Consider the following 230,686-nt stretch of genomic DNA (forward strand, 5'->3'; position numbering starts at 1 on the left):
TATAGATCCTTAAATCCGCAGTCATATTATTTTCAGAGAATCCAAACACTTGAGGATGAATAACATCCTCAAGGTTTGGTTATGTCACAAGATTCACCTAAATTAGTGCTACCAAACAAACCATAAAGGTACTTGTGCATATGACAACAAAAATAGCCATAAAATCAGATAATATCACTCCTTTTGGGGGTATATTTTACGCAATGGATGAATTTTCTCGTTTAGGACTGAATTCCGTGATCGATAAATCTTTAGGATTACGTTCTTCCTACGCCGGTTACCAATATAGCGAAATTATTTCGAGCCTATTTTGGATCTACTATTGCGGCGGTGACCACATCGAAGATATCGGCAAACACCTTGGCAAACATCTTGAATTACGCCCGGATACTGAAATCCCCAGTCCGGATACTTTATTGAGAGGCATAAAAGAACTCGCAGAATTGGATATCCACTATACTTCCCAAAAAGGAGCAAGCTATGCTTTCAATAAGGCGGAACAGCTTAATAGTTTGATGCTCGATATGCTCCTTCAAACAGAACAACTCAAGCCAAACACGCTTTATAACTTGGACTTCGACCACCAGTTTATTCCCACAGAAAAGTATGACACTCAGTATTCTTACAAGAAAAAACGTGGTTATTTCCCCGGCACGGCAACTATTGGTGGTAACATTGTTGGTGTGGAAAATCGGGCCGCAAACGCAAATGTCCGTTTTCGTCAAGCGGATACGCTCCAACGGACTTTTCGTCGTTTGGCCGATAGGGGAATATTCATAGACCGTTGCCGGATGGACTGTGGTTCTTATTCGGAAGAGATTATCCGTATGACACATGGCTACTGCAACAAGTTCTACATACGAGCCGGCAAATGTCAGTCTCTGTATGAAGAAATGACGAAAATCACAGATTGGAAAAAAGAAGAAATCAACTTCGAGAATTATGAAGTGACCTCCATACCTTTTACTTCCTTTTTGCAAGAAGAAAACTACCGACTTGTTATTCAAAGGCAAAAGCGTAAGGACAACCAATTGGACCTATTTGATGGTGAATACACCTATCGGTGCATCTTAACCAATGACCATGAAAGTTCTGAAAAAGACATTGTACTCTTCTACAATGCTCGTGGAGCCTGTGAAAGAACATTCGACATGATGAATAACGATTTCGGGTGGAGTCATCTTCCCTGTTCATTCCTCAAAGAGAATACAGTATTCCTGCTACTTACAGCCATGGCTAAAAACTTTTATGCTTACCTTATTGAGAAGGTTGCAGCCGTGTTTGAAGATATTGAACCGGTAAGCCGAGTCAAACGATTTATCTTTCGATTCATTACAGTTCCTGCGAAATGGGTAAAGACAGGCAGACAATGGGTACTCAATATTTATTCCGACAAACCATACAAGTTGCTTTGGAGTCCGTAAAAACAACTTTTCGTGGGATTACTTATGCCTTCAGCTAACTGGGGAAAGGGGAAGCTATGCCCTATAACCTGAAATCAAGGAGAAAAGCAGGGGGAAAAGCTACGAGTAGGAACTATTAGGTGAATTAAATCGCTATTTGAATCAGTTATAAATTAGCTGCGGATTTGAGGTAGATAAAAGAGCCATCGGTAGCCAAAGCCGGGTAAGAAATCTCTTCCGGTAAATTAGCTAATTGTTTCCATTCTCCAGATAATAAGTTATAACGATCAGTTCTATCTGTTGCGATAGATCGCCGACCACCCAAGAAGTATATATCATTATCGACTAAGAAACCATTCATTTCGCGCCTCATTTCCTCAGGAATAGTCCCAAGCTCATACCAATGCCCTGTCTTCAAATTAAGCGCGTGAACTTTATCAGCATACACCCTCTCTTTGACCGACCCACCAATCAGGTACAGATTATCTTGGTAGACAACAGAAGTAAAGTTTACAGCTTGGTGAGGATTAAGTGGCTCAACATAGACTGTGTCTTTTATCAAATCATATACCTCCATGGTAGCATCAGTATAATCAATCTTCCTGTTGGTCGAATACCGTTTACCACCCAATATGAAAGCACGATTGTTATACAGATGTGCCTTATGACAAGATCGAGGGACGAATTTATGCCGACTCACTGTCCATGAGTCGGTTTCAATATCATAGATATACATCTTCGATGAACGAAACTCTACTGCTTCTGTACCTTGACTAAATTTTCCAGTCGCAGGTCTCACAAACGTTTCATCACCCGCTACAACATAGAGCTTCCCTTCAGATGCAAAGCTGGCAAATGAGTATAAAGGTACAGGCAACGAAGAAAGTTTAAAATACTCTAATTCAATGGGCGCATGCCTACCCCTTACCTTTACTTCGTCTAAGTTCTGTACAAATTCATCTAAATGCACTAAATAGTGTCCTTGGCGTAGTTGCTCAACCGTTAGTTTCTGTAACCGATACCCTACATAAGAAAACACAACGAGATCCGTATCTTTTCGCTTCTTTAGCATCGCAAGATCGAACTGACCGTCGTTGTTGGTAATTCCTAGCCCCATAGTATCTGTTTGAAAGTAGATATTCACACCGGCCAAAGGAAGCATTGTGTGGGCATCCACTACCACTCCCTTTGTCTGAGCACAAAGAGGATACATATTTAAACTTACCACAAAACAGATCAGTAAATAACGTATTTTCATTACGATACTATCTTAAGGTATCAACAAACAGGTTTTATAGTTCAATATCTACCGGAAATTTAGACGGCATTTTCAATCGCTTCCAAGTTTCGTGAAACCATGAATTGAGTTCATTCCCATCCAAATCCTTTTCAATGTAATATTTCAAATGGAGTAAGCCTTCATCTACCAGCTCGAATTGAATAACATTTTCTCTGTTATCCAACATCGGAAGGCGAATGTTTTTAGCAATATTTTCCTTATAACTATTATCGGTAAGTTGTGTATATGTGCCATAACCGGTAATAATTGCATCCGAACCCGGAGTGAGAGTGAAGTTCACAATACTTCCGTCCGTGCTCAGTACCTTAAACGTATTACTGGCCTTCAATACCCCCGGAACATCGGGAAGCTCCGATACATAATGGCATAGTTGCCAGATTCCTTTTAAATTAGCAGTTTGGAACGCTACTTCTTTCTGAGCCATTGCACCTGTTACCCCCAACAGCATCGCTGTCAGCATGGTAAAGAAATAAGTCTTCTTCATATTCATTCAATTATTAGTTAACAGTAAGATAATCAGCGTGAGACAAATATAAAGAATTTATTTTAAGAAATGAGTTTTTAAAGAAAATAAATGAAACGAAGCGATATCTTATATCTACATTTCGGCCTCATCTATAAAAGGAATCCATTTGATAGACTCACCATCTTTCAGATAAGTATTATTCTTTTTATCTTTAATTGTTACATATCCATCTTTGGTAAATGTAATAATCCATTGATTCACCTCGCCGAAAGAAGGCGAGCTTGAACTCGGGATTGATGGCCTTGACCTTCTACTAGAGCCATCACTACCATAAGATCTTCTAACTGAATTATTTTCGTAAGATGAAGATGGTCTTCTATTTCGATGAGGATAAGAAGTCCGAATGGAACCTCCAGAATTAGTCCTTTCGGTATTTTTTCTTTTAACTAATAAAGTATTGGATGTCTTATTATAATGACCCATAAAGTAAATTGGTTCTTCAGTCTCATCTCCTAATAACTCTTCTGAACTTTCGCTCATTAGATAAAACTGTATTGGATTATTTGTTGTACGCTTCAATATTTCCGCTATAATTTTAGTTTTTATCTTTTGATCGTCTGTTAATTTCCATATACCTACAGCATTATTTCTAACATGTCCCAATATCGAACTAGTTGTTGCATTAATCTCTTCTATCCAGCGTTTATAATTAAGAACTGATGTATCAAACTCTCCTCCAACAATGTATGTTTTGTCAGCCTGTATAGTCGAGCTTCCTACTTGCTCTATACGCAATTTAAAATCTTTGATACTGTTTGAGGTTTGAACCTTTTTATTTATCCCAGACTGAAGTGCAGACGCAATAGAAACCGAAAGATCCGTAAACTCATCTGTCTTATTGCTGGTCGTTTCGCCTGAGAAAATCATCTTTAATCGTCCACCTAATCTAATATCGGTAATCAGGTGGGTGCCAAAACTATTGATGATAGATTCGCCCGAAAAGTTTTTTAAGCTAACCTTAAAGTTGTCAGTCAAATAATACTTAAGCAACTCGGGAGAAGTATTACTTAAATAGTGTCTTTTGAAAACTCGTTCCACGTTGACATCATAAAAGCTGTGCTTAGACATACGTTCCAATGCATAACCATAGAACATGGACATTTTAAGCTTACCCCATGGGGCTATCTTAGAAAAATCAGCACTAGCACTGGTCGACAAGGAGTTTTTATACTCAGCAAGATTCTCATAAAACAGCTGATTATCCATAACCCCTCCAAAAGGAGTTGTTCTTTCTACTTTTCCTGCCAACATATTTACTTCTATTCCCGTATTCGGGTCAATTGCTTTTCCTGACTCGAAAGCATCTAAATCGACAATTTGATTCCGTACTCCATCCTTATCATCAAACGCAGCATATAATGCATTATACCCATATCCGAGTAGATCATCTTTACCATCCCCCATGGTTCTTATTATAGTTACAAGAATCGGATTTTCTTTCTCAGGGGTTTCTTTAATATCAGCGATCTCCTCTTTCTGACAGGAGAAGAAGAAAAATGTGATGATAAAAGAAGCACATAAAACGTTTTTATTCATAGTTACACTAAATTAGTAAGTTAAGAACCCATTGCTACTTTTCAAAAATAGAGTTGTCTTGTGCAGAATACCCTTTGCAGAATATTGGATATCCGTATAGCTGCCCATTGGAGAAAGGTTTCTCTACAAATCTCTTTAGGTCATCAAAGCTTGCTTTTATATCAGCTTCTTGATTAACATCCGAAACCGTCAATAAAATAATTTGTGATTCATTCAAGACCCCATCTGGCTTCTCATAAGCATCAACAAATGAGGTCTTAAATGCAGTCAATACATCTTTATAAGAATGATCGCTTGCAATTACAAAATAAGCGGCGACTCCATAAGTCAAAGCGCGTATATAGACTAGATCAGTCAAGTTGGAAGGGGTATTTATAAACAATCCCTGTGCAGGTACATCCATGGAAACGGTAAAGCCTTTAAATACAATTTCTCCTATTGATAAACTCTTTATATGATTCAGATTAAATTCCTGACGGGTAATTTTCTCAAGCGTTTTGCCAAAATCTTTATTGTCGGGAAAACAAGATTCTATATTAGATAATGATTGTAGGTTCGCAAGCCTGCCTTTATATGGTTGAAAAGAGCGAGTATAGCTTTTATACTCATCAGAATTCACTGCCTCCTTCATTTTTTGTAGATATTCAGTTCCTCTGGGATTCTCCATACGCCCTATATATGGGATTGAAAAATTGAATAGTAAGTCGATCGGATATTTGCCATCCGTGACTTCCTTATCAAAAGAAGTTGCAAAAGTGCTTTGAGGGAAAGTTGCACCCACATAGAGATAGGGAGGGCTTGCAAGAGATAGCCAATTTTGTACCCCCAAATATCTAGTTCCTATAAAAACACCGTCGGTTATAGGAGATTCGCGATCAATAAGCTTATCCCATGTTGGGCTAAAATCCTTTGATGTAGTCTTTTCTGAATCTGGAAATAATGTTTTATCATTCTCCTCCGGGAGTAGCTCCTGTCTTTCACATGCAGTAAACATAAAGGAAGCTATACATGAGAAAGTCATAGAAACAACAATGCCAAAGACTGTTTCTGGCAGTTTATGATAACGAGTCCTCTTTAGAATTATCTTTTTCATATAGTTTAAAATCGGTTGTATTCTTATACCCTCAAACTTCATGCGATACTCAGACTTCTCGTTCTTGGAACACAAGAGAAGGAGCAAGAAGGCACAAATATATCCACAACAACCGATAATGCCCTAAAATATAGTTCGCAATTAATTCGCATTTGATATACAAACGAATTACAAAACCACATAAAAACGAGATAACCTCCTAAAAATCAACAATAAAAGAATCTAAATCTTTAGACGAACCGGGAACGCCGTGTATCTTTTTATAGAGCCTTTCTCGAATGCTCGACACAGAACTTCTTGCCTTAACCGTTAAATGAGCGATATCTGACAATACAACAGACATCTTAAGAAGGTAACAAACACGCAGCTCTATCTCTGTGAAATTAGGATAAAGCGTATATAAACGATTCGTAAAATTATCAAAAGTAAGATCAAGTTCTATTTGAAGCTTCTTCCAGTCCTCCTCTGTCAGCCTTGCTTGTGGGTCTTTACTTTTCTCTATGACAGTAAAATAGATAGCCGAGTGCCGGAATGCATCAAGCAATGTCTCCTGTTCGGCTCGCAAAGTGGCTATGCGGTGATTCTTTTCTTCCAACAAACGGCTCTTTATGGTCAATAGCTCTTCTTCGGCTTGGTTGTTTTGTTCCCGTGCAACAATGAGTTGTTTCTTTAAGAGCAAAATTTGGCTATTATTTGATTCTATTTGCTGCAAACTCTCTTTGTGAGTTTTTTCTTCAAAAAAGCGCAGCCTGCGTTCTTGCTTTAATTGTTGCTGCTTTTTTCTGTGCGCATTATAGGAAAATAGCATGACTGCAAATAGCAATACAAGCCCGCCGACAACCAGCTGATAAATGAATGTTTTTTTCTTCGCATTAGTTTGTGCAAGTTGTTCATTGTCTTTTTCGATGTGACGATAGTTGTACAGCATCTCTCCCTTTTTCACCGACTCCGTATCAGTGATTCGCTGTAGAGAGTCCTGATAAATCAAATATTGATCTATATAAGCCAACGCTTCTTCATATTGAGCCTCGGCTCGCTCTATCTGATATAACCTTAAATATGCACCTGTCTTAACATGCACATTCCCTATTTCCAAAGCCTTATGATAGCAGAGTTTTGCAGAATCAAGTTGACCTACTTCTTCATAATACTTCCCCCAAATTAATATATTTGATGCTATATTGCTTTGATAAGCCGAAGATTGACTAAGTGCTTCACGAGCCTCTTTATAACGCCCCAACTGAAGATACACACCCGACAATTCATTTTGAATAGCACGCATCCGCCGGATATCATTCATCTGTTTGGCTGCTCGATAACCTGCTTCGTAATAATACAGTGTACTATCTACGTTATGTTGAGCCGTAAATGCCCTACCTATATCGCGCAACGCATAAGAGAGCAAAAGACTATCCTTTGCCAAAGAATAATAGTGATAAGCCTTTTTATGCATGGGCATCGCCTCATCATAGAGCTTTTGATACATATAGAGCGTACCCATCTGTGCGTACGTACGTGCCAATATCTGATATTCCTTTCCATCTTCCGAGGCATCGACAGCCTGCAGAAAATAATTCAATGCACGTGGTGCATCGTGCATATCACGATACACACTGCCCAGGTAGTAATAAGCCTCCATCCGTTGAGCCGGTGTTCCGTGCTGCTCATAATAGTAGACCAAAGCTTTCATCAGCGAATCGCCGGTATGAGGAACGTAACATTTGTCATTCGCCTTTACTGTGAGCAGATGATAGTACATTTGCACTTCTTCACTTTGTTGCTGAATGCTATCCTTCAAACGAAGCAAAAGGTTTTTCGCGCTATCGGGTGCCAAATCCATTAGTTGTTCGGCCCGAAGCATCGTTGTAGGATAAGAAGAATAAGAAGAAGTGTGTTGACAAGAAAAAAGACTCAATAATATCCCCACACATACAAGTAACCGGATATAAGCCATAGTAGTTGTAGATTAGTCTGAGACAAATATAGTTTATTTTTGATCAATAGCAATCAAAAACAAGTATAAGTTAACAGCATCTCTCGGATAATCTATGATCATTCTGCACGTGAGCTAACTCATTTTCTTTCATCTTTTTAGTCGTCGGCTTGCAAGCCGACAATGGTCGTTTTATAAGGCGACAATAGTCGGTATGCAAGCCGCTCATTGTCGCCTTGCATACCGACTATTAAAACGATCAATAAAAAACAGATAACTTCCCTATAAAAGGAAGTTATCTGTCGGATGTTTTAGCATTGAATGATAGGACTCTATCAATCGATCCTATTCTTTCAGTTCGAACAAAACCACACCTTTGATATCGGTAGCCGATGCGCCAATCAAGGCTTCGAACTTGCCGGGTTCGGCTACCCACTCGTGTTTGGTGTCGTCAAAGAAGCTCAAGGCCTCTTTGTCGATGGTAAAGGTAACCGTTTTCTCCTGCCCCGGTGCAAGGTGTACTTTGCTAAAGCCTTTCAGCTCTTTAACAGGGCGCGGAAGAGAGGACTTCTTGTCGCTGATATATAGCTGAACAATCTCCTGCCCTTCGCGCGTGCCCGTGTTCTTTACCGGCAGGGTAAAGGTGATTGTCTCGCCGGGCAAAAGCGTCTTCTTATCGGCTATCGGCTTACCGTAGGCAAAGGTGGTGTATGACAAACCATGACCGAAGGGAAAGAGTGGACGAGCTTTCTTCTGTTTATCCGCCCAACGATAGCCCACGAAAATGCTTTCGTTGTAAGACACATTGATGCTGTCGCCCGGATATTCGCCCAATGCATGCGCGCTATTATCTTCGAGGCGAGCCGGAAAGGTAAAGGGAAGCTTGCCCGAAGGGTTCACGTCGCCAAAGAGTATCGAAGCCAATGCATGGCCTGCCTCCGTACCGCTATACCAAGCCTCGACAATGGCAGGAACCTCTCTGACCCAAGGCATGGCCACTGCATTGCCGCTGAGGATAACCACAGCCGTATTGGGGTTGGCAGCAGCCAGCTGGGCAATCAGGGCATCTTGTTCGTAAGGAAGCGATAGCGAAGCGCGGTCGTTGCCTTCGGAGTCCTGACCGTCGTTCTTGTTTAATCCGCCAATGAAGAGAACTACATCGGCCTCGCGGGCAGCCTCAACGGCTTGGTTGCGTAGCGCAACCGGATCAATTTCCTTCTGCTCGGCTTTAGCACCCTTCACATCTTGTTCGGCAACAGCGGGAGAGGCATAACCGGGAGCATAAATGACCTCGGCCGAGGAGCCTACCCGGGCACGAATACCTTCGAGCGGAGATACCTCGTACTTCACCTTCAGGGAGGAAGAACCACCACCAATCGTCATATGCTTCACTGCGTTTTCGCCTACCACGAGGATGCGTTTCGTTTGCCGTACATCAATCGGGAGCAGGTTCCGGTTGTTTTGCAACAACACGATACCCTCCTGGGCTATCTTTCGCCCTGCCAGCGCATGTGCTTCGGTGCCAAAGCTACCGAAATGACGCTCTTTGGCCATGTTGGTACGAAACACCAAACGAAGAATGCGGCGCACCTTATCGTCGAGCTCGCTCGTGCCGACCGCACCTTCGCGGATCAGTTGCAGGTAAGGCATGGCCAGATAGTAGTTATCGTATGCATTGCTGGCACCCCAGTTCAAGCCGTTGGTCCAACTGCCGAACTCCATGTCGAGCCCGTTGAAGATGGATTGCTTCGTATCGTGCACACCTCCCCAATCGGACACGACAACACCGTCGAAACCCCAATCGCGTTTCAGTATATCGTTGAGCAAGTACTGATTGTGGCAGCAGTGTTCGCCTTTGTATTGGTTATACGCGCCCATGATAGCCCATGCCCCGCCCTGCTGCACAGCTGCTTTGAAGGCAGGCAGGTATATCTCGTGTAGAGCACGATCATCGACCTTTACATTGATGTATCCGCGATGAATCTCTTGATTGTTGAGCGCATAATGCTTCACACAAGCAGCTACACCGTTCTTTTGCACCTCTCGGATGTAGGGTACCACGAGCACGGATGCCAGGTAAGGGTCTTCGCCCATATACTCGAAGTTGCGGCCGTTGAGTGGTGTACGGTAGATGTTTACCCCCGGACCCAACAATACATTCTTGTTGCGGTAGCGAGCCTCTTCGCCTATGCTCTTGCCATAAAGGGCAGACATATCGGGGTTCCACGTAGCAGCAAGGGCTGTTAAGGCCGGAAAGGCGATGCAGGAGTCGTTGGTCCAGTTGGCTCCGTACCATTCATCCCACAATACTTCGGCACGAATACCGTGAGGGCCGTCGCTCATCCAGTTCTCGGGTATGCCTAAGCGAGGTACACCTGCCGAGCTGAACTTAGACTGGGCGTGTGTCATGGCTACTTTCTCCTGTACCGTCATCCGGCTCAGAGCATCTTCGACTCTCTCTTCAATGGGTTTATTTACATCCAGATATACCGGTGTCTGCGCCAAAGCAGGTAGGGCAATGAGGGATAAACCCAAGACGATTGATTTTAGTTTCATTGATCTTATTTCAGTTTAATAATCTTATTTCTCTTCGACCGAAAGTACGGCTTTATCGTTTCCGGCAGAAAGATCGAGTGTGAGCACATAGGTTTGATCCTTTTTCAAGGTCTTTCCGGTAGCCAGATGCAGGTTTCCATCATTATCGGGAATGACAATAATATCGTGTGTCGAGGTGATGGTCGATTTGGTAAACTCGCCGCCCCACCCTTTCTGATGGAAGAATTTGAAGTTGATAGCGGTGGTTTTGATGGAACGATCGCCTACCACGGTAATCCGATACCTGCCATTGCCCATAGGTGCCATGCAAAGTGCTTTGCTCGTATCCCAACCCACTTGATTGAGCTCGACAGAAGGTTTGCCGATACCCTCGCCAATGATCCATACCGCACCGGTTCCATCGCTCTGCAAGGTAGCCGGTTCGTTGCCTTTCATGGCCTCAACCACGAGGTATTTGAATGCTTTGTTGGCTGTAATCTTATACTTACCGGGAGCGGCAGCAAATAAGAAATGATCGCCTGCGGCTGTGAAAAAGTCCGGGTCAATCCACCAATCTTTCAGATCGCTGATGCCACTGAAACGAATAACCTGACCATCTACCAGCTCGGCGACAAACATTCCCGAACTTAGGTCGGCATCTACATCTTTAATCTCTATGGCCGAGAACGTTTTTGTAGCAAAATTAGCCATAATCTTATACTTCCCACCGGGCAAAGCGAAAATTAACGCTGTATTGTCTTTCTTCGTAAAGACGCCTGCCAAATCCCACTCACCGATCTGGATGCCCGACACAGGAATGACTTGATCTTTAGCATACGTGCCCGAGATGGAGTACGATTCGCTGTCCATTACCTCCATCGGTGTGCCGTTGAACAAGAACTTAAAGAAAGGAGATGCTGCATAGCTCTTCGTGTTGAAGGTGATCTGATACGTGCCCTTGATGGCATTCAGAAAAGGAATTTCGGACATGCTGCCCTGAACAATCTTATTGTTCTCCCATCCGAAAGTTATTTCGTTGCCATTTGCTCCCATCTTGGGGGCTTTGATAAAGGCAGGAACTTCTTTCTCGAAAAGATCTTCGACAGCATACTGATAAAGCCCTACGCGAGGCATCGCGATCTCCTTGCCCTCTTTAGTGACCAAAGTCAACGAGGGATAATCGGGACGGGTCAACGCCAACTCACTCTCCTGCTCTACCAGGGTGAAATGAATATTCTGAAGAATAAACTTCAAGGTGGCTTTGCCGTTGGGGATGTCTTTCAGGTAAGGAATGTATATCTTCCCACTATAATCGGTTCCGCTTGTTTTGGTGCGGATCACGGTTTCTGACACCTTCTCTTCTCCATAAAACAACTGGGCTTTCAACGTAGAGAGGGGAACATCGGCATCCGAAGCATGAATGGTAAATGGCAAACTATCGCCAAACAAGGCAGCACCAAATTCCGTTTTCGGATTCATCACCGGGTTGCCGGGCAGTTGCTCATCGTCTTTGCAGGAAGCAAGCAGTGCTCCGGCAAATAAAGTCATTAAGAAGTATTTTATTGTTTTCATACGATAACTCTTTGTTAATGGGTTCATTATTTATTTTTTCCAACGATAAGAGACTACAGAGCGGGCAGGAACATCGTAAGTAAAATGATGTGCACCATCGCTCAAGGTTATCTTTTTTATCTCCGTTGTTTCATTCAGCAACACAAAGGCATACGTGCCATCGGTGTTCTCAAAAGCCGAATAGGTAATGCCGTCGGCCGTATAACCTTGTGTTCCGATACGAACAGCACCGGGTTTGACCACAGCCGAGAGATGGCCGATGATGTAGTAATGGGAGTTACGGGTGAGGGTTTTATAATCTGTCTTGTTGATGTCTACCGCACCGTAGCAGGTTTGGCAACCACCGTCGCGGTTGGGGCCTCTCTCCGAATCGAGCACCAGGTTCCAGACCATCACCGCTTTACACCAATTATTGACCGTACCCAAGGCTACCTCACGCATATCGTCGATCAAACGAACCGAAAGATTGCGTCCGTCGTTCCAGGTACCGATTGATGTTTCGGTAAAGATCAGTTCTTTATCGGGACGCTTGGCATGTATATCATTCAGCTCCGCCCGGTTGCCTCCATAATTGTGATAGGCGGCTCCGTCGAAAAAGAGTGCAGCATTGGCGTCTTCATAGATCTTGACCGGATAATCGTTCTGTCCGTATCCCTTGCCTTCGTCGTAGTCGTAATTATGGTCGAAAGCGTAAATCTTTGTGGTTAGCCCGGCAGCCTTCAACTTAGGGCCGAGGGCATCGCGCACAAATGCCTGTTGCTCGTTCCAGAACATCATCAGCGAAGCCGAATTTCCGGGGTTCAACGGTTCATTCTGTGGGGTAATGGCTTCTATTCGTATGCCTTGAGCTTGAAAAGCTTGAATCCATTTAACGAAATACGTGGCATAGTCCTGATAGAAGGCAGGGTTGAGGTGTCCATCCGTCCAGGAGTTCTTCGGTTGCAGGTCGGTCAGGTTATTGACTTTCATCCACCGCGGACACGTCCAGGGAGAACCCAGTATCTTTATAGTCGGATTGATCCGAATGATCTCTTTCAGGATGGGAATGACATACTCCAACTCTTCTCGTTGCAACGCAAAGTGTTCAATTCCCTCTTCATCGCAACAGGTATACTCGCTCAAAGAGAAGTCGGAGCAACCGATGGAGATACGGATATAACTATATCCCATGCCTTCTTTGTCCGAAAACGTTTCGGTGAGAAAGGCGGTACGATCGGCTGGTGACATCTTGAGCAAATTGTAGCAGGTAGACCCTGTAACGGCAGCGCCGAAGCCATCCATCGTTTGGTAACGTACGTCGGGCAGCAGCTTTACGGTGGTAGGAGACAGATTGTCTTTGGTTCCGAAAGAAAGACTTCTGCGGGCAAAATCCTGCGAACGGTTGGCTGTTGTAACAAACAGCGTTACGTCGCTACTTGCAGGAGGCAAAGGAGGTTCGGGACCAACAGAAGGTTCGGTGGGAGAATCGCTACCGCAGGCAGCCAACAATACAATCCATCCTAACAGGGCAAACAAAATTGATTTTATCTTCATCATCTTTTTATTTCTTCGTTTTTAATATCCGGGGTTTTGTACAAGATTCTCATTCTGGTCGATAGCCGACTGAGGCAATGGCAAGAGGTAAGAATTGGAGTCGAAGGCATAAGCTTGTGCTTTGCGTCCGCTATCCTTGCGATATACGCTGTTCATCACACTCTCTACTTTGTCTAAGCGACAGAGATCGAACCACCGCTGTCCCTCAAAAGCCAATTCGAGCCGGCGTTCCTTAAGCAAAGCGGTAATCATTGCTTCTTTAGACGAAGTAACAGTTGCCGAAAGCGGTTTCAGTTTGGCACGGTTGCGTATCTGATTCAGAATCGATGCGGCTCCACTCAAGTCGGGACTCTCCTTTAAGATCAGGGCTTCGGCCTTGAGCAACAGGATATCTGCCAAACGTAGCTTAATGATATTGCTATAAGAGGAACGGCATTTGTACATAAACGGATAGTGATTGGCCGGATAGTAATTGCTCCATTTACACTCATAATAGACGATCGATTGTTCATAGCGCACCTGGTCTCCTTCGTCCTCGTAAGCCTTGATCAGGTCTCGTGAGGGAGTTACCCATTTGGCCCAGGTGAAACTCTCTTCCCAATTGGCAAGGTTGCGTCCGAACATCCAGTTTACCCAATTACCATTGCCAGCCGGATATTGAAGTTCGAGAATACTCTCGGATGTATTGCGAGCCTTGCAGTCGGTATTCGTAGCATTCATTCCGAAAAGCGTATCGTACTCCTTTTCCAAAGAGATACCGTCTGCCAATACTTGATCGCAATAGGTGATTACTTTGGCATAATCGCGTAAAGTCTTCTCGGCATAGACCTTTGCCAACAGAGCCCGGGCTACGGTTTTGCTCAAACGGGTTTTATCGGCCGGATTATTATTGGGTGCATCGGCCAAGGCTTCTGTCAGATCCTTTTCTATCTGAGCATATACCTCGGCTTGGGTGTTTTGTTTCGGAAAATAACTGGGATATACCTCTTCAATATTATCCGAGGTGATGTCTCCGGCAATGGTTGTAATAACCGGAACGCTTCCCCAGATACGGGTCATATCAAACAAAATCATCCCGCGATAGATTTTGGCTTCGGCTTTCCAACGGTTACGCTCACTTTGGGCGAATGTGGGATCGGGAACACCATCAATATAGAAAATGATTTTATTGGCCGTAGCGATATCTGTCAGGTAACGAGACCAGTCACGATCAATCACCGAGTTGCCGCCATCAATCGAATTTGTTTCGAAAGGAACCACCTCGGCACCTGTGGTTCCGCCGTAAGCGTTATCAGCATGCGCATCACCCAGCAACAAAGCGTCTAGGTACCAATGTTCCTGATTGTCGCGCATACGATTATAAAGAGCCGTATATTGCGTGAACATCTCTTCGCGATTCTTAAATGGATTGGTTGCTCCCGAATCATCCTTCTCGCCCATTGTTACATCCGAGAAATCGGATACGGGGTTATAATCCAACGTACAGGAACTTATTCCTGTGATAAGCCCCAGCGTGCAGGCTATTATATATTTTAGTTTCATAATTCTGCTTTCTTTAATTAAAATTCAACATTCAGACCAAACACGAATGACTTGCTTTGAGGGTAAGTTCCCCAATCGATACCTTGAACGGAACCGCTGTTTCCCCATTGATTCACCTCGGGGTCCATACCCGAATAATTTGTCCAGGTAAGCAGGTTACTTGCGGTGAAGTAAGGTTGTAAACGCGTAATGCCCCATCTTTTGAGTAAACGACCCGAGAAGTTGTACGACAATGAAATATCTTTCACCCGCAGGTAGCTACCGTCTTCAATGAAATAGCTGGAGTTCTTCATGTCGAATCCTGATTTGGGAACGTCGGTAATCTGTCCCGGAATACGCCAACGACTCAATACACGGGTCGATTGATTTTTACCATCATACATGCCTTCGGTTTCCATACGTGAGGCATTGAAAATGTCATTGCCGTAAGAACCTTGTAGCAAGATACTCAGGTTGAACCCCTTATAAGAAAAGGTATTGGTCATACCAAAAGTGAAGTCGGGGTTGGGGTCGCCAATATAAGTACGATCGGAGGTAGAGATTTTAGTATCGCCATTTAAATCCCGGTAAATCAGTTCGCCGGTTTCGGGGTTTACTCCATCACTGATATATCCGTAGAAGCCTCCGAGCGGACGACCGGCTGCGTTGCGTACTACTTTCTCATTGACTACATCGCTTGTTTTTCCGTCATAATAGGCAGGGGTAAGTGCCAGATAGGTCAGCTTGTTCTTATTGAAAGAGATGTTGAAATCGGTACCCCAGGCAAACTGCCCCACCAGGTTCTTTGAGCTAACAGAAAACTCAAATCCTTTATTCACCATCTTTCCCTCGTTGCGCACAATATCACTGGCAGCCTGACCTGCCGGAAGCGATACATACATCAACATATCGGTTGTTTTCTTGTAATAATAATCTAAATAGAAGGTCAAACGGTTATCGAGCACCGTAAAATCGAGACCGATATTGCTTTGTGTGGTCGTCTCCCAAGTTAAATCTTTATTGCGTAGGTTTGCCTGCGTAATGCTGGGAAGTGCATGTTCGGTTTCGGGAGTTCCCCACCACACACGATTAATATTGTAGCGCATCAAGTAAGCATAATCACCCAAGCCCGACTGGTTGCCGGTTTGCCCGAAACCTCCGCGAAGCTTCAAATCATTGATCCACTCAACATCTTTCATAAACTCCTCGGAAGAGATACGCCAAGCAGCAGAAGCAGAAGGGAAATAACCCCACCGATGATCCGGGTTGAGCTTCGAAGAACCATCGGCACGCATATTGACGGTAAGCAGGTATTTGCTGTCGTAATTGTATGCAAAACGGCCTATGTAAGACATAATAGCCCATTGCGACCCAATGGTACCTGTACCGTTCCAGGATATTTTGTTGGCTGCATTGATCGTCTGAATATCGCCATTGAGAAAGTGAGAACCGTTGATATAACTCTTCGACCAATCTGAATCGGTCCATGAGGCACCTGCCATAACATCGAAGTTATGTTTACCCACTTGCCGGGTATAGGTCAATATGTTATCGAATACCAATACAGTGCCGAGCGTACGTTCGTCATAGGCCTCACCATATTGATTACGTCCCCAACTTGTTTTTTGAGGGTCAAGAAAGCTAGTGACGTTGCCGTATTCGCGGTCGATGGTAAATGAACTTTTAAACTTCAGTTCGGGCAAGAAAGTTATCTCGGCTTTTCCTGTGGCTATCAACCTGTTTTTATTGGCCTTGTTGTTTTCGCTACGAGCCATATTTTCGAGCGGAGAGGTAATGTTGACTCCATAGAAATTGGTATTGTACCGATCGGGATGCTGTTCGTCCCAAACCGGAGCATAACGCGGTGTATTGATAACCGAAAGTACCACCCCACCCCGATTGGCACCTTGTCCATCAATAATGCCGTTGCTCGTATAGTCTGAATAAGCAACGTTGGCAGCAATGTTTAACCAAGACCGAACCTGATTCTCTACATTCGCCCGGAAGTTATAACGCTTGTAGAATGCTGTCTTAATAACACCGCTTTCATCGGTATAGCCGCCCGAGAGAAAGTATTTCCATTTGTCGTTTCCGTTCGAGATAGAAAGCTGATAATTCTGAGTGACGCCTGTGCGGTAGGTTTCGTCGAACCAATCGGTCTGATCAGTCAAACCGTCGGGGAGGCTCACCATGCCAATTTCATCCATTAATTCCTTATACTGAGCCGTATGAAGAGACTCAATCTTATTGTTTACCTGAGTGATACCGACATGCGAGTTGAAAGCAATTTTGGCTTCGCCTTTTGCTCCCTGCTTGGTTGTAATCATAATAACTCCATTGGCTGCACGCGATCCGTAAATAGCAGCCGAAGAGGCATCTTTAAGTATCTGCATGCTCTCAATATCATTGGCAGCGAGAAAATTAATATCGGTCATGGGCACACCATCGACCACATAAAGGGGATCATTGCTACCGTTCATAGAGGTTGTGCCACGTACGCGGATCGACATGCCCGCACCCGGTGCTCCGTTGGGTTGTGTAACGGATATACCGGCAGCCTTGCCTTGAATAGCCTGCGCAGCCGACACAATGGGACGTTGATCAATATCTTTGGTAGATACGGTAGAGATAGCCGTTGTTACATCTTTGCGCTTCACAGCACCGTAGCCTATCACAACGACCTCATCAAGCAGCTCGGTATCTTCATTAAGAACTACCCTCAGCTGGGCAGCAGCTTTTGCCTCCTTTGTTTGGTACCCTACGTAAGAGATGACCAGCATGGCATTTTGTTTTACCTTAAGAGTGAAATTTCCATCCAGATCAGTGATCACACCATTGGTTGTTCCTTTTTCAAGAATACTGGCACCTATAATGGGCTCTTGCTGAATATCGACTACTTGTCCCGAAACAGTTAGCTGCTGGGCAAAGGCGCTCAACGACAAAAACATTGCTAAGAGAGCAAAGAGAACTTTACGATTTCCGGAAAAGAGTTTCCGTCTGTTCTTTTTCATACGTATAATTTTAAAGTTAATGAATCATGAATGCTCCGCAACAACTTCGGATGAGTTGAGCGGAAGCATAGGTCAAAAGTAGAGATAAAGAAGATTCAATTGACGAAGAGGGAAGAATAAGTGGATTCAAAAAACAAACAAACATCTATTAATCAAACAATTAACAGAATAACACAATACCGAAAAAGTGGATAGGATATAAGTCGTATTATCGTATATTGAGCACGCGGTTCTCAAAGTCGTCACGCGAAATGCGTGCTTTGTTCTTGACCTTGGCTCGATAGTTATAGATCGTATTGACCGAATATCGGAGAAACTCCGCTATCTGCGAACTATCCTCAATACCCAAACGTATGAGCGCAAAAATGCGCAACTCGGTATTCAGCAATTCACCTTTCTTGAGAATAATTTGTTCATCCTCTTGAAGCAGTGTATTAAACTTCCTCACAAAATCGGGGAATAAATGTAGAAAAGCCGAATCGAAATTGGCATAAAGCTCTTCAAGTTCTTTGTCCAAAGCTTCTTGCGAACGAGTCATTTTCAGTAACTCCGCCACCTGATTGGCAGACGCTTTCTTATTTACCATGCGACGGTACGCATCGAGTTTGTCGATATAAGTAGAACAGAGTTTGATAAAACGGGCTATATACTCTTCTTTAATCTGGTTAGACTCGGACAACTCCACATTGGTGGATTGCAAACAGAGATTCATCTCTTTCAACTCTCCATTCAGAGATTTTAGCTGACCATTGGCCTCCTCCAAACGGTTACGTGCTACGGAAAGCTTTTTCATCTGCCTGTAAATATAGGTTAGTGCTCCCAAAAGCAAAAGCATTAATACCGTAATCAGCAATATATATTGCTCTAGTTGATCGTTCTTTCGCTCCATCATGGCCTGATAGGTCTTATCGATCAGCGATAGGATACCCGAGCTTTGCCAGCTTCGCAAGCGGGCATTATAGAATTTTGTTTCATTCCAGGAGAAGCGAATATAGCGGTAAGCACGTTCTACATCCCCCTCTTCGTATAGTATCTCGGCAAGCGTCCACAAAGAAGCATGATCGGTAATGGCCGATTGGATATCGGAAATAGCCGATAGAGCAAGGTAATACTTCTCTTGTTCTTTATCGCCATTGCGCTTGAATATAAGCGAACGGTAAAATGCGACGTTGGCATATCTGGGCGTACCAAACTGTGTAACGGTCAACCGCTGATCATTGATGCGAAGTGCTTCTGCGTACTTATCATTATCGCGAAAACTGGTTTCCTGCATGGTTAGGTATTCATCGGACATCGGATCAAGAATAGCATAAAGCGAGTCTTTATAAGCGGATGATATCTGCCAATAGTGACCGGCATTCATCTTATCTTGCGTGTAATAGCCCAGCTCACCATAGGCATGATCGTAGCAAGAGTAGTATTGTTTCAAGAAACGGTTGTTGAGGCTTTTCCTATCAACAGATTGCACCATATCCACAGCTTCTTTATACATGCCGCAAGAGGCTAGCAGATAAGATAGTAACAATTTACTTTCATTGATCCGATCGGGGTCGTGCATACGGGTGGCTATTTCAATATTGCGACTCAGGTAATGAATGGCCGAATCACACACAAAAGCTTTATACTCCTGATAAAGCATCATATTTAAATCGTATTGGGCTAGAGAAGAAAGTGTCGTTGCATTTTCTTTGCTTTTCAGCTGCCGGATATGTGCCTGACGCTTAAGAGTATGTATATGCGACTCGGCAATTGTCTTATCAAGCAGGCAAAGCAAGGAGTCAAGTCTGTTTGTGGCTGAAACAGAACCCATTATCATGGTAAGCAGAAGACAGAGAAGCCACTTTTTTTCCATATAGAATGTAGTTTTTTATAGTTTAGACTGTACAAAGATATAGAAAAGAATCAGTATCTTTGCCCATCAACCCCCAATTAACTTAATACATTATGAAAACGCTTACGCTACAGCGGGTCGCCGCAGTCGATGTGCTTCGGGCACTCACCATGTTTCTCATGCTCTTCGTAAATGATATTCCCGGTTTAAGCAACATTCCGCATTGGCTCGAACATGCCCGGGCGGATGAAGATATGCTGGGCTTCTCGGACACCATCTTCCCGGCTTTCTTATTCTGCATGGGTATGTCTGTGTCGTTTGCCATACAGAACCGATACAAGAAAGGAGACAACCACCTACAGGTAGTGATGCACATCTTCTGGCGCACGGTAGCATTGGTGGTTATGGGACTATTTTCGGTCAACAGTGCCGGCGTAGCAGGTCTTTCGCATGCCTGGTTCTCGATCTTGATGGTAGTGGGTTTCTTTCTTATATGGGGTGTTTATCCCCAAGCCTCGGGAAACAAAAAGCGTATTTTCATCGGAATGAAGGTAGCAGGAGTGGTTCTGCTAGGCTTTTTGATGCTTTATAAAGGGATGCATGGCGAACCGTTTGAGCAGAAGTGGTGGGGCATATTAGGGCTTATCGGGTGGACGTATGCGATCTGTGCAGGTATCTATCTGTTTACACGTGAAAATCTGTGGTGGAATGCGCTTGTCTGGGTGCTTTTCATGGGACTGGCCGTTTTACATCATGCCGATGTGGTGACGCTGTCGTTCATCCCCAGCGATATGACGCTGCATACCTTTGGGATGTCGGGGTTGCTCACCTCGCTACTGATGCAACGATATGCCCGGAAGGAGCATCCGGAAGCATTTATCAGCATACTATGCATACTGGGTACGATGATGCTCATCGCAGCACTCCTTGCACACCCATTCTGGATTATCTCGAAGATACAGGCTACTCCTACGTGGCTCTTTTTCTGCCTGGCGGCTTTCTTTCCGCTCTTCGGACTCTTTTACTGGCTCACGGATGTGAAAGGCAAAGCATACTGGTTCGAGATTATCAAACCGGCAGGTACGGCTACACTGACTTGCTACCTCATCCCCTACCTCTGGTATTCGATACAGCAACTTTTGGGTTTACATTACCCCGAAATCCTTTCCGGCGGTGTACCGGGGCTGCTCAAGTCGGTTGTCTTTTCATTGGTCATTGTAGGCATTACCGGCTTGCTGGTAAAGGCGAAGATTAAATTGAAGGTGTAGCGCAAACGGCTATTTATAGATCAACGTCGACAAATGCTCTTCGGCCAGCATTTCATTCGCCACTTCGAGCACACCCTCGGCAGTAAGGGCTTGAATGCGTTCGCACACTTTGCCGATTCCCTCATATTTATGATAATGCAAAAAGCTCTTGCCCATGCTTAAGGCATTGTTCTCGTAGTTGTCCGAAGAGACACAAATTTGGCCGATCAGTTGCTTCTTCGCAGCATCGAGTTGCGAGGAGGTCATTTGTACATCGCGCATACGTTTCAACTCTTTATGGGTTAAGCGCATGCAGGTATCAATATCGGCAGGGTCGGTACCGAAATAAATACAAAACGCACCGGTATCGACGTACGAAGTCAGGTTGGACTCTACATTATATACCAGCCCGCGACGCTCGCGCAGAGATACATTGAGGCGGCTGTTCATACCGGGGCCACCCAGAATATTGTTGAGCAGATACAGGGCTGTGCGCTTATCATCGTTGGCATGGTAAGCTCGGCTACCGAGCATAACATGTGCCTGATGGGTATCTTTAGGTATAACCAATTGTTCAGGAATATAGAGCGAGGGTGCTGTGCGCTGGTTACTAACCTCCTGCATCGGAATATCACTCATAAGCTTCTCGAGCAGACGAATCAATTTCTTGAAATCGACCTTGCCTTGCACAAAAAAGACCATGTTGGAGGGTTGATAGAAACGCTGGGTGAACGAAAGCAGGTCGGCCGTTTGAAACTGCTTCAGCAATTCGGGACGCCCCAATATGTTGTGCCCCAAAGAATGTCCCTTGAAAATCATGTCTTCGAAATCATCAAAGATCAATTCGCTGGGATTGTCTTCGTACGATTGTATCTCGTCGAGAATCACTTCGGTTTCGCGCTCTATCTCACGCTGCGGAAAGGTAGACCGAAAGACGATATCGACCAGCAGCTCGACTGCACGTGGCAGATCGGGAGTCAGAAATGCAGCGTAAACAACTGTCTCTTCTTTATTGGTATAGGCATTCAGATCGCCCCCTACCGCCTCCATGCGGTTTAAGATATGCCACGCTTTTCGCTTGTGCGTTCCCTTAAAAATCAGATGTTCTACGAAATGAGCCATACCATGCTCCTGATCGGCCTCATCACGTGTACCGGCATCGATTGCAAAGCCACAATAGGTTACATCCGAAACTACCGGGCTGAAAATAACCCGAAGTCCGTTAGACAAGGTTGCTTCGGCTTGACTCATATTTAAATTATTCATTCTCAGGACAAAATTTTGTTGAAGGTGCAAAAATACAATAAAACTTATTGCTGTTTATAGAAATTTGCAGATATTTGTAGGCTACAATAGCAATTAAAGGCATGAAAAAGGTAGGAATCTTCTGTTCTGCATCAGAAAACATTGACAAAATGTACTTTGACCAGGCTACACGTATTGGCCGATGGCTGGGAGAAACAGGTCGGACACTCATATACGGTGGTGCCAGTTTAGGGTTGATGGAATGTGTTGCACTGGCAGTAAAGAAGAGCGGTGGATATGTGATTGGCATCGTACCCGAAAAATTGGAGGAGAACAATCGGGTAAGCACATTGCCTGATAAAATCATTCGCACGCACAACCTGAGCGACCGCAAGGATATCATTGTAGAAAACTCGGATATCTTGTTAGCACTACCGGGCGGCATAGGTACGCTCGACGAGGTGTTTCATACCCTTGCTGCTGCATCTATCGGCTATCACTCCAAGCGAGTGATCTTTTACAACGAAGATGGCTTTTACGATGCGTTACTCCATGCTCTCGACGGCATGCAAGCCAAAGGGTTTGCGCGAAAGCCGCTGTCGACTTACTATGATGTAGCTCACACATTTGAAGAACTAAAAACAATGATAGAATTGTGCGCAGCCAATTAGCCTATTGGTACATTGCCACATTAGCACGTATTAATTATGACTGAATCGATTAAAGAGCTTCTGCAAAAGGAAGCGCAAGCGGTATTAAATATCCCGGTGACGGATGCGTATGAAAAAGCGGTAGACCTCATTGTGGAACAAATACACCGGAAACGGGGTAAACTCGTCACCTCCGGAATGGGCAAAGCAGGACAGATAGCCATGAATATTGCTACAACCTTCTGCTCGACAGGAGTACCTTCTGTTTTTCTGCACCCCAGCGAAGCTCAACATGGCGATTTGGGAATCTTGCAAGAAAACGACCTATTGCTACTGATCTCCAACTCAGGCAAGACACGTGAGATTGTGGAGCTTACCCGATTGGCTCATAACCTGAACCCCAATTTAAAGTTCATCGTCATTACCGGCAACCCTAACAGTCCGCTAGCCGATGAATCGGATGTGTGCCTGAGCACCGGCAAACCTGATGAGGTATGTACGCTGGGCATGACCCCTACTACATCGACTACCGTAATGACGGTTATTGGAGATATTCTGGTAGTGCAAACCATGCAGAAGACGAACTTTAGTATTGAAGAGTATTCCAAACGCCACCACGGTGGCTATCTGGGCGAAAAATCGAGAGAGCTATGCGAAAAGTAATCGGCATCGGCGAAACCATTCTCGATATCATATTTCAAAACGATCAACCTTCGGCAGCAGTGCCGGGGGGGTCGGTATTCAATGGCATCGTATCGTTGGCACGGGCAGGTATTAATGTCTGCTTCATCAGTGAAACAGGCAATGACCGGGTAGGAAACACCATTCTCACCTTCATGCGCGAGAATGGTATCGCGACCGATCATGTCAATGTATTCCCGGATGGAAAGTCGCCGGTATCACTAGCTTTTCTGAACGACAGAAACGATGCCGAATATATTTTCTATAAAGACTATCCCAAGCAGCGACTCGATGTCTTGTTCCCGAAAATCAATGAAGACGACATCGTTATCATTGGGTCTTACTATGCATTGACTCCCGTATTGCGCGATAAAATCGTAGAGTTATTGGAGCAGGCTCGTGAGAAAAAGGCAATTGTGTATTATGACCCCAACTTTCGCTCTTCGCACAAAGACGAAGCAATGAGGCTGACACCTACCATTATTGAGAATCTGGAGTATGCCGATATTGTGAGAGGCTCTGTCGATGATTTTTTCTATATGTACGGTATGCGTGACGTGGAGAAAATATATAAAGATAAGATTAAATTTTACTGTCCCAACTTTCTTTGTACCGCAGGAGCCGAAAAAGTATCATTACGCACCCGAAATATCAGCAAAGAATACACCATAGAACCTATCGAAACAGTGAGTACCATTGGTGCAGGCGATAACTTCAATGCCGGACTCATCTTCGGACTGATGAAGTATGACGTACGCTATCGAGACCTAAACAATCTTGACGAAAAAACATGGAATAAGATAGTCGAATGTGGGAAAGATTTTGCTGCAGAGACCTGTCAAAGCTATCATAATTCCATTTCAAAAGAATTTGCCGATCGGTATATTTCTTAAAGAATATATACTTTGGCTAATTATCGCAAAGGTACTGGCATATCCTTCGGAAATTGCTATCTTTGCAAATAGTGTTTCAGACAAAATGGTGCTATGTATAAGAATCTATTCAATTGGCTTACCCTCATTCTCATTCTGCCGGCATGCAGCGAGACCATTCCAACCATCTCGGTAGTCTGCGAAGAAAACAACATAGGCAATTGTATCATTAAATGGGAAACAGCCCCGGTCATCAACGGACATGTAAAGGTATACGCCTCTACCAATCCCGATCTTATTCCGGAGGATATACCTGTAGCCATGGCCAACATCGGCGACGAGCGAATGACGATTGTTACCACCGATCCGTCGCAACGCTACTACTACCTGATGGTGTTTAATGATAAGTATCGTGTTCGCGTAGCTACGCGCAATGTAAATATACCCGGCATACAAAACTTCCGTGATCTGGGTGGATATAAATCATCGGCAACGGGGCTGAACACCCGATTCGGCATGATTTATCGCTCAGCTCAAATAGACAGCATCGGCTGCATTTCCCGTCGGGAACTACGCAACCTGAAGATCCATACCATCATCGACTTACGCTCGAAAGAGGAATTGAACAACTATCCGCAATTGCAAGAGGGATTTAACGTGGTTCATGTCCCTATTGCCACAGGCAGTATGGAACACTTGCTGCAAAAAATACAAGAAGGAAAGATCAAAGGAGATACGATTTACCGATTGGTAGAGGGCATGAATCGTGAGTTGATTACGGATTATAAAAAAGAATTCAGACAGATATTCGACATACTGCTCGACCGTAGTAGCTATCCCGTCGTTATTCATTGTTCGTCGGGAAAGGGCAGAACAGGAATTGCCAGCGCATTAATTCTGGCTGGTTTAGGGGTAAACGAAGAAGTTATCATGACCGATTACCGGCTGAGCAACGATTATTTTAATATTCCCAAAGTATCTAAATACGCTTACAAACTACCTGCGAATTCTCAAGAAGCAATCACCACCATCTTCTCGGCAAAAGAAGATTTTCTAAATGCAGCAAAAAGTGAAGCCGAACGCCTTTACGGGGATATTCCCACTTATTTGGAAAAGGGAATCGGACTTACACAGAAGGATATACAAAGACTCAGAAGTATATTACTTAATTAAAAAAGGCTGATTACGAACAGAATATAATTCCTATCGGCACAATAGGCCATTCATTTATAATTGGCCATTCATGATTGATAATCAATTTATTATTCGTATCTTTGCAGCCGAAATAAAAGATATACAGAGATTTAATGAAGACATTTGAAGAGCTTGGCGTTTCTCCGGAGATACGTAGAGCAATCGAGGAAATGGGATACGAGAATCCCATGCCGGTACAAGAGGAAGTGATTCCGTACCTTTTAGGAGAAAATAATGATATAGTAGCTCTTGCCCAGACTGGAACAGGAAAGACAGCCGCATTCGGCTTGCCCATTATCCAGCGAGTTGACGTAAAGAACCGAGTTCCCCAATCCCTTATCCTTTGCCCTACCCGTGAGCTTTGTTTACAGATAGCAGGCGATTTAAACGATTATTCTAAATATATTGATGGCCTCAAAGTACTACCCGTCTACGGAGGTTCGTCTATCGATAGCCAAATTCGTAGTTTAAAACGTGGCGTACATATTATTGTCGCTACCCCGGGACGCTTGCTCGACTTGATGCAACGTCGCACCGTATCGCTTTCGACCATTAACAACGTGGTTATGGACGAGGCGGATGAAATGCTGAATATGGGATTTACCGAGAGCATCAACGCTATTCTGGCCGATGTGCCCGAACAGCGTAACACGCTTCTCTTCTCGGCTACCATGAGCCCCGAAATTGCGCGCATATCAAAGAATTACCTGCGCAATGCAAAAGAAATTACCATTGGACGCAAAAATGAGAGCACGAACAGTGTGAAGCATATTGCCTACATGGTGCAGGCCAAAGACAAATATGCCGTACTGAAACGTGTAGCCGACTACTATCCACAAATTTATGGAATCATCTTTTGCCGTACCCGCAAGGAGACACAAGAGATTGCAGACAAATTGATGCAAGAGGGCTATAGCGCCGATTCATTGCATGGAGAGCTATCGCAAGCACAACGTGATGCTGTGATGCAAAAGTTCCGCATGCGCAACATACAGATTCTTGTAGCAACCGATGTCGCTGCACGTGGGCTGGATGTAAACGACCTTACACACGTGATTAATTACGGATTACCCGATGATACTGAAAGCTATACTCACCGTAGCGGACGTACGGGACGTGCCGGAAAAACAGGTATCTCTATCGCCATTGTCAACATGCGCGAGAAAGGAAAGATGCGCGAGATAGAGCGCATTATCGGAAAGAAATTTATCACAGGCGAAGTACCTACCGGTAAAGAGATTTGCGAAAAGCAACTTATCAAGGTGATCGACGAAATAGAGAAAGTAAAGGTCAATGAAGAAGAAATTGCCGACTTCATGCCCGAAATCTACCGCAAGCTCGAATGGTTGAGCAAAGAAGACGTTATTAAACGTATGGTATCGATGGAGTTCAACCGATTCCTCGAGTATTATCGTGGCCGTAATGAAATAGAAACAGCCAGTTTCGACACACGCACAGAGCGTGGAGGCGAACGTGGCGAACGTCGTGGTCGCGATGCAGGCGAAGGACCTCGTCCAACAACTCCGGGATTCAAGCGTCTATTCATCAACCTCGGCAAGATGGATAGCTTCTTCCCTAGCGAGCTGATCAGTCTGCTTAACAGCAACACCCGCGGACGTATTGAACTAGGACGCATCGACCTGATGAAGAGCTTCTCATTCTTTGAGGTAGATGAGAAAGAGGCATCTACGGTGGTTCAATCTCTTAATCGTGCCAACTGGAACGGACGCAAGGTTTCGGTCGAAATAGCCGGAGAAGAGAATACTGCCGGACGCAGAGGAGGTTCGGGAGAAAGACGTGGCGAACGTAAACCTTACGGAGCATCACCGGACAGACGCAACGACCGTGGTTCTCGTACTTCGCGCGAAGACAGACCGACCAGAGCTCCCAAAGCAGACAGAGCCCCTAAAGCCGATGCAAAGAAAAGCGATAAGCCCAATCGTGAAGAACGGGGCTATGCCAATGCACGCGGCAAAAAGGATGATTGGCAACAGTTCTTTCAGGATGAAAAGAAGGGATTCAGAGGCGATGAACCGGACTTCAGCGAAGAAGGATGGGCACGCAGAAAGCCTAAAAAATAAGCATACATCTCCGTAAAAGGATAAACGTATGATACGACGGAAGAGGATGAGTCAAAAGAGTTTTTGATTCATCCTCTTCCGTCATATATAGTGAAGATGAGCAGGAAAAGTACTACCTTTGCAGGCATTAAATTTTGATTGACAATTATGAATAAGATAAACGGATTCCTTTACGGACTCCTATCATCAGCCTCGTTTGGCCTCATTCCACTGTTTACCTTGCCTGCCATGCATCAAGGGCTTCATTTTGAATCGATTCTATTCTATCGATTCTTCTTTGCCGCGTTAGCTTTGGCGGGTATCTTATTGCTTGATGGACAGTCATTCCGCATCCGCCGCAACGAAATTCCTTCTTTATTATTGCTGGCAGCACTCTATCTGGTATCGGCGGTATTTCTATTCTGGGGTTACAAATTTATGCCAAGCGGAGTAGCAACAACACTCCACTTTATGTATCCGGTATTGACAACACTGATTATGATGGTCTTTTTTCACGAAAAGAAATCTATTTGGCGCTTAGCAGCCATTGCACTGGCTGTAGTCGGGGTTTACTTCTTATCGAGCGGAGACGACTCAGGAACGGTTACCTTGGGCGGTATCTTCATTGTCCTACTTTCAGCATTGGGCTATGCGCTCTATCTGGTCACAGTGAGCCAGCTCAAAGTAGGAAAGATGAAAGGGCTGAAGCTAACCTTCTATGTCTTTATATTCAGTAGTCTGCTCTTATTCATCGGGATTGCTCCTACCACAGGTATTCAAGCTATTCCCAATGGAAGCACAGCGGGCAACTTGGTGATGCTGGCGCTTATTCCAACAGTTATTTCAAACCTTGCCTTGGTACGTGCGGTCAAAAGCATAGGTTCTACACTTACCTCTGTATTAGGCGCCATGGAGCCTGTAACAGCCGTATGTGTGGGAATATCCATCTTTGGCGAAGCTGTTACAGCAGGCATTGGGTTAGGCGTAGGTCTAATTATAGCATCGGTAACGGTGATTATTTTGAAGCGTTAATATTTAACTCCTTAATCAACTCACCCGCTTTTCCGTATTTCTCGATGATGAAAAGCATATAACGCACATCTACGCCAATACATCGTTGCAAACCGGGCTCAAAGACAATATCGCTACTCATAGCCTCCCAATTTCCATCGAAAGCTAAACCAAGCAACTCTCCCCGGGCATTGAACATGGCACTGCCCGAATTGCCTCCGGTAATATCGTTATTCGAGATAAAGCAGACCTTCATATCGCCTTTCTCATCGGCATAGCGACCAAAATCGCCCGAGGCAAACAGAGAGAGAATATCGGGCTGAACAGCAAAGTCGGGATCGCCTTTATGCTCATGTACTTTCTCAAAGATACCTTTCACCGTGGTGTAATAGTCATATACGGCACCATCAAAAGGAGAATAGCCACATACTGTTCCAAAGCTAAGACGCATAGTTGCATTGGCATCAGGATAGAAATTGCGATCGGCCTCCATACGACGCAATGCATCATTGAGCAGCCGCTCATCCCTGTCTATCTCTTGCGAAACGGCAGAGACGCCATGGTTCATATCATAATACTTCACTATCAGATCAATGCCCAGAGCAATGGCGGGGTCTTCAATCAGATGATAGGTGGTATCGCGTTCCAAAAAACGTTGGAAACCACGAGGAGTTGCAATTTGGGTATGCGCATAGAGCGAATCGACATATGCACGCTCATTACCGGCATAAGCACTATCTATGGCTTGGTAAAGCGACGGAAGATATTCGGGACCTACCTTGGAACGATACTCTTTGAGTAGCGCTGCAAATACCTCTTTGTCGATGGAAAGATCCATGTTGCCATATTTTTCCATCAGTTTATTTAGTCTCGCAACCACTTGTTCTTGCTCGGCTTCGAAGTCAAAGTTCAGAATCTCAAGTGCCAACTGAATCAATTCGGGGCCATTAATAAAAGATTCTCCAAAGTAAGCCATGGCTCGGTTCGCTTCACGACGGTTCTTGTAATTAAGCTCGAGCGAAGAAAAGAGATGCAACAGCTTTTCACGCTCAGACGGTGTTTGTTGAATCCATTCGCGAATGGTGGCTTCGGCAGCCCGCTTCTTATCAAGCACCTTCAACTGTCGAATTGCTTTATTCATGCCGATGCTATTTTTCCAATAATTCGAGCTTTCATCGTACTTGGAAGCATACTTGATACGAATATCAGGGCGGACGTCCATCTCACGTTTCCAGATAGCCTGCTTCACTCCTCGCACATCGATCATTGCCTGATTCATACCAGCCATGCGCTCCTCAACCCCAAAGGAAGAAAGAAAGCGTTCGGTCATGCCCGGATAGCCGAGCGTCATACAGAAAGAGCCTTCTTTGTAACCATCCAATGAGATAGGTGCCACGTAAGGGGCTTTATAAGGAACATTATCGGGCGAATAGTTTGCCGGACGATTGTTCTTGTCGGCATAGATACGAAACACGCAGAAATCACCCGTATGCCGAGGCCACACCCAGTTGTCCGTATCCCACCCCAGTTTACCAATAGAGGATGGTGGAGCAAAGACGAGACGAACATCATTGAAATCGCGATAAACAGAGAGCCAAAACTCGTTTCCGGCATAATAAGCATCGACTACTCCCACCAAGGTAGAGTCTTTATCGGAAACCTCGTTGCCTATAAGCAACATCAGTGAATCGACGGCTATCTGCCGTTCGGACTCACTCATCGAAGGTTTGGTTGCTTTCAATATGCGTTTGGTTACATTCTCGGTACGGAGCAGGAAGCGCACGTAAAGCTCCGGGTTGGGCAGTTCTTCACTACGATTGCGTGCAACAAAGCCGTCTTTGAGATAGTCGTGCTCAACCGAAGAGTGTTGCTGCACACTATTAAACCCGCAATGATGATTCGTAAACACCAGTCCGTCGTCAGAGACTACTACGCCCGAACAGAACCCGCCAAAGCTGACAACAGCATCGGCCAAACAGGGCTTCTTCGGGCTATAAAGCTTATCAACGGGAAGTTGCAGTCCGAGTTCCTTCATCGCCAATCTAGTCTGCTTGTTTAGGTTACCAAGTAGCCACATACCTTCGTCGGCTCTAATAAAAGGCGAAAAGAGAAGGATCGCCATCACTGCAATAATTCGAATACTCATGGGTGGGGTGTTTAATGTGTTTTATTCTGTTATTAGTCTGAGTTTTTTTACACCTACCCTCGCTTTAAGCCAATTGCTAATTTTTACTTTTTCGGCAGTAGAGGGTTGTTTGGCAAACTTTAGCAAAGCAAGAGTCACGGTATCTGCTTTCAAGGAGTCGACAGTCAATTCGACAGAGCGGGTAATAGACAACGAAGTAACCGATGGATACAGAACTTTAAGTTCGGGCACAAGTGTGCGACTTAGTTGATCGTGTATCTTATAGCTCTCAATGCTCTGCTCGAGAGACTGTATTTTGGCTTGTTGTTTTAAGATACGTTCCTCGCTGTTCTTATAAAAATCTTCGACCACCAACGAACGAATAGACGATATGTCGACCGCCTCATTATTCATGCCTTGCAACACCGTCAACTTAGTTTCGAGAAGCTGATACTGCTTCAGGTTTTCGCGAGCAATAGCAATGGAAGGTTCGGGAACTTGAGGTCCGATCAGTACAACACGTATCTCACGATGCTCATAATCGATTTTTTTATCAACCACCTGCGTATTGGGGAAGCTTAACTGTTCGGTAATAAAGCGGTTGGCAGAAGAGTTATAGAAGGTACCACGAATAATATCGATAGTCAGGTAAATAGCCGGACACATCGTTAGTATCACAATCAGTACAATGTACTTGCGCACGTTCTTTTCACGCTTTTTATCGGTAAATTCATTACGCTGAAAATTCATCACCCGTACCCCTATAAAGGTGGCCAAACTGATGAAAACCGAATTAATAAAATAAAGATAGAATGCTCCGAGAAAATAAATCAGATTGCCAGATGCCAACCCATAACCGGCGGTACAGAGCGGAGGCATCAGTGCCGTAGCAATAGCAACCCCCGGAATCACGTTTCCTTTCTCTTTGGTTGATAATGCTACCACACCCGCCAAACCACCAAAGAGTGCGATGAATACGTCGTAAATCGTAGGAGAGGTACGAGCCAGAAGCTCTGATTGCGCTTCGGCAATGGGTGTAAATAAGAAGAAAAGAGTGGCAGTAGTCACACTGAAGGCAGTGGTAATGAGAAAACTCTTCAAGGAGCGTTTCATCAATTCAAAGTCATTGAGCCCCACAGAGAGCCCTACTCCCATGATGGGACCCATCAAAGGTGAGATCAACATCGCACCAATGATAACAGCCGTTGAGTTAACGTTCAAGCCAAGTGATGCCATAAAGATGGCAAAGATTAGAATCCATAGATTGGCTCCTTTAAACTCGACCCCCTTACGTATGGAATCTACTGTGGCAAGTTCATTGTCTTTGTCCTTACGCAAGTCTAAGTATTGCCGCACAAAGCGCTTGATAGCAAATAAGTTTCGATTTTCAGGTTGCATAACTAAGATTTATTTCTTGAAAAAACGTTTAACAATAGGTATTTGATTGAGTGGCAAGTCCTTTTTAACTACATAAGCGATAAACAGTACGAGCAATGCAGTTCGGAAAGCCAACCGGAGAACAACATGGTCGATAGGTAAGTAATAGCCTATCAGATAGAGCACAAGCGTGAGCAATACGTATGCTCCCATATCTTTAAGGTTATAATGAATCGGATATTTCTTCTGCCCAATCCAGTACGAGAGCAGCGTAATAACACCATAGCCTGCCACTGAGGCCCAGGCAGAAGCAATATAGCCGTAGACAGGTACTAAAAAGACATTCATCGCAACGATGATAGCGCATCCGATCAGCGAAAAATAAGCTCCCCAACGGGTTTCATCAATCAGCTTGTACCAGAAAGAAAGGTTGAAGTAAACTCCTTTTAATATCTCCGCTCCTATCACAATAGCCACCACACTCAACCCTGCCCAGTAATCGCGAGCGACCATGTATTTGAGTAAATCGAGGTAGAACATCACCGACAGAAAAGCAAGCAAAGAGAATATAAGAAAGTATTTCATCGCCGAGGCATACATACCGCGATTGTCTCCTTCGTGGTCTTTGCCGAATACAAATGGTTCATAAGCATAGCGAAAAGCCTGTGTAAACATCGCCATCACCATCGCAATCTTAGTGGCAGCGCTATAAATGCCGAGCTGCACCAGTCCCTCCTGCCTGTCAGCAAAGAGAAACGGATAAATAATCTTATCTACCGTCTGATTAAGAATGCCAACCAACCCGAAAATGAGAATGGGAAATGAGTAGACGATCATCCGCTTCATCAACGGTTTATCGATACGATAACGGAAACCATGCAGTTCGGGGATGAAACAGAACAACTGAATCACCGAAGTGATGACATTGGTCACAAAGATATAACCCACCAAGTAGTTGGGATCATAGAACCAATCGACCATACCAGGGTGGTGCAGGTGCAACCACGGACACAGCAGCAGGAAAAACAGGTTCATAGCTATGTTTATGACGATGGACAGCAGCCTGATAAAAACAAATTTAACGGGACGCTTCTTATAGCGCAGATAGGCATAAGGGATACATAAGAAAGAGTCGAGCGCAATCACAACCGCCATCATGCCGATGTATTCGGGGTGATCGCCATATTCGAGGAAGCTTGCAATGGGGTTCAGCCCCAAGAAGCAGAGTACCATAAAGAGCAGCGAAAGACCACCTACGAAAATCAACGAGTTGGCATATACCTTCATCGGCTCTTCGCCCGACTTATTGGCAAAGCGAAAGAATCCGGTTTCCATACCAAATGTAAGAAACACCATAATCAAGGCTACCCAGGCATATACGTTCGAAACAACTCCGTATCCACCCGAAGCAGCAGAGAGTACCCCCGTATAGAGAGGTACCAACAGATAGTTCAGAAACTTGCCGACAATGCTACTCAGCCCGTAAAAGGCCGTATCCTTTGCCAATGATTTTAATCCTGCCATGCTTTATTCTTCATTTATAATCCGTACTGGTCGCTAAACAGCTGTTGCTGGGTGCTGTAAAAGCTACGACCCAAATGCTGATACGCCAGCTCGGTAACCTCACGGCCACGAGGAGTGCGTTTCAGGAATCCTTCCTTAATTAAGAAAGGTTCGTATACCTCTTCGATGGTGCCGGGGTCTTCGCCCAATGCAGTAGCAATGGTGGTAAGCCCCACCGGTCCTCCTTTAAATTTATCGATGATGGTACACAGTATTTTGTTATCGACCTCATCCAACCCGTAACGGTCGATGTTCAATGCTTCGAGCGAGAATTTCGAGATATCCGTATCGATAGCCCCCGAGCCTTTGACCTGTGCAAAGTCACGCACCCGACGCAGTAACGCGTTGGCAATACGGGGAGTACCACGGCTCCTCGAAGCAATCTCTCCGGCAGCAGGGATGGAGCAAGGCACATTCAATATATTGGCCGAACGACGAATAATGCCTGCCAGCACATCGTCATCGTAATATTCAAGATGTAGATTTATACCAAAACGGGCACGCAAGGGAGCCGTCAGCAGTCCGCTACGTGTTGTAGCTCCTACCAGCGTAAAAGGGCTGAGATCTATTTGGATACTTCGCGCCGACGGACCTTTATCGATCATGATATCAATACGGTAATCTTCCATTGCCGAATAGAGATACTCCTCGACTACAGGCGAAAGACGGTGAATTTCATCGATAAACAAAACATCATTGGGCTCGAGGCTAGTCAATACACCGGCCAGGTCGCCCGGTTTATCGAGCACCGGCCCCGACGTTACCTTAAAACCTACACCCAACTCATTGGCAATGATATTAGAGAGCGTCGTTTTTCCCAAGCCGGGAGGGCCATGCAGTAACACATGATCGAGTGCTTCGCCACGCAAACGAGCAGCTTTCACAAAGATGCGAAGGTTATCGACCACCTTGTCCTGTCCGCTGAAGTCACCGAAACTAAGCGGACGTAAGGCGTTCTCAAAGTCTCGTTCTTTGGTTGTGAGTTGATGCTCGCGTATATCAAAATCTTCTTGTTCCATAGGGTGTGTATAGTAATGAGTGACAAAGATAAAGATTTCACCACAGAGTAGCACAGCCTTTCGCAGAGTTTTCTTCAGAAGCCAAAGAAAAACGCCGCACACCTATACTGCTAAATCAATTATCGTTTCATGAAGTACGCTCGTTCCTCCGGACTAAACTTTTCAATCGAATAGCGAAGCATGGTGCGAGGCATCTGTTTGCTCCATTTCTCGAGAAACTGAACCAGTAAATCTGGATCACGCTTGCCCATTTCGCGTAGCATCCACCCAATGGCCTTTTGCATCAGGTCGTGCGGATGATGAAGCAGTAACTCCGACAAGCGGAGGATATCGATAAAGTCGCGGTTCCGAATCAAGGTAATGGTCGATACGACGGCAATGCGTTGTTCCCAAAGCAGGGGGCTAGCAGCCAGTCGATAGAGTTCCTTGCGGGGTTTGTCCAACAGATATTCACCAACAATGGCAGGGGCAGACAGGTCGACCAAGTCCCAATTATTAACACGTGCCGTTTGCGACAGATAAAACTCATAAAGCTCCTTCCGCATCGGCTCGTCCGACTTCTTGAACCGTTCGACCAATATCAACAACGCACATAACCGACACTCGTGCCATTCGCTCCGAAGGAGTTCGGCTACTACTCCGAACGGCACCTCGCGATGCTTTCGGGCTACAAGCCTTGTGTTGGGAACTACCACGCCGAGAAACCGATCTCCCTCACCATATTGCCCTTTGCCTGTTTTAAAGAAGCGGGGCAAGTATTCGCGCTTTATGGGGTCGATGTAAGTCTCCAGCTCTTGCCGGATGACTGTTGCATTTGTTTCCATCTTCTATTTTCCTTATTTTTAGGATGTATACTTTATACAATGCCCAAAAATAAGGAAAAAAGGAATGCAATTATGGAAAGTTATAACTAATTTTGCACATAATATAGCAGGTAAACTATGGTTTTAAATTACATTTGGGTAGCATTTTTCGTTATTGCCTTTCTGGTAGCTTTGGGTAAACTCCTGTTCACCGGAGATACACAGATATTTACAGCGATCATGAACTCCACGTTCGACTCTTCGAAAATAGCTTTCGAAATATCTCTGGGGCTTACCGGAGTGCTTTCGTTGTGGCTGGGGGTGATGAAGATAGGCGAAAACAGTGGGCTAATCAATGCCCTCTCGCGCTTCCTGAGTCCGGTATTCTGCAAACTCTTTCCCGACATCCCCAAAGGACATCCGGTAATGGGGTCTATCTTCATGAACATGGCTGCCAATATGCTAGGACTCGACAATGCTGCTACCCCGATGGGACTCAAGGCGATGAAAGAGCTGCAAGAGCTCAATCCCCGCAAAGATACTGCTTCGAACCCGATGATTATGTTCCTGGTAATCAACACCTCGGGATTGATTCTCATCCCGATCTCCATCATGGTATACCGGGCACAGATGGGTGCTGCACAACCTACCGATGTATTCATCCCCATCCTCATGAGCACATTTATCTCTACGTTGGTGGGGGTTATCACGGTGAGCATCTCGCAACGCATCAACCTGCTGAACAAAGCGATTCTTACGTTAGCAGGCTTTCTGGCGCTCTTCTTCGGTGGGCTGACTTATCTGTTTACCGTGCTTTCGCGCGAAGAGATGGGCACCTACTCCACCCTTATTGCCAATATAATTCTATTTGGCGTCATCCTGCTGTTCATCCTCACAGGTGTACGCAAGAAGATCAACGTCTACGACTCGTTTGTAGAGGGAGCCAAAGAGGGCTTCACCACAGCTGTTCGCATCATTCCCTATCTGGTTGCTTTCTTGGTCGGTATCGCTGTGTTCCGCACTTCGGGCGCCATGGACATCTTGGTAGGCGGTATTGGCTCATTGGTCGCTCTTTGCGGTATAGATACGAGTTTTGTAGGGGCACTGCCCACTGCCCTAATGAAGTCGCTCAGTGGTAGTGGTGCCAACGGACTGATGATTGACACGATGAAAGAGGCAGGTGCCGACTCGTTCGTGGGGCGTGTGAGCTGTGTGGTACGAGGAGCGTCCGATACGACGTTCTACATCCTGGCCGTTTATTTCGGTAGCGTGGGCATCACCAAAACGCGCAATGCCGTTACCTGCGGATTGATATCCGACTTTGCCGGTATCATTGCCGCCATCTTTATCAGTTACTTATTTTTCTTTTAATTAGTTACTTTTTCTCATAAAAATAGATTCGAACTATGGCTATTACTTATCAAACCGACGGCATCAAAATGCCTGCAATCAAGAAACGCGAAACCAGCGAATGGATCAAGGCAGTGGCTGCCACGTACGGAAAACGAATTGGCGAGATCGCCTATATATTCTGCTCGGACGAGAAAATTCTCGAGGTAAACCGCCAGTACCTGCAACACGATTACTATACGGACATCATTACATTCGACTATTGCGAGGGCGACCGTCTGGCAGGCGACCTTTTCATCAGTCTTGAAACCGTAGCGACCAACGCCGAACAGTTCGGGGCTTCGTACGAACAGGAGCTAAACCGCACCATCATACACGGTATACTTCATCTTTGTGGCATCAACGACAAAGGACCGGGCGAACGAGAAATCATGGAAGCAGCCGAAGACAAGGCATTGGGCATGCGATAATTAGTCAAATAAACCAGTTAGAGTCATTATGCCACTCTTTTTCATAAATCAAAATCAAAAAGATAGCATAAAAATACTTTCATCTCAAATTAACTTATATATTTATATAATAATTACTAAAAGGTATTACTTGTGTGTAAATTATAACTTCTTAAAAGTAATAGGTATTGTTTCACTAATAAAAAGATAAAAATGAAAAAGAGATGGATTATTATGATGGCTATCATTGTCATCATTAGTTTGATTGGCGTTTTTACACCCGAAACAAGCGAATTATGGGTAGCAGATGAAAAGATGAATGCCGCTAACGTGGCATGGATGATCACTACAACAATCTTTGTTTTAATGATGACACCTAGGCTCTCCTTTTTTATGGGGGGGGATGGGTGGTAAAAAGAATGTAATTTAGATCCTCTTACAACGTTTTTTAACAATGGGAATCATCAGTGTTCTTTGGATCGTTTTCGGATTCAGCCTAGCCTTTGGCGACGATATCGGTAGCTTCATAAGCAACTCACTTACCTTTTCATGTTTAACAACGTAGGTGCCAAGGTAGATGATTTCCTGACCCCTACGATTCCACCGACACTGTATACGCTTTTCAGATGAAGTTTGCCATTATCACCCCTTCGCTTATTACCGACTCCCTTTCCGAACATGTACGCTTCTCAGCCTATATGGTCTTTATGATTTTGTTTTGCATCTTTGTTTATTGTCCATTGGCACATTGTACATGGCATCCCGATGGATTTCTTCGCCAACTGGGAGTAGTAGATTTTGCCGGAGGTATTGTCGTGCATGCTTCCTCGGGAATAGCGGCTCTTGCAGGCGCCTTATTTCTAAGGAAACGGAAAGTTCAATCAACGTCTCCAGCTAATATTCCTTTCGTCATTCATTAAAACTCTCTTTAAAGGGAAACCGCTCAACTATTGACTCCAGCGATCCGATATTCTATCTTTGGGAAAAAACTATCAAAAGAGAGTCGGAATGAAATAAATAGAAGAAGCAGAAAAACGAATAATACAGCTCAACTATTGAGACAAAGCCAAGGCCAAACAGTAATAAAGTGGAATGTAACTCATAAAGTATATTTCCTAGCTCTCCATAGATACGATAATCACTTCTGCAAATTAACCTAAAGACTAAAATTATCACACATTTACATTCTTCCCTATCAGTTAACCCTTTTCATAGTACCATATCTGATGCTAAGTCTCAACTTTTTCGTAACTTTGCACGGTTTGAAACGTAAACGTTGAGTAAATGGATTTTAAATACGATGTAATAGTTATAGGTGCCGGGCATGCAGGTTGCGAGGCTGCTACGGCAGCAGCCAACTTAGGCTCTAAAACTTGTCTTATCACTATGGATATGAACAAGGTGGGGCAGATGAGTTGCAACCCCGCAGTAGGCGGAATAGCCAAAGGGCAGATTGTTCGAGAGATTGACGCATTGGGCGGACAGATGGGATTGATTACAGACCAAACAGCCATCCAGTTCAGACTATTGAACCGCTCCAAAGGACCTGCCATGTGGAGCCCGCGTGCACAGTGCGACCGCAACAAGTTTAGTTGGGCTTGGCGCGAGATACTCGAAAATACACCCAACTTACACATTTGGCAAGATACGGTCAAAGAAATTATCGTTGAAAACGGCGAGATTGTAGGATTGAAAACTTGGTGGGAGGTTACCTTCCACGCCAAATGCGTGGTCTTAACAGCAGGCACTTTCCTCAACGGTTTGATGCACGTAGGTAAAACCATGCTGCCCGGTGGACGAATGGCCGAGCCAGCATCGTATCAGCTAACCGAGTCAATCGCAGCGCAAGGCATCACCTACGGACGAATGAAGACGGGAACTCCCGTACGTATCGACGGCCGAAGCGTACATTATGAGTTCATGGATACGCAGGATGGCGAAGCGGACTTCCATAAGTTCTCGTTCATGGATACCAGCGTGCGCCACCTCAAGCAGTTGCAATGCTGGACGTGCTATACCAACGAAGAGTCCCACGATATCTTGCGCAAAGGACTAGCCGATTCGCCCCTGTTCAACGGACAAATCCAGAGCATAGGGCCGCGCTATTGCCCAAGCATAGAAACCAAGATCGTCACCTTCCCCGATAAAGAGCAACACCAACTATTCTTAGAGCCCGAAGGCGAAACGACACAAGAGTTGTACCTGAACGGCTTCTCTTCATCCCTACCGATGGACGTACAGATGGCAGCACTTAAGAAGATTCCCGCCTTCAAAGACCTCGTTATCTATCGCCCGGGATATGCCATCGAATACGACTTCTTTGATCCCACTCAGTTGAAGCATACGTTGGAAACGAAGAAAATTAAAAACCTCTTCTTCGCCGGGCAGGTAAACGGAACCACCGGATACGAAGAGGCAGCCGGACAAGGACTGATTGCGGGCATCAATGCACACATTAACTGCCACGGAGGCGAACCTTTTACACTGGCGCGAGACGAAGCGTATATCGGCGTATTAATCGACGACCTTGTAACCAAAGGAGTAGACGAACCCTACCGTATGTTTACCTCGCGTGCCGAGTATCGCATCCTATTACGTATGGACGATGCAGATATGCGTCTCACCGAACGGGGGTATCAGATGGGATTGGTCACCAAGGAGCGTTACGAGCTATTGAAGCGCAAGCGCGAGGAGGTAGAACGTATTATTGAGTTCACCCGGAACTATTCGATAAAAGCGGTATTAATTAACGATGCACTCGAAACGCTGGGAACAACTCCCCTACGCCATGGCTGCAAATTGATCGACTTAATCAACCGCCCGCAATTGAGTATCGAGTCTATGGCCGAGCACATACCGGCATTGAAACGCGAGCTTGATCAAATAGAAGACCGCAAGGAAGAGATTATCGAAGCTGCCGAAATACAGATCAAATACCAAGGCTATATCGAACGCGAACGAATCATTGCCGACAAGTTGGCGCGACTGGAAAGCATCAAGATTAAAGGCCGCTTTGATTACGACTCGCTGCAATCCTTATCGACCGAAGCCAGACAGAAGCTAATAAAGATAGACCCCGAGACCATTGCACAAGCAAGCAGAATTCCCGGTGTCTCTCCGAGCGACATCAACGTGCTGCTCGTGCTTTCGGGCCGATAGCACACAACGTTTCACGTGAAACAAAGCATTTAAGAAAACGAAATAAATAAATGATTATGAGCAAAGAAACGCTTATTAAAAGCATTCGGGAAATACCCGACTTCCCTATTCCGGGCATCCTCTTCTATGACGTCACTACCCTCTTTAAAGACGCCGCTTGTTTGCGCGAGCTTTCGGATGTGATGTACGAGATGTACAAAGACAGGGGTATTACCAAAGTAGTCGGTATCGAATCGCGCGGGTTCATTATGGGACCTGTTCTGGCAACCCGACTTAATGCAGGTTTTGTAACCATACGCAAACCGGGCAAGCTTCCGGCAGAGACCATACAGCAGACCTACAACAAAGAGTATGGAACGGACACCGTAGAGATTCACAAAGATGCACTCGACGAGAACGACATCGTACTGCTGCACGATGACCTGCTCGCTACCGGAGGAACAATGAAAGCTGCTTGCGAACTAGTGAAGAAGCTAAAGCCCAAGAAGGTTTATGTAAACTTTATCATAGAACTAAAAGACCTCGATGGCAAGTCGGTATTTGGCGATGATGTAGAGGTAGAATCTGTATTGACTTTATAAATAAATTCCTATATTTGCAGGGCGTAGTTACTACGCCCTTTTTTTATGGATGCAACTCAGGAACTAAAAACCAGCGAATACCTCAAAGGGATTGTGACGAACCTTCCCGAAGGACCGGGCATTTACCAATACTTAAATGCCGAGGGAGTGATTATATATGTAGGCAAGGCAAAAAACCTCAAACGCAGGGTGTATTCCTACTTCAGCAAAGAGCACGAACCGGGGAAGACGCGTGTACTCGTGAGTAAGATTGCCGATATACGCTACATCGTAGTCAACTCAGAAGAAGATGCATTGCTGCTCGAAAACAATCTAATCAAGAAATACAAACCTCGCTATAACGTGCTGCTCAAAGACGACAAAACCTATCCGTCTATCTGCGTTCAAAACGAGTATTTTCCACGTATATTCAAAACGAGGCGCATCATTCGCAATGGTTCCTCCTACTTCGGCCCTTACAGCCATGCACCTTCGATGAATGCGGTGCTCGACCTCATCAAGCACCTGTATCCGCTACGCACCTGCCACTTGAACCTATCGCCCGAAAACATCCGTTCGGGCAAGTTTAATGTATGCCTCGAGTACCATATCAAGAACTGCGCAGGGCCTTGCATCGGCTTGCAGTCGCACGAAGAGTACCTAAAGAATATCGGTGAAATCAAGGAAATTCTCAAAGGGAACACACAAGACATCAGTCGCGAGCTGTTGCAGCAAATGCAACAACTGGCATCAGAGATGAGGTTTGAAGAGGCACAAAAGATTAAAGAAAAATACGCATTAATCGAGGCATATCGTGCCAAATCGGAGGTGGTAAGTTCAATACTCCACAACATCGATGTCTTTTCAATCGAAGAAGACGAGGGTAACTCGGCTTTCATCAACTACCTCCACATCGCCAATGGTGCCATCAATCAGGCATTCACTTTCGAATATAAGAAGAAGCTGAACGAAAGCAAAGAAGAGCTGCTAACGCTAGGCATTATCGAAATGCGGGAACGGTATAAAAGCCTATCACGCGAGATCATCGTTCCGTTCGAACTGGAAATAGAGCTCAATAACGTCGTTTTCACCGTACCGCAACGAGGTGATAAGAAGAAGCTCCTAGAGCTGTCGCAACTCAACGTGAAGCAGTACAAAGCCGACCGGCTGAAACAAGCCGAAAAGCTCAATCCCGAGCAACGGAGCATCCGGTTGATGAAAGAGATTCAGAACGAACTCCGCCTAAGCAAGCTCCCCATGCAGATAGAGTGCTTCGATAACTCAAACATTCAGGGAAGCGACGCCGTAGCCGCCTGTGTGGTATTCAAGAAAGCCAAACCGTCGAAACAGGACTATCGCAAATACAACATCAAGACGGTGGTAGGCCCCGACGACTACGCTTCGATGAGAGAAGTCGTAAAAAGGCGTTATCAGCGCGTTATTGAAGAAAATGGCACCCTACCCGACCTCATCATTACCGACGGAGGGAAAGGGCAAATGGAGGCCGTAAGACAGGTTATGGAAGAGCTACAACTAAGCATCCCTATTGCCGGTCTTGCCAAGGATAAAAAACACCGCACTTCCGAGCTTCTTTTCGGCTTTCCACCACAAACCATCGGGCTCAAAGTAGGCAGCCCCCTATTCAAACTACTCGAACAGATACAAGATGAGGTACACCGCTTTGCCATTACTTTTCACCGTGATAAGCGCAGCAAACGGCAAGTGGCTTCTGCACTCGACGAGATCAAAGGAATTGGAGAGAAGACAAAAACCACCCTGCTGAAAGAGTTTAAAAGCGTCAAACGAATCAAAGAGGCTACACTCGAAGAGCTGACAGCCGTCATCGGCACAGCCAAAGCCCAAATAGTAAAAGACGGCCTCGGGGCAACATAGCGGTACATATCCCTCGCTTGCCTTTTACTAAAAAAGGAAAAAACTCGATCATAGTATGCACTACTCTGTGGTGAATTTCGTAGCTTTGCATTTCATAATCACCTAAACAAAATGAGAGTAGTAATTCAACGTGTGAGCCACGCTTCGGTCACCATCAACGGTCAGTGCAAATCGGCCATTGCCTCGGGCATGCTAATACTTGTAGGCATCGAAGAGTCCGATAGTACAGAGGATATCGAATGGCTCTGCAAGAAGATTGTCAATCTTCGGATCTTCGACGATGAAGAGGGAGTTATGAACAAATCGATCCTCGATACTCATGGAGAAATACTGGTGATCAGCCAGTTTACCTTACACGCCTCCACTAAGAAAGGAAACCGTCCTTCGTATATCAAAGCAGCCAAACCAACCCAGTCTATCCCCCTTTACGAGCAATTCTGCAGAGAGTTGGCCATCGCTTTGGGCAAAGAGATCGGTACAGGAGAATTTGGAGCCGATATGCAAGTGGAATTGCTTAACGATGGCCCGGTAACCATCTGTATGGACACTAAAAACAAAGAATGATGACATTGGAAGAAGCCCAGCAACAGGTTGACGCCTGGATTAAGAAGTATGGCGTGCGCTATTTTAGCGAACTAACCAATATGGCAATTCTCACCGAAGAAGTTGGCGAGTTAGCCCGGGTGATGTCGCGCAAATATGGCGATCAATCCTTTAAGGAGGGCGAAAAAGACAACATTGCCGACGAACTGACAGACGTGTTTTGGGTATTGCTCTGCCTTGCCAACCAAACAGGCGTTAATCTGACGGAAGCCTTTGCACGCAACCTCGAAAAGAAAACCCAGAGAGATAATCAAAGACATATAAACAACCCCAAATTGAGTGAACATGGAAAAGAATGACACCAATCAAGACAAGTACATAGCCACATTGGCCAAGTACAACACCGAGCTGAACGACACCGAGGTGCAGGCTCAGGTAGCCACTCTTATCGAAAAGAGAGTGCCGGAAAACAACACTGAAGAGGTGAAAAAATTCCTTTTCAACTGTATTGATTTAACCACGCTAAACAGCACTGATAGCGATGAAAGCGTGATGCGCTTCACCGAAAAGGTGAATAAGTTCGATGCCGAGTTCCCCGATTTAAAGAACGTGGCAGCCATCTGTGTATATCCTAATTTTGCCGAGGTTGTCAGAGACACTTTAGAGGTAGAGAGCGTTAAGATTGCCTGTGTAGCCGCCGGTTTCCCCTCTTCGCAGACGTTTATCGAGGTGAAAATAGCCGAAACAGCCATGGCATTGATGGAAGGTGCCGACGAAATAGACATCGTTATCTCTATCGGTAAGTTCTTAAGCGGAGACTATGAAACGATGTGCGACGAAATTCAGGAGCTGAAAGAGACCTGCAAGGACAACCACCTCAAAGTAATTCTCGAAACAGGTGCTTTACAGACTGCTGCCAACATTAAAAAGGCCTCTATCCTATCCATGTATGCAGGAGCCGATTTCATTAAAACATCAACCGGCAAACAGCAACCTGCCGCCACTCCCGAGGCCGCTTATGTAATGTGTCAAGCCATTAAAGAGTATTATGACCAAACAGGCCGTAAGATTGGTTTCAAGCCTGCCGGTGGCATCAACACAGTAAACGATGCAATGATTTACTACACAATCGTAAAGGAAATACTGGGCGAAGAGTGGCTAAACAACGAGCTGTTCCGTTTGGGTACCAGCCGTCTGGCCAACCTACTATTGTCTGAAATTAAAGGCGAAGAGATTAAGTTTTTCTAAGCTAACAGCCATAAAGAATTCGGGGCTAACAGAATGTATCAACATCTCCTGTTAGCCCCGAATTTTATTTCTTTCTTTCTACCACATAATCAAGATATACCTCGAGCGAGGTTCTTATCTGGGAGGGTGCAAAGGAGTAAAGTATAGCTAATGCTTTTTCTTTGTATTCATCCATCACATCAAAAGCATAATCAATCCCACCGTTTGCCTTAGTAAACTCCACCAGTCGGGCAATCTCCTCGGGTGTTGCCGAACCACGCTTCACGTTGCCTGCAATCTCTTTCACCCAACCTTCGTCGGTCTTGTTCAGCACATGCAATACGGGCAAGGTAAGCTTACCTTCGAGCATATCATTCCCTGTCGGTTTACCAATGTCCGCATCTTCAAAATAATCAAAAATATCGTCTTTCACCTGAAAGCAAATACCGATATATTCGCCAAACAAACGTGCCGATTCAACCTTTTCATCGTCTACGCCGACCGATAATGCACCGACTTTGGTGCAGGCAGCAAACAGAGCAGCAGTCTTTTTGCGAATAACATCAAAATATACAGATTCGGAGAATTTAGGATTGGAAACATTCGAGAGTTGCAGTATCTCCCCTTCAGCTAAGTCTTGTCCTAAGCAAGCAATCACATTAATGATTCCATGGCTCATCGTTTGCCCGGCAGCTACCAAGCTGGTAGCCAGCAGAAAGTCGCCTACCAACACAGAAACTTTATTATTGAATATAGCATTGACCGATAGCTGTCCCCTACGTTCGGTACTCTCATCGACCACATCGTCGTGTACCAAACTGGCAGTGTGCAGTAATTCGAGCGAAACAGCTGCATGAAGCGTCTCCGGATGAACCTCACCATACAAGCGGGAAACCAGCAAGACCAAAATAGGACGCATCATCTTACCATTCCTTTGCCGAATGTGATCGATCACATTATTCAGCAAAAGATTCGAACTAGACAGTGAACTATTAAAAAGTTTTCTGAAATCATCTAGCTCTGCAGCAATTGGGGATTTTATGAGTGACAAGCAGTCCATCGAAACTCTATTTGACCACAAAAGTAATAATAAAACGGTTAATACGGTATTTTTTTGTACTTTTACCATGAAAAAATAAAGAAATATGGACCAAAACAGCAAACTTTTTCTTTTAGATGCCTATGCGCTCATCTATAGGGCCTATTATGCCTTCATCAAAAACCCGCGAGTGAACTCGAAGGGGTTCAATACTTCGGCCGTTCTAGGCTTTGTCAATACGCTCGAGGAGGTACTTAAAAAAGAAAACCCGACGCATATCGGAGTCGCTTTCGACCCTTCAGGTCCCACCTTTCGCCACGAAGCTTATGAACAGTATAAAGCGCAACGCGAAGAAACCCCCGAAGCGATTCGCTTGTCCGTACCCATTATAAAAGATATCATCCGCGCTTACCGCATCCCTATTCTAGAGGTAGCGGGATTTGAAGCCGACGACGTAATCGGCACGTTAGCTACCGAAGCCGGTTTGCAAGGTATCAACACCTTCATGATGACACCCGACAAGGACTACGGACAATTGGTAACCGACCGCGTTTTTATGTATCGCCCTAAATATGGCGATAAGGAGTTCGAGGTAATGGGCGTGGAGCAAGTAAAAGCGAAGTTTGACATCCAATCGCCGGCACAAGTCATCGATATGCTCGGATTGATGGGTGATGCTTCTGATAATATCCCCGGTTGCCCCGGTGTGGGAGAGAAAACAGCACAAAAGCTCGTTGCCGAATTCGGAAGCATCGAAAACCTGTTGGAGCACACCGATCAATTAAAAGGAGCCTTGAAAACGAAAGTGGAGACAAATCGCGAAATGATTATCTTCTCGAAATTCTTGGCAACCATCAAAACAGATGTTCCCATCAAGCTCGACATGGATGCACTTGTTCGCGAGCAAGCTGACGAAGAAACGCTTCGAAAGATTTTTGATGAAATGGAGTTTCGTGCATTAGCCGAACGAATTTTCAAAAAAGAGAGCCAACCTCTCCCCTCCTCTACAGCCGGTCCGCTATTTGCACAACCGAGTGGTCCCATCCAAGGCGATTTGTTTGCAGAAATTCCGACCAACGGACAGGAAGATGATAAAAATTCAACTCTACAGACGCTAGAATCCATACCATACAACTATCAACTAATTGATACACAAGATAAAAGAAGCGAAATTATTCAAATATTACTTACATCCGAAATTCTTGCGTTAGATACGGAAACAACCGGAGTCGATCCGATGGATGCCGAGTTGGTAGGAATGAGCTTTTCAATAGCCGAAAATCAAGCATTCTATGTGCCGGTACCTGCCAATCACGAAGAAGCCTTAAAAATTGTAAATGAGTTCCGACCATTGTTTGAAAATGAACGTTCCCTGAAAGTCGGCCAAAATATCAAATACGATTTGCTCATTCTCCAAAACATGGGCATCGAAGTAAAAGGCAAACTGTTCGACACGATGGTGGCGCATTACGTTCTTCAACCCGAACTGCGACACAACATGGATTATCTGGCCGAGATCTATCTCCGCTATCAGACCATTCATATTGAAGAGTTGCTAGGCCCCAAAGGAAAAAATCAAAAGAACATGCGCGACCTTGCTCCGACAGATGTATATCTGTACGCGTGCGAAGATGCCGACGTCACTCTAAAGCTAAAGAACATCCTCGAAGAAGAATTGAAGTTGCACGGAGCCGAACGCTTGTTCTATGACATAGAGATGCCCTTGATTCCCGTACTGGCTCATATCGAAAGCAACGGTATGCTGCTCGACACGGAGGCACTCAAGCAATCGTCCAACCACTTTACAGCCCAACTGGCTCTTATCGAGCAGGAAATCTATGCATTGGCGGGCGAGGAGTTCAACATCGCCTCTCCCAAACAGGTAGGCGAAGTATTGTTCGACAAGCTTAAGATTGCAGATAAGGCTAAGAAAACAAAGACAGGACAATATGTTACTTCCGAAGAGGTGCTCGAAAGCATGCGCCATAAGCACGAAATTGTAGAGAAGATCCTCGAACATCGCGGTTTGAAGAAGCTATTGGGCACGTACATCGATGCACTGCCGTTGCTAATCAATCCGCGCACCGGCCGCGTACATACATCGTTCAATCAAACAGTCACCTCGACAGGACGATTGAGTTCGAGCAACCCCAATCTGCAAAACATTCCTATCCGAGATGAGAACGGAAAAGAGATACGAAAAGCCTTTATCCCCGACGAAGGTTGCCTCTTCTTCTCGGCCGACTATTCGCAGATAGAGTTACGCATCATGGCCCATTTAAGCGAAGACAAGAACATGATCGACGCCTTCCTTAGCGGATACGATATCCATGCAGCAACCGCAGCCAAAATCTATAAAATAGGGCTGGATGAGGTCAATGCCGATATGCGTCGCAAAGCCAAAACGGCCAACTTCGGAATCATCTACGGCATCTCTATCTTCGGGTTGGCAGAGCGAATGAACGTAGACCGAAAAGAGGCAAAAGAGCTTATCGACGGCTATTTCGAAACCTATCCGCAGGTAAAGACCTATATGGACAAAAGCATTGAAGTTGCGCGCGAAAAAGGATATGTTGAGACGATCTTCCACCGCAAACGCTTCCTGCCCGATATCAATTCGAGAAATGCCGTTGTACGTGGCTATGCCGAACGAAATGCCATCAATGCTCCCATTCAAGGTAGCGCAGCCGATATCATCAAGGTAGCCATGATTCGCATTTATGAGCGGTTCCGGCGCGAGAACATCCAAGCCAAGATGATCCTTCAGGTGCACGATGAACTCAACTTCAGTGTGCCGCTCCATGAGCAAGAACAAGTAGAGCATATTGTCATCACTGAGATGGAAAACGCCTACCGCATGCACGTACCTTTGAAGGCCGATTGTGGCTGGGGAAAGAACTGGCTTGAAGCACATTAAGCCGATAACTTTATTTAACTATCCATACAAAAAGCCAGCAAAGCAGCAGGTTCATATACAACTTGCTTATAACTATATCCGACAGCCCTCCTGTCGGATATTTTTTTGCGATATACATTGCCATAATGAAAGCCAAACAACCATGCCTCTACTTACATTATGATAATATTTAATACGAATAATACATTTATATCCAATTAATATGTAAATTTGCGCCCGATTAGAAGAGCCATCACTTGACAAATGATAATTTAAACCTAAAAACATAAAATCATGAAAGCAAAAGCATTTTTAAAAGGAGCAGCATTATTGGTTGTTTTACTAGTAAGCTGTTTGTCCGTTCAGGCTCGTAGCTATGACGGTAATTTAATTTACAATTCGGAAGAGAAAGACGGTGTAATGGTTGGACAAACTGTTTACAAAATGGACAATGGATCTCTTGCCAATTACATGAAGTACAACTATGCGTATGATGCCGATCAACGCATGATTGAAAGCGAAACGTTGAAATGGAGCAGTACGAACAATCAATGGGAAAACGACCTTCGTATCACCTACGCATACTCCGGAAAAAGTATCACGACCAATTACTATAAATGGAATAAAAAAACTCATACGTATGTTCTAGTGCCAGAGATGACTGCAACCATGGATAATCCCAATCTGTAACACATCTCTTGTCTCTTAAAGAGCATCTACTTTACTACACTAACAACCAGAAGGGTCTTACTTCCATCCGTGAAGTAAGACCCTTTCTGTATGCTTTTCCAGCTGCTATTCAATAACTTTAAGTACCCTGCCAACACTGTCTTCCTTGCTTAAAGACAAGCGTACGATACTTTGCGTTAAGGCTAATAGATCGTGTGGAGTCTTCGGATCAAGTGCAATCATATCGCCCTCGTTTAATAGGTGTTTTGCTGCGCCTACGCCAAACTCGATTGACCCTTTTAAGATTTGAACCGTTATAGGAAAATCGGTCTGATGTTCGCGCATGCTTTGTCCTTCCTTAAAAAGGATTCTGATTTCCTTGCTGCACTGCGTTTCCATCATAACCTTTACGGCCACATGCTGATCGTTATAGATCAGTTCTTTGAAAAATTCTACTTTTTGTGTCATACTACTATCTGTTATAAATAAGTTGGTTAATACGTATCTATTAATTTCGATATCTTTTCAATAAGCATATCAATAGGCACCCCCGACTGCTCACTCATCATCTTCAAAGTGGCTACAGGAAGTACCACTCTGGCCATTGGCGAACGGAGCATCTTGAACCTGGGACTTATTTGTGTTATATCATCCATCAGTTTAGGATAGCTTTTGAGGAGGTCTTTCAGTCGGGTACCGGGTGACAGTTCTGTTTTGCTATTATCATCAGGATCGTTTGTCGAACTATCGTTCCGCTCTGTTCCATGTTCCTCGTTTTCCCAGGTAAGCAGTGTGCGCGAACCTTCGAGGTTGCGAATACGGGTACAATCCTGCATCATTTCCATTACACCTCTGAATTTACCGTTTTCGTCTCTTACTGCCACATAAACAATATAGATGAACACATCCGATTTATTGATCCAAAACTCGGCTCGGCTCTGTTCGCCTGTACGAAACTTTTCAATAATCTCTTCTACCAGATGAACACTTTTGGGCGGATGGCAGTTACGAACTTCCCGCCCGATAACCCCCTTACTACGCGGAAAAACACGGTGAGGCGTATCGGTATAGAACGCTACCAATTCATTTTCATCGACAAACGAGATATCGACTGGCATGTGGCGGAAGAGCAGATTTATCTGTTCAAGCGTGAGTTTGCCCTCTGCAACATCCAGTATTGCATTTGGGTCATTACCGGTTTGATTCACGCCATGCTTAGCGAGCAAGGTGGCCAGATCCTCCATAAAATTCCCGGTCGAAGAGCTTTGCACTCCTCCTTCTTTCGCTTTACCATACTCGGGCATATCTATCAAAAAGAAGCCTATTTCTCTATCTCCCGATTTCATTTCTTCAAATTCTTCACTCGAAATAAGTTTGAGTGCAGTCGGATAAAGTATCAACTCCTCCTTGCTCATCAAGTCTTGCAAGTCGACCGACAATGCGGCAAAGGTCTCTGTAAAACGCTCTGTCCTCTTTTCGTTGAGTAGCTCCATTGCTTCGTTCATCTCGTCGCGTATATGATCATCATACACCCACATAGTGGTAGACGGGCGGTCGAATCCCTTGCGCTCCAATGCCGAATAAAGTTGATTTTGCTTGCGACTGAAGTGTCGTTTATACTGCACGATAATCTCCATCAGCTCGCTCCAAGCATTAATAATAAATGGCTTTTGCAGCAACTCACCGCCTTGATGCAATAGCTCTTTCATCTTTATATTCTCTCGAAGATAAGCATCGATAGGGTGTCCGTACGGCAATTCAACTTCCGTTGCGGGTATTAACCCATCGAAGAGATCGAGCATAGACCGAACGTCCTCCTTTCTGCATTCATCCGGATCCTCGTCTTTCAGCAGTTGTTCGGCTGCTGCAAACTCTTCGGGGCTTATACTACCTACTTCGTTCTGCATTCGCTTTTTTGCCTCGTGCTGCGTCAAGCTGCCATCAGTGTACAACTGCTTTATTTCGAGCATTCGCTGGAGCTTATTTTTATCTAAACTCTCAAAAGTATGATTCTTCATTTCGATCATATATTTAGTTTATCAATGATCAAAGTTAACTATATATTCCATACGATGAAATACCTACAAATAGGTATTTTGAAATGGGTTTTTAACTCATAATCAGTAAAATACGAATAAAATCGGACTCTATCTATTCATGGTACGGCCGTTTCAGTTGTGGAAATGTTAATGTCTTCAAACCTACATATTTCCCATCTATAGCAAGAGTACGTACTCCTGCTATGAATAAATACGTACTCTTTGGCACCAAAAGTACGTAATTAACACTGCGTTAATATACTAGTTCTAGAAACAAAGAAAAGAAGAATTATATACGCTCAACAAAAACGAACCAATCCGTTATTATACAATACCTTAATCGATTCGCCCCCTTGTATCCATCTCAATATATTCACCTCTTCCTCCCCCTCCTATCACCTGATTATCGCCAGTCGTTTTCAAGAATACTTTCGTATTTATCAACTTCAACGAAGCTGTGTCACCCCACATTTTTCAACTCTCCATACACTTTTCGTACACAGAAAAGAAAACATTACTAACTTTTGATCATTGAGACGTATTATAAGACGCTTAAGCAAAGTTTATCGGTAACAAATTTGGATGTAAGTGAAGTCGATATTACCTTTGTAGCAGAAAACAACCAACTTTCTAAACAAAACAATGAATATAGCACACTATAAAAAAATTCTATTCGTATTCATTTACATAGGATTTTCGCTTTCTTCTGCCTTTTCGCAAACACCTGCCATTGATCATCTCAAAGGTACACTCGGTCGGCATACCCAAACAGACACCGCCAAGGTAAATCTGCTCAATAAACTCGCCTACGAACTCTTTACGTATGATGTAAAACAGACCAAGACTTATGCCGAGCAATCGCTAACAATGGCTGTACAACTCAATTACCCCAAGGGGAAAGCCACCGCTTTATGGCTCGTTGGAATGACCTGTAGCACGAGTGATCCCCAATTATCACTCACCTACTACGAACAAGCCCTAAAAATAGCCAAGCAGATCAATGACCAAGCAGGTATCAGTACCTATTTGATGGGTATCGGTATTGCAAATAAAACATTGGGCAATATGGAGGCCAGCAACAAAGCATACGATAAGGCTTTGCAAATAGCCACTGCACTGAAAGATCAGCCTCAGCAAAGCAAATTACTGTATAATATTTCACTCAATCGCTCGAGTATGGGCCAATATCCCGAAGCCGTAGAGAATCTTCAGAAGATGATCGATATGGCAAGTAAAGCGGACGAAAAGCCAATGTTATTGAAGGGGTATTCAAGCATGGCTACTATCTATCAGCGCCAAGGAAATTCGGTACAAGCACTCGAGTCTTATCTTTCTGCTCTGGAAATAAGCGAACAGCTAGACAAGAAACAGAGCATTGTTCACATTCTGATAAACATAGCAGGTGTTCAGTCAGATCTAAATGAAAACAAAACGGCACTTGAAACACTTCATCAGGCTCAACAACTGGCCAAAGAAATGGGCGACTCAGCCATGATATCAAACTGCCTTACCAACATCGGCAATGTATATAAAAAAATGAAACATCCCGAAGCCTTACAGCATCTTCAAGCGGCACTCCGGATGGTAGGCGAAAAGAATATAAGCCAAAGAATTAACTTATTAATGAACATTGGTTCTGTATATGCCGAGAAAAAGCAGTTCGACAAGGCAGAAAAGAACTTAAATGAAGCATTAAAACTGGCTCAGCAGGCAAGAATTAAATACGCAAGCAGTGAAGTATTACAGCTATTAGGCAACTTATACTACACCCAAAAAGACTATAAACACGCTATTGAGTGTGCAAAAAGCTCTCTGGAGATAAGCAGCGAAATCAACTACCTGGAAGTTAAGAAAGACAATTACAAATTACTATCCGACATCTATGCTGCAACTGGCAACTACAAAGAAGCCTATCAAAGTCACGCTCTACACAAGCAACTGAATGACAGCGTATTCAACGACAAGAATATACGTAAAATAGCCCTCATGGAGAGTGCCTATAAACACGATAAAGAGAAGCAGAAATATGAGATGGAGAAAATAACGCAGCTATTAAAAATAAAAAATCAGCGCTATTTTATTCTCTTTCTTGCCATCGTCATCTTATTGGTAATCATACTCTCCTATCAATTCTATCTGTCTAACCGATTGAAAAAGAAAGCTCTTCGCCTCGAAATAGACCAGATAAACAATCAACTGGAGTATAGCCACAAAGAGTTGGCCTCTGCTACGCTGAAACTCGTACAAAGTTCCGAAAGCGATGCTTATTGCATGAAGATATTAAAAGATATCGGGAGCAACACCAACGAAGAGGGTGGAAAAGACGTACACTCACTCATCAATTACTATCAAAACAAGTCGGTGTATACAAATTGGGAAGAGTTTGAAACCCTGTTTCTCAAAGTAAACTCAGACTTCTACGAGAAACTGAACGAACATTTTCCAACACTTACGCTCAACGAGCGTAAACTATGTGTATTCTTGAAACTAAATATGAGCAACAAGGATATCGCTCAAATCACTTTTCAGTCTGACGAAGCATTGAAGAAAGCACGTATGCGCTTGCGCAAAAAGTTTCAGATGGATCGTGACGAAAACCTAATCTCGTTCATACAAAATCTTTAAAAAAGCAATAGCGAACGGCTACCTGCGAATGCTTTTAAAAAACGTCACTGTTTTTGTCCACCAAAAAGACAAAAACAGAAGCATTTGATATCCAATTACATAAGCAATTAATCGGAGAAATATTCCGCTTGTCCACTTTTTGTCCCTCCTCATTTTTTCATACAACGGTAATCATTATCTATGTTTGTACCACAATCGAAAGAAGACGTCCTATCCACTCTTGCCTAAAATTCAGGTTGGTGTTTTCTGAGAATTTGCACTTCACTATTTATTTGTTTTAGGCTTAAAAGGGCTCTTGCCTCTAACAAATATTTATAAAAACAAACAAACAAATAAAGAGTCCATTATTGACATTCGTATGAAAAAAGTATTCGGTTTACTATTTATCGCAGCTGTAATGAGTAGCTGCGCAGTTGGCAAATCACCTATTGCCGGACTTGCTTACACAGACATTAAAGACGGACTTACCGTGACCTCAAACACCGGTTCATCTAAAGTAGGAACAGCCAAAGCTGTAGGTTATGTAGGACTGGTAGCGACAGGCGATGCAAGTATTGAAGCTGCTTCTAAACAAGCAGGCATTACCCGCGTTCAGCATGTAGACTATCAAACTACATCTATACTCGGTATTTACACCACCTACACGACTATTGTCTATGGACAATAATCGGATACAAACACTCATTGTATCATTGTTTTTTTGCATATTCTGCCTGTCATTGTACGGGCAGAATATCAAAAAGCACTATGTCCTTAAAATACAGGAGAAAGGAAATCTATATCATTTTCTTCCTGTCTCTTTATTTGAAGACACAGATGGAGAGAAGCTATCGTACGATCTTACGTATACGACTTGGAATGATAGTATAGTCATGAACTTTAGCTATATAAAAACAGAGCCTTTGCTGATCGATTCGATAGAATACATCGCGGGAAACATCAGTCTGAGAGGGAGTGTCGATAAACTTTATGTGGAGCCAACGGCAAAGAAGTGGATGCACAGATACTCCTTGAGGGGTAAAGCCGACGATTTCTTTCAGCTATACAACTCCGGTACTACTCCCGAGATACTTATTTACTCGAAAGGCATAGCGCACCGTTACCCTGCAAACAAGACGAATTGGCGTAAGTATGCACCGATAGGACAAAAGATTTTTAAAATGATACGTTTGTAAAAAAGAAGTATTCCATATCATATTTTTAACTGCTAATACACATGAACCATGAGACTTTACGAAGGAATTAAAAATGTAGCCCATGTTATTCAACAAACGAATAACGCCGAATTATATCAACAACTAATGGAGTTAAGCACACAGGCGTTAGAGATGCAAAACGAAGTGATGCGCCTGACCATAGAAAGCACAAAACAGGAAAAAGAACAACGCATAGAAAGACACTCCGAATTGTACATTACCCTCAAGGGTGATTCGGACAATATCTTATATTGCGCACATTGCTGGGACCACGAACATCGTCTTATTCAAGTTAAATGTTACGACAGCGGTTCGTTCAAATGTCCCCAATGTTCGAATAACGGTATTTATGATAGAGCCAAATGGAACAGTTAGTACAAAGCTTCATCGCATCTGCAAAGCCATACAACATGGCAATCAAAAAAAATTATGAGATGAAGGTGAAAAAAATAAGTGTGGCCAATGTAGATGTCAGTGCACTTCCCAGGCTATTGGATGAAGAGCGAATCGGATTTCAACCGATCGATCATGCCAATTGGAAGGCTTATCCCTATAAGCCTAAAGCGGCGTTTCGTATAGCACATACGGAGAATGCTATTCTGCTACATTTCAATGTGAAAGAAACATCGGTAAGAGCTCGCTACAACAGAGATAACGATACTGTTCGAGCCGATTCGTGCGTTGAATTCTTCTCTATTCCTGCTGCCGACGGCATCTATTACAATTTCGAATGCAATTGTATCGGAACGATTCGAGTAGGAGCCGGCAAGGGATGCACCAACCGCGAACATGCCCCGCAAGAGATCATAACGGAAGTGCAACGTTGGTCCAGCCTGGGCAATAAGCCTTTTCCCGAACGGATGGAAAAGACTTCTTGGGATGTGGCACTCATCATTCCTTATACGGTTTTCTTCAAACACAAGATCACCTCGCTCAACGGCAAAATGGTGAAAGCAAACTTCTACAAATGTGGCGACGAATTGCAAACGCCTCATTTCCTCTCATGGAGCCCCATTGAGACGCCAAAACCCGATTTTCACTCTCCTTACTTTTTTGGTACATTAGCGTTTGAATAAACAGCATTTTCTGTATCAATCACTTTTTTTATGGTTATTTTGACGCCTTTTCCCTTGAAAAAGAGTACCAAGATAGAATATATGCTTGATTTTTCTTACCTTTGTGGCCAACAATTTAGAAAAGAAGTCTGAATGAGCCCATTAAACTTCACGCACATACTGACACAGGCAGTCGACGAGCTATCGGAAAGCGAGTCTTACAAAGGACTGTTTCATCAACATAAAGATGGCGAGCCGTTGCCATCTGCAAAGGCGCTGTGCGACGTCATTGAGTTGGCACGCTCCATTCTCTTTCCCGGCTATTACGGTAATTCTACAGTCAACAGCCGCACCATTAACTATCATATCGGAGTCAATATAGAGAAAATATTCGATCTGCTTTGCGAGCAAATATTGGCAGGACTCTGCTTCAAAAGTGACGAAGACTGTACAGCGTGCATGGAACCTCGCCGAGAAGAAGCAGCCAACCTGGCAGCCGAGTTTATCAGCCGTTTGCCTCATTTGCGCCGATTACTGGCTATGGATGTGGAGGCAGCTTACAATGGAGACCCCGCGGCCGAAAGCTTCGGTGAGGTTATCTTTTGCTACCCCGCTATCAAAGCCATCAGCAATTACCGCATTGCTCACGAACTATTAACACTGGGTGTACCCCTCATTCCCCGCATTATCACAGAGATGGCGCATAGCGAAACGGGTATCGACATTCACCCGGCAGCAAAGATAGGAAGCCACTTTACCATCGATCATGGTACAGGTGTGGTTATTGGTGCGACAAGCGTCATTGGCAACCATGTAAAACTTTACCAAGGCGTAACGCTGGGTGCAAAAAGCTTCCCGCTCGACAATAACGGCAAACCGATCAAAGGTATTCCGCGCCACCCGATATTGGAGGACAACGTTATCGTTTACTCCAATGCAACCATCTTAGGACGCATCACCGTTGGACGCGATGCTACGGTGGGAGGTAATATCTGGGTAACCGAAGATGTGCCCAAAGGAGCAAGAATAGTACAAACAAAAGCTAAAAAATAAATAGTAAACATCCACGTATGAGTGAACAATTTGAAATGATTGCCAAAACTTTCCAGGGATTGGAAGAAGTGTTGGCAGAAGAATTAACAGGACTAGGAGCCAACGACGTACAGATAGGCCGACGCATGGTAGCCTTTACAGGCAACAAAGAGATGATGTACAAGGCTAACTTCTGCCTGCGTACAGCTATCCGCATTCTGAAACCCATCAAGCAGTTTAAAGCAAAAAATGCAGATGAGGTATACGAGCAGATCAAAGCAATCGCCTGGGAGGAGATCTTAGATGTGAACAAAACGTTTGCCGTAGATGCCGTTGTATTCAGTGATGAATTCCGTCATTCCAAGTTCGTTTCGTACAAGGTGAAAGATGCCATCGTAGACCACTTCCGCGATTTAAACGGCAAACGCCCTTCAGTACGCATCAACCGACCGGATGTATTGCTAAACATTCACATTGCCCAAACCACCTGTACCCTGTCACTCGATTCATCGGGTGAGTCACTGCACCGTCGTGGCTATCGCCAGGAAGCAGTAGAAGCTCCTCTGAATGAGGTGCTGGCAGCAGGTATGATCTTAATGACAGGATGGAAAGGCGAGTGCGACCTGATCGATCCGATGTGTGGTTCGGGAACCATTCCTATCGAAGCTGCTCTGATTGCACGCAACATTGCTCCGGGTGTATTCCGTAAAGAATTTGCTTTCGAGAAGTGGGTTGATTTTGACCAGGATCTATTCGATTCAGTCTACAATGACGACTCGCAGGAGCGTGAGTTTACACACAAAATTTACGGATACGACAACAACCCGAAAGCCAACGAAATTGCAATGAACAACGTAAAGGCAGCAGGTGTATCCAAAGACATTCGTTTGAAACTGCAACCGTTTCAACAATTTGAGCAACCTGCCGAGAAGGCCATAATCGTAACTAATCCGCCTTATGGCGAACGTATCTCGACAAACGACCTGTTGGGACTGTATCAAATGATTGGTGAGCGTTTGAAGCATGCATTTATTGGCAACGATGCTTGGATTTTATCGTACCGCGAAGAGTGTTTTGACCAGATTGGACTGAAACCTAGTCAAAAAACACCATTATACAACGGTGCTCTCGAGTGCGAATTCCGTAAGTATCAGATATTCGACGGAAAATACAAAGAATTCAAAAGTCAAGAAGACGGACCCGGAGCTAACAACGATAGAGGTTCGCGCGAAAGACGCGATTTCAAACCCCGTCGGGATGAAGGTGGACGAGGATTTGCAGGTGGAGATCGTAAACCGAGAGAATTTAAGAAGAACTGGGAACCTAGAGGAGACAAGTAAACGGATTACCTAGTATTTATAAACAAATGAAGAGAGTCATGAAAGCACTAAGTAAAACAGGTGCCTTGTTGCTGTTAATAACACTCCAAAACCTATTTACGACCAACGTTATGGCGCAAGAGCTTAAAAACCCAACACTCGAAGATCTCACTCCGGGAGGGGAAACCTATCGGTATGCCGAGAATCTATACGGATTGCAATGGTGGGGCGATGTATGCGTTAAACCGACTGTCGATACGCTGTATACCATCGATCCGAAAACGGGCAAAGAGAGTACCGTTGCCATACGGGCTACGGTAAACGAGATACTCGAAAAGAGTCAGGCAGGCAAACTATCTCATTTTTATAATGTTAGTTTTCCATGGAAAGAAAAGCCGCTGATGCTCATCACTTTGCCGGGGAAGTATATCACTTATGACTTCAACGAAAATCGAATCACCGGCACAGTTGATTTGAAGAAGGGTGCCGCCAATAAAGACTACTGTACAGCCAATGGAAATGTAGCCTATACGGTGGACAACAACCTGTTTGTCAACGAGCAGGCAGTAACCAATGAGCCCGAAGGCATTGTGTGCGGACAATCGGTTCACCGCAATGAGTTCGGTATTCATAAAGGCACGTTCTGGAGCCCGACAGGGCAACAGCTTGCCTTTTATCGGATGGACGAATCAATGGTTACCCAATACCCGCTTGTCGATATTACCACGCGCATCGGAGAGGTCAATAATATCCGCTACCCAATGGCAGGAATGACGAGTCATAAGGTTACTGTCGGTATCTATACACCGGCAAACAACCAAACGGTTTACTTGCAAGCGGGTGATCCTACCGACCGTTATTTCACGAATATCAGTTGGGCACCCGATGGGAAAAGCCTCTTCCTCATTGAACTTAACCGTGACCAAAATCAGGCTCGCTTATGCCGGTATGATGCAGCAACAGGCGAGTTAATGGCTGTATTGCTGGAGGAGAAGCATCCGAAATACGTAGAGCCATCTCACCCGATTACGTTCTTGCCGTGGGATTCGACAAAATTCATTTACCAAAGTCAACGAGACGGGTTTAATCACCTGTATCTCTATAACACAAAGGGAGAGTTACTGAAGCAACTGACCAACGGTGAGTGGCTGGTACAGGAGATGCTTGGCTTCGATACCTCGAAGAAAGAGCTGATTATTGCCAGCACGGAGCAATCGCCTTTACAGTCGAATCTCTACCGTGTCAATTTGAAGAATGGAAAACGCACGCCTATCGGCAATGCGGAAGGGGTACATCGTGCACAGTTGAGCGCATCGGGACGATACCTGATCGACAGCTATTCATCGCCCACAACGCCTCGCAACATCGAACTGGTTGACGCAGAAAAGGGCAAGACTCATCGCTTGTTAACTGCAGCCAACCCCTTTACAGGCTTCCGTATGCCGACCATAGAAACCGGTACGATTAAAGCCGCTGATGGGGTAACCGATCTTTATTACCGCATCATCAAACCCGCCGACTTCGATCCGGCAAAGAAATACCCTGCCATCGTTTATGTATATGGAGGACCACATGCACAAATGGTAAACAATGGATGGATGAACGCTGCCAGAGGCTGGGATCTCTATATGGCCAATAAAGGCTATATCCTGTTCTCGGTAGACAACCGGGGCAGTGAAAACCGGGGACTGGATTTTGAGAATGCCACCTTCCGCCGCTTAGGCATCGAAGAGGGTAAAGATCAAGTAAAGGGAGCCGAATACCTACAAAGCTTGCCTTACGTCGATGCCAACCGCATAGGTGTACACGGATGGAGCTTTGGCGGACACATGACTACAGCCTTGTTGCTCCGGTATCCGGAAGTATTCAAGGTGGGGGTAGCCGGCGGACCTGTTATTGATTGGAGTTATTATGAGGTAATGTATGGCGAACGCTACATGGATACGCCACAAAGCAATCCCGAGGGATATAAAGAGTGCGACCTCAAAAACCTGGCGGGCAACCTGAAAGGACATTTATTGCTCATTCATGATGACCACGATGATACGTGTGTGCCACAGCATACCCTGTCGTTCATCAAGGCTTGTGTAGATGCACGTACTTATCCCGATTTATTTATCTATCCGGGACATAAGCATAACGTGATAGGACGCGATCGTGTACATCTGCACGAGAAGATAACACGTTATTTTGAGGATCATTTATAAGAGAGAGAAGAACTAAATAATTTAAAGACGAATTATTCTTATGAAACTATTACTATTAGGTTCGGGCGGCCGTGAACACGCCCTGGCATGGAAGATAGCTCAAAGCCCGAAAGTAGAAAAACTATATATTGCTCCGGGTAATGCCGGAACTGCATCGGTGGGCGAGAATGTAAACATTCAAGCAACTGATTTCGAGGCATTAAAGATTTTCGCTCTTGAAAGAGAGATTGACATGATCGTTGTGGGACCCGAAGATCCTTTGGTAGAAGGTATTTTCGATTTCTTTAAAGGCGACATCACAACGAAAGATATAGCCATTATCGGTCCGTCACAAAAAGGGGCACAACTCGAAGGAAGTAAAGAGTTTGCCAAAGGCTTTATGGAGCGTCATGGTATTCCTACTGCACGTTATAAAAGCGTTACAGCCGAAACGATAGAAGAAGGGCTGGAATTTCTCGAAAGCCTCCATGCACCTTATGTGCTCAAAGCCGATGGATTATGTGCCGGTAAAGGAGTACTCATTTTACCTACCCTCGAAGAAGCACAAAAAGAGCTTAAAGAGATGCTTTCGGGCATGTTTGGCAATGCTTCCGCTACGGTGGTTATCGAAGAGTTTCTTAGTGGTATCGAATGTTCTGTGTTTGTACTCTCAGATAGTCAGCACTACAAAGTGCTTCCGGTTGCCAAGGACTATAAGCGCATCGGCGAAGGCGATAAAGGACTCAATACCGGTGGTATGGGAAGCATCAGCCCCGTTCCTTTCGCCAATGAAGAGTTCATGGAGAAGATTCGCGAACGCATCATCGAACCTACCATCAACGGATTGCAAGAAGAGGGTATCTTATACAAAGGATTTATTTTCCTCGGAATTATCAATGTGCAAGGCGAACCCATGGTGATCGAATACAACGTACGCATGGGCGACCCCGAAACAGAAAGTGTAATGCTTCGCATCCAGAGTGATATTGTCGATCTGTTTGAAGGTGTATACGAGGTAAACCTCCATACAAAATCACTGATCATCGATCCACGTACGGCTGCTTGTGTTATGATGGTGAGCGGTGGTTACCCCGAAGCTTATAAGAAAGGATATCCTATCACCGGCTTTAATCTGGCCGAAACCACCGATAGCATTCTCTTCCATGCTGGAACCACTGTTAAGGACGGACGTATTGTAACCGACGGCGGACGCGTGATGGCCATCTGTTCGTACGGAGAAACCAAAGCCGAAGCACTCGAAAAGAGCTATAAAGTAGCCGATATGATTAGTTTTGATCACAAAAACTATCGCCGGGACATCGGATTTGATCTTTAAATGAGAAATAGAAACCTGCAAAATCGTATAACGACGGGCCGCTTAACCCTGCCCGTCGTTATTCTTATCTGCATCACGTGTTGGCTGCTGACAGGTTTCGTATTATCTCCGTCGGGAAATGAGCCCGACACCTATATTCTTTGGCAATGGTTCGATGAGTCCGGATTTCCACAATGGGGTACGCAGGTCATCAGCTTTGCCCTCTATGCCGGTATTGGCTATTTCCTGATCGAAATGAACAATGCCTTTGGGCTTATTCGTATGCGGGCATCCGTACAAACATCCCTGTACTTCCTATTGGTATCTGTATGCCCCGCTCTACATCACTTTTATCCGGGAAATATAGCTGCTTTGTCACTGCTCGTTTCACTCTATTTTCTTTTTAAAAGTTACCAAGAGTCCAAACCGGCAGCACACCTCTTTCATTCTTTCGCTTTTATAGGTATAGGCAGTATCGCCTTTCCGCAACTCACGTTCTTCTTTCCCATTTGGCTGATAGGTGCATACAACTTTCAATCGCTCACACTCCGCAGTTTCTGTGCTGCATTGTTGGGATGGAGTTTACCTTATTGGTTTCTGTTTGCTCATGCTTTCTTTTACGGACAAATGGAACTCTTCTATGCCCCCTTCGTTGAACTCTGCTCCTTCAGACCTATAGAACTGACGGAACAATTTGAGCAAGGAGAAATTGCTATGTTGATTTATCTCTTTATACAGTTCATAGTAAGCTCAGTACACACTATTGCATCCGGATTTCAGGATAAAATCCGCACACGGGCTTATTTGAATTTTATGATCTTCGTATGCCTTTTATTATTTATATGCATCTTTTTACAGCCGGGTCACAGCAGTGTCTTACTCTCCGTATTATTGCCGATAATCAGCATATTGATGGGACATTTGTATGCACTAACGAACAATCGGGCTGCTAATGCATTCTTTATTTGTTCGATGATAAGTCTTATTCTCTTATTTATCTTCAATGTATGGATGCTTTTATAGATTCACTCTTGCAATTGCTTATAGACTGGGGCTACCTTGGTCTATTTCTATCTGCTTTACTGGCAGGTAGCATTATACCCTTCAGTTCCGAATTGGTATTGGTAGCGCTGGTCGAAATAGGACTCAATCCGATATTCTGCATATTGGCAGCCGCATTGGGCAATACGGCAGGTGGAATGACCTGCTATTACATGGGGCACTTCGGAAAAATAGAGTGGATTGAGCGATACTTCAAAGTAAAGCAAGAAAAGATTGAAAGAATGAGACGGTTCCTGCAAGGAAAAGGAGCCATGATGGCTTTTTTCTCATTTTTACCCTTTGTCGGGGAGTTAATTGCTATTGCACTGGGATTTATGCGCAGCAATATCTGGCTTACTACCGTCTCTATGTTTGTGGGTAAACTTATACGCTACATTGTTATGTTAATGGCATTGCAAGGAATCATCAGTTTATTCAATTAAAAGACAAGATGGAACGGATTATTGAACGCACAGCCGACGGAAGCGCCACGCTATTTGTTCCTTCATTGAATGAGCATTATCACTCAGTAAAGGGGGCACAAACCGAATCGCAGCATATATTTATAGACATGGGGCTGAACGCTTGCCTAGCCAAGGCACCACGCATCCTCGAAGTAGGCTTTGGTACAGGACTCAATGCATTGCTCACCCTACAAGCTGCCGAAACCTCAAAGCGACCGGTTCATTATACCGGATTGGAGCTTTATCCGCTTGCCTGGGAAACCATTAATGAACTTGGCTATGTTGCACCGCTTTCATCCGAATCGTCTCTTTTTGAGTTCATTCATAAAGTTCCTTGGAACATGGAGGCAATAATTACGCCTTACTTTACGTTAGAAAAACAGCAGGTTGATGTCACTCGGTGGGCTAGTGCCGATCAGTATTTTGACCTCATTTATTTTGATGCGTTTGCTCCCGAAAAGCAACCGGAGATGTGGACGCAAAAACTATTTAACCGCCTGTACGCCGTACTAAACACAGAAGGAATAATAACCACCTACTGTGCCAAAGGTGTAGTCAGGCGTATGCTTCAAGCGGCAGGCTTTCTAGTAGAGCGACTGCCCGGACCTCCCGGAGGCAAACGAGAAATTTTACGTGGAAGAAAACAATAAACAACTAAATAAAATGATAAAATATACTCCCCTACTCCTTTTGGCTGTTTTGCTAAGTGCTTGTAACGCAAAGCGTACCAAAAATGATTCGGCCGAACAGCCTATTCTCACAGTAACCATGGAGCCGCAACGCTATTTTACAGAAGCCATTGCCGGCAACAAGTTCAATGTAATTTCAATGGTTCCCAAAGGATCGAGCCCGGAAACCTACGACCCTACTCCCTCGCAACTTGTTGCCTTGGGCGACAGCAAAGCATATCTACGCATTGGCTATATCGGGTTTGAACAAACCTGGATGGAGCGACTGCTTGATAACACGCCGCACCTACAAGTGTTCGACACCTCAAAAGGCATCGATCTTATCATGGACACGAGCCACAACCATACTGGCAATTGCCAACATGGCGAATCGGGCGTAGAGCCCCATATCTGGAGTTCAACGACCAACGCATTGATCATCGCCCGAAACACCTACAAAGCATTAACCCAACTCGATAGCCAGAACGAGCCTTATTACCTGAACAGATACGATAGTCTTTGCCATCAGATACAAGAAACGGACAGCATCGTACGCCACCTATTGGCAACACCGGGCACTGCACATGCTTTTATGATTTACCACCCGGCACTCTCCTATTTTGCACGTGACTACGGCTTGCATCAGATAGCCATTGAGGAGGGTGGAAAAGAACCTTCTCCGGCTCATCTCAAAGAGTTGATTAATCTTTGCAAGGCCGAAGGCGTGCGTGTTATATTCGTACAACCCGAATTTGATCGCCGTAATGCGGAGATTATTGCCGAACAAACCGGCACACGTGTTGTCCCGATCAATCCCTTAAGCTATAATTGGCAGGAAGAGCTGGTTAATGTTGCTAAAGCACTGAGCGAATGATCCCGACTCCATTACTGACTCTCCACAACCTCACAGCCGGCTACGATGCGCAGCCGGTATTGCGTGATATCAGCCTCACGGTCTATGATCGTGATTTTCTGGGTATCATCGGCCCCAACGGAGGGGGAAAAACAACGCTGATCAAATGTATCCTCGGTTTATTGCCTCATACAGCAGGAAGTATTCAGTTCTATCAGAATGGGCAACCAACAGATAGTATCACCATGGGTTATTTGCCACAATATAACTCCATAGACCGAAAGTTTCCTATTTCGGTACAGGAGGTTATTCTTTCGGGGCTTAGTTCGAAAAAATCACTTATCAGCCGCTTTACCGAAGAACACCACCGGAAAGTGCAAACAGTAATCGCCCGTATGGGACTGGAAGGATTAGAACATCGATCGATCGGTGCACTTAGTGGTGGGCAGTTACAGCGTGCCCTCCTCGGTAGAGCCATTGTATCCGATCCCGCCTTGCTTATTCTCGACGAACCCAGTACCTATATCGACAAGCAGTTTGAAGCAAGGCTTTACGAACTATTAGCCGAAATCAATCACGACTGTGCCATTATATTGGTGAGCCACGACATCGGAACGGTGTTGCAGCAAGTAAAATCCATTGCTTGTGTTAATGAAACACTCGACTACCATCCGGCACCTGAGGTTACCGGCGAATGGCTCGAACGCAACTTCCACTGTCCCATCGAATTACTGGGTCATGGCACTCTTCCACACCGCATATTGGGTGAGCATAAACATACCTGATAGAGCAAATCGTTAATTATTGATCGTTTCTGCGGCAATATACGGACAATTTATTACCTTTGCCACCACGTAACTTGTTATACAAAAGAAAGAACTATAGTTTAATGAAGCAGTACAAAACGATAAACAACCTTGCCGGTTGGATTATTTTCATCATCGCTGCCACTGTCTATTGCCTTACAATAGAACCTACGGCTAGTTTTTGGGACTGTCCCGAGTTTATTACTACCGGCTATAAACTGGAAGTAGGCCATCCCCCCGGTGCGCCTTTCTTTATGCTGGTAGCCAATCTTTTCTCACAATTTGCTTCCGATGTTACCACGGTCGCTAAGATGGTCAACTACATGAGTGCACTCATGAGCGGAGCTTGTATTCTGTTCCTGTTTTGGAGTATCACCCACTTGGTACGCAAGCTCGTGATAACCGACGAGAATAAAATAACAACCGCACAACTCATTACTGTTATAGGCTCGGGAGCAGTAGGCGCCTTGGTTTATACATTCAGTGATACCTTCTGGTTCTCAGCAGTCGAAGGTGAGGTATATGCCTTCTCTTCTCTCTTTACCGCTGTTGTATTTTGGCTAATCCTGAAATGGGAAGATGTGGCCAATGAGCCTCACTCCGATCGTTGGATTATCCTTATCGCCTATCTAACAGGCCTCAGTATCGGTGTCCATCTGCTAAATCTACTCTGCTTACCCGCTATCGTATTGGTATATTACTACAAAAAGAATCCGAATGCAACGGCTAAGGGTTCATTGCTGGCATTACTCGGATCGGGTGTGTTGGTAGCAGCGGTATTATACGGCATTGTACCCGGTGTGGTAAAGGTAGGCGGATGGTTCGAACTGCTGTTCGTCAACGGTATGGGCATGGCATTCAATACAGGTGTTATTGTCTACATTGTATTCTTGGCAGCAGCCATTATCTGGGGTGTATACGAAAGCTACTGCGAACAGAGCCGTACACGTATGAACCTCTCCTTTTTAGCAACCATTGCTTTATTGGGTATACCATTCTACGGACACGGTGCAAGCAGCATCGTGATCGGTATTATCGTATTGGGTGCATTGGGCTTGTATCTTTTTGCCAAAAAGCTTGATAAGAAGTATCAAATCTCTGCACGAACCATGAATACGGCATTGTTGTGCACCATGATGATTATGGTGGGCTATTCCTCGTATGCACTGATTGTGATTCGTTCAACAGCCAACACACCTATGGATCAAAACTCGCCCGAAGATATCTTCACATTAGGCGAATACCTGGGTCGTGAACAATACGGCACGCGTCCGCTTTTCTACGGACCTGCTTTCTCTTCTAAAGTAGCATTGGATGTAGAAGGAAACACTTGCATTCCACGCGAATCGACCTCTACAACCAAATATGTTCGTAAAGAAAAGGCTTCGCCCGATGAGAAAGACATCTATATCGAACTTCCCGGACGTGTAGAATACGAATATGCGCAAAACATGCTTTTCCCCCGTATGTACAGTGCTGCACATACCAAACAATACAAAGAATGGCAAGCGATTAAAGGTACCGACGTGCCTTACGACCAATGTGGCGAGATGGTTATGGTCAACATACCCACACAATGGGAGAATATCAAATTCTTCTTCTCGTATCAGCTAAACTTTATGTATTGGCGGTACTTCATGTGGAACTTTGCCGGCAGACAGAACGATATTCAAGGAAGCGGTGAGATTGAACACGGTAATTGGATTACGGGTATACCGTTCATCGACAATCTATTGGTAGGCAATCAGGATTTGCTTCCTCAAGAGCTTGCTGCCAATAAAGGGCATAATGTATTCTACTGCTTACCACTGATACTGGGTCTGATCGGGCTCTTCTGGCAAGCATATAAAGGGCAAAAAGGTATTCAGCAGTTCTGGGTAGTCTTCTTCCTGTTCTTTATGACCGGTATCGCCATTGTACTCTACTTGAATCAAACCCCTTCGCAACCTCGCGAACGTGACTATGCATACGCAGGATCATTCTATGCGTTCGCCATCTGGATAGGTATGGGCGTAGCCGGAATCGTTCAGCTTCTCAAAGAGCGGTTGAAGATGAAAGAAACCGTATTGGCAAGTATCGTTGCCGTAGTTTGCTTACTCGTACCGGTACAAATGGCCAGTCAGACATGGGACGATCACGATCGCTCCAACCGCTATATGGCACGTGATTTCGGGCAGAACTACCTGATGACTCTCCAAGAGAGTGGTAACCCCATTATCTATACAAATGGTGATAACGATACCTTCCCTCTGTGGTATAATCAAGAGACTGAAGGCTTCCGTACCGATGCCCGTACCTGTAACTTGAGCTACCTGCAAACAGACTGGTACATCGATCAGATGAAGCGCCCTGCCTACGACTCTCCTTCGTTGCCCATCACTTGGGATCGTTCGGAATATGCCGAAGGACAGAACGAATACATCCAAGTACGCCCCGAAATCAAGCAACAGATTGATGCACTGTATGCACAGGCAGATAGTAGCGGTAATCCGGAAGCACTCGCCAATATCCGCGAACAGTTTGGTGAGAACCCTTACGAGCTAAAGAACATCCTCAAATACTGGATTCGTTCGGACAAAGAGGGCTTACGGGTCATTCCCACCGATAGCATTGTAATCAAGATCGATAAAGAGGCTGTTCGCCGCAGTGGTATGAAGATTCCTGAAGCATTGGGCGATTCGATCCCCGACTATATGCACATCTCACTCAAAGGCAAACGAGCACTTTATAAGAGCGAATTGATGATGCTCGAAACACTGGCCAACACTAATTGGGAACGTCCGATGTATATGGCCATCAGTGTAGGCTCCGAGAACCATTTGGGTATGGGCAATCACTTCATACAAGAAGGGCTCGCCTACCGTTTCACGCCGTTTGATACAGAAAAGCTGGACAGCAAAATCGATTCGGAGAAAATGTACGATAACTTGATGAATAAGTTCAAGTATGGCGGCATGGAAACGAAAGGTATCTATCTGGATGAAAACACACTACGGATGTGCTTTACACACCGCAGGGTATTTTCGCAACTGGTAGCCCAACTGTTGAAAGAGGGCAAGAAGGACAAAGCACTGAAGGCTCTCGACTATGCCGAGAAAGTAATTCCGGCATACAACGTGCCTTACGATTGGCAAAACGGTGCCTTCCAGATGGCCGAGGCTTACTATCAGTTAGGGCAAACAGCCAAAGCCGATAAGATTATGGACGAACTGGCCAATAAGTCGGTAGAGTATATGTTGTGGTATCTGAGCATGAACGATCAGCAACTGGCTATATCGAGCCAGGAGTTCATGTACCACCTCAGTTTGCTCGATGCCGAGGTACGTACCATGGAGAAATATAAGTCGAAACTCGTAAGCAACTACACTACCCGCTTGGAAGAGCTGTACAATGCTTATATGAGCCGAACAAAGAAATAATGGCGAACCGGAAGTGTTGCATCATTGTCCCGATACATTATCGGCAATGATGCAACACTTCCACCTCTCCATTGATCATTAACCATAAACCACCCTCTCTCGTGATTATAGAACAACCACCTAAGTTCTTTCGCGCACTATATCCACAGGCAATCTTTCGAATGAATCCCAACGAAAAGGCAGTTTACCTGACTTTCGATGATGGTCCTATCCCCGAGGTTACCCCGTGGGTGCTTCAGTTATTGGAAGAACATGGTATCAAAGCCACCTTCTTTATGGTAGGCGATAATATTCGTAAATATCCGGAAGTATTTCAGCAAGTAGTAGAAGCCGGACACAGAATCGGAAATCATACATTCAACCATATTCGTGGATTTGAATATTCGGCAACGGATTACCTTAAGAACACCGACCAAGCCAACCAAACGATGGACACCGACCTCTTTCGTCCTCCACACGGACACATGGGGTTCCGGCAGTATCACACATTAAAACAGTATTATCGCATCATTATGTGGGACTTGGTTACACGCGATTACAGTAAGAAGATACGTGGACCACAAGTGCTGGCCAACGTGAAAAAGTATGTCCGCAACGGCTCCATCATCACCTTTCATGACTCCATAAAATCGTGGAAGAATGGGAACCTGCAATTTGCCTTGCCCCGTGCCATCGAATACCTGAAGGCAGAAGGATATGAGTTCAAATGCTTCCCTACTCCCGGGCAGGCGTGGCCTAGTGACAGTAAGAAATAATGGAAACAGCTATGCTATCCTCCGCTCACATCAAAGCCGAAGCCTTGCGCCTCGGCTTTTCAGCTTGTGGCATAGCCTCGGCCGATGCGGTAGATAAGACCACAGCAATGGCCTTTCACAACTGGATAGATGGGGAGAAACAAGCCGGTATGGCGTATATGAAAAACTATACGAACAAAAGACTCGATCCCCGCTTATTGATGGATGGAACACAAAGCATTATCTCCGTAGCCCTCAACTACTACCCCGTAGAGCAGCTACCCCACAATGGATATCAACTGGCTTGGTATGCATACGGGCGCGACTATCACGACATTCTCAAAGCAAAGCTCACCCGGTTGCAGGAATACATTCTGGAACAGTTCCCCGATAGCATAAGCCGTGTTTTTTGTGATACGGCACCCATACTGGAGCGGTATTGGGCATGGCGTACGGGGTTGGGTTGGATAGGCAAAAACACACAACTCATCATTCCCCATGCAGGTTCTTGCTTCTTTTTGGGCGAGATTTTTATTGACCGCATAGCCGATGCGTATGACACCCCGTTGGCTTCTCACTGCGGAAGCTGCACACGATGCTTGAATGCTTGCCCTACCAACGCACTGGAGAGCCCATATTTGCTGAATGCGGAACGATGCCTATCGTATCTGACCATTGAATATCGGGGCGATATTCCTCCCGCAGAAGCCCGTAAAATGGGCAATAAGATCTATGGTTGCGATGAATGCCAGAAAGCCTGCCCGTGGAATCGTTTTGCTACTCCCTGCCAAACACCCGAACTACACCCATCACCTGCCCTGCTCTCTATGCAGAAGAGCGATTGGCACAGCTTAACCGTAGAGCAATACAAAGCCCTCTTCAAGGGCAGTGCCGTGAAGAGGGCTAAATATGAAGGGATGGTACGTAATATCGTTACTGCATCGTCACAGTCAGCGGTGAGCGAAGTTGCTGAGCAAACTGAGCCACGTACGCATTCCACGCAGCAGCATCCTTAATGGCAGCTTTGCTCCAAGCCGATCCCCAATAGTATGTATAATCAGATCCGGGTGTGTATTCGCTAATGGCCAACACATGACCATCTGCACCACCACGCTCCTCTTTCTTCTCCTTTTCAGAGAACAGAATCACCTTGGCATCGTTTACCGAAGCAGGAAATGCTGCACCTACAAATATCTTACCGTTGCCGTTGGCAGCATTATCGGTAGGGTCTACATAGGTGATATATCCGTTGGCAGCGTCGGCTACTACCTCTCCATCGGGCTCGTGCAGTACGATACCTGTTGCTACGGGCATGGCTGCTTTCAGGTTGCTGTAAGAGACAACTGTTTTATTCATATATTGTCCGGCATCCAAAGAGATCAAGCGGCTCTCGATCACATTTGAATCTCCCTTTACAGTAAGCGGATTATAGGTCAGCTTGACGGTAAAACGCAACGGGCCGTTATCGAGAATCTCTTGCGTTTTATAGCAATAAGGATAGAATATTGTATCGCCCGACATTAATGCAGCGGCACCGCCACCCAGTGTTGGACCTACTTTGTAACAATCCAGCCCGTTGCCGTGGTCTACATGATAAGAAACCGATTGATAAAGCTGTTTGGCAGCTTCCGGATCAGTTTTCCTCAACTCGGCTATCTTTGCTTTCGTTTCGGGGTTGAGTTCGCTGGCATAACGAGCTTCTACCACCGGCTCGGTCGTATTGTACTTGGTCCAGATGTCGTAACCAAAAGCACGTTCGTTATTAGCCTGCAAGGCGGGTCCGTAGGTACGGAAAGCAACCAGGTCGTTCTCCCAGGCTACATCGTCAACCCGTTCGGGATAATATCTTCCGCAAGCCTTCACGCTGAAAGCCTCCGGAGTACCGGCTTTGATGGTGTAAGAAGCCGTTGCATTGGCTTTTACGTTAACCGGGAAGATTACTTTCTCATCATACGTAATCTGATAAGGAACCTGAGCACCGTCCTGATCAAGTACTACGATTTGTGCGGTATCGGCCAGTTGCAGCTTGGCAACTATATCGCCCATAGATACTTCTACCATCTCACCGCTACGTTCAAGAGCGGTCGAGTTAGTCACCTTAATGGTTACCGGGGTGCTTTCGGCGCAAGCAAGAAAAGCGAAAGCAGTTGCAAGGAGTAAGAAATACTTTTTCATTTTATTATTCTTGGTTAAAATTCGTCGTAGAAGCACACAGAGTACACGGAGTTGTTAAAAACATAACTCTGCGTACTCTGTGCTATCCTGTAACGAATCGGTTCTTATTTCGGTTGTTTTCCAATATAAGCCAAAATACCTCCGTCAACGTACAATACGTGTCCGTTTACAAAGTTCGAAGCCTCAGAAGCCAAGAACACAGCAGGTCCGGCCAAGTCTTCGGGTGTACCCCAACGGGCAGCCGGTGTTTTAGCAATAATGAATGAATCGAATGGGTGACGTGAGCCATCTGCCTGCAACTCGCGCAAAGGAGCTGTTTGAGGAGTAGCGATGTAACCCGGGCCAAGGCCGTTGCATTGAATGTTGAATTCGCCATATTCCGAAGCAATGTTGCGAGTCAACATCTTCAATCCACCCTTAGCGGCAGCGTAGGCAGATACGGTTTCGCGACCCAACTCGCTCATCATCGAGCAGATGTTGATGATCTTACCGTGACCTTTTTTCATCATGGCAGGAATCACTGCCTTAGCTACGATAAACGGACCATTCAGGTCGATATCAATAACCTGACGGAATTCGGCAGCCGACATCTCGTGCATAGGAACACGCTTGATGATACCTGCATTGTTTACCAAGATATCGATCACACCTACTTCAGCTTCGATCTGTGCAACCATTGCGTTTACCTGATCTTCGTTTGTTACGTCGCATACATAGCCGTGAGCCTCAATGCCCAATTCTTTGTAAGCAGCCAAACCTTTGTTTACCAGTTCTTGGTTGATATCGTTGAATACTACTTTTGCACCTGCATTTGCATAAGCCGTAGCCAATGCAAAACCAATTCCGTAAGAAGCACCTGTTACGAGTGCTACCTTACCTTCTAATGAGAAATTAATCATACCGATTCCTTATTTAATCTGTTAGTTATAGTTTAATTACTTCAAGTCTGTGATCAGAGAGAAGTCCTGATCGCCATAATCAAGGTTCTCGCCACCCATACCCCAAATGAAGGTATAGTTGTGAGTTGCTGCTGCCGAGTGGATAGACCATTCGGGTGAAAGTACAGCTTGGTCGCCCTTCATCCATACGTGACGTGTTTCATCGACTTCGCCCATGAAGTGGCATACGGCATGCTCTTGGGGCACTTCAAAGTAGAAGTAAGCTTCCATACGACGGCTGTGAACGTGTGCAGGCATGGTATTCCATACGCTACCCGGAGCCAGTTCGGTCATACCCATTTGCAATTGGCAAGTAGGCAATACCTGGTTCACAAGCATTTTATTGATATTACGGTGGTTAGAGCCTTCGAGCGAACCCATTTCAGCTACTACTGCATCGGCTTTCGTAATCTTCTTATCAGGGTAATTGCGGTGAGCAGTCAGTGAGTTGAAATAGAATTTAGCGGGATTCTTCGGATCAACACTCTCGAAGGTTACAGTACGATCGCCCGAACCCAAGTAAAGAGCTTCCTTATAGCCTAATTCAAAAACGGCATCGTCTACCTTCACAATACCGGGGCCACCTACGTTAAACATACCCAGCTCGCGGCGAGTCAGGAAGAAGGGTGCTTTAAGCGGATCGATCGCTTCGAGCGTCAGTACTTCTGCTACCGGCATAGCGCCACCTACTACCATGCGGTCATACATGGAATATACCATATTCACCTCATCGGCTGCAAATACAGTTTCAATCAGAAAATCACGACGGATTCTTGCAGTGTCATAGCTTTTTGCATCTTCGGGATGCGCAGCATAGCGAATTTCATAATTCGTTTTCATACCTTATATGTTTTAATTGTTGATAATATGCATTCGTTCTATGTACCTCGTTTACGTACACGATGCAAAAATAGCAAAAGAAAACGGCATAACATTGCAATTTTGTGCTTATTATGTAGCAATATCGTTCACAAATGGTTCATGCACTGTCTGTTTAACAATTTATAATACGATAATTGAAGTTAGCACGTATAAATGAGTGCAGGCAACACTCCCGTTAGGAAGAGTTGCCTGCAGTTGGCACTGAACTATGATTGCGATAGTAGTTTGTCGAAAAACAATGTGATTAGTTGCACGCCTCCATTTCGGCTACAAACTCTTTTGTGGTATATACTTTACCGGCCGGTAGGTTGAAATTAGTCCAAGCAGCCTTGTCGGCATCCATATTAGGAAATTCCGCCAAATCATGATAAGAAAGATACCAAACCTTTTTTAACAGCCCAAGAGGGGCACAACAAGAGTACGTTGTTTTGGTATGAATGAGTACGTTCTCTTGCTGTTGAAGAATACGTACTTAACACAGTGTTAATATACTAGTTTTGCAAACGAGGAAAAACAATGAATAAATTGAAAAAGAAACAAATTAAAATACTGATATACAAAACATTAAAAATCGAAGAACGATAGCGTAGTAAATGCAACTCCCTTTGCGACAGCTTTCTATTATTTGATTAGAGCGATTTATTTCGAACATAGTTGTGCATTTAACAACCTCATCTATGCATCAGAAACGCCATTTACTCCCGGTTTAAAAATCTATTAGAAACAGTAATTCGTAGAGCCGGACAGCCTTGAATGCATTTTCCAGCAAATGGAGCAAGAAACCGGAAGAGATGGCAATGGAGACACAAACGCCCATCCACCAACGATATATGACACTGGATGATTTACAAAAGGTAGGCACATTTATGAATCTCCCACCGGACAAAGCCGTGTTCGACACTGCTTATAGCGGGCGAAACAGCTCCATCAGTGGAATAAGAAAAGCCCCGGCTCTTTGCGAGTCGGGGCTTACTGAAGTTGTCCTACCAAGATTCGAACTTAGACAAACAGAACCAAAAACTGTTGTGCTACCATTACACCATAGGACAAACTAAATGTGCTTTCTGTTAAAAAGCGGTGCAAAGATAAGGGAAAGCTTGATAATCTCCAAATATTTCGACACTTTTTTGCATAAAAACTCTTGCAAACTAAGCCGAATGCTTATCTTTGTACGTACAGAATACACCTAAAACAATCCGTAAAACTAAAAAAATGAGAAAATCAATCGTATGTATTGCACTAAGCTTCAGTGCGCTAAGCAGTCATGCAGAGTCTCCCTTATGGATGCGCGATGTACAGATTTCGCCCAACGGAAGAGAAATCGCATTTTGTTATAAAGGAGATATCTACAAAGTGCCCGCGGGTGGCGGAACAGCAACCCAACTCACTACACAAGACTCGCACGAGAGTACACCGATATGGTCGCCCGACGGGAAGCAGATAGCCTTTTCGAGCGACAGAAACGGAAACTTCGACGTCTTCGTAATGCCTTCGGCAGGAGGAAGTGCCAAAAGGCTCACACGCCATTCGGCAGCCGAAATTCCATCGGCCTTTACACCCGACGGTAAAGAGATTCTTTTCTCCGCATCGATTCAAGACCCAGCCGGCAGCGCATTGTTTCCTACATCGGCTATGACGGAACTGTATAAAGTGCCGGTAAGCGGCGGAGCAACCCAACTTGTACTCGGAACACCGGCCGAAGCAATCGCTTTCGACCCATCGGGCAGTTTCTTCCTTTACCAAGACCGCAAAGGATTCGAGAATGAGTGGCGAAAACACCACACTTCGTCCATTACACGCGATGTATGGATGTACAACACCCAAACAGGCAAACACACCAACCTGACCAACCGGGCAGGCGAAGACCGTAATCCGGTCTTAGCACCCGACAAACAAACGGTATATTACCTGAGCGAACAGGGCGGATCATTCAATGTATATTCTTTCGCACTCGATAAGCCGCAAACGGTTAAACCCATCACCTCTTTTGCAACACATCCGGTACGTTTTCTGTCGATAGACAACAACGGCACACTATGTTATAGCTACGATGGAGAAATTTATACCCAAGCAGCGCAGGCAGCCCCTGAGAAGGTTCGGATAGAGATTATTCGCGACGATCAGGAAAAGGTAGCAGACCTGAGCTTTACGAGCGATGCAACCTCGGCCACGGCATCACCCGATGGCAAACAAGTGGCATTCATCATTCGAGGCGAAGTATTTGTCACTTCGGCAAACTATGGTACCACAAAGCAAATCACACATACCCCCGAACGAGAGGCCGGGCTCTCCTTTGCTCCGGACAACCGCACACTGGCTTATGCCAGCGAACGCAATGGGAACTGGCAACTCTATCTGGCCAAGATGGCACGCAAAGAAGAGGCCAACTTCCCCAATGCAACGACGATCGAAGAGGAAGTACTCCTACCCTCTGCTACCATCGAACGTGCCTATCCGCAGTTTTCGCCCGATGGCAAAGAACTGGCTTTTATCGAAGACCGCAACCGCCTGATGGTACTTAACCTGGCTAGCAAAAAGGTTCGTCAGGTTACCGACGGATCTACCTGGTACAGCACAGGAGGTGGTTTTGACTACCAATGGTCGCCCGACGGTAAGTGGTTTACACTCGAATTTATCGGCAACAAGCACGAACCTTACGCCGACATCGGTTTGGTCAATGCGCAAGGAGGAAGCGAAATTATCAACCTGACTAATAGCGGCTACACCAGCGGATCTCCCCGTTGGGTACTCGATGGCAACGCCATCTTATTTGCTACCGAACGCTATGGTATGCGCGCACATGCCTCTTGGGGATCGCAACGAGATGCCATGTTGGTGTTTCTGAATCAAGATGCCTTCGATAAATACCGCTTAAGCAAAGAGGATTATGAGTTGCAGAAGGAGCTCAAAGCCGAACAGGAAAAAGCAGAGAAGAAGGTAAGTGCCGACAAGAAGAAAGACGCGAAGAAAGATAAAAAAGAAGAGGACAAAAAGGAAGAAAAGGTAAAAGAGATTGCGGTAGAACTCAAAAACATCGAAGACCGCATCGTACGCCTCACTCCCACCTCGTCTGATCTGGGTGATGCCATCATCTCTAAGGATGGCGAAACACTCTACTACCTCATTGCCTCGGAAGACGGATACGATATGTGGAAAATGGATCTACGTAAAAAAGATACGAAGCTCCTGCACAAGCTAAACACCGGATGGGCTTCTATGGAGATGGATAAAGAGGGAAAGAATCTCTTTTTATTGGGTAGCAAGGCTATGCAGAAAATGGATCTGGCGGCAGAATCGTTGAAACCCGTCACCTACAAAGCCGAAATGAAAATGGACTTGGCAGCAGAGCGTGAGTATATGTTTAACCACGTTTACAAACAGCAGCAGAAGCGTTTTTACAATACCAATATGCATGGGGTAGACTGGGATGCCATGACCGCCGCCTACCGTAAGTTCCTGCCTCATATAGACAATAACTACGACTTTGCCGAACTGTTGAGCGAATGGCTGGGCGAACTCAATGTATCGCATACCGGAGGCCGCTACTACCCTAACTTAAAGGGTGAAAATACGGCCAACCTCGGTGTATTAGTTGACTGGAGTTACGAAGGAAAAGGTGTACGCATAGACGAAATAATAGAAAAAGGTCCCTTCGATCACGCGTATTCCAAAGCCAAAGCAGGCACAGTCATTGAGAAAATCAACGGACAAGAAGTAAATCAAGAGAGTGATTATTTTGAGTTACTCAACGACCAGGGAAGAAAGAAAACACTCGTATCACTCTATAACCCACAAAGCGGCGAACGGTGGGAAGAGGTAGTGATGCCCATCAGTAGCGGAGCACTCGATAATCTGCTCTATACACGTTGGGTGAAACAACGTGCAGCCGATGTAGATAAGTGGTCGAACGGACGATTGGGATACGTACATATTCAATCAATGGGCGATGACAGCTTCCGCTCGGTATACTCCGATATACTGGGGAAATACAACAACCGCGAGGGAATCATCATCGATACGCGATTCAATGGTGGCGGACGCCTGCACGAAGATATCGAGATACTCTTCAGCGGACAGAAGTACTTCACACAAGTAGTTCGCGGACGCGAAACCTGCGATATGCCCAGCCGACGCTGGAACAAACCCTCTATCATGCTGATGTGCGAGGCCAACTACTCCAACGCACATGGCACACCTTGGGTATATAGCCATCAGAAATTAGGGAAACTGGTCGGCATGCCTGTACCGGGCACCATGACCAGTGTGAACTGGGAGCGTTTGCAAGATGCATCACTCGTATTCGGCATCCCCGTAACAGGCTATCGCCTACCCGACGGAAGCTACCTGGAGAATCAGGAACTCGAACCGGATATCAAAGTAGCCAACTCACCCGAAACAATCGTTAAAGGCGAAGACACTCAACTAAAAATGGCAGTAGACGAGCTGCTCAAAGAAACATCAACCCGATAATCCATACAAAAGAGAGGAGCGTCTACAACAGACGCTCCTCTCTTTTTGTACTATATCAACCTGCTTATTTGGCAATAATGAGGTAATAGTTCTTCTTGCCTTTCTGAAGTAACAGGTACTTCTCATCGAGCAAACTATCAACGGTGATTAGTTGATCAAAATCGGTTAGTTTTTCTTTGTTCAACGACACCCCCCCGCTCTGAACCAATTTACGCATTTCGCCTTTCGAAGCAAATACGGCAGCATTGTCTACGAACAGATCAACAGCCTTTGCACCGGCAAGCAATACATCGCGCGATACTTCGAACTGTGGCACACCTTCAAAAACCGCCAATAGCGTGTCCTCATCGAGTTTTTTAAGCGCCTCGGATGTTGCATTACCAAACAAGATATTCGAAGCGTCTACAGCCGCATTATAATCCTCTTCAGAGTGCACCATAATGGTCACTTCCTTAGCAAGACGTTTCTGCAATACGCGCAAGTGAGGCGCTTGTTGGTGCTCGGCAATCAAGCCGTCAATTTCCTCTTTTGACAAAGAGGTGAATATCTTAATATAGCGTTCGGCATCGGCATCACTCACATTGAGCCAAAACTGATAGAATTTGTAAGGAGATGTATAGCGAGGATCGAGCCAGATGTTGCCCGATTCTGTTTTACCAAACTTGCCTCCGTCGGCTTTCGTAATAAGCGGGCTGGTAAGTGCATATACCTCATTGCCGTTTGTGCGGCGGATTAGCTCGGTACCGGTTGTAATGTTTCCCCACTGATCCGATCCGCCCATTTGCAGTTTACAGCCTTTTACATCGTTCAGATGCAAATAATCATAGGCTTGCAACAGCTGATACGTAAACTCAGTGAACGATAATCCGTCGCGAGCTTCACCATTGAGACGCTTCTTTACAGAGTCTTTCGACATCATGTAGTTTACGGTAATATGCTTTCCTACTTCGCGTGCAAAGTCAAGGAAAGTGAAATTTTTCATCCAGTCGTAGTTGTTTACCAACTCGGCACGATTGGGAGCATCTGAGTCAAAGTCCAGAAACTTGGCCAGTTGTCTCTTCATACCGTCCATGTTACGCTGCAAGGTCTCTTCATTTAACAGGTTGCGTTCAGCCGATTTGCCCGACGGGTCACCTATCATACCGGTAGCACCACCAATAAGCGCCAACGGTTTGTGTCCACAGCGCTGGAAATGACGGAGAATCATCACACTGCACAAGTGTCCGATATGTAATGAATCGGCCGTAGGATCGAAACCAATATAAGCGGTTACTTGTTCTTTAGCTAATAATTCTTCCGTGCCGGGCATCATATCGTGCACCATTCCACGCCATCTTAGTTCTTCTACAAAATTCATCGAATGATAGTTATTTAATTTTTTAGTTATGGAGACAAAAGTACGACTCTTTATCCGAAGTTACAACTCTTGACGATTAAAAAACACATCCTGAATATTTTGCTGTACCCGAGCCATCAATGCGTCCAGACTCATCTGACGCGAAAGAGCCACACGACGGTAAATTTCCTCAATACCCAATGTACTATCATCGGTTTCGACCAATAAACGGTTCATGGGGGTTTGACAAAGGGCTTCTTCATTATAATGCGCTCCAAAGGAGAGATAAGCGCCCAAACCCACCCACTGAGCTGCCAACGAAGCATTGCCGCGAAACCCATGAAGCACCCACGACTGATTAGAAGCACCGCTACGCAGCATGCGCTGCACAATATCCGTACCTCGCACATTATGAATCAACAACGGTTTTTGCAGACGATGAGCCATGCGTACTTGTGTAGAAAAGAGTGTTTCCTGAAGCGTTAAGTAATCGCGATGAACTAATTTATCGATGCCACACTCGCCAATAGCAAGCACTTGAGGATGTGCGGCCAGCTCTTCGAAGAGTGCCCAATCGGGCGAAGTATCTTTGAACAGGCATACATCCCACGGGTGTATACCAACTGAGTAATAGCAACCCGGTTCGAAACAGAATGGCTCGGGAAAACGAATGTTTACAATGCTCTCCAGAGGTAGGGCAGAGGATTGATGTGTATGAATATCAAGTGGATATTTCATCGGCGACAACAGATTAAGGAACCGGATCATAACCGGAGCCACCCCAAGGATGACAACGAAGTATGCGCCTAACGGTTAGGTATAGGCCATAGAAAGGACCATGTTTCTTTATCGCCTCAATCGCATACTGCGAACAAGTAGGGGTAAACCGGCAAGAAGGGGGCAACATGGGCGAAATAGCTGCCCGATAGAAGTATATAGGCAACAATAAAAGATAGGAGAGGAGGCGTTTCATACTGTTTTCTCGATCATACGTGCCAATAGCACTTTCATCTTTTCTTCCAGCATAGCAGACGGTATTAATTCGTCCGACAAATAGATAAACGCAATGGCCAAAGGTTGACCCTGCGCTTCGAGTACCCGAAGCAATTCGTGCTTATTTTTGCGATAAGCTTCGCGAATCTGACGCTTCACCCGATTGCGCTTAACAGCACGTTTAAAACGTTTCTTCGAAACACTAATCAGTATCGATGAATACACCTCTTGCTCCGGCATGGACATATATACCACACGAAGCGGAAAGACCGAGAAGGATTTCGAGACACCGCCCGTGAACATCTGGTCAATAACAGTTTTACTATGAAGCCGTTCGGCTTTGCTCAGTGTGTTCACGTTTATATAATAGTTAATAATTAAAATGAAAATGGTTATTGGTAAAAGGCCGACAGTAGTGTTATATCACACGAAAGCAACCATTTACCATTAACCATTGAGTCATTTACTTGCCCTTGTTCGTCTCTTTGATAAACAGATCCAAAGCAGCAGTCATCGACGGTGCTTGCACGGTAGGTGCTTCAAGGTCGAGACGAAGTCCGGCATCACGCACTGCCTGAGCAGTAGTTAAACCAAACGTACCAATCTTGATATCTTTCTGATCAAAGTTAGGGAAGTTCTTCTGCAACGATGTTACACCGGCAGGGCTAAAGAACACAAGCATATCATAATCAAATGCTTCATCAGTCGCAAAGTCATTGCTTACGGTGCGATACATTACAACCTCAGTATGCTGTATATTATTCTTATCGAGCAACTTCTGAAGGTCGTCGTTATGCACATCAGACATAGGCACCAAGTATTTCTCGGTTTTATGCTTTACGATCGACGGAATTAAATCCTCAATCTTTCCAGTAGCGCCAAAAAATATTTTACGCTTGCGATACTGCACATACTTCTGTATATAAAGCGCAACGGCTTCGGTAACACAGAAGTATTTCATTGTCTCGGGAATAGACACACGCAACTCTGTACAAAGTCCAAAGAAGTGGTCAATCGCGTGACGCGAAGTGAATATGACAGCAGTGTAGTCCAAAATCGAAACCTTTTGCTGCCTAAATTCTTTAGCAGAAAGGCTTTCGACCTTAATAAACGGGCGGAAATCAATCTTTACACCATACTTTTCAGCAATGTCATAGTAAGGAGATTTCTCTGAAGCAGGTTTGGGCTGCGACACAAGTACTTTCTTAATTTTCAACGTCCTAAAATTTTATTACCAAATAATTGTTTAGCTCCATCACACCTTTATAAACCAATAGACAAGGAATGATTTCAAGGGCACAAAAGTACAAAATTAAAAGGAAAAGCTCATTAATATTGGAGAAAAAAAGCCTTATCCACTTGTAAAACATCAATATTTTAGTAAAAACGACTAAACACCCCCCAATAATAATCCATACTTCTACGCTCAAATTGAAATAAATTAGGAACAAAACAAACGGGAAAAGTACGAATCCTGCATAGTAAATAATCGTCAGATAAGACTCAAGCCATACTGCAGAACTGTTCTTGTCAAAAAATGTCCAACCTAAAAAAGAATAAGCTATCCACTTGAATACGAAGTAGATCAAACAGACAGAGATGTAACTAAGAAGTAGTATATAAGGGGGAACTTGTTTCATGAGCAACGGGTGCGCATCATTAAAGTAGTTAAAAATACAAATACCCGATAAAACACATGTTTGCACCGCCAACAGTAGCAAGAAGCGAAGGTCGCTCGCAGTAGAGGTGCTGAAAATACTGGCACGATCGCGCTGAAGTTGAAAATCTTTCACAAGTTGCGAAAGAAAACGTTTATTACGCGACAAAGCGAATGAGGTAAGTAGAAAACAGAGTAGTAAAAGAGCTGCCAACCCATTGTCCGTACGAGGAGAATAGGGGAGGGGCTGCCCCTCTTGTCCCGATGCAAACTCGCGTTGCGAATAGTAGCGAGTAAGACGCAGGCTATCCTTGGGCACGAATTGATCTTCGTAGAATAGCGGCAACTCATTCACCAACAAAACATCAACACCTAATGAATCGGTAACGGCATTCATATAGCAGCAAATTTCCGAATGGAAGCGTCCCACACGGGGACGCTATAAATTAGATCAACAGCCTCTTCGGGCGTATGAGCCACATGCCATATATCGCCATGTTGGCGTCGCATGAAGTTTTCGTCGATGGCGCGTTCAAGCATAAGCAACAACGGGTCAAAGAAGCCATTTGTATTAAGAATCACAATGGGATTAAGATACAACCCTAGCTGTTTCCAGGTAATAATTTCGAGCAACTCTTCAAGAGTGCCGCAGCCACCGGGCAAAGCAATGACCGCATCACTGAGGTCGGCCATAAGTTGCTTGCGTTCGTGCATACTGTCAACCTCTACCAAGCGAGTCAGCCCGGTGTGATGCCATCCTTGCTCAACCATAAAGCGAGGAATGACACCGGTTACTTCGCCACCTGCCTCGATCGTAGCATCAGCTACCGACCGCATCAACCCGATGCTTCCTGCACCATTAATCAAACGAATCTGTTTCGAGGCTAATAACCTGCCAAGTAAGGAGGCAGCCTCGAAATAGCATTCATCAATCTTAGTACTCGATGCGCTGTAAACGCATACCGATTGTATCTTATTCATCTTTACTAACTAAGAGTGTTTACAAACCGAAAGCGGCTTTAACACGATCTACATAATCAAGTTTCTCCCAAGTAAACAGCTCTACTTCAATCGTTTTTGCATCTTGGTAACGAGAGGTGAAAGTCTTTGTAACCGTTTGAGACTCACGCCCCATATGCCCATAAGCAGCGGTTTCACTATAAATAGGGTTACGCAACTTCAAACGCTCTTCAATAGCTTTAGGGCGCATATCGAATAACTCATCAATCTTACGTGCAATCTCACCATCGCTCATTTTCACGTTACTACGACCGTACGTATCTACGTAGATATTGATCGGTCGGGCTACGCCGATAGCATAAGAAACCTGTACCAATATCTCATCGGCAACACCTGCGGCTACCAGGTTCTTGGCTATATGACGGGCAGCATACGCAGCACTACGGTCTACCTTACTGGGGTCTTTGCCCGAGAAAGCACCACCACCGTGCGCACCTTTACCACCGTAAGTATCAACGATAATCTTACGTCCGGTTAAGCCGGTATCGCCATGAGGGCCACCAATCACAAACTTACCGGTAGGATTTACATGATAAGTGATATGATCGTTGAAAAGAGCCAATACGGCTTCGTGATTGATTTCTGCAATGACACGAGGCATCAATATTTCAATAACATCGCGGCGGATAACAGCCAACATCTCTTCATCGGCTTTCAGTTGAGCTTCGATAGAGTCATCGGCAGGTGCAACAAAATCGTCGTGTTGTGTTGAAACAACAATGGTATCAATACGTACCGGAAGTCCGTTATCATCATATTCAATAGTTACCTGGCTCTTCGCATCGGGACGAAGATAGGTCATTTGTACACCTTCGCGACGTATTTCGGCTAACACCTGCAAAATACGGTGTGCCAGATCGAGCGAAAGAGGCATGTAGTTTTCAGTTTCATTGGTAGCATAACCAAACATCATACCTTGGTCGCCAGCACCCTGATCCATCGGATCGGCACGTTCTACACCGCGGTTAATATCGGCACTCTGTTCGTGAATAGCAGAGAAAACTCCACAAGAGTTACTCTCAAACATATACTCACCTTTCGTATAGCCAATTTTTTTGATTACATCGCGTGCAATAAGTTGAAGATCAACATATGCATCAGTTTTCACTTCTCCCGCCAGCACTACTTGTCCGGTAGTAACTAAGGTTTCGCAAGCTACTTTCGAACTGGGGTCAAATGCCAACAGTTGGTCCAGTACAGCGTCCGATATTTGATCGGCCACTTTGTCGGGGTGTCCTTCAGACACCGATTCGGATGTGAATAAATATCCCATTCTAGTTTAAGAATTAAGAATTAAAAATATAAGTTCATTACGAAACAGAAGTTGAGGGCAGGGGTCAGAGTAGCATACCTTAAAAGGTACAGATAGAAAAAACGATGTTGTTTTAGCATTTTTTTCCGTGGTTGCAAGCTACTCAAATCTGTCCACCTTTTATTTCAGGGGACAAAGGTAGTGAATCATTTTCATTTAACTGCTACACAGACCACAGATTAACATCCGTTTATGCTCAATTACTTAGCATTTCGAGCAACTGCTGCATGGTTTTCCCGATGAGAGGATGGTATAAATCGGGAGCAATTTCGGCTAAAGGCTCCATTACAAAGCGGCGTTCAGTCATTAGTGGATGAGGAATAGTCAGACCTTCGACCTCAACAGTAGTATCGCTATAAAGAAGCAAATCGATGTCAATGACTCGATCGGCATAGGTATGGTTTACCGATTTGGCAGTGCGTCCCAACTCTTGCTCTATCGCTTGGGTTACACGCAATACAGAGAGTGGCGGGAGGCTTGTTTCTACACATAGGGCCGCATTCAGAAAGCTGTTTTCTGAAGAGAATCCCCACGGAGCTGTTTCATAAAAAGCGGATAGGGAGACAATCTCTCCTATCCGCTCGCTTATTTGTTGCACTGCGTCGTGCAAATGTTGTTTCTTATTGCCTAAATTGGTGCCCAGACCGAGATACACATTCATAGATAATCCGTGTTATTTCGTTACGAAGAATTCTACTTTGCCACATTTTGGGCACACATACAAATCAAAACACTCTCTGTTTTGGAATAGCTCAAAAAGATTTCCTAAAACCCCTACACGACTTCCTTCCAGGAATTTGTATTCACCCGTATAGTGCATCGAGATGTCACATCGGAGACATTTCAGTCTTTGCTGATCAATGGGTTCATTATCAAACTCCGAAGACTTAATGACTGCTTCATCCGGAAAACTGTAGTTACACTTCCAGCACAAATCAAAATTATCTTCGACCTCTTCGTGGCAATTTGGGCAAACCTTCATAGCTATTGCGTGTATTACTTATCAAGAATCAACATCGCATCGCCGTATGTTCCAAAGCGATATCCCTCCTTGAGGGCTACCTGATAAGCCTCCATCACCTGATCATAACCACCAAAAGCTGCCACAATCATCAGCAAGGTAGAAAGAGGCAAGTGGAAGTTAGATATCATTGAGTTGGCTACCGTAAACTCATAAGGAGGGAAGATGAACTTATTGGTCCAACCTTCAAATTCCTTCAAGTGTCCATCGGTACTTACTGCACTCTCAATGGCACGCATCACTGTTGTGCCTACTGCACAAACGTTACGTCCACTATCCTTTGCTGTATTTACCGCTTTCACGGCCTGTGCATCGACTATCATCTGTTCGGAATCGGTCTTATGCTTCGTGAGGTCTTCTACATCGATATCACGGAAATTACCCAATCCGGCGTGAAGAGTCACATAAGCAAAGTCAATCCCCTTAATCTCCAGACGCTTCAATAGCTCACGGCTGAAGTGAAGACTGGCAGTAGGAGCTGTTACAGCACCCTCTTTGCTGGCAAAGATGGATTGAAAACGCTCGGCATCATCCGGCTCGACCGGACGATTAATAATAGTATGTGGAAGGGGCGTTTCGCCTAAAGCATAGAGTGCTTTTTTAAATTCATCATGAGGCCCATCGTAAAGGAAACGCAGCGTACGTCCACGCGAAGTTGTGTTATCAATTACTTCGGCCACCATTGAGTCGTCATCACCAAAGTAGAGCTTATTGCCGATACGGATTTTACGTGCGGGGTCTACCAACACATCCCAAAGCCTAAGTTCTTCGTTCAATTCGCGCAACAAGAACACCTCAATACGAGCACCCGTCTTCTCCTTATTACCGTATAAACGGGCAGGAAAAACCTTTGTGTCATTAAAAACAAACACATCTTTATCATCAAAATAATCCAAGACGTCCTTGAACATACGATGTTCAATTTCGCCCGTCCGGCGGTGAAGCACTAATAGGCGCGATTCATCACGGTACTTCGTAGGATGCAAGGCAATCTTGTCCTCGGGTAGTTTAAATTTAAATTGTGACAGTTTCATATCTCTATCTTATTACGTTGTTTTTTCTTCTTTTGTTATCTCTATTGACTGTCCATCGAGCCATTGAGCAAACTGTTCGGGATCGAGGCAATCTGCCAACCGAACATCTCCCACACGGGTCCGAATAAGCCCTGTCAGGTGTGCACCACTTTCGAGTGCTTCACCAATATCGCGTGCCAAAGCACGAATATACGTTCCTTTACTACATACTACCCGGATTTTAATCTCGGGCAAGTTGCATTCGAGCAACTCTATCTCATCTATAACGAGCAACTTAGGTTTTAGTTCGACCTCTTTTCCTTTACGAGCCAAGTCGTAGGCACGTGCACCATCCACCTTACAAGCCGAGAAAGCCGGTGGAACTTGCTGTATTTCGCCAATAAAACGTTTCAATGTCTCCTCCACCAATTCGCGCGTAATGTGAGCGGTAGGGTAGGTGGCGTCGATCTCTTTCTCCAAATCGTATGAAGGAGTGGTAGCACCCAATGCAATGGTAGCAATATACTCCTTGGTCTGATACTGAAATTCTTCAATACGCTTGGTAGCACGACCGGTACAAATAATCATCACTCCGGTTGCCAATGGATCGAGTGTGCCTGCATGACCCACTTTTATTTTTTTCTCATTGATTTTACGACTGACAATGTACCGTACTTTGGCAACCAGATTAAACGATGTCCACGTCAGTGGTTTATTGAAATATAAAACTTCTCCTTCTTTAAAATTCATTAGACAATTTCTAAATTGTAACCTAGCATCAACATCACTAAAATAACTCCTCCCACAATAATACGATACCAACCGAATGCCTTAAAGCCATATTTCGTAACAAAGCTGATAAAGAACTTAATGGCCAATAGCGCTACAATAAATGCAACCACATTACCAATAATTAAAGCAGGCAAATTGTTCACCAGAATCTCTGTTCCTCCATCCAAAAAGAGCTTTAAAACTTTGTATCCGGTAGCGGCAAACATCGTCGGTACAGCCAGAAAGAATGAAAATTCGGCTGCTTTCTTACGCGTTAGCTTTTGCGACATACCACCTACAATAGTAGCCATCGAACGCGACACACCCGGTATCATGGCGATGCATTGAAACAAGCCGATGCGAAATGCTCGTTTCTCCGTCAGCACCGTGTCCTCTTTTCCTTTCGAGAAAATTCGATCACAAAATAACATAAATATTCCACCAAGAACCAACATCACTGCCACAACAGTAACACTTTCAAGCAATTGGTCTATCTTATCGCTCAACAAAAAGCCAAGTACGGCAGCCGGAATAAAGGCAACCAGCAGCTTCCAGTAGAAGTCGAATTTATGAAGAAAACGCTTTAATCCCGATGCTCCAATAGGAGCCGGACTGTGATTTAATCTAAAAAACCGATTCCAATAAAGACATACTACCGATAAGATCGCTCCAAACTGGATGATAACTGTGAATGCCTTTACGAACTCTGTACTTTGTACGCCCAACATGCTTTGGGCAATAATCATATGGCCGGTAGAAGAAACAGGCAAAAATTCCGTCAATCCCTCTACAATGGCAAGAATAATAGTTTGTAGTGTCGTCAAATCTCCCATAGATTACTCTTCCTCAGATTTAGTTTTTGGCTTACGCAATACAGCATATATCATAAAAATAAAACCCAGAAAGCATACAACCGGCGCTACCTTGATTCTGCGCACACTGAAAATATCGGGTTCAAAAGTCGTCTGCGTTGAAGAAGGGCCTGTCATCAGGATAAAACCGATAATGACTACGATCATTCCTACAGCCAGTAGAATGAAGTTCATCTTATCAAAAGCGAATTTTTGTTTATCAGCCATATTATTTTAATTATAAATTAGAATCCTAAAAGTAATGATTATACATAGTACAGAGTGCTCGCCTTCATCCTCAAATACTTATTGATTGAGAGATATGCACATAAAAACGTGATAATGATTCCAAAAGCGAATACAGAGCCCGATACTAAAACCATAACGGTGGGGGTAATAACCCTGATTAATTCGGGTTCATACGATACTAACCAGTAAGCAGTTCCCATCAAAATGGTATCGGCCATCACCGCAGCCAGTACACCGCTCCAGATATTTCGCCTGAGAAAAGGACCGCGTATAAAGCCCCAACTGGCTCCAACTAGTTTCATTGTATGTATCAAGAAGCGCTTGGAGTAAATGGCCAGCCTTATGGTATTGTTAATCAGCGCAAACGAGATAAACGTCAACACCACCGCCAGCGTTAATAGCACCAAGCTGATATTCCGAATATTCTCATTCACCGCATCAATCAAATCGCGTTGATAAAGCACCTCGCGGATATTGGTGTTTTTCTTCATGAGCTTCTCAATCTTGGCAATACTATCCGAATTGGCATAATCGGAGTTCAACTTGATCTCGATAGAGGCGGTAAACGGATTGTATCCTAAAAACTCTTCCGGATCGGTTCCCATCGCTTCTGTCTGCTCACGAAGTGCCTGTTTCTTCGAGATATATTCTGTTTCCTTCACAAAAGCCTCTTTATTCAGCTTCTTCTGGAGCGTTAGAATCTCCGATTCTTTCATTTCATCGCTAATAAGTACAGAGAAGCTGATGTTTTCCCGCACGTATATCGACAAGTTATGAGCAGCCAATACAAAGAATACCACTAAACCAAGCAAGAGCAGCACCAAGGTGGTACTAATGCTTGAGGTGATAAATTGCATATCAAAGTAAGATACAGCGTTGTTTTTATTCCTGTTCTTCATCGTTTATCAGCGTTTTTTCCGAAATACATAGATCATGGAGCTACTCCGTTCTTTCTTGGCCAACGAACTAAGCCAAGCCATCGTTCCCACTCGCATGCCTCTGAGAAAAGAGTGCGAATGTCCCAATTGCTTCTCGCTCAACATGGATACATAAAAGGCATCGAAAGGCATCGGGTGACGAGCAGCCATAATAAATCCATGTCGCGAAGCCAATGGCTGAATAGTGCCCGGCGTGAAATGCCATAAGTGCCGGGGCACATCATACGCAGCCCAATCGGCGCCATAATGTTCGGCATCGTACGAAGAGCAGTTCGGCACTGCTACAATCAGCGTTCCTTTGTCGTTCAATAGCTGGTGCAGCCTATCCCAAGTGTCGTTTAGCGACTCAAGATGTTCCATCACATGCCACAAGGTAATCACATCAAACGTGTCGGGAGTAAACTCACTTAATGCCGTAGGCTCTTTCACCTCGAGCCCGAAATGCTCGTATGCAAAAGCACGTGCTTGCGGACTCTTCTCGACAGCTTCGACCTGCCAACCACGTTGTTGCATGGTATGAGCAAAATAGCCTGTTCCTGTACCGATATCAAGTAGTTTTCCTGTTTTACGATGAGACTCTTTCATCACAAGGCGTGCTTTGCGTCCCAGCATATAGCGGCGTACCTGGTGATAGATGGCGTTCATTGCTCCTTTTCGGGTATCGGAGTGAGATATATAATCGGGAGTTTCGTAGTAGCGACCTATTTCGGCTTCCACAGGTGCTCCCTGTGTAAAGGTAAATCCGCAGTCTTCGCACGAACAAACTTCAAACAGTTCGCCCGACGCATAATGATCCGTACAAGTCATGACGCGCTTCATGCGCTTGCCATCACATAGCGGACATGCATTTATAATAAGTTTATTCATTGATTTTACCCTAAATTAAAGTGCGACTTCGGTTCACAAAGCCGCACTTCACCCGAATTTGATGTAAAGTAACAAATAAAAAGTGATATAGAGCTATTTCGTTAAGGAGCTTTAACCTTATTATTAATGTCACCATTTTACATGCTACCACTCTGCAATATTAATGAATCGGCAAATACGCTCACTCTATAAACTGATAACCTTTCGCCCAATAAGCCTCATAGAGCCTTCTTGGAGGTAAAGCCGACCAGTCCCCAGATATAACCTGCCGGTGCACGTAAAAAAGCTGGCGGCGTTTAAAAAAAACACCGCCAGCTTTTTTAATTATCTCGCGGGCTTTTTGAAAAAGACCGCGAGATTTTCTTAGCTAAGTCATTGAAAGTTATTAGAGTATTCGAAAAGAGAAAATAGATTAAACTTACAGAGAGACATTAGCCATTTTGCAATACATCCTCTTTGGCCGGGGCATCGGGCTCGGGAGTCGAAGCCGGATCGAAAGGATTAAAATAATAGATACCCAGTGTATCGAGATATTCAAGAAATGAGGGTAGCTTACGCATGAAAGAGCTACACTCTTTGGCCTTTTCAGGTGTCCAAGCCGCTTCGGCAACTGCTATCAAACGAGGAAAAGTCATGAAATCCAGTCGTTTAATATCGGCCACTCTTTCTGTCCACAAAGAGAATTGCATCCCCATCACCTGATTTTCATAATCTTTGGTTAGGTGAATGATGGGAGCAGGGAAGCGGTATATATCTTCAATCGGATTATATCCGTTCCATGTTCGACCGACTTTATGCGTAGCGTATTGCACAAAATCGGCATACAACGGCCGACGCGGAGTCATAATCACTCGAAAGCCATTCTCCAATGCCTTAACCAATTGGTGTTTGCGATCGTGTCGCCACCACATGATCACAGCTTTCTGAGGTGACACACCGGCATCCACTACTTCGTCCCACCCAATCATAGTCTTCCCCTTAGAAGCAACGATATCGGCTGCACGACGGATGAAATAATGCTCCAAGCCGGTTTCGTTTTGCAGCTTCTTGTCGCGGATAAACTGTTGAATATCGGGGTCGGTAAACCAGCTTTGATTGCCATAATGCACCTCATCGCCTCCAATATGAATGTAAGGAGCAGGAAACAGAGATACGATTTCGTCGAGCACGTTGCTGATAAACTGATAGGTTTCTTCCTTGCAGGGATGGAAAGTAAAATGTTCCCATTTGCCTTCACCACCTCCCGATATTTCGGGATAAGAGCGACAAACGGCCGTAGCGTGTCCCGGCATGTCAAACTCCGGTATCACCATGATATGCCGCTGTGCAGCATAGGCTACAATCTCCTTGATGTCCTCTTGTGTATAAAAGGCAGCAGGTGCTTTAGGGTCGTGCCAGTTACCAACCGATCCCTCGGAAGTGAGCTTCGGGTAACGCTTGATCTCGATGCGCCAACCCGGCTCATCGGTCAGGTGCCAATGAAAAACATTCAAACGGAGCGAAGCCATGATATCGAGGTATTGCTTTACTTTCTCTTTGCCGAAGAAGTGGCGACTTTCGTCGAGCATAAAACCACGCCACTCGTAGCGCGGAGAGTCCTCTATCCGGCATGCACCCAACACTCCTTTGCCCGAACGAGCCAATTGCAAAAGTGCTTCTTTCGCATAAAACAGACCGGCCTCATCCGATGCCTGCAATAAAACATCGGTAGGAGTGATGATAAGCGAATAGCCCTCTTTGGGCATAGCCGACTCCTTATCGATGGATAAACGGATGCTCCCCGGCGAGGAGGAGGCTGAAGAGGCGAGTGTTCGTAGTTCGGCTTGTAATTGAGCGCCCAGTTGGGCAGTATATCCGTTGCTTCCTTGCACTCGGATATCTTTGCCAATTACAAATGTTCCTTTTGCCAAGCGCATCGAAGCAGGAGTTGGCAATAAGGACTGTTGTGCACAAAGGGGCAATAGACACAAGAGAAACAGCACCCCAAGAGAAATTTGTTTTTTCATCGTATTATTACAGTTAATGATTACCAACCTGCGTGTTCGTTTTTGTTTTCTTTCGAATCGACTTCCCGTTTCTTCTCTCCGGCATAGTTCCACTCTATTTCATCGGTCAGTTCCTTTCCACCGACGGTAACGACGGCTTTTAAGGTGTTCTTTCCTTCGCTCAGCGTTACCTGATCGAACACGTAATGAACAGCCGTATATCCTTGTCGGATACCGGTTAATTGCTGTCCGTTCAGGTATACATTGGGCGTACCCACATTGGAGTAAACGGTTACGGAAGTCTGTTTTTTCTCGCGGTTTGTATTGCGACGTTGCGTCAGATACAGTACAGGTTCTTTGCTCCAATTCGCCTTGTACCAGAAATAAGAATCTTTTTTAGTCTTTCGGTCGAAGGTAACCAATCCCTTCAAATTGCGCGCCTCCACTCCTCCACGTGTCCACATGGGTACAGCAAAATCGAACATATTCCATAAATAGGAAGCAATGATGTAAGGATGCTTGGCAATAACAGCCCATTGGTATTCGTGTGTTTTAGTCTGAAATGTTTCGGGATAAAAGGGTTTGCCCCAGTTAAGCGCATCGCCCAGTAGTTCTGTTTGATGGTTCAGGTTGGCATCAGCACCATATTCAGTCAACATCAGTTTCTGCCAAGGATAGTTCTTTTCTAACCCTTCTACCCACGGTTCGATATCCTGAATCTTCTTCTCGTACCAGCCGAAATAGCGATTCATTCCCTGAATATCGGCATTCTGATTGACCGGATGCTCTGCATGTCCGTATCCGTTTACGGCCACTGTATATCGGTCAGGATCTTCGGTCTTGGCCAGATCATGGAGAGATTGAGTCAATGCCGATGTGTATTCGTGCGGCTGATACACTTCATTATGTAATCCCCATACGTAGATAGAAGGGTGATTAAAGCTTTGACGAATGAGTTCGCGAAGCTGAGTTTGTGCATTCTCCGTCTCATAACCGGTTACGCGGTTTACAAAAGGTATTTCTGCCCAAATAACTAATCCCAGCGAATCGCAACGCGAATAAAGATACTCGGACTGCTGATAGTGAGCAAAACGAACGGTGGTAGCACCCACATCCATGATGGTAGCCAAATCAAAGTCATGATGTTCGTTTTTCAATGCACTACCCAGTCCCCACCAGTCTTGGTGACGGGTAACGCCATACATCGGATATTTTTCGCCATTCAAATAGAAGCCTTTACCGGCAACGATCTCGTATTTGCGTACACCCAACGGTTGCACAACCTCATCGACAATTCGCTTTCCGTCAAGCAACCGGGAAACGACCTTATACAGATAAGGGTCTTCGCGTCCCTGCCAAAGGTGAGGATTGCGAAGCGTAAAGGTAGCACTATACGTTTGTGTGCCTTGAGGAGTAAGGTCGAATGATTGCTTATGACTATCTACCTTCTTCCCTTCGCGGGTATAGATCACATTCTCAAGGGTCAACGCAACAGGTGCAAGCGAACCGTTGTCCAACTTCACCTTCACGGTTACATCGGCCGACTTCTTCGACACATTTTTTTGTGTGATGTACACTCCCGGAGAGGCACAGTCGGTCACGGTAATATTGGCCGGTTCGGTCACTACCAACCATACAGGCCGGTAGATACCGCCATACACACCAAATAGATTCTGATTGACCGGGATAACATCCGGGCGAGCCGTATTGTCGGCCTTCACCAGAATTTCATTTTCCGCCCCCCAGTTCAAGGCAGTACCTATTTCGCAAGCAAAGGCCGAATATCCGCCTTGGTGAGTCCCTACCAGTTTGCCGTTTACATATACTTCGGCATTGGCACCTACTCCTTCAAAGCGAAGAAAGATACGTTTACCCTTCAGCTCTTCGCCAAAGAATTGTTTTTTCTTGTAATAACCGACCCCTTCGTAAAAAGAGGCTGCTTTGACTTGCATATCTTCGGCATTCCATGTATGGGGTATTTCTACTTCGCTCCATTTTCCATCCCATTGAGCGGCAGCACGCATCGGTTCTACCGAAAAGGGACCCCGTTTGAACTGCCAACCCGAATTGAAGGAGGTCACCTCACGAGCCGTCACCGTTATAGCCAACAGAGACAACAGGCAAAGCACCATCCGTTTTATTATCAACATACTATTCATTTCGTTTTCTGTATTTATTTGATACACTGCAAAGATAACCTTAAAATTGGTCTTTCAACCACCAAATTCCTCCCAATTATATGACCATATCGTCCGTTTAACCAGTACATGTATCTGTTTTTATCTTGACACAGCAAAAAACTATTGTGCCATTTTATAAATTTGGCAACCCGCCAATAAGAAAGCACCCACACCGTACACCTCGGTCATTTCCCGGGTTACTTTCTTGGGATCGGCGCCGATAGGCTGTACAAATCCCAACTTACCATCAGGCTCTACGGCGTCGAGTAATGCTTTCCAACCCTTTATCACGACGGGCAGATAGGCTTCTTTATCCAATAACCCCTCATTGATTCCGTAAGCCAATGCGTATACAATAAATCCTGTTGCACTCGTCTCGGGCGAAGGGTAAGAGGCAGGATCGAGCAAGCTTGCATGCCAATACCCATCAGAGCTTTGAAGGGTGGCAATGCGACGGCACATCGCAACAAAGAGCTTTTCATAGAAAGCACGGTTTTTATCTTTACGTGGCAACTCTTGCAACATTTCGGCCAACCCTCCAAGCACCCAACCATTTCCACGCCCCCAGAATACTTTGGCACCATTCTTTTCCTGTTGTTTAAAGTAACGCCAATCGCGATAAAACAGGTTTTCGTCCTCATCGAACAGGTAGTCATAAGAAGCTTTGTACTCGCGATTCATGAATCGGATGTATTTCTTATCTCCCGTAAGTACATAGAGCTTTGTATAGGTAGGCGGTGCCATAAACAACGCATCACACCAAGTCCAACGCTCCAGGGTTTCTGCCTTGCGGTAATCAAGTTCGAAAGAACCCTTCGACGGATGAGACATCACCCACTCGGCACGGGCAATAGTGGGGTTCAGCATTGCCTGATTCTTGTACTTGCGATACAGGTCAATAAATACCTGAGACACTGCAATATCATCGGCATGATACATACGTTTATCCGGGTGCCAGCCGTTGCGCCGACCGATGGCAGTGAGCCATTTATAGTATGTGGCATCATTATCTTGTTTCTCGGCCAGTTCTGCCCAATCAATCATTCCCATATATAGCGCGGCATTGGTCCAGTTCAGATCGCCGTGCTCATATCCGGTATTCGGATTGGCAATCTGCCAGTCGGCTACACGCTTCATGTCATTTTTCACTTCGGTTTTAGTGAAGGGCATTTGTGCATTCGCACCAACACACAAAATCAATGCAACTGCTACAAAAATTAATTTTTGTTGTTTCATACGTATTTACTAGAATGTTTCTGTTTTACTCTAATCACTATGTCAGTGCATCACGATATTTATCGGCTGCTCCTTTCTCTTCTTTTATTTGAAGTTTGATAACAAAGGGCTCTCCCGGATCTACCAAAGGCATGGATACGTTGTACTCATTGCGAGCTGTTTCCACTACCTGCAAACTGCCACCATGCAACAGGTGCGCTCCAATTATCTGAGTACCTTTCGGTGTCTTCACCAATAGTTGCTTCGTATAAGGGCGATTAAATACAACCATAAAAACATCTTGTCCTTTACGTGTATAATAGCCCCAATCTTGTTTAGCCCATCCGGCATAATCGCAGCCATAAATTGCTTCGCCATACTGGCTCATCCATCGTCCCAACGAGGTTGCAAGTGCTTTTTCTTCGGCACGAAAATCACCATCAGCTTGGGGGCCGAAGTTAACAACCATGTTTCCTCCCATAGAAACAGCATGGACAATGCGCTCAATTACTTCCAATGGAGTTTTTACATAACTCAAAGACCAGTCTTTATGGTACCCCCACTGATTCTCGGGAATAGTCATACATGCTTCCCAATCCCATTGCGTCACTTTAAGGTCCTTAACCGGATCGGGCAGACGGCGTTCGTATCCCGATTCATAATCACCCATCAGTCGGCCATTACTATCGAAATGGCGTTTGCCATAATCATCGGCACGCAAACGGCTATTGATGGTAACTCCCGGAACCAGTTCTTTCAAAGTCTTTTCAACGTGAGCAGTCCACCATCCGTTTTTCTTGATGCTGGAATCCCATGTGCCATCAAACCAAAAGTCTTTCACGGTTGGGTAACGAGTAGCCAACTCTTTCAACTGATTATCTGTAAAAGTAAGGAAACGACGAAAAGCGATGCTATCTGCCTCTGATTTGATATCATATCGATAATCGGGATGACTCCAGTCCATTACCGAAAAGTAGAAATGCACATCAATACCCTCGGCATTATAGGCTTTTACAATTTCGCCCAATATGTCTTTCTTATAAGGAGTATTTGCCACTGTGTATTTTGTATACTTACTTGGCCAAAGACAAAAGCCCTCATGATGTTTTGTGGTGATTTTTACGTAACGCACTCCCATATCCTTGGCCATTTTGGCCCATTGCTTGGCATCGAACTTAACCGGATTCCATTGTTTCATTAACGCCATCCATTCATCCGACGGTACTTTTGCCCACGACTTTAACCACTCGGCTGCTCCATTGTACACTTTTCCATTCCATTCACCGCCGGGAATGGCATATAATCCCCAATGAATAAATTCACCTAAACGATTATCACGGAATTTCTGCATAGCAGCATCTTGACGTTTACCTACATTGGTGGCACCATATTGCAGTGGTAACTCCTGCTTCGCTTCTTGAGCAGAGGCAATCAGCGTCACAAAAAATGCGATCACAAGAACTATTTTCTTCTTCATTCTGTCTAATTTATTGTATACGAAAATAAGAAAAAGAATTCGGTACGAACAGGTTACGTTCATACCGGATTCTTTTAAAACGAAACATTATCTGTTATTTCTCGCCATCGGCTTCCAACCAACCCGGGTTCTGTGTTAAATTTGAATTTAATCGAATTTCTTCAGCCGGAATAGGCCATAGGTAACGATAATCACTCCAAGGAAGCACTCCCTTAATCGTTTTCTTATACGGACTTTTAGGATAGCAAATCAAGAAATTCTCGTCATCCAAAAAGACATCTTTGCCTATTGTAACCTTCGCTGCAACTCCTCCATTCTTACGATCTTTGTGCGAACCGTCATATAGTTTTTGCATTTCTGTATCAAACTTCATTCCTCGCAAAGGAACAGTCAATAGATTACCAGCCTTCCAGCGCATCAAATCAGCATATCGTTGATTTTCCAAAGCAAACTCAACTCGTCGCTCGCGACGAATTTCACGTAACAACGGAGCCACTGTATAGTCTAATTTATCGGTATAAATCCGATCCAGACGTGGATCAATAGGCTCTTGACCTACCACCAACTTAGCAGTAGGGTATTTCGCAAAATCAAATCCTGCTCTTTTACGCAAAGCATTGATTGTTAAATCAACATCCACCTGAGACAATGTTCCATATAATTCATATTTAACCTCGGCGTACATCAACAATAGTTCGGCATAACGAAATTCGATCGCTGCTTGAATACCCTTTATTGTAGCATCTTCCTCTTCTTTATCACCCATCCAATGCTTAATGAAGCGATATCCAGTCACAGTACTGCCACTCGTGTTGTAATTCAGTGCAGGATATTCAATACCATTTGCAGGGTCAACAACTCCAGAGAGATAAATCGTAATGTATTCGCCCGGGCGACAAACAGTCTGAGTTAAACGAGGGTCGCGGTTATCGAGTTCTTTCCACATACCATAACCTTTGAATAAAGGATTAATCTCGTAATTTCCCTCAGAACCTCCCGTATAAATAGGACGTCCATCAACACATAAATATTCTTCTATTAGCCCTCGTGTAGCCCCCATCGCTTGGCGATTGGAGTTATTTTGTCCATAATATCGTTGAAAGGAAGTACCATATTCATCCTTAATACAGGTACGCCCTAAAATAACTTCAGGATTATTGTCATGGGCAGTAGCTCCTTTAGCCGTAAACATTTTATAATAAGAATTTTCGCCATCTTTATTATACAAGCTATATTTGCCCATTAATGCGTTGCACGCTGTTTCGCACTCCTGAAGAAATTTGGTACCATCCAGTTTTAGTTCATTGTGATACTTACGATAAGTACCTTCGAATAGACAAATGCGTGCTTTGAGGAAGTTAGCTACATCTTTATTCAACCGTCCTTTTTCCTCTTTTCCTTTTATCGGCAAATGGGCTACTGCTTTGTTCAGACAGAGTAAAATAGAGTCCATCACTTCGGCACGAGGCGTTCGTTTCATGTATAACTCTTCCGAATCAACATTCAGATCGGTAGTCATCCAAGGTACATCTCCAAAATACAATACCTTTTCATAATACTCCCATGCTTTAAAAAAATAAGCTTCGGCGGCATATTTATCAAGAGTAGCCTGTGGCAAATCAGCACGTTGATAGCGTGTTAAAAAGAAATTGATGTTGCGAAGATTACTCCACTCCCAACCATTGGCATCTGCTCCTGTTCCTGTGGGGATCTTTTTGGCATCAGCCAATTCAGTAAACTCATTACCTGTACGAATACAGTTGTCGGAGAAAACATCACCATATGCCAACGGACTTCCTGTAATAGGTAACGGATAAATATATTTTTTATCCGCCCATCCATCGCCATGCCCAATGATATATATGGGATAAAATCTATTTAGATACAACTTCATATCGCCCTCTGATGTCCAGAATGTCATATCAGTGGGTACATCCAATGGATAGCGCTCCATGAAATCATCGTTACAACCAACCATCATGGTTACCAATCCTAACGCTGCAATATATTTTCTTATATTCATAATTATTTCTGTTTTTAGTCATCATTAAAAGTTAACCTGAACACCCAATGCGATGGAACGCATCATGGGATAAGCAGACTGAATGGATTCGGGATCAAACACACCGGGAACTCCTGAAATAGTAAATAAGTCGTAACCGGAAAGATTGAAGCGCACCGTATTAAGCGAAATCTTCTGAGTCCATTGTTGAGGTAAGGTATAACCCACTGCCAACGTTTTCAGGCGTACATACGCACCATTGTACATATACCGACTATTGGTCGTTACGTTTTGACTACGTCCATACATATGATATTGAGCATTCGGATTTTCCGGTGTCCATGAATTTTCAAACGTATGTCGATTGCCTCCCGAATCACTGCCACCAAAAAGCATACTGTCGCTAATAAATACATCACGTTTAGCAACACCTTGAAAGAAAAGGTTCAAGCTAAAGTTTTTCCAAGAAACATTTCCATTCAAACCAAAACGAAAGCGAGGAGTAGAGTTGCCCAGCACTCGAAGGTCTCCTGAGTTATAGACCGTATTTTCCCCATTGGAAATTCGATTGTCGGGACCTACATCGCTCTTTTTTTCATCATCGCCTTTAGAACCACCCAAATCGGCAAAACGGAGGTCACCAGGATACCAAGTTGAACTTATATCGGTTTGTGAGGCTCCTTTAAGTATATATTTACCATTGGCATCGATATCAAAATCACTCTCTTGCAAAATGCCCAAACACTCATAGCCCCATATCTCACCAATCACCTTACCGTCATATAGACTGGATAGAGATTTGTTTCTGTTACCACTGAATTTCTTAACGGTAGTGATATAGTCGGACAATACAAAGCTAACATCATATCTAAGTCCATTGCTCAAACGATCTTGCCATTTCAAGCTCAGTTCCCAACCATTGGTCTTCAAAATACCTGAGTTCTTTTTGGGAGCTGAAGCACCCAATGTAGCTGGATATTGGTCGCCTGCCATTAAGATATCTTTCGTTTCACGGTTATACCAGTCGAATGAAAAGTCCAGGCGATTATTTAAGAAAGAGGCATCCAATCCAAAGTCGATGGTAGTAGCCGTTTCCCATGTTAATGAGGGAGATACCAATCCGGAAGATTTAATGCCAAACGGTCGTGTTCCTCCCATGTTCCAAGGCACATACTCTACTGCACCATATTTGGCAATGTAAGCATAGTTATCCACATTCTGATTTCCCAAAGAGCCCCATGAGCCTCTTAGCTTCAGGTTGTCCAACCAAGAGCGTGTACCGGTCATAAACTTCTCCTCCGAAAGTCTCCAGCCAGCCGAAAAAGAGGGAAAGAATTTGAAACGATCGGCTGTTGGGAAGCGTGATGTTCCATCGTAACGTCCGTTGAACTCAAATAAATAACGATCATTATAGATGTAGTTTGCACGAGCAAATGCTCCACGAACAGCCCAGTGTTCAGCACCATCTCCGGCATATTGCTTACCAGTAGCTGTATTTATCATCGGAAGGTTCGGATTCAGGAGATTCTCACCTCTTGCATCGGAACTACGATACACATACCACTCCTGATTGAAACCCAATACAGCTCCTAGACTGTGTTTGCCCAATGCCTTGTCATAGCTGGTATAAGCATTGATGGTATAAAAATCTGAATGATTAATGCTCTCCGAAACATACGAAGGGTCGGTATGGGTTTTAATTACAGACGACCAATCATCAACAACATACTCACGTGTCGGTACAACTATTTTCTGGTAATATTCATTGGGACGATAAGAAAATTCTCCCTTTACAGTTAAACCCGGAAGAATAGTAATAGTAGGAGTTACATTAAACACAGCATTTGTACGCTTGGTGTCACGGGTAGCACCATAAGCCAACCAGCCTAAAACATTATCAGTCCATGTATTCGGTTGCGGATCATTTGGTCCGGTTTTAATGGGCATACATATATTACGACTCACTTCGCCCATCATAGCTCCCCACAATGTGCCTTTTTGAGGATTTAGATAGGGTTCATCGTAGCTGGTGGTATTATAACTGACCTTTGTCGCTACTGTAAACCAATTGTTAACCTCTGTGTCCAGATTAATCATACCATTGAAACGGTTCTGTACATCAGTTTCAATTTTATACATACCTTCTTGTTGTTGATAGCCTAAAGATATATAATAACGGGTTTTAGCCGTTCCACCGGTTAAACTCACTGTATGTTTCTGCATCGGAGTCCAGTCTCTTACTGCCTCGTCATAGGGATTCATACTACTAACCCAATTAAATCCGGTAGAGCTTCCCTCTTTGTATATCCATGCGGGTGCATTTACTGGATCATCTCTCCACGCTTTTTTTGCAGCCAAAAGTGTTTCGTTATAGGTCGATACCGTTCCTCCAGTCAACTTGGTCAATTGGTTTGCTGCTAATTGAATCGTATAGGCATCCATAATATCAGGTCGAGCAGATGGAGTATTCCACTGCATGTTGAAATTATAGGTTACATTGGCTTTTTGTTCTTTTTTGCCTGATTTAGTTGTTACCAACAAAACACCATAAGTAGCACGAGCACCATAGATAGCCGATGATGCAGCATCTTTCAATAATGATATGTTTTCGATATCATTAGGATTCAACATACTTAGGTAAGTTTCGTCCATCTGCACACCATCAACCAAAATCAAAGGGCTACCGTTCTTTACCTCCCATTTACCTTTACTATCTTGCTCCATTGAGGTACCACCACGTACGTTGAAAGTAGGAACCGCATTGGGTGATGCACTCGTAGAGGAGATATTGAGGTTGGGAATTACTCCTTGTAGTGCCTGTCCTATATTACCTACCGGTTTATTTTCAAATACTTCTGAGGAAACAGAAGCTACGGCTCCTGTTAGGTTGACTTTCTTTTGCGTTCCAAACCCGACAATAACCACCTCATCAAGAGCCAAGGCATCTTCATTTAATTCAATCACTGTTTTAGTGCCGGCTTTTACTTTCTGGGTAATATATCCGATATAAGAAACCACTAAATTAGAACCCGATTTTACCTTTAAGGTATAATTACCCTCCAGATCAGTAATCACACCATTAGCTGTTCCTTCTTCCAGTACATTAGCACCAATAATTGCCTCTCCCTTTGAATCGGTCACAGTTCCCTTAAGAGTCAGCTCTTTTCCGGAATCAGCAGGCCCGCTTTTTTTTAATGGGAACAGGGCTATTTGCGTATTTACAATATCATAGCCTAAATCGGTCCCTTTAAGTAATGATGTCATTAATTGGCGAATCGTAACCTTATTGACATTTAATTGAACTTTTTGGGAGAGATTAACCTGTTCTTCATCATAGAAAAATGTATACTTACTTAGCTTTTCGACTTGTGTCATAGCCTTAGAAAGTGGAATTTTTGAAAATTGAAGCGTTAAAAGCTTTTCTTTATCTTGTGCCGAAATTGTGACACATAAAAATAACAGCAATAATGTTGCTAGATATTCTTTAAATTTCATACTTTTGTGAGAATTTAATGTTAACGGTTAGAGCCAGTTGCGAATTTTAAGGTGTTCAAGCTTCTTTGCAATCTGACTTCTGTTAATTGAATTTTAATGGAAAAGGATACAACCATATAGCGTTGTGTCCTTTTTTTGGTGTTTTTCATTTCTATCTTCCACATAAGCCTTTGTTTTATTGATTAATAAATACGATTTATTTTACTGTGCGGATATTATTAATTCATTTTGCTCATTAAAAGTATAATCCATCGGATGAATACGATCCATAATGCGCATAACCTCTTCTAAAGACTCTTTTTGTAATTTAAATGTATAAAGATATTTGTCGGACAGCCGTGGATCAAGCGATATTTTGATATTATACCATTTCGACAAAAACTTACAGATAACTCCCAACGATTGTTTTTCGAAAGTCAACATATCCTTAGCCCATGAAGACTCAAAATCAACATTACTTTTTTCCACCATAAGCTGATTGCTGTTTTTATTATAAGTAGCCATTTCTCCTGGTTGTAAAAAGCGTTTTTCTATACTAGTTTCTAAGGCTACCGAACCTTCAATCAGACTAACAAATGTATTTCCCGATTCAGGAAATGATTCTATATTAAACTTGGTACCATGAACTATTACTTTCATTCCTTCCGTCTGAACAATAAAAGGCTTCTCTTTGTCGTGTGCGACGTCAAAATAAGCTTCTCCCGTCAAATTAATCTGCCGGTATTTCCAATCATAATATGTATCACAGGCTAAAGACGTTTTCGAATGTAACCAAACTACTGTTCCATCGGGAAGAGTCATTTTAGATTTTCCAACAAGGTTACTATAAACTAATTCTTCTGCTTTAGGTTGACCGACTTCAATCCCTAAATAGAATGAAATAGAAAAAGTTACAACGAATGCAATACATGCAACAGCCGCATATCGGCGGACAGAGCTAACAAATGCAAAAGGCTTAGTTTTGGGTCTTGATTCGATTCGATCAACTCTTGTAGCCATCCGTTTAGACAACTCTTTCCAATAATGGTCGCTATCCGGTACATAACCCGAGGCGTTATTCTGTACTTTCTCCCATACTTGCTGCAGCTCATCAAAGACTTCCTTATTCCGGTTATCGTCCAGCCACTTCATAAGCTGCCTATCTTCTTCAACAGCTATTCGATGCTGAAGTTTTGAGATAATCAGGTCCCAAGGAATTTCTGTCTTCATATTATATGTCCATTTAACGTTCTATATTAGTATGACACAAGAATAAAGCCTACCCCTTACCGAATCATAAGTTTTTTCTCTCTTTTAACATTGTTAATCGTTATATCTTAATGCGAGATTCACCCCATACAAAAGTACGTAGTTTTTACGCCAATGAATACGTACTCATTGGCGTAAAAACTACGTACTTAACATAGCCTTAAAATAGTTCTTTTACAAACAAAGAAAAGTAAGTATATAGCTGCTTGATAAAAAACACATAACAATCAATAAATCAACGTTTTTAGTTTAATAAAATAAAAGTCAAATTACACTCTAATTCACTTTATAGTTTACGACTCATCAACCTATAGAGTCATAATCCGACAAGAATAGTTATCAATCTGTTAACTTCATTCAACCACAGCCCTTCGCAGATCTTCCTCTTTCTATTAAAAAAGGTACGTATACTGCTCGCCCAGAAAATCTTTAATACGCTTCAAGGCTTTTGTAATCTGTCCCTCCACGGTTTTGACAGAGATTTGCATCTCGTTGGCTATATGCTGATTCGAAAGATTTTCCTCCCGACTCTTTCGAAAAACCTCCTGACAGCGGTCGGGAAGGGAACAAATAGCCTCTTCTATCAACCGGGTCAGTTCTTCCATCTCTAGTGACGATGAATCAATAATCATCTGCCCATGGTCATTCACTTCATCCAGCGAAAGACTTGTTTTTCGGTCGCGCAAGCAGTTCAGGCATTTATTGCGCGCAGCACGAAACAAATATGCTTTGAGCGATATTTTCACTTCCATTTCTTGCCGATGCTCCCATACGTACAAAAAAATATCTAAGGCCAACTCTTCCGACTCCTGTCTATCATTCAAATATACGTTCATAAAGCGGCACAAAGAAGCAAAATAAGTATCAAACAGATACTTAAAAGCATGCTCATCGCCCGATTGAATTAACTTCAAAAGCAGTATGTCGTCAGTGGTATTCATAAATAGATTAATCCTTCAAGTGCAAAATTAGAATATAAATTAGACTAAAAGAAAGAAATCATTAAAATTGTAGAGAGAAAACTAAAAGATGTTATACCTCGTTTCTGGTTTTCAATTGGGATATCCACAAAGGAAGAATTGACAAATAGAGGGTTATCATAGTAAAAAACAGAGTGCTCGGAAGTTGTTTCACGCTAGTAAACAGCTTCCGAGCACTCATATTATCAAATTGGTTATTATTTAATCACTACACAGCCACTCCCTTAAGCGTTGCCGAACCAGCTTCTAAAACCTTCACCTTGACAAAGTCGCCTACTTTGTATGTACCTCGGTCGAACACAATCACCCGATTCTGTTCGGTACGGCCAAATAGCTGTTCGCGAGAACGTTTGGAAACACCCTCGACCAGTACTTCATAAACATTGCCTACACACTGGCTGTTCGATTGAAGCGAAAGGCGGGTTTGAAGTGCAATAATTTCATTCAAACGAGCTATTTTTACTTCTTCGGGCACATTATCTTCAAGATGCTTGGAAGCATACGTACCGGGACGCTCAGAGTATTTGAACATAAATGCAGAATCGTAACCGCAAATCTCCATTAAAGAAAGAGATTCCTGATGGTCTTCCTCTGTTTCGGAATGGAAACCGGAAAAAATATCAGTGGTTAATCCGCAATCGGGCACAATGCGTTTAATGGCAGCTACACGATCGAGATACCACTCACGCGTGTATTTACGATTCATCAGCTTCAAAATACGCGAGCTACCGCTTTGTACCGGAAGATGAATATGTTTACAAACATTGGCCACTTGCGCAATAACCTCAAGCGTCTCATCGGTCATATCCTTCGGATGAGAGGTGGTAAATCGGATACGTATCTGCGGTACCGATTCGGCTACCATACGAAGCAGTGTAGGGAACGTTACTACCGATCCATCGGCTTGTTCAAAAGAATAAGAGTTTACGTTCTGCCCAAGCAAAGTGATTTCTTTATACCCTTTCTTTGCAAGGTCGGATACTTCGTTCAAGATGCTTTCCACATCGCGGCTACGTTCGCGACCGCGTGTATAAGGAACAATACAGTATGTACAGAAGTTATTACAACCACGCATAATAGATACAAAACCCGAAATATGGTTGCCACAAATTCGCGAAGGAAGTACATCGCGATACGTTTCGGTAGTCGATAGCTCAACATTGATGGCTTTCTCGCCGGCTTCTACTGCTGCAATCAGTTCGGGCAGTGTCAAATAAGCATCCGGACCTACTACCAAGTCAACATGATGATGTTCAATCAAATCATCCTTAACCCGCTCGGCCATACACCCCAGTACACCTACAATCAGATGCCGCTTCTTTTTTTTCATGGAATGAAAAAATTCAAGTCGGTTTAAAATACGCTGTTCCGCATTATCGCGAATAGAACAGGTATTCATAAAAACAGCATCAGCCTCTTCAAGAGTTTCGGCTACAGAATACCCTGCCATTTGCATGACAGAGGCTATTACTTCACTATCAGCCACGTTCATTTGGCAGCCATACGTTTCGATGAACAACTTTTTGTTGTCCACAGCAGTTGCAGATTTAAAGTCCGCTCCCGTTAATTCATTCATATTTTCTATTCATTTTTAGTTTTGGGTTACAAAGATACTGCTTCAAGCCCAATAAGCTACAAAATTGACACAAAATTAACACGATAAGTAAGTAATCATCGCTTTATTCTATAATTAATGTTAATATAATAAACATTTGCATGAGTACCCTTTGGCTGTATCAATTTTATTTCACACATTTGTGGAATGAAAGAAACATTAGATTTTTTCATAGTTAAGGTTTAGGTTAAAAAAATAAGGGGAGCTGTGAAGCTGCCCTTTTTTCATTATAAATTGTTAGCACTAATCAGATTAAATGTATACCTTTGCCGAAAATATAGAACGAAACGTCTATGGAAGATATTATGCAGTTTCTAGTGATAGCGGGCATTATTGCTTTCGGGATTTACAGACAATTCAGCAAAGAAAAGAAAAAAAATGCTGAAAACGATATTCCTATGCCCATTCCTCCCCATACTACGGAACCACCTAGCCCATTGGATGTTGTGATAAAGCCATCAAGAAAACAATCTAGCAAACCTCTTCCAGTTGAGGGGGCACGCACTACAAATACTCAATCGTATTCTACTCCACTACCTTCCGAAGAGAAAAAAGAATCCGATATGAAAGATTGCGAATTTACCATTCACTCGGCAGAAGAGGCAAGGCGCGCCATTATCTGGTCTGAGATTCTTCAACGAAAATATTAATGTAAATTCTTCAACGAAAATATACTATATTTATGTCACTTCATTTTATTTCAGCAGCGGAAGCTGCAAGCCATATTAAGAATGGCTACAACATCGGTTTAAGCGGATTTACACCTGCCGGAACAGCCAAAGCAGTTACTGCAGAACTCGCCAAAATAGCCGAAGCAGAACATGCTTTAGGAAATCCATTTAAAGTAGGAATTTTTACAGGAGCTTCGACAGGAGACTCATGCGACGGTGTACTCTCTCGCGCTAAAGCCATCCGTTACCGTGCCCCTTATACTACCAATTCTGATTTCCGCAAGGCAGTAAACAATGGCGAAATTGCTTACAACGATATCCACTTGTCACAAATGGCACAAGAGGTACGTTACGGATTTATGGGAAAAGTAAACGTAGCAGTCATCGAAGCCTGTGAAGTAACTGCCGATGGTAAAATCTACCTGACAGCTGCCGGAGGTATTGCACCTACTGTTTGTCGTCTGGCAGATAAAATTATTGTCGAGCTAAACAGCGCTCACAGCAAACGCATGATGGGTATGCACGATGTATACGAACCGTTGGACCCTCCTTACCGTCGTGAAATCCCTATTTACAAACCCAGCGATCGCGCCGGATTGCCTTATATTCAGGTAGACCCTAAGAAGATCATTGGCGTGGTAGAAACAAACTGGCCGGACGAAGCTCGTGGTTTTGCCGACTCAGATCCTATTACAGATAAGATTGGAGAAAATGTAGCCGACTTCCTCGCAGCCGATATGCGTCGTGGCATCATTCCTTCTACTTTCTTGCCTCTGCAATCGGGTGTTGGTAATATTGCCAATGCAGTGTTGGGTGCACTGGGACGTGATACAACGATCCCCGCCTTCGAAATGTATACCGAAGTTATCCAGAATTCGGTTATCGACCTGATTCGTGCCGGACGTGTTAAGTTTGGTAGCGCTTGTTCGCTGACTGTAACCAACGACTGTTTGGATAGCATCTATGAAGATATGGACTTCTTCCGTGATAAACTGATTTTGCGTCCATCGGAAATTTCGAATAGCCCCGAAATCGTTCGCCGCTTAGGTATTATCTCTATCAATACAGCTATCGAAACCGACCTTTATGGTAACGTAAACTCTACACACATCGGTGGAAGCCGAATGATGAACGGTATTGGCGGATCGGGAGACTTTACACGCAACGCTTACATCTCAATCTTTACCTGCCCATCGGTAGCTAAGGATGGCAAGATTAGCTCGATCGTACCGATGGTATCTCACGAAGACCATAGCGAACACTCGGTGAATATCGTTATTACCGAACAAGGAGTAGCCGATCTTCGTGGCAAAAGCCCCAAAGAGAGAGCACAAGCCATTATTGAAAATTGTGCCCACCCCGATTACAAAGAAATGTTATGGGATTATCTCAAACTATCGGGCAATAAAACGCAGACACCTCATTGCATCCGTGCAGCTTTGGGTATGCATGCCGAGTTGGAGAAGAGTGGCGATATGAGAAATACAAACTGGGCAGATTACGCATTGTAAGACAACCGGTTTACCACATTATATATAAAGGGCACAGAGATTTCGTATTCATACAATCTCTGTGCCCTCTGTGTATTCGGCAATCAATCGACCAGCAATTCACACACTGCATCCTGAAAGGCACGTGCCTTTGCCGGCGAAAGTACATTCTGATTCATGATAACAAACGCTATATCATGTCCGTTGGAGGCTTTCAAATAACCCGCCAAAGCATTGATGCCGGTATAAGAGCCCGTCTTGGCATGCACTCTTTTATAAGCCTTACCTGCTTTCATCCGATGTTTTAGTGTGCCATCAATACCTGCTATAGGAAGAGCTTTATAGAGTTTCTGGAATAGCTCCGTTTGCGAATAAGCATAGACCAGAAAGTCAAGAAGAAGAGCCGGAGAAAGATAATCATAGCGCGATAAACCGGAACCATCGGCTATCTTATACGTATCGGGGGCATAGCCCAATTGAGTAGCCAATTTTGTTATTTCTGCAATACCGTCAGTTACTGATACGTATTTACGACCGGTAGCCTGTGCCCCCATCCTGTATAGCATGGCTTCGGCATTGAGATTGTCGCTCTCTTTCATAATCTTCTCAACGACCTCTTCTACAGGGGTTTCCCAAGAAGATACTTGTACAGAAGCACTATCTTTCCGAAACTCAGTATAGGCATAACCCTCTGTTACCGCTATTCCTTTGGATCGTAACCGATCAAGGAGCGTATGCATAAAGAAGTCTTGCGAGGAACGCACATTCACGGCATCTATTTGTGTATGTTGCACATTTCCGGCAACAGTTATGTGGTTTCCGTCCGACAGCCAGTTACGTGTAACTACAAATTTCCCCGCACCGGATGTCCGGCTTTGCGTTTGATTCGATAAGGTATAATAGGTAGATGCAGGCTTGACCGTCAAACGAGCCTTCGCACCTTGCTGTGTACTTGGAGTGGCAGTCACCGTCACAACACCTTTCTCATACATCAACGGAGATAAATAGGGCTGATAGGCAAACGGTGTATCGTCCCACAACCAACCATTACCAAAATAGAGCGAATCTTTCATGGAAACATCACCATACACCCGACCGTTAATCACCGAACAGGGCAGCGTAGCAATATCATCAACCAAAGCCATCATTCCTTTCTCACCAAACTCAGGATCAAAACCTCCCACCACATACAGATCGCCCTGTAGGGTATCGTGCTCAATCACACCTTGGTACCACAATTCCGTACGGAAAGGTTTATCCGAATCAGGCTGCGAAAGTGCTGTGATAGTAGTGAGTAGTTTCATTGTCGAAGCCGGATGAGCAAGATGCTTATCACGATACGTATAGAGTGGTTTCCGCTCCGTCAGGTCATACACCGCAATGCCTGCTTCCGATCCGGAAGGCAATAATCGGGCAATCAACGAATCAAATTTCGATGCAAGAGCTGTCTGCCCCCATACAACGGTAGAGAAGCAGACAGTTAGAAGCAGCAAACAACTCAGTTTCTTCATAAAGCCTCCCGGAAAATCTCGCTAACAGTAGGGTGGGGGAATACGATCTTTTTCCATGCAGCAGCCGTTAGCTCTAAGTCAATAGCCATAGCAGCCAACGTAATAATCTCCGATGCAGGATTGCCCAATACATGAACACCGAGCACCCGGTCATCGGCTTCGGAAAGCAATACCTTGCATACTCCGTTTACTCCTTCATTCTCAGCAACGAAACGTCCCGAGTAAGCCATCGGAAGCTTCACTACACGGTAAGCAATACCTTTGGCTTGTAAGGACTCTTCCGTTTGCCCCACACCTGCTATCTCAGGATTGGTGTATACAACACCCGGAATGGCCCGATAGCTCATGGCGTCTTCTTTACCTATTATGGTATGTACAGCCACTTCGGCCTCTCGAACGGCTGTATGAGCCAATAGGGAAAAGCCTGTTAAATCGCCACATACATACACGCCGGAAACCGAGCTTTGCATCTGCTCATCGACACGAATGGTACCTCGCTCTGTAAGTTCCAAATTCAGATTCTCAAGCCCGAAGCCTTTGGTTACCGGTCTGCGCCCAACACTCATCAATAGTCTCTGTGCAGCCACACTACCTACACCATCGGTATTTTCATAATGTACTACTACTCCTTGTACCGATTCATCGGTTGTCTGTGCAATACTTATTACTTTGGTACTTAGCAGGAACTTTATTCCTCGTTTTGCATAATCGGCACGAAGCAAAGCAGAAAGCTCTTTATCCATTCCGCCAAGTATCTCGTCCATCATTTCAACAACCGTTACATCTACGCCCAGACTATTGAAGAAAGAGGCAAACTCCATACCGATCACACCTCCTCCGACTACTACCAGTGATTCGGGTAGCTCTTTGCTGTCAAGTGCTTCGCGATGTGTCCAATAGTCAACCGTCTGAACCCCGGAAATAGGTGGAACAAATGTTTCGGAACCGGTACAAAGCAGTAGGTTTTCGCATTCATATACCTCTCCGGCACAAGTTACGTGATTCTTATCAACGATCTGTGCTTCGCCTGCCAAGATAGTTACGTTATGGGCAGTCAATTTGGCTTTCACTCCCAATACAAGTTTACGTACCACCTTTGCTTTGCGGGCAATGATTTTAGGTAGATCAAAAGAGACCTCGGGTACAATCACTGCATACTTGGAGGCATGCCTTGCTCCGTCGTAGGTTTTTGCCGAATAAAGCAGTGTTTTCGTAGGAATACATCCTTCGTTTAAGCAAACACCACCCAGGTTTTGTTTTTCAATAAGCAACACACTCAATCCGGCTTTGCCGGCAGCTTCGGCGGCTGTATAACCCGCAGGGCCACCACCAATGATAATTAGTTGATACTTCATATTCTATTTTTGGTTAATCGTTGTTCTATCAAGGCAATAAACTCCTTTTCTTTCACAGGAAGTGCGGTGGCATATTTTCCATGACCGTATTCGATCAATACATAGCGCAATATGGAGAACCGGCCAAACTTCATGGAGTGGTGAAGTGCTACCGACGTAATATCTTTCAGCGGAATGGTTCGTTTACGAATGAATCGCCCCGAGAAAAGAATTAACTGATCGTCGGTCGTAATTGTATAAGAGGTATGAATGATTCGCTCAATGACTACCACCAATAGCAACATCCATACAATAGCCAGTATAGCATGTTTACCCCAGAGAGCCATCACGGCATTGGCTCCTAAGACTAAGATCAGGAAATACTGATAGCCGGCAATGCGAGCATGGAATATTCGATTCATTTTGTCAGATTTTTGCCTGCAAGGTAGTAATTTTATGAATTAGTGACAACGAAAAGCACAATGAAAAAAGTATTTTCGTAGCTTTGCGGTAAGAAACAACATGATTATGGTTAAAAAGTTCGATTTCCTCGTTATCGGTTCCGGAATTGCAGGAATGAGTTTTGCCCTTAAAGTGGCACACAAAGGAAAAGTAGCCCTTATCTGTAAGAGCGAGTTGGAAGAGGCCAACACCTACTTTGCACAAGGAGGGGTTGCCTCTGTCACGAATCTGATGGTCGATAATTTCGACAAGCACATCGAAGACACAATGATTGCCGGCGACTGGATAAGCGATCGTGAAGCAGTAGAAAAGGTGGTACGCGAAGCACCTGCTCAAATCGAAGCACTCATCAACTGGGGAGTCGACTTTGATAAGAATGAACAAGGAGAGTTCGATTTGCATCGCGAAGGAGGCCACTCCGAGTTCCGTATCCTTCATCATAAGGATAATACCGGTGCCGAAATTCAAGACAGCCTCATCAAGGCAGTGAAGCAACACCCTAACATCACAGTGATTGAGAATCAGTTCGCTATCGAAATACTCACCCAACACCACCTCGGATTTACCGTTACCCGCCAAACTCCCGATACGGAATGTTATGGTGCATACGTACTCGATCCCTCTACAGGTAAGGTAGATACATACCTCTCAAAAGTAACGCTGATGGCAACCGGTGGTGTGGGAGCTGTTTATCAAACAACCACCAATCCGTTGGTAGCTACCGGAGATGGAATTGCAATGGTGTATCGTGCCAAAGGAACGGTGAAGGATATGGAGTTCGTACAATTTCATCCTACCGCACTGTATCATCCGGGCGATCGGCCTTCGTTCCTCATCACCGAAGCGATGCGCGGATACGGAGGAGTATTGCGTACCATGGATGGCAATGAGTTTATGCAGAAATACGATGCACGCCTTTCATTGGCACCACGCGATATAGTGGCCCGTGCCATAGATAATGAAATGAAAAATCGTGGCGACGATCATGTATACCTCGACGTAACACACAAAGACCCCGAACTAACCAAAAAGCATTTTCCCAATATCTACGAAAAGTGTCTTAGCCTGGGTATCGACATTACCAAAGACTATATTCCTGTGGCACCCTCTGCCCATTATCTATGCGGAGGTATCAAGGTTGATCTCGATGCACAGTCGTCAATCAAGCGTCTTTATGCTGCCGGCGAATGCTCTTGTACCGGACTGCATGGAGGAAATCGCCTGGCATCCAACTCGCTGATCGAAGCAGCAGTCTATGCCGATGCTGCTGCCAAACATTGTTTGGCGTTAATCGACAACTATGCATATAACGAGAATATTCCCGACTGGAATGACGAAGGTACCAGCTCGCCCGAAGAGATGGTATTGATTACACAAAGCATGAAAGAGGTAAACCAGATCATGAGCACTTATGTAGGTATCGTACGTAGCGACCTTCGCCTCAAACGGGCATGGGATCGTTTGGATATCTTATACGAGGAAACTGAGAGCCTCTTTAAACGCAGTGTAGCAACCAAAGAGATTTGTGAGCTTCGCAACATGATCAATGTAGGCTATCTCATCATGCGACAAGCCATGGAACGAAAAGAGAGTCGTGGGCTACATTATACCATCGATTATCCGCATATTTCTAAATAAAAACCTCTTTGAGGTACAATAACATAAGAGAAGGCTCCGACAAAATGTTCATTTTTATCGGAGCCTTCTCTTATATCTAACCCGATTCTATGATGCTGTTATTAATGATGCATACTTATGAACCGGTTACAATCAACGATTAGTAATTCTCTTTCTTTACCTCAAAGTAAGCTTGAGGATGCAAGCAAGCCGGACATACTTCGGGAGCCTCTTTACCTACCTGAATATAACCACAATTACGGCACTGCCATACTACTTCGCCTTCTTTAGCAAAAACCTGAGCTGTTTCAATGTTCTTGATGAACGCGCGGTATCTCTCTTCGTGTCCTTTTTCGGCCACACTGATATTACGATACATAGCAGCAATCATTGGGAAACCCTCTTCTTCGGCCACATCGGCAAAGTGAGGATAATCATGCGACCACTCTTCGTACTCGCCCGAAGCAGCTTCTTGTAAGTTTTGCAAAGTAGTTCCAATAACACCTGCCGGATAGCTGGCTGTAATTTCGACCATGCCACCTTCTAAAAACTTAAACATACGCTCTGCATGTTCTTTTTCCTGATCGGCTGTTTCGCTAAAAATAGCCGAAATTTGTTCGTAACCTTCTTTTTTAGCTTTGCTTGCGAAATAAGTATAACGCATTCTGGCTTGTGACTCTCCTGCAAATGAAGTCAACAAATTCTTCTCGGTTCTAGTTCCTTTAACACTTTTACTCATAATACAATATATTTAAATAAGGGGTTAATATGTCTGTCGTTATCTATGTTTTGTTTTACAACACAAATATAGAGAATTAGTTCGTAATAAGCTTTGCTTTCTTAATTAATAAAATCTATCACATCATTTATAAAACGTATTAAAAACAAATAAAAAACCAAATGAGACCCCCTTACGATTATTTTATGTAATTTTGCACTTTCTTTTTCAATAAGTAACCATTTAGCGAAATACATCTAATTTTAAAAAGAATGAAAGTGTTCGAATTCAGACCAAAGCTCTTCTCAGCTTTAAAAAATTACTCTAAAGAAACATTTACGGCCGATTTAATGGCCGGTATTATTGTAGGTATCGTTGCCCTCCCATTGGCCATAGCGTTTGGTATTGCATCGGGGGTATCGCCCGAGAAGGGAATCATCACGGCCATTATTGCCGGTTTTATTGTATCAATGCTCGGCGGTAGCAAAGTGCAGATTGGCGGACCTACGGGGGCATTTATCGTTATTATCTACGGCATTATTCAACAATATGGCGAAGCAGGTCTTATCGTAGCAACCCTTATGGCCGGTATTTTACTCATTCTACTGGGTGTTTTCAAGCTCGGAGCAGTAATCAAGTTTATTCCTTATCCTATTATAGTAGGGTTTACCAGCGGTATTGCGGTAACTATCTTTACAACACAGATTGCCGATGTATTCGGATTAACTTTTGGTGGCGAAAAGGTACCGGGAGATTTTGTAGGTAAATGGATGCTCTATTTTCAACACTTCGACACGATAAACTGGTGGAACACAATTATTAGTATTGTCAGTATTGCCATCATTGCGCTGACACCCCGTTTCTCAAAAAAGATACCGGGATCATTGATTGCTATTGTTGTCATTACCGGAGTGGTTTATCTCCTGAAGAGATACGGTGGTATTGATTGCATCGACACCATCGGCGATCGTTTTACAATTAAGTCCGAACTACCCGCTGCGGCAGTACCGGTATTAAACTGGGAAGCCATTAAAAACCTCTTCCCGGTAGCTATTACCATTGCCGTACTGGGGGCTATCGAATCATTGCTTTCGGCCACCGTAGCCGATGGTGTAATGGGCGATAAGCACGATTCAAACACAGAGCTGATTGCTCAGGGAGCTGCCAATCTCATCACTCCGCTATTTGGCGGTATTCCGGCTACAGGTGCCATTGCACGTACGATGACCAATATCAATAATGGGGGACGCACACCAGTAGCAGGTATTATTCATGCCATTGTGTTGTTGCTCATCCTTTTGTTCCTCATGCCACTGGCACAATATATTCCGATGGCTTGTTTGGCAGGTGTACTGGTTATTGTATCGTATAATATGAGCGAATGGCGCACATTTAAGGCGTTGCTGAAAAACCCTAAATCGGATGTTACCGTACTGCTCATTACCTTCTTCCTGACCATTATCTTTGATTTGACCATTGCCATTGAAGTAGGTTTGGTCATCGCATGTGTGCTGTTTATGAAACGTGTCATGGAAACTACTCAGATATCGGTCATCACCGATCAGATCGACCCGAATGCCGAACTGGATATTGCCGTGCACGAAGAGAGCCTGATTATTCCTAAGGATGTAGAGGTATACGAAATAGATGGTCCGTACTTCTTTGGTATCGCTACCAAATTTGAAGAAACCATGTCGCAGATAGGTGATCGACCCAAGGTACGTGTTATTCGTATGCGTAAGGTGCCGTTTATTGACTCAACGGGCATTCATAACCTGACTACCCTGTGTCGTCTGTCGCAAAAAGAAAGAATAACAATTGTACTTTCGGGAGTCAATGACAAAGTGCACGGTGTATTGGAGAAGTCGGGTTTCTATGAATTGCTCGGACAAGATAACATCTGCCCTAACATCAATGTAGCCTTGGATAGAGCCAAAGAGATTATTCACCTGCACACAGCAAAGTAATGACTTAAACTGATTCGGTATATTCTCTTTGAGTGCCGAATATACTATTCTTTATACAACAACATCCCCATGTTCTACTATGAAACATGGGGATGTTTTATAGTAGAACATCCGGGTGTTTTCTATCAAGCATTAATAAGATGCAGTAGTCGAAATACCGGCTTTCGTAAGCATAGATAATATGCGATCTAACTCTTGATGAGTAGCCTTTTGCAAATGATGTCCGGGAGTTTCGCGATCAATGGTATAAATCATCACCTGACGGGGAGCAATCTCTTTGACTGCTTCTATCCACGGAAGCACATACGCATCGGTTGTATTGTCTACATCCTTGCCTTCGTAGGTTCCCTTCATGAAGAGGGTCTGGATGATACAGTTTCCCTGAAAAGCCTTTAGGTGGTCGATAGTTTCAGAAACAGCGTATCTGCCGTTGGGTCGATCAACCCTGCGAATGTATTCTTCATCGACCGTATCGAGCTTCAAAATATTATTGTCTACTTTGTTTAATGCAGCAAATACGGCAGGACGATGGACAAACGTCGCATTGCTGAGTACACTGACCTTGGCTTGCGGAAAATAGCGGTCGCGCAAGGCTAATGTATCGTCAATAATCTCTGCAAAATGAGGATGAGCTGTCGGTTCACCATTGCCGGCAAAGGTAAATACATCGGGGGCGGGACCATGTGCCTGCATCTCTTGCAATTTAGTTTCCAACGCAATACGTACCTCTTCGCGAGTGGGCAATGGGCTGGAGGGGCGATGGTCATTGTTATAGCCACATTCGCAATAAATACAATCGAAAGAGCAAACCTTCCCGTCGGCAGGCAGCAGGTTTATTCCCAAAGAAACACCCAAACGCCGGGAATGAACCGGGCCGAAGATGGGTGAAGAAAAGATAATAGCCATTTCAATATCTGTTTTTAGTTGCCAACAAAGATACTTAAAACTTCAAACGAAGCTGCATCTGCATATCGGCTTTTTTGTTACCAGGTATCAGATCGTAGCCCGAACCAATCTCCTGCCGATCTTCGTACTGCGTTTGTCCGAGTTTAGCTATCATCATCCAGTGCTTATTGATGTCATACCGCAGATGGACAGAAAAGCGTAGTCCTTCGCCTTGAAACGAGGGTGTATAGAAAGTATAAAGCAGCCCCTTCTCGGCGATATAAACGCGGGAATCGTAATCGTCGGTTCGAAAATAACTACCCTGCAAAGTAGCTTGTAGCGGAAACCAGGGTAAGCGACAGGATATAGCCTGTGTAGCTTGATAACCGTAACCGGGCTGCTTACCTTTGGTCTGAAAACGATTGCCATCGAGTGTTGTTCGCAACGAAAACCAATGATCGGTATCATAGTTGAGCCGATAGCGCAACCGCTGTTGATAAACGGGCAGTGTCACCTCTCCCTGCGTTCCGGATACGTCGCGCTCTTTGCGTTTGTACCGATAGTTAAGATACATATTAACGCTCTTGCGAGGTGAATAAGTTGTCTGTAACATCAAATCGACTCCTTGCGACGGTTTACTGATACGGTATTTCCACCAAGGAAATGAAAAAAGATCCATAGAGGCAAAGAAGCGCCAATGCGAGAAAGGAGCCGTTTCGGCTGCCAGGTACCAACCGTTTTCATTTTGTACCTGACTACTCTCGCCAAAAGAATTGGCAAAGAAAGCCCAATAATCATGGGCATAATAACGATGAAGCAGCATTAATTGTGTACCTTGCACAGGTGTGTATTGAATTTTATGGAGCACAGCCATCCCTTTCGTGCCCATGGCCGTTTCGCCCTGAAAAGAGAGTTGATGCCATCGGTAACTATAATCGATACCCAGATTATAGAACGATGATCCGTGAAGATTATATTTAGCATAAGTTTTCAACACCGGTTCGTAAGGCCGGTTGAAAGCATAATAAATACCGGTGGCACCTATTTTAAGATTGTTGTTGCGATAGCTCAGGTTGCCTCCGGCCAGTTGCAAAGAAAAGGTCTCTCTCTTCTCTGCTTCGCTCTTACTGCGATGCAGACCCGATTTATAAATAGAGGTTATTTCGTCATTCTTGATAACTCCGTCCATCGAACGATGTGAGTAAAAAGCAGAAAGGGTGAACGATTTACTTAACGCAACGGCTGTAGCTGCTCCACGAAAGTAGTTATATTCATCGGTCGATGCATGCTTCCGAATACCGGTCGAACGAAAGGTGAAAGAAGAGAGGTAAGCAGTTTTACCCATCCAATAGTCGGTACTTATCACCAATCCTTGCCCAAAGCTAAGCCGATAATTTCCTACTGCCAATGTTTTCAATCGCCCTATGTTTTGCAGTAACAAATAAAAGGAGTAATAATCATATCCACGGGTATTATGTAACGCACCAAAAGGTTCGCCCGCATCTTTCTCGGCAGAAAATCCTACGTATAAATTGTCTTGATATCGAAATCCATAACGAAGCGAATGATAGAGGGCAGGACCGAGGTATGTTTTCTCATATCCTTTTCGGGTATAAAACGGAACGTCCATGCGAGCCAATGCTTCGTTCTTTCCATATTTCCATATATTTTTCAACGATGGTATGTATGTTTTTTTATCAATTGTACCTACCGCAACAAAAGGAAGTAAATACTGAATGGTTTGCTGATCCATTCCTTCGACCAATTGCAATTCGTAGATGGTTTGCATGGGGCCGTGGATGTATAGATAAGCCAACAGGTTTTCGATCTGTCGGTCGTTCAGAAAAGGAATGCTTTCCAACTGCTCCCGCGTGGCACTATTCAGTTGAACAGGTTGCTCCATTCGTTGAGAAAGTTCTTCGATTTCATCCGTCCAATCAATCTCTCTTTCCTCATCGTTATTAACCGATAATTCTTCCATTAACTCTTCTATAAGCACCACAGGAGTATTTTGTGCGTTATTAACAGAGGTTATCAACAGGGTGTTCATAACTGTAAAGAGACGAATAAGCCAATTATTTTTCATAGAAACAAAGCTTGTTGTGTGGGGCAAGATACTTTAAATAGGTTAACACTGCAAGTAAACGAACAATTAATAAAATAATCTTGTATTTTTGCGCTATGAAAACAAGAGTTTACACCGCATTACTAACTGGGATAACCCTCTGCCTTTCGTTTTCGCTGCATGCGCAGGAGAACGCAAATACAGGTGGTTATTTCGTACCGATGTGTGTGTATAAAGGAGATACGATTCCTTGTGTCGATCTTCCGACTGTTTATATATTCAAACCCCTGATATTTAAAACAGATAAGGAGCGAATGGAGTATTACAGACTGGTGAGAAATGTGAAAAAGGTCTATCCCATTTCGCGAGAAATTAATCGCACAATCATCGAAACATACGAATATCTCCAAACATTGCCCAACGAGAAAGCCAGACAGAAACACATCAAACGAGTAGAAAAAGGACTGAAAGAACAGTATACTCCCCGAATGAAAAAGCTCTCTTTCTCGCAAGGAAAATTATTGATAAAGCTAATCGATAGACAAAGCAATCAAAGCTCTTTCGAACTGGTAAAGGCATTTATGGGTCCGTTTAAAGCCGGATTTTATCAAACCTTTGCCAGCTTATTCGGAGCCAGTTTAAAAAAGGAGTACGATCCCGAAGGAGACGACCGAATAACCGAGCGGGTCGTGCTGTTGGTAGAGAGCGGACAGATATAGATTAGTCAAGCAGTATATTTCCATTCTCATCGACAGACAGAGTATTGAGGAGTTCACTCTTCTTTAGTGGCTTGACCAGAAATTCATTGCATCCTGCCAGAAAAGCTTCTTCTTTATCCGAATCAAAAGCATTGGCTGTGAGCGCAACAATAGCTATATCGGAATTAAACTCACGAATCTTTCGAGTGGCTTCTATGCCATTCATAACAGGCATTTTTATATCCATCAAAACAATATCAAACATTTCTTGTTGTACGGCTTCTACGGCCTGCAAACCATTTTTTACCCACGTCAAGTCATATCTTTTCAAGATAGACTGAACGAGCTGATAGTTACTCTCTTTGTCTTCGGCTACCAATACCCTAATTGTAGAGTTTAACAACGGCTTATTGATGTGAAATTTGTTTTTTAATATTATCTGCTTGTCCATTGACTCTCCCTCATAAACGATAGTTTTAACTTTGCAAGGTACCCAGATCCAAAACGTAGAACCAACACCTTCAATACTATCAAATCCGATAGACCCTCCATTAGCTTCTGTAATAGCCTTACAAATCGAAAGCCCGAGTCCAGTACCTTGCGCAAAATCATCCAACTTTTCAAACCGATGGAATACCCTGTCTTTTTTATCTTCACTAATACCGATACCACTGTCTTCAACATAAAATTTAATTCCATCGTCGAGATATTCGTAGCCCATTTTTATATATCCTTCCGGAGTATATTTTATAGAATTACTCACAAGATTGGTTAAGAGTTGCGCCAGTCTATTTTTGTCGAGTGTTACAAGGCAACTTTGATATGGATTGATCGAAATAAACTCTACCTTAAGATTCGTACATTTTACTTGCATAGTTGCAACTAATTCGTCAAAATAGATCGCTAAATCAAATTCTTTACGATCAAATTGTATTGCTCCCGATTCTATTTTAGACAAATCAAGAATATCGTCGATCAAGCGCAACAGTAACTCACTATTAGTTGATATTATTTTACCATATTCTTCTTTTTCATCTTGATCTAGACAATCTTTCATCAGATCGGAAAAACCAATTATAGCATTAAGCGGTGTACGAATCTCGTGACTCATATTGGCAAGAAAAGCTGATTTAAGATGGTCGGATTGTTCAGCTTTTACTTTCGCCTTCTGTAGCTCATCCTGAATCTGTATATGCTGAGTAATATCTTTCTGAGCACCAGTTATTAGAACAACTTGACCATTCTCTCTTTTTGCCCGCATATGACTTTCATAGTAATGATAATATTCTTCCGAATCTATTTTATATCGAAATACATTCTCTGCAGAATGCTTATTTCCTGAGAGCAATGAATAAAAAGAATCCAATTGTATCTGCACGTCGTCAGGATGTATCATCGATATATGCTGATCCAAGGTTAAGCCGTCTCCGGCAAAAGCCTTACCTTGCAAAGTATAGAACATTTTATTTCTTACATCATAGGTCCATGCTGCCACACTACCAGCTTGAAGGGCCAGTTCGAGATCTTCCTTGCTTTTTTCAAGTGCTTCTTTTTGATTATGTATTTCAGTAATATCATCCAAACGACAGACCAATCCGATAATATCTTGATTTTCATCATTTACAGGAATAAAAGTAATCTCAAACACCGTATCAGATTCTCTTTCTACTCTTTTGAGAATCTCGCCACTCTGCATTACCTGTAGTACAAGACACCCGTCGCAAGGAGAATTTCTACCGGCCAGAGTTTTATAACAAACTTCACCCTGCTTATATTTATTAATACGAGGATGACCGGTTATTGTACTGACATTTTCCCATATAACTCTATAACTTGTATCAATGTAAACCAATCCTGCATTTAAATTATTGAGTATTATTTCGTTTTTTTTATTTGTGTCTTTAACCTCTTGAATTAGACTTTCAAGTAATTTCTTTTGCTGCAATTCTTCAGCAACATTTTTTTGCGTACCCAATATATATTCTAAATTGCCCTGACTATTAAATACGGACGACATGATATTATTGAGAAATAAATCCTCGCCTGTTCGGACACTTATAAAATGAAATGTTTCATTGGCATGTGATATTTCTCCATTAAAAAATTTATTGTGTATAGCAATGAATCGATCTCGATCATCTGGATGTACAATTGTATTCTTTACAAATTCAAACGATGCCATTTCCCCAATCTCTATTTCACCATAGATAGGATAATAATTCATGTCGGATATACATAGACACCAGACACTTACATGACTAGCCTCTAAAATGAGTTTATTAGCAAAATTCAAGTATTCTAAATCGTCTAATTTTATTCTTTTTTTTTCGAGATCGTGCCGCTTGTTTTCAGATAGATACTCATTTCTGTTTTTACCTACATAATGAAAAAAACCATTGCGTAGTTCAAAAAAGCTATCTTCATCAATTTTAATTATATAAAGAGATATTCGATCATCTTCCCCTTTTTCAGTATAGCAAACAGAATAAATCACATTTTCGGCCAACTCGTCATCAATATATTCAAAATAGTGACAGCGATTTTCCAAAAGTGTTTTTTTTATATATTTTATTATAGTGATTGCCGGTTTTCTATATACTCCATCAACCATAGCAATCATTTTATCAATATGGCAACCGATAAATTTATCTGCCCGTTGCATCAAAAACAAGTAATGTTGTGGATTAATTATTTCTACAACACTCAAGTTTCTATCAAAAATAATCGTCATTATTGATTGATTAAACTGCGATAATAAATTACTATTTTGATTTTTCATCATTAAAACCAATTAACATATTATGTCGTAAAAAACTTTCGTAAAATATTAACAGCAAAAAATAATAATACAACATTGCATAGTATTTTTTTATAAAATATCTAGTTATAGTTCATCGAGTATCTCGCTGACATATATTAAAAAACATCTGTTTTATTTTGATTTTAACTCACTTCGGAAAAGTGAGCTCTACACAATGCAAAGATATAGAATATAATAATCCGATTAATTTATTGTTATACTCTATATCTTGTATATTCGAATATTTACTAATTAGATTTAGACAATTTTTCCAATCATCATGCGAAGCAGGCAAATTAATTCTTACCTTCTCTAATTTGCGAGGGAGTGGCTCCGAGGTAGCGTTTACAGTATATACTTAAGTGAGAATGGTCGGTAAAATTAAATTCGGCTATAATCGTTTTAATAGAAATCGATTTATCAAGAAGCCTTTGATGAACCCTGTCAATCATTTGTTGTTGCATCCATTTATAAGGAGAAGTTTGGAAATGGATCTTAAATAATCTTTTAAAATTAGATAGGCCATAGCCACATATCATGGCGAGTTCTTCTACATTTTTAGCCTGATTACTGTGTTTTCTTACCAAACTATAAAAGCTAATATCTTTACGAATAACCTTATAAAAGAAGCGGCATATATCATCCAAGGAATAATAATAGCGAAAAAGAATGAATAGTTCCATTTGTTTACCATGATGGAAATGTATACAACTAACTCCATCAATAAGGTATCTTGCTACCAATTCTATAGCTTCAACCATTCGTTCTTTCATATCCAAGGGGTTAAACTTGTATATTACTTTATCCAGATAGAGATCGAGGTCTTTAATTGTTAATTTATTACATATTTGTATCGCTGAAAGAAATTTTAAAATAACTACCGCAGAATCATTCATCGATGTTATCTGATAATTATATTCTTTCAATAATACTACCATTTGACCACCTTTACAAATAAGCGATTCTTGCACATTAGAATCAACAGCAATTACTCCATCTATTAAGAAAATGATATAATGATATTTCGAAGCAGGAGTCTGAATAACCTGCCCTTTGTTATACTTAAAATAATGAAATCCAAGATCATTTTCAGATACATGCAACCTACAATCCAAACAATCTTTTAGGCATGATTCATTCATTGGTAAACTATCTTATTTACAGTTTCTTACATTTTAGATATGCGCCATCTTCTTAAACAGATCCCACATCACAATACCTGCTGTTACAGAAACATTTAGTGAATGCTTGGTACCGTATTGTGGAATTTCGATGCAACCGTTCGAGTGGTTAATAACTTCCTGATGTACCCCTTTCACTTCGTTGCCCATCACAATAGCGTATTTCTTGGTCGGATCCAATTCCAGTTCATTGAGCATAATACTACCTTCGGCTTGTTCGACCGAATAAACGATATATCCCTCGTTTTTGAGGTTATCAACCGCTTCGACGGGGTTATTAACATACTTCCAATCGACTGTATACTCTGCTCCCAAGGCTGTTTTATGCATTTCGGGGTGTGGTGGAACCGCTGTTATACCGCATAAATAGATACATTCTATACGAAAAGCATCGGCCGTACGAAATACGGAACCAATGTTATGTAAACTCCGAATATCGTCCAAGACCACCACCAGAGGCAGTTTTTCGGCATCTTTAAACTCTTCTGCACTTATTCTATTCAGTTCGGTTATTTTCAATTTTCGCATCATGATGACTCTTTACGGTTTTACTGTTTACAAATGTATCAGTTGAATGTGCGACAAAGATAATGCTTTTCTTGTTAACAGACCTGTTTATAACCGTTGAAAACCTGTCGAAACAAACGGCAAAGATTTTGAAAAATAATACTTGCTTTATTCAAAATAAGCTATATGGCTTATCGTATATGAACAATCCAAATTAGTTAATAGAAATTTTCAAAGGTTACATAAACACATTTTTCAGTACTTTATCCCCTGTTTATATCCATAAAGTTTTTAACTTTGCAACTTATTAACAAGTTGTTCATAGTGTATGATAGGACACTTAGTATCAATAGATAGCCATTTTTTAGGCAGTTGATAAACCTTTCATAAGCGTTTGTCGGAGACTAATAACTTATGAAACAAGAAAAATCACTTTTATTTGCCAACACTATTAACAGCCTATCATCACTAACAAAGGATTTTTAAATTAGAAGAGAAAATAAAAAGAATATTATGAATGAACTCATAAAGGAAATTCAGAAACTGAAAAAAGAGAAGAATGCGGTGATTCTGGCACACTACTACCAGATGGGTGAGATACAGGATATCGCCGACTTTGTAGGTGATAGCTTAGCACTTGCCCAATGGGCAGCTAAAACCGAAGCCGACATGATTGTGATGTGCGGTGTTCACTTTATGGGAGAAACAGCCAAGATTCTTTGTCCCGACAAAAAAGTGTTGGTACCCGACATGGAGGCAGGGTGCTCATTGGCCGATAGTTGTCCGGCAGAGGCTTTTACGCAATTTATCAAAGAACACCCGGGACATACCGTTATCTCGTATGTAAACACAACGGCAGCTGTCAAAGCAGTGACCGATGTGGTAGTAACTTCGACCAATGCCAAGCAAATTGTCGAAAGCTTCCCCAAAGATGAGAAAATAATCTTTGGCCCCGATCGCAACCTGGGGAATTATATTAACTCAATTACGAACAGGGAGATGGTATTGTGGGATGGTGCCTGTCACGTACACGAACAGTTTTCGGTCGAAAAGATAGTGGCGTTAAAAGCTCAATATCCCGATGCTGTGGTACTGGCACACCCGGAATGCAAGAATACGGTGCTTAAGTTGGCCGACGTCATCGCTTCCACTGCTGGCCTGTTGAAATACGCAATGAACAGCAGTCAACAACGCTTCATCGTAGCTACCGAATCGGGTATCTTGCATGAGATGCAGAAGAAATGCCCCGAAAAGACCTTTATCCCTGCGCCTCCCAACGATAGCACCTGTGCCTGCAATGAGTGTAGCTTTATGCGATTGAACACCATAGAGAAGCTCTATGCCTGTTTAAAAGACGAGTCGCCGGAAATCACCGTCGATTCTGAAGTAGCTGCTAAGGCAATCAAACCGATCAAACGAATGCTTGAGATATCGGCCGAGCTGGGACTGTAAAAAGAACCCTATACTCTCTTAACAACTTATCAACAGTAGTGTTTATAAGGATAGTATGGTCTTTCCAATATTGTGAATAACCATTGTTATACTTGTTAATAAGAAAAGTAGTTTAGCTATTAATAAAAGTATTCAATAGCTGTTTATTGCTTGTTATTAAGTAGATTATCTTTTAAAATAAGCTTCTTTTAGTTATTAACAATTGATGAATTATCGGTTAATAGAGTGGTGAATAACCTATCGGCGATTGGTTTATAAATAGAGATGTTTCTTATACTATAAGCGTTTATACAGCCATTGATTTTGTAGTTATGAACAGGCTTTAAAAAAGCGCTATCTATTCTGTTTTCTCCTTATTTATATGAGAGAATCAAAATAGATAGCGCTTTTATTATTGACTTATCGCGCTTTGCCCGACTGGGGCAGAGTCAGTTTAAATACCTTTATTTGCCGGAGCTTTCTTGGGAAAGTTAGGACTATACAGCATGGTTGTTTTACGCACCACTAACTTACCATCTTTTACAAACTCTTCTCCACGTTCCGATAGATGCTTTACCATCTCTGCACGCATTTCGATCAGTTTCTTTTGATGTTTTTTGCTTGCTGATAGATTCTTCAGTTCATGCGGGTCGCTTACTAGGTCGAATAATTCTTCTTGTCCGGAATGAAATCTCCATACATATTTGATTTTACCATCGGTCAATGCGCACCAATAATTATCATTGCTATAACAGGTGGCATGTTCCATATCAATGTAACGTCTCCAGCTATCTGTTTTTCCTTCCATCAAACTCAGTAAAGAAGCACCGTTCATATCATTGGGTACAGATGCTCCGGCTACCTCTAAAAAGGTAGGTAGGATGTCTCTCAATTCGACGGGTTGCGTGAGTTTGGTTCCTTTTTCAAATTTATATTTTGCCGGCCATTTAACTACATAAGGAATGTGTACCGAACCCTCATAAGGATATGTTTTGCGCCAATGGTGATGATCGCCCATCATATCGCCATGATCGGATACATAACATATTAAAGCGTCGTCATACATTCCTTTGTCTTTAAGTGTTTGGATTATTTTACCTATTTCTTCATCAATAAACGTTACATTCGCATAATAATGACGTCGAGAGTTCTTAACATATTCTTCACCGAAATTTCCAAACGGAGCATCTTTTGCAGCTTTAGTAGGGTCGATCGGTTTGGCCCATTCTCCACACCATTCGCCTATATATGGAGCTGGAATGTCACGATTTTGGTATAAATCAAGCAATCGTTGCGGTGGATCGTAAGGGCTGTGGGGACGTGCAAAAGATACTTTTAAAAACAGAGGCTTTTGATCATTGTTATAATTGCGAATGAGTTCGCAAGCTGTTTCGCCTGTCCAGGCGGTAGGATGTAGTCGTTCGTCCAGTTTATACAAGCCGGCTTGGTGGTCGTTCCATCCAATGCCTGTAGCATCGGGGTCGACACCCGGAGCCTGTAACTGAAACCATTCACGGTAATCGCTGATAAAGTCGGGAGACTCTGATCGTCCACTTTCGTCTACCAATACGGTCTGAAAGCCATGAAGTGCTTTTTGTGGGTACCAGTGCATTTTACCAATACCGAATGTATAATAATTAAGATCGCTCAACATTTGTGGCATTTCATGCTTATAGCCATTACCTATCCGACCGTATCCCAACATACCATGGTGCCAGGGAGAGCATCCGGTCAATAATCCGGCACGGGCAGGTGTACTGCTTGGTGCCGAAGAATAACCATTAAGAAATAACGTGCCGTCTTTTGCCAGTGCATCGATAGAAGGAGAAATAACAGCCGGGTTTCCCATGCAGTTTAATGCATCTCCCCGATGCTGGTCTGAAACAATAAGGATAATGTGTGTTTGTGCACTGAGCTGATGTGGAAAGATACTTGCTCCGACGAGAGTAGCTAAGGAGCCTTTTAGCAATAGTTGTGTATTCATATCGAAAATATTATAAAAAAAATACGTTCATCAACCAATGAATAATAGGAAGATGAACGTAAAAGTCATTGTTTTTTTACTGTATGTTTTTCAAAAAATCGCAAAGCTTACTGACTGCAAGTGCCCGGTGACTTATTTGATTTTTAATTTCATTGCCCAATTCGGCAAATGTCTGTTCGTATCCGTCGGGTCTGAATATGGGATCATAACCAAAACCCGAATTACCCTGTTTTTCGTGCGTTATTTCGCCTTTTACGATTCCTTCGAACAAATGGGTTTCTCCGTCGAGAATTAATGAAATAACCGTGCGAAATTGAGCTTTACGGTTGGTTACACCTTCGAGGTTATAGAGCAGCTTGCGCATATTGTCTTCCGAACAGTGGTCTTCACCAGCATAGCGTGCTGAGTACACACCGGGTTCTCCATTCAGGGCTTCAACTTCCAGTCCGGTATCATCGGCAAAACAGTTTAAGCCATAGTTATTTCGAATATACGCTGCCTTAAGCATCGCATTGCCTTCGAGTGTATCAGCTGTTTCGGGTATATCGACCTCGCAGCCGATGTCTTTGAGGCATAAAAGTTCGATCTTACTGCCCAAGATGGCGGTTACCTCTTCGAGCTTGTGTGCATTATTGGTGGCAAATACAAGTTTCTTTTTCATTACTTTACTTTTAATCGATCAAACCCTTCGCCATACACACCGATAACAGAGCTTTGAGAGATGAATGCATTCGGATCGATGTCCTTTACCAAACGGAATATTTGTAGCGATTGGCTCTTTTTGGCCAGCACCACCAGTACCTTGACATCTTGTTTACTGTACCATCCCGTACCCGAAAGCACTGTTACGCCGCGGTGAGTTTCGACAATGATACGGTCGGCTATCTTCTCGTAATCTTTGGAGAAGATGAAGAACTGTACCGATTGGCGGGCACTGTTGACAATCCAGTCCAACACGAAGCTGATGATGAACAGGGTTACGAAACCGAAGATAACCCGTCGCCAGTCGTTGAAGATGAAGTAGCACGAGGAGATGATGATGATGTCGCAATACATAATCATCCGCCCCAGTGTCACGTCTTTGTACTTGTTAACGATGGCTGCGATAATATCCGTTCCACCCGTACTTCCGTTGTTGTTGAAGACGATACCTAATCCGATACCACACATGATGGCCCCGATGATGCATGCCATAAAGTCTTGCCCTTCGCCCAGTAATTGCAACGGTTGCTTTACTTCGTCGACCATGATTAACTGGAAAAACCAAAGCAGAAACGTAAGCACAAAGATGGCATAGGTCGTCTTGATGCTAAATTTAGGTCCCAGAATCCGGATAGCAAACGTCATCAGTACGGCATTGATGATGAAGTACGACCACTGGATGGGAAATCCGGTCGAATAATAAATGATCGCACTGATACCGGTGGTTCCCCCGGTGGTAATCTGGTAAGGAATCAGAAAGGCAGCCCAGCCTAAGGCATAGCTTATCAGGCCGAGAGTGATGAAGGTGTAATCCCTCAACTCTCTCATTACGTCTGACTTATCGGGTTTGTTCATATGCAGCGTGTAGCGTATTAAATTACAATATTAACAATCTTTTTCGGCACTACGATCACCTTTTTCGGTGTTTTTCCTTCGATCCACTTCTGCGAACGTTCATCAGCCAATACCTCGGCTTGAACAGCTTCGCTCGTAGCATCGGCAGCAAACTCCATGGTGAAGCGGGCCTTACCGTTGAAAGAGACAGTGTAGTTAATCACATCTTCTTTTAGGTACTCTTCGTTGAAAGCCGGCCAAGTAGCATCACACACCGAAGTAGTATGACCGATAGCTGCCCACAACTCTTCGCAAACGTGAGGAGCAAAGGGGGCAAGCACAATGATGAGTTGTTCGAGAATCTCCTTCTTACTGCATTTGAGCGTGAAGAGTTCGTTGACACAAATCATAAAGGCACTTACCGAAGTGTTGTACGAGAACTGCTCGATGTCACCCGATACCTTCTTAATCAGCTTGTGTAGTGCTTTCAGTTCTTCTTTGGTGGCAGGCTCATTGTTGACTACAAACTCTTCGTTGCGGTTGTAGAATAGTGTCCAGAATTTCTTGATGAAGCGGTGCACTCCATCAATACCGTTCGTATCCCAAGGTTTCGATTGTTCTACAGGGCCAAGAAACATCTCGTACATACGCAATGTATCTGCACCGTATTTCTCGACAATCATGTCGGGATTCACTACGTTGAACATTGACTTACTCATCTTCTCTACTGCCCATGAACATATAAATTTACCTTCTTCATTATAAATGAATTGAGCGTTATGATATTCCTGTCTCCAATTTCTAAATGCATCTATATCCAAAATATCATTTGATACCATATTTATATCTACATGAATTAAATTTGTATTTATAGGGTTGATAATTTGATTAGTTAACCATGATTTTTCGTAGTTGATATTTTGTTTTTTAAATATTTCTTCTAATTCAAAAGGGGGGTATTTACCATTAAGTATCTTTTCGGCTACATCTTTTGAAACAAATATGTTAGTGGAAATAATTTCCTCTTTTCCATCTTTGAAAATCTTTGAATATAATCTATTTACAAAACTGCTTCGTCCTTGAATCATTCCTTGATTCACTAACTTTTGGAAAGGCTCCTCTACGGCTGAAACCTGAATATCGTGCAAGAATTTATTCCAGAAGCGCGAGTAGATCAAGTGCCCTGTGGCATGTTCGGTTCCTCCTACGTATAGGTCTACATTCTTCCAATATTGGTCTACTGTCGGGGAAACCAATGCTTCGTGGTTGCGCGGGTCCATATAACGTAGGTAATAGGCCGATGAACCGGCAAAGCCCGGCATGGTGTTGAGCTCGAGCGGGAAGATGGTTTGTTGATCGATCTTTTCGTTGGCTACCACACATTTATTCACTGTGTCCCACGCCCAGTTGGTGGCATGTCCCAATGGAGGTTCACCCGTTTCGGTAGGCAGGAATTTCGCCACAGCGGGTAGTTCGAGCGGCAGTGCGCTTTCGTCGATCATGTAAGGCATTCCGTCTTTGTAGTAAACCGGGAATGGTTCACCCCAATAACGTTGACGTGAGAAAATGGCATCGCGCAAACGGAAGTTGACCTTTACACGACCCAATCCACTGGCTTTAATGTATTCTTTTGTTTTGGCAATAGCCTCTTTGACCGATAGGCCGTTCAGTACCAGTCCGCCTTCGGCAGCACCGGGGCGGGGAGAGTTCATCATGATACCCTCTTTGGCATCGAAGCTCTCTTCGCTTACGTCGCAGCCTTCGATGAGGGGACGTATCTCGAGGTTGAAGTGCTTGGCAAAAGCATAGTCGCGACCATCATGTGCAGGTACGGCCATGATAGCACCTGTACCATAACCGGCCAATACATAATCACTGATATAGACAGGGATCGCTTCATTGGTCAGTGGATTAATGGCGTAACTGCCCGAGAATACGCCGCTTACGCTGCGATCGGCAATACGTTCGCGCTCGGTACGCTTCTTGGTGCGTTCGAGATAAGCGTCCACTTCGGCTTGTTGAGAGGCAGTGGTCAGTAGCGGAGTCAGTTCGCTTTCGGGAGCTAGTACCATGAAGGTTACTCCGAACACTGTATCGGCACGGGTGGTGAAGATGGTAAATTCGATATCCGAATCCTTCACTTTGAAGTTCATCTCGGCACCTTCCGAGCGACCAATCCAGTTGCGTTGCGTTTCTTTAAGCGAGTCGGTCCACTCCACCGTGTCGAGTCCGTCGAGCAGGCGTTGGGCATAGGCCGATACGCGCAAGCACCATTGGCGCATCACTTTCTGAATCACCGGATGTCCGCCACGTTCGGATACGCCGTCTACCACCTCGTCGTTGGCAAGCACCGTACCCAATTCCGGACACCAGTTTACCATCGTATTGCCCAGATAGGCGATGCGGTAGTTCATCAGTATCTCTTGTTGTTCCTTTTCGCTTTTTGCTTTCCATTCGGCGGCACTGAAGGTCAGTTCTTCGCCCTGAGCGATATTCATACCTTCGGTTCCATTTTGCTCGAATGCGGCAATCAGCTCGCTGATGGGGCGTGCCTGTTTCTCGTCGTTGCAGTAATAGCTGTTGAACATCTGCATGAATGCCCATTGAGTCCACTGATAATATTCAGGGTCGCAGGTACGTATTTCACGGCTCCAGTCGAAGGAGAAACCAATCTTATCCAACTGCTCGCGGTATCGGTCGAGGTTCTTTACCGTCGTGATAGCAGGGTGTTGTCCGGTTTGGATGGCATATTGTTCGGCAGGTAGACCGTAAGCATCATACCCCATCGGGTTGAGTACGTTGAAGCCTTTGAGACGTTTGTAGCGAGCGTAAATGTCCGAGGCGATGTATCCAAGCGGATGTCCCACATGTAGCCCTGCACCCGATGGGTAGGGGAACATATTGAGTACATAGAACTTCTCTTTCGATGCATCTTCGGTTACCTGGTAGGTTTTTTGCTCTACCCACTGCTTTTGCCACTTCTTTTCAATCTCCCTAAAATTATATTCCATAGCGGTGATCCTTCTATTTTATAGTGATTTATAGTTGTTTCTTATTTTAGGGAACAAATTTACATGATTATTTTAGATTACACACTGTTAGTGAGAGGATTTTATGTTTTGGAGCCTAAAGCTCGCGAATGGAGAGGGGTATTATGTGGATAAATCAATCAAAAATGAGCTATCTTTTTATTTATGGATAGTATTTTGAATTGTAACGCCACTATATGCACGTTCTTGTAGAAATTGATTTAGATTTAGTCGCTTGGTGTGTAGTGTGGGATGTGTCTGTTTTCAATCTACTTGTCGACTTACTTTCGGGTAACGAATGGATTTATTTGTTTTACGAAAATAAATGACTAAATATTTATTTTAGATTCAATGATAAGAAGGTATGGTCTAGAAAATGAAAGAGTATCCTTTCCGCTTTGAAAAGCTATTGCTTTCGGGGCAAAAAGGATACTCTTTTTTATATTTTATTCCTCCCACACCAAGTAGGCCGATACTAACCAGTGGTTCAGTTCGTTGCCTTTGATTTTCTGTGCTTCGGGAATGCTAACGCTAAATGTGTGTTTGCCGGGTGATAAAGTTCCCAATGCCACCTCTTCGGGCCATACATCCGAACCGGGACACCAGTTCGAGCGCGACAAATCCGACGATGCCAAGGGCTCTTCTACTTCCTTCTCGGCATATCCTTTCTCGCCGATATAAGAGGCTTTGCGCTTAATCAGCCAAACGCCCGTAGCCGGATTGAAGCGGCGGAACGAAGCACAATCATCTCTCCAAGGAATGAAGTTCATCACCTCACGTCCGTCGATAGAGAGGATGTTGCGTTTCTCTACAAACTCGTCGCCACCGCTATGGCCTCCATGACCGGTAACTACGTACTTCAAGCGAACGTTCTTGGCTCCTTTGGGCACGGTGAACTCAGTGCTCACATCCTTGCGCGAAAAGATATCGGGATACGACTGACCAATGTAATACACCGTATTCATCAACGGCTCTACATGACGCTTGGGCAGTGGATTGCAGGTTATTTTGCTCTCCTTTACATCCAGTTCCATGCTCACTACGTAGCCTTCGGGTGTCCAGGTATCAATGAACACACCTACATAGGCTTCGCCCTTGAGCAACGGATAGAGATCGGTGATGTCTTGTTCCCATTGCACCTGTTTTTCCCATTTGGGGATATAGACCGGACGACGCTTGCTGGTCAGCGTATCTTCATTGTTGCTGTAATGCCCCACACCGAAGGGAGTCATGAAACGCATCAACTCCACAGTGGGTTGATAGTCTTTTCCGGCAATGATTCCATTCATGTTTTCTAGTTTGAGCGAGTCGATCTTCGGAAACTTGGCATCGCCCTTGGCTATGTTCAACAAATTGATGGCTGATGAGGCGGGCAGTACGAAACATGAGCCCGACTTGTCCCAACGATCGCCATTCGAGGCGAGGGTTAGTTTGAGTTTCACCGATACGTTGCGTTTGTAATCGGGGAGGGTAATCTTTTTGACGATGATTCGTCCGTTGACCAAGTGATAGATACCCATGCTGTCGGCCTCGTTGTAATTGCCGGGATAGATGCCGGGTACAAAGCGTACGTTTGTTTTCTCGAAAACACGAACCGTTTGGTCGCCTTTGGCAGGTAACTCCTTGTGTTTACCTGCCCATGCCATTGATGCGCTAAGAAGCGCTATTAATAGTATGTATAAATTTTTATTCATCTGTTGATAAAGTATGTATCTGTTATTTGTTTTATTTCTTTACTTCAAAACCTCTTTTGTCGAGATAGCTTTTCAGGCGGTGCAGATAGGCTTCGTCGGGTCCGTCGAAGAAAGAAACGCCCGAAGCACCGTTGTCGAAGGCTTCGTCGAGTGCCTCTTCAAAGTCACCTTTGATATCGGGGAAGAACAAGCCGGCATATACCTTGGCACGGCCGTTTACCGCTTCTACACTCTCCTTGACCGAACGGCCGATCCATGCCGGACCTTCGTTGTAGAATCCGTTGTAGATCATTGGGAAGTAGGCATCGAGCGACCAATTGCCCCAGTCCTGACGTACCATTTTGCGTGCCATCGACGGGCCGGGGAATACGGCAGCCGAGATGTTCTTTCCATCACCTTTCACCGCTTTGGTGATTTGGTCTACTACGCCTGTTATGGCATCGAGACGGAAGTTAATCCACGATTGGCTCTCCATCGGGTATTTGAGGTCTAACGGATCCTGTCCGGTGATTTTCTTGAACTTCGCTCTGCATACCTCGCAGTAGCAATAGTCGTATTGAGGCAGTTCGGAGGTTTGCTCAATGCCGTAGTTTTTCCATAGGCTAACGGGCAACACTACGTCGGGGAAGCGCACATAGTCGAGGTGCACACCGTCTACATAGGGCTTGTTGGCCTCTTTTACATAATCCTCTGCCAAGTATTGGGCTACGCCCTCGTGGTTGGGGCACAAGAAACGGTAGTAGTCCACGTATGCCGGTTTGTCGAACGATGACTCTCCGTTGCGGTTCACTGCGAACCAATCGGGATGTACTTTAAGTAGTTCGGAGCGGTTCATGGTCCACTTCCAATAGTGTGCCTCGAGTCCGGCTTCTTTGCATAGGCGATAGAGTTTTTCATCGTATCCCTCGAACATCACACCGCTGATGCCGCACTCTTTGAGCAAGGCAAACCATTGTTGGTACTCTTTGTCGCTCTTGTTTTTATTGATGCGTGTCCACAACCAGTTTTTAACTTGACGTGCGGGGATCGACTCTTTGCTGAAGCGTCCTTCTTGATTGATTACATAACGTACCTTTTCTTGCGGAAGCGTAATGCTCATCAGGTAGGTATTGGCGGTGGCCTCTACCGATATTTCGGCTCCTTGGGGCAATCCTTTTAGATCTGCCTCGGTGAAGAAGAAATTCTCTTTCGCACGCAGGTAGTTCTTCTCTTTCGCATATTGGTCTTGTTGTGTGTAGAACATTGCCCAGAGCAGTTGGTAGGCTGCCATGTTGTACGGATAGGCGAAGGCCTCTTGGGTACTGCCTACGGTATGGTTCGAGAAATACACAAATCCCCAACGGTCGGGCATGTGCATGTCCACCTTTCCGGTGGGGCTCCATACCCAGTTCTCTTCGGGGCCGCCGGCTTTGAGCCATTGTACTCTCGAGAAGTTAACGCGCCAGTAGTTGCCTGCTTGCAGTGGGTTGGTGAAGTTCTTGGTTAGTGCGGCGCGAGGGATAGCCATCTCTACTATCCATTGGCGGTCGGTATCTTTCGATTTATTGAGCGTTCCGTCACAGTAGATAGCGGTTTTCAATCCCGGACAGTCCCACTGTACGAGGAAGTTACCACCGCTGCGGTAGGGACGGTCGAGCATAAGATCGAAGATGACTCCGCGTGCGTTGGTTTCAATCTCGTAGTATTGGTGTCCGTCACCATCGGGATCGAGAAATACCTCGAAGTCGTTGTCGTGGTAGATGATCGTATCACGTTGCGTCAGCCGAGCTTTGATGTCGGGCTCTTGCAAGGTGGCGGCTACGTACAGATAGGTGTCGTCCCACAGCATCTTGGCTTGTGTGTTGTAAATAGGTTTGGCAAAGCCTTTGCCACTGATATCGACAAAAGGGGTGGTCGACTCAGCCTTCTGCCACGATGCTTCTTTTAGCTTACCATCTATTTTCAGTGGTTCGGCTGTACGGTAACAGACGTAACCCAACGGTAGGGTAAGGGTGCGCTCATACTTCGCCAGCAGGTTTTGCGCTGCTCCGGAGAGACTTACCAGTAAGGCCATAGCGGCCAGGAAAACTTGTTTTTTCATTCTTAATTATGGTCTATGTATTAGTTGCTTTCAATCACTTTGCCTACGCCTCGGTACAGTTTGATGGGACCGTCGAGCAATACGGCCAGAACGGTGATCTCTTCATCTTGTACGCGTTCGGGCACATCGATATACAAGTTGCCCGGCACATCGCTCCAATAGTTCTTATTGTGTATCTTCCACGGTAGCATCGTTCCGTTACCTACTACCCATACGCGGTTTACCTTATTGATAAGTCCCTTCACCTCGATGGGGTCATTGGGGCGATAAGGCAGGTAGAGATAGAGAATATCGCCCGCTTTATTTAGCGTGGTATATCCTTGAAAATGTTCGGTAGGGATGCCTGCACGAGTCTCGTAGATGGCCTCTTTGTGTTTGGCTGTCCATCGCCCGAATGCTTTGAGCGTGGCTACCTGTTCTTCGGGGATGGTTCCGTCTTCCTTCGGGCCGATGTCAAGCAAGAGGTTGCCGCCCATGCTCAGGCAGTCGACAAAGGTACGTAGCAACATGGTCGGAGTTTTATAGTTACTGTCGGCATGCTGGTAGCCCCACGAGTCGTTCATGGTCATACAGAGTTCCCAGTAGCGGTCGGTAGGACGCACCACGGGCACTCCCTGTTCGGGGGTGGCGTAATCGCCGTATCCTTGTATACGCGAGTTGATAATGACTTCGGGGTTGGTAGAGCGAAGCAGTTCGACAATCTCTTTCGACTTCCATGCTTCGGCACTTTGCTCCCAATCGCCGTCAAACCAGTACAAGTCGGGCTTCCACCCTTTGTTCAGTTCAGTCAGCTGGGCAAAGTTGAAGGTAACGAAACGCGCCCAACGTTCGGGATCGTTCCGGTAGCGTACCTCTGTGCGGGTTTTGTTTGGATAGTCGGGGTGCGACCAGTCGAGCAGCGAATAGTAGAAACCGAGCTTCAACCCCTGTTTGCGTACCTCTTTCACAAAGGGAGAGATGAGGTCGCGTGCAGCAGGTGTTCCCTTTACGGTACTGAGTTGTCCGGCTTTGGTGTCCCACAAAGCCACTCCGTCGTGGTGCTTGGTGGTAATAACCGTATAGCGGGCGCCGCTCTCTTTGATGAGGTCGACCCACTCTTTGGGGTTATACTTCGAGGCAGTGAAGCCTTTCATCTGGTTCATATACTCAGGGTAGGGCAGGTAGTTGTTAAAAAACGACCAACTCTCGGATACGCCATTGACGGCATAGATGCCCCAATGAATAAAAATACCTAACTTAGCCTGGTCAAACCACTCCATCCGCTTTTCGTGTGCGGGGCTTGTTAGCGTCTGTGCGTGAAGCCCGAAGCTCACTGAAAGCAGGCAACACCATAAAACAATAGATCGATACATTTTCATTATAGTAAGATTCTTTTCTTATCAGGTTATAAGCATGTTAGCTATGCCGTGTTGATGGTACAAAGGTAGCCTTTTGTTGGCTAAACTCAAATCCTTTGGGTCTTTTAATTTTCATTTCTTCCTGTGTCATCCATTTGATTGCTTCGATTAGAAAAGACATGAAAGGAGAAACTTTTTTTCATATAATTATTATATCTTTGCGTACTTAATTGATAGTCAAATTATTCTAATAACACTAATTTACACTTGCAATGACAAACACAATGAGAAAAGCTCTCTGTACAGCAGGAGCATTCGTAAGCACTGCTTGCTTATCGGTCGCATGGGCACAAGATCGCCCCAATATTATTGTTTTCCTGGTCGATGACATGGGATTGATGGATACTTCGGTTCCTTTTATGACCGACGCACAGGGAAACCCCGTTCGCCAACCGTTGAACGATTGGTATCATACTCCCCAGATGGAGCGATTGGCTGCACAGGGCATTCGCTTTTCTACCTTCTACGCGCAGAGCGTTAGTTCGCCGTCTCGTACTTCTATCCTTACCGGACAGAATGCTACTCGTCATCGTACTACGAATTGGATCAATGCCGAAAGCAACAATCGTACTCCCTTCGGGCCACCCGACTGGAACTGGAAAGGGCTTACCCGTGCCGATAAAGTCTACCCTCGTCTGTTGCAAGAGGCCGGTTATAAGACCATTCATGTGGGCAAGGCACACTTCGGTTGTCAGCATAGCGAAGGCGAAGACCCCAAGAACCTGGGCTTCGATGTAAACATAGCCGGTTCTTCCATCGGACACCCCGGAAGCTATCATGGCGAAAATGGCTACGGATGGATCAAAGGGGAAAAAGCACGTGCCGTGCCCGATCTGGAAGCCTACCACGGTACCCAAACTTTTTTGTCGGATGCATTGACGCTCGAAGCCGGTAAGGAGATAGCCAAGGCGGTAGCTGAGAAGCAACCGTTCTACCTCAACATGGCACACTATGCCGTGCACTCTCCTTTTGAAACCGACGAACGCTTTATCGGGCGATACACCGACCCTTCCAAGAGCCAGCAAGCCAAAGCCTTTGCCACGCTGATCGAGGGAATGGATAAGTCGTTGGGCGATTTGATGGACAAGCTCGTTGAACTGGGTGTAGCCGAAAACACCTTGATTCTCTTCTTGGGTGATAATGGGGGAGATGCACCGTTGGGCGAAGCAGCCGACTATGGTTCTTCGGCTCCCTTGAAAGGCAAAAAAGGTTCCGAGTTTGAAGGAGGTGTTCGTGTGCCGTTTATCGCTTCGTGGGCAAGTGTCAATAAAAACAATCCGTTTCAAAAACGTTTCCCCATTGCATCACATGGTGTGCAAACCCAAATGGGTACTGTGATGGATATTTATCCGACCGTTCTCTCTGTGGCAGGTGTCAACGTTCCCAAAGGGTATGTGCTCGACGGATCCAACCTGAAAACGTTGCTTAAAGGCAAAGCCGACCGAAGTCACCGACAGGAGTTCTTGATGCACTTCCCCCACGCACACAGGGGCAGCTACTTCACGACTTTCCGCAAGGGAGACTGGAAGTTGATTTATCACTATAATCCCCAGACACCCGAGAACCCCGATTGTGTACTGTATAATCTGGCAAACGATCCGATTGAATCGACCAACTTGGCACAAGCCGAACCTAAGAAATTGAAAGAGATGCTGACCGCTATGATCGAACGGTTGGATAAAGAAGGTGCTCTTTATCCCGTTGATAAGGATGGTAACGAGTTGAGATGCAAGGGTATAAAATAAAAAAAGGAGCAACGCCTTGCTCCAACCTTTGTTAACCTTAAATCTAATACTATGAAAAACACATTGCAAAGGTAGGGGTTTTGAATGAATCTCCAAATAAAACAAATAAAAAAAGGTGTTTTATAACATGCTTTAAGAAAATTATGCGGGTTATTAAGAGATGAAGCACTATCTCGAATATGCGTTTACATTCTTTTACTTACTCTTCGGTGTCATTAGTGAATCGTTTTGTTGTGAGTGTCAGCTTTAAAAATTATTTTTGTTACCAATTATGGCAACCTCAATAAAAACGGCATGATAAAATCAATACGAAAGATTGGCTATCTGATGATAGTCGCCTGTGCTCTTCCGCTTGCGGCCTTTGCACAAGAGAGTTATACACAGTATGTAAACCCCTTTATCGGTGCAGCCGACAACGGTCATACCTTTCCCGGAGCTTGTGTTCCTTTTGGGCTGATACAGACCAGCCCCGTGACCGGTGCAGTGGGATGGAACTACTGTTCGGAATACATCTATAAAGATAGTCGCATCTGGGGCTTTACGCAAACCCATCTCAACGGAACGGGCTGTATGGACTTGGGCGATATTCTCGTGATGCCCGTAACGGCTGATAAGAACCGGAAAGACTATCGCAGTTCGTTTCGCAAAGAGACGGAGAGTGCCCGCCCCGGTTATTATACAGTGATGCTCGACGAGCCCGGTGTAAAAGCCGAATTGACCGCTACCACCCATGCCGCCTATCACCGTTATACGTATCAGAAAGCCGATTCGGCTGCTGTGTTGGTCGATTTGCAACATGGTCCGGCGTGGAACGAGAAGCAGTACCACTCGCACGTACTGGCTTGCGAGGTAAACTGGGAAAACGATCATACCCTCTCCGGTCATATTCGCAACAAGGTGTGGGTCACGAAAGACGTCTATTTCGTGATGACCTTCAATCGTCCCATGAAACGGATGACGAATCTGCCGTTGCAAGAAACCGAACGCGGCAATAAAATGCTCCTCTCTTTTGATATGAAGCCCGGCGAAACCTTGGAAATGAAAGTAGCACTCTCTTCGGCTTCGGTCGAAGGAGCCGAGCGTAATATGCAGGCAGAACTTCCGGGATGGGGTTTTGACAAGGTGGTGGATGCTGCCGACAAACACTGGAACAGCTACCTGTCTCGCATCGATGTAGAAGGCACGCCGGATGAAAAAACAAACTTCTACACTGCCTTTTATCACACTTTGATACAACCCAACAACATAGCCGATGTAGATGGAACCTACCGCAACGCCAAACACGAACTGGCCAAAGCCGAAGGAGGAGAGTATTACTCAACCTTCTCGTGCTGGGATACGTATCGTGCTGCCCATCCTTTTTATACCCTGCTCGTACCCGATAAGGTAGATGCATTTGTGCGCTCCATGGTCGCACAAGCCGAAGTACAGGGCTTTCTGCCTATTTGGGCATTGTGGGGACAGGAGAATTATTGTATGATCGGCAATCATGCCGTTTCCATCGTAGCCGAAGCCTATCACAAAGGGTTTCGCGGCTTTGATGCAGAGCGAGCATTTGCTGCTGTTAAGAACACGCAGACTGTTTCGCACAAACTAAAATCGAACTGGGAAGACTATATGAAGTATGGTTACCTGCCTGCCGATAAAACACCTGCCGAATCGGTGTCTTCGACCTTAGAGTCGGTATATGATGATTATGCCGCCGCCGATATGGCGCGACTCATGGGTAAGAAAGAAGATGCAGCTTACTTTGCCCGTCGTGCCGATTTCTATAAGAACCTCTTCGACCCCACAACGAAGTTTATGCGTCCGCGCAACAGCGACGGAAGCTGGAAAACACCTTTCAACCCCAGCGATCTGGCACATGCCGAAAGCTCGGGAGGCGACTATACCGAAGGAAACGCCTGGCAATATACCTGGCATGTACAGCACGATGTCAAAGGGTTGATCCGCCTGATGGGTGGCGAGAAACCTTTCCTTGCCAAACTCGACTCATTGTTTACCATCAAACTGGAAGGTTCTTTGGCAGATGTGACAGGGCTTATCGGACAATACGCGCATGGCAACGAGCCCAGCCACCACATCACCTACCTATATGCATTGGCCGGTCGTCCCGAACGTACACAGGAGCTGGTGCGAGAGATCTTTGATACGCAATACCTCAATAAACCCGACGGCCTTTGCGGCAATGACGACTGCGGACAGATGTCGGCTTGGTATATGTTGTCGGCCATGGGCTTCTATCCGGTCGATCCCGTTAGTGCACAATACGTGTTCGGTGCACCGCAGATGCCTAAGTTCGCATTGCGTATGCCCAACGGAAAAACCTTCACCATTGAAGCGCAGGGATTATCGAAAGAGAATAAATACGTGGATAAGATATACCTGAACGGTAAACTGTATAAGAAGAATTATATCGATCACTCGGAGATTGTAAAAGGAGGAAAGCTGGTTTATATCATGAAAGCCAGCCCGAAAGCAAAGGGTATAAAATAAAAAAAGGAGCAACGCCTTGCTCCAACCTTTGTTAACCTTAAATCTAATACTATGAAAAACACAGTGCAAAGATACGGGTTTTGAATGAATCTCCAAATAAAACAAATAAAAACAGGTGTTTTATAACATGCTTTAAGAAATTTATGTGGGTTGTTAATAGTTTGAGTGAAGCTTATGCTTACATTTGCCTCATTATAACCTAATTTATGGATGGTATGAAAGAGGATATACGGATAGAAACAGAACGATTACTGTTGCGCCCCATTACTTTGGATGACACGGAAGCGATTTATGCATACTCGAAAAATGAGAATGTAGGTCCCAATGCCGGTTGGAAACCCCATGAAAGTATAGAAGAGACCCGTGAGTTGATGGAAGTCATTTTTGTAGGACAGGAAGGTGTATTCGGCATCGTTCTCAAAGCAACCGGTAAACTTATCGGTACCATAGGTTTGGTCGAAGACCGCAAGCGGCAATACGACAAAGTCAAAATGCTCGGATATGCCATTGACGAAGCGTATTGGGGGTGTGGATATACAACCGAGGCGGCAGCGGCATTGATTCATTACGGGCGCGAGGTATTGCAACTTCGATTGATTTCGGTTTATTGCTATCCGTTCAATGAGCGAAGCAAGAGAGTGATTGCCAAATTAGGCTTTCACTACGAAGGTCGATTGGCACTTTCCGAGCAGTTATACAACGGTGTGGTGTACGATCATGAGTGCTATGCAATGGTGTTGGAAGATCGGTATGCAGGTTGACGGAATCAGTCCGAAGGTTCGATGAGGTTTGAAATTATTTGAAATGTAAAGATATATTCAAAATGAAACACATTCAATGGTTATGTACAGTTGCCTGTTTGGTGCTGTTATGTCTGCCTGCCCCGGTTCAGGGAGGTAAAAAGGAGAAAACAACCTCGAAGGAGAAGTCAGTTTCTGTGCGAAAGTGGGTGCGGTCAGGTGTTTGGAACGAAGGTTTAAAGGCCAAACCGCATCAATCTACCCGCATGGCTGAGTTTAAAACCCAGTACGAAGCCAATACGGCGCAATGGAAAGCCGCTTTTCGCTGGTTGGCCACGCACGATTTAACAGCAATTGCGAAGGGGCGATACCCCATCGAAGGAACTTCAATGGTCGTTTCGGTCGAAGATAGTTTCAACGAGCCGTTGGCAAAAAGAGGCTCTGAAGCACACCGCAAACATATCGATTTGCAGTATGTGGTTAAAGGAACCGAGCGTTTCGGCCTGTTAGATCATGCTAGTTCTACCCCTAACTGTGCTTATAACGAAGAGCGGGATGCTATTTACTATGACTTCGATCCTGCCAAAACAACTTTTATCGATTCTGTGCCCGGAGAGTTTTTTCTCTTCTTCCCCGATGATTGGCACATTGCCAAGATTGCTACCGATAAGGAGGATCAAAGCATTCGGGTGATTGTTATCAAACTCGACTATATTCCGGTGTAATACCTCTTTTTTGTTGTTTGTTACTATCTGATAATCAGTTGTTTATTGAATTTACTTGATGCGTCGAAAGAGAACGTATTTAACGCAGTGTTAATATACTATTTAACACTGCGTTAAATACGTATTCTTGTCCGGCAAGAATACGTACTCTTATAAATAACTAATAACTCTCCCTACGTTGCAGCATGATAACAGAGAAATCTGTATCTTTGTCTTCTTAACGATGCAACCAACAATGCAATTTTAATATGGAAGAGAAGACGACGGTATACAACGACATAGAACTGACTCCCATGATGAAGCAGTTCATCGAGCTCAAAGCAAAACACCCCGATGCAGTGATGCTGTTCAGGTGTGGAGACTTCTACGAGACCTATTCGACCGATGCAATCATAGCTGCCGAGATACTGGGTATCACCCAGACCAAACGTGCCAATGGTAAAGGAAAAACCATTGAGATGGCCGGTTTTCCGCACCATGCACTCGATACGTACCTGCCCAAACTCATTCGCGCCGGTAAGCGGGTAGCCATCTGCGATCAGCTAGAAGATCCCAAACTGACAAAGAAACTCGTGAAGCGAGGCATAACCGAATTGGTTACGCCGGGGGTTTCGATCAACGACAATATACTTAATTACAAAGAAAATAACTTTCTTGCTGCGGTTCATTTCGGTAAAACGGGATGCGGCGTAGCCTTTCTCGATATCTCTACGGGTGAGTTTATGACTGCCGAAGGCAGCTTCGACTACGTGGATAAACTGCTCAACAACTTCGCCCCTAAAGAGGTACTCTTCGAACGAGGCAAGCGAGGCATGTTCGAGGGCAATTTCGGAAGCAAATTCTTCACCTTCGAGCTCGAAGACTGGGTGTTTACCGAAACCAGCTCGCGCGAGAAACTGCTGAAGCACTTCGAAACGAAGAATCTGAAAGGATTTGGCGTAGAGCCGTTGAAGAACGGTATCATCGCTTCGGGTGCCATTCTTCAGTACCTCACCATGACGCAACATACGCAAATCGGGCACATCACCTCGCTCTCGCGCATTGAAGAGGACAAGTACGTGCGTCTGGACAAGTTTACCGTGCGCAGTCTGGAGCTGATTGGCAGCATGAACGATGGCGGTAGTAGCCTGCTGAACGTAATAGACCGCACCATCAGCCCCATGGGAGCTCGTTTGCTGAAACGCTGGATGGTCTTTCCGCTGAAAGAAGAGAAACCGATCAACGACCGCTTGAATGTGGTCGAGTACTTCTTCCGCCAACCCGACTTTAAGGAGCTGATCGAAGACCAGTTACACCTGATAGGCGACTTGGAGCGTATCATCTCCAAGGTAGCCGTTGGCCGTGTATCGCCCCGCGAGGTGGTGCAATTGAAAATTGCCCTGCAAGCCATCGAACCCATTAAGCAGGCTTGCTTGCAAGCCGACAACGCCAGTTTGAACCTGATAGGCGAGCAGTTGAACCTCTGTCTGGCCATTCGCCAGCAAATTGATAAGGAGGTTAATAACGATCCGCCGCTGCTGATTAACAAAGGAGGGGTGATTAAGAGTGGAGTCAACGAAGAACTCGACGAGTTGCGCCAGATTGCTTATTCGGGCAAGGACTACCTCCTTAAGATACAGCAGCGCGAAAGTGAACTGACGGGTATTCCGAGTTTGAAGATTGCCTACAACAGTGTGTTCGGCTACTACATCGAGGTGCGCAACATACACAAGGACAAAGTGCCGCAGGAGTGGATTCGCAAACAGACATTGGTCAATGCCGAGCGATACATTACGCAGGAGCTAAAGGAGTATGAAGAGAAGATTCTGGGTGCGGAGGATAAAATCCTGGTACTCGAAACGCGGCTCTATAATGAACTGGTGCAGGCGTTGAGTGAGTTTATCCCTGCGATACAGATCAATGCCAATCAGATAGCACGCATTGACTGTTTGCTCTCCTTTGCCAATGTGGCGCGCGAGAACCGTTACATACGTCCTGTGATTGCTGATAGCGATGTGCTCGATATTCGGCAGGGACGCCACCCGGTGATTGAGAAGCAATTGCCCATAGGCGAGAAATACATTGCCAACGATGTGATGCTCGACAGCTCCACGCAGCAGATCATTATCATTACCGGTCCGAACATGGCGGGTAAGTCGGCCTTGTTGCGCCAAACGGCACTGATTACGCTGTTGGCACAGATCGGCTCGTTCGTACCTGCCGAACAGGCACACATTGGTATGGTCGATAAGATATTTACCCGTGTGGGAGCGAGCGATAACATCTCGGTGGGAGAGTCTACTTTTATGGTCGAGATGAACGAAGCGGCGGATATCCTGAACAACGTCTCTTCGCGCAGCCTCATTCTGTTTGATGAGTTGGGGCGCGGCACATCGACCTATGATGGTATCTCGATTGCCTGGGCCATTGTGGAGTACATTCACGAGCATGCCAAAGCCAAGGCACGCACGCTCTTCGCCACACACTACCACGAGCTGAACGAGATGGAAAAGACCTTCAAGCGTATCAAAAACTACAATGTATCGGTCAAAGAGGTCGACAACAAAGTGATCTTTGTGCGCAAGCTCGAACGGGGCGGAAGCGAACACTCCTTCGGTATCCACGTGGCTAAAATGGCGGGTATGCCGAAGAGCATTGTGAAACGTGCCGGCGATATTCTGAAGCAGTTGGAGGCCGACAACCGCCAGCAAGGCGTATCGGGCAAACCGTTGAAGGAGGTGAGCGAGCACCGCGATGGAATGCAGTTAAGTTTCTTCCAGCTTGATGATCCTATTTTGTGTCAGATACGCGACGAGATATTGAACCTCGATGTGAATAACCTGACTCCCCTCGAAGCACTGAATAAGCTGAACGATATTAAGAAGATTGTGAAGGGGAAATAAAACTCCCCCTTTTACTTTATCACAGCTTGCCAAGCCATGTATTGACGGCTTCGAGCATGCGGGGCGAACAAGTCTGTTCGATGGTTGCATATTCGGCAGGCAAGCCCGTGTTGCACTCTTGAAAGAGGTGGTTCAGGTTTTCCAACTCGATGGTGGTAACTCGTTTGTTGCCGTTACTCTCAATGCTGCTTTGAATACGCGACAGGTTCTCTTTGGGAGGTACTTGCAGGTCTTTGCTTCCGTTGAGTGCCAGTACCGGGCAAGTGACTTTGCGTAGATACGCTGCCGGATCGAAACGTAGCAGGTAGACAAACCACGGTGTGGTAATCTGCTCGCTAATGGCGGTTATCTGTTCTTTGGGCAGGCTTCCCAGAGATGCGCTGGTAAGGTAGCGAGCTACCGAATCGCGTAAGGAGGCTCCGTTGTCGGTCGTTTGTGTAATGACCTGATAAGCTCCCGCCATGAACTGCCGCGAGGATGCTACCTGCATCGCATTATAACCCATCTTCTCCTCGATTCGTTGTTTCTGAAGCAGCATCAATTCGTCTCCCTTGATGCCTACGCCTGCCAGCAAAACGATGAAACCGATCTCTTTCGATGCCGAAGCAACCATGGGGGCAATCATCCCTCCTTCGCTATGGCCGATCAGACCGATCTTGTGGGGATTGATCTCCTTTCTTGTTCGAAGGTAGGCAACCGCACTGGCAGCATCTTCGGCAAAGTCTGCTGTGGTAGCCGTATCAAAATTGCCTGTCGATCCGGCTACTCCTCGGTCATCGTAGCGCAGTACGGCTATTCCGTTGCGCGTCAGGTAGTCGGCAATCACTAAAAAGGGTTTGTGTCCGAGTATCTCTTCATCTCTGTTCTGCTTACCGCTACCCGTGATGAGTACGGCAACCGGGAAATTGCTTCCTGTTTGCGGCAGAGTCAGTGTTCCGGCTAGCTTCACACCTGCTTTAGGGTTCTCGAACGTTACTTCTTCCGAATGGTAGGGGTAGGGGGCAATAGGTTCCTGCGGGCGGTTTGCCCGAACGCTTTCGCTGCTTTTCGATAGTTCGAGAGGGAGCGATAAGCCGCCTTGAACGAACGTACCTTTGATCCGGTTATTCTCGTAAGTGCCCGTGTATTTGATTTGGGCGGCGGCTACCTCGAGGGTCAGTGTAGGAGCATGGAAGGTTACGAGGCTAACGGGTATGCCTTTGGCACCCTGATCGGGACTATCCATCGTGGCGGTATACCCGTCGGCTTTGGGTGAGAGGTGAAAGACGAGCCTGAGCTTTCCCATCGGCAGTTGCAAAGTGCCTAACCATTGTCCGCTTAGGTCTTGTGCCGAAAGGGAGACTCCGAAAAGAAGCAAAAGGATGGATGTAAAGAGTGTGTGGGTTTTCATAAGAATCGGTTGATTTAAGTGGTTACGGTAATTGCTTATTCGTTTAGGAATTCTTCCACTTTCTTAAAGAAGAGTGTGAAGTGGTGTCCGTCTATGAATCCGTGATGAACCGTCATTGCGATGGGCATTACCAGTTTATTGTCCCGGACAACGGCTTTGCCTGCATTCATGAGCGGATAGTTGCTGCCGTGCCGGAACTCTTGTGTGGCTGTAATGGAAGTGAAATACAGGTCGGGCGTGGCGCTGAGCAGTATTATGTCAAAATCATCGTTGTCGGCTCCTTGCTCTTCCGAAGAATATGGCTTGCTTTCTGTAGGCAGGTGTTGGATAATGGCTTGTGCCTCCCGGTAAAAAGTGGCAAAGTCTTTATGATAAGGGATGCGTACGGTATGGAAATGCCCCTGCTCGTCGACCTTAATCGGAGTGAGTACATCGATCTTGTCGTAGTACACTACATTTCCGCTGCGATCAATGCGGAAACGGAATTCCTTCACCTCATTAGCTGCATTCAGGATCGCATACAGGTAGTGCAGAAAGAAGGATTGCCCTCTCTCTTTGGCACGTGCCTTAGCTCCTCCACAGGCAACTTCGGAAGTGATGGAGATGGTCGGATTGATAAAATCGCGGAAGAAATTGTAGTTGTCCTTTCTCTCCCACGTCTCTATGTCGATCAGGTGTTTCATTTCTTCTTCTTGCCGTAAAAGAACATGCAGTAAAGTCCTATCAGCACGAAAGGTACGCTCAACCATTGACCCATGTTGAAGGTCATCTGGTCTTCGAAGCCCACTTGATTCTCTTTCAGGAACTCAATAAAGAAGCGGAAAGTGAAGATAGCTGTGAGGCAAAGACCGAAGAAGAAGCCACGGTGAAGTTTCTTGTTGTAATTCTTATACAGGAAGATCATCACCAAGAACAGGATGAAATAAGCGATTGCTTCGTATAGTTGAGCAGGGTGTCGAGGGATCATATCTACTCGTTCGAATACGAATCCCCAAGGTGCATCGGTTGCTTTGCCGATAATCTCCGAGTTCATCAGGTTGGCCAAACGGATGAAGCAAGCGGTAATGGGAGTTGCTACGGCAATCATATCGACTACATCCATGTAGTTCATCTTGGTTTTGCGGCAATAGAGCCAAAGAGAGATGATTAATCCCAATGTACCGCCATGGCTGGCCAAGCCTTCGTATCCGGTGAACTTCCACCCACCGTCAGGAAGAAACTTAACCGGAAGAATCATCTCCCAGAAGTGATTCAGGTAATAGCCGGGATCGTAGAACAGGCAGTGACCCAAACGTGCACCGATCAGGATGCCGAAGAAGCAGTAAAAGAACAGCGGTTCGAATTTCTTCTCGTCAATTTTCTTATCGCGGTACTGGTAATGCACAACCATATAGGCTAAGCCGATGCCAATGGCCCAAAGCAGGCCGTAATAGCGTATCGAAATGGCACCAAACAGATTGAACAATTCTGGATTCGGATTCCAGTTGATGGATAATAAGAGGGTATTCATAAGCTATCTTTGTGTTAAATGAATTTCTTGGCTACTTCTCTGTATGTAGGCACATCGACTCCGTGTGCTTCGGCTTCGGCAATCAGGTCGAACAACAGCCCTTGTATCTCCGAGTCGGTGCCTTTCTGCAGGTCTTTCTGCATCGAGGCGGTACTCTCCGGAGCGAGTTTGTCAATGATCTTGAGGTTGTACGTTACTACATCTTCGGGAAACACAATACCGAGTTTCTTGCCCAAAGCAGCACTTTCGCCCGACAGTCCGATAAAGGTATTCCGTATCTGTCCCGGCTTTTGTACTTCGCCCATGGGTACGTTGTAGTAAGCACCCGTTACCGCCATTGCCGAGATGAACGACCATTTAATGAATGTGTCTCGATCTATATCGGGCGACAAATCGGCTTTAATACCGCTTTCTTGCAACTCCTTTTGTACGCTTTGCAGTACTTCGGGAGCGATTACAGTTCCTTTGTGGGCACCATACACGATACGGAAAATCTTCCCCATCTGTGTTACTTCTCCTACTCCGGATACAAAACCAACGATGTAAATACACCCATCGAGCACAGTTGCCTCGGGGGCTAACTGCTGTATGCGCGGACCGGTGCCGTATACATTGAGTATCGGAATCACCAGGGTTCCTTCGTGCGAAGCTCTGCGAATCAAGTCGGTGATGGAATCGATGGAATATCCTTTTACGCAGACGAATATGACATCTGCCTTTTCGTTATACTCCTCGGCTCTGCATGCCTTGATAGGCAACACTTGTTCGCCTTTGAGATCGGACTTTAGTCTGAGCCCATGCGCTTGTATCGCTTCGAGATGTGCTCCGCGAGCGATACAAGTAACATCTTTTCCGGCTAGAAACAGAAAGCCGGCTATGCTACCGCCAACGCCTCCTGTTCCTATGATGAGGTATTTCATTGTTTTTTGGTTATACGTTGAAACGGAAGTGCATGATGTCGCCATCTTGCACGATATATTCTTTACCTTCAACACCCAGTTTACCAGCTTCTTTAACGGCAGCTTCCGAACCATATTGCAAGAAGTCCTCGTACTTGATTACTTCCGCACGGATGAAGCCTTTTTCGAAGTCGGTATGAATTACGGCTGCACATTGCGGAGCCTTCCAACCCTTTTCGTATGTCCAGGCACGTACTTCCTGTACACCCGATGTAAAATAGGTTTCGAGATTCAATAGCTTATAGGCCGATTTGATAAGACGGGCAACACCCGACTCCTCTAAGCCGATCTCGGCAAGGAACATCTGACGGTCTTCGTATGTCTCAAGCTCTGCGATATCCGATTCGGTCTTGGCAGCTACGACAAGGATCTCTGCGTTTTCGTCTTTGACTGCTTCGCGTACCATCTCTACGTATTTATTACCGTTGGCTGCGCTTGCTTCGTCTACGTTGCAAACATACATGACCGGTTTGCTGGTAAGCAAGAAAAGCTCTTGTGCAGCCTTCTGTTCGTCTTTCGAGTCGAAGGTAACGGTACGTGCCGATTTGCCTTGTTCCAAAGCTGCTTTGTACTGTATCAGTACGTCGTACATCAGTTTGGCTGCCTTATCGCCACCGGTTTGTGCCTGTTTTTGTACTTTCTGAATACGGCTGTCGATGGTATCGAGGTCTTTGAGTTGCAACTCGTAATCAATGATCTCTTTGTCGCGCAGGGGGTTGATACTTCCGTCAACGTGCACCACGTTTTCATCGTCAAAGCAGCGCAGTACATGGATGATGGCATCTGTCTCGCGGATATTGGCCAGGAACTTATTACCTAATCCTTCGCCTTTGCTCGCACCTTTTACCAATCCGGCAATGTCAACGATCTCCACCGTAGTGGGGACAATGCGATTGGGGTGTACCAATTCTGCTAATTTATTCAATCGTTCGTCGGGTACGGTAATTACACCTACGTTCGGTTCGATTGTACAAAAAGGGAAGTTTGCCGCTTGTGCCTTTGCATTCGACAAACAGTTGAAAAGCGTCGACTTACCTACGTTGGGAAGTCCGACGATACCACATTGTAAAGCCATTCTATTATTATCGTTTTATATATTATCAGCTGGTATAGAACAGAACTTTTGTCTGCTTTATGGCTGCAAAGATAACGATTCTTTTAAAAATAAAGATTATATGGTTGGAATTCATTCGTATTAGATGACTATCAGCTCCTTCAACTCCTTGGCTATACGCTCGTATCCTTTTTCGTTCGGATGCAATCCGTCACTAAACAAAGAGAGGTCGATTGCCCCGTTCTTGTTGGTCAATGCCGGCGTGAGATTCACATAGGTTGCTCCACTGGCGGCCAACTGCTGTTGCAGGCGCTGGTTGAAGGTGGCTACCCGTTTTTCCATTCCTTTTCGGGGTAAGATGCCTACGATGCACAGCTTTGCTTGCGGTTGGCGGTATTGAATAGCCTTGACTACTTGTTGCAGTCCTTCGATAATCTCCTCGTCACTGTTCATCTCGAGATTGTTCGTGCCAATCATCAGAAAGATTTGTTTGGCCTGATAGCCATCGAGTTCGCCATGATAGATACGCCAGAGCACATTCTCCACTCTGTCCCAGCCGAAGCCGAGGTTGCGGACAACCTTGCCTTTGAATAGCTTCTCCCAAGCCTTTGCACCCGACTGTTTGGGGGCTACCGGCTCACCTGCCCAATAGTGGGTGATGGAGTTACCGATCATTACAATATCGGGTGCTTGCTCTTTGTTTAGTTTCAGTATCTGTTCGTGGCGCTTGTTCCACTCGTACATATCCGGTTCGCGGCGTTGTTTGCAAGGCGAACAGGTGCTGAGACTGTTGCTCTCTTCGTGCAAAATCTCTTTAATTTTTCGGGTGTAGCTGTCGGCATATTGTTGCATACCCAAATCGTTGGGATGCACTCCCTCTACGGCAGCATCGATAGATAGGCCGATCTCCTCTTTGGTGAGGTAATAAATCTGGGGTACTCCCTTTTTTTGGAGTGCTTCGTATGCTCTGCGTAACTCTACGTTGGCTACCTTATAAGAGGTTTCCGTCTCTTTGGAAGTGAGGTCGTTGGTATATCCGGCGTGTTCGACCAATAAGATGGGTGCCTGACTCTGTTTGCGTAAGATATCGACTCCTTGGAGCGTACGGTCGTAAATGAGTTTGGATGCCTCTTCGCCGGGAAGGTTAGGCATGCAGTCGATGATGTATAGTTTGGCATCTATCTCGGCAAGCAATTGAAACAGTTCGGTTTCGAGCTTTCCGTTTCCCGAGAAGCCCAGATTGACCACCGGATGTGCTGTCTGGCGACTTACGATATTGGTCCATGCCATCCCCGGGCGTGAAGCGCAAGCTCCCTGTGCGATGGAAGTGCCATATACCACCACGGGCTTTTCGGACGAAACTGGAAGGAAACTCAGAGACGATTCGGTCGGAACACCTATCTCCAACCACGAAACCGAGTTGTAAAGAGGTAGGAAAAGACGGTATTCGTATCCTTGCCCGTGTCGGCTCTCATACGACAGTTTGCGGTAGGTATAGGTTACCGTATCGCCAAACGCATATTGTGCTCCGCACCAACGTTGGCGTCCGTCGCTGTCGATGGCATACAAATCGACGCCCGATACTCCTGTCGACGGCATGTGAGGCATTGAGGATCCTCCTCTGACGGTATATCTCACTTTGATTTCGGGTGCATTGGAGTAAAACGATACCGATAATCCGGCACTCTCTCTGGATAGGTTCCAAAGCGGGGTGCGTACTTTGTCTTTGGCACGCTGAGGCAGGCGGTCATACGTCTCTTTTATCTCTTCGTTCCAGGCTCGTCCGGCAATGGTGGCGAAGCTTTGTTTCAAGGGATTTTCCCACTTGGTTTGTGCTTGTAGTGCCATGCTGCATGCGAGCATGGCTAAGATGATAAAGCTGTGTTTCTTCATGTTTATAATCGAAATTAAAGAATTTAATGTTGCAAATATAAAGCAAATGCTTTCAAACTCCTCTATTTGAGTAAGAGGAATTTGAAAGCATCATGCTTATTTATAAATTTAAATTAAACATCAAAACCCGTTTACCGCTCCGGGACCTTGCTGTGCGGTGGTAGGCCAACCCGGATTCTGATAAATAGGAGATGTTGTCAGATCTTCCTTATTGCCCGGAGCAGCCGTTTGTATGAAATTATCCATTGCAATAGGTGCTAGATAATGGGCTGCATGCCATTTATAACCATTGTAAAATCGGTTGTTCTCTTCCACAATTTGATAAGGGCGCAGGTAAGTGCTCTGAGTTTTAGGAGAGACATTGGCTCTTGTTCCACCAACAATCAACGTGGTTTCTCCGTCTGCATTCACATACTCTTTAAAATTGCTATCCCATAAATTGAATCCCTCAATGATATAAGGAGTTGTTATTAGCTGATCGATAGCTCTCCAACGACGTAAATCGTCGTACCGGAAACCTTCTCCGATAAACTCACAACGGCGTTCGCGGCGAATATTATACATGGTAGCATCCGTCAGAAGTTTACCGGCTGTATAAGCTGCCCAGTCGCCCTTTGCCTCTTTGGCTATATCGGTAGCGGCAATGGTTTTCTCAAAATCGGTATCAACACCTGCTCTGTTGCGAATCTCGATCCAATACTTTTTCGCCTTCTCGTTTAAGGAGTTGTGTCGCATATAGTATGCTTCCATATAATTCAGATAGGCTTCTGCCGCGCGGAAGATAGGCCAACCTGTATCTACAAATGCTCCCGGATAGAATTTAAAATTGCAATATTTTCTCAAGCTGTAACCGGTGACGTCTCGTTCGTCCGAAGAGCTGATAATCATTGGATGGGCAAAGAAGTTATCGCCATTGTCACTGTATAAATAATCTCCTTTGATCTTGCAGAATAAGCGTAGTCTCCAATCGCGTTTTTGACGGAAGGAGTCAAAATCACGGTCTCCCTTATAGTCTGTTGAGGCATAGATCGGTAAGCCGTTTTCCATAAGGAATGATTCGACAAACCCTTTGGTGTAGCCAGATCCGTTACTACCGTAATATAGATAGCGTGTCGTTACATGTGATGACAATACGGCATCGTAATCTCTCCAAAACAAAACTTCAGGATATCCTTCCAGATTTTCGTCGCTAAACATCTTAAAGTAAGGGTTCTGAATCTCCTTTGTGAGTTCTGTTTCATTTTTTGTGTTTGTGGTCAACTGAATCTTGTCTGCCACTACAGCCGATGACTCAATTGCTTGTTCCAAAAAGAACTCTATTTCTTTTTCAATACTTCCGGTAGGAAAATGATAAGAAGCGTTATATTCTTTCGTTGCTCCCGGCCAGTTTGAACCTTGGGGCACGAAAGGGGTACCCTTAAAGTTTGTCAGCCAGGAAGCTTCGAACAGAGCTACTCTCGATTTGAACAAATAGGCAACATCTTTGGATATTCGATTTTTCTGATTAGGAGAAACCTGTTTAAGCAGGTTGATCGCATTGTCTAAATCGGATAAAATGAAACGGGCAACCTCATTTCTTGGCATTCGTTTACTAGCCTCAATCAGTGCCGGTTCCTCATCCGGTAGTGTTGTTTTAATGATAGGGAAGTCTCCATATTCTTTTAATTTCAGGAAGTAGTTATAGGCTCGTAGAAAATAGACTTCGCCGATATAATGATTGATGTTTTCGGTGTTTCCTTGAATTAAGTTTAATTTTTGACGCTCTAATACTGCATCCAGAAAATAGTTACAGTTATAAATTGTTTTGAACTCCCAGTTTCCACCATTCTTGTCTACGCGATAATTGCCTGGTGAGAAGCGGTTCCCGGGTGATACGGCCGCTTGATTGTCAGTATTATTATCTTCACCGCTCATCATGGTCCATCCTTCCGGTGTACGAAAACTGTAAAGAGTGATTGAATAAGAGGCTAAATCCGATTCGGACATAAAAAACTTGTCGGGTGATACTGCCGATAAAGGTGCCCTATCGAGGAAGTCATTACACGATGTCAAGCCCAAGAGTGCTATGCCGCAAATACATGAGCTCCATGTTTTGTTTATTGTTATTTTCATTATTTTGTCGAATTAAAAGTTAACACTTAAGCCAAAAGATATAGTCGTCTGGAGAGGGTAAGAGCGTCCGGCTCCCTGATCGCCTGAGAAAGATTCAGGATCAAAAGCTTTGCTTAAACTAGTGCCTGTCCATAGGTTCTCTGCAGAAACAAATAATCTAAGCTTTTGCATAGCTGCCTTCTGACTCAGAATAAGAGGGAGGGTGTATCCTAACTGAACATTTTTTAAACGGATATAAGCACCACTTTGTAGATAGCGTGTCTGAATCTGTTGGTTCTTTGCATTATCAAAAATAGGACGTGCATAGTAAGCATTCAGGTTTTCACCCATGGGGTCATCAGCTAAGCGGAAGTAGTCTTCGTGTGCTTTCAAACCCATACCATGCCACTTACTAGTAGCACCAAATAACTGAGGACTACCCAGCCACAAATCGCGTTTCATGGTTCCCTGAAAGAAAACAGAGCAATCAAATCCTTTCCAATCGCCATCTAAGGTGAGTCCGAAGTTATAGCGTGGGGTGTCGTTGCCAATAATTTTTTTGTCACCCATATCTCCCAATACGCTTTTTCCGCCATTGATTTCTCCATCTCCATTCAAATCGGCATACATAATGTCGCCGGCGGCCCATTCTGAACCCAATGCATTTTGGTTTACTTTGGATAAGTGTGCATTCATTTCATCGTTGGTTTTTGCGATGCCAAGGGTGGTATATCCCCATATTTCACCTAGATATTGTCCGACATGATAAATCTTTGTGCCATTATCATAGTTTAAAATGTTGTTTGATTCATTCGGGTATTTCATTACCTTAGAGCGTGCATCGGCTACAGTAAACCTTACCCCATATGACAATCCGTTTTTCAAACGATCTCTCCAACCGATACTCAACTCCCAGCCTGCCGTTTTAAGGTCGGCATTATTCATTTTTGGAACGCTGGTTCCTAGTGTAAGAGGAAGTTCCGGAGCAGGACCTACCATGTTGCGCGTATAGCGGTTAAACCAGTCGAAAGAGCCACTAAGCCTGTTATTAAAAAAACCAAAGTCGAGTCCTATATTCCAAGATTCCACTTTCTCCCAGGTTAAATATTTGCTAATGAGGGGCGCTGCTTCTATTTTATTGGGATTTGTTCCGTTCAATAGCCAGTTGCTGCCATTGGCTGTTATCTTCATCAATGAGTAGAATGGGTACAACGATTCTGTATTTTGATTACCTAATGTACCATAGGATGCTCTAACTTTCAGCAGGCTGACCTCTTTACTCAACGACTCCATAAATGGTTCGTGTGTAATATTCCAGCCACCTGATAAAGAGGGGAACCAGTTCCAGCGCTCTTCGCTCAAAAAACGAGAAGTACCGTCATAACGTAAATTGGCTTCCAACAAGTATCGTCCTTTATAGTCATAATTTACCCGACCAAAGAAACCGGCGGTTGCCCAATGATTATAGCTTCCGTCTGTTATTTTGTCAGCACCTGTTGCTGTATTGATGGTCGGTAAGAAAGGAGTAATCAATCCGTCCCGATAAGCCTGAATGCCTCTGTCTTTATTCAATTCCGCATTGAATCCGATCATTGCTTTGTACGTATGTGTGTCATTGATCGTTTGTCCATACTCGGTATATAAATTGGTATTGAAGAAGTTCTCTCTGTACCCTTTTTCGGTAACACGGGAAAGCCCTGTTGCATAGGAACCAACAGGCATTACATTAAAATTAACGCCATCGATACCCACCTCTTTTATAGGTAATACTTCGTTGTGGACAAAGAGATTGCGAGTTCTATAATTACCTTCAGCAAAGATTTTCCAATTTTTGATGGGTTCCAGAACAAGTTGCAATTGTTGGTATAAGTAATCGTCTTGTGTTTTGGCGCGTCCCCCATCACGCAAAGCAGGAATATAGGTGGCATAGGTATTGCCGCCATGCTCATAGTTTCCGGGTACGGTTGGCCATGTGCGCGATAATCCTTGATAGAATAGTCGGCTGTTGTCTGTTAAGAATTGAGGTTGATCGGTGTCGGCACGAGTAAATTTTGTAGAGACATTGATCGAAGCCCAGTCGGCTAACTTTGCATTGATTTTTGTAGAAAAGGCATAACGCTGGAAATTATCATCTCCATAGCGTAACAGTCCATTCTGATCCAGGTAATTCCCCGAAATATAATATTGTACGCTTTCACTACCCCCATTGATCGATACATTCTGCTCATGGGCAAAAGCGTTGCTTTTGTAATGCTCTTTTAGCCAGTCAACGTTGTTATTACCATATTCCCAGGCATTGTATAAATTGGAGTTATTTTTGTCGGGTATACTCTGAGTTGTTATTTCACCTTTTTGAAAGGCAACAATTCGATCCATCGTTTCCTTGTCAAATACAACACCTTGATTTGCGTTTGTCGATGCTAAGTTATAGTAATTGGCAAAGCTATACGAATCCATCATTTCAGCCATCCGGGTAGGTGAAGATAAGCGGAAGCTGGCGTTGTATGCTACATTGGGTTTCCCTGCTTTTCCTTTTTTGGTTGTCACCAGAATGACACCAAAAGAGGCTCTTGATCCATAGACAGATGCGGCGGCGGCATCTTTCAGCACGGTAACGTTTTCGATATCCTGTGGATTGAGGGCATTAATGTCTCCATCCATTCCATCGATAAGAATCAGCGGAGACGATTTTGAGCCGCTTCCGATAGTACCCGCTCCGCGAATATTAATATTCATACCGTTATTTAGCTCTCCACCCGCACTGTTCATCATGATGTTCAAGCCGGGAAGTACCCCTTGTAGGGCTTGAGTTGCATTCGTTACGGGGCGTGATTGAAGTACCTCGTCGCTCACTGTACCTACTGCTCCAGTGAGATTTACTTTTTTCTGCGTACCAAAACCGACAATGACTACTTCATCTAGTTGTTTGGTATTCTCTTGTAGTTTGATATGGATTACTTTTCCTGTTACGGCTACCTCCTGGGAAATATAACCGATGTACGAAATAATAAGTGTCGCACCTTTAGGAGCATTGAGTTTAAAATTACCGTCCAAGTCAGTAATTGTACCGGTCTGAGCACCTTTGATGACGATTGATGCACCAATAATAGGCTCTCCTGCGTCGTCTGTAACAGTTCCTGTTATGGCAGTCTGTTGTTGTGTAATGTCGGCAACGAATGATCCATGTGTTGTTTCTGCGAATACACTTCCGGGAAAGCTTAGCGCGAAACTCATAAAAATCAAGCCAACCGTCTTTGTCCTTTTTGACATAATTGTTGTTTTTAAGGTTAATAAATGTGGTTCTTATTTCGCCCTAAGTTCATTAAGAGGAGCTTAGGTCTTTTTCTACGTTATCACTTCGAATGACTTACAATTCTGATTGTTCTGTCGGTTATTTTCTAACTCCATACAAGAGCACTTTGGTAGCACGTAATCGGTAAAAATAGGAGGAAGTGCGATTTGAGTATGGACATAGGTTCCCCGTACCACCCCTACCGCGTATGCGATAAGGATGGCTTTACAAAAGAAATAAATAGTAGGGATGTGGTTTACTGCCCGATCAGTTTAGCTATCTCGGCTGCCCATACCTGATATCCGGCAGTGGTCAGGTGTATATAATCGCCTCCGTAAAGTCCGTCTTTCATGGTGCCATCGGCTTCAACGAACCATTGAGTCGGATTGATATACTCTACTCCTTTTAGCTTGGTGCGTGCCAGTATCTGATGAATTTTGTTGCATTTGATACGAATGGCACTATTTCCCTCCTTGCCTGACGGTAGTAATCCCATAAGGATAATTCGTGTGTCCGGCAACTGTTTGCGTGCTTCTTGAGTTACTGCGATGATGCCTTCGGCTACATGCTCGGGTGTCTCATTTTCTCCGATCAGGTCGTTGATGCCGATGGCGATTATCGCATTTTTCGGATGAGCGCTGTTGTAGTTTCCGTGACGAATGCGCCATTGCAGGTTTTGAGTACGATCTCCTGATATACCGGCACTTTCCCACTGATCCTTACCGATAGCATTATCCATGACTGTTTTTCCCGGCTTATAGCTCACTGCTTTGCGGTTTCCGCCCCATCCCTGTGTAATTGAGTTTCCCAGCAAGAGTAGTTTGAGGTTTTTCCCTTCGAGGGTGCGGGTAATATCCTCTGATACACTATGCCATTCATTACCCTCTACCCATCCGGCGGCCGAACGGAACTCATTTCCCGGAACTGCAAGGATGCACGGGTTGCGCTCTCTACCTGTAGCTGTAAGGATGAAACGAACAATAGGTTCCGGATTATTGAGAGAATGGGGGTGATGCCCTATTCCCGGTTTGTGTATGACGGTCAATGGTTTGTTCAGCTCCCGGAGTCTGGCTTCGAAGATGTCCGTATTCTCTGCTGTTGGTACTACCTTATCGGTATCGCCTACTACGTGCAACATTGGTATGTTTGCTTTGGCTAATATTGCTGCATGGTCTATCGGATTTTGTTTATAATTAAGTGCCTCTTGCTCATTGGCAAATTTGTAGGATTTCATGAGTTGCTCTGTTTCGGCTTTCGATCCGGCAGATGTTCCTTTACCCATTGGCCAGCTTTTTATATCCATCACAGGAGCGTCGGCATAGATGCAGGCTACTTTTTCCGGATTCTGGGCAGCCCAGTTGTAGATGATAAGACCACCGCGGCTCATACCTTCAAGAACAACTTTCTTATGGAAGCCGGCTTTACGCATGCGCTTGTAGAAACTGTTCCATCGGGCTACGGCTTCGGGGGAGCCGTATAAGCCTGCCACATCACAGTATACGATATGGAAACCATTTTCCAACATATCAATGTCTGTTTGTGGTTCGTGATTCCAAAAGCGTGCACGGATCATCCACGGTTTTCCTTTTGCCTCGGTACGTGGTTGCACAACAAAGCATTTGGTGCCATCATTGGTAAATTCGTAGCCCTGATAACCATGAAAATTGAACTTCTTGTCCTCTTTAAGATTTAGAGCTTGTGTGAGGTCTTTCCCAATCTCCGGTTTAAGTGTTAAGTATTCGTATATCTTTCGGGCTATTTTTCCGGCTCCGATAGAAGATGGATGTAGTTTGTCGGGCATCATGCTTCCTTCCCATTTGTCGCCAAACAGATTGAAAAGGTTAATTACTTCCAGATTGTTGCTATAGGCTATCTCTTCTATTGCAGGGCGAGTGAACTTCTCTATCACAAGGTTACTGATTCCCGGTTCGTCGGGTAAAAAGCAACGCACAGGAGTCAGTAAGATAATACGGGGATGTGATTCGAGTTTTCGGTAACTATCAATGAGGGCCTGATAGTCTGCCTTAAAATCGTCATTGTATTTACGATTTTGTGGCTTGGAGTCGTTAGTACCTAGCTTGATTAGTATGATATCCGGTTGAAACTCCTGTGATTTGCGGTAGGCATCGGTTTTGATGTAAGGCGAATCTCCCTTTGACAGTAGGGTAGTAGCCGATACTCCGAAGTTTTCCACTTCATAGTCATCTCCCAGATATGATTGCAATTGGGCGGGATAAGAATTTTTCTCTCGATTGGCTATTCCGGCTCCATAAGTGATGCTGTTGCCTATACAAGCTACGCGGATTGGAGCGGCATAAGTTGCCATCGCGCTAAGCAATAAGACGAAAAGGAAGGAAAATAGTTTATTCATAACGTATCGTGTTTTTAATAATTATTTATTTCTGAAAGCTCCATTCGGCCAAACCGATTTGCGGATCATTGTCTACCGTACGAGTCACTTTTAATATCAAGTAGCGGGTTGTCACCGGGGCGAATCGAACTACCTGTTCAATCGGGTTACTCTTGATATTCGAAAACTCGCCCTTAGCTATAATCCTCTCAGGCTGGTCGGGTTTCGATGCGGTATATAACTCATAGGATGAGATAAGCCCGCTGGGGTATGAAGCCTGATCCGGTAAATAGGTTAACATAGAAACTGTTTGGTTTTTTTTTAAATCAAAAGTAAGGCTGTGGCTATTGATAAAGCAAGTCGTATTTGTATTCTTGTCGTAAGCTTTCCGGCTTTTCCGGTCGCTGATACCTTTTATTTGATAAGGTATTGATGGTGTCTGTGTAGTAACGGTGGTGCTCTCTTGTGGTGTCGTAACGGTGTCTGAAAAATAAGCTTCTATATTGTTGATTGTTAGCGGATCTCTGGCATCTGTAAAGTGGATGCGCAGACGGTCGGCTGTTGTTGAAGGAAAACGCAGGATACGCTTATACCCCACAGTAGTAGTCTCTTCGCCTGTGGATACGGGTTGCCATTGACCGTTGGCATATACTTCAATACGGAATGCCTTCACTCGCTGTCCGAGTGGAATGTATTCCTGAATAAGAAGGCGATTAAGCGGAGTCGGTTTCGTGAACGTAAAGGTCAGTGAAGCAGCGGTTATCCCATCGGACGTAGCCCAGTAAGAATCGTAATTCCCATCAGTAATGCATGCAGGCGAGTACTCTTTCGAACGGCTGTTGCTCGCTTCGGGTACGATACCCGATAGTAGGTTGTGATTGAGCTCAGCACGTATCTGCTGATACCACATCACTGCGCGGGTAGAGTCTATTGGATGAATCCGTCCGGTGCGGTCTACAGGAAAGTTTAATAACAAGGTTGCATTGTGTCCTACACTTCTGTAATACAGGTCGGTCAAGTGCTCTACACTTTTCACTCGGTCATCTTCATTGGCATGATAAAACCACCCCGGGCGAATAGACACATCACACTCGGCTGCTACCCACTGATTGCCATCGGCATGTCCGTATTGCAGCTCACGGTAGTTGGCATAGCCCGGATAAACCTCTCCTTCGCGCAGAAAAGACCAGTTGGTTTCGCCTGCATAGCCATTCTCGTTGCCTACCCAGCGACAGCCGGGACCTCCATCGGAGAATACGATAGCTTGAGGTTGTACCTTATCTAGTAAGCGGTAAATGCGCGGATAGTCGTAATATAGTTTTCGATCAATGGAACGAGAGTCTTTGGATCCACCATACCATCCGTCTCCACCGTTTGCTCCATCAAACCAGACTTCAAATACCTCTCCATAGTTTGTCATAAGCTCGGCAAGTTGTTTATGGAAATACTCTACATACTCGGGAGTACCATAAAAAGCCTGATGACGATCCCAGGGAGAAAGGTAAACCGCAAATTTGATACCGTATTTTTTGCAGGCATCGGCCAGTTCACGTACCAAATCGCCTTTCCCGTTTTTCCAGGGAGATTGCTTAATACTGTAATCGGTATACTGAGTAGGCCACAGACAGAATCCATCGTGATGCTTGGCTGTTAAAATAACACCTTTCATACCCGATTTTACAAAGGTTTGTACCCATTGTTCGCAATCCAGATTCGATGGGTTAAAGGTCTTAGGGTCGGCATCACCGTATCCCCATTCTCTGTCGTTAAACGTGTTGAGCCCGAAGTGTACAAAAGCATAAGTTTCCATCTTTTGCCATTCCACCTGTTTCTTTTCTGGGATGGGTAGGAGGGGTTGAACTGACGTTCCCTCTCGACCAGGTGCCAGTTCTTTTGTTTGTGCTAATGCCCAAGCCGATACTCCGGTCCATAGACAGATGAAAAGAAGTAACTTCATTAGAAACGTTTTGTCTTTCATATAAACACTATTAAAAAGGTGAAAAATGCATGGGTGCAAATATCCATATTATTGCTTTTAGTTATTTCCTGAACAGTTCTTTTAATTTCCTGATCCGTCCTGATCTATCCTGTTTTCAGTACTCAGGTTATCCTGTTGCCTATATTGTGTCGGTGTCATTCCTTTGATTTGCTTAAAAAGGGTGCTGAAGTAACGTTGGTACTCGAACCCGACTTCGATCGATATATCAGCTATTGACAGATGTTTGGCTTGTAGTAATAGTTCGGATGCCTTTTCTACCCGGAGGTGGTTGATATAGTCATTGACACCCATGTCAGTCAACCCCTTCAGCTTGGCATAAAGTGGAGATCGACTCATGTTCATCTGTTCGGTGATAAATTTGATGTCCAGTTCTTTGGATGATAGATGATCAAGTACCAGTTTGTTAAACTTGAGCAGAAACTCTTCATCACTGTTTACCATACTTTTTTCTGCCATTTCGTCGGCTCCCCGGAAAAGCAAATCTTTGTATCTTGCTTTCATCTTTGCCCGGTTCTGTAACAGATTGCGAATGAGAGTCTGTAAGAACTCCATATCGAAAGGCTTGGAAACGTAAGCGTCGGCTCCCAGTTTATACCCCGCAGTGCTACTGTCCGTGTCTCCTCTGGCGGTGAGCAGTATAACAGGTATATGATTGGTTTTACTTTCACTTTTAATTTTCCGGCAAAGTTCATATCCATCGACCAAAGGCATCATCACATCACTGATAATGATATCTGGTAGTTTCTCAGCTATAATAGCCCAAGCTTCCTTACCATTCGGAGCGGTATAAATTACTCGAAAGCTACTTTTGAGTGCTTCTGCCAAGAACCGGCGCAAGTCTGTATTATCTTCGGCTATTATTACAGAATATGGTGTGGTATCGAAGGTCTCGGTAACAAGCGTCTTTGTCTCGACTTCGGGTGCTTTACTGTCTTCTTGTATAGTCAATGGTAACTCGAAGTAGAAGGTCGCTCCTCGGTCAGGGTTATTGAATGCGCCGATGATACCCCCGTGTTTTTGTATGATTGTTTTTGCGTATGATAGTCCGATTCCACTTCCACCTTTATTGTGCTTTCCCTGATAAAACCGACTGAACAGTTGCTGCGGATCTACCTGCTTCAACCCGATTCCCTGATCGGATACACTAATCCGTACGCTGTTATTGACGATGCTGCTTGAAAGGATAATCCGGCTCTCCTCAGGTGTAAATTTGAGTGCGTTCATCAACATATTAGAGAGTACGGATTCGCACTTATGGTCATCAAAGCAGACCGTTCCTATACTTTCATCTAACTGATATACTAAAGATATCTGTTTCCTCTCTAATTCATACTTAAACTCTTCCGATACTGAGTAAATCCATTCGTTTAGCATATGAGGATAGCTTTGTAAAGCATTCTCTTGATCGCTGATCCGGTTCACATCCAGTGTCATATTGATAATATCTCTCATTCGGTTGGCCGATTTATGTACGTTGATTAGCTGTCCTCTAATGTTTCGCCAATCTTCGGGAGCAACGATTTCCGAGTCGATCTTGTCGATGACTTTTTTTAATGGTGTATAAATCAGTGTGAGCGGCGTGCGCAATTCATGACTGATATTAATGAGAAACTGAATTTTCTCTTGATTCGTTTGTTGTATCACTTCGCCCATTTTCCATTTCATCTTTTCCTCCTTACGCCGAACAATAGCAATGGTTTGCCAAATAAGTAAGATTAGTAAAAAGAAAACAAGCAATAAGATGATCCGATAGTCTTTATACCAAGGGGGGGTAACCGATAGTTGAAGAACTTGCTGTGGTTTGCTCCACTCTCCATTATTGGTATAGCAAGATACCTGAATAGCATAATCACCCGGGGATAGCAGATCGAGGTCAAGTGTGGGACTGTAACTTTCTATCTTTTTACTTTCGCCACCCTGCGCTGTAAATTTGAATATGTTGTATCGGAAAAGTCTCTTTTTGAATAGATCTTGTTCGATGGATACAATCTTTATTTTCAATGATTTATAGTCCCAAGGTATCGAGAACTTTCGGTAGTTCGGAGCCTCTTTTTCGAGTTGCCGCCAGTAGGATACTTTATCTAACATTACGTCGGCCAGTTCGATTTGGAGAAGAGTATTGCTGATAGAAGCAATCGACTTCCGGATTTGTACCAACCCGTGGTTTCCGCCTATGTATAGATATGGGGTCGAATCAGGAATTGCGTAAGCATTCGAGAGCTCGTTGGCTGTATACCCGTCTGACTCCTGCCAGGTTGAGAACTTCTTCGTTCTTGTATCGTATGAGAACAGTCCGTTTTGTGCTCCGATCCAAATATTATCTTTTTCTATCACTACGGCCGAAACTCTTTCAAAAAGAGATGTTTGTATCTTTTCGTATGTTCGTGTATGCAGATCAAACACTCTTAATCCCCGGTTAGTTCCCATCCAAAAGCGACCATTTCTATCTTGTCCGGCCACCTCAATAGCTTCTTGTCCGGATTGAGTGAAAAGTAAGGAGAGAGAGTCCGTTTTCAGGTCAGCACTCAGTAGGCTATTTCCAGATAAAAGATATACGATGCTCTCTTTTTGGGAAATCATACGTAGCCCCGGTATTCCCAACGGGTGTTCACGGTTCTTCAAAATAGAAAAAGACTGTGTTGATTTGCGGTATACGTAGGGTGTTTGACCAAGAAACAGAAAGCACTCGTCTGATACCCTGAAAATCTGCTCCAAGTATCTTGAATAATACTCACCGTGGCTAATTTGCTCGTTAACAAGAACAAACGGGGTGTATCTTCCGGTTGCCTTATTGAAACGATACACTCCATTATTGTACAGTGAAATAAATAATTCTGTCGATGAATAATCAACGATTGAAATTACTTTTTGGTTGTGTGTCGATACAAAATGTTTAAAGGTCTGTGTTGCCGGATCAAATCGATTCACTCCTCCACCATCGGTGCCGACCCATATAAATCCTTGCTTGTCTTTACATAGGCTATTTACTGCTCTACTCGTTACTCCGTAAGGATTATCTTGAGGTACTTCACCATAAGTTTGTATGGATGTCTTTTTTATTTCGAATAATCCCGCTCGTACGCTTCCTGCCCAAATGTTTTGCTGTCGATCTTTATATAAACATCTGATAGCATTGTCGGGCAATGAACGGGATTCTCCCGGAATGTGAATTAATGACGAAATGGAATATGGGGTATCTAAATGAAGAATATTAATACCTCCGCCATCAGTTGCTAACCATAAATCTCCGTCTTTCTCTAGAATATCAATAATTAAATTATTGGTAAGTGCTGAGTTTTCTGTTGTGAATTCTTTTTTTAGATTTCCATACCGGTCGAATACAGCAAGTCCCTTGCGATAGAAAGATATATATAAATTTTGATTGTTGTCCAGATAAGCTGCCGTAATGTTGCCTGATAATGTTCGATATACAGAAGGGTAGAAGCGATTGCTACGATAGTTATACTCCCATATCTCAGAGTCCTGACAGATAAGTGTAAGCACATCTTTCTTCTGATGAAAAATGTGGGTAATATGGAAGGCAGTATTGTCTTTTCTCTTTAGTGTAATCTTCTTGAAAAAGTCATGCTCGAGGTCATATTGATAGAGTGTTTGTGTTCCACCAAACCATAGTTCCTTATCTGTAGCATAAGCCGAATACACCGTCATGGGTTCGTTCGTTATCGTTTTAAATCCGTCCAGCACTTTATCATACTGAGCAAGGCCGTAAGAAGTCGAAACCCAGATGCTATTTTGAGGTCCCTCTACTACAAAAGAGATAAAGTTACCGGGTAGCGAACAGGGATCTTCTTCTTTCTTAAAATAGTTCTTCATTTCATGACGATCATATCGGTTCAATCCGAAGGCAGTGCCAACCCATAATATGCCTTTACTGTCTAAGAGAATGGAAGTGATATTCGAGTTAGATAGCCCTTTATCAATATCCATTGTCCAGAAGTAGTAATTATCGTTACGTGCCTGTGTACTTCCTATGATATAAATCAGACAAAAGGTAAGTGCAAATAATCTTTTCACGGTGATAAATTCATATATTTCGTTCCAAAGATATTGGTTTTTCTTCAAACCATCCCTCACTCATAGTACGAATTTACCATAAGTATGGTATTTCCAATGAACTAAAACCCGACTATCTTTGTCCTATAATAAAAACAATAAAACAAAGGTATGGGAAAGATTGCAAAAAAGCTGACCGATTTGGTTGGCAACACTCCGTTACTGGAGTTAAGTAATTACAACGAGAGAAAGCATCTTCAAGCAAAGCTGGTGGTAAAACTCGAGTATTTTAATCCGGCAGGAAGTGTTAAAGACCGCATCTCGCTCGCCATGATCGAGGATGCCGAAGACAAGGGCTTGCTCTTGCCCGGTGCTACCATTATTGAGCCTACCAGCGGAAACACCGGTGTGGGACTTGCTTTCGTGGCAGCTTCCAAAGGCTATAAGTTGGTACTAACCATGCCCGACACCATGAGCATGGAGCGTAGAAACCTCTTGAAAGCGCTGGGTGCCACCTTGGTTTTGACTCCAGGCGCTGAAGGTATGAAAGGAGCGATTGCCAAAGCCGAAGAGCTGAAAGCAGAAACGCAAGGTGCTGTTATCTTACAGCAGTTTGAAAATCCTGCCAATCCTGCTGTGCATGCGCGTACAACGGGACAGGAGATATGGCGCGATACAGACGGTGAAGTAGCCATCTTTGTGGCCGGTGTGGGCACAGGCGGTACCGTCAGTGGTGTAGGCAAAGCATTGAAGGAACATAAAAAAGAAATTAAGATCGTAGCTGTTGAGCCTACTGATTCTCCCGTACTATCGGGTGGTAAGCCGGGGCCTCACAAGATTCAGGGTATTGGTGCCGGGTTTGTTCCGAAAACCTACAACCCCGCTATCGTTGATGAGATATTGCAGGTAACCAATGACGATGCCATTCGCACCAGTCGTGAACTGGCAGCCCAAGAAGGCCTGCTGGTGGGCATCTCTTCCGGAGCAGCTGTGTATGCAGCTACGGAGTTGGCAAAGCGCCCCGAGAATGCGGGTAAAACAATTGTAGCGCTCTTGCCCGATACGGGAGAACGCTACTTGTCTACTCTTTTGTATGCCTTTGAGGAGTATCCCCTTTAATGGGGTACGGCATACTCTTTTGCCGATACCTGATCGATAGGTATTTCCCATATCTTCACATTACGGACAGCCGGTTCTGAGTATATAAACTCCCGGCTGCTGTACTGTTTCATGATGATGTTGAGTGCTTCGCGCTTGTGATCCATGTCGTCAATGAATTCCACGTGACCTCTGCAAATGACACTTTTCGCCTTCATGCGATAGCTGCAAGCCACCTTGGGGTGTTGAAACACTAATTCGTGGTCGACACTGAACGTTACGCATACCCTGTTGTTATGCGCCAGCATATCAATGCTACTGCCTGTTGGCCCCGAATGCAGGTAGATAACCCCGTTACGATAGCCAAAGTTCATGGGAATTACATACGGGTTTCCTTCCAGGTCGGTGATGCCGACAAAGCAGATGTCGCAGCGGGAGATAATCTCTTCTACCCGCTGTTGATCTTCTATGATGATTGTTTTCATTTATACCAACGTAAAGTCCAATTGTTTCTTCTCCAGGTTGGCACGTGCCACCTTGATCGTAATCGAGTCGCCCAGACTGTATAGCTTATTCTTACGACGTCCGCGCAAGCAGTAGTTCTTGTCGTCAAACTCGTAGTAATCATCGTCAAGGTCGCGAACCGGAACCAAGCCTTCGCATTTATTCTCGTTCAGTTCTACGTACAAGCCCCATTCGGTTACGCCCGAGATAACACCGTCGAACGTTTGTCCCACGTGCTCGCTCATAAACTCTACTTGCTTGTATTTCACCGAGGCGCGTTCGGCATTGGCGGCAATCTGCTCCATACTCGAACTGTGCTCGCACAGCCCTTCGTATTTGGCTTCCGACACGGTACGTCCGCCGTCGAGGTATTTCGTCAGCAGGCGGTGCACCATCATATCGGGGAACCGGCGGATGGGTGAGGTGAAATGGGTGTAATACTCGAATGCCAGTCCGTAGTGCCCGATGTTGTGGGTGGAGTAGCGAGCCTTCTGCATGGCACGTATCGATACCGTTTCGATCAGGTTCTCCTCCTTCTTGCCGTGAATGTCGTCGAGCAGGTGGTTGATTGATTTCGAGATGTCTGTCTTCGTTCCCGTGGTGCGTACTTTATAGCCGAAGCGGGCGATAAACTGCGATAGGTTCTCGAGCTTCTCCGGGTCGGGCAGGTCGTGAATACGGTAGGGGAATACCTTCGGTTTCTTGCCCCCGGGCACTTTACCTATCTTCTCGGCTACGGTCTTATTGGCGAGCAGCATGAACTCCTCGACCAGCTTATTGGCATCCTTGGATTCTTTGAAGTAGACGCTGATGGGCTTGCCGTTGGCGTCGATCTCAAACTTCACCTCGTAGCGGTCGAAGTTGATGGCGCCTGCCGTAAAGCGTTTCTCGCGCAAGGCCTTGGCGATGGTGTCCATCATCAATATCTCCTCTTTGTAGTCGCCCTCTTTGGTCTCGATTACTGCCTGAGCCTCTTCGTAGGTGAAGCGGCGGTCGGAGTTGATGACGGTGTGTACAATGCGTGAGTTCTTCACCTCGCCCTTTTCGTTGATGTCGAAAATAACGGAGTAGGCCAGCTTCTCTTCGTTGGGGCGAAGCGAGCAGATGAAGTTGCACAGGCGTTCGGGCAGCATGGGGATGGTGCGGTCGACCAGATAGACCGATGTGGCACGCTTCTGCGCCTCTTTGTCGATGATACTGTCTTCCTTCACGTAGTGGCTTACGTCGGCAATGTGTACGCCGATCTCCCACAGACCATTGCTTAAGGGGCGGATGGAGAGGGCATCGTCAAAGTCTTTGGCATCTTTGGGGTCGATGGTAAAGGTGGTTACCCGGCGGAAGTCTTCGCGGCGGGCTATCTCCTCTTCGCTGATCTCGGCCGGTATGGCGTCGGCTGCCTTCTCTACCGATTGCGGATAGATGTAGGGCAGTCCGAATTCAGCCAGAATGGCGTGCATCTCGGTAGTGTTGTCGCCGGCTTTGCCGAGGATATCGATCACCTGTCCGATGGGGTTCTTTGCCTTCTCTGGCCATTCGGTGACGCGTACGATCGCCTTGTCGCCACTCTTGCCCCCTTTGAGTTTATCCTTGGGGATGAAGATATCGTTGGCGAGTGTGCGGTTCTCGGTGACCAGAAAGGCGTAGGTATTGGTTACCTCGAGTGTGCCCACGAAGGTATCGTTGGCGCGTTCGAGTACTTCGAGTACCTCGCCTTCGGCCTCTTTGTTCTTGCGCTTGGCGTAGAACATGATGCGCACCTTGTCGTTATTCATGGCATGAGCCGAGTTGCGTTCGGCTACGCTGATGGGATCGCCTCCGTCTTCGGGGATGAAGGAGTTCTTGCCGTTGCTTTTGCGCTGAAACGTACCGGTCATCTCGGTTCCGTGGCTGTTGAGGCGGAACTTTCCTTTTTCTATTTCGGTGATGTAGTCATCGTCGAGCAAATCGTGTATGAGGTCTACACAGAGCATCTTCTGCGGATGTGTAGTCAGCTTTAGTTCGGAAAAGATGTACTTCATGCTGAGCATCTCGCCCGATTTGGCCTGGAAAAAGTCAACTAGCAAATGGGCCAGTTCTTTTTTCTTCATTCGTTTGCCGGCCTTTTTTTCTTTCTTTTCTTTCTTCTTTGCCATAATTGAATCGTTTTTAAAAACAGTTGTTAGGTACAAAGTAAATGATTAAATATTAATAATTCAAGATTTTCACGTACATTTGCCCTGTAATAACAAATTTATCGGCATAATGATGTGGCTATCATAAGCATATTCGCACATTCAATCAATATCTATGGCAAGTATTCTAATAACGGGAGCAAGCGGATTTATCGGAAGTTTTATAGTCGAAGAGGCCTTGCGTAGACAGTTTTCGGTATGGGCAGGTGTTCGTGCATCGAGTAGTAAGAAGTACTTAAAGGAGCCGGGCATCCGGTTGCTGGAGCTGGACTTCGCACACCCCCACCGGCTCAAGACCCGTTTGTCGGAGCATAAGGACGCTCATGGAGCCTTCGATTATGTGGTGCATTGTGCCGGAGTTACCAAGTGCAAGGACAAGGGCGAGTTCGACCGTGTCAACTATCTTCAGACGAAATACTTCATCGATACGCTGCGCGAACTCGACATGGTTCCCCGTCAGTTCATCTACGTCAGCACGCTGAGCGTATACGGACCTGTGCGCGAGAAAGACTATCAGCCCATTCGCGAGTGCGACACGCCTGCGCCCAACACCGCCTACGGGTTGAGCAAGCTCAAGGCAGAGTTGTATATTCAGAGTATTCCCGGCTTTCCCTACGTTATCTACCGCCCCACGGGGGTGTACGGTCCGCGCGAGGCAGATTATTTCCTGATGGCCAAGTCCATCCGGCGGCATCTCGACTTCTCGGTGGGTTATCGGCGGCAGGATATTACGTTCATCTACGTGCGAGATATGGTTGAGGCCATCTTTCTGGGTATCGACAAGGGCGTATCGCGCCGTGCTTACTTCCTGTCCGACGGGGGGGTGTACAGTAGCCGTTCGTTTTCGGATCTGATACAAAAAGAATTGGGCAACCCGATGGTTATCCACGTAAAATGTCCGTTAATTGTGCTAAAAGTTATATCTTTGCTCGCCGAATTCATTGCTCGCCTTTCCGGGAAGAGTAGCACCTTGAACTCGGACAAGTATAAGATAATGAAACAACGAAATTGGCAATGCGACACGACACCTATCAGAGAGGAATTGGGCTTCGTACCCGGATACGATTTGGAGCGTGGAGTCAGGGAGACGATTGCCTGGTATAAGAAGGAAGAATGGCTTTAGATTTGTTTAAGCGCGTAGAGAGCCGCAAGGGCTTGTTCGCGGTAGAGAAGGTTACGTTGATCTACAACCTGCTAACCTCCATATTGATTTTGTTCCTGTTCCAGCAGTTGGATCATCCGTGGCATATGCTACTGGATAGGGCGATGATTGCGGGCATGACTTTTTTGCTGATGTATCTCTATCGGCTGGCTCCGTGCAAGCTCTCCGCTTTTGTACGCATCGCCATTCAGATGAGTTTGTTGTCGTATTGGTATCCCGATACGTACGAGTTCAACCGCTTCTTCCCCAACCTCGATCACCTGTTTGCCTCGGCCGAGCAGTGGATGTTTGGCGGACAGCCTGCCATCTGGTTTTGCCATTCGATGCCCCATATGTGGGTGAGTGAGGCCTTTAACTTGGGCTATTTCTCTTATTATCCGATGATACTGGTCGTGACGATGTACTACTTTATCTTCCGCTACGAGCTGTTCGAGAAGCTCTCGTTCGTCATCGTCACCACGTTTTTCATCTACTATCTCATCTATATCTTTGTGCCGGTGGCAGGGCCGCAGTACTACTTTCCCGCCATCGGGCTGGAGAATGTGGCGCAGGGAAACTTCCCCTCGATAGGCGACTACTTCAATCACCACCAGGAGTTGCTGCCCGGACCGGGATACGATCATGGCTTCTTTTACAACCTCGTTGAGGGGTCGCAACAGGTGGGCGAACGGCCTACGGCTGCCTTCCCGAGTTCGCACGTGGGTATTTCGACGCTGCTCATGATCATGGCGTGGCGAGGCAGCCGCAAGCTCTTTGCGTTCTTGCTACCCTTCTACATCTTGCTCTGCGGTGCTACGGTCTATATTCAGGCGCACTACCTGATCGATGCCGTGGCAGGATTCATCTCTGCCTTCGTGCTCTACGTGCTGGTGACGAAGATGTATAAACGGTGGTTTGCCGTGCCGATGTTCAAGTAAGCAGCCGCTTACGGTCTGTATCATTTTGACACTTTGCGTTTTGAGTAGGGGCAGGAATCGCCTGTTCGCCCCCTGCCGCATCGCACATGCCCGAGAAGCCGCTGTGTGGCAACGGGCAACTGTCGGATAGATGCCCCGTCGGGTTGTTTCTCTTCAAAAATCTCTCTTATTGGGTCGATGGCTGTCTGTGTGCTCGAAAAAGCTCCGTTTGCCTGTCTGTTTGCTCTCCCGAATCGAGAGTCGAAGCACGGGCAACGGGGAGAGGATCGACCCTCGCAAGCCTCCTCCTGCCTCGAATTCTCTCTTTCGGAAGATGACCTATACCCTCATCCAGCATCACCTATACCTTGATGTAGGATAAAGGTAGGGGTGATGTATCATCAAGGTAGGGGTGATGTAGGATGAAGCCTGCCCTTTTCCTCTCTACGTGAGTATGTTTATGCAGTAGATAGGCTCTTTCGCGCATGTATATACATCGTTCCGTATATACTTGCAGTGCGATGGCTCTGTCTTCGTCTGTTTAGGTGATTTAGGATGAAGAGAGGGTAAGCGAAACCGCCCGTCTGCTTGCGTTTTGAAAGCAGCCGGGCGGTTTTCGTGTCATAGCAACGAATCCTCGGGTGGAGTGATGCTGTCGAACAGGCGGAACAGCTCCTCGACCGACTCGGTGCGAAGCATTGCAATGCGTGTGTCGCGGAAGTTGGGGATGCCCTTGAACAGCGGCGTGGCAGCCAGGTGGCGGCGGATGTGGATGATGCCTCGCCGTTCGTCGAGCCGCGCCACGCTGTCGAGCGTCTCCTCGCGCAATACGTTGAGGTACCATTCGAACGATTCGCGCGGCAACTCACTGCCCGTTTCGAGGAAATGCTTCACCTCGCGGAATATCCACGGGCGGCCGATGCTGCCCCTCCCGATCATGATCGCATCCACCCCGTAGCGGTCGAAGCAGTCGCGCGCGCCTTGTGCACTCGTCACGTCGCCATTGCCGATGATGGGGATGTGCATCCTCGGGTTGTTCTTCACCTGCCCGATGAGCGACCAGTCGGCCTCGCCGGTGTACATTTGTGCCCGGGTGCGTCCGTGGATGGCCAGGGCGGCAATGCCGCAATCCTGCAACTGCTCTGCCAGATCGACGATGATGCGGTGGTCGGCATCCCACCCCAGACGGGTTTTGACGGTGACGGGTATCTGCACCGCATCGACCACGGCACGGGTGATTTCGAGCATCTTCGGCACGTTCTGCAACATGCCCGCTCCGGCTCCCTTGCCGGCTACCTTCTTCACCGGGCAGCCGAAGTTGATGTCGAGCACATCCGGACGTGCCTCTTCGGCAATACGTGCCGCGCCCACCATGGCTTCTACCTCCTTGCCGTATATCTGGATGGCAACGGGACGCTCCTCGTTGCTGATGCTCAGTTTCTGCGTGGTTTTGTTCACCAGCCTTACCAGTGCATCGCTCGATACGAACTCGGTGTAGACCATGTCCGCTCCAAACTTCTTGCACATCAGGCGGAAGGCTTGGTCGGTTACATCCTCCATAGGGGCGAGCAATACAGGGCGTTCGCCCAAATCTATAGGACCTATCTTCATTGATTAGTATGCTTTTACTGTTTACTTAATAGCTATTTCGCTGCAAAAATACGGAAAAAAGCCTACCTTTGCATTATAAATTGTTTATTACTGTATGACTCATTCTATTAAAGACTTTGAAATAATGGCTCCGGTAGGCTCGCGCGAATCGCTCGCAGCGGCCATTCAGGCAGGAGCCGACTCTATCTACTTCGGTATCGAAAACCTCAATATGCGTGCCCGCTCGGCCAACACCTTTACGGTAGACGACCTGCGCGAGATCGCTCAAACGTGCGACGAACATGGCATGAAGAGCTACCTCACCGTCAACACCATCATCTACGACGAAGACCTGCCGCTGATGCGCACCATCGTCGATGCAGCCAAGGCAGCCGGCATCTCGGCCATCATTGCTGCCGATGTGGCGGTGATGAACTACGCCTTCGGCATCGGGCAGGAGGTACACCTGTCGACCCAGCTCAACATCTCGAACATCGAAGCCTTGCGCTTCTACGCCCGCTTTGCCGATGTGGTGGTGCTGGCGCGCGAACTCAACCTCGATCAGGTGGCGGAGATCTACCGCTGCATCGTCGAGGAGCACATCTGCGGGCCTCGCGGCGAGCTCATCCGTATCGAGATGTTCTGCCACGGTGCGCTCTGCATGGCGGTATCGGGCAAGTGCTACCTGTCGCTCCACGAGATGAACAGCTCTGCCAACCGGGGTGCCTGCATGCAGGCCTGCCGTCGCTCGTACGAGGTGCGCGATAAGGAAACCGGTGTGGAACTGGAGGTAGACAACCAATACATCATGTCGCCCAAGGACCTGAAAACCATCCATTTCATGAACAAGATGATGGATGCCGGCGTGCGGGTGTTCAAGATAGAAGGCCGTGCTCGTGGAGCCGAATACGTGCGTACGGTGATCGAATGCTACAAAGAGGCCATTGCCGCCTACTTCGACCGCTCCTTTACCGAGGAGAAGATTGCCCGATGGGACGAGCGGCTCAAGTGCGTCTTTAACCGCGGATTCTGGGACGGCTACTACCTCGGCCAGCGTTTGGGCGAGTGGAGCAGCAACTACGGCTCCGAGGCAACCGAGCGCAAGATATACGTGGGCAAGGGCATCCGCTACTTTGGCAACATCGGTGTGGCAGAGTTTCTGGTCGAAGCGGCCGAGCTCAACGTGGGCGACAAGGTGTTGATTACCGGCCCTACCACCGGCGCGGTGTTTGCCACCTTAGAAGAAGCCCGTGTCGACCTGCAACCGGTCGATGTGGTGAAGAAAGGACAACGCTTCTCGATGAAGCTCACCGATAAGATACGACCGAGCGATAAACTCTATAAGCTGGTGTCGACCGAGGCACTGCGCAAATTTAAAGGACTACAATAAGATGGATTATATCTACGAACTCACTCTCAAGGTACGCGATTATGAATGCGACCTGCAAGGCATCGTCAACAATGCCAATTACCAGCACTACCTGGAGCATACGCGCCACGAGTTTCTCTTGTCGGTCGGTGTGAGCTTTGCCGAACTGCACGAGCAAGGGGTCGACCCCGTTGTGGCACGCATCAACATGGCCTTCAAGACCCCGTTGAAGAGCGGCGACGAGTGCGTATCAAAGCTCTATATGAAGAAGGAAGGCATCAAGTATGTCTTCTATCAGGATCTCTTCCGCAAGTCGGACAACAAAGCCGTGCTGAAGGCTACCGTCGAAACGGTTTGTGTGGTCAACGGCCGACTCGCCAACAGCGAACTGTTCGACACCCTCTTTGCCCCCTACTTGCAATGAACCTTTCGGACGAGTGCGTATGCAGCATTGCCCTCACCCAAGTGCCCGGCATCGGGCGAGTGTGGGCAAAAAAGCTGGTTGATGGCATGGGCACTGCAGCCGATGTATTTCGTCTGCGCACCGAATTGCCCGAACGCTTGTCCGGAGTGAGCCGTCGGGTGGCCGATCTTCTCGACTGTCCGCAAGCCTTTGCCCGTGCTGAGCAGGAGGTTGCGTTTATGGAGAAGAACCGGATTCGCTGCCTTACGCTTGCCGACGAAGCGTATCCTTCACGGTTGCGCGACTGCGACGATGCACCCATCGTTCTCTTCTACAAAGGAGCTGCCCGCTTCAATGTGCCCCATGTGCTCAATATGGTAGGCACGCGCCACGCTACCGACTATGGCAAGGAGCTTTGTGCCACGTTTCTGAGAGACTTGAAGGCACTCTGCCCCGATGTGCTCGTTGTGAGCGGACTGGCCTATGGCATCGACATACACGCTCACCGCGAGTCTCTGGTCAATCACCTCCCCACGGTAGGAGTGTTGGCACATGGACTCGACCGCATCTACCCATCCGTACACCGTAATACAGCCGTCGACATGCTCGAACAAGGTGGCCTGCTTACCGAGTTCCTCACGGAGACGAACCCCGATAAGCACAACTTCATCGCCCGCAACCGTATTGTGGCAGGCCTTGCCGATGCTACGATTGTGATCGAATCGGCTGCCAAGGGTGGCTCGCTCATTACAGCAGATATTGCCGGTAGCTATCACCGCGATTGCTTTGCCTTTCCCGGGCGTACGGGCGATCTCTATTCTACCGGCTGCAACCAGCTCATTCGCGACAACAAAGCCTCTCTGCTCCTTTCTGCTGAGGATTTTGTACAAGCCATGGGTTGGAGTTCCTCTTCGAAACCGGTTGCTGCCGAGCCTGTACAACGCAACCTTTTCTTTCCCGATCTGTCGGCAGAAGAGCAACACATCCTCCGCATACTCTCCGAGCAGGGCGACCAGCAGATCAATGCATTGATCGTAGCGACCAACATCCCTGTACATCGGATGAATGCACTTTTATTCGAACTCGAGATGAAAGGGCTTATACGGGTGTTGGCCGGTGGTATGTATCGCCTGCTGTAAACGACCTTTCTTAATAAAAAAATCCTCCACCGACTACTCGATGGAGGATTCTCCTGCTATTAATCAAAAATCAAGCACTTAGTCTTTCAGTTTTGCGATAATGAAATCGCGGTTCAGACGAGCAATGTTGCTGATTGAAATGTTCTTCGGACACTCTGCCTCGCATGCGCGAGTATTGGTGCAGTTACCGAATCCCAGCTCGTCCATTTTAGAAAGCATGGCTTTAGCACGGCGGCTAGCTTCGATCTTTCCTTGCGGAAGAAGGTTGAGCTGGCTTACCTTAGCTGAAACGAAAAGCATGGCAGAGCCATTTTTACAAGCTGCTACACAAGCACCACAACCTACACAGGCGGCAGCATCCATCGCTTCGTCGGCCACAGGCTTCGGAATGAGGATTGAGTTAGCATCTTGTGGAGCACCGGTGTTGATACTTACGTAACCACCCGATTGCATAATTTTATCAAAAGCCGAACGGTCAACCATCAAGTCGCGGATAACCGGGAAACCGGCCGAACGCCAAGGCTCTACCGTGATGGTATCGCCATCCTGGAAACGACGTACGTACACTTGACAAGTCGTTACACCCGTGGCAGGGCCGTGAGGATGTCCGTTGATGTAAAGTGAGCACATACCGCAAATACCTTCGCGACAGTCATGGTCGAATACGATGGGTTCACCACCGTCGTTGATGATTTGTTCGTTTAAGATATCCAACATTTCGAGGAATGAGGTGTCGCCCGGGATATCTTTCATTTGGTGTGTTTCAAAATTGCCTTTTGCTTTCGGGCCTCTCTGACGCCATACCTTTAGCGTAAATGATATATTTTTGTCCATCTGAGTTTTAAGCTTTATAGTTACGTGTCTGAACTTTAGTAAATTCATAGTTCAAGTCTTCCTTGATCAATTCCGGAGCAGTGTCTTCGCCGGTATACTTCCAGCAAGCCACGTACGAGAAGTTTTTATCGTCGCGCAATGCTTCGCCTTCCGGAGTCTGATACTCTTCACGGAAGTGTCCGCCACACGATTCTTCGCGGTTCAATCCGTCGCGAGCCATCAACATACCGATTTCGATGAAGTCGATTAAGCGAAGTGCTTTCTCAAGTTCTACGTTCAAGTCGTTTACGTCGCCGGGGATGCGAACATTGGTCCAGAAGTCTTTCTTCACTTCCTGAATACCAACCAATGCTTTCTCGAGCGATTCTTTGGTACGAGCCATACCTACGAAATCCCACATGATATGACCCAGTTTCTTGTGGATAGAGTCAACAGAATGCTTACCGTTCACTGCTTTGATCTTGTTGATCTTGGTCGTGATCTCTTTCTCTGCTGCCACGAATTCGGGAAGGTCGGTAGAGAAACGAGGTACCTGAATCTGATCGGCCAGGTAGTTCTGGATGGTGTAAGGCAATACGAAGTATCCGTCGGCCAAACCTTGCATCAATGCCGAAGCACCCAGACGGTTGGCTCCGTGGTCAGAGAAGTTGGCTTCGCCGATGGCGAACAGACCCGGGATCGAAGTCATCAACTCATAATCAACCCAGATACCACCCATTGTATAGTGAATAGCGGGGAAGATCATCATCGGAGTCTTGTATGGGTTCTCGTCGGTGATCTCTTCGTACATATCGAAAAGGTTACCGTAGCGAGCACGGACTACGTCTTCGCCCAAACGCTCGATGGCATATTTAAAGTCGAGGAATACGGCCAAACCGGTGTTGTTTACACCAAAGCCTGCATCGCAACGCTCTTTGGCTGCACGTGAAGCTACGTCACGAGGAACCAGGTTACCGAAAGCCGGATAACGACGTTCCAAGTAGAAATCGCGTTGATCGTCGGGGATCTCTGTTGGTTTCAAGGTACCTGCCTGAAGAGCCTTGGCATCTTCGATACGTTTAGGAACCCAGATACGACCATCGTTACGCAATGACTCAGACATCAACGTTAGTTTAGACTGCTTGTCGCCGTGTACAGGAACGCAGGTGGGGTGGATTTGTGCAAAACAAGGGTTTGCAAAATAAGCACCTTTGCGGTAGCACTGAATCAGGGCCGAACCGTTAGAACCCATTGCGTTGGTCGACAGGAAGAATGCGTTTCCGTATCCACCCGTACCGATTACCACGGCGTGAGCTGCAAAACGTTCGATACCACCGGTTACCAAGTTACGGGCAATGATACCACGTGCACGGCCTTCGATCATAACGAGGTCGAGCATCTCGTAGCGGGTAAATAGTTTCACAGTGCCTTGTTGTACCTGACGGCTCAATGCCGAGTAAGCACCCAATAGAAGTTGCTGACCGGTTTGTCCGCGGGCATAAAACGTACGTGATACTTGTGCACCACCGAATGAACGGTTATCGAGTGTGCCACCGTAATCGCGTGCAAAGGGAACTCCTTGAGCTACACATTGGTCGATGATGGCATTTGATACCTCGGCCAAACGATACACGTTTGATTCGCGGGCACGGTAGTCACCACCTTTGATTGTATCGTAGAAAAGACGGTAAACCGAGTCACCGTCATTTTGGTAATTCTTGGCTGCATTGATACCTCCTTGTGCTGCAATAGAGTGCGCACGGCGAGGAGAATCCTGAATACAGAAATTGAATACTCTGAAACCCATTTCGCCTAGAGAAGCGGCAGCAGATGCACCAGCCAGTCCGGTACCCACTACGATGATGTCGAGACGACGTTTGTTGGCAGGGTTTACAAGTTTCTGATGAGCTTTATAGTTACTCCATTTTTCGGCTAATTGCCCTTCCGGAATTTTTGAATCTATCTTAGTCATAATCTGATTTACTATTTAATCATTTACTATTTACTATATTAGCAAGCACTGCAAGCACTTTTTGCAAAGTACACGACCACTACAAGTGCAAAACCCAGGATCACGATGGTTGTGTAAATGTTAGAAATACATTTCCAACGTTCGAACCAAATCTTGTTATTCCAGCCCAACGTTTGTAATGAACTCCAAAAACCATGAGTCAGGTGGAACCAAAGAGCAGCTAGCCAGATAAGGTAAAGTACCGAATAAACCGGATTACTGAAAGTGTTTTCAATGTGATAAATACCATCGGCTACGTACGTAGTGTCAACTGCCGTACAGCCCAATTTGTGTAGGATTTCCGGCCACTGCATGTTGTACCAGAAGTTGAACAGGTGAAGGCCCATACCTACCAATACGATGATACCCAGTACCAGCATATTTTGTGAAGCCCACTCTACGCCTTTAGGCTTTTCTACAACGGCATAGCGTTCGTTACCACGTGCTTTTCTGTTCTGCATTGTCAGCCAAAAAGCGTAAACAATATGAACAACAACAAGGAAAGCCAATCCGGCAGTAGCAACAAGGGCATACCAATTAGCTCCCAGGAACTCACAAACCAAGTTGTATCCCTCTGGTGAGACAATCGCAACAAGGTTCATCGCCATGTGAAACGTTAGAAAAAGGATAAGAGCGATACCTGTAACGCTCATCACCACTTTCCTTCCTACAGATGAATTACTTAACCACATAAATGATTGATTTTAAATTATTTAATTGTTAAAACTATAAATTCTTTTTGCATGTATTTCTACTGTTGTGCAAAAATAGGGGAAATCCGTTGATTAAGCAAGCGATTAAAGAAATAATTCCTTAATATAAGCCTTGGGTGAGGTATCAATATGTCAATATAGTCCTCCCCAATGGGGCAATAACACGAGCATTGGGTCTCTTATTGCAAGCAAAATAAAACGGTATAACTATCTTTTACTTATTATATTCCCTTTGGATACTTTGTTGCGGAGTGCACGTGGCGAATCGCCAAACGAAGATTTGCAAAAATGAGCGAAATGAGACAGGGAATCAAAGCCATAACGACTGCTGATTTCGGTAATACGCTCCTTGCCACATTGCAGATCCGAAAGAATACCTTCCCGCTTTTTGTCTAAAATCCATTCGTACACAGGTACCCCATACATATTTTTAAACAAACGGCGAAAAGTAGGAGTGGTGTATCCGCCCAAGTGTGCAAATTCTTCCACATTTTTTACTTTGTCATAATTCTGCATGACAAAGTAATGAAAGCTTTCTGTGTACGTGCTGATAGAGTGAAAGAGTGCACTCAATTGTGGTAGGGGATAATAGGAGATAAGTAGATAAACCAGTTCTTGACATTTCAGCTCGATGTAGGGGCCGCAGCAACTTTCTTGATTAAGATCTTCGGTTAAGTCGTTCATCAGCCGTGCCAGTCGTGGAATCATGGTGAGCGGTGTATAGGTAGAGGGAGCTTCTGTATTTTGCATTATTACCTGATAGCGGTCTTCGCATATACGAGGTAGCTCACTGAACCAATAAATGATATAATCAGTGTCTGTAAGAGTTAATAATTCGATTTTTGATCCAATAGCCTGAAGGATGAATTGCCCGGTACGCAGGGTAGTGCCGGGGTATTCTTTGCTATTAATCAGTAGTTCGCCCGAAAGAACGAAGATCATACAGTTTTGTATGCATTTGTCTGCAGGGAAATGCTGTCCTTTCGAAAATCTCCGGTGAATAAGCACCCCCTCAGAAGCTTTCGGGCATGTTGAACAATCGGTTAATCGTTTATTGTGTGATTCTCTGCTCATGGGTTAAAACTGTGTAAATTATCATCATGAGCACAAAGATATATTTTTTCTTTAAAAAAAACGGCATTTTTGAGTTATCTTTGCATTGACTAATTGATATAAAGATGAGAAGATTGATTGTAATTTGTTTTTCTATATTGCTCACTACGGGTGCTTTTGGCCAGAATTGGGACATAAATACATTGCATAAAGTAAATAGTATGGACGGGCGTTTTGTTCGCAACTATAGCAAAGCCCTTTCCCGATCGGCTCCTTATATTTCGGTTGGTGTGCCGGTGGTCATGGCGGCCTATGCCGGTTTTAGTAAAGACAAGGCATTGTTGCAGGATGCCCTTTACATTGGTACCAGTGTGGCCGAAGCGGTTGTGCTGACCTATGGCATGAAGCATCTGATCAATCGCGAACGTCCCTATGATCGCTATCCCGACCGGGTGCACGCGTATAGTACGGAGTCCAGTCCCTCTTTTCCCTCCGGACATACGGCAGCAGCTTTCTCGTTGGCTACCTCGCTCAGTATAAAATATCCGAAGTGGTACGTGATCGCTCCATCGGCAGTTTGGGCTTGTTCGGTGGGCTTCTCGCGTATGAATGAGGGGGTGCATTACCCATCGGATGTGATGGCGGGTGCTGCCATCGGTGCCGGTTGTGCAGTGGCTAATGTGTATATAAACCGTTGGTTGAACCGTTGGCTGTTTGGAAACTAAAGAGAAAGAGCCTGCATGCCGCTCAAGAGGTAAATCTCGGTTGGCATGCAAGAGTTTCTATTTATTACTTTTCGCCGAACTCTTCTTGTTGACGTTCAACTTCTTTTAATTTTCGTATATTCTCCTCTTTTTCTTTTCGCTCTTTTTCCAGTTCTTTATCTGATCTCACGCTCGATCCCATCAAGCTATTTAAGTTGGCTGTTTTAGACTGAACATCTGCCTCGGAATAGCTGTAAATAAGTGGTAGCCTGCTAGGCTTACTTTCCAGTTCCAAGGTGGCACTAACCGGCATTTGTGATCCTTCAAATAAGACACTCGCGGTAAGGGTAATTTTCCCTGGATTTAACGTAGATTGAACGAGTACAGGTGCTGTTCCCCAGCGGATGGGCGAGGGGTTGGCAAATACATCAGCCCCACCTAGAATGTGTCCTTCTCCTGCAATGCTGAAGCGAATGGCGTAGTTGTTTAGGCGTTTAATATGGCCATTTTTATCAGCTACTGCTGCTATTACGGTTACAAAATCTGATCCTGTAGCTTGTAGTTCTGTTCCCTCATTATCTATCCATAGCAATAGTTGTTCAGGGCGTCTTGCGGGAGCTACCTTGTGTGAAGCAACGACTTTTCCATTTATTCGCCCTTCTGCGAGTAGGTATACGTCCTCCTGCTTGCCTTTTCGGGAAAGAGCTTTGTCGTCCATGAAGTGGTAGGCATCTTTAAAAGTAATGATAGGGCTTGGCATACCCTCCTTTTCCTTCTTTCGCGTATATGTTTGTGTTTGCCCTCCTTTGATAAATGTGAGGTTCACTTCTTCGCAGTTGGAATATACCGTAACATCGTTCGAAGAAAATGGGGTCATTTCATGCGCAATATGCACCATAGAGCCTGTCTCGAACAACCGCTCCTGCTTTTCGGGCGAACGTTGCGACATGAACATATAATAGGAGTATTTCGGTTGACGAAATACGTCCATAACCCCACCATAGAAAGGGTCGGGGTGATATCCGCGCTGATGATCGAACGAGTGCCAAAGGCAACCGCCTATATGCTGACGAGGTGTTCGGTATAGAGCATCGTAGCTCGTGTACTGATAGGGCGGGCAAGCATAGTGCTGAGCCTGTATTAACATAGCCTGCTCTCCCCAGTTACGGGCAACTCTGCTTGGAGAGTTATGTGAACTCCAGTCGTCGACATTGTCACCCCATTCACGAGTGAAGTAGGTCAGTTCCTTTTTTATATTCTTTGTCGAATAAGCGCCTCCTCCCCCATTGAGTGGGTGTGTGAAGAGTACCTGAAAGTGCTCTTTTCCTTTTGCTTCGCTATCGCATCCGCTATAGCAATAGGCATAAGGATATTCTGCTTCGACTATCTCTTTTGCATTGCGAGCGAAATCGGCCGGATACCAGGTTTCGTTCAGAATAGGTTCCCACATCCAGACAGAAGGATGGTTGCGATCCCGGCGCACTAGATTTCGTATATCGTTGTATACTCGTTGAGCAAATTCGGGAGCATCGTTCCAGAACTGCCAGCCGGGCGTGTTAACTATTACAAATAAGCCCAGTTCATCGCAAGCATCCATGAATGCCGGATCTTGCGGACAATGGGCGTTACGAATTACTTTCATACCGACATCTCTCAGTTTCTTAGCATCGCGCCAATGAATACTATTAGGTACAGCATTGCCCACGATGGCAAAGTCTTGATGCCGGTTCGCACCGATAAGCGGTGAGTCATAAGGTTTGCCATTGAGCCAAAATCCATCAGCACCTTTAAACTCAATGCTCCGGATACCTATGCGGCGCCTATAGCCGTCGACTACTGTTCCGCTTTTGTCTCGTATACGAACGATCAAATTGTATAATGTTGGCGATTCGGGACTCCACAATAGCGGTTGGTTGACTACGATTTTACTATTTGTCCGGATGGCTTTACCAGGTTTAACTACGATTTGATTGTTCAGGTGCGCTATTTGTTTGCCGTCTGTTTGTCTAAGGTCATATTCTACTGTTCCCTGAAAGGCTCTTTTGTCGGTATTGCGTATGTGAGTATTCAATAAAACTTGTGCCGAAGTATCCGACACTTTATCAAATGCAACAAAAATCCCTCCTCCGGCTATTTCATTTTCGTAATTAGGATCGGTGATATAGACGGAGTTGTGAGCAATCAGCCAACAGTCGCGATAGATTCCTCCGAAGTAAGTGAAATCGAGTGACTGTTGTGGCTTTCCGGGAGGGTAGGCCGGATCATCGCTATTATCGGCCCATACGGCAATCACATTTTCTTCTCCCCAATGCATACTGTCGGTTACATCAATGACAATGGGGAGATATCCACCAAAATGTTCTTTTTGTAGTTGTCCGTTGATATAAATTTTACTTTTACCCATGATGGCCTCAAAATGCAGGAAGAGTTTCTTACCCTTCAGATTCTCATTGAGAGTAAAATGTTTGCGGTACCATACTTGTCCTTGATAATTGATGCATCCACTGGCTTCGGTGGGCAAATATTCTATACCATTGGGCAGCGATACTACTGCCCATTCGCGGTCGTTGTAACCAACTGTTTCCGCTCCCGGGTGTGCTCCTTTAGAGAAGCGCCAAGCCGGATTCATGGAGAATACCTCACGTCCCGAGTTTTCTACACGAAAGAATCCCGCAGTAGAAAACTCGGGTTCATAGGCTTGTGAGCATACTGGAAGTAAAAGACTGAGTAAGAGATAAATTGTTTTTCTTTTCATACCTTGGGGTAATATTAGTTATTCATTTGTTAACTGCTTTATCCATGCCTTGATATTTCTCACCATCGGGATTTCGTATAAATATAGCCAGTCACTACTATTTGTTTTGGCAGCCAGATGGTTATGATGATTGGAGTCGGCCAAATACCCTTCCGGGTTTTCCATGAATCGAGTTTGTGAGTAAACGCTTTCCAACTCTTGTCTCATTGTTTCGAAGTAATCACATGTTTGGGCAATATACTCTAATGCATCTTTCCGGCTCTCTTCTCCGGAAGCTGTATCGTAAGCATGAAGTGCCAGCAGCAAGCGGGTGGGGTAATGCAGTAAGTAACTGGTTTGTTCGTATACATCCAGTGTGTAGCGATTACGAAGTGCATTCTCTTTGGCTGTCCGAATGGATTGAGCAATGAATGTATATCGCTTCTCTTCGTTTTTTGCTTGTGTTATTTTATCTTGATAGGTCTTACTCCATGCTCCCGGTTTCGATTTGTCGGGTAGGGTGATCAGTGTAAATTGAGTGGTTCCCCAAGCAGGGTTTCGGCGTCCCGAGGTAACCAATGCGCTATCGAAAAAATAAGCCGCTTGTTCCAATTCGTCCAGAAAATTCATCCGTTGCTCTTTATGCCCGAACCCATACTCTCGCTGTGCATGGGCTTGTTTGAATGCCTCTATACTTCGTGCCGATGGGTTCCACCCAAACTCACCTTGAGCAATGTAGCCACGCCATACTGTTTCGGGGTGTGGTGAACCATCGTCCCACGCCGTAGCCAGTATGCCGCTTAATTGATGATCGGCTACCAACTGGCTGAACCCTTTGATGTATCCCGCCATGGAATGGTTGCGGGGCAAAAAAGGAGAACCGCCAAAAGCCGCTGCTGTGGCTCCCATCACTTTTAAACCCTTCTCATGATACCACTTCAAAAGACGTTGATGAGCCGGCTTTGTGGCATCCTGGTAGTTCCAGCGCATATAGATACACTCTTTGGGAAACAAACGGATCGCCTCATCCAGCTTCGTTGTATTCCAAGCGAGTTCCAGCTCCCGACCGCTCTTATCACTTTGTATTACTTCCCAAATTCCTCCAAACTTGAGTGGCATATCGTCCCAGAAAATAGGTATCCTCCCTTGTTCAGTAGCATAATTACACACTTTTTGCAGCCAAATCATTTGTAACTCGAAAGGACTCTTTCCTGTTTTTTTGCACCGTTCGTCTATACCGATCGCTGTTATTTCGTCTCCTCCTATGTGTAGGTATTTTCCATAGGGCATTGCTTCGATCGCATCTTGATAAAGATCGAACTGTAGTTCGTACGTGCGTGGATCGGATGGACAGAACTCCCAGTCGCTATGCGGATTTTCTCTTAGTTCCCAATGGTGTTTCAGAATGAAACCGGCATGCCCCAACCCCTGTACCAATGGGCTGATCTCTATGTTTCTCTCTTGCGCATAACGACAGATAGCCTGCATTTCTTGTTTACTGATAGCATTGGGAGCAGCTACTTCGGGGCGGCGGGTATATCTCAGCTTATCTTCAATTTCCCAGATAATGGCATTTACTTTATAATAGGCCAGTTTATCGATCTCTTTATAATAATATTCGATGCGATCTAAATGATGTTTTGTGTCGAAATGTACAGCACGATAAGGAATAGCCGGATAGTCGGTTATTTTCATAAACGGAATCGGTTGATGAAAGTCATGACTATCTTCCATCAATTGTTCCAACGTTTGACATCCATAAAACAGACCTGCCGGAGTTTTAGCCAAAATGACAACACCTTTTGCACTCACTTCAAGTGTATATCCTTCTGGCGATTCAGGAACTTGTGTTTTGCTTAATGCCAAGTAAATGGATTTACCTGATCGGGGAGATTGCGGCAGCATACTTATCCAACCTTTCATAAGAGTTGGCATGGAAACCCCTTCTCCAAGTCGAATATAGCTTAATTCATCAGAGTGGATTCCTTTCCCGGGCAGCTCCTTTATGGACTGTGGCTGCGGAATGAGTCGATAAGTCTTCTCTAATTTCTGAGCAAAGCATGTGACTGATACAAACAAAAAGCAGATGAATAAACAATGTTTCATGGGTTTAATTTAAGTAGGGCTGACTGTTTGCCTTGAAACAATCAGCCCTGAGTTTAACGTGTTTTTACTTCCTGTTAAAGTTTCAATTACCAACCCTCGCTTGGTGTGCAAAGCGGGTTGTTGTCTATCTCTTTGGTGGGAATGGGGTAATAATTGAATTTATTAAAGCTTCCCTTCTCTCCACCCATATAATTTTTATACCGTACCTCGTCGCATGTTTCCAGGGTTGATTTCAATAAGCCCCATCGCCGCAAGTCATAAAAGCGTTCGCCCTCTACAAAGAATTCGATGGCACGTTGGTGCACTAAATCGGCAAATATACCTTCTTTGGTTTTGGCACCGCTATAATCGTTGAGGTTGGCTCGTTGACGAATCTGGTTCAGGTAACCGATGGCTTCATCCAGTTTATTTATATTTAAATTGGCTTCGGCTAATTGTAAGATTACTTCAGCATACCGGATCGCGCGCTCATTGATAAACGATTTGGGAGGAGAGGGCTCATCACTACGTGTTTTCCAATTCTGATATTTTAATATCCAATACGTATTCCATTTGTCTTGTGCGAAAACTTTACGGAAAGGCTTTTGATAGTACGTGCAACCGTCATAGTCCCAAGCTACCGAACATCTTGCTCTGTAGTCGAAGTTGCCCGTTTTATCTTTTTCTTTCAGGAAGATATTCATCATTTGCTGTGTTGGATTTGCTTCGTACCAACCACCTACTTCGGCAGCTGCATATTCTTTAGGCCGTGTATTGGACTGAGTCGAATTTATGTTTTCTCCATTTCCCCATAAATCGGTACCTCCTACGTCTTCGATGAGCAGTTCGAATATACTTTCGGCATTATTCTCATGGATATCGTCAAAGTTCCAATCAAAATCAACCAACTTATAGGTATAGGGTGCTTTGGTCAGCGGCAGCAAGATGTCAATTGCTTTTTGCCAGTTTTCTTCATAAAGATAAATCTTACCAAGGGCAGCGAATGCGGCTCCTTGTGTCGGCTTACCTACTACATTGGAAATCGGAAGTAGACTAGCTGCTGTTTCCAGGTCTTTTTTTGCTTGTGCCCAAATCTCTGCTTGAGATGATTTTGCTAATGGAAAAGTAGCGGGCGATTGTGAGGCAGTAAGTTTTAATGGTGCATCTTTAAACTCTTTGGCTAGCTGAAAGAGATAAAATCCACGAATAAACAAGCATTCACCTTTGACTGCATTTTGAAACTCAGTCGAGAATTGCCCTCCTTTTTCCTCCAACTTCTGCATGATGGAATTGGTACGATACAAGGCATTGTAGAATTGATAAAACATACCTTGTGTCAACGAGTTGGAAGTGCTGTTTGTGAAACGATTCGTCGTATAGATATCTGAGATGTCATTTCTGAAATCGACTTCGTCTGCACGCGAAATACGTAGCATTACACCACGTGTGCCATAATAGCCACCGTTTAGTGCATTTTTCAAAGGTGTGTAGCACGAGGTAAGTGCTAAATTGAAATCGGCTTCATTTTTCCAGAACGTATCTTCGGTTGCTTTGTTGGGGTTGGTTTGAGTTAGCAGGTCTTCACAAGAAGTGAAAAGAGAACTGATGACTAAAACGGATAAAGCTATTTTTATATATGCCTCAAATCCGCAGCTAATTTATAACTGATTCAAATAGCGATTTAATTCACCTAATAGTTCCTACTCGTAGCTTTTCCCCCTGCTTTTCTCCTTGATTTCAGGTTATAGGGCATAGCTTCCCCTTTCCCCAGTTAGCTGAAGGCATAAGTAATCCCACGAAAAGTTGTTTTTACGGACTCCAAAGCAACTTGTATGGTTTGTCGGAATAAATATTGAGTACCCATTGTCTGCCTGTCTTTACCCATTTCGCAGGAACTGTAATGAATCGAAAGATAAATCGTTTGACTCGGCTTACCGGTTCAATATCTTCAAACACGGCTGCAACCTTCTCAATAAGGTAAGCATAAAAGTTTTTAGCCATGGCTGTAAGTAGCAGGAATACTGTATTCTCTTTGAGGAATGAACAGGGAAGATGACTCCACCCGAAATCGTTATTCATCATGTCGAATGTTCTTTCACAGGCTCCACGAGCATTGTAGAAGAGTACAATGTCTTTTTCAGAACTTTCATGGTCATTGGTTAAGATGCACCGATAGGTGTATTCACCATCAAATAGGTCCAATTGGTTGTCCTTACGCTTTTGCCTTTGAATAACAAGTCGGTAGTTTTCTTCTTGCAAAAAGGAAGTAAAAGGTATGGAGGTCACTTCATAATTCTCGAAGTTGATTTCTTCTTTTTTCCAATCTGTGATTTTCGTCATTTCTTCATACAGAGACTGACATTTGCCGGCTCGTATGTAGAACTTGTTGCAGTAGCCATGTGTCATACGGATAATCTCTTCCGAATAAGAACCACAGTCCATCCGGCAACGGTCTATGAATATTCCCCTATCGGCCAAACGACGAAAAGTCCGTTGGAGCGTATCCGCTTGACGAAAACGGACATTTGCGTTTGCGGCCCGATTTTCCACACCAACAATGTTACCACCAATAGTTGCCGTGCCGGGGAAATAACCACGTTTTTTCTTGTAAGAATACTGAGTGTCATACTTTTCTGTGGGAATAAACTGGTGGTCGAAGTCCAAGTTATAAAGCGTGTTTGGCTTGAGTTGTTCTGTTTGAAGGAGCATATCGAGCATCAAACTATTAAGCTGTTCCGCCTTATTGAAAGCATAGCTTGCTCCTTTTTGGGAAGTATAGTGGATATCCAATTCTGCGAGTTCTTTTATGCCTCTCAATAAAGTATCCGGACTGGGGATTTCAGTATCCGGGCGTAATTCAAGATGTTTGCCAAGGTGTTTGCCGATATCTTCGATGTGGTCACCGCCGCAATAGTAGATCCAAAATAGGCTCGAAATAATTTCGCTATATTGGTAACCGGCGTAGGAAGAACGTAATCCTAAAGATTTATCGATCACGGAATTCAGTCCTAAACGAGAAAATTCATCCATTGCGTAAAATATACCCCCAAAAGGAGTGATATTATCTGATTTTATGGCTATTTTTGTTGTCATATGCACAAGTACCTTTATGGTTTGTTTGGTAGCACTAATTTAGGTGAATCTTGTGACATAACCAAACCTTGAGGATGTTATTCATCCTCAAGTGTTTGGATTCTCTGAAAATAATATGACTGCGGATTTAAGGATATGTTTTCATACAGTTGTTGCTTATTTAGAATGTTACATTAAGTCCTATCATATACACCCGGTTGTTGGGATAGATAAAATTGTCGAATCCGCGAGCGGTAGCATTGTCGGTGTTGACATCCGGTGAGTATCCGGAATACCCTGATATGGTAAATAAGTTTTCGGCATTAGCGTATATCCGCGCATGTTGAAGATATCCGTTAAACCACTTATTGGGTAGCGTGTATCCTACCTGCAAACTACGCAAACGTAAGTAAGATCCATTTTCTAAATAACGGTCGGATTCTGCACGTGTATTGCGATTAGGGTCATCCCACGTCAAACGAGGGTGTGAGGCATTTAAGTTTTGGGGTGTCCAGTAATCCAGGGTCGATGCAAGAAAATTGGTTCCTTTGGTTACATCCTCCAGTGTTTGGCGTGTTGCATTATAAATCTTATTTCCAAACACACCTTGCAGCCCGATAGATACGTCTAGATTCTTCCAGGTCAGGTTCCCATTGAGTGATAAGTTGAAATCCGGAAATGGACTTCCCTGATAAATTCTGTCGTCATCGTTGATGGTGCCATCGTTGTTGGTATCTTTAAATCGGATGTCTCCCGGCTTGGCACTGGGTTGTATTTTCGTGCCGTTTTTGGCATGTGCTTCTACCTCGGCATCACTGTTGAAATATCCATCGGTAGGTATCAACCAGAACGAACCGATAGGATATCCTGCCATTGTTTTGCTCGTAGTGATGTTTTGGTTGGTGCTACCGCCTTTAATAGCGCCCGTCAGAGTACCCATGGCTATCACCTTATTGGCGTTGTAGCTACCAAGTAAGTTGATACCATACGAGAGTGAATGGCCTACTCGTTCATTCCAGCCTATATTGAACTCAACACCCGTATTGCGAATTTGTCCGGCATTGCGTATAGGGTCATTAGCACCTCCCGATGATATAGGGATGGGTACGGTAAGCAGGATGTCTTTGGTCTCTTTTCTATACCAATCGGCAGTAAAGCTTAAGCGATTATTTAGTGCAATAATGTCAATACCAATGTTTGTCATGGCTGTTTCTTCCCATTTGATATCGGGGTTGGCAAAATCTTTGGGAAAAGCTCCTTGAATGATTCCCCCTTTTCCATCCGGATAATTGATTCCGGTAGTAATGGTAGAAGTATATTGATAATTATCAATTTCCTGATTTCCAAGTACACCATATCCGCCTCGTACTTTCAATTGGTCGAACCATCCGAGTTTTTTCATAAAATCCTCTTCTGCCAGGTTCCATCCAACAGAGAAGGAGGGGAAATACCCATATAAGTTATTACTTCCGAATTTGGAAGAGCCGTCTCTACGAATAGTTGCTGTGAACAGGTATTTGCTTTTATAGGAGTAGAATACACGCCCCAGAATAGAGGTCAGTACACTACGCGACGAGTTACCCTCGTTGCTACGGTTGGTTGTTGACGAATCGATTTCCTCCAGTCCGTCGGGTAGCTTTTCTCCATAGGCTTGTAGGTGTCGATAATTCCCGTCTTGATACGTATATCCCGCCAATACAGATATTTTGTGATTACCAAATGTTTGATCATACGTCAATAAATTTTCAACAAGTATATTGCGCCATCTTCGTTGGCGTTCGGTCGATTGGGTGGTCGTGTTTGTGTTCAACCCGAAATCAAACTTGTTAGTGAAGTTTTTGTATCGGCTGAAGGTAAAGTCGGGTGTTACGTTTAATTTGTATTTCAATCCTTTATAAAGCTCCAACTGGGCATACAGATTGGCAAACATCTTTACGTTTTCATTATATCGATTCATGATATTAGAATCAATGATAGCCAGTGGATGAGGTAAGTTAGTTACGTCGCCATACGTGCCACCATAGCCACCCACGCGATTTGCATCATACTTCTCCAAGGTAGGGACATTTTGCAAAATAGTTCCGATCATTCCTCCGCGAGATTCTTCATGAAGTGGTTTATCATGGTTGAAAGAGAGGATCAGGTTCATTCCGGCCGAGAATATTCCTTTTTTAAAATCATTTTTAGATTGTATGTTGTATCGCTGATAGTTGGTTCCTTTTACCGTACCATCCTGGTTGAAGTATCCAAGCCCTGTATAGTAGGTCGAGTATTTACCTCCTCCTTTAATAGACAGATTGTAGTTTTGCATCAATGCCGGTCGGAACAATTCTTTTTGCCAGTCATTATCGGGTTTATTGGCTAGATCTGTTGCCATTTCCAGTATTGGTTTTCCGATTGCTTGACGAGCTATGGTGGTTACCTCCGCCCATCCTTTTGCATCCAGCATGTCGAGATATTTGCTGGGTGTCGATACTCCGATGTTTACCGAAAGGTCGACAATCGGCTTACCATCTGTATTACTCCCCTCTTTGGTTGTGATAATAACGACGCCATTGGCTGCTCTGGAACCGTAGATAGCTGCCGAAGAAGCATCTTTCAATACATCAATGCTCGCAATGTCATTCGGGTTTATATTGTCAATGCTGCTCATATACATTCCATCGACAATATAAAGCGGCGAGGCATTATTCAATGTACCGATGCCTCGTACCATGATACGCGATCCACTTCCGGGGTTACCTCCCTGCGATACGATATCCACACCGGCTATTTTTCCTTGCAAAGCCTGTCCGATATTAGCATTGCTTTGTGTATTGAGCTTTTCGGCATTGATGTTGGCTACCGAGCCCGTCAGGTCGGCCTTTTTTTGTACTCCATAGCCGATAACAACAACTTCGTCCAGCAGCTCGGTATCTTCACGCATCACAATTATTTTACTTTGACTACCTTTGGCCGGTAATTCCTGTGTTTTGTAACCGATGTATGAAACCAAGATATTGCTATTCTCAGGTACTTGATTTAGCGTGAAGCTTCCATCGATACCCGTTATTGTGCCCAAGCCGCTTGTGCCGGCTACCGCTACCGTTACGCCAATCATGGGTTCTCCGTTGCTGTCTTTTACAATTCCCGAAACGTTGATTATTTTCCCGCCTTTATCTGCTTGTTGCTGGATAGGAGTGATCACGATTTTATTTCCACTCAAACTATATTGTAACTTTTGAGCAGGCAATACGCCTTGGAGTAGCTGGCTTACAGTTTCGTTTTTTGCAGAGATAGATAGATTTTCTTTACCCTCCAAATCGGCATCTCTGTAAGAAAACCGATACTTGGTTTGCTGTTCTATCGTTATAAAAAGCTTTTTAATAGAAGCCTCTTTCAATGAGATATTCACTTTAGCATCCTGTGCATACAATGTATGAGAAAATAGTAGAAAAAAAAGTAGGATTAAGCCATGCAATTGTGTGCTTAATTTCCTATCTTTACCCATCGTATGAGTATAAATATTACATTTAAAATTCATAATATTAAATTATAAGTTGATTTTAGGTAAGTTGTCACTATGTGTTTCCAACCGATTTATAACTTATCGACTAAAGTCGACTCTAGGACTGGAGAATCCGCAATATTTTCCGGTCCTTCCTTTTTTTGTCATGTGTCTGCCATCTTTTTCTTTTTTTTAAGGTTAATAATTTATGAGCGATTTTATTTGGGTGGATAATTGACCCAAATGGTGTCTTCTTTCATTCGATAATCAAACTTGAAATTCTTCTTTAAAATATTCATAACATCACTGATGTTTCCTTCATCAAAGATTCCTGTATAGCGGTCGTTCATCGGAATCCTGTCATCTATGTTAAATATAATGCCATACTTTCGTCCAACACGATTAAAGACGTCTTTTAAAAGAGCCGAACGGAACACGAGCTCATTGCTCATCCAAGCTGTCTCCACTTGATTGCAAGAGGCTTCAATCCGTATATTACCTGTTTTCTTGTCATAAACAACCTTTTCGTTAGGGTTTACATAGAATTTTTGGTGTGGTGCATTGACAGCCGTCACCAATACGCTTCCCCTGACTAAAGCCATTTCGGCAGAATCTGCTTTCTCATAAGTATATACATTAAAGGCTGTTCCTAATACTTCAATATTGAGAAAGCGTGTATGTACTATAAATTTCTTTTTTTCGCTTTTGCTCACATCGAAAAAACCTTCTCCTGTCAAAGTGACCTGCCGATCGGTTAGTCCAAAGTTTTGTTGATAGGAGAGTTCCGACTCTGAATTTAACCTGACCTTAGTGCCATCGGGTAAAGTCATCGAGACTCGTTCTCCGTGTCCTACCTTGACTATTACACTTTGTTCTCCCAACTGAGTCATTTTCAAATTACTCGTATACAGATAAACAGAAATACTTGTCAATAATATAATAATGATTGAGGCTGCAAACCGAAGCCCGTATCTTTGCCTGTTGAGCATGGGGTGAGGTTGGGTTTGTTTCTTGATCTTTTGAAATAGAAAATCTTTTTCTGAGATAGATAGAGGGGTACATGTTTGCCACTGCTCCCATTCTTCTTCCAATATGGGTTTTAAGCTTTCATCATCTCCCCGGTTTACAGCTTCTTTTAATTCTCGAAGCTCTTTTACCGTAGCTTTATTCGAGGCATAACGATGAAGTATTTCTTTTATATCTTTAAATATATGTTCAGTCATGATCTTGGCTTTTTATATAATAGATACAAAGCCAAGATTTATACCATATCAAAAGATGTGTTATACAACATGTTTAAGCCATTTTATCTCAATATGGCTAAAAGAACGAGTAGGTAGGAATAGTTTTTGAGCTCTTTCCGTATAATTTTCAAGGAGGTGGTCAGTTGGTTTCTGACAGATTGATCGGTGAGTGAAAGTTCTTGGGCTATTTCGCTTATAGAGAGGTTATACTCTTTGCTCATCTCGAATATTTGGCGTTGTCGGGGAGATAGCTTTGTTTTTGCTTTTATTAATTCCGCGAGGAAGGTGTCGAATGAACATTGCCTATCCGTTACTGAATCGGCTATCAACAAGTCATTACAGTATTCCATATAATCTTCCATTTGTGGGTGGTTGATTTTACGCTGTAATTCTTTTAATACCAGATGGTAGGAAATCGTAAAAATGTAAGACTTAAAAGAGAGGTTAGCGTTTATATTTCTACGATTCGTCCAGATCTTTATAAAAGTTTCCTGCACAATATCTTTGGCTATTTCTTCAGATTTTACTAATGAATAGACGAAACGATACAGTGGCGATACCCACTTATCATAAAGGGCAGTATAGCTCTTGTAAGATCCGGTAATCAGTCCGTTCAATAAGGTTTCTTCCATCTTCGACTCTGTTTAAACAAGGTTTGTGCACAAAGGTAAGTGAAAAGAATCAGCTATCCAAACCTTTCCATATATCTAGAAAGCGATGGGTTTAGACCTGTTTTGTCAGCTTCCTTTTATTGTACTAAAACGAAAAGACCAATCCAGCATAAAATGTCCTTAATGTATGATATTTGTTATACGTCCCAGAGTAGTTTGTATTATAGTATATACCGTTGGTTTCATTTTTAGTATTTAATATATTGTTTATTGACAAGTAGATTGTAAGAGCCAATTTTCTAAAGATCATGTGTTTTGACATTGATAAATCTAGCCTGTCATAAGCCCCTCTTTGTATCTCTTCCAGTGAACCGTATGTTGGCTCATAAGCATTTGTTTTGGGATTCCATGTTGATGAATAGACTGGATAATCCAATATATAACTTCCAGGTCTTCCTATGTATGAAATACCAATAGAAAATATTTGGGGGGCTGTGTATGCTATAGATGGTTTCAAGAAATATAGGAAATTATGACTCCCCTTGTATTTTACTCCATCTACATCAACCTCTTGTTTTATAACAGAGTTTGATAATGAAATTGTTAGATATTTCCAAAATGTTTGAGAAACTAAAAATTCAAATCCTAAAGTTTGAGTTTTGTTTATAGCATAATAGAAGTCAACAGGTTGCTCTCCACTCTCTTGCTTAAAATATAGAGCAGATTGAATTTTAGTTTTATTTTTTTGATAAGAATAGTCCAGTGAAACCTGTTTGCTAGACAATAATCTATACATTAAATTATAGTAACCTGGTTGCGTATAATTATGATATTGTCCTGTACTTAATATTAATGAATGATTATTTGCAGGATTATATCTAATACTATATTGAATACTTTGATATTGTTTTTGATCTTTTAACGGAATGTTTATTCTTGCCCCTATAGACATAGATAATTTCTTGCTAATATCCCAATTCAAATAAACGTATGGCTCTAAAATCATATTAGAGATGATTGTATCTTGAAGAAAAGTAGGTGAACCTTCATTCATTGCATAATAATATATTGGAATTGTATTATTAACATCCGTATTTTGGTTGTCGAAAGTAACACCTGTTTGTAATGTTATTTTTTTTGCTATTTCTTTCTTATAATTAGCCGACACATAGTGTGAGTAGTCATTAGAGTGCATTTTATTATTACCCAACAACACATCTTTTTTTTCATAATTATACCCATAATTGAATGTGAAAAGTCCGACTTTTGAAAAAAAACTCAAATTATTAACAGAGAAGTATCTCATTCCATCAGAACCTAAATCTCCTTGATATGCCTGCATTGATGAAACGCCTTTGTAACTTTCGCTCATGAAGTAATTGAATGAGTTAAAGTATATCTTGTCATTTAATTTTAAGCGAATATTTACTCCTGCATCCTTTGTGTCGTAGCTTTTCATATCAGGTAAGCTCTTATCGTTTATCATTTTTAATAAAATAGAATTTTGCCAATTAGCATAAGCCTGAACAAAAGTTGACTTCCCTTTTAGTTTTTGAGAAACAGAAAAGCCAACATTTCCTATTCCACTTGAAACTTGGTATTTATTTATATCTATTTTACGTATAGTATTGATATCAACCATACCACCTGAAGCATTACCAGTAGTTAGGGGTGGATTTGAAGGATACACTGTTTGAATATCAATCATTTCGGGGTTGAATATACTAAAGAAGCCCACATTATTTAAACTAGAAGCCCTCACTGGTCTATAAATAGGCACACCATTATATATTACTCTTGAACGATCAGAGGAACTACCACGAAGAGAAGGATTAGCACTTTCGTCACTATTGGTTGATGCCGGCATATTAATAATTGCTTTTAAGGGGTCTGCTTGAGAAATAGGATTCATGTATATATCCAAGCTACTTAATTGTGCTGTCGAAAACTGCTCGGACACAGGAGTTGCTCCTAAAACGACAATCTCACTAATACTCAAGGCTTCAATCTTCAATACAATAGTGTTTTCTGCATCTTGTTTTAGTTTACTAGCGGATATTATTTTGCTTTCATATCCAATAAAAGAAACAGTAAGCGTATCAGTACTATGTGTAAATGAAATAGAAAAACGCCCATTCATATCACTAATTGCACCACCATTGGGGTGTGAAGCGAAGAATATATTGGCACCTATTATAGGACCGTTTTCAGTATCTATAATAATACCTGTAATATCTTGAGCTTTAGCCATGATAGATATTGCGAGCATGAATATTATCAATAATATATTCTTTCTCATTGTTTAGATATTCTTTTAATGAATGAATGGGCGGATGCGATCCTATTGCTATAGAGATAATTTTGATTTATTAGATTTTAGGACATAGCTATTAGGATATTCAGTCAGACCTAGTTCTATGTACTTCTTTGCTTTTTCCATATCTTTTTGCTTAATATAGTGATTTGTAAGTAGCTCATAGCTTTCCTGTTTTCCCCACGATGGCAGATATGGATTGCTGACTTTCTGAGCAGGAAGAGAAATTGCTTTTAGAGCATATTTTTCAACACTTTTACCACCTCCGAAATTCTCTGGGGTGTAATAATCATTGTTAGCTAATACATAATATGCTCTTAGGTTATTTTTATCAAGTTCAACAGCTTGCTCAATATAGGTTGTAGCATCTTTAGACGCTTGAACTACTTCTGGAAATTTCAAAAACTGACAAGAGAAACTTTTAAGCATTGATAATAATGCATAATCTTCTGAATTCTTCTTTTTAATTGATTCCAATGTCTTTATTCCATTTGTTAGTATAGCTTTAGAATTACTTATATCAGATTTTTTTATGTAATAAATGCTATTATAATATAGAGCATAGCCCTTCCAATATAAAAATAAAGAGTTGTTATTATTTTCATAAGAAGAGGACAAGTCATCAATAATAGACGTTATTTTAGAGTCACTTTGATCAGCGAATGAACTCATAAATGCATTAATGATCTTTTCTTGAATATTAGTAAGATCTATAACATTATTACTTTTTATTGATTCTGTAAAATTAGGACTCGCTGTAGTTGGTGCTGAAACTGCTATTAGCACAATTAATGCAATAATTAAATTTTTCATCTTGTTTAAATTTTAAATTGTTATCTATAAAACCCTTCTTAATTACTATGTAATTTGCTTTCTGTAGTTTATCTAGCTGAGTACTGAGATTGCCGGGAGTAGCATTACAAATATCATGCAGATATGTAAAATCTGCTTCTGCCACACTCAAAAGAACAGACATTATCGCTAGTCTTAGCTCAGAGCAGAGCAAGGGGGCTTGTAGTCATTATATCTAATACTACATAAATTGGAGAAACAGCTAAAATAGATGCATCCCACACTATAGATTGATTATAGTTTCCCTCTTCTATATTCTGCTGCGTATTTCTTATCATGCGAGTGATAAGTTCTAAACTTTTTTTCGTTTAATCTTTTCTCGGTCATAGTTTCACCGGCTTAAAAGTGAAATATATTAATTAAATCAATCTACTTTATAGCAATAATTCGTTTATCTGGAGACATAGTGTAATTGGGATGGGTACTTTGCCCTAAAAGCTCAACCATATAATATTTCGAGAATTCATACAAGAAATGGGTTGGAATTATGTCAGAGCTATAGGTGGCAGTAAACACTGGGTGAAAACGGTTCTCACTTGAATGATAATAATATAAGTAATCTACATATATGTGTTACATCCATCCCCTTTTGAGAATAACTTCTTAGAATTTATATCTTGCTTTTAGCATAAGATTGCCGGGAATCTGGCGGAAAAAACGCTCTGCTAAATAAACACCATTGTTGTATGTTGCTACCCAATCTTGCTTATCCATATGTAACATATTTACGCCCACTATTTCAATTTCGAAATTCTTATTTAAAACGTAATTTATATTAGTATTCAGGTTATACTGATTTTGTTTATAGTCTGGTGCATCATTGATAACATACTCTAATTCGACAGCAGCAAAAAGACGCTTATTAATATTCATTTTAATTTTGCCGCCATACCGCTGTATATGTTGAGTGCTTTCGGCGCCTAATGATGATTTATTATTAAAATATTCTAATCCTGCTTTACACTCAAAATTAAATATCTGCTTATGATAGTTACTCTCTAATTGAAGCAGCGCGGATGCATTTTCAGCCTGAATCTTATTTTCAATACCCATAGCCTGATTGGAAAAGGACGTGTAATTATATCCACCGTTAATTTTCATTACCCAAGGAATAAACCCCAATCCTTTATTTACAAATAATTTTGTGACAAAATAATCTTTAGGGAGAGTGGATACTGGTTGGTATTTAGTCAGTAAGCCATCTTGAAAATAGTCGTTTGAACTTGAATTCTTAATATGGCTATACATAGAGGTAAATACAACCATCGTATTTGAAAACAGATCGTAAATACGATAAGTCAAATTAGCACTGTACTTACTGCTATATAGATATTGAGTTAAGCTATTTTGCATGTAATCCTGATAAGAGTCAAATACAATTCCCGATAGAAAAGCACTGGCAGGAACAGGAGAATCCGATTCTGAAAATGCAACATTTAAAACATGCTTTCGACTAAAAAACAATGAAACTTCTGCCATTGGATTTAGTTTCACTTTACTCTCAGAAGCAAACTTGTTATTATCAAATTGATATATATGCGCAAAAACTCCTAATTTGAATCTTAATAAACCGGTGTTTTTTACCAAACTAACCCCTGCATTATAATCATAGACATCCATTTTAATGCTGTTTCGTAAGCTGTCAGCATCCAGTTCAATAGATCTCTGCGAAGGAATATCTTGATAAATATTCGAGCGATATCTTTGGTTACTGATCTGGGTGTTTAAACTCGAGTTAATAAAATAGGCCGAATTGATTTTATACATAAATGAGAGATTTGCCCCTGACTCTATTTGCTTGAACTTTGTTTTTTGTTGCCCATAGTACCAACCATTGTCAACAATTAAAGGAATTGGCAGCAGTAATGAGTCGACCTGCATATCATATGCTGCCGGTTTATTGGAATAAGAAAAATAGATATTTGCAGCAAGCAAATGTCGCCCTAAAGAGTTCATTAGCAAAACATCATGGCGGGTCTTAAGCGTTTGAGCATCATAAATATCCGAAGCATTGATTTGCTTTTTGTCTATACTATTTAAGGCCATGGCATTTCTGTTCATATCAATGTTTGAAATATTTCCTTTATATGCCAAACTGAACGTTTGGGATGGTTGATAACTCAATTTCCACAAACCGCTGTATAGCCTGTTTTTCCCTTTACTATCAATTTGCTTTGTGGTTTCAAGGCTACCATCCGGCAATAAATAGTTATACCTCAAATCCGCAGCTAATTTATAACTGATTCAAATAGCGATTTAATTCACCTAATAGTTCCTACTCGTAGCTTTTCCCCCTGCTTTTCTCCTTGATTTCAGGTTATAGGGCATAGCTTCCCCTTTCCCCAGTTAGCTGAAGGCATAAGTAATCCCACGAAAAGTTGTTTTTACGGACTCCAAAGCAACTTGTATGGTTTGTCGGAATAAATATTGAGTACCCATTGTCTGCCTGTCTTTACCCATTTCGCAGGAACTGTAATGAATCGAAAGATAAATCGTTTGACTCGGCTTACCGGTTCAATATCTTCAAACACGGCTGCAACCTTCTCAATAAGGTAAGCATAAAAGTTTTTAGCCATGGCTGTAAGTAGCAGGAATACTGTATTCTCTTTGAGGAATGAACAGGGAAGATGACTCCACCCGAAATCGTTATTCATCATGTCGAATGTTCTTTCACAGGCTCCACGAGCATTGTAGAAGAGTACAATGTCTTTTTCAGAACTTTCATGGTCATTGGTTAAGATGCACCGATAGGTGTATTCACCATCAAATAGGTCCAATTGGTTGTCCTTACGCTTTTGCCTTTGAATAACAAGTCGGTAGTTTTCTTCTTGCAAAAAGGAAGTAAAAGGTATGGAGGTCACTTCATAATTCTCGAAGTTGATTTCTTCTTTTTTCCAATCTGTGATTTTCGTCATTTCTTCATACAGAGACTGACATTTGCCGGCTCGTATGTAGAACTTGTTGCAGTAGCCATGTGTCATACGGATAATCTCTTCCGAATAAGAACCACAGTCCATCCGGCAACGGTCTATGAATATTCCCCTATCGGCCAAACGACGAAAAGTCCGTTGGAGCGTATCCGCTTGACGAAAACGGACATTTGCGTTTGCGGCCCGATTTTCCACACCAACAATGTTACCACCAATAGTTGCCGTGCCGGGGAAATAACCACGTTTTTTCTTGTAAGAATACTGAGTGTCATACTTTTCTGTGGGAATAAACTGGTGGTCGAAGTCCAAGTTATAAAGCGTGTTTGGCTTGAGTTGTTCTGTTTGAAGGAGCATATCGAGCATCAAACTATTAAGCTGTTCCGCCTTATTGAAAGCATAGCTTGCTCCTTTTTGGGAAGTATAGTGGATATCCAATTCTGCGAGTTCTTTTATGCCTCTCAATAAAGTATCCGGACTGGGGATTTCAGTATCCGGGCGTAATTCAAGATGTTTGCCAAGGTGTTTGCCGATATCTTCGATGTGGTCACCGCCGCAATAGTAGATCCAAAATAGGCTCGAAATAATTTCGCTATATTGGTAACCGGCGTAGGAAGAACGTAATCCTAAAGATTTATCGATCACGGAATTCAGTCCTAAACGAGAAAATTCATCCATTGCGTAAAATATACCCCCAAAAGGAGTGATATTATCTGATTTTATGGCTATTTTTGTTGTCATATGCACAAGTACCTTTATGGTTTGTTTGGTAGCACTAATTTAGGTGAATCTTGTGACATAACCAAACCTTGAGGATGTTATTCATCCTCAAGTGTTTGGATTCTCTGAAAATAATATGACTGCGGATTTAAGGTTATACTTAACGATATCTTGGGCTTCTTCATTGATTTCGTTAAATAAAAAGTATGATGTACATTTCAACGAAGTGTTGGGCTGATATGCCATATTAAGAGCGCTCAATAGGTTTTTCCTTTTGAAAGTGTTATTTTGGGGCATGAGCATACTTTGTTCTTCTTTCGACAATTCGATAGAAGAGCTGCTACTATTATTCATCAACTCATTAATACCTCCTTGAAGACGAATGTACTCTTCCATATTAAAGACCTCGTCTCCTGTGTTATTTAAGGCTCCTACAAACGAGGTCATTAGCTTTGAGTTCATTTGCATGATGCTTGCCTTTCCTATATATTTATCCTTGTATCCGTAGGAAGCGGTCAGTTCGCCCGAAATTTTACCCATTTTTTTGTTACTTACACCTACATTAATGACCGTTTTTTCATGAGACTGGAATCCGCCAAGTAGGGAATATTCACTGTAGTTATTCAAAACCTCTACATTTTCAGCAACATCAGCAGGTAAGTTTTTAGTTGCCATTTGCGTATTGCCGGAAAAAAAATCCTGCCCATTAAGCAATATGCTCTCAACCTGTTTACCTTGTGCCTTTACTCTCCCCTTTGAATCCACTTCTACACCCGGTAGTTTTTTCAGAACATCTCCAAGAACTATCTCAGAACCATCTGTAAAGACTTTAGGATCATAACGGATTGTATCATTCTTAAATCTTATTCCAGGGTTTCGTCCCGTCACGACAACACTTTCTAGTTCTGTGAGACTCTCATCTAACACAAAGTTTGATACGACTATTTTATTATCTGTAAAAATAATCGGTATTGTTTTTGCAGAATACCCCAAGCAACTTACACGCAAAAAATACTTTCCAGCCTCTTTCTGTTCAATTTTAAATTTCCCTTCGTTGTTTGTAGTAGCATAGTTAACAGACAAAGAATCGGCTTGTCGTAGAAGTGTTACATTTGCATAAGAAACAACCTCATTATTCTTATTCTTAACACTTCCGGATATGACAAATTGAGAAGATGCTTTGATAGGGAGCAACAACATTAAAATTATCCAAAGAAACTTGAATCTCATTTTACACTACATTTTAATAACTTTCACTCCAGGCCCACCACTGTTAATACCCATCTCTTGCATTTTCTTTGTGCGGGTGTTGTTGAAATCTTCTCTTGTTATTTTCTTACCCGAATTTGGTTTTTTGATATCTTTTAATGCATCATATTTCAAGTCTATGTCTTGCACTACAATTGTGCGAGCTTGAGTTTCCAGTTTTATTATAAGTCCGGGCAAGCCGAAATATGTTCCAGGGCCTTCGTTAACTGGGATATCAGGGCAATACCATGCAATATCTCCTCCTGCATTGGTGGCCTTTTTGCATTTTAAACTCCCAATAGTTTTTTCTTCTGCACTCATATTCCATATTGGTGCATTTAAGCCCTCAGTAATCAAAAATAGTTTATCCAAAATATACTCTTGCGAAATGATTTGTTTGTCATTCTGATTTTTATATATGGTAGCACCTCCTCCCATTCGCATTGTCTGAACATTTAAGCTGCCTTGTTGTGGCTGCGTGGCAGAGTTTATTTGGATAGGAGAATAGACACTTTCTCCTTGAAATGAGTACAAACACATCGTTCTGTTTTGTTGTTTAAGTTGAGCCTCTACAGCTGCTCTCATCTCAGGGGATAGTTCTTTAACATTATCAGAAGCTCTTATTTGTTCTAAATATGTTACCCGTATTCCCTGTGCATTACTAAAAGCGGCTAGGCTAATCAATAGTCCTATAGTCATAATTATTTTTTTCATCGTTTTAAAATTTAAATAATGATAATAACATCAGCATCAATGATAATTATTACAATATCCGATTGCGCTGCAACTGCTGATACTTCTTCTTGTACTGGCTGTGGATTTACAGTAGGCGCAGCACTTACATTAAGCGATACAAAAGATAACGTTGCTATTGCTATTGAGAGAAAAACTTTTTCATAATAAAAAAATTACTTTGTTAATCTGCAATTGAAAGTTTCTTTGCATGGACATATCAGCAATTGGTCAATATTCACATTGCTTTTCTCTAATTAATAAGATTCAAGCAACTCTGTTATAGATATATATATTCAGAAATCATTTGAAGTTGCGGTCTCTATAGTCTCCGCACTACATCCCATCATTAAGGTGATAAATAAAAAGAAAATGAAGTTTCTCATAAGCGCCGTGTTTTTGTTTATATTAGCATTATGTCAATGGCAAATATAGGGGTAGGTTTTAAGAAAACTGTAATAGTAAGGCAACTTTTTTGCGATCGATTAATGTTTTGTTAATCAGCTAATTACGGTTTTATTGGAGAAAATACGAGATTTTGGGAGAAGAAATTTTTGTTATTTAAGCGAGAGTTGAGCATTGATAAATGCTAAAAAACCTTTTTTTCCATGTTGAGGAAACTTTATCTCAATACAAATTTGACTCATATATCGCTCGATAGTACGCATGTTTACATCAAGCACTTGAGCTATCTCGTCGATCGATAGCCCCAAAGCAGTGAAGTAACAAATATCAAGATAGTGCTCTTTTAGCAAAGGGTATGTGCGCTCTAGCTCCACGGCAAATCCGTTGCGGGAAAGATTGAGCCAATGCATTAAGAGTGATCGGTCTGTGCATGGTAGATAGGTGAGGTTCTGGATGAGTTGTTGGGCTGTTTGGAGTGCTTTTATGTCGGTAGGATTCAATAGGGGGGTGTCTGTGCCATAAAGTAGCTTGAATTGATTGCCGATTCCTTCCGACTCTTTGTTCTTCTGCTCCAATGCATTTATTCTTTGTAGCAACGCTTCCGTTTGCTCCCGATATGTTTTTTGAGACTGTGCTTGCTCTACAGCCAATCGGTTTATTTGGTTTTCTAGTATTTCTTGTTCGTTTTTTTGTAGCGTAGTGTCTGTGTGCAATCTTGATTGCAGTGCTCTTCTTTGCCCTTCGAATAGGTTGTTTTTGCTTTCGAAGAATGCTTTTTCTTGCAAGAGCCTTTCTTGCAGCAAAGATATCTCTTGTTTTAAAGAGCCGGTTTTCATTTGCATCTTCTTTTTATAGCGTCTGAAGCCATAGGCAATACCAAGAAGTACAAAAATGGCTATAATTAATGTAAAGAGCCAGCGATTTTTTAATTCGGAGTTTTGATAGAGCAATTCCATTCGGTCGTATTCTTTTTGGATTCCTAATACTTCCTTATATAAATTCCGGCTCTGTATAGAATCAGTTATTGCAATGTATTGAACGGCATATTCTGTTGCTTTTTGATAATTTTCTGCTGCTATGGCTTCTTTATACAAATAATCGTATACAGAGGCTTGCGAAGATAAATCGGCTGTGCGTAAGGCTTTTCGTAATAGTTGCTCGGCCTCCTCCTTGCGGTTTGTTACGCCATACAGTTTGCCCAAACTAACTAGTGTTTTATAGGGAAAAGAGGCGGGGGTGGATATGCGTAAAGCTTGCAAAAAATACTTTTCGGCTTCCTCGTACTTTGCCTCAGATCTCTTTCGGATGGCTATATTATGGTACGCTTTCGCTTTAAGGCGCAAGTCGGGGGTAGAGTCGGCGATTTGTATCAGTTGATTGATGCACCAATCGGTACTATCTACTTGGTTCAAATGGTAATAGATACTTGATAAATTGATGAAGTTACTGATCTTAGAGTTTATGTTTCCTATCTGGCTGTTAATCCGGAGTGCTTTCTTATAATATTCTTTTGCCAACTGATAATGATAGGCTTTGTTGTTTATGAACCCCAAGCTACTGTAGATACGAGAAACAAATTGTTTGTTCTTTATCTGGGGAATGAGGCTCTCGGCCTTCTTATAAGCGGTTAATGCTTGTGGTATATCGTTGAAGCTTTCTTGCGCTATAGCCCCTTTTATATAGTATATTTCACCTTTCTTATTGAGGTTGTTCTTTTTATTATAATAATGAGCTGCAATATTGATTAAAGAGTCTGACGGGATGGGTATATTGCAACGATACTGAGTTAAAGTGAGCAGCAAAGCATAATCGGCCTGCTCTTGATTGACCAATAACTCAGGGTTGGGGATCGATTTTAATATGGATAAGGCGGAATCGGGGTGATGCCAAAGTAGCTCCTCGACTTGTGCTAAAGAAGTCGATACTTTATCACCAGTACGGCTGCAAGATGTATAGAGGCATCCGACAGACAGTAAAATGCAGCACATACTGATAAAGCAGGTTCGAGTGTTGGCATAAATACGGTTTGGCATTATCGTTTTTTTTGATTTAAAGGTGTTTCAAAAATAGATTAAGTATTTGAATAATCCTATTTTTGAATTTGGCATTTGTGTTTTTTTATGATGTAGGGGAGGAGGCACCCATTTTGAAGTTGTCGAATAATCAATTAGCCTTGTAGGTAGAGCCGATCATGAAACGGAAGAGTGGTGAGATGAGGAGTAGTAGATATAGGTTGAGCACAGCAATTTATAAGTTTAACTATTTGATTATAAATGTGCTATTTGTTTTGTGTTATACTGGTGTTTTCATGCTTTTTTTTGTGTACAAGAGTCGTATTTTAACGCTTTGTTAACTACGTACTTTTGGTACCAATGAGTACGTATTCATTGATACCAAAAGTATATATTCTTGTATGCGGGAGAAATATACAAGCAGATGAAACAATTAACAATGTTAAATTGAAACGTTCAACTTTTGCTTGTATTCGTTCGAGTTCAATATTTCCAATGCACGTTCTACGCTTTTATTGGCTTGGTTCATGACTTGGAAGTACTCGTTCATATCCCACAGATCGCGTGCAATAAGTGCTTTGAGCTGTGTCTTGATAAGTGGCAATGAGGTATTGTATTGCGTTTCGTTGAAAGCAATCTTCTCTTTATCGGCCATTTCGCGTAGGGTGGCGAGTAGCTGATCGTCTACTTCGAACTTCTGATTGTACGTATCGAATTTCTTATACTTGCCGGCCAGCTCTTTGCGATTGCCCTCAATAAACTTAGCTACCAACCGGATGATGACACCTTTGGCAACCAGGTTGCGGTGATAATCGCTATACAGTGTGGTATCGACAGGCACAAAATAGTCGGGCATGATTCCTCCGCCACCGTATACGGTACGTTGTAGCTTCTTTGTCTGGCTCTTCAAGGAGTCGGGAAAGTGGATGCTGTCGGCACTGACCATCTCGCCACGGTTGTAACGCTGCATCAAGTCGCTTTGATATTTTTCGATGTTGCTTTCGTCGCTTTTTCCGTTGGATAACTTGGTATCGGCAGTGCTCTCGTAGGGCTTCTGGATGCATCGTCCGGCAGGAGTGTAGTAGCGGGCAACGGTAAGGCGAATCATCGAACCGTCGGGCAAGTCGATGGGGCGTTGTACGAGTCCTTTACCAAACGAACGGCGGCCTACTACCACACCTCTATCCCAGTCTTGTACGGCTCCGGTCACAATTTCGCTTGCCGATGCCGAGAACTCATCGACCAATACGACCAAGCGACCTTTGCGGAAGTTTCCATTGCCTTTGGCGAAGAATTCGCTACGTTGAGCGGTGCGCCCTTCGGTATAAACAATCAGTTCCTTTTGTTCGAGAAACTCATTGGCCAGATCGATGGCTGCATTCAGGTAGCCGCCTCCGTTGCCTTGCAGATCGAGAATCAGGTCTTTCATGCCTTTCTTCTGCAGCTCTTTCAAGGCTGTGGTAAACTCTTCGGCTGTGGTAGCACCGAAGCGATTGATACGGATGTAGCCCGTTTGAGGTGCAATCATATAAGAGGCATCAAGGCTTAAAATGGGGATTTTATCGCGCTGTACGGTAAACAGCAAAGGGTCTTTAACTCCGTGGCGAATGATGGTGAGGTTTACCTTAGAGTCTTTAGGGCCACGAAGCCGTCCCATAATATCTTCGGTGCTCATCTTAACACCTGCAATGGCCGTATCGTTGACTGCAATGATGCGGTCTCCTGCCAAGATGCCTACCTTTTCCGAAGGACCATTACTCACAGGCTGAATAACGAGCAGTGTGTCTTCGATCATCTGAAACTGAACACCGATACCCTCGAAATTGCCTTGTAGCGGTTCGTTCATCTTCTTCACCTCTTCGGCATCCGAATAGGTAGAGTGGGGGTCGAGCTGTGCCAACATCTTGATGATAGCCTCTTCGACCAGCTTATTCTCATCTACTTTATCTACATACAGATTGGTGATGGCGAACTCTGCCATTTGCAACTTGCGCAGTGCATCTGTTCCGAAGTTTTGTGCCTGTGCCATCACAGCACATAGAGCGATCAAAAAACAAAAGATTTTTCTCATTATTCTATGGGGTATATGGTTTATATCTCTATCTCCATCCCTTTGGGAATGAACATACTGATATCTTTTTTAAACGTAAGCAACTCGCGTACAATGGTCGAGCTGATACAGGTGAGTTCCGGCTCGGTGAATAGCAGAATGGTTTCGATGCCCGCCAGCTTCCGGTTGATATCGGCAATGGTCTCTTCGTATTCAAAGTCTTTCACCGTTCGGATGCCGCGTACGATGAACTGTGCATCGACTTCGCGGGCAAAGTCGATGGTGAGGCTGTTGTAGGCGATGACCTTGATACGTGGTTCGTCGCGGTAGAACGTACGGATCATATCAACACGCTTCTCAATAGGGAAATACGTGTTTTTGTTCTCATTGATACCGATGCCGATGACTATCTCGTCCATAAAAGTCAGTGCGCGGCTTACCACCGAATAATGTCCGATGGTAAAGGGGTCGAATGTGCCCGGAAAGATAGCTCTTTTCATTCTTTATGCTATATCTTCTTCTATAACTAGGTTACCTATGATAAAGTTCTGTCGCTCCATGGTGTTTTTGCCCATATAGAACTCCAGTAGCTCTTTGACTGAGTCGGTTTTGCGCAAAGAGACTTGCTCCAAGCGCATGTCTTTGCCAATGAAATGCTTAAACTCATCGGGCGAGATTTCTCCCAGACCTTTGAATCGGGTGATTTCGGGAGACGGATTCAGCTCCATAATGGCTCGCTGACGCTCTTCGTCACTGTAGCAGTAAATGGTTTTCTTCTTATTGCGTACGCGAAACAAGGGTGTTTGCAGAATGTACACATGCCCTTTCTTGATCAGATCGGGGAAGAACTGAAGGAAAAAGGTAATGAGCAGCAAGCGGATGTGCATGCCGTCGACATCGGCATCGGTTGCTACAATGACTTTGTTGTAGCGCAGGCCTTCGATACCGTCTTCGATATTGAGTGCTGCTTGCAACAGGTTGAACTCTTCGTTCTCGTAAACCACTTTTTTGGTCAGCCCGAACGAGTTTAGCGGCTTACCACGCAAACTGAATACGGCCTGTGTGTTTACATCACGGCTTTTGGTGATGGAACCACTGGCCGAATCTCCCTCGGTAATAAAGATGCAAGAGTCCTCTTCGAGCCCTTTGCCCTTGGTGTCATTGAGATGTATACGACAATCGCGCAACTTCTTGTTGTGGAGATTAGCCTTCTTGGCGCGCTCGCGAGCAAGCTTGGTTACACCGGCAATGGCTTTTCGCTCCTTTTCCGAATCTTGAATCTTTTGCAGCATGACTTCGGTCACATCGGCATGCTTATGTAGATAATTGTCGACCTCCTGCTTGATGAAGTCGCCTACGTACTTATTGACGCTGATGCCGCCGGGAGCCATGTTGGTCGATCCCAGTTTGATCTTGGTCTGGCTCTCGAACATCGGCTCTTCTACGTTGATGGCAATGGCTGCCACCAAACCGTTGCGTATATCGGTATAGTCTTGATTCTTATTGAAGAACTCCTTGATGGTGCGTGCAATGTGCTCTTTGAAAGCACTCTGATGCGTACCGCCTTGTGTGGTATGCTGTCCGTTGACAAACGAGTAATACTCTTCGCCATACTGACCGGTGTGCGTAAAGGCTATTTCAATGTCCTCGCCCTTGAGGTGAACGATGGGGTAGAGACTCGAAGCGGTCATGTTATCGTTCAGTAAGTCTACCAATCCGTTGCGCGAAACAATGCGTTGTCCGTTATAAATCATAGCCAACCCCGTGTTGAGGTAGGTATAGTTACGCAACATGGTTTCGATAAATTCGGGGCGGAACAGGTAGTTCTGAAAGAGTGTTGCATCGGGTTCGAAGAACGTAAACGTTCCGTTATCCTGATCGGTGTCTTGCGTCTCGTCGCTGAGCAGATTACCTTTCGAAAAGGTAGCAATACGCACCTTGCCGTCTCGGTAGCTGCGTACCTCGAATCGCGAACTGAGTGCATTGACCGCTTTTACGCCGACACCATTAAGCCCGACACTTTTCTTAAATGCCTTGCTGTCGTATTTGCCGCCGGTGTTCAACATGCTTACGGCTTCGATCAGTTTTCCTTGAGGGATACCGCGTCCATAATCGCGCACGCTTACCCGCAGATTGTCTTCGATGATGATTTCGATCTTTTTGCCGGCCTGCATTTTGAACTCGTCGATACTGTTGTCAAGCACTTCTTTGAGAAGGACGTATATTCCGTCTTCGATGTGTGCACCGTCACCCAACTTTCCGATATACATACCCGGACGTGTGCGCACGTGTTCCATGTCGCTCAGGTGACGTATGTTGTCGTCGGTGTATTCCACCACGTGGTTGTTTGAGAGTATCTCTTCGTTCTCTTCCATCATACTAGTTAGTCTATCTTTTTCACAAACGCACGGCGACGTTTATGTTGTTCTGTTTTAAAATATTCCCATTGTGCCTGAACTTTGCCGTTCATCTCGAGTTCAGGGTTGCTTTCCGCAAAGATAAAACCTAATTTCTGATAAACCGGAATTAAATCGGAAAATAACAAAGCGTTAACACCTTTATTCTGATATTCGGGCTTCACGGCTATCAACAACAGATCGAGCATTTTAGCCCGTCGCTTCATGAAAAGCGCTTTCAATAGATGATACCATCCGAAGGGTAGTAATCGCCCGTTCGACTTCTGTAAAGCTTCTGATAGCGACGGCATTGATATGCCTACGGCTATTAGTTTATCGTTTTCGTCGACAATGAGCGGTACCATACGCAAGTCGACAATAGGCAGATACATCTTGACGTATTGGTCGATTTGTCGTTGCGAAAGGGCCGAGTAGCCATATAATTCGCTGTAAGCTTCGTTCATCAGCTCGAAGATGGCTTGTCCGTAGTCTCTGGCAAGTTTGCGGCTGGAGGTGTACTTAACGATTCGTAGGTTGTACTTTTTTTGAATAATATCCGAGATGCGTTGGTGTTTCTCGGGGATGCTTTCGGGGATGTATATCTTAAACTCCACCCAGTCGGCTTCTTTTTCGAAACCCAGTTGCTCCATATGCACAGGGTAGTAGGGATGGTTATAGATAGTAGCCATGGTGCTTAACTGATCGAAACCTTCGATGAGCATGCCTTCGGCATCGAAATCAGTAAAACCGAGCGGCCCTTGTATGTGGTTCATCCCTTTGGCTTTTCCCCACTCTTCGACTGCCCGGATGAGTGCTTGGGTCACTTCGAGGTCGTCAATAAAGTCTATCCAACCGAAACGGACATTTTTCTTGTCCCAGGTCTGATTGGCACGATGGTTGATGATTCCTGCTACGCGGCCCACTATTTCTCCGTCTCTATAGGCTAAGAAGTACTCTGCCTCGCAAAACTCGAATGCTGCATTTTTTTTCTTGTTGAATGTGTTGAGCATATCGTCATAAAGGTCTGGAACCGAATAAGGGTTTCCCTTATACATATAGTAATTAAACCGGATAAACTTATGGAGTTCTTTCTTGCAGGAAACTTTTTTGATTGTAATTGCCATAGTTGTTTTTATATTGAAGCGACAAATATACGTGATAATCTTTGAATTGCAATCGACTACGTTATAGAAATTGCGGACCGGTCCTCTTCACTTATTTGATGTTGAAGCGAATGGCTATGGTTTCATTCTTTGTATTGTGGGGCAACGATACGATCGTTTGGTTGCCTTGGGCATTGATCGTTCGGCCTTCTCGATGAATATCAAGGCCTTTTACGAACAAACGGTGAAAATGAAGAATTTACTTCATTTCCACCGTTCTCCTTTCTTTATAAGAAATTATTTTTTAGGTCCTTTTCCAAAATCAGGGCCTTTGTCATACCATACCCGTTGGCTGTTTAGCGTAGAAGGGGTATTGAATGCTTCACCACTATAGGTATAGTTTTGAGCCTCATAAGCCGCAATCGTGATATCGTATAAGATATCTGATTGGTTCGGTGCAGAAACTGGGAAGCGGCGTGGTATCAAGTATTTATCGCCCAATACTGGATCGAACTGCTCGTAAGGGAGCAATGTACTTCCAGACATCGGTATTCCGGAACGTCGAGACGTTACGAATAAATCCATTGGTGCCATCAGGTAGTGAATGTATTGCTGTATGTAAACTTTCTCCAAATTCTCGTCTTGGCTACCAGTTAGTTTATATACATCATGAGTTAACATGTCCTGTACTTGTGCCTCTGTTAGTTTTATGCTTTTGTCGTGCTTGTCATTTACATAAGTGATGTCGTAATATGGCAAGTGGTTTAAACCTGCTACATTATTATAACCACGTACTGACAATTCAACACCAGCTGACAAGTATTCTTGAGCAGTTTTAGGCAGCGTAGCTCCCAATAGTTTGAACTCAGCTCTTAAGAGGTTCGTTTCTCCAGCAGAGAAATACAATCCATACCAACCATAAGGCTCCTTGTCTTGTACCGGTTTTACTCCGGGTACATCCGGATAGGTATATGTAAGCAAGCCTTTGATTGACTCGGCATTTCTATAAGCTATCGGAGTGTAGGTTTTTTTGGCTCCATCGTTAGCAAATAAGCAAAAGATAGAGTTGTTCGGGTCAAAATATTCGTCGTAAGCCGGATTCTTGTTCAGTTCTACCTGACATGGCAATCCGTAATAGCGTACCCAAGGCTCTCCTGGTTCTTTCCAGTTTTTAAATACTTTCTTTCCGTTTGCGTCTAATGTATATTCTACATTTTTCTCTACATAAGATGGGAGTGCCCGTTTCTGATCGAAGAAACCTTGTACTACATTTGAATTGTAATCATTCTTTTGGAAAATATAGAATAAACGAGGATCACGATTGTTAATCATGAAATTAATCAGTTGGCGACTTCCGGCGGCAACAGAGATGTCATTGTTCCAGTTATTATCTCTTTTTCCTTTGTTGTATACAAAGTCATCTTCTAATGTTTCAAGAAAACCTGCTGGGCTCTTGCTAGCATCATTTACAATTTTGATAGCACGTTCCTTATCTATGTTTATCAAACGAGCAGCAATTCTAAGTTTGAGCGAATTTGCAAACTTTGCCCATTTGGCAAGATTTCCTTTGTAAACAAAGTCTTGTGTACCCAAAATGTCTACAGGTTTCTTTTCTGTAAGATACTGAATCGTTTCGTCCAATTGCTTCAACCACAAATCGAAAAGCTCAGGCTGCGTGTCATATTTCGGTTTCAATGTACCTCCATAACGTGCCATTTCGGCTTCGCTATATTGGCGAGAACCATACATATCTGCATCTTCCATGCTTAGGTATACGAGCATAGGGTTGCAAAGATATGGGATATATTCATGCTTTGCTTTCTCTGCTTCTCCGAGTAGGCTTACTTGATACTTAATCTCATTCGCATAACGCAGCAATTCATTTACTTGATATCCACAGCCTGTTTGTGTGATGACATTTAATTTGTTCGAGTTTCCACCACCAGGAACTGTTGCTTGTACCCAATTTGACATATAATCGAATCCATAGAACCATTGTGAATAATCGCCAGGTTGGAACGCTGTTTCGCACTGGGTAAACAAGAAACGAATATTTGGTTTCGTAATTGTTGACGGATTGGAGTTCAGGTCTGCGAAATCGTCTATGCAAGAATTGAAGAGTCCTAGTCCGCTAAAGACGAGAACGGATATTAGATTTTTATATTTCCTTAAATCCGCAGTCATATTATTTTCAGAGAATCCAAACACTTGAGGATGAATAACATCCTCAAGGTTTGGTTATGTCACAAGATTCACCTAAATTAGTGCTACCAAACAAACCATAAAGGTACTTGTGCATATGACAACAAAAATAGCCATAAAATCAGATAATATCACTCCTTTTGGGGGTATATTTTACGCAATGGATGAATTTTCTCGTTTAGGACTGAATTCCGTGATCGATAAATCTTTAGGATTACGTTCTTCCTACGCCGGTTACCAATATAGCGAAATTATTTCGAGCCTATTTTGGATCTACTATTGCGGCGGTGACCACATCGAAGATATCGGCAAACACCTTGGCAAACATCTTGAATTACGCCCGGATACTGAAATCCCCAGTCCGGATACTTTATTGAGAGGCATAAAAGAACTCGCAGAATTGGATATCCACTATACTTCCCAAAAAGGAGCAAGCTATGCTTTCAATAAGGCGGAACAGCTTAATAGTTTGATGCTCGATATGCTCCTTCAAACAGAACAACTCAAGCCAAACACGCTTTATAACTTGGACTTCGACCACCAGTTTATTCCCACAGAAAAGTATGACACTCAGTATTCTTACAAGAAAAAACGTGGTTATTTCCCCGGCACGGCAACTATTGGTGGTAACATTGTTGGTGTGGAAAATCGGGCCGCAAACGCAAATGTCCGTTTTCGTCAAGCGGATACGCTCCAACGGACTTTTCGTCGTTTGGCCGATAGGGGAATATTCATAGACCGTTGCCGGATGGACTGTGGTTCTTATTCGGAAGAGATTATCCGTATGACACATGGCTACTGCAACAAGTTCTACATACGAGCCGGCAAATGTCAGTCTCTGTATGAAGAAATGACGAAAATCACAGATTGGAAAAAAGAAGAAATCAACTTCGAGAATTATGAAGTGACCTCCATACCTTTTACTTCCTTTTTGCAAGAAGAAAACTACCGACTTGTTATTCAAAGGCAAAAGCGTAAGGACAACCAATTGGACCTATTTGATGGTGAATACACCTATCGGTGCATCTTAACCAATGACCATGAAAGTTCTGAAAAAGACATTGTACTCTTCTACAATGCTCGTGGAGCCTGTGAAAGAACATTCGACATGATGAATAACGATTTCGGGTGGAGTCATCTTCCCTGTTCATTCCTCAAAGAGAATACAGTATTCCTGCTACTTACAGCCATGGCTAAAAACTTTTATGCTTACCTTATTGAGAAGGTTGCAGCCGTGTTTGAAGATATTGAACCGGTAAGCCGAGTCAAACGATTTATCTTTCGATTCATTACAGTTCCTGCGAAATGGGTAAAGACAGGCAGACAATGGGTACTCAATATTTATTCCGACAAACCATACAAGTTGCTTTGGAGTCCGTAAAAACAACTTTTCGTGGGATTACTTATGCCTTCAGCTAACTGGGGAAAGGGGAAGCTATGCCCTATAACCTGAAATCAAGGAGAAAAGCAGGGGGAAAAGCTACGAGTAGGAACTATTAGGTGAATTAAATCGCTATTTGAATCAGTTATAAATTAGCTGCGGATTTGAGGTATTTCATATTTTTTTTCATTAATATACTTAGAAATCTACGTTAATAGTCATCATATAATTAGCTGTATACGGCTCAAAACCTCTGATACGGAATTCTGAAGAAGTGTTACCACGACCACTTTCCGGGTTTAGGTTATTAGGTAGAGAGTTGTATAGATATCCAAGGTTACGAGCTGACAGGCTTAATCCCAACTTCTGCATACCTAGTTTACTTGCGATTGTTTTAGGGAATTGGTATGATAAAGTGATTTCACGTAACGCTACATAACTTAACTCATGAACCCAAGTGTCAAAAATAACATTTTGTCCCCAAGCAGCGCGGTTGATATTATATGTACCAGCGTGAGTTGGTTCCAATTTTCCTTCTTTCACTAATTGAGCGTATGATAGCCCGCTGACATCATGAACAGTTCCATCAATGAATGTAGCATTTGTACCTTCTTTAAACACTCCCTCAGGAATAACGCCATCATGATAGGTAATGCCGTTGCTACCACCTGCATATTGACTAGTCCATGTCATTCCTCCATGTCCTTCTCTTCCTGCCAAAGAGCTTTTTAACCAACCGGATTGTGTTCCGTATAAGTTAGAATAAGAAGCGACTAATCCACCAAATCGCATGTCGGTAGCGATATAAAGATTCCAGTTTTTATAAGATAGGTTTGTTGCAATAGAGCCAAGGAAGTCTGGGGTCATTTTACCAACCTCTTCTACTTTTCCACTTCTTGCTTCGTAAGCACCTCTCCAACCTTCGTCCCATTCCAACAACGTCTCTCCTTTTTCATTTTTTGCAGGAAGAATGTCCGACATCAAGATACCATAATCACCTCCAACTCGGGCTACCGAACCGATGTGGTAGTCATAGTCATTCGGATATCCACTTAGTTCAATATAAGAGGCCACGTTTTCGTGCAAAGAAATGATTTTATTGGTATTCTTAGTATAGGTAAAGTTCAAGTCCCATTGCCAGTTTGCGTTTTTAAACGGAGTAGTGTTGAGGGCTACTTCAATACCGCTGTTCTGGATGTTACCTGCATTTACTTTTTGAGTATCTACACCCGAAATGCTAGGTACTTTAATGTTCATAATCTGATCGGTCGTATTTTCCTTATAGTAAGTAAAATCTAACCCAATGCGATTATTGAATGCACGAAAATCTAATCCAAGCTCCCACGAGTTTTTGCGTTCCGGTTTTAAAGATTTATCTTTCAAAACCTTATCAATGGTATTGGTATAGATGTTGCCTGTTGGGGTTTCTATTGTACCAAAACCATAAGTCTGGTTAATTGAGTACGGGTCGGTATCATTACCTACTTGTGCCCATGAACCGCGTAGTTTAGCAAAAGAGACCCACGAAGGTAACTTAAATGTTTCGCTTACCAACCAAGATCCTGAAACAGATGGATAGAAATAAGAGTGATTACCTGTTTTAATGCTATATACTAATGCAGACGACCAGTCGTTTCTTCCGGTAATATCTAAATATAATTGATTTTTCCAGCTTAAGTTAACAGCAAAAATAGCTGAGATAATACGCTTGGTTCCTTCAATTTTACCCGATGATTTTTTAGGGTTTTTAGAGTTGTCAACAAACCATTGACCCGGTACTACCATACCACCATCTGTATTGATTGAATAGGCAGATTGGTAATTGTTGTAATACTCAAAGCGTGTGAATCCACCGATATAAAAATCGTTGAGTTGCTTGCTAGCTGTAAATGTACCTCCAAAAGTGGTTTGCTCTTTGCTGTTTTGCCACATTCCGTAGTATCCGCCATCGTTTGCATAACCGCTTCCTAGTTGTTTGTCCTCACCGCGGGTATAGTAGTAGTTCATGTTGGCGTCGGCTTTGAATCTAAGCCAATCCATCATTTGAACGTTTACCTCAAATTGTGGTCTGATAACGGTTTCTTTTTGATAGTAAGTGTTGTTGTCAATAGCAAACCAGTATCCTTTTTGTGGAACGGGAGCATATAAGTCACCGTAGCTGCTGCTGGCAATACCTCCATGTTCTCCGGCATATTTGTCGCGGAAATAATTAGAGTCATAAAGAGGAGTTAGGATTTGAGTATTTGCATTTACAAATAGCTCTCCTACATTTCTTTGTGCATTTCTAGGAGTTGAATTGGCGAAGTTAACAGATGCTGCAACATCAACTTTCTTACTGATTTTATAAGTTCCTTTAACTAAGAACGAATAACGCTCAAAAGTATTGTTGGGAGTTGTTGAGTTTGCTTTCTTATACGAAATAGACGAATAGAATGTGGCTACGTCGTTACCACCTCTTATGGAGACGTTGGTATTCGTGTTGAATCCTAAGTCGTACATATCCAGCATATTGTTCTTATGCGGAGAATATGTTGTCCATGTTCCGTCGTAATTCCGTATAGGGCTTCCGTCATATCTTCCACCGTATCCGTAATAGCCTGCGCCAATCAATGTATGATCTTTATTGTTGTCTACAGTAAATTGATATGGATCCCATACGTTACCGTTTTTATCTGTATCTTTCCAGCCGGGGATAAGACCAATACCGAACTCTGTTTGAATGTCGGGAGTTTTAAAAGCGTGATCGATACCCAGGGTTTGTGAGAAAGAGACTCCAAAGCCTTTCCCTCCTTTACCGCTTTTGGTTGTGATCACTACGGCTCCATTAAGACCGCGCGAACCGTACAAAGCCGTTGCAGCAGCACCTTTGAGTACAGAAACTGTTTCAAAATCGTCCGGGTTAAGGTTCTTGAGTTCATTTCCATAATCTTTCGCATTGTTACTTCCGGCGTCCCAGTCTACTGTGCTGTTACCCGATGTGCTGTTGTCCAATATCACACCGTCGATAACATAAATGGGCTGATTGTTGCCTTTAAGAGTCGATGCACCACGAATTTGTATTTTAGTTGCTCCAAAAATACCGCCGTCCGACTGCTTGATTTCCACACCGGCCACTTTACCTTGCAGTGATGCTACCGGAGAAATTGTATTGGCAGTTCTTAAAGCATCTCCTTTCACCTCAGTTACGGCGTATCCCAATGCTTTTTGTTCACGTTTCAACCCCAATGCCGTTACCACGACCTCATCCAATGCTTGGGCGTCTTCTTTGAGAGTGATGTTGACAACAGTTTTACCGGCTGTGCTAATCTCTTGTTTTTGCATACCAATATACGAAAACTCTAGAATAGCTTTGGCAGGAACATTAGAGAGAGAGTAGTTACCGTTAATGTCGGTGATGGTACCGTTGGAAGTACCTTTTACTAATACTGAGGCTCCAATAACAGGTTCTCCGTTTGTATCGGTCACTAAACCTGTGATTGTTCCCACTTTTGCTTGCTGTGTGATGGCTATAGCATCTTTCTCAGAAGTATCTGCTATGGCAAACTGTGGAGTTGCGCACAATAGCAGAAAACTAGTACCTGCTACTTTCAGAAAATTCATTTCGCGAGGTTTTGTAAGGTTTGTAAATAGGTTGTTTTTTCTTGTCATACAACTAAATTTTTCGATTAGATCATGTAACTTGTATTTCTCGATGCGGCATTTATTTAAAAGCCAGCATACCATTTGTTGGATTTGTACATCTAAGTTTTCATCGGTAAGTGTTTTTTCGTTAATGTATAATTGTGTGATGTTCCTACTTTGGATATTGAACATCGTTGTTAGTCTAGGCCTTGATATTTGTATAGTTTTAATTCGTCTGGTGATTCTAATTCGCAACTCAACTCATTAAATCTGTGCAGGTTCTTTTTGAACTTGAGAATTATTTGTTGTTGATTTTGCACATAGATTATTTTTTTGAATCATATATTTTATATTCTTCATGTTTATAATTCTGTATTCTTTATCGTTTTTTCTATTTTTTTATAGATCTTACCCCTGCAAATGTATTAATATCTTTTTAAATTTCAATAAAATAAGTCTTTTTTTTATTAAATCAGATTTTATTGTCATCAGCTTTTTATTATTCACATAAAGTTAATTAACTTGTTTAAATCTTAATAAAGTTAGCACTATAACGGATGGCCTCTTTAATAAGCCTAGGAGGCTCGTCTTTGCAAAAAGTTCGTTTGCTCTTTCTTTTCTTTAAGGGGTTATGATTAGCTTACATTCGGCACAAGGCTTCATAAAGTAAACTTGAGTTAGCGGTGTGTAAATCATCGGGGGGTAGTGGGTAGAGAGTGCCGGGATAATTGTATTCTCACCTAGGTGGGTAAACCTCCCCACCCGGGTGAGAACATCTCCCCACCTCGGTGAGAATGTCTCCCCACCTGGGTGGGGAAGCTATTTTTTCAGGGTCTTTTTAACTAATATAGATAAGTATTGCTGTATAGGCTACGTAACTTAGCACAAGTATGCTTCCTTCTATGCGGGTAATGGTACGTTTGGCAAAGAACAACCCGAATAACCAAAGCAGAATGCCGGCTGCAACAAGTGATAACAGATCAAAATTGGTGATCCCAGCCAAATAGAGTGGGGTAATAGAGGCACTGCATCCGAGCACGAAGAAGATGTTGAAGAGGTTGCTACCTATTACGTTGCCGATTGCTATTTCGGGGTTCTTCTTCAACGCAGCTACAATGGAGGTTGCCAATTCCGGAAGTGAAGTTCCGCCGGCAACTAATGTGAGTCCGATGATCGATTCGCTGATGCCCATATTGCGGGCAATGTTGGTGGCTCCTTGAATAAACCATTCTCCGCCGAAGATAAGCCCGGCCAAACCACCGACAATATATAGCGTTGCTTTCCACGTAGGGAGTTGGCGGATCTCCTCCTCTTCGCCTGTTGGGGTATTGTTTGAGGCCATAGAAAACGTATAGCCCAAAAAGATAAGGAAGAAACAGAGCAGCAAAAGCCCGTCTGTAGTGCTTAGCACGTTGACTTTGCCCCCATTTAAGAATACATCGTTGGCACAGATCAGTAGCACAATGGATGATAAGATACAGAGTGGGATCTCTTTTCGGAGCGTATTACGCGTAATAACGATAGGTGCCACCAAGGCCGTACATCCAACAATCATCAGTGTGTTGAAAAGATTACTCCCGACAACGTTTCCAATGGCTATATCGGCACTCCCTTTTAAGGCAGAAGAGATGCTGACCGTGAGCTCGGGTGCCGAAGTACCGAAAGCTACGATGGTAAGTCCGATGACCATCGGTGAGATGCGAAACCGCATGGCTACCGAAGCAGCACCATCTGTTAAACCGTTTGCGCCTAGTAGGATGAGGATAAGTCCTCCGATAAGAAGTAAGATGTCCATATTCTTTTAGTATTTTAGCGCAAAGATAATGATTCTGTTTGATGAAATATCAAAAACATTACGTATGTTTGAAGCGTTAATTTCAAATAAGAACTTATAACGTAATTCATTAAAAGATGAAAAGAGAGAGATTCTTATGCATAGCTTTGTTGCTGCTGCTTGTGGGAGGACACGCAAATGCCCAGTTAGAAAAAGCCGTGCAGCAATTCTTGAGGCCCGACTCCAGTACGAGTACCGTTCCACCGAAGGGCAACGACTCTGTCCGGTTGAAGCGAATGGCAGAAGCCCTTGACTCGGCCAGGCTTAGTGAAGCCACGCTAAGGATGGAAATGGAGTTATTGAAAATGAAAACCTATGGTGGCGATTCGGTGAAACATGCTTTGCAAAAGCAGCGCATTGACTCTCTCCGAAAGGTAACTCCGGGTGTACCGGTGGTTGTAGAAGGCGATACGCTCTTTTACCTATATGCCAAACGTGGCGGCTTGTCTCCGCAGGAACGTGCACAAATGACTACGTTGAAGATCGAGGAGTTGGGCAAAAAGTTTAATTTGCATCCCGATTCGGTGTACCTGGACAGCACAGACATCGTAACAGATGTAATGTATGGCAATAAAGTTATTATCTCTTTTACCGATCAGGATGGTTTATGGGCCAACTGTTCGCGCAGTGAGCTTGCCGCCAAAGAGCGACTGGTCATTGTTCAGAAGCTTCAGCAGCTACAAGAAACCCACGGGGCTTGGCAGATGGCCAAACGGATTCTTTATTTTATTCTGGTATTAGTAGGTCAGTATTTACTCTTCCGGGGGACAAACTGGCTTTATCGGAAGCTGAAACTGCGTATCAACAAGCTTAAGGATACCCGCTTAAAGGCCATCTCTATTCAAGATTATGAGTTGTTGGATACCCAAAAGCAAGTCAACCTATTGATATTCTTGGCCAATATCGGGCGATACATCGTTATGGGGCTCCAGTTATTGATTACCGTGCCGTTGCTCTTTGCTATATTCCCACAAACCAAATCATTGGCCTATACTATCTTTTCCTATATATGGAATCCAACTAAGAGTATTTTGTTGGGCATTGTGGAATATATACCCAATTTGTTCACCATCATTGTGATCTATTATGCAGTGAGGTATCTGGTCAGAGGCTTGCGGTATTTAGCCGCTGAGATAGAATCGGGTCGTTTAAAGATTCATGGTTTCTACCCCGACTGGGCTGTTCCGACTTATCACATCTGCCGTTTCATGCTCTATGCGTTTATGCTGGCAATGGTTTATCCCTATCTGCCCGGCTCTAAATCGGGAGTATTTCAGGGGATATCGGTCTTCGTCGGATTGATTATCTCGCTTGGGTCAAGTACGGTGATTGCAAATGTCATTGCCGGAATGGTTATCACCTATATGCGTGCTTTCAAGATTGGCGACCGTATTAAGCTCAATGAGACAACGGGCGATGTAGTTGAGAAGACTCCGTTGGTAACCCGCATACGTACACCCAAGAATGAATTGGTCACTATCCCGAACTCGTTTATCATGTCGTCGCATACGGTAAACTACAGTGCCTCGGCACGCGACTACGGGTTGATTATTCATTCGGAGGTTACCATCGGTTACGATGCACCGTGGCGCAAGGTGCATCAGTTGCTGATCGATGCCGCGCGGGCTACTCCCGGTGTGCAGGCTGCTCCCGAACCGTTTGTGCTCGAAACCTCGCTGAGCGACTTCTATCCCGTGTATCAAATCAATGCCTATGTGCTTGAGGTCGATAAGCTGATGCAGATTTATTCGGATCTGCACCAGAACATTCAAGATAAGTTCAACGAAGCCGGTGTCGAGATTATGTCGCCCCATTATATGGCCATGCGCGATGGTAATGAGACTACTATCCCGAAGAACGACGGTGCACCTCCCAAGACTACTCCCCCCAATCCGCAAACCCACGATGTAAACGGATAAAAAAAGGCCGCTGTCTCATCTCGAGATAGCGGCCTTACCGTAGTGTGTGTACTTTAATAGTAGAAGTTATTTCTTTCGATTTACCGTATAGAGTATATTACCCTTTTTATCGATCATGCGTAGGTTCAATTCTTTCTTGTCGGCCGAACAGACGGAGAATCCGGGTTCGGGGCTGCAAAACTGTGTGCCTTGGATGGCTTTGACCTTACGTGAGAGCGAAGCGGATGAGTTGACAATATAGTCAATCTTACTACCTGCTTGGCGAATATGCTGGAAATTGTGTATGTGTCCGCAAATGTACATATCTACGTTATGTTTCTTTAGCACCGGATCCAGGCGTGCTTGCAGATCGCTTCGTTCGCTGGCATCCTTCGGGGTTTCGGCATAGATGGGGTGATGGCCTACCACGATGACCCAATCCTCTTTGGCGGCTGCCAATACCGAGTCGGCCCAAGCCAACTGAAGGTTGATGTCCTGATGGCAAGCATCAGGGTAGGTTGTCGTATCGCTACGGTACTTGTCGATGAGTGGAGCCGTATCGAGCCATACAACGCGCACGGTGATGCCCTTCTCTTCGAAGGCACGGGTATAGTAACGGGCGGGCATCGTCCAGCGCCGACTCACGTTGGTGTAGTCGATTACGGCCTGTGTGTTTCCTCGATATTCGTGATTGCCCAATACGGGAAACCAGTCGATCATCAGTTCCGGGTGGCTATAAACAAGCTCGAAGTTGGTCATCCACAGCGGATCGTGAATGCTGCGCACTCCTTCGAAATGATGTACATCTCCTGCGGCTATGACGAATTCGGGTCCTATCTCTTCGCCCATTGTGCCCATGAGTTCGGCGATGGGCTTTTGGTCGTAGTAACCATTGCGTCCCAAGTCGTTGGCTATATAAAAGTTCAGTTTTTTGTCGAACGGCGTATAGTCTGTTATCTGAGCCGTAGCCAGTGTACTGAACGCGATGAGTGCGAGTAGGAGTAGGTTCTTGATTTTCATGTTCATTCTTGTTTTTTTAGAAGTTTATTTTGATACCTGCATTGACTTTGATACCGTAGTATTCGGCCTGCATGGTGCGGTCTTTGGTTCCCTGATAGTATCGGAGCGGTTGGTTCAGCAAGTTGTTGGCTTCGGCGTAGAAGGTTGTTTTCAACTTTTTGCCAAACGTATAGCTGGCATTGGCATCGAGATAGCCTACCGCATCGTAGTAGCGGTCGTAGAAAGCACTTTCGCCCATTTCGTCGACGAACGCCGATGCGTAGTTATAAGATAAACGCAGGCTCATGCCGCTCTTCTCGAAATACAGCGATGCGTTGGCGGTATGCTCGGGCGAGCCGGGAAGCTTTAATCCGCTTTCGTTTTCGCGTCCTTCGAAATTGAAGTTCTTCACACGGGTATGTGTATACGTATAGGTTCCGTAGAAACCGACATGCTTCATGGCAGGGGCGATGAATCCGAAATCGCGTTGATAGGCCATTTCGAGACCTATAAGGTTGGCATTGCCGGCGTTCTTAGGCTGAATCAGTCGGTTGTATGTAGTTCCGTTGAACTCGTAGTTGGTCGTCACCTCATTAACGATAAAATCGTTGATTTTCTTGTAGAATACTCCTGCGCTAACCAAACCGATGCTTTTGAAGTAGTAGTCGGCACTCAGGTCGATGTTGTACGACAAGGTTGGTTTCAGGCTGGAGTTACCAATGGTTATTTCCGAATCCGAACGTTTGATATTGATGCTGGGCACCAATGCCGAATATTTAGGTCGCGACAGTGTTTCGGTGTACGAAGCGCGCACTTTGAACTCCTCGCTCACATCCCATTTAAGCAATAAGGAAGGCAGGAAGTTGAGGTAATTATTCGTTTGGCGTTCGGTAGGCGTGGTCAGATCGGCCTCATCATCATAGGTGCGACCGGTGTATCTCAAATCGGTGTTCTCGGCACGAATACCTGCCACCATAGTGATCTTGTCTGTAAACCGCTGATCAAAGCGAACGTATCCGGAGGTTACCGTTTCGCGGGCTTCGAAGTTACCTGCCAATTCTTCTTGTACCTGCTCTTTCTCGAAAAGTGAGCCATTGTTCAGATCAAGCCCTCCAACGTATTCTTTGCTGGCAAATAGTCCGGTTTGGTACTTCTTGTTGGGCATAAACTTGTCTGTGCTCTGGTTGACCGTATTCTTCAAACTGTTTTCCATAAACACACCTTTATCAAGTGGGGTGTATTCGTAGAAGTCTACCTCTTTCTCTTTGCTCTTGCTTACTATTTTGGCACCAAAGCGCAGTTTGCTTCCATTCTTCAGGTTCGATTTGAAGTTGACTGAGAGTTTGAGATCTTTCTCCTGAATGTCCTGTTGTTGCTCTGTGAGCTCCTTTAATCCGAACTTATCATTCAATGTCATGGTGTAGCCCGACCGAGGTGTTGCGAAGGGTTGGCGAGGGTTGCTTATGTCGAGGTCGAACTGTTGTTTCTTTAGTTCAAAGTCAATGTAGCGTTCGTTGGGGCGGAACTCACTTGCCTGAGCATAACTGGCATTCCAGTCCATCTCGACAGACCCCAGAATATGTTCACCACCGAGTGTTACGTCCATGGTACGCTGACGCTCCAAGCGGGTATTGCGGTTATCCGGTGTACCGGCTTTGGTTTGCACACGCACGCTCGCCTGTCCGTCTTGCTTCAGGTCTTTGAGGGTAGTTCGGTAGCGGTTCTCCCAATCGTTGCGATTGTTGAAGATACCTTTGAGCATCAATTTATGGTTGGCGTTGATCTCCCAGTCGAGTGCTGCCGAGTAGCTCTGACGCTCGCGTGTAACGTAGTACTGGCGAATCTGATAATCGTTGACAAATGCTTTTTCGTCTGTTCCCTCTTTCCAGGTAAACTCCGTGTTGTATGATCCCGAAGGGGCGTTTTGATACGATGCCGATAACATGACACCCAGCTTCTTGTTGAAAAAGCGATCACCGTAAGTCAGCCCAAGATTGAGTTGCGCCTTGTCGCTGATCCAGTTATACCCGCTACCTGCCGTGGCAGTGATGGTACGTTTGTAAGGTGAGTTTTTGGTAACCAGGTTGATCGATCCGCCAATAGCGTCTCCATCCATATCCGATGTAACGACTTTGCTTACTTCGATGGTTTGAATCATGTCGGCGGGTATGAGGTCGAGTTGCACATTGCGTGTATCCCCTTCGGCCGAAGGCATACGGTTGCCGTTGATGGTCACCGAGCTAAGATCGGCCGATGTGCCGCGTACCTGTCCGAAGCGCGCTTCGCCTTGATCGTACTGCACGTTGATACCCGAGATACGCTTTAGGGCGTCTCCGATATTGGCATCGGGAAACTTGCCGACCTGATCGGCCGATACTACGTTCTTAATGCCTTGACTGTTCTTTTGTGCGTTGATGGCGCGGCGTTGCCCTTGAAAAGCTCCGCCGACAACGATCTCTTGCAGTTCTACACCCTCGCTCAAGACTACATCTTTCTCCAGCGTTTTGCCTGCCGGAACTGTGATCTTCATCTCTATGGGTGTGTATCCTACGTAGCTAACTTTTACAGTATAAGTGCCGGGAGTGAGGTTGGAGAAGGTGTAAAACCCATTAACATCGCTGGTTACTCCGGTACGTATCTTCTCGATATACAAGGTTGCTCCGGGCAATGTTTGTTTGCCTGTGTCGATGATTCGCCCTTTGATGGTGCCTTGTTTGATTGAGCTTTCGTATTCATCGGCCCAAAGGTTGCCCCCTAAAATACATAGTAAAAGAAAAAATGAGATAATTTTGCCTACTTGTTTCATTATTGTCATCATACGTTAATAATACGCTGCAAAAGTACGGTAGGTTCGTTTCGTATCTTTTACATCGGTTTGAACGCTGAGTGACAATAAGGTTTCGTTCGTGTTACAGTTTTTCGCCGCGTATCAGTACTTTCTGTTCATTGGCAAGGGTGGTGGCAAAGAGGTAAATGTCTCCTCCATCCGAAAGTTTGGTACGTTTGCGCAGTTCGGCCACCGTAGCCGGAAAGTTACGTACTGTAATGTTTGCTTTCGTTGCACCTTGCATCAACTCCTTGAGTTCCTTTTTGTTGAGCGAGCCGGTAGCGGTAATGCGAAACGAGCGGCCGGGAAAATCCGCTATCCATTCGTTCGATGTATATAGGTGGCTATTGGGGTGCAACTTCTTCAACTTATATATAGAAGCAATCTTTCGGAAAGCTCCCGCCTTAAGTATGGAGGCGTTGGGCTCGTACAAATAAGTTTCCGGTTGCTCGGCATAGGTGCAGTGAGCTGCCTGTTCGGCTTCGCGTGTGAAGGAGAACGTCTGTGCCCCTTTGGCGGTTAAGTTAACACAATGAATTGTTACCTCCCTCACAGGCTGCTTGGCCGCCATCAGCAACAACTCTTTGCATTCATTGTTGACCGAAAGAATGTGTGCCTCGTATGCATAAGGCATATCCCGCAGTGCCAGTGTGAGGTCGAGCATGGGCGAGAGCTTAATCATCACCCGCCCGGCTTTGTTGGTGAGTACAGGTGCCAGCGCAGCTACGTCCGGTTCGCAGTCTGATATGGCAACCGTCTTACCACCCTGTTCGTTTCTGCGTGCAGGGTCGATGAATATCATATCGACCGGTTGCATACGCCATAGGTAAGCCACTCCGTCGTCGTTGTGCACCTCGATATGGTTGAGGCTCAACAACGGGAAGTTATGGCTTGCTAGCATACATAGCTCTTCTTGCCGCTCTACGTAAACAGCCTTGGCAAACTTCTTGGCAAGAAACGCACAGTCAATCCCGAATCCTCCGGTGAGGTCGGTAAAGCTATCGCCCGCTGCCAATGCAGCCTTATAGCTTGCAGTTGCCTCCGACGAGCATTGCTCTAACGAGAGATGTCGCGGATAGAGTAGCCCTTCTACTACACTCCACGAAGGTACTTTATCGGCAAGCACTTTTCGTCCGGCTATCTGTCTGATAGCGAGTTCCATGTTCACCTGCGGATATTTTTTCGCTTGTAGAGCCAGTGTACGTACATCGTCATCACTGTGCGTGCGGATGAAGTCGAGTGTAGCCGAAGATATGTTCATCATGGTTGTGGTTCCGGTTTAATTTCCAGATAGTGTACGTCGAACCGCCCTTTGCTGGTTTGTCCTCCTTCGAAAGTACCGCTGATGATTCTCCTTTTTTTATCCAGATGGGTGATGGTAACGTTGCCGTCTTCCAGAGGCTCAAACCCGAAGGAGGCATCTGTATAGGTTGTTGTTTTTCCTACCTGTGGTGAGTGGATGGTGAACCTGATCGGCTTCAACATCTTTACGTAGACATATACGTTAACTATATCTTTGGCCGGATAGTACTCAAAGCGGATTGAGCTCGTAGCCGGAGGAGCTCCGTAGCGTCCGCCCACATAGAGCCATCCGTCTATCAAACAACCGAATGTATCGGCACCTGTGGTTGTTGCTTCGGGCATCACCGTGGTGTCTACCGTTGTGTCTTCACTCTCGCAGCCGATACAAAGCAAGAGCATTAGTACGAATATGTATTTTTTCATCTTTGTTTATGGATTGAGTGTTAGTTAAAAAGAGTAGGTTATTCCTGCCGAAATACTCAGTCGGCTTCCCGATAAAGACTCGCCATTGGGAAAGGTCACTTTGATGGTTTCGTCGTGATAACGTACGTCCATTTGTCCGAACTTAGCGATCAGATACTGAATGTCTGCCCCAATGCCCCAGTTGCTGTTTAGCTTATAGTTGAAGTTGAGCCCCAGATTCCCTGCCAGATTGGAGGTGGTCACTGTTCTGCTGTTTGAGAACACCTCTCCGTTGTTGCGATAAAACATCCAGCCGAGTCCGGCATTGAATCGCAAGTCGACAGCGTTGTTGTTTATGATGTAGAGACCTGCCTGCGGAGAGATGAAATGTGTGTACACATGATCGGCTCCCTCTTCGTGTCGTGCTTGGGCGGAATACCCCGAATAGAGTAAGCCGAAGCCCAGGTGTTTGAACGGTATCACGTAGTATTGAGCATCCCAGTTCACCCCTTTGCAGAGTTTATCCTGGTAACTGTTATCGCGGATGGTTAATCCGCTGGTACCCTCCAGCATATTGCCGTAGCCTACATGAAAGGCAAATGATTGTCTGCCATTCTGAGCCGATGTCCACGCAGAATAAACGATGAACATAAGTAGAAGTGTGATGTTTCTTTTCATTGATTTAATATTTCAGGTGATCTTTTTTGTCGGTTTCCGTTGCTGTTCATATTGCAAAGAAACAAAAAAGAAACTTCTTTTGAAAGTTTCTTTTTGAATTATCTGATACAAAAAATCATATTCCTATGATAGGGAGTCAATGGAAAGCGACATTCAAGCTTTCCATTGACTTTCTCTTTTATCTTATTACCATAGTGGGTTTTGTATCAATTGCTTGCTGATTTGTACCTGGGATAGTGGAATAGGATATAAATACATTCTTCGTTCGAAAATTCGTTTCTCGATGGAGGTACGTTTATAAAAGTCATACTTATTGCCTTTTTCTCCAAACATATTCATGCCATGAAACTCTCCTCCCTGTCTGGATTCCTCTTTTTCTGCTATCATCCAACGACGTACATCAAAATAACGCTGACCTTCCGTACAAAGCTCTAACCGTCGTTCGCGTTGTATGGCTTCGCGCTGTGCTGCTTGATTTCCTTTTATTTCGGGTTTTATATCAGCTAACTTTGGAATACCTGCACGTTCTCGAATTTTGTCTATATACTCTATGATCAGAGTATTGGACGGATCTACTTCGTTCATTGCTTCTGCATATAATAAATAAAAATCGGCTAAACGGAAAATAAAAGAAGGTCGGTAATGCTCTTTAGGATAAGAGCCTTGATTATATACTTTGCGGCTCTCTCTCTTGAATAAAAGATATCCACATGCTGGAAAATTGGATGTTTTGTCGGCACCATTGTGTGATCCGTAGTAGAAATAAATGGGTGTATTCTTCACTTGCCATTTGCGGCCTTGATAAAAAACTGTTTGATAAAAGCGTGGCTCCCTATTTATCCACTGATTGTAAATTTCT

Annotated in this window: 169 protein-coding genes, 1 tRNA gene and 1 pseudogene (1 of these 171 cut by a window edge); 60 read left to right on the plus strand and 111 right to left on the minus strand. The window is 44.2% G+C overall.

The genetic code is table 11. The annotated features are described in order from the left end of the window. Window positions 1-140: 140 nt before the first annotated feature. The gene (locus TY03_RS00005) at window positions 141-1,424 is read left to right on the plus strand and encodes an IS1380 family transposase (RefSeq protein ID WP_042366226.1); all 1,284 of its coding nucleotides are present in this window, start codon (window positions 141-143) and stop codon (window positions 1,422-1,424) included. A 145-nt stretch (window positions 1,425-1,569) separates the two neighbouring features. On the opposite strand, the gene TY03_RS00010 is transcribed toward TY03_RS00005, so the two are convergent. The 11 genes from TY03_RS00010 to TY03_RS00060 form a co-directional block, all read right to left on the minus strand. Then, window positions 1,570-2,661, minus strand: coding sequence for a Kelch repeat-containing protein (locus TY03_RS00010; RefSeq protein WP_052332345.1), 1,092 nt, complete (start codon window positions 2,659-2,661; stop codon window positions 1,570-1,572). A gap of 34 nt (window positions 2,662-2,695) precedes the next feature. Continuing rightward, window positions 2,696-3,187 (minus strand): DUF4488 domain-containing protein, encoded by a 492-nt coding sequence (locus TY03_RS00015; protein WP_042367192.1) that lies wholly within the window; start codon window positions 3,185-3,187, stop codon window positions 2,696-2,698. A 114-nt stretch (window positions 3,188-3,301) separates the two neighbouring features. Continuing rightward, entirely contained in the window at window positions 3,302-4,765 is a 1,464-nt protein-coding gene (locus TY03_RS00020; RefSeq protein WP_042366227.1) for an MAC/perforin domain-containing protein, read from the minus strand. A 34-nt stretch (window positions 4,766-4,799) separates the two neighbouring features. Further along, window positions 4,800-5,858: a hypothetical protein gene (locus tag TY03_RS00025; protein ID WP_230201858.1), complete on the minus strand. Its 1,059-nt coding sequence runs from the start codon at window positions 5,856-5,858 to the stop codon at window positions 4,800-4,802. Between the two features lie 199 nt (window positions 5,859-6,057). Then, a complete protein-coding gene (locus TY03_RS00030) occupies window positions 6,058-7,812 on the minus strand; it encodes a tetratricopeptide repeat protein (RefSeq protein WP_052332346.1) in 1,755 nt (584 codons plus the stop codon). 324 nt (window positions 7,813-8,136) lie between these two features. Next, entirely contained in the window at window positions 8,137-10,347 is a 2,211-nt protein-coding gene (locus tag TY03_RS00035) for a glycoside hydrolase family 3 C-terminal domain-containing protein (RefSeq protein WP_042366228.1), read from the minus strand. Between the two features lie 24 nt (window positions 10,348-10,371). Then, window positions 10,372-11,898, minus strand: coding sequence for a DUF5016 domain-containing protein (locus tag TY03_RS00040; RefSeq protein ID WP_042367196.1), 1,527 nt, complete (start codon window positions 11,896-11,898; stop codon window positions 10,372-10,374). 30 nt (window positions 11,899-11,928) lie between these two features. After that, entirely contained in the window at window positions 11,929-13,434 is a 1,506-nt protein-coding gene (locus TY03_RS00045; RefSeq protein ID WP_042366229.1) for a glycoside hydrolase family 30 protein, read from the minus strand. An 18-nt stretch (window positions 13,435-13,452) separates the two neighbouring features. Continuing rightward, complete coding sequence (locus tag TY03_RS00050; RefSeq protein ID WP_042366231.1) at window positions 13,453-14,973, minus strand: RagB/SusD family nutrient uptake outer membrane protein; 1,521 nt, start codon at window positions 14,971-14,973, stop codon at window positions 13,453-13,455. A gap of 17 nt (window positions 14,974-14,990) precedes the next feature. Continuing rightward, a complete protein-coding gene (locus TY03_RS00055; protein WP_042366232.1) occupies window positions 14,991-17,963 on the minus strand; it encodes a SusC/RagA family TonB-linked outer membrane protein in 2,973 nt (990 codons plus the stop codon). 208 nt (window positions 17,964-18,171) lie between these two features. Continuing rightward, a complete protein-coding gene (locus TY03_RS00060; RefSeq protein WP_042366234.1) occupies window positions 18,172-19,815 on the minus strand; it encodes a DUF6377 domain-containing protein in 1,644 nt (547 codons plus the stop codon). Between the two features lie 92 nt (window positions 19,816-19,907). On the opposite strand from TY03_RS00060, the gene TY03_RS00065 reads away from it, so the two are divergent. Then, on the plus strand, window positions 19,908-21,062 hold the full coding sequence (locus TY03_RS00065; RefSeq protein WP_042366236.1) for a DUF5009 domain-containing protein: 1,155 nt from the start codon (window positions 19,908-19,910) through the stop codon (window positions 21,060-21,062). Window positions 21,063-21,071: 9 nt separating this feature from the next. On the opposite strand, the gene TY03_RS00070 is transcribed toward TY03_RS00065, so the two are convergent. Beyond that, window positions 21,072-22,292, minus strand: coding sequence for a M16 family metallopeptidase (locus TY03_RS00070; protein WP_148335564.1), 1,221 nt, complete (start codon window positions 22,290-22,292; stop codon window positions 21,072-21,074). Between the two features lie 116 nt (window positions 22,293-22,408). On the opposite strand from TY03_RS00070, the gene TY03_RS00075 reads away from it, so the two are divergent. From TY03_RS00075 to TY03_RS00100, 6 genes are all read left to right on the plus strand, one after another. Next, window positions 22,409-22,957, plus strand: a complete 549-nt coding sequence (locus TY03_RS00075) for an LOG family protein (RefSeq protein ID WP_042366240.1) — start codon at window positions 22,409-22,411, stop codon at window positions 22,955-22,957. Window positions 22,958-22,993: 36 nt separating this feature from the next. Beyond that, window positions 22,994-23,599: an SIS domain-containing protein gene (locus tag TY03_RS00080; RefSeq protein ID WP_042366243.1), complete on the plus strand. Its 606-nt coding sequence runs from the start codon at window positions 22,994-22,996 to the stop codon at window positions 23,597-23,599. Further along, entirely contained in the window at window positions 23,587-24,510 is a 924-nt protein-coding gene (locus tag TY03_RS00085; RefSeq protein ID WP_042366244.1) for a carbohydrate kinase family protein, read from the plus strand. Before TY03_RS00080 ends, TY03_RS00085 begins: the two co-directional genes overlap by 13 nt. Before the next feature lie 93 nt (window positions 24,511-24,603). Then, window positions 24,604-25,662: a tyrosine-protein phosphatase gene (locus TY03_RS00090; protein WP_042366246.1), complete on the plus strand. Its 1,059-nt coding sequence runs from the start codon at window positions 24,604-24,606 to the stop codon at window positions 25,660-25,662. Between the two features lie 134 nt (window positions 25,663-25,796). Next, window positions 25,797-27,764, plus strand: a complete 1,968-nt coding sequence (locus TY03_RS00095) for a DEAD/DEAH box helicase (RefSeq protein ID WP_042366248.1) — start codon at window positions 25,797-25,799, stop codon at window positions 27,762-27,764. 147 nt (window positions 27,765-27,911) lie between these two features. Continuing rightward, a complete protein-coding gene (locus TY03_RS00100; protein WP_042366250.1) occupies window positions 27,912-28,775 on the plus strand; it encodes a DMT family transporter in 864 nt (287 codons plus the stop codon). Here TY03_RS00100 and TY03_RS00105 read toward each other — a convergent pair. From TY03_RS00105 to TY03_RS00125, 5 genes are all read right to left on the minus strand, one after another. Next, window positions 28,759-30,900 (minus strand): S46 family peptidase, encoded by a 2,142-nt coding sequence (locus TY03_RS00105; protein ID WP_042366253.1) that lies wholly within the window; start codon window positions 30,898-30,900, stop codon window positions 28,759-28,761. The genes TY03_RS00100 and TY03_RS00105 overlap by 17 nt on opposite strands. Window positions 30,901-30,921: 21 nt before the next feature. Next, a complete protein-coding gene (locus tag TY03_RS00110) occupies window positions 30,922-32,277 on the minus strand; it encodes a TIGR00341 family protein (protein ID WP_042366255.1) in 1,356 nt (451 codons plus the stop codon). Window positions 32,278-32,286: 9 nt separating this feature from the next. Then, a complete protein-coding gene (locus TY03_RS00115) occupies window positions 32,287-33,780 on the minus strand; it encodes an oligosaccharide flippase family protein (protein ID WP_042366258.1) in 1,494 nt (497 codons plus the stop codon). A 14-nt stretch (window positions 33,781-33,794) separates the two neighbouring features. Beyond that, on the minus strand, window positions 33,795-34,838 hold the full coding sequence (gene ruvB / locus TY03_RS00120) for a Holliday junction branch migration DNA helicase RuvB (protein ID WP_042366260.1): 1,044 nt from the start codon (window positions 34,836-34,838) through the stop codon (window positions 33,795-33,797). 119 nt (window positions 34,839-34,957) lie between these two features. Next, on the minus strand, window positions 34,958-35,662 hold the full coding sequence (locus TY03_RS00125) for a DNA alkylation repair protein (RefSeq protein ID WP_042366261.1): 705 nt from the start codon (window positions 35,660-35,662) through the stop codon (window positions 34,958-34,960). Between the two features lie 117 nt (window positions 35,663-35,779). Between TY03_RS00125 and TY03_RS00130 the strand changes: the two genes are divergently transcribed. The 11 genes from TY03_RS00130 to deoC all read left to right on the plus strand — a co-directional run bounded on the left by TY03_RS00130 (window position 35,780) and on the right by deoC (window position 44,843). Beyond that, window positions 35,780-37,012, plus strand: a complete 1,233-nt coding sequence (locus TY03_RS00130) for a nucleoside recognition domain-containing protein (protein ID WP_042366263.1) — start codon at window positions 35,780-35,782, stop codon at window positions 37,010-37,012. A gap of 35 nt (window positions 37,013-37,047) precedes the next feature. Beyond that, the gene (gene ybeY / locus TY03_RS00135) at window positions 37,048-37,461 is read left to right on the plus strand and encodes an rRNA maturation RNase YbeY (RefSeq protein ID WP_042366264.1); all 414 of its coding nucleotides are present in this window, start codon (window positions 37,048-37,050) and stop codon (window positions 37,459-37,461) included. Window positions 37,462-37,653: 192 nt separating this feature from the next. Then, window positions 37,654-37,854: an ammonium transporter gene (locus tag TY03_RS22755; RefSeq protein WP_052332348.1), complete on the plus strand. Its 201-nt coding sequence runs from the start codon at window positions 37,654-37,656 to the stop codon at window positions 37,852-37,854. A gap of 40 nt (window positions 37,855-37,894) precedes the next feature. Continuing rightward, window positions 37,895-38,005, plus strand: coding sequence for a hypothetical protein (locus tag TY03_RS22980; protein ID WP_262482493.1), 111 nt, complete (start codon window positions 37,895-37,897; stop codon window positions 38,003-38,005). 61 nt (window positions 38,006-38,066) lie between these two features. Next, the gene (locus TY03_RS22985) at window positions 38,067-38,360 is read left to right on the plus strand and encodes an ammonium transporter (RefSeq protein WP_052332349.1); all 294 of its coding nucleotides are present in this window, start codon (window positions 38,067-38,069) and stop codon (window positions 38,358-38,360) included. Between the two features lie 364 nt (window positions 38,361-38,724). Next, a complete protein-coding gene (gene mnmG, locus TY03_RS00145; RefSeq protein ID WP_042366265.1) occupies window positions 38,725-40,599 on the plus strand; it encodes a tRNA uridine-5-carboxymethylaminomethyl(34) synthesis enzyme MnmG in 1,875 nt (624 codons plus the stop codon). Between the two features lie 50 nt (window positions 40,600-40,649). Beyond that, a complete protein-coding gene (locus TY03_RS00150) occupies window positions 40,650-41,180 on the plus strand; it encodes an adenine phosphoribosyltransferase (RefSeq protein ID WP_148335543.1) in 531 nt (176 codons plus the stop codon). 45 nt (window positions 41,181-41,225) lie between these two features. Then, complete coding sequence (gene uvrC, locus TY03_RS00155; protein ID WP_042366267.1) at window positions 41,226-43,052, plus strand: excinuclease ABC subunit UvrC; 1,827 nt, start codon at window positions 41,226-41,228, stop codon at window positions 43,050-43,052. Window positions 43,053-43,163: 111 nt separating this feature from the next. After that, window positions 43,164-43,616 carry a D-aminoacyl-tRNA deacylase gene (gene dtd, locus TY03_RS00160; RefSeq protein ID WP_042366269.1) on the plus strand — a complete coding sequence of 151 codons (453 nt, stop codon included), beginning with the start codon at window positions 43,164-43,166 and terminating at the stop codon, window positions 43,614-43,616. Next, complete coding sequence (locus tag TY03_RS00165; RefSeq protein ID WP_042366271.1) at window positions 43,616-43,954, plus strand: nucleotide pyrophosphohydrolase; 339 nt, start codon at window positions 43,616-43,618, stop codon at window positions 43,952-43,954. Before dtd ends, TY03_RS00165 begins: the two co-directional genes overlap by 1 nt. Next, the gene (gene deoC, locus TY03_RS00170) at window positions 43,941-44,843 is read left to right on the plus strand and encodes a deoxyribose-phosphate aldolase (protein WP_042366272.1); all 903 of its coding nucleotides are present in this window, start codon (window positions 43,941-43,943) and stop codon (window positions 44,841-44,843) included. The genes TY03_RS00165 and deoC overlap by 14 nt, the downstream gene beginning before the upstream one ends. Before the next feature lie 64 nt (window positions 44,844-44,907). Here deoC and TY03_RS00175 read toward each other — a convergent pair whose 3' ends face one another. Then, window positions 44,908-45,882, minus strand: coding sequence for a polyprenyl synthetase family protein (locus TY03_RS00175; RefSeq protein WP_042366274.1), 975 nt, complete (start codon window positions 45,880-45,882; stop codon window positions 44,908-44,910). A gap of 85 nt (window positions 45,883-45,967) precedes the next feature. Between TY03_RS00175 and polA the strand changes: the two genes are divergently transcribed. Further along, a complete protein-coding gene (polA, locus tag TY03_RS00180) occupies window positions 45,968-48,778 on the plus strand; it encodes a DNA polymerase I (protein ID WP_042366276.1) in 2,811 nt (936 codons plus the stop codon). Between the two features lie 273 nt (window positions 48,779-49,051). Then, a complete protein-coding gene (locus tag TY03_RS00185; RefSeq protein WP_042366278.1) occupies window positions 49,052-49,447 on the plus strand; it encodes a DUF3836 domain-containing protein in 396 nt (131 codons plus the stop codon). Between the two features lie 105 nt (window positions 49,448-49,552). Here the strand turns inward: TY03_RS00185 and TY03_RS00190 are convergent, their stop codons facing one another. Then, window positions 49,553-49,894 carry a cupin domain-containing protein gene (locus TY03_RS00190; protein ID WP_042366280.1) on the minus strand — a complete coding sequence of 114 codons (342 nt, stop codon included), beginning with the start codon at window positions 49,892-49,894 and terminating at the stop codon, window positions 49,553-49,555. Window positions 49,895-49,920: 26 nt separating this feature from the next. Further along, window positions 49,921-51,453 (minus strand): PAS domain-containing protein, encoded by a 1,533-nt coding sequence (locus tag TY03_RS00195; protein ID WP_081713019.1) that lies wholly within the window; start codon window positions 51,451-51,453, stop codon window positions 49,921-49,923. Window positions 51,454-52,107: 654 nt separating this feature from the next. Between TY03_RS00195 and TY03_RS00200 the strand changes: the two genes are divergently transcribed. The 17 genes from TY03_RS00200 (at window position 52,108) to queG (ending at window position 71,194) form a co-directional block, all read left to right on the plus strand. Beyond that, window positions 52,108-54,090: a tetratricopeptide repeat protein gene (locus TY03_RS00200; RefSeq protein ID WP_042366283.1), complete on the plus strand. Its 1,983-nt coding sequence runs from the start codon at window positions 52,108-52,110 to the stop codon at window positions 54,088-54,090. A gap of 397 nt (window positions 54,091-54,487) precedes the next feature. Continuing rightward, entirely contained in the window at window positions 54,488-54,757 is a 270-nt protein-coding gene (locus tag TY03_RS00205) for a TRL-like family protein (RefSeq protein ID WP_230201859.1), read from the plus strand. After that, the gene (locus TY03_RS00210; protein ID WP_042366284.1) at window positions 54,747-55,265 is read left to right on the plus strand and encodes a hypothetical protein; all 519 of its coding nucleotides are present in this window, start codon (window positions 54,747-54,749) and stop codon (window positions 55,263-55,265) included. Before TY03_RS00205 ends, TY03_RS00210 begins: the two co-directional genes overlap by 11 nt. Window positions 55,266-55,313: 48 nt before the next feature. Beyond that, on the plus strand, window positions 55,314-55,661 hold the full coding sequence (locus tag TY03_RS00215) for a hypothetical protein (protein WP_042366286.1): 348 nt from the start codon (window positions 55,314-55,316) through the stop codon (window positions 55,659-55,661). Window positions 55,662-55,720: 59 nt separating this feature from the next. After that, window positions 55,721-56,362 (plus strand): carbohydrate-binding family 9-like protein, encoded by a 642-nt coding sequence (locus TY03_RS00220; RefSeq protein WP_042367201.1) that lies wholly within the window; start codon window positions 55,721-55,723, stop codon window positions 56,360-56,362. Window positions 56,363-56,494: 132 nt separating this feature from the next. Beyond that, on the plus strand, window positions 56,495-57,394 hold the full coding sequence (locus TY03_RS00225) for a serine O-acetyltransferase (protein WP_042366287.1): 900 nt from the start codon (window positions 56,495-56,497) through the stop codon (window positions 57,392-57,394). A 17-nt stretch (window positions 57,395-57,411) separates the two neighbouring features. Beyond that, window positions 57,412-58,713: a THUMP domain-containing class I SAM-dependent RNA methyltransferase gene (locus TY03_RS00230; RefSeq protein ID WP_042366290.1), complete on the plus strand. Its 1,302-nt coding sequence runs from the start codon at window positions 57,412-57,414 to the stop codon at window positions 58,711-58,713. A gap of 38 nt (window positions 58,714-58,751) precedes the next feature. Beyond that, window positions 58,752-60,899 carry a S9 family peptidase gene (locus TY03_RS00235; protein ID WP_042366292.1) on the plus strand — a complete coding sequence of 716 codons (2,148 nt, stop codon included), beginning with the start codon at window positions 58,752-58,754 and terminating at the stop codon, window positions 60,897-60,899. Between the two features lie 40 nt (window positions 60,900-60,939). After that, window positions 60,940-62,214: a phosphoribosylamine--glycine ligase gene (gene purD, locus TY03_RS00240; RefSeq protein WP_042366294.1), complete on the plus strand. Its 1,275-nt coding sequence runs from the start codon at window positions 60,940-60,942 to the stop codon at window positions 62,212-62,214. Beyond that, complete coding sequence (locus TY03_RS00245) at window positions 62,215-63,216, plus strand: hypothetical protein (protein WP_042366296.1); 1,002 nt, start codon at window positions 62,215-62,217, stop codon at window positions 63,214-63,216. Continuing rightward, window positions 63,201-63,677 carry a YqaA family protein gene (locus TY03_RS00250; protein WP_042366299.1) on the plus strand — a complete coding sequence of 159 codons (477 nt, stop codon included), beginning with the start codon at window positions 63,201-63,203 and terminating at the stop codon, window positions 63,675-63,677. The genes TY03_RS00245 and TY03_RS00250 overlap by 16 nt, the downstream gene beginning before the upstream one ends. Window positions 63,678-63,685: 8 nt before the next feature. Continuing rightward, complete coding sequence (mnmD, locus tag TY03_RS00255; protein WP_042366301.1) at window positions 63,686-64,348, plus strand: tRNA (5-methylaminomethyl-2-thiouridine)(34)-methyltransferase MnmD; 663 nt, start codon at window positions 63,686-63,688, stop codon at window positions 64,346-64,348. A gap of 13 nt (window positions 64,349-64,361) precedes the next feature. Then, window positions 64,362-65,240: a metal ABC transporter solute-binding protein, Zn/Mn family gene (locus TY03_RS00260; RefSeq protein ID WP_148335544.1), complete on the plus strand. Its 879-nt coding sequence runs from the start codon at window positions 64,362-64,364 to the stop codon at window positions 65,238-65,240. Further along, window positions 65,237-66,004: a metal ABC transporter ATP-binding protein gene (locus tag TY03_RS00265; protein ID WP_042366302.1), complete on the plus strand. Its 768-nt coding sequence runs from the start codon at window positions 65,237-65,239 to the stop codon at window positions 66,002-66,004. Before TY03_RS00260 ends, TY03_RS00265 begins: the two co-directional genes overlap by 4 nt. Window positions 66,005-66,108: 104 nt before the next feature. After that, window positions 66,109-69,444, plus strand: coding sequence for a glycosyltransferase family 117 protein (locus TY03_RS00270; protein ID WP_042366304.1), 3,336 nt, complete (start codon window positions 66,109-66,111; stop codon window positions 69,442-69,444). Window positions 69,445-69,545: 101 nt separating this feature from the next. Then, window positions 69,546-70,199 (plus strand): polysaccharide deacetylase family protein, encoded by a 654-nt coding sequence (locus TY03_RS00275; RefSeq protein WP_042366306.1) that lies wholly within the window; start codon window positions 69,546-69,548, stop codon window positions 70,197-70,199. Beyond that, window positions 70,199-71,194 (plus strand): tRNA epoxyqueuosine(34) reductase QueG, encoded by a 996-nt coding sequence (gene queG, locus TY03_RS00280; RefSeq protein WP_042366308.1) that lies wholly within the window; start codon window positions 70,199-70,201, stop codon window positions 71,192-71,194. The genes TY03_RS00275 and queG overlap by 1 nt, the downstream gene beginning before the upstream one ends. Here queG and TY03_RS00285 read toward each other — a convergent pair. From TY03_RS00285 to TY03_RS00300, 4 genes are all read right to left on the minus strand, one after another. Next, on the minus strand, window positions 71,112-72,353 hold the full coding sequence (locus tag TY03_RS00285) for a DUF4861 domain-containing protein (RefSeq protein ID WP_042366310.1): 1,242 nt from the start codon (window positions 72,351-72,353) through the stop codon (window positions 71,112-71,114). The genes queG and TY03_RS00285 overlap by 83 nt on opposite strands. 104 nt (window positions 72,354-72,457) lie before the next feature. Beyond that, entirely contained in the window at window positions 72,458-73,252 is a 795-nt protein-coding gene (locus TY03_RS00290; RefSeq protein WP_042366312.1) for a gluconate 5-dehydrogenase, read from the minus strand. A 36-nt stretch (window positions 73,253-73,288) separates the two neighbouring features. Next, window positions 73,289-74,131: a 5-dehydro-4-deoxy-D-glucuronate isomerase gene (kduI, locus tag TY03_RS00295; protein WP_042366314.1), complete on the minus strand. Its 843-nt coding sequence runs from the start codon at window positions 74,129-74,131 to the stop codon at window positions 73,289-73,291. Window positions 74,132-75,151: 1,020 nt separating this feature from the next. Continuing rightward, a tRNA-Gln gene (locus TY03_RS00300) sits at window positions 75,152-75,222 on the minus strand. Window positions 75,223-75,385: 163 nt separating this feature from the next. On the opposite strand from TY03_RS00300, the gene TY03_RS00305 reads away from it, so the two are divergent. Further along, entirely contained in the window at window positions 75,386-78,643 is a 3,258-nt protein-coding gene (locus TY03_RS00305; protein WP_042367205.1) for a S41 family peptidase, read from the plus strand. A gap of 64 nt (window positions 78,644-78,707) precedes the next feature. On the opposite strand, the gene tyrS is transcribed toward TY03_RS00305, so the two are convergent. From tyrS to miaB, 24 genes are all read right to left on the minus strand, one after another. Beyond that, the gene (gene tyrS / locus TY03_RS00310; RefSeq protein ID WP_042366315.1) at window positions 78,708-80,000 is read right to left on the minus strand and encodes a tyrosine--tRNA ligase; all 1,293 of its coding nucleotides are present in this window, start codon (window positions 79,998-80,000) and stop codon (window positions 78,708-78,710) included. 60 nt (window positions 80,001-80,060) lie between these two features. After that, a complete protein-coding gene (locus tag TY03_RS00315) occupies window positions 80,061-80,717 on the minus strand; it encodes a TatD family hydrolase (RefSeq protein WP_042367208.1) in 657 nt (218 codons plus the stop codon). 13 nt (window positions 80,718-80,730) lie between these two features. Further along, on the minus strand, window positions 80,731-80,952 hold the full coding sequence (gene yidD, locus TY03_RS21680; protein ID WP_074434115.1) for a membrane protein insertion efficiency factor YidD: 222 nt from the start codon (window positions 80,950-80,952) through the stop codon (window positions 80,731-80,733). Next, on the minus strand, window positions 80,949-81,335 hold the full coding sequence (gene rnpA / locus TY03_RS00320; RefSeq protein WP_187373967.1) for a ribonuclease P protein component: 387 nt from the start codon (window positions 81,333-81,335) through the stop codon (window positions 80,949-80,951). The genes yidD and rnpA overlap by 4 nt, the downstream gene beginning before the upstream one ends. Window positions 81,336-81,435: 100 nt before the next feature. Beyond that, entirely contained in the window at window positions 81,436-82,188 is a 753-nt protein-coding gene (locus tag TY03_RS00325) for a uroporphyrinogen-III synthase (RefSeq protein WP_042366317.1), read from the minus strand. 4 nt (window positions 82,189-82,192) lie between these two features. Then, window positions 82,193-83,026, minus strand: coding sequence for a DUF4271 domain-containing protein (locus TY03_RS00330; RefSeq protein ID WP_081713020.1), 834 nt, complete (start codon window positions 83,024-83,026; stop codon window positions 82,193-82,195). After that, entirely contained in the window at window positions 83,023-83,610 is a 588-nt protein-coding gene (locus tag TY03_RS00335; protein WP_042366318.1) for an LOG family protein, read from the minus strand. The genes TY03_RS00330 and TY03_RS00335 overlap by 4 nt, the downstream gene beginning before the upstream one ends. A gap of 19 nt (window positions 83,611-83,629) precedes the next feature. Then, window positions 83,630-84,922 (minus strand): methionine adenosyltransferase, encoded by a 1,293-nt coding sequence (metK, locus tag TY03_RS00340; RefSeq protein ID WP_042366319.1) that lies wholly within the window; start codon window positions 84,920-84,922, stop codon window positions 83,630-83,632. Between the two features lie 235 nt (window positions 84,923-85,157). Continuing rightward, the gene (folK, locus tag TY03_RS00345) at window positions 85,158-85,622 is read right to left on the minus strand and encodes a 2-amino-4-hydroxy-6-hydroxymethyldihydropteridine diphosphokinase (protein WP_042366320.1); all 465 of its coding nucleotides are present in this window, start codon (window positions 85,620-85,622) and stop codon (window positions 85,158-85,160) included. Window positions 85,623-85,957: 335 nt separating this feature from the next. Further along, window positions 85,958-87,016, minus strand: coding sequence for a tRNA preQ1(34) S-adenosylmethionine ribosyltransferase-isomerase QueA (gene queA, locus TY03_RS00355; protein WP_042366323.1), 1,059 nt, complete (start codon window positions 87,014-87,016; stop codon window positions 85,958-85,960). A gap of 12 nt (window positions 87,017-87,028) precedes the next feature. After that, window positions 87,029-87,745, minus strand: coding sequence for a tRNA pseudouridine(55) synthase TruB (gene truB / locus TY03_RS00360; protein ID WP_042366324.1), 717 nt, complete (start codon window positions 87,743-87,745; stop codon window positions 87,029-87,031). Beyond that, window positions 87,745-88,599, minus strand: a complete 855-nt coding sequence (locus tag TY03_RS00365; protein ID WP_042366326.1) for an undecaprenyl-diphosphate phosphatase — start codon at window positions 88,597-88,599, stop codon at window positions 87,745-87,747. Before TY03_RS00365 ends, truB begins: the two co-directional genes overlap by 1 nt. Window positions 88,600-88,602: 3 nt before the next feature. Further along, on the minus strand, window positions 88,603-88,845 hold the full coding sequence (locus TY03_RS00370) for a DUF3098 domain-containing protein (RefSeq protein ID WP_042366328.1): 243 nt from the start codon (window positions 88,843-88,845) through the stop codon (window positions 88,603-88,605). Between the two features lie 38 nt (window positions 88,846-88,883). Beyond that, the gene (locus TY03_RS00375) at window positions 88,884-89,765 is read right to left on the minus strand and encodes a cell division protein FtsX (protein ID WP_042366330.1); all 882 of its coding nucleotides are present in this window, start codon (window positions 89,763-89,765) and stop codon (window positions 88,884-88,886) included. Between the two features lie 6 nt (window positions 89,766-89,771). Further along, window positions 89,772-90,671: a class I SAM-dependent methyltransferase gene (locus tag TY03_RS00380; RefSeq protein ID WP_042366332.1), complete on the minus strand. Its 900-nt coding sequence runs from the start codon at window positions 90,669-90,671 to the stop codon at window positions 89,772-89,774. Between the two features lie 431 nt (window positions 90,672-91,102). After that, window positions 91,103-92,677, minus strand: coding sequence for a beta-N-acetylhexosaminidase (locus tag TY03_RS00385; protein WP_042366334.1), 1,575 nt, complete (start codon window positions 92,675-92,677; stop codon window positions 91,103-91,105). Between the two features lie 20 nt (window positions 92,678-92,697). After that, window positions 92,698-94,788 (minus strand): glycoside hydrolase family 2 protein, encoded by a 2,091-nt coding sequence (locus tag TY03_RS00390; RefSeq protein ID WP_394330866.1) that lies wholly within the window; start codon window positions 94,786-94,788, stop codon window positions 92,698-92,700. Between the two features lie 168 nt (window positions 94,789-94,956). Further along, window positions 94,957-96,006 carry a glycoside hydrolase family 88/105 protein gene (locus TY03_RS00395; protein ID WP_394330867.1) on the minus strand — a complete coding sequence of 350 codons (1,050 nt, stop codon included), beginning with the start codon at window positions 96,004-96,006 and terminating at the stop codon, window positions 94,957-94,959. A 103-nt stretch (window positions 96,007-96,109) separates the two neighbouring features. After that, a complete protein-coding gene (locus TY03_RS00400) occupies window positions 96,110-97,528 on the minus strand; it encodes an alpha-L-fucosidase (RefSeq protein ID WP_042366341.1) in 1,419 nt (472 codons plus the stop codon). 94 nt (window positions 97,529-97,622) lie between these two features. Next, on the minus strand, window positions 97,623-99,551 hold the full coding sequence (locus TY03_RS00405) for a RagB/SusD family nutrient uptake outer membrane protein (protein ID WP_052332350.1): 1,929 nt from the start codon (window positions 99,549-99,551) through the stop codon (window positions 97,623-97,625). 24 nt (window positions 99,552-99,575) lie between these two features. Continuing rightward, window positions 99,576-102,905, minus strand: coding sequence for a TonB-dependent receptor (locus TY03_RS00410; RefSeq protein ID WP_230201861.1), 3,330 nt, complete (start codon window positions 102,903-102,905; stop codon window positions 99,576-99,578). Window positions 102,906-103,226: 321 nt separating this feature from the next. Continuing rightward, a complete protein-coding gene (locus TY03_RS00415) occupies window positions 103,227-104,234 on the minus strand; it encodes a FecR family protein (RefSeq protein ID WP_042366343.1) in 1,008 nt (335 codons plus the stop codon). Window positions 104,235-104,665: 431 nt separating this feature from the next. Beyond that, entirely contained in the window at window positions 104,666-105,214 is a 549-nt protein-coding gene (locus tag TY03_RS00420) for an RNA polymerase sigma-70 factor (RefSeq protein ID WP_042366344.1), read from the minus strand. Between the two features lie 247 nt (window positions 105,215-105,461). After that, a complete protein-coding gene (gene miaB / locus TY03_RS00425; RefSeq protein WP_042366345.1) occupies window positions 105,462-106,829 on the minus strand; it encodes a tRNA (N6-isopentenyl adenosine(37)-C2)-methylthiotransferase MiaB in 1,368 nt (455 codons plus the stop codon). A gap of 332 nt (window positions 106,830-107,161) precedes the next feature. Between miaB and TY03_RS00430 the strand changes: the two genes are divergently transcribed. Together TY03_RS00430 and TY03_RS00435 are read left to right on the plus strand one after the other, a co-directional pair. Continuing rightward, window positions 107,162-107,518, plus strand: a complete 357-nt coding sequence (locus TY03_RS00430; protein ID WP_042366346.1) for a hypothetical protein — start codon at window positions 107,162-107,164, stop codon at window positions 107,516-107,518. Window positions 107,519-107,550: 32 nt separating this feature from the next. After that, a complete protein-coding gene (locus tag TY03_RS00435; RefSeq protein ID WP_042366348.1) occupies window positions 107,551-109,050 on the plus strand; it encodes an acetyl-CoA hydrolase/transferase family protein in 1,500 nt (499 codons plus the stop codon). 83 nt (window positions 109,051-109,133) lie between these two features. On the opposite strand, the gene dacB is transcribed toward TY03_RS00435, so the two are convergent. The 3 genes from dacB to TY03_RS00450 are packed head-to-tail and all read right to left on the minus strand — an operon-like array spanning window position 109,134 to window position 112,296. Continuing rightward, complete coding sequence (dacB, locus tag TY03_RS00440; RefSeq protein ID WP_042366350.1) at window positions 109,134-110,540, minus strand: D-alanyl-D-alanine carboxypeptidase/D-alanyl-D-alanine endopeptidase; 1,407 nt, start codon at window positions 110,538-110,540, stop codon at window positions 109,134-109,136. Continuing rightward, a complete protein-coding gene (gene lpdA / locus TY03_RS00445; protein WP_042366352.1) occupies window positions 110,537-111,895 on the minus strand; it encodes a dihydrolipoyl dehydrogenase in 1,359 nt (452 codons plus the stop codon). The genes dacB and lpdA overlap by 4 nt, the downstream gene beginning before the upstream one ends. Continuing rightward, on the minus strand, window positions 111,892-112,296 hold the full coding sequence (locus TY03_RS00450) for a PH domain-containing protein (protein WP_042366354.1): 405 nt from the start codon (window positions 112,294-112,296) through the stop codon (window positions 111,892-111,894). Before TY03_RS00450 ends, lpdA begins: the two co-directional genes overlap by 4 nt. Before the next feature lie 106 nt (window positions 112,297-112,402). Between TY03_RS00450 and nadB the strand changes: the two genes are divergently transcribed. Next, window positions 112,403-113,974: an L-aspartate oxidase gene (nadB, locus tag TY03_RS00455; protein WP_042367214.1), complete on the plus strand. Its 1,572-nt coding sequence runs from the start codon at window positions 112,403-112,405 to the stop codon at window positions 113,972-113,974. A 139-nt stretch (window positions 113,975-114,113) separates the two neighbouring features. On the opposite strand, the gene rbr is transcribed toward nadB, so the two are convergent. After that, entirely contained in the window at window positions 114,114-114,692 is a 579-nt protein-coding gene (gene rbr / locus TY03_RS00460) for a rubrerythrin (protein WP_042366356.1), read from the minus strand. A gap of 251 nt (window positions 114,693-114,943) precedes the next feature. Here rbr and TY03_RS00465 point away from each other — a divergent pair, with 251 nt between their 5' ends. After that, entirely contained in the window at window positions 114,944-116,638 is a 1,695-nt protein-coding gene (locus tag TY03_RS00465) for a SulP family inorganic anion transporter (protein WP_042366358.1), read from the plus strand. A gap of 132 nt (window positions 116,639-116,770) precedes the next feature. Here TY03_RS00465 and TY03_RS00470 read toward each other — a convergent pair whose 3' ends face one another. Beyond that, window positions 116,771-117,544, minus strand: coding sequence for a radical SAM protein (locus TY03_RS00470; RefSeq protein WP_042366360.1), 774 nt, complete (start codon window positions 117,542-117,544; stop codon window positions 116,771-116,773). Between the two features lie 34 nt (window positions 117,545-117,578). Then, window positions 117,579-119,609 (minus strand): helix-hairpin-helix domain-containing protein, encoded by a 2,031-nt coding sequence (locus tag TY03_RS00475; RefSeq protein ID WP_042366362.1) that lies wholly within the window; start codon window positions 119,607-119,609, stop codon window positions 117,579-117,581. A 95-nt stretch (window positions 119,610-119,704) separates the two neighbouring features. Between TY03_RS00475 and TY03_RS00480 the strand changes: the two genes are divergently transcribed. Then, window positions 119,705-120,307: a DUF4294 domain-containing protein gene (locus TY03_RS00480; protein WP_042366364.1), complete on the plus strand. Its 603-nt coding sequence runs from the start codon at window positions 119,705-119,707 to the stop codon at window positions 120,305-120,307. 1 nt (window position 120,308) lies between these two features. Here the strand turns inward: TY03_RS00480 and TY03_RS21365 are convergent, their stop codons facing one another. The 3 genes from TY03_RS21365 to TY03_RS00495 form a co-directional block, all read right to left on the minus strand. Then, the gene (locus TY03_RS21365; RefSeq protein WP_052332351.1) at window positions 120,309-123,068 is read right to left on the minus strand and encodes a hybrid sensor histidine kinase/response regulator; all 2,760 of its coding nucleotides are present in this window, start codon (window positions 123,066-123,068) and stop codon (window positions 120,309-120,311) included. Between the two features lie 314 nt (window positions 123,069-123,382). After that, window positions 123,383-124,228: a helix-turn-helix domain-containing protein gene (locus TY03_RS00490; RefSeq protein ID WP_042366366.1), complete on the minus strand. Its 846-nt coding sequence runs from the start codon at window positions 124,226-124,228 to the stop codon at window positions 123,383-123,385. 33 nt (window positions 124,229-124,261) lie between these two features. Continuing rightward, entirely contained in the window at window positions 124,262-124,795 is a 534-nt protein-coding gene (locus TY03_RS00495; protein WP_042367218.1) for an RNA methyltransferase, read from the minus strand. Window positions 124,796-125,287: 492 nt separating this feature from the next. Here TY03_RS00495 and nadA point away from each other — a divergent pair, with 492 nt between their 5' ends. Then, window positions 125,288-126,226: a quinolinate synthase NadA gene (gene nadA, locus TY03_RS00500; RefSeq protein ID WP_042366369.1), complete on the plus strand. Its 939-nt coding sequence runs from the start codon at window positions 125,288-125,290 to the stop codon at window positions 126,224-126,226. 433 nt (window positions 126,227-126,659) lie between these two features. On the opposite strand, the gene TY03_RS00505 is transcribed toward nadA, so the two are convergent. From TY03_RS00505 to TY03_RS00535, 7 genes are all read right to left on the minus strand, one after another. After that, the gene (locus tag TY03_RS00505) at window positions 126,660-128,189 is read right to left on the minus strand and encodes an arylsulfatase (protein WP_042366371.1); all 1,530 of its coding nucleotides are present in this window, start codon (window positions 128,187-128,189) and stop codon (window positions 126,660-126,662) included. A 76-nt stretch (window positions 128,190-128,265) separates the two neighbouring features. Next, window positions 128,266-128,850, minus strand: coding sequence for a non-canonical purine NTP diphosphatase (locus TY03_RS00510; protein ID WP_042366372.1), 585 nt, complete (start codon window positions 128,848-128,850; stop codon window positions 128,266-128,268). Next, window positions 128,850-129,746 (minus strand): YitT family protein, encoded by an 897-nt coding sequence (locus tag TY03_RS00515; RefSeq protein WP_042366374.1) that lies wholly within the window; start codon window positions 129,744-129,746, stop codon window positions 128,850-128,852. The genes TY03_RS00510 and TY03_RS00515 overlap by 1 nt, the downstream gene beginning before the upstream one ends. A 17-nt stretch (window positions 129,747-129,763) precedes the next feature. Beyond that, window positions 129,764-132,736 carry a leucine--tRNA ligase gene (locus TY03_RS00520; RefSeq protein ID WP_042366376.1) on the minus strand — a complete coding sequence of 991 codons (2,973 nt, stop codon included), beginning with the start codon at window positions 132,734-132,736 and terminating at the stop codon, window positions 129,764-129,766. A gap of 464 nt (window positions 132,737-133,200) precedes the next feature. Then, window positions 133,201-134,448: a PNGase F N-terminal domain-containing protein gene (locus TY03_RS00525; protein WP_042366379.1), complete on the minus strand. Its 1,248-nt coding sequence runs from the start codon at window positions 134,446-134,448 to the stop codon at window positions 133,201-133,203. A 31-nt stretch (window positions 134,449-134,479) separates the two neighbouring features. Beyond that, window positions 134,480-136,528 (minus strand): sugar-binding protein, encoded by a 2,049-nt coding sequence (locus TY03_RS00530; RefSeq protein WP_042366380.1) that lies wholly within the window; start codon window positions 136,526-136,528, stop codon window positions 134,480-134,482. 20 nt (window positions 136,529-136,548) lie between these two features. Further along, window positions 136,549-137,886 (minus strand): alpha-L-fucosidase, encoded by a 1,338-nt coding sequence (locus TY03_RS00535; RefSeq protein WP_042366382.1) that lies wholly within the window; start codon window positions 137,884-137,886, stop codon window positions 136,549-136,551. 263 nt (window positions 137,887-138,149) lie between these two features. On the opposite strand from TY03_RS00535, the gene TY03_RS00540 reads away from it, so the two are divergent. The 5 genes from TY03_RS00540 (at window position 138,150) to mutS (ending at window position 146,513) form a co-directional block, all read left to right on the plus strand. Then, a complete protein-coding gene (locus TY03_RS00540) occupies window positions 138,150-139,670 on the plus strand; it encodes a sulfatase (RefSeq protein WP_148335545.1) in 1,521 nt (506 codons plus the stop codon). Between the two features lie 294 nt (window positions 139,671-139,964). Next, entirely contained in the window at window positions 139,965-142,166 is a 2,202-nt protein-coding gene (locus tag TY03_RS00545) for a GH92 family glycosyl hydrolase (protein WP_081713032.1), read from the plus strand. A 206-nt stretch (window positions 142,167-142,372) separates the two neighbouring features. Continuing rightward, window positions 142,373-142,927, plus strand: a complete 555-nt coding sequence (locus tag TY03_RS00550) for a GNAT family N-acetyltransferase (RefSeq protein WP_230201862.1) — start codon at window positions 142,373-142,375, stop codon at window positions 142,925-142,927. A 62-nt stretch (window positions 142,928-142,989) separates the two neighbouring features. Then, complete coding sequence (locus TY03_RS00555) at window positions 142,990-143,631, plus strand: YhcH/YjgK/YiaL family protein (RefSeq protein ID WP_042366386.1); 642 nt, start codon at window positions 142,990-142,992, stop codon at window positions 143,629-143,631. Between the two features lie 248 nt (window positions 143,632-143,879). Next, window positions 143,880-146,513, plus strand: a complete 2,634-nt coding sequence (gene mutS, locus TY03_RS00560) for a DNA mismatch repair protein MutS (protein ID WP_042366388.1) — start codon at window positions 143,880-143,882, stop codon at window positions 146,511-146,513. A gap of 19 nt (window positions 146,514-146,532) precedes the next feature. Here the strand turns inward: mutS and TY03_RS00565 are convergent, their stop codons facing one another. The 11 genes from TY03_RS00565 to TY03_RS00615 form a co-directional block, all read right to left on the minus strand. After that, the gene (locus TY03_RS00565; RefSeq protein ID WP_042366390.1) at window positions 146,533-147,903 is read right to left on the minus strand and encodes an alpha/beta hydrolase family protein; all 1,371 of its coding nucleotides are present in this window, start codon (window positions 147,901-147,903) and stop codon (window positions 146,533-146,535) included. 35 nt (window positions 147,904-147,938) lie between these two features. After that, window positions 147,939-148,586, minus strand: a complete 648-nt coding sequence (locus tag TY03_RS00570; RefSeq protein ID WP_042366392.1) for a chloramphenicol acetyltransferase — start codon at window positions 148,584-148,586, stop codon at window positions 147,939-147,941. Then, the gene (gene lgt, locus TY03_RS00575) at window positions 148,583-149,413 is read right to left on the minus strand and encodes a prolipoprotein diacylglyceryl transferase (RefSeq protein ID WP_042366394.1); all 831 of its coding nucleotides are present in this window, start codon (window positions 149,411-149,413) and stop codon (window positions 148,583-148,585) included. Before lgt ends, TY03_RS00570 begins: the two co-directional genes overlap by 4 nt. A 14-nt stretch (window positions 149,414-149,427) precedes the next feature. Next, a complete protein-coding gene (locus TY03_RS00580; protein ID WP_042366395.1) occupies window positions 149,428-150,333 on the minus strand; it encodes a ketopantoate reductase family protein in 906 nt (301 codons plus the stop codon). 10 nt (window positions 150,334-150,343) lie between these two features. After that, the gene (ychF, locus tag TY03_RS00585) at window positions 150,344-151,447 is read right to left on the minus strand and encodes a redox-regulated ATPase YchF (protein ID WP_042366397.1); all 1,104 of its coding nucleotides are present in this window, start codon (window positions 151,445-151,447) and stop codon (window positions 150,344-150,346) included. 120 nt (window positions 151,448-151,567) lie between these two features. Continuing rightward, entirely contained in the window at window positions 151,568-153,325 is a 1,758-nt protein-coding gene (locus tag TY03_RS00590; protein WP_449374809.1) for an SGNH/GDSL hydrolase family protein, read from the minus strand. A gap of 114 nt (window positions 153,326-153,439) precedes the next feature. Further along, window positions 153,440-155,431, minus strand: a complete 1,992-nt coding sequence (locus TY03_RS00595) for a RagB/SusD family nutrient uptake outer membrane protein (RefSeq protein ID WP_042366400.1) — start codon at window positions 155,429-155,431, stop codon at window positions 153,440-153,442. Between the two features lie 12 nt (window positions 155,432-155,443). Then, complete coding sequence (locus TY03_RS00600) at window positions 155,444-158,680, minus strand: SusC/RagA family TonB-linked outer membrane protein (protein WP_042366402.1); 3,237 nt, start codon at window positions 158,678-158,680, stop codon at window positions 155,444-155,446. A gap of 278 nt (window positions 158,681-158,958) precedes the next feature. Then, window positions 158,959-161,073 carry a GDSL-type esterase/lipase family protein gene (locus TY03_RS00605; protein WP_042366404.1) on the minus strand — a complete coding sequence of 705 codons (2,115 nt, stop codon included), beginning with the start codon at window positions 161,071-161,073 and terminating at the stop codon, window positions 158,959-158,961. 25 nt (window positions 161,074-161,098) lie between these two features. Continuing rightward, window positions 161,099-163,030 (minus strand): alpha-L-fucosidase, encoded by a 1,932-nt coding sequence (locus TY03_RS00610; protein WP_230201863.1) that lies wholly within the window; start codon window positions 163,028-163,030, stop codon window positions 161,099-161,101. An 81-nt stretch (window positions 163,031-163,111) separates the two neighbouring features. Next, a complete protein-coding gene (locus TY03_RS00615) occupies window positions 163,112-167,086 on the minus strand; it encodes a hybrid sensor histidine kinase/response regulator transcription factor (RefSeq protein ID WP_042367226.1) in 3,975 nt (1,324 codons plus the stop codon). A 150-nt stretch (window positions 167,087-167,236) separates the two neighbouring features. Here TY03_RS00615 and cysK point away from each other — a divergent pair, with 150 nt between their 5' ends. Continuing rightward, on the plus strand, window positions 167,237-168,184 hold the full coding sequence (gene cysK, locus TY03_RS00620; RefSeq protein ID WP_042366406.1) for a cysteine synthase A: 948 nt from the start codon (window positions 167,237-167,239) through the stop codon (window positions 168,182-168,184). Here cysK and TY03_RS00625 read toward each other — a convergent pair. Then, window positions 168,181-168,648 carry a pyridoxamine 5'-phosphate oxidase family protein gene (locus TY03_RS00625; RefSeq protein ID WP_042366408.1) on the minus strand — a complete coding sequence of 156 codons (468 nt, stop codon included), beginning with the start codon at window positions 168,646-168,648 and terminating at the stop codon, window positions 168,181-168,183. The genes cysK and TY03_RS00625 overlap by 4 nt on opposite strands. Further along, a complete protein-coding gene (gene rnr, locus TY03_RS00630; RefSeq protein WP_042366410.1) occupies window positions 168,649-170,799 on the minus strand; it encodes a ribonuclease R in 2,151 nt (716 codons plus the stop codon). A gap of 154 nt (window positions 170,800-170,953) precedes the next feature. Here rnr and TY03_RS00635 point away from each other — a divergent pair, with 154 nt between their 5' ends. Both TY03_RS00635 and TY03_RS00640 read left to right on the plus strand, forming a co-directional pair. Further along, on the plus strand, window positions 170,954-171,961 hold the full coding sequence (locus TY03_RS00635; protein ID WP_042366411.1) for an NAD-dependent epimerase/dehydratase family protein: 1,008 nt from the start codon (window positions 170,954-170,956) through the stop codon (window positions 171,959-171,961). Continuing rightward, complete coding sequence (locus TY03_RS00640; protein ID WP_042366413.1) at window positions 171,952-172,917, plus strand: phosphatase PAP2 family protein; 966 nt, start codon at window positions 171,952-171,954, stop codon at window positions 172,915-172,917. The genes TY03_RS00635 and TY03_RS00640 overlap by 10 nt, the downstream gene beginning before the upstream one ends. Here TY03_RS00640 and TY03_RS22270 read toward each other — a convergent pair. Both TY03_RS22270 and dusB read right to left on the minus strand, forming a co-directional pair. Next, window positions 172,910-173,074, minus strand: coding sequence for a hypothetical protein (locus tag TY03_RS22270; RefSeq protein ID WP_154663586.1), 165 nt, complete (start codon window positions 173,072-173,074; stop codon window positions 172,910-172,912). The two genes, TY03_RS00640 and TY03_RS22270, sit on opposite strands and share 8 nt — an antisense overlap. A 443-nt stretch (window positions 173,075-173,517) precedes the next feature. Next, window positions 173,518-174,507 (minus strand): tRNA dihydrouridine synthase DusB, encoded by a 990-nt coding sequence (gene dusB / locus TY03_RS00645; protein ID WP_042366416.1) that lies wholly within the window; start codon window positions 174,505-174,507, stop codon window positions 173,518-173,520. Between the two features lie 94 nt (window positions 174,508-174,601). Between dusB and TY03_RS00650 the strand changes: the two genes are divergently transcribed. From TY03_RS00650 to dprA, 3 genes are read left to right on the plus strand one after another with little or no spacing between them, the layout of a single operon-like run. Beyond that, entirely contained in the window at window positions 174,602-175,876 is a 1,275-nt protein-coding gene (locus TY03_RS00650; RefSeq protein ID WP_042366417.1) for a peptidase U32 family protein, read from the plus strand. A gap of 1 nt (window position 175,877) precedes the next feature. Continuing rightward, on the plus strand, window positions 175,878-176,279 hold the full coding sequence (locus TY03_RS00655) for an acyl-CoA thioesterase (protein ID WP_042366420.1): 402 nt from the start codon (window positions 175,878-175,880) through the stop codon (window positions 176,277-176,279). Continuing rightward, on the plus strand, window positions 176,276-177,397 hold the full coding sequence (gene dprA / locus TY03_RS00660; protein ID WP_042366423.1) for a DNA-processing protein DprA: 1,122 nt from the start codon (window positions 176,276-176,278) through the stop codon (window positions 177,395-177,397). The genes TY03_RS00655 and dprA overlap by 4 nt, the downstream gene beginning before the upstream one ends. Before the next feature lie 78 nt (window positions 177,398-177,475). Here dprA and TY03_RS00665 read toward each other — a convergent pair whose 3' ends face one another. The 4 genes from TY03_RS00665 to TY03_RS00680 form a co-directional block, all read right to left on the minus strand. Continuing rightward, the gene (locus TY03_RS00665) at window positions 177,476-178,231 is read right to left on the minus strand and encodes a succinate dehydrogenase/fumarate reductase iron-sulfur subunit (RefSeq protein WP_042367229.1); all 756 of its coding nucleotides are present in this window, start codon (window positions 178,229-178,231) and stop codon (window positions 177,476-177,478) included. Between the two features lie 7 nt (window positions 178,232-178,238). Next, a complete protein-coding gene (locus tag TY03_RS00670) occupies window positions 178,239-180,182 on the minus strand; it encodes a fumarate reductase/succinate dehydrogenase flavoprotein subunit (RefSeq protein WP_042366425.1) in 1,944 nt (647 codons plus the stop codon). 38 nt (window positions 180,183-180,220) lie between these two features. Next, window positions 180,221-180,913, minus strand: coding sequence for a fumarate reductase (locus TY03_RS00675; RefSeq protein ID WP_042366428.1), 693 nt, complete (start codon window positions 180,911-180,913; stop codon window positions 180,221-180,223). A 228-nt stretch (window positions 180,914-181,141) separates the two neighbouring features. Beyond that, a complete protein-coding gene (locus TY03_RS00680) occupies window positions 181,142-182,008 on the minus strand; it encodes a helix-turn-helix domain-containing protein (RefSeq protein WP_042366430.1) in 867 nt (288 codons plus the stop codon). 104 nt (window positions 182,009-182,112) lie between these two features. On the opposite strand from TY03_RS00680, the gene TY03_RS00685 reads away from it, so the two are divergent. Continuing rightward, window positions 182,113-182,712, plus strand: coding sequence for a phosphatase PAP2 family protein (locus tag TY03_RS00685; RefSeq protein WP_042366432.1), 600 nt, complete (start codon window positions 182,113-182,115; stop codon window positions 182,710-182,712). Between the two features lie 64 nt (window positions 182,713-182,776). Here the strand turns inward: TY03_RS00685 and TY03_RS00690 are convergent, their stop codons facing one another. From TY03_RS00690 to TY03_RS00750, 14 genes and pseudogenes are all read right to left on the minus strand, one after another. After that, window positions 182,777-185,446 (minus strand): glycoside hydrolase family 2 TIM barrel-domain containing protein, encoded by a 2,670-nt coding sequence (locus TY03_RS00690; RefSeq protein WP_042366434.1) that lies wholly within the window; start codon window positions 185,444-185,446, stop codon window positions 182,777-182,779. An 18-nt stretch (window positions 185,447-185,464) separates the two neighbouring features. Next, complete coding sequence (locus tag TY03_RS00695; RefSeq protein ID WP_042366436.1) at window positions 185,465-187,531, minus strand: family 20 glycosylhydrolase; 2,067 nt, start codon at window positions 187,529-187,531, stop codon at window positions 185,465-185,467. 86 nt (window positions 187,532-187,617) lie between these two features. After that, window positions 187,618-188,991: a RagB/SusD family nutrient uptake outer membrane protein gene (locus tag TY03_RS00700; protein WP_230201864.1), complete on the minus strand. Its 1,374-nt coding sequence runs from the start codon at window positions 188,989-188,991 to the stop codon at window positions 187,618-187,620. Between the two features lie 328 nt (window positions 188,992-189,319). Further along, window positions 189,320-190,603, minus strand: a complete 1,284-nt coding sequence (locus TY03_RS00705; protein WP_042366226.1) for an IS1380 family transposase — start codon at window positions 190,601-190,603, stop codon at window positions 189,320-189,322. A gap of 160 nt (window positions 190,604-190,763) precedes the next feature. Beyond that, window positions 190,764-194,105: a TonB-dependent receptor gene (locus TY03_RS00710; RefSeq protein ID WP_187373962.1), complete on the minus strand. Its 3,342-nt coding sequence runs from the start codon at window positions 194,103-194,105 to the stop codon at window positions 190,764-190,766. Between the two features lie 182 nt (window positions 194,106-194,287). Beyond that, window positions 194,288-195,292 (minus strand): FecR family protein, encoded by a 1,005-nt coding sequence (locus tag TY03_RS00715; protein ID WP_042366442.1) that lies wholly within the window; start codon window positions 195,290-195,292, stop codon window positions 194,288-194,290. 83 nt (window positions 195,293-195,375) lie between these two features. Next, complete coding sequence (locus TY03_RS00720) at window positions 195,376-195,945, minus strand: RNA polymerase sigma factor (protein WP_042366444.1); 570 nt, start codon at window positions 195,943-195,945, stop codon at window positions 195,376-195,378. 124 nt (window positions 195,946-196,069) lie between these two features. Further along, window positions 196,070-198,223 (minus strand): carboxypeptidase-like regulatory domain-containing protein, encoded by a 2,154-nt coding sequence (locus TY03_RS00725; RefSeq protein ID WP_042366446.1) that lies wholly within the window; start codon window positions 198,221-198,223, stop codon window positions 196,070-196,072. A 48-nt stretch (window positions 198,224-198,271) separates the two neighbouring features. Continuing rightward, a complete protein-coding gene (locus tag TY03_RS00730) occupies window positions 198,272-199,051 on the minus strand; it encodes a tetratricopeptide repeat protein (protein ID WP_042366448.1) in 780 nt (259 codons plus the stop codon). Window positions 199,052-199,079: 28 nt separating this feature from the next. Next, window positions 199,080-199,244, minus strand: a pseudogene (locus TY03_RS22760) (transcriptional regulator); the annotation flags it as partial. A gap of 449 nt (window positions 199,245-199,693) precedes the next feature. After that, complete coding sequence (locus tag TY03_RS00735; protein WP_042366450.1) at window positions 199,694-201,310, minus strand: hypothetical protein; 1,617 nt, start codon at window positions 201,308-201,310, stop codon at window positions 199,694-199,696. A gap of 164 nt (window positions 201,311-201,474) precedes the next feature. Then, window positions 201,475-202,758, minus strand: coding sequence for an IS1380 family transposase (locus TY03_RS00740; protein ID WP_042366226.1), 1,284 nt, complete (start codon window positions 202,756-202,758; stop codon window positions 201,475-201,477). 87 nt (window positions 202,759-202,845) lie between these two features. After that, on the minus strand, window positions 202,846-203,967 hold the full coding sequence (locus TY03_RS00745) for a carboxypeptidase regulatory-like domain-containing protein (RefSeq protein WP_081713022.1): 1,122 nt from the start codon (window positions 203,965-203,967) through the stop codon (window positions 202,846-202,848). A 6-nt stretch (window positions 203,968-203,973) separates the two neighbouring features. Continuing rightward, window positions 203,974-204,699, minus strand: a complete 726-nt coding sequence (locus TY03_RS00750) for a GLPGLI family protein (RefSeq protein ID WP_042366454.1) — start codon at window positions 204,697-204,699, stop codon at window positions 203,974-203,976. Window positions 204,700-204,738: 39 nt separating this feature from the next. On the opposite strand from TY03_RS00750, the gene TY03_RS22275 reads away from it, so the two are divergent. Further along, window positions 204,739-204,885 carry a hypothetical protein gene (locus TY03_RS22275; RefSeq protein ID WP_187373963.1) on the plus strand — a complete coding sequence of 49 codons (147 nt, stop codon included), beginning with the start codon at window positions 204,739-204,741 and terminating at the stop codon, window positions 204,883-204,885. Between the two features lie 389 nt (window positions 204,886-205,274). Here the strand turns inward: TY03_RS22275 and TY03_RS00755 are convergent, their stop codons facing one another. The 6 genes from TY03_RS00755 to TY03_RS00780 form a co-directional block, all read right to left on the minus strand. Then, window positions 205,275-207,155 carry a tetratricopeptide repeat protein gene (locus tag TY03_RS00755; RefSeq protein WP_052332353.1) on the minus strand — a complete coding sequence of 627 codons (1,881 nt, stop codon included), beginning with the start codon at window positions 207,153-207,155 and terminating at the stop codon, window positions 205,275-205,277. Between the two features lie 421 nt (window positions 207,156-207,576). Further along, window positions 207,577-209,205: a S41 family peptidase gene (locus TY03_RS00760; protein ID WP_042366455.1), complete on the minus strand. Its 1,629-nt coding sequence runs from the start codon at window positions 209,203-209,205 to the stop codon at window positions 207,577-207,579. 20 nt (window positions 209,206-209,225) lie between these two features. Next, complete coding sequence (gene coaD / locus TY03_RS00765; protein ID WP_042366457.1) at window positions 209,226-209,684, minus strand: pantetheine-phosphate adenylyltransferase; 459 nt, start codon at window positions 209,682-209,684, stop codon at window positions 209,226-209,228. A gap of 3 nt (window positions 209,685-209,687) precedes the next feature. Further along, the gene (locus TY03_RS00770) at window positions 209,688-211,559 is read right to left on the minus strand and encodes a DNA topoisomerase IV subunit B (protein ID WP_042366459.1); all 1,872 of its coding nucleotides are present in this window, start codon (window positions 211,557-211,559) and stop codon (window positions 209,688-209,690) included. A gap of 8 nt (window positions 211,560-211,567) precedes the next feature. Continuing rightward, the gene (locus TY03_RS00775; RefSeq protein WP_042366461.1) at window positions 211,568-212,704 is read right to left on the minus strand and encodes a hypothetical protein; all 1,137 of its coding nucleotides are present in this window, start codon (window positions 212,702-212,704) and stop codon (window positions 211,568-211,570) included. 276 nt (window positions 212,705-212,980) lie between these two features. Beyond that, complete coding sequence (locus TY03_RS00780; protein ID WP_042366463.1) at window positions 212,981-214,867, minus strand: SusD/RagB family nutrient-binding outer membrane lipoprotein; 1,887 nt, start codon at window positions 214,865-214,867, stop codon at window positions 212,981-212,983. Between the two features lie 115 nt (window positions 214,868-214,982). On the opposite strand from TY03_RS00780, the gene TY03_RS00785 reads away from it, so the two are divergent. Continuing rightward, window positions 214,983-216,266 carry an IS1380 family transposase gene (locus TY03_RS00785; RefSeq protein ID WP_042366226.1) on the plus strand — a complete coding sequence of 428 codons (1,284 nt, stop codon included), beginning with the start codon at window positions 214,983-214,985 and terminating at the stop codon, window positions 216,264-216,266. Between the two features lie 198 nt (window positions 216,267-216,464). Here the strand turns inward: TY03_RS00785 and TY03_RS00790 are convergent, their stop codons facing one another. Both TY03_RS00790 and TY03_RS00795 read right to left on the minus strand, forming a co-directional pair. After that, window positions 216,465-219,866: a SusC/RagA family TonB-linked outer membrane protein gene (locus TY03_RS00790; protein ID WP_042367232.1), complete on the minus strand. Its 3,402-nt coding sequence runs from the start codon at window positions 219,864-219,866 to the stop codon at window positions 216,465-216,467. A gap of 859 nt (window positions 219,867-220,725) precedes the next feature. Further along, complete coding sequence (locus TY03_RS00795) at window positions 220,726-221,682, minus strand: calcium/sodium antiporter (protein WP_042366466.1); 957 nt, start codon at window positions 221,680-221,682, stop codon at window positions 220,726-220,728. Between the two features lie 116 nt (window positions 221,683-221,798). Here TY03_RS00795 and TY03_RS00800 point away from each other — a divergent pair, with 116 nt between their 5' ends. Continuing rightward, a complete protein-coding gene (locus TY03_RS00800; RefSeq protein WP_042366468.1) occupies window positions 221,799-223,640 on the plus strand; it encodes a mechanosensitive ion channel family protein in 1,842 nt (613 codons plus the stop codon). Window positions 223,641-223,706: 66 nt separating this feature from the next. On the opposite strand, the gene TY03_RS00805 is transcribed toward TY03_RS00800, so the two are convergent. The 6 genes from TY03_RS00805 to TY03_RS00830 form a co-directional block, all read right to left on the minus strand. Further along, on the minus strand, window positions 223,707-224,639 hold the full coding sequence (locus tag TY03_RS00805) for a metallophosphoesterase (RefSeq protein WP_042367234.1): 933 nt from the start codon (window positions 224,637-224,639) through the stop codon (window positions 223,707-223,709). Between the two features lie 16 nt (window positions 224,640-224,655). Further along, window positions 224,656-227,424: a TonB-dependent receptor gene (locus tag TY03_RS00810; protein WP_042366470.1), complete on the minus strand. Its 2,769-nt coding sequence runs from the start codon at window positions 227,422-227,424 to the stop codon at window positions 224,656-224,658. A gap of 103 nt (window positions 227,425-227,527) precedes the next feature. Then, window positions 227,528-228,709 (minus strand): class I SAM-dependent methyltransferase, encoded by a 1,182-nt coding sequence (locus tag TY03_RS00815; RefSeq protein ID WP_042366471.1) that lies wholly within the window; start codon window positions 228,707-228,709, stop codon window positions 227,528-227,530. Continuing rightward, window positions 228,706-229,170 carry a hypothetical protein gene (locus tag TY03_RS00820; RefSeq protein WP_042366472.1) on the minus strand — a complete coding sequence of 155 codons (465 nt, stop codon included), beginning with the start codon at window positions 229,168-229,170 and terminating at the stop codon, window positions 228,706-228,708. Before TY03_RS00820 ends, TY03_RS00815 begins: the two co-directional genes overlap by 4 nt. Window positions 229,171-229,194: 24 nt before the next feature. Beyond that, window positions 229,195-229,827: an outer membrane beta-barrel protein gene (locus tag TY03_RS00825; protein ID WP_042366473.1), complete on the minus strand. Its 633-nt coding sequence runs from the start codon at window positions 229,825-229,827 to the stop codon at window positions 229,195-229,197. A gap of 186 nt (window positions 229,828-230,013) precedes the next feature. After that, window positions 230,014-230,686 carry the final stretch of a RagB/SusD family nutrient uptake outer membrane protein gene (locus tag TY03_RS00830; protein ID WP_042366474.1) on the minus strand. The gene runs 1,184 nt beyond the window's last position, so only the last 673 of its 1,857 coding nucleotides appear in the window; its start codon lies off the right edge, out of view; the stop codon is at window positions 230,014-230,016.

The organism is Bacteroides neonati (genome assembly GCF_000499785.1).
Lineage (GTDB): Bacteria > Bacteroidota > Bacteroidia > Bacteroidales > Bacteroidaceae > Bacteroides > Bacteroides neonati.

What these genes read in the sequence shown, in the direction of transcription:
- TY03_RS00005 (WP_042366226.1), top strand. Translation starts at nt 141, where the DNA reads ATGACAACAAAAATAGCCATAAAATCAGATAATATCACTCCTTTTGGG.
- TY03_RS00010 (WP_052332345.1), bottom strand. Translation starts at nt 2,661, where the DNA reads ATGAAAATACGTTATTTACTGATCTGTTTTGTGGTAAGTTTAAATATG.
- TY03_RS00015 (WP_042367192.1), bottom strand. Translation starts at nt 3,187, where the DNA reads ATGAAGAAGACTTATTTCTTTACCATGCTGACAGCGATGCTGTTGGGG.
- TY03_RS00020 (WP_042366227.1), bottom strand. Translation starts at nt 4,765, where the DNA reads ATGAATAAAAACGTTTTATGTGCTTCTTTTATCATCACATTTTTCTTC.
- TY03_RS00025 (WP_230201858.1), bottom strand. Translation starts at nt 5,858, where the DNA reads ATGAAAAAGATAATTCTAAAGAGGACTCGTTATCATAAACTGCCAGAA.
- TY03_RS00030 (WP_052332346.1), bottom strand. Translation starts at nt 7,812, where the DNA reads ATGGCTTATATCCGGTTACTTGTATGTGTGGGGATATTATTGAGTCTT.
- TY03_RS00035 (WP_042366228.1), bottom strand. Translation starts at nt 10,347, where the DNA reads ATGAAACTAAAATCAATCGTCTTGGGTTTATCCCTCATTGCCCTACCT.
- TY03_RS00040 (WP_042367196.1), bottom strand. Translation starts at nt 11,898, where the DNA reads ATGAAAACAATAAAATACTTCTTAATGACTTTATTTGCCGGAGCACTG.
- TY03_RS00045 (WP_042366229.1), bottom strand. Translation starts at nt 13,434, where the DNA reads ATGATGAAGATAAAATCAATTTTGTTTGCCCTGTTAGGATGGATTGTA.
- TY03_RS00050 (WP_042366231.1), bottom strand. Translation starts at nt 14,973, where the DNA reads ATGAAACTAAAATATATAATAGCCTGCACGCTGGGGCTTATCACAGGA.
- TY03_RS00055 (WP_042366232.1), bottom strand. Translation starts at nt 17,963, where the DNA reads ATGAAAAAGAACAGACGGAAACTCTTTTCCGGAAATCGTAAAGTTCTC.
- TY03_RS00060 (WP_042366234.1), bottom strand. Translation starts at nt 19,815, where the DNA reads ATGGAAAAAAAGTGGCTTCTCTGTCTTCTGCTTACCATGATAATGGGT.
- TY03_RS00065 (WP_042366236.1), top strand. Translation starts at nt 19,908, where the DNA reads ATGAAAACGCTTACGCTACAGCGGGTCGCCGCAGTCGATGTGCTTCGG.
- TY03_RS00070 (WP_148335564.1), bottom strand. Translation starts at nt 22,292, where the DNA reads ATGAGTCAAGCCGAAGCAACCTTGTCTAACGGACTTCGGGTTATTTTC.
- TY03_RS00075 (WP_042366240.1), top strand. Translation starts at nt 22,409, where the DNA reads ATGAAAAAGGTAGGAATCTTCTGTTCTGCATCAGAAAACATTGACAAA.
- TY03_RS00080 (WP_042366243.1), top strand. Translation starts at nt 22,994, where the DNA reads ATGACTGAATCGATTAAAGAGCTTCTGCAAAAGGAAGCGCAAGCGGTA.
- TY03_RS00085 (WP_042366244.1), top strand. Translation starts at nt 23,587, where the DNA reads ATGCGAAAAGTAATCGGCATCGGCGAAACCATTCTCGATATCATATTT.
- TY03_RS00090 (WP_042366246.1), top strand. Translation starts at nt 24,604, where the DNA reads ATGTATAAGAATCTATTCAATTGGCTTACCCTCATTCTCATTCTGCCG.
- TY03_RS00095 (WP_042366248.1), top strand. Translation starts at nt 25,797, where the DNA reads ATGAAGACATTTGAAGAGCTTGGCGTTTCTCCGGAGATACGTAGAGCA.
- TY03_RS00100 (WP_042366250.1), top strand. Translation starts at nt 27,912, where the DNA reads ATGAATAAGATAAACGGATTCCTTTACGGACTCCTATCATCAGCCTCG.
- TY03_RS00105 (WP_042366253.1), bottom strand. Translation starts at nt 30,900, where the DNA reads ATGAGTATTCGAATTATTGCAGTGATGGCGATCCTTCTCTTTTCGCCT.
- TY03_RS00110 (WP_042366255.1), bottom strand. Translation starts at nt 32,277, where the DNA reads ATGCAACCTGAAAATCGAAACTTATTTGCTATCAAGCGCTTTGTGCGG.
- TY03_RS00115 (WP_042366258.1), bottom strand. Translation starts at nt 33,780, where the DNA reads ATGGCAGGATTAAAATCATTGGCAAAGGATACGGCCTTTTACGGGCTG.
- ruvB (WP_042366260.1), bottom strand. Translation starts at nt 34,838, where the DNA reads ATGGAACAAGAAGATTTTGATATACGCGAGCATCAACTCACAACCAAA.
- TY03_RS00125 (WP_042366261.1), bottom strand. Translation starts at nt 35,662, where the DNA reads ATGGAAACAAATGCAACAGTCATCCGGCAAGAGCTGGAGACTTACATC.
- TY03_RS00130 (WP_042366263.1), top strand. Translation starts at nt 35,780, where the DNA reads ATGGTTTTAAATTACATTTGGGTAGCATTTTTCGTTATTGCCTTTCTG.
- ybeY (WP_042366264.1), top strand. Translation starts at nt 37,048, where the DNA reads ATGGCTATTACTTATCAAACCGACGGCATCAAAATGCCTGCAATCAAG.
- TY03_RS22755 (WP_052332348.1), top strand. Translation starts at nt 37,654, where the DNA reads ATGAAAAAGAGATGGATTATTATGATGGCTATCATTGTCATCATTAGT.
- TY03_RS22980 (WP_262482493.1), top strand. Translation starts at nt 37,895, where the DNA reads ATGGGAATCATCAGTGTTCTTTGGATCGTTTTCGGATTCAGCCTAGCC.
- TY03_RS22985 (WP_052332349.1), top strand. Translation starts at nt 38,067, where the DNA reads ATGAAGTTTGCCATTATCACCCCTTCGCTTATTACCGACTCCCTTTCC.
- mnmG (WP_042366265.1), top strand. Translation starts at nt 38,725, where the DNA reads ATGGATTTTAAATACGATGTAATAGTTATAGGTGCCGGGCATGCAGGT.
- TY03_RS00150 (WP_148335543.1), top strand. Translation starts at nt 40,650, where the DNA reads ATGATTATGAGCAAAGAAACGCTTATTAAAAGCATTCGGGAAATACCC.
- uvrC (WP_042366267.1), top strand. Translation starts at nt 41,226, where the DNA reads ATGGATGCAACTCAGGAACTAAAAACCAGCGAATACCTCAAAGGGATT.
- dtd (WP_042366269.1), top strand. Translation starts at nt 43,164, where the DNA reads ATGAGAGTAGTAATTCAACGTGTGAGCCACGCTTCGGTCACCATCAAC.
- TY03_RS00165 (WP_042366271.1), top strand. Translation starts at nt 43,616, where the DNA reads ATGACATTGGAAGAAGCCCAGCAACAGGTTGACGCCTGGATTAAGAAG.
- deoC (WP_042366272.1), top strand. Translation starts at nt 43,941, where the DNA reads ATGGAAAAGAATGACACCAATCAAGACAAGTACATAGCCACATTGGCC.
- TY03_RS00175 (WP_042366274.1), bottom strand. Translation starts at nt 45,882, where the DNA reads ATGGACTGCTTGTCACTCATAAAATCCCCAATTGCTGCAGAGCTAGAT.
- polA (WP_042366276.1), top strand. Translation starts at nt 45,968, where the DNA reads ATGGACCAAAACAGCAAACTTTTTCTTTTAGATGCCTATGCGCTCATC.
- TY03_RS00185 (WP_042366278.1), top strand. Translation starts at nt 49,052, where the DNA reads ATGAAAGCAAAAGCATTTTTAAAAGGAGCAGCATTATTGGTTGTTTTA.
- TY03_RS00190 (WP_042366280.1), bottom strand. Translation starts at nt 49,894, where the DNA reads ATGACACAAAAAGTAGAATTTTTCAAAGAACTGATCTATAACGATCAG.
- TY03_RS00195 (WP_081713019.1), bottom strand. Translation starts at nt 51,453, where the DNA reads ATGATCGAAATGAAGAATCATACTTTTGAGAGTTTAGATAAAAATAAG.
- TY03_RS00200 (WP_042366283.1), top strand. Translation starts at nt 52,108, where the DNA reads ATGAATATAGCACACTATAAAAAAATTCTATTCGTATTCATTTACATA.
- TY03_RS00205 (WP_230201859.1), top strand. Translation starts at nt 54,488, where the DNA reads ATGAGTAGCTGCGCAGTTGGCAAATCACCTATTGCCGGACTTGCTTAC.
- TY03_RS00210 (WP_042366284.1), top strand. Translation starts at nt 54,747, where the DNA reads ATGGACAATAATCGGATACAAACACTCATTGTATCATTGTTTTTTTGC.
- TY03_RS00215 (WP_042366286.1), top strand. Translation starts at nt 55,314, where the DNA reads ATGAGACTTTACGAAGGAATTAAAAATGTAGCCCATGTTATTCAACAA.
- TY03_RS00220 (WP_042367201.1), top strand. Translation starts at nt 55,721, where the DNA reads ATGAAGGTGAAAAAAATAAGTGTGGCCAATGTAGATGTCAGTGCACTT.
- TY03_RS00225 (WP_042366287.1), top strand. Translation starts at nt 56,495, where the DNA reads ATGAGCCCATTAAACTTCACGCACATACTGACACAGGCAGTCGACGAG.
- TY03_RS00230 (WP_042366290.1), top strand. Translation starts at nt 57,412, where the DNA reads ATGAGTGAACAATTTGAAATGATTGCCAAAACTTTCCAGGGATTGGAA.
- TY03_RS00235 (WP_042366292.1), top strand. Translation starts at nt 58,752, where the DNA reads ATGAAAGCACTAAGTAAAACAGGTGCCTTGTTGCTGTTAATAACACTC.
- purD (WP_042366294.1), top strand. Translation starts at nt 60,940, where the DNA reads ATGAAACTATTACTATTAGGTTCGGGCGGCCGTGAACACGCCCTGGCA.
- TY03_RS00245 (WP_042366296.1), top strand. Translation starts at nt 62,215, where the DNA reads ATGAGAAATAGAAACCTGCAAAATCGTATAACGACGGGCCGCTTAACC.
- TY03_RS00250 (WP_042366299.1), top strand. Translation starts at nt 63,201, where the DNA reads ATGGATGCTTTTATAGATTCACTCTTGCAATTGCTTATAGACTGGGGC.
- mnmD (WP_042366301.1), top strand. Translation starts at nt 63,686, where the DNA reads ATGGAACGGATTATTGAACGCACAGCCGACGGAAGCGCCACGCTATTT.
- TY03_RS00260 (WP_148335544.1), top strand. Translation starts at nt 64,362, where the DNA reads ATGATAAAATATACTCCCCTACTCCTTTTGGCTGTTTTGCTAAGTGCT.
- TY03_RS00265 (WP_042366302.1), top strand. Translation starts at nt 65,237, where the DNA reads ATGATCCCGACTCCATTACTGACTCTCCACAACCTCACAGCCGGCTAC.
- TY03_RS00270 (WP_042366304.1), top strand. Translation starts at nt 66,109, where the DNA reads ATGAAGCAGTACAAAACGATAAACAACCTTGCCGGTTGGATTATTTTC.
- queG (WP_042366308.1), top strand. Translation starts at nt 70,199, where the DNA reads ATGGAAACAGCTATGCTATCCTCCGCTCACATCAAAGCCGAAGCCTTG.
- TY03_RS00285 (WP_042366310.1), bottom strand. Translation starts at nt 72,353, where the DNA reads ATGAAAAAGTATTTCTTACTCCTTGCAACTGCTTTCGCTTTTCTTGCT.
- TY03_RS00290 (WP_042366312.1), bottom strand. Translation starts at nt 73,252, where the DNA reads ATGATTAATTTCTCATTAGAAGGTAAGGTAGCACTCGTAACAGGTGCT.
- kduI (WP_042366314.1), bottom strand. Translation starts at nt 74,131, where the DNA reads ATGAAAACGAATTATGAAATTCGCTATGCTGCGCATCCCGAAGATGCA.
- TY03_RS00305 (WP_042367205.1), top strand. Translation starts at nt 75,386, where the DNA reads ATGAGAAAATCAATCGTATGTATTGCACTAAGCTTCAGTGCGCTAAGC.
- tyrS (WP_042366315.1), bottom strand. Translation starts at nt 80,000, where the DNA reads ATGAATTTTGTAGAAGAACTAAGATGGCGTGGAATGGTGCACGATATG.
- TY03_RS00315 (WP_042367208.1), bottom strand. Translation starts at nt 80,717, where the DNA reads ATGAAATATCCACTTGATATTCATACACATCAATCCTCTGCCCTACCT.
- yidD (WP_074434115.1), bottom strand. Translation starts at nt 80,952, where the DNA reads ATGAAACGCCTCCTCTCCTATCTTTTATTGTTGCCTATATACTTCTAT.
- TY03_RS00330 (WP_081713020.1), bottom strand. Translation starts at nt 83,026, where the DNA reads ATGAATGCCGTTACCGATTCATTAGGTGTTGATGTTTTGTTGGTGAAT.
- TY03_RS00335 (WP_042366318.1), bottom strand. Translation starts at nt 83,610, where the DNA reads ATGAATAAGATACAATCGGTATGCGTTTACAGCGCATCGAGTACTAAG.
- metK (WP_042366319.1), bottom strand. Translation starts at nt 84,922, where the DNA reads ATGGGATATTTATTCACATCCGAATCGGTGTCTGAAGGACACCCCGAC.
- folK (WP_042366320.1), bottom strand. Translation starts at nt 85,622, where the DNA reads ATGAATGTGTATCTCGGTCTGGGCACCAATTTAGGCAATAAGAAACAA.
- queA (WP_042366323.1), bottom strand. Translation starts at nt 87,016, where the DNA reads ATGAAACTGTCACAATTTAAATTTAAACTACCCGAGGACAAGATTGCC.
- truB (WP_042366324.1), bottom strand. Translation starts at nt 87,745, where the DNA reads ATGAATTTTAAAGAAGGAGAAGTTTTATATTTCAATAAACCACTGACG.
- TY03_RS00365 (WP_042366326.1), bottom strand. Translation starts at nt 88,599, where the DNA reads ATGGGAGATTTGACGACACTACAAACTATTATTCTTGCCATTGTAGAG.
- TY03_RS00370 (WP_042366328.1), bottom strand. Translation starts at nt 88,845, where the DNA reads ATGGCTGATAAACAAAAATTCGCTTTTGATAAGATGAACTTCATTCTA.
- TY03_RS00375 (WP_042366330.1), bottom strand. Translation starts at nt 89,765, where the DNA reads ATGAAGAACAGGAATAAAAACAACGCTGTATCTTACTTTGATATGCAA.
- TY03_RS00380 (WP_042366332.1), bottom strand. Translation starts at nt 90,671, where the DNA reads ATGAATAAACTTATTATAAATGCATGTCCGCTATGTGATGGCAAGCGC.
- TY03_RS00385 (WP_042366334.1), bottom strand. Translation starts at nt 92,677, where the DNA reads ATGAAAAAACAAATTTCTCTTGGGGTGCTGTTTCTCTTGTGTCTATTG.
- TY03_RS00390 (WP_394330866.1), bottom strand. Translation starts at nt 94,788, where the DNA reads ATGGTGCTTTGCCTGTTGTCTCTGTTGGCTATAACGGTGACGGCTCGT.
- TY03_RS00395 (WP_394330867.1), bottom strand. Translation starts at nt 96,006, where the DNA reads ATGCCCTTCACTAAAACCGAAGTGAAAAATGACATGAAGCGTGTAGCC.
- TY03_RS00400 (WP_042366341.1), bottom strand. Translation starts at nt 97,528, where the DNA reads ATGAAGAAGAAAATAGTTCTTGTGATCGCATTTTTTGTGACGCTGATT.
- TY03_RS00405 (WP_052332350.1), bottom strand. Translation starts at nt 99,551, where the DNA reads ATGAATATAAGAAAATATATTGCAGCGTTAGGATTGGTAACCATGATG.
- TY03_RS00410 (WP_230201861.1), bottom strand. Translation starts at nt 102,905, where the DNA reads ATGACACAAGTCGAAAAGCTAAGTAAGTATACATTTTTCTATGATGAA.
- TY03_RS00415 (WP_042366343.1), bottom strand. Translation starts at nt 104,234, where the DNA reads ATGAAGACAGAAATTCCTTGGGACCTGATTATCTCAAAACTTCAGCAT.
- TY03_RS00420 (WP_042366344.1), bottom strand. Translation starts at nt 105,214, where the DNA reads ATGAATACCACTGACGACATACTGCTTTTGAAGTTAATTCAATCGGGC.
- miaB (WP_042366345.1), bottom strand. Translation starts at nt 106,829, where the DNA reads ATGAATGAATTAACGGGAGCGGACTTTAAATCTGCAACTGCTGTGGAC.
- TY03_RS00430 (WP_042366346.1), top strand. Translation starts at nt 107,162, where the DNA reads ATGGAAGATATTATGCAGTTTCTAGTGATAGCGGGCATTATTGCTTTC.
- TY03_RS00435 (WP_042366348.1), top strand. Translation starts at nt 107,551, where the DNA reads ATGTCACTTCATTTTATTTCAGCAGCGGAAGCTGCAAGCCATATTAAG.
- dacB (WP_042366350.1), bottom strand. Translation starts at nt 110,540, where the DNA reads ATGAAGAAACTGAGTTGTTTGCTGCTTCTAACTGTCTGCTTCTCTACC.
- lpdA (WP_042366352.1), bottom strand. Translation starts at nt 111,895, where the DNA reads ATGAAGTATCAACTAATTATCATTGGTGGTGGCCCTGCGGGTTATACA.
- TY03_RS00450 (WP_042366354.1), bottom strand. Translation starts at nt 112,296, where the DNA reads ATGAATCGAATATTCCATGCTCGCATTGCCGGCTATCAGTATTTCCTG.
- nadB (WP_042367214.1), top strand. Translation starts at nt 112,403, where the DNA reads ATGGTTAAAAAGTTCGATTTCCTCGTTATCGGTTCCGGAATTGCAGGA.
- rbr (WP_042366356.1), bottom strand. Translation starts at nt 114,692, where the DNA reads ATGAGTAAAAGTGTTAAAGGAACTAGAACCGAGAAGAATTTGTTGACT.
- TY03_RS00465 (WP_042366358.1), top strand. Translation starts at nt 114,944, where the DNA reads ATGAAAGTGTTCGAATTCAGACCAAAGCTCTTCTCAGCTTTAAAAAAT.
- TY03_RS00470 (WP_042366360.1), bottom strand. Translation starts at nt 117,544, where the DNA reads ATGGCTATTATCTTTTCTTCACCCATCTTCGGCCCGGTTCATTCCCGG.
- TY03_RS00475 (WP_042366362.1), bottom strand. Translation starts at nt 119,609, where the DNA reads ATGAAAAATAATTGGCTTATTCGTCTCTTTACAGTTATGAACACCCTG.
- TY03_RS00480 (WP_042366364.1), top strand. Translation starts at nt 119,705, where the DNA reads ATGAAAACAAGAGTTTACACCGCATTACTAACTGGGATAACCCTCTGC.
- TY03_RS21365 (WP_052332351.1), bottom strand. Translation starts at nt 123,068, where the DNA reads ATGATGAAAAATCAAAATAGTAATTTATTATCGCAGTTTAATCAATCA.
- TY03_RS00490 (WP_042366366.1), bottom strand. Translation starts at nt 124,228, where the DNA reads ATGAATGAATCATGCCTAAAAGATTGTTTGGATTGTAGGTTGCATGTA.
- TY03_RS00495 (WP_042367218.1), bottom strand. Translation starts at nt 124,795, where the DNA reads ATGCGAAAATTGAAAATAACCGAACTGAATAGAATAAGTGCAGAAGAG.
- nadA (WP_042366369.1), top strand. Translation starts at nt 125,288, where the DNA reads ATGAATGAACTCATAAAGGAAATTCAGAAACTGAAAAAAGAGAAGAAT.
- TY03_RS00505 (WP_042366371.1), bottom strand. Translation starts at nt 128,189, where the DNA reads ATGAATACACAACTATTGCTAAAAGGCTCCTTAGCTACTCTCGTCGGA.
- TY03_RS00510 (WP_042366372.1), bottom strand. Translation starts at nt 128,850, where the DNA reads ATGAAAAAGAAACTTGTATTTGCCACCAATAATGCACACAAGCTCGAA.
- TY03_RS00515 (WP_042366374.1), bottom strand. Translation starts at nt 129,746, where the DNA reads ATGAACAAACCCGATAAGTCAGACGTAATGAGAGAGTTGAGGGATTAC.
- TY03_RS00520 (WP_042366376.1), bottom strand. Translation starts at nt 132,736, where the DNA reads ATGGAATATAATTTTAGGGAGATTGAAAAGAAGTGGCAAAAGCAGTGG.
- TY03_RS00525 (WP_042366379.1), bottom strand. Translation starts at nt 134,448, where the DNA reads ATGAATAAAAATTTATACATACTATTAATAGCGCTTCTTAGCGCATCA.
- TY03_RS00530 (WP_042366380.1), bottom strand. Translation starts at nt 136,528, where the DNA reads ATGAAAAAACAAGTTTTCCTGGCCGCTATGGCCTTACTGGTAAGTCTC.
- TY03_RS00535 (WP_042366382.1), bottom strand. Translation starts at nt 137,886, where the DNA reads ATGAAAATGTATCGATCTATTGTTTTATGGTGTTGCCTGCTTTCAGTG.
- TY03_RS00540 (WP_148335545.1), top strand. Translation starts at nt 138,150, where the DNA reads ATGAGAAAAGCTCTCTGTACAGCAGGAGCATTCGTAAGCACTGCTTGC.
- TY03_RS00545 (WP_081713032.1), top strand. Translation starts at nt 139,965, where the DNA reads ATGATAAAATCAATACGAAAGATTGGCTATCTGATGATAGTCGCCTGT.
- TY03_RS00550 (WP_230201862.1), top strand. Translation starts at nt 142,373, where the DNA reads ATGGATGGTATGAAAGAGGATATACGGATAGAAACAGAACGATTACTG.
- TY03_RS00555 (WP_042366386.1), top strand. Translation starts at nt 142,990, where the DNA reads ATGAAACACATTCAATGGTTATGTACAGTTGCCTGTTTGGTGCTGTTA.
- mutS (WP_042366388.1), top strand. Translation starts at nt 143,880, where the DNA reads ATGGAAGAGAAGACGACGGTATACAACGACATAGAACTGACTCCCATG.
- TY03_RS00565 (WP_042366390.1), bottom strand. Translation starts at nt 147,903, where the DNA reads ATGAAAACCCACACACTCTTTACATCCATCCTTTTGCTTCTTTTCGGA.
- TY03_RS00570 (WP_042366392.1), bottom strand. Translation starts at nt 148,586, where the DNA reads ATGAAACACCTGATCGACATAGAGACGTGGGAGAGAAAGGACAACTAC.
- lgt (WP_042366394.1), bottom strand. Translation starts at nt 149,413, where the DNA reads ATGAATACCCTCTTATTATCCATCAACTGGAATCCGAATCCAGAATTG.
- TY03_RS00580 (WP_042366395.1), bottom strand. Translation starts at nt 150,333, where the DNA reads ATGAAATACCTCATCATAGGAACAGGAGGCGTTGGCGGTAGCATAGCC.
- ychF (WP_042366397.1), bottom strand. Translation starts at nt 151,447, where the DNA reads ATGGCTTTACAATGTGGTATCGTCGGACTTCCCAACGTAGGTAAGTCG.
- TY03_RS00595 (WP_042366400.1), bottom strand. Translation starts at nt 155,431, where the DNA reads ATGAAAATAACAATAAACAAAACATGGAGCTCATGTATTTGCGGCATA.
- TY03_RS00600 (WP_042366402.1), bottom strand. Translation starts at nt 158,680, where the DNA reads ATGTCAAAAAGGACAAAGACGGTTGGCTTGATTTTTATGAGTTTCGCG.
- TY03_RS00605 (WP_042366404.1), bottom strand. Translation starts at nt 161,073, where the DNA reads ATGAATAAACTATTTTCCTTCCTTTTCGTCTTATTGCTTAGCGCGATG.
- TY03_RS00610 (WP_230201863.1), bottom strand. Translation starts at nt 163,030, where the DNA reads ATGAAAGACAAAACGTTTCTAATGAAGTTACTTCTTTTCATCTGTCTA.
- cysK (WP_042366406.1), top strand. Translation starts at nt 167,237, where the DNA reads ATGGGAAAGATTGCAAAAAAGCTGACCGATTTGGTTGGCAACACTCCG.
- TY03_RS00625 (WP_042366408.1), bottom strand. Translation starts at nt 168,648, where the DNA reads ATGAAAACAATCATCATAGAAGATCAACAGCGGGTAGAAGAGATTATC.
- rnr (WP_042366410.1), bottom strand. Translation starts at nt 170,799, where the DNA reads ATGGCAAAGAAGAAAGAAAAGAAAGAAAAAAAGGCCGGCAAACGAATG.
- TY03_RS00635 (WP_042366411.1), top strand. Translation starts at nt 170,954, where the DNA reads ATGGCAAGTATTCTAATAACGGGAGCAAGCGGATTTATCGGAAGTTTT.
- TY03_RS00640 (WP_042366413.1), top strand. Translation starts at nt 171,952, where the DNA reads ATGGCTTTAGATTTGTTTAAGCGCGTAGAGAGCCGCAAGGGCTTGTTC.
- dusB (WP_042366416.1), bottom strand. Translation starts at nt 174,507, where the DNA reads ATGAAGATAGGTCCTATAGATTTGGGCGAACGCCCTGTATTGCTCGCC.
- TY03_RS00650 (WP_042366417.1), top strand. Translation starts at nt 174,602, where the DNA reads ATGACTCATTCTATTAAAGACTTTGAAATAATGGCTCCGGTAGGCTCG.
- TY03_RS00655 (WP_042366420.1), top strand. Translation starts at nt 175,878, where the DNA reads ATGGATTATATCTACGAACTCACTCTCAAGGTACGCGATTATGAATGC.
- dprA (WP_042366423.1), top strand. Translation starts at nt 176,276, where the DNA reads ATGAACCTTTCGGACGAGTGCGTATGCAGCATTGCCCTCACCCAAGTG.
- TY03_RS00665 (WP_042367229.1), bottom strand. Translation starts at nt 178,231, where the DNA reads ATGGACAAAAATATATCATTTACGCTAAAGGTATGGCGTCAGAGAGGC.
- TY03_RS00670 (WP_042366425.1), bottom strand. Translation starts at nt 180,182, where the DNA reads ATGACTAAGATAGATTCAAAAATTCCGGAAGGGCAATTAGCCGAAAAA.
- TY03_RS00675 (WP_042366428.1), bottom strand. Translation starts at nt 180,913, where the DNA reads ATGTGGTTAAGTAATTCATCTGTAGGAAGGAAAGTGGTGATGAGCGTT.
- TY03_RS00680 (WP_042366430.1), bottom strand. Translation starts at nt 182,008, where the DNA reads ATGAGCAGAGAATCACACAATAAACGATTAACCGATTGTTCAACATGC.
- TY03_RS00685 (WP_042366432.1), top strand. Translation starts at nt 182,113, where the DNA reads ATGAGAAGATTGATTGTAATTTGTTTTTCTATATTGCTCACTACGGGT.
- TY03_RS00690 (WP_042366434.1), bottom strand. Translation starts at nt 185,446, where the DNA reads ATGAAAAGAAAAACAATTTATCTCTTACTCAGTCTTTTACTTCCAGTA.
- TY03_RS00695 (WP_042366436.1), bottom strand. Translation starts at nt 187,531, where the DNA reads ATGAAACATTGTTTATTCATCTGCTTTTTGTTTGTATCAGTCACATGC.
- TY03_RS00705 (WP_042366226.1), bottom strand. Translation starts at nt 190,603, where the DNA reads ATGACAACAAAAATAGCCATAAAATCAGATAATATCACTCCTTTTGGG.
- TY03_RS00710 (WP_187373962.1), bottom strand. Translation starts at nt 194,105, where the DNA reads ATGAATTTTAAATGTAATATTTATACTCATACGATGGGTAAAGATAGG.
- TY03_RS00715 (WP_042366442.1), bottom strand. Translation starts at nt 195,292, where the DNA reads ATGACTGAACATATATTTAAAGATATAAAAGAAATACTTCATCGTTAT.
- TY03_RS00720 (WP_042366444.1), bottom strand. Translation starts at nt 195,945, where the DNA reads ATGGAAGAAACCTTATTGAACGGACTGATTACCGGATCTTACAAGAGC.
- TY03_RS00725 (WP_042366446.1), bottom strand. Translation starts at nt 198,223, where the DNA reads ATGAGAAAGAATATATTATTGATAATATTCATGCTCGCAATATCTATC.
- TY03_RS00730 (WP_042366448.1), bottom strand. Translation starts at nt 199,051, where the DNA reads ATGAAAAATTTAATTATTGCATTAATTGTGCTAATAGCAGTTTCAGCA.
- TY03_RS00740 (WP_042366226.1), bottom strand. Translation starts at nt 202,758, where the DNA reads ATGACAACAAAAATAGCCATAAAATCAGATAATATCACTCCTTTTGGG.
- TY03_RS00745 (WP_081713022.1), bottom strand. Translation starts at nt 203,967, where the DNA reads ATGAGATTCAAGTTTCTTTGGATAATTTTAATGTTGTTGCTCCCTATC.
- TY03_RS00750 (WP_042366454.1), bottom strand. Translation starts at nt 204,699, where the DNA reads ATGAAAAAAATAATTATGACTATAGGACTATTGATTAGCCTAGCCGCT.
- TY03_RS22275 (WP_187373963.1), top strand. Translation starts at nt 204,739, where the DNA reads ATGATAATTATTACAATATCCGATTGCGCTGCAACTGCTGATACTTCT.
- TY03_RS00755 (WP_052332353.1), bottom strand. Translation starts at nt 207,155, where the DNA reads ATGCCAAACCGTATTTATGCCAACACTCGAACCTGCTTTATCAGTATG.
- TY03_RS00760 (WP_042366455.1), bottom strand. Translation starts at nt 209,205, where the DNA reads ATGAGAAAAATCTTTTGTTTTTTGATCGCTCTATGTGCTGTGATGGCA.
- coaD (WP_042366457.1), bottom strand. Translation starts at nt 209,684, where the DNA reads ATGAAAAGAGCTATCTTTCCGGGCACATTCGACCCCTTTACCATCGGA.
- TY03_RS00770 (WP_042366459.1), bottom strand. Translation starts at nt 211,559, where the DNA reads ATGGAAGAGAACGAAGAGATACTCTCAAACAACCACGTGGTGGAATAC.
- TY03_RS00775 (WP_042366461.1), bottom strand. Translation starts at nt 212,704, where the DNA reads ATGGCAATTACAATCAAAAAAGTTTCCTGCAAGAAAGAACTCCATAAG.
- TY03_RS00780 (WP_042366463.1), bottom strand. Translation starts at nt 214,867, where the DNA reads ATGACTGCGGATTTAAGGAAATATAAAAATCTAATATCCGTTCTCGTC.
- TY03_RS00785 (WP_042366226.1), top strand. Translation starts at nt 214,983, where the DNA reads ATGACAACAAAAATAGCCATAAAATCAGATAATATCACTCCTTTTGGG.
- TY03_RS00790 (WP_042367232.1), bottom strand. Translation starts at nt 219,866, where the DNA reads ATGAATTTTCTGAAAGTAGCAGGTACTAGTTTTCTGCTATTGTGCGCA.
- TY03_RS00795 (WP_042366466.1), bottom strand. Translation starts at nt 221,682, where the DNA reads ATGGACATCTTACTTCTTATCGGAGGACTTATCCTCATCCTACTAGGC.
- TY03_RS00800 (WP_042366468.1), top strand. Translation starts at nt 221,799, where the DNA reads ATGAAAAGAGAGAGATTCTTATGCATAGCTTTGTTGCTGCTGCTTGTG.
- TY03_RS00805 (WP_042367234.1), bottom strand. Translation starts at nt 224,639, where the DNA reads ATGAAAATCAAGAACCTACTCCTACTCGCACTCATCGCGTTCAGTACA.
- TY03_RS00810 (WP_042366470.1), bottom strand. Translation starts at nt 227,424, where the DNA reads ATGAAACAAGTAGGCAAAATTATCTCATTTTTTCTTTTACTATGTATT.
- TY03_RS00815 (WP_042366471.1), bottom strand. Translation starts at nt 228,709, where the DNA reads ATGATGAACATATCTTCGGCTACACTCGACTTCATCCGCACGCACAGT.
- TY03_RS00820 (WP_042366472.1), bottom strand. Translation starts at nt 229,170, where the DNA reads ATGAAAAAATACATATTCGTACTAATGCTCTTGCTTTGTATCGGCTGC.
- TY03_RS00825 (WP_042366473.1), bottom strand. Translation starts at nt 229,827, where the DNA reads ATGAAAAGAAACATCACACTTCTACTTATGTTCATCGTTTATTCTGCG.